This window comes from Novosphingobium sp. FG90, assembly GCF_057808725.1.
Window position 1 is genome coordinate 1 of record NZ_JBMDIO010000007.1, and the last position, 222,182, is coordinate 222,182.

Annotated in this window: 189 protein-coding genes and 2 pseudogenes; 99 read left to right on the forward strand and 92 right to left on the reverse strand. The window is 66.2% G+C overall.

All coding sequences use genetic code 11. The annotated features are described in order from the left end of the window. Positions 1 to 72 precede the first annotated feature (72 nt). From ACODRZ_RS08340 to ACODRZ_RS08350, 3 genes are read right to left on the reverse strand one after another with little or no spacing between them, the layout of a single operon-like run. A complete protein-coding gene (locus tag ACODRZ_RS08340) occupies positions 73 to 993 on the reverse strand; it encodes a polysaccharide deacetylase family protein (protein ID WP_488970139.1) in 921 nt (306 codons plus the stop codon). Beyond that, on the reverse strand, positions 990 to 1,874 hold the full coding sequence (locus ACODRZ_RS08345; protein WP_488970138.1) for a polysaccharide deacetylase family protein: 885 nt from the start codon (positions 1,872 to 1,874) through the stop codon (positions 990 to 992). The genes ACODRZ_RS08340 and ACODRZ_RS08345 overlap by 4 nt, the downstream gene beginning before the upstream one ends. Then, positions 1,874 to 2,557, reverse strand: coding sequence for an isochorismatase family protein (locus ACODRZ_RS08350; protein WP_271184102.1), 684 nt, complete (start codon positions 2,555 to 2,557; stop codon positions 1,874 to 1,876). Before ACODRZ_RS08350 ends, ACODRZ_RS08345 begins: the two co-directional genes overlap by 1 nt. Positions 2,558 to 2,721: 164 nt before the next feature. Between ACODRZ_RS08350 and ACODRZ_RS08355 the strand changes: the two genes are divergently transcribed. From ACODRZ_RS08355 to ACODRZ_RS08385, 7 genes are all read left to right on the forward strand, one after another. Further along, a complete protein-coding gene (locus ACODRZ_RS08355; protein WP_488970137.1) occupies positions 2,722 to 3,966 on the forward strand; it encodes a CaiB/BaiF CoA transferase family protein in 1,245 nt (414 codons plus the stop codon). After that, positions 3,963 to 5,363, forward strand: coding sequence for a 3-isopropylmalate dehydratase large subunit (locus ACODRZ_RS08360; protein ID WP_488970136.1), 1,401 nt, complete (start codon positions 3,963 to 3,965; stop codon positions 5,361 to 5,363). The genes ACODRZ_RS08355 and ACODRZ_RS08360 overlap by 4 nt, the downstream gene beginning before the upstream one ends. Beyond that, positions 5,360 to 5,974 carry a 3-isopropylmalate dehydratase small subunit gene (gene leuD / locus ACODRZ_RS08365; protein WP_488970135.1) on the forward strand — a complete coding sequence of 205 codons (615 nt, stop codon included), beginning with the start codon at positions 5,360 to 5,362 and terminating at the stop codon, positions 5,972 to 5,974. The genes ACODRZ_RS08360 and leuD overlap by 4 nt, the downstream gene beginning before the upstream one ends. A 91-nt stretch (positions 5,975 to 6,065) precedes the next feature. Continuing rightward, positions 6,066 to 6,962 carry a VOC family protein gene (locus ACODRZ_RS08370; RefSeq protein WP_488970134.1) on the forward strand — a complete coding sequence of 299 codons (897 nt, stop codon included), beginning with the start codon at positions 6,066 to 6,068 and terminating at the stop codon, positions 6,960 to 6,962. A gap of 24 nt (positions 6,963 to 6,986) precedes the next feature. Further along, a complete protein-coding gene (locus tag ACODRZ_RS08375) occupies positions 6,987 to 7,838 on the forward strand; it encodes an alpha/beta fold hydrolase (protein WP_488970133.1) in 852 nt (283 codons plus the stop codon). Between the two features lie 16 nt (positions 7,839 to 7,854). Further along, positions 7,855 to 8,514 carry a hypothetical protein gene (locus tag ACODRZ_RS08380; RefSeq protein WP_488970132.1) on the forward strand — a complete coding sequence of 220 codons (660 nt, stop codon included), beginning with the start codon at positions 7,855 to 7,857 and terminating at the stop codon, positions 8,512 to 8,514. 26 nt (positions 8,515 to 8,540) lie between these two features. Continuing rightward, positions 8,541 to 9,269: a hypothetical protein gene (locus ACODRZ_RS08385; RefSeq protein ID WP_488960348.1), complete on the forward strand. Its 729-nt coding sequence runs from the start codon at positions 8,541 to 8,543 to the stop codon at positions 9,267 to 9,269. A 205-nt stretch (positions 9,270 to 9,474) separates the two neighbouring features. Here ACODRZ_RS08385 and ACODRZ_RS08390 read toward each other — a convergent pair whose 3' ends face one another. The 4 genes from ACODRZ_RS08390 to ACODRZ_RS08405 are packed head-to-tail and all read right to left on the reverse strand — an operon-like array spanning position 9,475 to position 14,887. Then, positions 9,475 to 10,296, reverse strand: a complete 822-nt coding sequence (locus ACODRZ_RS08390) for a cupin domain-containing protein (protein WP_488970131.1) — start codon at positions 10,294 to 10,296, stop codon at positions 9,475 to 9,477. 7 nt (positions 10,297 to 10,303) lie between these two features. Beyond that, positions 10,304 to 11,896, reverse strand: a complete 1,593-nt coding sequence (locus ACODRZ_RS08395) for an FAD-binding oxidoreductase (RefSeq protein ID WP_488970130.1) — start codon at positions 11,894 to 11,896, stop codon at positions 10,304 to 10,306. 1 nt (position 11,897) lies between these two features. Beyond that, on the reverse strand, positions 11,898 to 13,226 hold the full coding sequence (locus ACODRZ_RS08400) for an MFS transporter (RefSeq protein ID WP_488970129.1): 1,329 nt from the start codon (positions 13,224 to 13,226) through the stop codon (positions 11,898 to 11,900). After that, positions 13,223 to 14,887 (reverse strand): alpha/beta fold hydrolase, encoded by a 1,665-nt coding sequence (locus ACODRZ_RS08405; protein WP_488970128.1) that lies wholly within the window; start codon positions 14,885 to 14,887, stop codon positions 13,223 to 13,225. The genes ACODRZ_RS08400 and ACODRZ_RS08405 overlap by 4 nt, the downstream gene beginning before the upstream one ends. Before the next feature lie 91 nt (positions 14,888 to 14,978). Here ACODRZ_RS08405 and ACODRZ_RS08410 point away from each other — a divergent pair, with 91 nt between their 5' ends. The 5 genes from ACODRZ_RS08410 to ACODRZ_RS08430 all read left to right on the forward strand — a co-directional run bounded on the left by ACODRZ_RS08410 (position 14,979) and on the right by ACODRZ_RS08430 (position 22,106). Continuing rightward, entirely contained in the window at positions 14,979 to 16,235 is a 1,257-nt protein-coding gene (locus ACODRZ_RS08410) for an MFS transporter (RefSeq protein WP_488970127.1), read from the forward strand. A 187-nt stretch (positions 16,236 to 16,422) separates the two neighbouring features. Continuing rightward, positions 16,423 to 18,675 carry a TonB-dependent receptor gene (locus tag ACODRZ_RS08415; protein ID WP_488970126.1) on the forward strand — a complete coding sequence of 751 codons (2,253 nt, stop codon included), beginning with the start codon at positions 16,423 to 16,425 and terminating at the stop codon, positions 18,673 to 18,675. Positions 18,676 to 18,865: 190 nt separating this feature from the next. After that, a complete protein-coding gene (locus tag ACODRZ_RS08420; RefSeq protein WP_488970125.1) occupies positions 18,866 to 19,627 on the forward strand; it encodes a GntR family transcriptional regulator in 762 nt (253 codons plus the stop codon). Between the two features lie 86 nt (positions 19,628 to 19,713). Beyond that, a complete protein-coding gene (locus ACODRZ_RS08425) occupies positions 19,714 to 20,730 on the forward strand; it encodes a zinc-dependent alcohol dehydrogenase family protein (protein WP_488970124.1) in 1,017 nt (338 codons plus the stop codon). Continuing rightward, the gene (locus ACODRZ_RS08430; protein ID WP_488970123.1) at positions 20,730 to 22,106 is read left to right on the forward strand and encodes an MmgE/PrpD family protein; all 1,377 of its coding nucleotides are present in this window, start codon (positions 20,730 to 20,732) and stop codon (positions 22,104 to 22,106) included. The genes ACODRZ_RS08425 and ACODRZ_RS08430 overlap by 1 nt, the downstream gene beginning before the upstream one ends. A 168-nt stretch (positions 22,107 to 22,274) precedes the next feature. On the opposite strand, the gene ACODRZ_RS08435 is transcribed toward ACODRZ_RS08430, so the two are convergent. After that, complete coding sequence (locus tag ACODRZ_RS08435; protein ID WP_488970122.1) at positions 22,275 to 23,099, reverse strand: SDR family NAD(P)-dependent oxidoreductase; 825 nt, start codon at positions 23,097 to 23,099, stop codon at positions 22,275 to 22,277. Then, positions 23,096 to 23,404 carry an REDY-like protein HapK gene (locus ACODRZ_RS08440; RefSeq protein WP_488970121.1) on the reverse strand — a complete coding sequence of 103 codons (309 nt, stop codon included), beginning with the start codon at positions 23,402 to 23,404 and terminating at the stop codon, positions 23,096 to 23,098. Before ACODRZ_RS08440 ends, ACODRZ_RS08435 begins: the two co-directional genes overlap by 4 nt. Before the next feature lie 78 nt (positions 23,405 to 23,482). On the opposite strand from ACODRZ_RS08440, the gene ACODRZ_RS08445 reads away from it, so the two are divergent. The 5 genes from ACODRZ_RS08445 to ACODRZ_RS08465 all read left to right on the forward strand — a co-directional run bounded on the left by ACODRZ_RS08445 (position 23,483) and on the right by ACODRZ_RS08465 (position 29,162). Continuing rightward, a complete protein-coding gene (locus ACODRZ_RS08445) occupies positions 23,483 to 24,694 on the forward strand; it encodes a class I SAM-dependent methyltransferase (protein WP_488970120.1) in 1,212 nt (403 codons plus the stop codon). Further along, positions 24,694 to 25,053, forward strand: coding sequence for a hypothetical protein (locus ACODRZ_RS08450; protein WP_488970119.1), 360 nt, complete (start codon positions 24,694 to 24,696; stop codon positions 25,051 to 25,053). The genes ACODRZ_RS08445 and ACODRZ_RS08450 overlap by 1 nt, the downstream gene beginning before the upstream one ends. Then, entirely contained in the window at positions 25,050 to 26,447 is a 1,398-nt protein-coding gene (locus ACODRZ_RS08455; RefSeq protein ID WP_488970118.1) for an FAD-dependent oxidoreductase, read from the forward strand. The genes ACODRZ_RS08450 and ACODRZ_RS08455 overlap by 4 nt, the downstream gene beginning before the upstream one ends. A gap of 91 nt (positions 26,448 to 26,538) precedes the next feature. Continuing rightward, positions 26,539 to 28,158, forward strand: a complete 1,620-nt coding sequence (locus ACODRZ_RS08460) for an FAD-binding oxidoreductase (RefSeq protein WP_488970117.1) — start codon at positions 26,539 to 26,541, stop codon at positions 28,156 to 28,158. Further along, positions 28,158 to 29,162: a zinc-binding dehydrogenase gene (locus ACODRZ_RS08465; protein ID WP_488970116.1), complete on the forward strand. Its 1,005-nt coding sequence runs from the start codon at positions 28,158 to 28,160 to the stop codon at positions 29,160 to 29,162. The genes ACODRZ_RS08460 and ACODRZ_RS08465 overlap by 1 nt, the downstream gene beginning before the upstream one ends. A gap of 142 nt (positions 29,163 to 29,304) precedes the next feature. On the opposite strand, the gene ACODRZ_RS08470 is transcribed toward ACODRZ_RS08465, so the two are convergent. Then, a complete protein-coding gene (locus ACODRZ_RS08470) occupies positions 29,305 to 31,494 on the reverse strand; it encodes a TonB-dependent receptor (RefSeq protein WP_488970115.1) in 2,190 nt (729 codons plus the stop codon). A gap of 135 nt (positions 31,495 to 31,629) precedes the next feature. Then, positions 31,630 to 33,087, reverse strand: a complete 1,458-nt coding sequence (locus ACODRZ_RS08475) for a flavin monoamine oxidase family protein (RefSeq protein ID WP_488970114.1) — start codon at positions 33,085 to 33,087, stop codon at positions 31,630 to 31,632. Positions 33,088 to 33,318: 231 nt separating this feature from the next. On the opposite strand from ACODRZ_RS08475, the gene ACODRZ_RS08480 reads away from it, so the two are divergent. Further along, positions 33,319 to 34,221 (forward strand): LytTR family DNA-binding domain-containing protein, encoded by a 903-nt coding sequence (locus ACODRZ_RS08480; RefSeq protein WP_488970113.1) that lies wholly within the window; start codon positions 33,319 to 33,321, stop codon positions 34,219 to 34,221. On the opposite strand, the gene ACODRZ_RS08485 is transcribed toward ACODRZ_RS08480, so the two are convergent. The 5 genes from ACODRZ_RS08485 to ACODRZ_RS08505 all read right to left on the reverse strand — a co-directional run bounded on the left by ACODRZ_RS08485 (position 34,207) and on the right by ACODRZ_RS08505 (position 38,178). After that, on the reverse strand, positions 34,207 to 35,460 hold the full coding sequence (locus ACODRZ_RS08485) for an MFS transporter (protein WP_488970112.1): 1,254 nt from the start codon (positions 35,458 to 35,460) through the stop codon (positions 34,207 to 34,209). The two genes, ACODRZ_RS08480 and ACODRZ_RS08485, sit on opposite strands and share 15 nt — an antisense overlap. Next, positions 35,457 to 35,873, reverse strand: coding sequence for a c-type cytochrome (locus ACODRZ_RS08490; RefSeq protein WP_488970111.1), 417 nt, complete (start codon positions 35,871 to 35,873; stop codon positions 35,457 to 35,459). The genes ACODRZ_RS08485 and ACODRZ_RS08490 overlap by 4 nt, the downstream gene beginning before the upstream one ends. A 226-nt stretch (positions 35,874 to 36,099) precedes the next feature. Then, positions 36,100 to 36,390, reverse strand: coding sequence for a DUF1330 domain-containing protein (locus ACODRZ_RS08495; protein WP_036527016.1), 291 nt, complete (start codon positions 36,388 to 36,390; stop codon positions 36,100 to 36,102). Between the two features lie 25 nt (positions 36,391 to 36,415). Beyond that, entirely contained in the window at positions 36,416 to 37,003 is a 588-nt protein-coding gene (locus ACODRZ_RS08500; protein WP_488970110.1) for a cupin domain-containing protein, read from the reverse strand. A gap of 8 nt (positions 37,004 to 37,011) precedes the next feature. Next, positions 37,012 to 38,178 (reverse strand): LLM class flavin-dependent oxidoreductase, encoded by a 1,167-nt coding sequence (locus ACODRZ_RS08505; RefSeq protein ID WP_488970109.1) that lies wholly within the window; start codon positions 38,176 to 38,178, stop codon positions 37,012 to 37,014. A gap of 189 nt (positions 38,179 to 38,367) precedes the next feature. Here ACODRZ_RS08505 and ACODRZ_RS08510 point away from each other — a divergent pair, with 189 nt between their 5' ends. The 7 genes from ACODRZ_RS08510 to ACODRZ_RS08540 all read left to right on the forward strand — a co-directional run bounded on the left by ACODRZ_RS08510 (position 38,368) and on the right by ACODRZ_RS08540 (position 44,881). After that, positions 38,368 to 39,294, forward strand: coding sequence for a LysR family transcriptional regulator (locus ACODRZ_RS08510; protein WP_488970108.1), 927 nt, complete (start codon positions 38,368 to 38,370; stop codon positions 39,292 to 39,294). 137 nt (positions 39,295 to 39,431) lie between these two features. After that, positions 39,432 to 40,487: a DUF3089 domain-containing protein gene (locus ACODRZ_RS08515; RefSeq protein WP_488970107.1), complete on the forward strand. Its 1,056-nt coding sequence runs from the start codon at positions 39,432 to 39,434 to the stop codon at positions 40,485 to 40,487. A 40-nt stretch (positions 40,488 to 40,527) separates the two neighbouring features. Then, the gene (locus ACODRZ_RS08520; RefSeq protein WP_488970106.1) at positions 40,528 to 41,385 is read left to right on the forward strand and encodes a phytanoyl-CoA dioxygenase family protein; all 858 of its coding nucleotides are present in this window, start codon (positions 40,528 to 40,530) and stop codon (positions 41,383 to 41,385) included. A gap of 14 nt (positions 41,386 to 41,399) precedes the next feature. Continuing rightward, complete coding sequence (locus tag ACODRZ_RS08525; RefSeq protein WP_488970105.1) at positions 41,400 to 41,969, forward strand: cupin domain-containing protein; 570 nt, start codon at positions 41,400 to 41,402, stop codon at positions 41,967 to 41,969. Between the two features lie 31 nt (positions 41,970 to 42,000). Further along, positions 42,001 to 43,368: an MFS transporter gene (locus ACODRZ_RS08530; RefSeq protein ID WP_488970104.1), complete on the forward strand. Its 1,368-nt coding sequence runs from the start codon at positions 42,001 to 42,003 to the stop codon at positions 43,366 to 43,368. A gap of 23 nt (positions 43,369 to 43,391) precedes the next feature. Next, positions 43,392 to 43,736 carry a hypothetical protein gene (locus ACODRZ_RS08535; protein WP_488970103.1) on the forward strand — a complete coding sequence of 115 codons (345 nt, stop codon included), beginning with the start codon at positions 43,392 to 43,394 and terminating at the stop codon, positions 43,734 to 43,736. Further along, positions 43,733 to 44,881 carry a class I SAM-dependent methyltransferase gene (locus ACODRZ_RS08540; RefSeq protein WP_488970102.1) on the forward strand — a complete coding sequence of 383 codons (1,149 nt, stop codon included), beginning with the start codon at positions 43,733 to 43,735 and terminating at the stop codon, positions 44,879 to 44,881. The genes ACODRZ_RS08535 and ACODRZ_RS08540 overlap by 4 nt, the downstream gene beginning before the upstream one ends. Before the next feature lie 46 nt (positions 44,882 to 44,927). On the opposite strand, the gene ACODRZ_RS08545 is transcribed toward ACODRZ_RS08540, so the two are convergent. Together ACODRZ_RS08545 and acpA are read right to left on the reverse strand one after the other, a co-directional pair. Beyond that, on the reverse strand, positions 44,928 to 45,971 hold the full coding sequence (locus tag ACODRZ_RS08545) for a Ca2+-dependent phosphoinositide-specific phospholipase C (protein WP_488970101.1): 1,044 nt from the start codon (positions 45,969 to 45,971) through the stop codon (positions 44,928 to 44,930). Positions 45,972 to 46,050: 79 nt separating this feature from the next. After that, entirely contained in the window at positions 46,051 to 47,697 is a 1,647-nt protein-coding gene (gene acpA, locus ACODRZ_RS08550; protein ID WP_488970100.1) for an acid phosphatase, read from the reverse strand. A gap of 375 nt (positions 47,698 to 48,072) precedes the next feature. Between acpA and ACODRZ_RS08555 the strand changes: the two genes are divergently transcribed. From ACODRZ_RS08555 to ACODRZ_RS08570, 4 genes are all read left to right on the forward strand, one after another. Then, positions 48,073 to 50,799 (forward strand): TonB-dependent receptor, encoded by a 2,727-nt coding sequence (locus ACODRZ_RS08555; RefSeq protein ID WP_488970099.1) that lies wholly within the window; start codon positions 48,073 to 48,075, stop codon positions 50,797 to 50,799. Between the two features lie 114 nt (positions 50,800 to 50,913). Beyond that, the gene (locus ACODRZ_RS08560) at positions 50,914 to 53,841 is read left to right on the forward strand and encodes a TonB-dependent receptor (RefSeq protein ID WP_488970098.1); all 2,928 of its coding nucleotides are present in this window, start codon (positions 50,914 to 50,916) and stop codon (positions 53,839 to 53,841) included. Between the two features lie 87 nt (positions 53,842 to 53,928). After that, positions 53,929 to 54,450, forward strand: a complete 522-nt coding sequence (locus ACODRZ_RS08565) for an RNA polymerase sigma factor (protein ID WP_488970097.1) — start codon at positions 53,929 to 53,931, stop codon at positions 54,448 to 54,450. Then, complete coding sequence (locus tag ACODRZ_RS08570) at positions 54,443 to 55,462, forward strand: FecR family protein (protein ID WP_488970096.1); 1,020 nt, start codon at positions 54,443 to 54,445, stop codon at positions 55,460 to 55,462. Before ACODRZ_RS08565 ends, ACODRZ_RS08570 begins: the two co-directional genes overlap by 8 nt. A 6-nt stretch (positions 55,463 to 55,468) precedes the next feature. Here the strand turns inward: ACODRZ_RS08570 and ACODRZ_RS08575 are convergent, their stop codons facing one another. Next, positions 55,469 to 55,891 (reverse strand): cupin domain-containing protein, encoded by a 423-nt coding sequence (locus ACODRZ_RS08575; protein WP_488970095.1) that lies wholly within the window; start codon positions 55,889 to 55,891, stop codon positions 55,469 to 55,471. Positions 55,892 to 56,001: 110 nt separating this feature from the next. Between ACODRZ_RS08575 and ACODRZ_RS08580 the strand changes: the two genes are divergently transcribed. Then, positions 56,002 to 56,940, forward strand: coding sequence for a hydroxymethylglutaryl-CoA lyase (locus ACODRZ_RS08580; RefSeq protein ID WP_488970094.1), 939 nt, complete (start codon positions 56,002 to 56,004; stop codon positions 56,938 to 56,940). 130 nt (positions 56,941 to 57,070) lie between these two features. Then, positions 57,071 to 58,498, forward strand: a complete 1,428-nt coding sequence (locus ACODRZ_RS08585) for an MFS transporter (protein WP_488970093.1) — start codon at positions 57,071 to 57,073, stop codon at positions 58,496 to 58,498. An 80-nt stretch (positions 58,499 to 58,578) separates the two neighbouring features. Here ACODRZ_RS08585 and ACODRZ_RS08590 read toward each other — a convergent pair whose 3' ends face one another. Beyond that, positions 58,579 to 59,337 (reverse strand): SDR family NAD(P)-dependent oxidoreductase, encoded by a 759-nt coding sequence (locus ACODRZ_RS08590; protein WP_488970189.1) that lies wholly within the window; start codon positions 59,335 to 59,337, stop codon positions 58,579 to 58,581. Positions 59,338 to 59,586: 249 nt separating this feature from the next. On the opposite strand from ACODRZ_RS08590, the gene ACODRZ_RS08595 reads away from it, so the two are divergent. After that, the gene (locus ACODRZ_RS08595; protein ID WP_488970092.1) at positions 59,587 to 61,746 is read left to right on the forward strand and encodes a TonB-dependent receptor; all 2,160 of its coding nucleotides are present in this window, start codon (positions 59,587 to 59,589) and stop codon (positions 61,744 to 61,746) included. Between the two features lie 18 nt (positions 61,747 to 61,764). Further along, a complete protein-coding gene (locus ACODRZ_RS08600) occupies positions 61,765 to 63,003 on the forward strand; it encodes a cytochrome P450 (RefSeq protein ID WP_488970091.1) in 1,239 nt (412 codons plus the stop codon). Between the two features lie 204 nt (positions 63,004 to 63,207). On the opposite strand, the gene ACODRZ_RS08605 is transcribed toward ACODRZ_RS08600, so the two are convergent. From ACODRZ_RS08605 to ACODRZ_RS08640, 8 genes are all read right to left on the reverse strand, one after another. Continuing rightward, positions 63,208 to 64,752 carry an FAD-binding oxidoreductase gene (locus tag ACODRZ_RS08605; RefSeq protein WP_488970090.1) on the reverse strand — a complete coding sequence of 515 codons (1,545 nt, stop codon included), beginning with the start codon at positions 64,750 to 64,752 and terminating at the stop codon, positions 63,208 to 63,210. 172 nt (positions 64,753 to 64,924) lie between these two features. Continuing rightward, the gene (locus tag ACODRZ_RS08610; protein WP_488970089.1) at positions 64,925 to 66,130 is read right to left on the reverse strand and encodes a class I SAM-dependent methyltransferase; all 1,206 of its coding nucleotides are present in this window, start codon (positions 66,128 to 66,130) and stop codon (positions 64,925 to 64,927) included. After that, positions 66,130 to 66,810, reverse strand: coding sequence for a hypothetical protein (locus ACODRZ_RS08615; RefSeq protein WP_488970088.1), 681 nt, complete (start codon positions 66,808 to 66,810; stop codon positions 66,130 to 66,132). The genes ACODRZ_RS08610 and ACODRZ_RS08615 overlap by 1 nt, the downstream gene beginning before the upstream one ends. Positions 66,811 to 66,830: 20 nt before the next feature. Further along, the gene (locus ACODRZ_RS08620) at positions 66,831 to 67,505 is read right to left on the reverse strand and encodes an SDR family oxidoreductase (protein WP_488970087.1); all 675 of its coding nucleotides are present in this window, start codon (positions 67,503 to 67,505) and stop codon (positions 66,831 to 66,833) included. Then, positions 67,502 to 68,320 (reverse strand): alpha/beta fold hydrolase, encoded by an 819-nt coding sequence (locus ACODRZ_RS08625; RefSeq protein ID WP_488970086.1) that lies wholly within the window; start codon positions 68,318 to 68,320, stop codon positions 67,502 to 67,504. The genes ACODRZ_RS08620 and ACODRZ_RS08625 overlap by 4 nt, the downstream gene beginning before the upstream one ends. Then, the gene (locus ACODRZ_RS08630; RefSeq protein ID WP_488970085.1) at positions 68,320 to 68,679 is read right to left on the reverse strand and encodes a hypothetical protein; all 360 of its coding nucleotides are present in this window, start codon (positions 68,677 to 68,679) and stop codon (positions 68,320 to 68,322) included. Before ACODRZ_RS08630 ends, ACODRZ_RS08625 begins: the two co-directional genes overlap by 1 nt. Then, positions 68,676 to 69,371, reverse strand: coding sequence for an isochorismatase family protein (locus ACODRZ_RS08635; RefSeq protein ID WP_488970084.1), 696 nt, complete (start codon positions 69,369 to 69,371; stop codon positions 68,676 to 68,678). Before ACODRZ_RS08635 ends, ACODRZ_RS08630 begins: the two co-directional genes overlap by 4 nt. Beyond that, positions 69,368 to 70,258 carry an isocitrate lyase/PEP mutase family protein gene (locus ACODRZ_RS08640; RefSeq protein WP_488970083.1) on the reverse strand — a complete coding sequence of 297 codons (891 nt, stop codon included), beginning with the start codon at positions 70,256 to 70,258 and terminating at the stop codon, positions 69,368 to 69,370. The genes ACODRZ_RS08635 and ACODRZ_RS08640 overlap by 4 nt, the downstream gene beginning before the upstream one ends. A 161-nt stretch (positions 70,259 to 70,419) precedes the next feature. Here ACODRZ_RS08640 and ACODRZ_RS08645 point away from each other — a divergent pair, with 161 nt between their 5' ends. Then, positions 70,420 to 71,376 carry a CobW family GTP-binding protein gene (locus ACODRZ_RS08645; RefSeq protein ID WP_488970082.1) on the forward strand — a complete coding sequence of 319 codons (957 nt, stop codon included), beginning with the start codon at positions 70,420 to 70,422 and terminating at the stop codon, positions 71,374 to 71,376. After that, the gene (locus tag ACODRZ_RS08650) at positions 71,373 to 72,764 is read left to right on the forward strand and encodes a dihydroorotase (protein ID WP_488970081.1); all 1,392 of its coding nucleotides are present in this window, start codon (positions 71,373 to 71,375) and stop codon (positions 72,762 to 72,764) included. Before ACODRZ_RS08645 ends, ACODRZ_RS08650 begins: the two co-directional genes overlap by 4 nt. A gap of 89 nt (positions 72,765 to 72,853) precedes the next feature. Here ACODRZ_RS08650 and ACODRZ_RS08655 read toward each other — a convergent pair whose 3' ends face one another. From ACODRZ_RS08655 to ACODRZ_RS08695, 9 genes are all read right to left on the reverse strand, one after another. Beyond that, on the reverse strand, positions 72,854 to 74,053 hold the full coding sequence (locus ACODRZ_RS08655; RefSeq protein ID WP_488970080.1) for an aromatic ring-hydroxylating oxygenase subunit alpha: 1,200 nt from the start codon (positions 74,051 to 74,053) through the stop codon (positions 72,854 to 72,856). Positions 74,054 to 74,057: 4 nt separating this feature from the next. Further along, entirely contained in the window at positions 74,058 to 75,449 is a 1,392-nt protein-coding gene (locus tag ACODRZ_RS08660) for an MFS transporter (RefSeq protein WP_488970079.1), read from the reverse strand. Continuing rightward, on the reverse strand, positions 75,449 to 76,942 hold the full coding sequence (locus ACODRZ_RS08665) for an aldehyde dehydrogenase family protein (RefSeq protein ID WP_488970078.1): 1,494 nt from the start codon (positions 76,940 to 76,942) through the stop codon (positions 75,449 to 75,451). The genes ACODRZ_RS08660 and ACODRZ_RS08665 overlap by 1 nt, the downstream gene beginning before the upstream one ends. Positions 76,943 to 76,947: 5 nt before the next feature. Continuing rightward, on the reverse strand, positions 76,948 to 77,766 hold the full coding sequence (locus ACODRZ_RS08670; protein ID WP_488970077.1) for an alpha/beta fold hydrolase: 819 nt from the start codon (positions 77,764 to 77,766) through the stop codon (positions 76,948 to 76,950). Next, positions 77,763 to 78,104 (reverse strand): hypothetical protein, encoded by a 342-nt coding sequence (locus ACODRZ_RS08675; RefSeq protein WP_488970076.1) that lies wholly within the window; start codon positions 78,102 to 78,104, stop codon positions 77,763 to 77,765. The genes ACODRZ_RS08670 and ACODRZ_RS08675 overlap by 4 nt, the downstream gene beginning before the upstream one ends. After that, on the reverse strand, positions 78,101 to 79,171 hold the full coding sequence (locus ACODRZ_RS08680) for a class I SAM-dependent methyltransferase (RefSeq protein WP_488970075.1): 1,071 nt from the start codon (positions 79,169 to 79,171) through the stop codon (positions 78,101 to 78,103). The genes ACODRZ_RS08675 and ACODRZ_RS08680 overlap by 4 nt, the downstream gene beginning before the upstream one ends. After that, complete coding sequence (locus tag ACODRZ_RS08685) at positions 79,168 to 80,835, reverse strand: nitrilase-related carbon-nitrogen hydrolase (protein ID WP_488970074.1); 1,668 nt, start codon at positions 80,833 to 80,835, stop codon at positions 79,168 to 79,170. The genes ACODRZ_RS08680 and ACODRZ_RS08685 overlap by 4 nt, the downstream gene beginning before the upstream one ends. Before the next feature lie 17 nt (positions 80,836 to 80,852). After that, the gene (locus tag ACODRZ_RS08690; RefSeq protein WP_488970073.1) at positions 80,853 to 81,563 is read right to left on the reverse strand and encodes a hypothetical protein; all 711 of its coding nucleotides are present in this window, start codon (positions 81,561 to 81,563) and stop codon (positions 80,853 to 80,855) included. 180 nt (positions 81,564 to 81,743) lie between these two features. Continuing rightward, on the reverse strand, positions 81,744 to 81,899 hold the full coding sequence (locus ACODRZ_RS08695; RefSeq protein ID WP_488970072.1) for a hypothetical protein: 156 nt from the start codon (positions 81,897 to 81,899) through the stop codon (positions 81,744 to 81,746). A 265-nt stretch (positions 81,900 to 82,164) separates the two neighbouring features. Between ACODRZ_RS08695 and ACODRZ_RS08700 the strand changes: the two genes are divergently transcribed. Genes ACODRZ_RS08700 through ACODRZ_RS08710 form a run of 3 tightly spaced genes read left to right on the forward strand, consistent with a single transcriptional unit; the run spans position 82,165 to position 86,724 of the window. After that, complete coding sequence (locus ACODRZ_RS08700; RefSeq protein WP_488970071.1) at positions 82,165 to 84,213, forward strand: hydantoinase/oxoprolinase family protein; 2,049 nt, start codon at positions 82,165 to 82,167, stop codon at positions 84,211 to 84,213. Between the two features lie 13 nt (positions 84,214 to 84,226). Then, on the forward strand, positions 84,227 to 86,107 hold the full coding sequence (locus ACODRZ_RS08705) for a hydantoinase B/oxoprolinase family protein (RefSeq protein WP_488970070.1): 1,881 nt from the start codon (positions 84,227 to 84,229) through the stop codon (positions 86,105 to 86,107). Further along, positions 86,104 to 86,724, forward strand: coding sequence for an isochorismatase family protein (locus ACODRZ_RS08710; RefSeq protein WP_488970069.1), 621 nt, complete (start codon positions 86,104 to 86,106; stop codon positions 86,722 to 86,724). Before ACODRZ_RS08705 ends, ACODRZ_RS08710 begins: the two co-directional genes overlap by 4 nt. A gap of 144 nt (positions 86,725 to 86,868) precedes the next feature. On the opposite strand, the gene ACODRZ_RS08715 is transcribed toward ACODRZ_RS08710, so the two are convergent. The 5 genes from ACODRZ_RS08715 to ACODRZ_RS08735 all read right to left on the reverse strand — a co-directional run bounded on the left by ACODRZ_RS08715 (position 86,869) and on the right by ACODRZ_RS08735 (position 94,028). Continuing rightward, positions 86,869 to 89,382 carry a TonB-dependent receptor gene (locus ACODRZ_RS08715; protein ID WP_488970068.1) on the reverse strand — a complete coding sequence of 838 codons (2,514 nt, stop codon included), beginning with the start codon at positions 89,380 to 89,382 and terminating at the stop codon, positions 86,869 to 86,871. A gap of 308 nt (positions 89,383 to 89,690) precedes the next feature. Then, positions 89,691 to 90,665 carry an alpha/beta fold hydrolase gene (locus tag ACODRZ_RS08720; protein WP_488970067.1) on the reverse strand — a complete coding sequence of 325 codons (975 nt, stop codon included), beginning with the start codon at positions 90,663 to 90,665 and terminating at the stop codon, positions 89,691 to 89,693. Then, positions 90,662 to 91,888: an LLM class flavin-dependent oxidoreductase gene (locus tag ACODRZ_RS08725; protein WP_488970066.1), complete on the reverse strand. Its 1,227-nt coding sequence runs from the start codon at positions 91,886 to 91,888 to the stop codon at positions 90,662 to 90,664. The genes ACODRZ_RS08720 and ACODRZ_RS08725 overlap by 4 nt, the downstream gene beginning before the upstream one ends. Beyond that, positions 91,888 to 92,730: an LLM class flavin-dependent oxidoreductase gene (locus ACODRZ_RS08730; protein ID WP_488970065.1), complete on the reverse strand. Its 843-nt coding sequence runs from the start codon at positions 92,728 to 92,730 to the stop codon at positions 91,888 to 91,890. Before ACODRZ_RS08730 ends, ACODRZ_RS08725 begins: the two co-directional genes overlap by 1 nt. Then, complete coding sequence (locus ACODRZ_RS08735) at positions 92,727 to 94,028, reverse strand: M24 family metallopeptidase (protein ID WP_488970064.1); 1,302 nt, start codon at positions 94,026 to 94,028, stop codon at positions 92,727 to 92,729. Before ACODRZ_RS08735 ends, ACODRZ_RS08730 begins: the two co-directional genes overlap by 4 nt. 118 nt (positions 94,029 to 94,146) lie before the next feature. Between ACODRZ_RS08735 and ACODRZ_RS08740 the strand changes: the two genes are divergently transcribed. The 6 genes from ACODRZ_RS08740 to ACODRZ_RS08765 are packed head-to-tail and all read left to right on the forward strand — an operon-like array spanning position 94,147 to position 100,586. Then, on the forward strand, positions 94,147 to 95,016 hold the full coding sequence (locus ACODRZ_RS08740; protein ID WP_488970063.1) for an alpha/beta fold hydrolase: 870 nt from the start codon (positions 94,147 to 94,149) through the stop codon (positions 95,014 to 95,016). Next, the gene (locus ACODRZ_RS08745; protein ID WP_488970062.1) at positions 95,013 to 96,425 is read left to right on the forward strand and encodes an MFS transporter; all 1,413 of its coding nucleotides are present in this window, start codon (positions 95,013 to 95,015) and stop codon (positions 96,423 to 96,425) included. The genes ACODRZ_RS08740 and ACODRZ_RS08745 overlap by 4 nt, the downstream gene beginning before the upstream one ends. Next, a complete protein-coding gene (locus tag ACODRZ_RS08750) occupies positions 96,422 to 97,237 on the forward strand; it encodes an alpha/beta fold hydrolase (RefSeq protein WP_488970061.1) in 816 nt (271 codons plus the stop codon). The genes ACODRZ_RS08745 and ACODRZ_RS08750 overlap by 4 nt, the downstream gene beginning before the upstream one ends. Continuing rightward, the gene (locus ACODRZ_RS08755) at positions 97,224 to 98,234 is read left to right on the forward strand and encodes a phosphotransferase enzyme family protein (protein WP_488970060.1); all 1,011 of its coding nucleotides are present in this window, start codon (positions 97,224 to 97,226) and stop codon (positions 98,232 to 98,234) included. Before ACODRZ_RS08750 ends, ACODRZ_RS08755 begins: the two co-directional genes overlap by 14 nt. A gap of 2 nt (positions 98,235 to 98,236) precedes the next feature. Continuing rightward, positions 98,237 to 99,622, forward strand: a complete 1,386-nt coding sequence (locus ACODRZ_RS08760; RefSeq protein ID WP_488970059.1) for an MFS transporter — start codon at positions 98,237 to 98,239, stop codon at positions 99,620 to 99,622. A gap of 10 nt (positions 99,623 to 99,632) precedes the next feature. Next, the gene (locus ACODRZ_RS08765; RefSeq protein ID WP_488970058.1) at positions 99,633 to 100,586 is read left to right on the forward strand and encodes an alpha/beta fold hydrolase; all 954 of its coding nucleotides are present in this window, start codon (positions 99,633 to 99,635) and stop codon (positions 100,584 to 100,586) included. Positions 100,587 to 100,776: 190 nt separating this feature from the next. On the opposite strand, the gene ACODRZ_RS08770 is transcribed toward ACODRZ_RS08765, so the two are convergent. The 9 genes from ACODRZ_RS08770 to ACODRZ_RS08810 form a co-directional block, all read right to left on the reverse strand. Continuing rightward, positions 100,777 to 101,961: a class I SAM-dependent methyltransferase gene (locus ACODRZ_RS08770; RefSeq protein WP_488970057.1), complete on the reverse strand. Its 1,185-nt coding sequence runs from the start codon at positions 101,959 to 101,961 to the stop codon at positions 100,777 to 100,779. A 16-nt stretch (positions 101,962 to 101,977) separates the two neighbouring features. Continuing rightward, entirely contained in the window at positions 101,978 to 102,334 is a 357-nt protein-coding gene (locus tag ACODRZ_RS08775) for a hypothetical protein (RefSeq protein WP_036528996.1), read from the reverse strand. 2 nt (positions 102,335 to 102,336) lie between these two features. Next, entirely contained in the window at positions 102,337 to 102,927 is a 591-nt protein-coding gene (locus tag ACODRZ_RS08780; protein ID WP_488970056.1) for an ureidoglycolate lyase, read from the reverse strand. Positions 102,928 to 103,132: 205 nt separating this feature from the next. Then, positions 103,133 to 104,347, reverse strand: a complete 1,215-nt coding sequence (locus tag ACODRZ_RS08785) for an alpha/beta hydrolase-fold protein (RefSeq protein WP_488970055.1) — start codon at positions 104,345 to 104,347, stop codon at positions 103,133 to 103,135. 226 nt (positions 104,348 to 104,573) lie between these two features. Then, complete coding sequence (locus ACODRZ_RS08790; protein ID WP_488970054.1) at positions 104,574 to 105,698, reverse strand: zinc-binding dehydrogenase; 1,125 nt, start codon at positions 105,696 to 105,698, stop codon at positions 104,574 to 104,576. Further along, the gene (locus ACODRZ_RS08795; RefSeq protein ID WP_488970053.1) at positions 105,698 to 106,552 is read right to left on the reverse strand and encodes an isocitrate lyase/PEP mutase family protein; all 855 of its coding nucleotides are present in this window, start codon (positions 106,550 to 106,552) and stop codon (positions 105,698 to 105,700) included. Before ACODRZ_RS08795 ends, ACODRZ_RS08790 begins: the two co-directional genes overlap by 1 nt. Beyond that, positions 106,549 to 107,142, reverse strand: coding sequence for a 3-isopropylmalate dehydratase small subunit (locus ACODRZ_RS08800; RefSeq protein WP_488970052.1), 594 nt, complete (start codon positions 107,140 to 107,142; stop codon positions 106,549 to 106,551). Before ACODRZ_RS08800 ends, ACODRZ_RS08795 begins: the two co-directional genes overlap by 4 nt. Continuing rightward, positions 107,142 to 108,527, reverse strand: coding sequence for a 3-isopropylmalate dehydratase large subunit (gene leuC, locus ACODRZ_RS08805; protein ID WP_488970051.1), 1,386 nt, complete (start codon positions 108,525 to 108,527; stop codon positions 107,142 to 107,144). Before leuC ends, ACODRZ_RS08800 begins: the two co-directional genes overlap by 1 nt. Positions 108,528 to 108,587: 60 nt before the next feature. After that, the gene (locus tag ACODRZ_RS08810; RefSeq protein WP_488970050.1) at positions 108,588 to 109,904 is read right to left on the reverse strand and encodes an MFS transporter; all 1,317 of its coding nucleotides are present in this window, start codon (positions 109,902 to 109,904) and stop codon (positions 108,588 to 108,590) included. 310 nt (positions 109,905 to 110,214) lie between these two features. On the opposite strand from ACODRZ_RS08810, the gene ACODRZ_RS08815 reads away from it, so the two are divergent. Next, positions 110,215 to 111,024: an IclR family transcriptional regulator domain-containing protein gene (locus tag ACODRZ_RS08815; protein ID WP_488970049.1), complete on the forward strand. Its 810-nt coding sequence runs from the start codon at positions 110,215 to 110,217 to the stop codon at positions 111,022 to 111,024. A gap of 319 nt (positions 111,025 to 111,343) precedes the next feature. Here the strand turns inward: ACODRZ_RS08815 and ACODRZ_RS08820 are convergent, their stop codons facing one another. From ACODRZ_RS08820 to ACODRZ_RS08830, 3 genes are all read right to left on the reverse strand, one after another. After that, positions 111,344 to 112,372 (reverse strand): DUF1838 family protein, encoded by a 1,029-nt coding sequence (locus ACODRZ_RS08820; RefSeq protein ID WP_488970048.1) that lies wholly within the window; start codon positions 112,370 to 112,372, stop codon positions 111,344 to 111,346. 234 nt (positions 112,373 to 112,606) lie between these two features. Continuing rightward, a complete protein-coding gene (locus tag ACODRZ_RS08825; RefSeq protein ID WP_488970047.1) occupies positions 112,607 to 113,524 on the reverse strand; it encodes a LysR family transcriptional regulator in 918 nt (305 codons plus the stop codon). A gap of 89 nt (positions 113,525 to 113,613) precedes the next feature. Continuing rightward, entirely contained in the window at positions 113,614 to 114,141 is a 528-nt protein-coding gene (locus ACODRZ_RS08830; RefSeq protein WP_488970046.1) for a DUF3598 domain-containing protein, read from the reverse strand. Positions 114,142 to 114,338: 197 nt separating this feature from the next. Between ACODRZ_RS08830 and ACODRZ_RS08835 the strand changes: the two genes are divergently transcribed. Both ACODRZ_RS08835 and ACODRZ_RS08840 read left to right on the forward strand, forming a co-directional pair. Continuing rightward, positions 114,339 to 115,799, forward strand: coding sequence for a flavin monoamine oxidase family protein (locus ACODRZ_RS08835; protein WP_488970045.1), 1,461 nt, complete (start codon positions 114,339 to 114,341; stop codon positions 115,797 to 115,799). Positions 115,800 to 115,935: 136 nt separating this feature from the next. After that, positions 115,936 to 116,943: an alpha/beta hydrolase gene (locus ACODRZ_RS08840; RefSeq protein WP_488970044.1), complete on the forward strand. Its 1,008-nt coding sequence runs from the start codon at positions 115,936 to 115,938 to the stop codon at positions 116,941 to 116,943. Positions 116,944 to 116,983: 40 nt separating this feature from the next. Here the strand turns inward: ACODRZ_RS08840 and ACODRZ_RS08845 are convergent, their stop codons facing one another. Continuing rightward, positions 116,984 to 118,006 carry an alpha/beta fold hydrolase gene (locus ACODRZ_RS08845; RefSeq protein WP_488970043.1) on the reverse strand — a complete coding sequence of 341 codons (1,023 nt, stop codon included), beginning with the start codon at positions 118,004 to 118,006 and terminating at the stop codon, positions 116,984 to 116,986. Positions 118,007 to 118,177: 171 nt separating this feature from the next. Then, a complete protein-coding gene (locus tag ACODRZ_RS08850) occupies positions 118,178 to 119,383 on the reverse strand; it encodes an FAD-dependent oxidoreductase (RefSeq protein WP_488970042.1) in 1,206 nt (401 codons plus the stop codon). Positions 119,384 to 119,787: 404 nt separating this feature from the next. Between ACODRZ_RS08850 and ACODRZ_RS08855 the strand changes: the two genes are divergently transcribed. Continuing rightward, positions 119,788 to 121,221 carry an aldehyde dehydrogenase family protein gene (locus tag ACODRZ_RS08855; RefSeq protein ID WP_488970188.1) on the forward strand — a complete coding sequence of 478 codons (1,434 nt, stop codon included), beginning with the start codon at positions 119,788 to 119,790 and terminating at the stop codon, positions 121,219 to 121,221. Between the two features lie 224 nt (positions 121,222 to 121,445). Here ACODRZ_RS08855 and ACODRZ_RS08860 read toward each other — a convergent pair whose 3' ends face one another. Next, positions 121,446 to 123,590 (reverse strand): TonB-dependent receptor, encoded by a 2,145-nt coding sequence (locus tag ACODRZ_RS08860; protein WP_488970041.1) that lies wholly within the window; start codon positions 123,588 to 123,590, stop codon positions 121,446 to 121,448. A 282-nt stretch (positions 123,591 to 123,872) separates the two neighbouring features. Between ACODRZ_RS08860 and ACODRZ_RS08865 the strand changes: the two genes are divergently transcribed. From ACODRZ_RS08865 to ACODRZ_RS08885, 5 genes are all read left to right on the forward strand, one after another. Next, positions 123,873 to 124,607, forward strand: a complete 735-nt coding sequence (locus ACODRZ_RS08865) for an SDR family NAD(P)-dependent oxidoreductase (protein WP_488970040.1) — start codon at positions 123,873 to 123,875, stop codon at positions 124,605 to 124,607. 95 nt (positions 124,608 to 124,702) lie between these two features. Next, positions 124,703 to 125,926 (forward strand): class I SAM-dependent methyltransferase, encoded by a 1,224-nt coding sequence (locus tag ACODRZ_RS08870; protein ID WP_488970039.1) that lies wholly within the window; start codon positions 124,703 to 124,705, stop codon positions 125,924 to 125,926. A gap of 23 nt (positions 125,927 to 125,949) precedes the next feature. Continuing rightward, entirely contained in the window at positions 125,950 to 126,285 is a 336-nt protein-coding gene (locus ACODRZ_RS08875) for a hypothetical protein (RefSeq protein ID WP_488970038.1), read from the forward strand. 8 nt (positions 126,286 to 126,293) lie between these two features. Next, entirely contained in the window at positions 126,294 to 127,853 is a 1,560-nt protein-coding gene (locus tag ACODRZ_RS08880) for an FAD-binding oxidoreductase (RefSeq protein WP_488970037.1), read from the forward strand. Next, positions 127,850 to 128,665, forward strand: a complete 816-nt coding sequence (locus ACODRZ_RS08885) for an alpha/beta fold hydrolase (protein WP_488970036.1) — start codon at positions 127,850 to 127,852, stop codon at positions 128,663 to 128,665. Before ACODRZ_RS08880 ends, ACODRZ_RS08885 begins: the two co-directional genes overlap by 4 nt. 105 nt (positions 128,666 to 128,770) lie before the next feature. Here ACODRZ_RS08885 and ACODRZ_RS08890 read toward each other — a convergent pair whose 3' ends face one another. Then, on the reverse strand, positions 128,771 to 129,277 hold the full coding sequence (locus tag ACODRZ_RS08890; protein ID WP_488970035.1) for a VOC family protein: 507 nt from the start codon (positions 129,275 to 129,277) through the stop codon (positions 128,771 to 128,773). A gap of 261 nt (positions 129,278 to 129,538) precedes the next feature. Between ACODRZ_RS08890 and ACODRZ_RS08895 the strand changes: the two genes are divergently transcribed. The 5 genes from ACODRZ_RS08895 (at position 129,539) to ACODRZ_RS08915 (ending at position 134,689) form a co-directional block, all read left to right on the forward strand. Continuing rightward, complete coding sequence (locus ACODRZ_RS08895; RefSeq protein ID WP_488970034.1) at positions 129,539 to 130,300, forward strand: maleate cis-trans isomerase family protein; 762 nt, start codon at positions 129,539 to 129,541, stop codon at positions 130,298 to 130,300. 88 nt (positions 130,301 to 130,388) lie between these two features. After that, positions 130,389 to 131,303 carry a polysaccharide deacetylase family protein gene (locus ACODRZ_RS08900; protein ID WP_103094108.1) on the forward strand — a complete coding sequence of 305 codons (915 nt, stop codon included), beginning with the start codon at positions 130,389 to 130,391 and terminating at the stop codon, positions 131,301 to 131,303. Then, positions 131,303 to 132,466 carry an FAD-dependent monooxygenase gene (locus ACODRZ_RS08905; protein WP_488970033.1) on the forward strand — a complete coding sequence of 388 codons (1,164 nt, stop codon included), beginning with the start codon at positions 131,303 to 131,305 and terminating at the stop codon, positions 132,464 to 132,466. The genes ACODRZ_RS08900 and ACODRZ_RS08905 overlap by 1 nt, the downstream gene beginning before the upstream one ends. A gap of 1 nt (position 132,467) precedes the next feature. Next, on the forward strand, positions 132,468 to 133,979 hold the full coding sequence (locus ACODRZ_RS08910; protein ID WP_488970032.1) for an aldehyde dehydrogenase family protein: 1,512 nt from the start codon (positions 132,468 to 132,470) through the stop codon (positions 133,977 to 133,979). A gap of 11 nt (positions 133,980 to 133,990) precedes the next feature. After that, positions 133,991 to 134,689: a hypothetical protein gene (locus tag ACODRZ_RS08915; protein WP_488970031.1), complete on the forward strand. Its 699-nt coding sequence runs from the start codon at positions 133,991 to 133,993 to the stop codon at positions 134,687 to 134,689. Between the two features lie 152 nt (positions 134,690 to 134,841). On the opposite strand, the gene dmeF is transcribed toward ACODRZ_RS08915, so the two are convergent. Further along, entirely contained in the window at positions 134,842 to 135,771 is a 930-nt protein-coding gene (dmeF, locus tag ACODRZ_RS08920; RefSeq protein ID WP_488970030.1) for a CDF family Co(II)/Ni(II) efflux transporter DmeF, read from the reverse strand. A gap of 16 nt (positions 135,772 to 135,787) precedes the next feature. Beyond that, the gene (locus ACODRZ_RS08925) at positions 135,788 to 136,063 is read right to left on the reverse strand and encodes a metal/formaldehyde-sensitive transcriptional repressor (RefSeq protein ID WP_008832657.1); all 276 of its coding nucleotides are present in this window, start codon (positions 136,061 to 136,063) and stop codon (positions 135,788 to 135,790) included. A gap of 200 nt (positions 136,064 to 136,263) precedes the next feature. On the opposite strand from ACODRZ_RS08925, the gene ACODRZ_RS08930 reads away from it, so the two are divergent. Then, on the forward strand, positions 136,264 to 137,445 hold the full coding sequence (locus ACODRZ_RS08930) for a mechanosensitive ion channel family protein (RefSeq protein WP_488970029.1): 1,182 nt from the start codon (positions 136,264 to 136,266) through the stop codon (positions 137,443 to 137,445). Positions 137,446 to 137,525: 80 nt separating this feature from the next. Then, positions 137,526 to 139,634 carry a transglycosylase domain-containing protein gene (locus tag ACODRZ_RS08935; protein WP_488970028.1) on the forward strand — a complete coding sequence of 703 codons (2,109 nt, stop codon included), beginning with the start codon at positions 137,526 to 137,528 and terminating at the stop codon, positions 139,632 to 139,634. A 137-nt stretch (positions 139,635 to 139,771) separates the two neighbouring features. Here ACODRZ_RS08935 and ACODRZ_RS08940 read toward each other — a convergent pair whose 3' ends face one another. After that, the gene (locus tag ACODRZ_RS08940; RefSeq protein WP_488970027.1) at positions 139,772 to 140,236 is read right to left on the reverse strand and encodes an Lrp/AsnC family transcriptional regulator; all 465 of its coding nucleotides are present in this window, start codon (positions 140,234 to 140,236) and stop codon (positions 139,772 to 139,774) included. Positions 140,237 to 140,378: 142 nt separating this feature from the next. On the opposite strand from ACODRZ_RS08940, the gene ACODRZ_RS08945 reads away from it, so the two are divergent. Then, on the forward strand, positions 140,379 to 142,718 hold the full coding sequence (locus tag ACODRZ_RS08945; protein ID WP_488970026.1) for a transketolase: 2,340 nt from the start codon (positions 140,379 to 140,381) through the stop codon (positions 142,716 to 142,718). Between the two features lie 130 nt (positions 142,719 to 142,848). Here ACODRZ_RS08945 and ACODRZ_RS08950 read toward each other — a convergent pair whose 3' ends face one another. Next, positions 142,849 to 143,859 carry a LacI family DNA-binding transcriptional regulator gene (locus tag ACODRZ_RS08950; protein ID WP_488970025.1) on the reverse strand — a complete coding sequence of 337 codons (1,011 nt, stop codon included), beginning with the start codon at positions 143,857 to 143,859 and terminating at the stop codon, positions 142,849 to 142,851. Positions 143,860 to 144,327: 468 nt separating this feature from the next. Between ACODRZ_RS08950 and ACODRZ_RS08955 the strand changes: the two genes are divergently transcribed. Continuing rightward, positions 144,328 to 145,629 carry a sugar MFS transporter gene (locus ACODRZ_RS08955; RefSeq protein ID WP_488970024.1) on the forward strand — a complete coding sequence of 434 codons (1,302 nt, stop codon included), beginning with the start codon at positions 144,328 to 144,330 and terminating at the stop codon, positions 145,627 to 145,629. 207 nt (positions 145,630 to 145,836) lie between these two features. Here the strand turns inward: ACODRZ_RS08955 and ACODRZ_RS08960 are convergent, their stop codons facing one another. Continuing rightward, complete coding sequence (locus tag ACODRZ_RS08960) at positions 145,837 to 146,349, reverse strand: MarR family winged helix-turn-helix transcriptional regulator (protein WP_488970023.1); 513 nt, start codon at positions 146,347 to 146,349, stop codon at positions 145,837 to 145,839. A gap of 68 nt (positions 146,350 to 146,417) precedes the next feature. Here ACODRZ_RS08960 and ACODRZ_RS08965 point away from each other — a divergent pair, with 68 nt between their 5' ends. The 6 genes from ACODRZ_RS08965 (at position 146,418) to ACODRZ_RS08990 (ending at position 153,372) form a co-directional block, all read left to right on the forward strand. Further along, positions 146,418 to 147,581 (forward strand): HlyD family secretion protein, encoded by a 1,164-nt coding sequence (locus tag ACODRZ_RS08965; protein ID WP_488970022.1) that lies wholly within the window; start codon positions 146,418 to 146,420, stop codon positions 147,579 to 147,581. Then, the gene (locus tag ACODRZ_RS08970) at positions 147,578 to 149,113 is read left to right on the forward strand and encodes an MDR family MFS transporter (RefSeq protein WP_488970021.1); all 1,536 of its coding nucleotides are present in this window, start codon (positions 147,578 to 147,580) and stop codon (positions 149,111 to 149,113) included. Before ACODRZ_RS08965 ends, ACODRZ_RS08970 begins: the two co-directional genes overlap by 4 nt. An 8-nt stretch (positions 149,114 to 149,121) precedes the next feature. Continuing rightward, positions 149,122 to 150,546 (forward strand): efflux transporter outer membrane subunit, encoded by a 1,425-nt coding sequence (locus ACODRZ_RS08975; RefSeq protein ID WP_488970020.1) that lies wholly within the window; start codon positions 149,122 to 149,124, stop codon positions 150,544 to 150,546. 82 nt (positions 150,547 to 150,628) lie between these two features. Further along, positions 150,629 to 151,078, forward strand: coding sequence for a tRNA (cytidine(34)-2'-O)-methyltransferase (locus ACODRZ_RS08980; protein ID WP_488970019.1), 450 nt, complete (start codon positions 150,629 to 150,631; stop codon positions 151,076 to 151,078). Between the two features lie 87 nt (positions 151,079 to 151,165). Next, positions 151,166 to 152,533, forward strand: a complete 1,368-nt coding sequence (locus ACODRZ_RS08985; RefSeq protein ID WP_488970018.1) for an amidohydrolase family protein — start codon at positions 151,166 to 151,168, stop codon at positions 152,531 to 152,533. Beyond that, positions 152,518 to 153,372, forward strand: a complete 855-nt coding sequence (locus ACODRZ_RS08990; protein WP_488970017.1) for a TauD/TfdA dioxygenase family protein — start codon at positions 152,518 to 152,520, stop codon at positions 153,370 to 153,372. The genes ACODRZ_RS08985 and ACODRZ_RS08990 overlap by 16 nt, the downstream gene beginning before the upstream one ends. 61 nt (positions 153,373 to 153,433) lie before the next feature. Here ACODRZ_RS08990 and ACODRZ_RS08995 read toward each other — a convergent pair whose 3' ends face one another. The 9 genes from ACODRZ_RS08995 to ACODRZ_RS09035 all read right to left on the reverse strand — a co-directional run bounded on the left by ACODRZ_RS08995 (position 153,434) and on the right by ACODRZ_RS09035 (position 163,858). After that, the gene (locus ACODRZ_RS08995; protein ID WP_488970016.1) at positions 153,434 to 154,369 is read right to left on the reverse strand and encodes a Gfo/Idh/MocA family protein; all 936 of its coding nucleotides are present in this window, start codon (positions 154,367 to 154,369) and stop codon (positions 153,434 to 153,436) included. An 80-nt stretch (positions 154,370 to 154,449) separates the two neighbouring features. After that, complete coding sequence (locus ACODRZ_RS09000; RefSeq protein WP_488970015.1) at positions 154,450 to 155,187, reverse strand: FadR/GntR family transcriptional regulator; 738 nt, start codon at positions 155,185 to 155,187, stop codon at positions 154,450 to 154,452. Between the two features lie 140 nt (positions 155,188 to 155,327). After that, entirely contained in the window at positions 155,328 to 158,255 is a 2,928-nt protein-coding gene (locus tag ACODRZ_RS09005) for a PAS domain-containing protein (protein WP_488970014.1), read from the reverse strand. After that, positions 158,252 to 159,724, reverse strand: a complete 1,473-nt coding sequence (locus ACODRZ_RS09010; RefSeq protein WP_488970013.1) for a sensor histidine kinase — start codon at positions 159,722 to 159,724, stop codon at positions 158,252 to 158,254. The genes ACODRZ_RS09005 and ACODRZ_RS09010 overlap by 4 nt, the downstream gene beginning before the upstream one ends. Further along, positions 159,721 to 160,002 (reverse strand): circadian clock KaiB family protein, encoded by a 282-nt coding sequence (locus ACODRZ_RS09015; protein WP_271183811.1) that lies wholly within the window; start codon positions 160,000 to 160,002, stop codon positions 159,721 to 159,723. The genes ACODRZ_RS09010 and ACODRZ_RS09015 overlap by 4 nt, the downstream gene beginning before the upstream one ends. Positions 160,003 to 160,004: 2 nt before the next feature. Next, positions 160,005 to 161,681 carry a circadian clock protein KaiC gene (gene kaiC, locus ACODRZ_RS09020; RefSeq protein WP_488970012.1) on the reverse strand — a complete coding sequence of 559 codons (1,677 nt, stop codon included), beginning with the start codon at positions 161,679 to 161,681 and terminating at the stop codon, positions 160,005 to 160,007. 104 nt (positions 161,682 to 161,785) lie between these two features. Next, on the reverse strand, positions 161,786 to 163,201 hold the full coding sequence (locus ACODRZ_RS09025; protein WP_488970011.1) for an L-serine ammonia-lyase: 1,416 nt from the start codon (positions 163,199 to 163,201) through the stop codon (positions 161,786 to 161,788). A gap of 53 nt (positions 163,202 to 163,254) precedes the next feature. Beyond that, a complete protein-coding gene (locus ACODRZ_RS09030) occupies positions 163,255 to 163,551 on the reverse strand; it encodes a putative quinol monooxygenase (protein WP_488970010.1) in 297 nt (98 codons plus the stop codon). 4 nt (positions 163,552 to 163,555) lie between these two features. Then, positions 163,556 to 163,858 carry a putative quinol monooxygenase gene (locus ACODRZ_RS09035; protein ID WP_488970009.1) on the reverse strand — a complete coding sequence of 101 codons (303 nt, stop codon included), beginning with the start codon at positions 163,856 to 163,858 and terminating at the stop codon, positions 163,556 to 163,558. 309 nt (positions 163,859 to 164,167) lie between these two features. Between ACODRZ_RS09035 and ACODRZ_RS09040 the strand changes: the two genes are divergently transcribed. The 4 genes from ACODRZ_RS09040 (at position 164,168) to ACODRZ_RS09055 (ending at position 173,405) form a co-directional block, all read left to right on the forward strand. Then, positions 164,168 to 166,648: a TonB-dependent receptor gene (locus ACODRZ_RS09040; RefSeq protein WP_488970008.1), complete on the forward strand. Its 2,481-nt coding sequence runs from the start codon at positions 164,168 to 164,170 to the stop codon at positions 166,646 to 166,648. A 10-nt stretch (positions 166,649 to 166,658) separates the two neighbouring features. After that, positions 166,659 to 168,800, forward strand: coding sequence for a PQQ-dependent dehydrogenase, methanol/ethanol family (locus tag ACODRZ_RS09045; RefSeq protein ID WP_488970007.1), 2,142 nt, complete (start codon positions 166,659 to 166,661; stop codon positions 168,798 to 168,800). Positions 168,801 to 168,997: 197 nt separating this feature from the next. Then, entirely contained in the window at positions 168,998 to 171,469 is a 2,472-nt protein-coding gene (locus ACODRZ_RS09050; protein WP_488970006.1) for an AMP-binding protein, read from the forward strand. A 382-nt stretch (positions 171,470 to 171,851) separates the two neighbouring features. Further along, positions 171,852 to 173,405, forward strand: a complete 1,554-nt coding sequence (locus ACODRZ_RS09055; RefSeq protein ID WP_488970005.1) for an alkaline phosphatase D family protein — start codon at positions 171,852 to 171,854, stop codon at positions 173,403 to 173,405. Positions 173,406 to 173,580: 175 nt separating this feature from the next. Here ACODRZ_RS09055 and ACODRZ_RS09060 read toward each other — a convergent pair whose 3' ends face one another. From ACODRZ_RS09060 to ACODRZ_RS09070, 3 genes are all read right to left on the reverse strand, one after another. Beyond that, positions 173,581 to 173,763: a DUF3008 family protein gene (locus tag ACODRZ_RS09060; RefSeq protein WP_488970004.1), complete on the reverse strand. Its 183-nt coding sequence runs from the start codon at positions 173,761 to 173,763 to the stop codon at positions 173,581 to 173,583. 56 nt (positions 173,764 to 173,819) lie between these two features. Further along, positions 173,820 to 174,677 (reverse strand): formate/nitrite transporter family protein, encoded by an 858-nt coding sequence (locus tag ACODRZ_RS09065; RefSeq protein ID WP_488970003.1) that lies wholly within the window; start codon positions 174,675 to 174,677, stop codon positions 173,820 to 173,822. A gap of 71 nt (positions 174,678 to 174,748) precedes the next feature. Then, positions 174,749 to 175,657 carry an alpha/beta fold hydrolase gene (locus tag ACODRZ_RS09070; protein WP_488970002.1) on the reverse strand — a complete coding sequence of 303 codons (909 nt, stop codon included), beginning with the start codon at positions 175,655 to 175,657 and terminating at the stop codon, positions 174,749 to 174,751. A 170-nt stretch (positions 175,658 to 175,827) separates the two neighbouring features. Here ACODRZ_RS09070 and ACODRZ_RS09075 point away from each other — a divergent pair, with 170 nt between their 5' ends. Further along, a complete protein-coding gene (locus ACODRZ_RS09075) occupies positions 175,828 to 177,858 on the forward strand; it encodes a c-type cytochrome (RefSeq protein ID WP_488970001.1) in 2,031 nt (676 codons plus the stop codon). Here the strand turns inward: ACODRZ_RS09075 and ACODRZ_RS09080 are convergent. Beyond that, positions 177,831 to 179,003 carry a LysR family transcriptional regulator gene (locus ACODRZ_RS09080; RefSeq protein ID WP_488970000.1) on the reverse strand — a complete coding sequence of 391 codons (1,173 nt, stop codon included), beginning with the start codon at positions 179,001 to 179,003 and terminating at the stop codon, positions 177,831 to 177,833. The genes ACODRZ_RS09075 and ACODRZ_RS09080 overlap by 28 nt on opposite strands. A 154-nt stretch (positions 179,004 to 179,157) precedes the next feature. Between ACODRZ_RS09080 and ACODRZ_RS09085 the strand changes: the two genes are divergently transcribed. Beyond that, positions 179,158 to 180,294, forward strand: coding sequence for a Gfo/Idh/MocA family protein (locus ACODRZ_RS09085; RefSeq protein ID WP_488969999.1), 1,137 nt, complete (start codon positions 179,158 to 179,160; stop codon positions 180,292 to 180,294). Between the two features lie 18 nt (positions 180,295 to 180,312). Here the strand turns inward: ACODRZ_RS09085 and ACODRZ_RS09090 are convergent, their stop codons facing one another. Continuing rightward, complete coding sequence (locus ACODRZ_RS09090; protein ID WP_488969998.1) at positions 180,313 to 181,518, reverse strand: LysR family transcriptional regulator; 1,206 nt, start codon at positions 181,516 to 181,518, stop codon at positions 180,313 to 180,315. Between the two features lie 143 nt (positions 181,519 to 181,661). Between ACODRZ_RS09090 and ACODRZ_RS09095 the strand changes: the two genes are divergently transcribed. The 6 genes and pseudogenes from ACODRZ_RS09095 to ACODRZ_RS09120 all read left to right on the forward strand — a co-directional run. Beyond that, complete coding sequence (locus ACODRZ_RS09095; RefSeq protein WP_488969997.1) at positions 181,662 to 182,633, forward strand: PDR/VanB family oxidoreductase; 972 nt, start codon at positions 181,662 to 181,664, stop codon at positions 182,631 to 182,633. A 20-nt stretch (positions 182,634 to 182,653) separates the two neighbouring features. Further along, positions 182,654 to 183,772 (forward strand): Rieske 2Fe-2S domain-containing protein, encoded by a 1,119-nt coding sequence (locus ACODRZ_RS09100; RefSeq protein ID WP_488969996.1) that lies wholly within the window; start codon positions 182,654 to 182,656, stop codon positions 183,770 to 183,772. 69 nt (positions 183,773 to 183,841) lie between these two features. Beyond that, positions 183,842 to 185,107, forward strand: a complete 1,266-nt coding sequence (locus ACODRZ_RS09105; RefSeq protein ID WP_488969995.1) for a gallate dioxygenase — start codon at positions 183,842 to 183,844, stop codon at positions 185,105 to 185,107. Between the two features lie 137 nt (positions 185,108 to 185,244). Continuing rightward, positions 185,245 to 186,015, forward strand: a pseudogene (locus ACODRZ_RS09110) (MFS transporter); the annotation flags it as partial. Between the two features lie 76 nt (positions 186,016 to 186,091). Beyond that, positions 186,092 to 186,529: an MFS transporter gene (locus ACODRZ_RS09115; RefSeq protein WP_488970187.1), complete on the forward strand. Its 438-nt coding sequence runs from the start codon at positions 186,092 to 186,094 to the stop codon at positions 186,527 to 186,529. Positions 186,530 to 186,909: 380 nt separating this feature from the next. Then, positions 186,910 to 188,097, forward strand: a pseudogene (locus ACODRZ_RS09120) (alginate export family protein); the annotation flags it as partial. 43 nt (positions 188,098 to 188,140) lie between these two features. Here the strand turns inward: ACODRZ_RS09120 and ACODRZ_RS09125 are convergent. Together ACODRZ_RS09125 and ACODRZ_RS09130 are read right to left on the reverse strand one after the other, a co-directional pair. Continuing rightward, positions 188,141 to 188,776 (reverse strand): flavin reductase family protein, encoded by a 636-nt coding sequence (locus tag ACODRZ_RS09125; protein WP_488969994.1) that lies wholly within the window; start codon positions 188,774 to 188,776, stop codon positions 188,141 to 188,143. A 5-nt stretch (positions 188,777 to 188,781) separates the two neighbouring features. Then, positions 188,782 to 189,732, reverse strand: a complete 951-nt coding sequence (locus ACODRZ_RS09130) for a carbon-nitrogen hydrolase family protein (protein WP_488969993.1) — start codon at positions 189,730 to 189,732, stop codon at positions 188,782 to 188,784. A 118-nt stretch (positions 189,733 to 189,850) separates the two neighbouring features. Here ACODRZ_RS09130 and ACODRZ_RS09135 point away from each other — a divergent pair, with 118 nt between their 5' ends. After that, positions 189,851 to 190,978 carry a cupin domain-containing protein gene (locus ACODRZ_RS09135; RefSeq protein ID WP_488969992.1) on the forward strand — a complete coding sequence of 376 codons (1,128 nt, stop codon included), beginning with the start codon at positions 189,851 to 189,853 and terminating at the stop codon, positions 190,976 to 190,978. Between the two features lie 39 nt (positions 190,979 to 191,017). Beyond that, entirely contained in the window at positions 191,018 to 191,941 is a 924-nt protein-coding gene (locus ACODRZ_RS09140) for a fumarylacetoacetate hydrolase family protein (protein WP_488969991.1), read from the forward strand. Positions 191,942 to 192,403: 462 nt separating this feature from the next. Here the strand turns inward: ACODRZ_RS09140 and ACODRZ_RS09145 are convergent, their stop codons facing one another. Beyond that, complete coding sequence (locus ACODRZ_RS09145; protein ID WP_488969990.1) at positions 192,404 to 192,829, reverse strand: hypothetical protein; 426 nt, start codon at positions 192,827 to 192,829, stop codon at positions 192,404 to 192,406. A 263-nt stretch (positions 192,830 to 193,092) separates the two neighbouring features. Then, on the reverse strand, positions 193,093 to 193,854 hold the full coding sequence (locus ACODRZ_RS09150) for an SDR family NAD(P)-dependent oxidoreductase (RefSeq protein WP_488969989.1): 762 nt from the start codon (positions 193,852 to 193,854) through the stop codon (positions 193,093 to 193,095). A gap of 150 nt (positions 193,855 to 194,004) precedes the next feature. Between ACODRZ_RS09150 and ACODRZ_RS09155 the strand changes: the two genes are divergently transcribed. Beyond that, a complete protein-coding gene (locus ACODRZ_RS09155; RefSeq protein ID WP_488969988.1) occupies positions 194,005 to 194,811 on the forward strand; it encodes an SDR family NAD(P)-dependent oxidoreductase in 807 nt (268 codons plus the stop codon). A gap of 192 nt (positions 194,812 to 195,003) precedes the next feature. On the opposite strand, the gene ACODRZ_RS09160 is transcribed toward ACODRZ_RS09155, so the two are convergent. Beyond that, on the reverse strand, positions 195,004 to 196,626 hold the full coding sequence (locus ACODRZ_RS09160; RefSeq protein WP_488969987.1) for an AMP-binding protein: 1,623 nt from the start codon (positions 196,624 to 196,626) through the stop codon (positions 195,004 to 195,006). A 111-nt stretch (positions 196,627 to 196,737) separates the two neighbouring features. Here ACODRZ_RS09160 and ACODRZ_RS09165 point away from each other — a divergent pair, with 111 nt between their 5' ends. From ACODRZ_RS09165 to ACODRZ_RS09175, 3 genes are all read left to right on the forward strand, one after another. Continuing rightward, positions 196,738 to 197,916, forward strand: a complete 1,179-nt coding sequence (locus ACODRZ_RS09165) for an aromatic ring-hydroxylating oxygenase subunit alpha (protein WP_488969986.1) — start codon at positions 196,738 to 196,740, stop codon at positions 197,914 to 197,916. A 251-nt stretch (positions 197,917 to 198,167) separates the two neighbouring features. Next, positions 198,168 to 198,956 (forward strand): sugar phosphate isomerase/epimerase family protein, encoded by a 789-nt coding sequence (locus tag ACODRZ_RS09170; RefSeq protein WP_488969985.1) that lies wholly within the window; start codon positions 198,168 to 198,170, stop codon positions 198,954 to 198,956. Then, positions 198,953 to 199,312, forward strand: coding sequence for an EthD domain-containing protein (locus ACODRZ_RS09175; protein ID WP_488969984.1), 360 nt, complete (start codon positions 198,953 to 198,955; stop codon positions 199,310 to 199,312). The genes ACODRZ_RS09170 and ACODRZ_RS09175 overlap by 4 nt, the downstream gene beginning before the upstream one ends. 90 nt (positions 199,313 to 199,402) lie before the next feature. Here ACODRZ_RS09175 and ACODRZ_RS09180 read toward each other — a convergent pair whose 3' ends face one another. From ACODRZ_RS09180 to ACODRZ_RS09200, 5 genes are all read right to left on the reverse strand, one after another. Next, positions 199,403 to 199,681 carry a hypothetical protein gene (locus ACODRZ_RS09180; protein ID WP_271183928.1) on the reverse strand — a complete coding sequence of 93 codons (279 nt, stop codon included), beginning with the start codon at positions 199,679 to 199,681 and terminating at the stop codon, positions 199,403 to 199,405. Between the two features lie 155 nt (positions 199,682 to 199,836). Next, positions 199,837 to 200,346: a VOC family protein gene (locus ACODRZ_RS09185; protein WP_488969983.1), complete on the reverse strand. Its 510-nt coding sequence runs from the start codon at positions 200,344 to 200,346 to the stop codon at positions 199,837 to 199,839. A 16-nt stretch (positions 200,347 to 200,362) separates the two neighbouring features. Then, on the reverse strand, positions 200,363 to 201,142 hold the full coding sequence (locus ACODRZ_RS09190) for an SDR family oxidoreductase (RefSeq protein ID WP_488969982.1): 780 nt from the start codon (positions 201,140 to 201,142) through the stop codon (positions 200,363 to 200,365). Between the two features lie 126 nt (positions 201,143 to 201,268). After that, a complete protein-coding gene (locus tag ACODRZ_RS09195; RefSeq protein ID WP_488969981.1) occupies positions 201,269 to 202,090 on the reverse strand; it encodes an SDR family NAD(P)-dependent oxidoreductase in 822 nt (273 codons plus the stop codon). Next, positions 202,087 to 202,866 carry an SDR family NAD(P)-dependent oxidoreductase gene (locus ACODRZ_RS09200; RefSeq protein ID WP_488969980.1) on the reverse strand — a complete coding sequence of 260 codons (780 nt, stop codon included), beginning with the start codon at positions 202,864 to 202,866 and terminating at the stop codon, positions 202,087 to 202,089. The genes ACODRZ_RS09195 and ACODRZ_RS09200 overlap by 4 nt, the downstream gene beginning before the upstream one ends. 146 nt (positions 202,867 to 203,012) lie before the next feature. On the opposite strand from ACODRZ_RS09200, the gene ACODRZ_RS09205 reads away from it, so the two are divergent. Together ACODRZ_RS09205 and ACODRZ_RS09210 are read left to right on the forward strand one after the other, a co-directional pair. Continuing rightward, on the forward strand, positions 203,013 to 204,458 hold the full coding sequence (locus ACODRZ_RS09205; RefSeq protein WP_488969979.1) for an aromatic ring-hydroxylating oxygenase subunit alpha: 1,446 nt from the start codon (positions 203,013 to 203,015) through the stop codon (positions 204,456 to 204,458). Further along, entirely contained in the window at positions 204,455 to 205,231 is a 777-nt protein-coding gene (locus ACODRZ_RS09210; protein WP_488969978.1) for a ThuA domain-containing protein, read from the forward strand. The genes ACODRZ_RS09205 and ACODRZ_RS09210 overlap by 4 nt, the downstream gene beginning before the upstream one ends. 37 nt (positions 205,232 to 205,268) lie before the next feature. On the opposite strand, the gene ACODRZ_RS09215 is transcribed toward ACODRZ_RS09210, so the two are convergent. Together ACODRZ_RS09215 and ACODRZ_RS09220 are read right to left on the reverse strand one after the other, a co-directional pair. Further along, positions 205,269 to 205,748, reverse strand: coding sequence for a nuclear transport factor 2 family protein (locus ACODRZ_RS09215; protein ID WP_488969977.1), 480 nt, complete (start codon positions 205,746 to 205,748; stop codon positions 205,269 to 205,271). Positions 205,749 to 205,767: 19 nt separating this feature from the next. Then, the gene (locus ACODRZ_RS09220; RefSeq protein WP_488969976.1) at positions 205,768 to 206,478 is read right to left on the reverse strand and encodes a TetR/AcrR family transcriptional regulator; all 711 of its coding nucleotides are present in this window, start codon (positions 206,476 to 206,478) and stop codon (positions 205,768 to 205,770) included. Between the two features lie 251 nt (positions 206,479 to 206,729). Here ACODRZ_RS09220 and ACODRZ_RS09225 point away from each other — a divergent pair, with 251 nt between their 5' ends. After that, entirely contained in the window at positions 206,730 to 209,060 is a 2,331-nt protein-coding gene (locus ACODRZ_RS09225) for a TonB-dependent receptor (protein ID WP_488969975.1), read from the forward strand. A gap of 90 nt (positions 209,061 to 209,150) precedes the next feature. Here ACODRZ_RS09225 and ACODRZ_RS09230 read toward each other — a convergent pair whose 3' ends face one another. Next, positions 209,151 to 210,656 (reverse strand): tetratricopeptide repeat protein, encoded by a 1,506-nt coding sequence (locus ACODRZ_RS09230; RefSeq protein ID WP_488970185.1) that lies wholly within the window; start codon positions 210,654 to 210,656, stop codon positions 209,151 to 209,153. A 20-nt stretch (positions 210,657 to 210,676) separates the two neighbouring features. Between ACODRZ_RS09230 and ACODRZ_RS09235 the strand changes: the two genes are divergently transcribed. The 10 genes from ACODRZ_RS09235 to ACODRZ_RS09280 all read left to right on the forward strand — a co-directional run bounded on the left by ACODRZ_RS09235 (position 210,677) and on the right by ACODRZ_RS09280 (position 220,672). Beyond that, a complete protein-coding gene (locus tag ACODRZ_RS09235) occupies positions 210,677 to 211,006 on the forward strand; it encodes a putative quinol monooxygenase (RefSeq protein ID WP_488969974.1) in 330 nt (109 codons plus the stop codon). Then, the gene (locus tag ACODRZ_RS09240; RefSeq protein WP_488969973.1) at positions 211,003 to 211,782 is read left to right on the forward strand and encodes an SDR family NAD(P)-dependent oxidoreductase; all 780 of its coding nucleotides are present in this window, start codon (positions 211,003 to 211,005) and stop codon (positions 211,780 to 211,782) included. The genes ACODRZ_RS09235 and ACODRZ_RS09240 overlap by 4 nt, the downstream gene beginning before the upstream one ends. After that, complete coding sequence (locus ACODRZ_RS09245; RefSeq protein WP_488969972.1) at positions 211,779 to 212,540, forward strand: SDR family NAD(P)-dependent oxidoreductase; 762 nt, start codon at positions 211,779 to 211,781, stop codon at positions 212,538 to 212,540. Before ACODRZ_RS09240 ends, ACODRZ_RS09245 begins: the two co-directional genes overlap by 4 nt. 23 nt (positions 212,541 to 212,563) lie before the next feature. Further along, on the forward strand, positions 212,564 to 213,022 hold the full coding sequence (locus ACODRZ_RS09250) for a cupin domain-containing protein (protein WP_488969971.1): 459 nt from the start codon (positions 212,564 to 212,566) through the stop codon (positions 213,020 to 213,022). Further along, positions 213,019 to 214,329 carry a M24 family metallopeptidase gene (locus tag ACODRZ_RS09255; RefSeq protein WP_488969970.1) on the forward strand — a complete coding sequence of 437 codons (1,311 nt, stop codon included), beginning with the start codon at positions 213,019 to 213,021 and terminating at the stop codon, positions 214,327 to 214,329. The genes ACODRZ_RS09250 and ACODRZ_RS09255 overlap by 4 nt, the downstream gene beginning before the upstream one ends. Before the next feature lie 11 nt (positions 214,330 to 214,340). Then, on the forward strand, positions 214,341 to 215,345 hold the full coding sequence (locus ACODRZ_RS09260; protein ID WP_488969969.1) for a thiamine pyrophosphate-dependent dehydrogenase E1 component subunit alpha: 1,005 nt from the start codon (positions 214,341 to 214,343) through the stop codon (positions 215,343 to 215,345). Between the two features lie 14 nt (positions 215,346 to 215,359). Further along, positions 215,360 to 216,352, forward strand: a complete 993-nt coding sequence (locus tag ACODRZ_RS09265) for an alpha-ketoacid dehydrogenase subunit beta (protein ID WP_488969968.1) — start codon at positions 215,360 to 215,362, stop codon at positions 216,350 to 216,352. 9 nt (positions 216,353 to 216,361) lie between these two features. Further along, on the forward strand, positions 216,362 to 216,604 hold the full coding sequence (locus ACODRZ_RS09270; RefSeq protein WP_488969967.1) for a biotin/lipoyl-containing protein: 243 nt from the start codon (positions 216,362 to 216,364) through the stop codon (positions 216,602 to 216,604). A 75-nt stretch (positions 216,605 to 216,679) separates the two neighbouring features. Beyond that, a complete protein-coding gene (locus ACODRZ_RS09275) occupies positions 216,680 to 218,098 on the forward strand; it encodes an outer membrane protein assembly factor BamB family protein (protein ID WP_488969966.1) in 1,419 nt (472 codons plus the stop codon). Between the two features lie 228 nt (positions 218,099 to 218,326). After that, positions 218,327 to 220,672 carry a membrane-bound PQQ-dependent dehydrogenase, glucose/quinate/shikimate family gene (locus ACODRZ_RS09280; protein WP_488970184.1) on the forward strand — a complete coding sequence of 782 codons (2,346 nt, stop codon included), beginning with the start codon at positions 218,327 to 218,329 and terminating at the stop codon, positions 220,670 to 220,672. A gap of 542 nt (positions 220,673 to 221,214) precedes the next feature. Here the strand turns inward: ACODRZ_RS09280 and ACODRZ_RS09285 are convergent. Together ACODRZ_RS09285 and ACODRZ_RS09290 are read right to left on the reverse strand one after the other, a co-directional pair. Then, on the reverse strand, positions 221,215 to 221,460 hold the full coding sequence (locus ACODRZ_RS09285; protein ID WP_488970191.1) for a hypothetical protein: 246 nt from the start codon (positions 221,458 to 221,460) through the stop codon (positions 221,215 to 221,217). Beyond that, the gene (locus ACODRZ_RS09290; protein WP_488986194.1) at positions 221,396 to 221,698 is read right to left on the reverse strand and encodes a helix-turn-helix domain-containing protein; all 303 of its coding nucleotides are present in this window, start codon (positions 221,696 to 221,698) and stop codon (positions 221,396 to 221,398) included. Before ACODRZ_RS09290 ends, ACODRZ_RS09285 begins: the two co-directional genes overlap by 65 nt. Positions 221,699 to 222,182 lie beyond the last annotated feature (484 nt).

Genomic DNA, 222,182 nt, shown 5'->3' on the forward strand with positions numbered 1-222,182 from the left:
GCTTATCCCCCTCCACCACCGCCTGCGGCGGCGGTCCCCCTCCCCATCGCTTCGCGACAGGGAGGATTTTGCTTACGCCTTCCAGCTATCCAGAATTTCACCGCCTGTCGCGAACCACACGTCGGCACGCGCCGCCAGCGTTTCCAGCAGTGTCTCCAGCGAACCGATACGGTAGGGCAGGGCCATGATATAGGGCGTCAGCTGCAGCGGCAGCATGCGCCCGCCCCCTTCGCGCGCCGCTTCGGCCGTCAGCCAGTCGGCGGCATCGAGCATCTGCTCCACGTAGCTGTCGGCCGAGTGCTGCTGCACCGTGATGATCTGGCGATCCGACAACTCGTGGTTGAGCGGAATGTTGACAAGTTCGCCCGCCTCGGTGGCCATGACATAGGGCAGTTCGTCGTTCACCCAGTCGCAGCAATAGGCGACGCCCGCCTCGGCCAGCAGGCGCGGGGTGGCGAAACTTTGCGAACGCGCAATCGAGTGCCAGCCGCGCGGGCGGGTGCCGGTGGCCTTCTCCAGCGCATCGAGCGACTTCGCGATCAGCGCGCGCTCCTCGTCCTCAGGCAGGCCCGAGGCGATGGTGCCGTTCATGTCGGTCGAATGCGCGATGATCTCGTGCCCGGCCGCAACCACGTCCGCCACCAGCGACGGATAACGCTCGGCAATGGCGGCGTTGGTGGCGAAGGAAGCCTTTACCCCGGCCTTCGCGAAGGCATCGAGCAGGCGGTAGACGCCTACGCGCGAACCGTACTCGCGCGAGGTGTAGTGGCGATAATCCGGGTAGGCGGTCTGCATGTGCCCGGGCGCGCGGAACGGCTTGTCATTCGGCGTAATCGGGAACCATTCGAGGCTGACGACGGGCCACACCGCCAGCGTCTTGCCCTCGGGCCATGCCACGGGCGGACGCTCGCGCATCGGCGACCAGGTGTAGAGATCGTGGTCGTAACCTTCGCGGCGGCGTGGATATTCGAGGTAGGCGGGGTCGAGGCTCATGCGGCGTCTCCCACATTGGAAATCCAGTGGTCTGCTATATCGCCCGAGCGGGTGATCCATGCCCGGTCGTCTGCGGCGATGTGGCGCAGGACTTCCTCGAAGGGGCCGATGCGGTGCGGCTGGCCGATCAGGTACGAGTGCAGCGGAATGCACATGACCGTGCCCGAAGGCTCTGCGGCAAGGCGCTCGTACTGGCGGATCAGCGTGTCGGCGTATTCGCGCGGGCTCATGTTGTAGACGAAGAAGCCGTAGTGGTCGTTGACTTCGAGGCTGTAGGGCATCGAGATCAGGCGGCCGCTCGCGGTGTTCACCGGCATCGGCTGGTCGTCGTGGTAGAGATCGCAGGTATAGGTCAGGCCATATTCGGCGATCAGGTCCAGCGTGCGCGGGGTATGGGTGAGGGCAGGGGCGAGCCAGCCCTTGATCGTCTGCCCCGTGGCGTCGCGCACGGTGCGGATCGAATCCTCGATGATCGCGCGCTCCTGCGCCTCGTCCATGCCGTAGGAATAGCGAGTGTTGTAGATGCCGTGGCTGAAGAACTCCCAGCCTCTCTGGTTGGCATCCTCGACCACGCGCGGGTGGTGCTGGCACAGCGCCACCGATAGCGAGACCGAGCCGGGGAAGCCGTGCTTCGTCATCACGTCGGCCATGCGCCAGTGGCTGACGCGGTTCGCGTGGTCGCGGTGGGAATAGCCGACGACGTCCGGGTGCGGCTTGGCCCACGATTTGCGGTTCGGGTTGGCCGGCGGATCAAGTTCGTAGAACTCGAGGTTGGGAGAGACCCAGACCGCCACCTTCTTGCCGTCCGGCCAGGCGAAGGGCTTGCGCCCGCGATAGGGGACGTAATCGTACAGCCCCGGATCGGCTTCGCCTTCGCGCATCAGCGGGCCTCCAGCCAGTCGATCACGGTCTGCACCGGTTCGACATCGGCGTATTTCAGCTGCAGGTCGGTCAGGTTGGCGAAGTGGTAGCTCTCGTGCTTGTCCGCACAGGTCTCGATCGGGACGATGGTGCGGTAGCCGCGGCTGAGCGAATCCACCGCCGTCGCGCGGATGCAGCCCGAGGTGGAGCCGCCGGTGATCACCACGGTATCGACCTTGTGCCAGATCAGCAGGCTCTGCAGCGGCGTCTCGAAGAAGGCCGAGGGCATGCGCTTGGTGTAGATCATGTCCGCCGGGTCGATTGCGCAGCGGTCGTCGAAAGCGTGGCGGCGGCTCTCGTACTTGATGTTCTGGAGCGAGTCCGGCGTGTTGGTGCGTGTGCCCCAGACCCCGGCGTCGCTGGCATCCTCGGCATAGGCCACATGCGTCCAGATCACCGGCATGCCCTTCGCGCGGGCGAGGGCGGAGATCGTGTTGGTGTATTCGATCTGGCGCGGGTCGGTCTCGTAGGCGGTCTTGAACTCGTCGATCCGGGTATAGGCGTTCTGGAAGTCGACGTTGACGATCGCCAGCTTCTCGCCGAAGCCGAACTTGGTGCGGGCGGGGTTGGCCATCACCTGCTCGAAGAGTTCGCGCGCGGTCTTGTCCTCGCGGATCATGCGCGTGCCGACGATCTCACTCATTCTCGTGCTCCATTACCTGCTACATGGCCCCACGGGGGGAGAGGTGCGCCCGATCGGGGCGCTGCCATAGGAGGGCCGGGCCGATTGTTCGCGACGCGAACACTGCCGCGCTCTTGCCCCTCGCGGACCTTGCGATTGCTGATTTGTACTGTAGATATACCAAAATGACAGTCAAGACGGAACGCGACATGATTCAGGAAGGCGACCTTCCTCTCTCGGGTATCAAGGTGGTTGAGTTCTCCCACATGGTGATGGGACCCTCCACAGGTGTCGTTATGGCCGATTTGGGTGCCGTTGTGGTCAAGGTCGAGCCCATCGGCGGCGACCGTACCCGCAAGCTGCTGGGCTCGGGCGCGGGCTATTTCCCGATGTACAACCGGAACAAGCAGAGCATCGCCATCGACCTCAAGTCGCCCGAAGGCGTCGCCGCTGCCAAGCGGCTGGTCGATCAGGCCGACGTGCTGATCGAGAACTTCCGCCCCGGCGCGCTCGCCAAGTTGGGCCTCGGCCCGGACGACTTCGCGCAAAGCAATCCCGGCCTCATCTACTACTCCGCCAAGGGCTTCCTGGCCGGCCCTTACGAGAATCGCGCTGCGCTTGACGAAGTGGCGCAGATGATGGGCGGCCTCGCCTACATGACCGGCCCCAGCGGCCGCCCCTTGCGCGCGGGCGCCTCGGTGATCGACGTGACCGGCGGCATGTTCGGCGTGATCGGCATCCTCGCCGCGCTGGAGCAGCGCCACCGTACCGGCAAGGGCGCGGTCGTGCGCTCCTCGCTTTACGAGACCACCGCGTTCCTCGTCGGCCAGCACATCGCGCAGCTTGCCGTTACCGGCAACGCCGCGCGCCCGATGCCGGAGCGTATCTCGGCCTGGGCGATCTACGACGTGTTCGAGACGGCGCGGCCCGAGGAGCAGGTCTTCATCGGCGTCGTCAGCGACGGCCAGTGGCAGGCTTTCACGAAGACGTTCGGGCTGGACGACCTCGCCGCAGACCCGGCGCTGGCGGAGAACAATGCCCGCGTGCTCGCCCGCGAAGCCCTGCTGCCGCGCGTGCGCGAACTGGCGAAGGGCTTCACGCGCGAGGATCTGCTGGCGAAGCTGGAGGAAAGCGGCGTCGCCTTCGCGCCGATCGCCCGCCCGCAGGATCTGCTTGAAGACGCCCACCTCAACGCCAACGGCGCGCTGGTAGACCTGACGCTGACCGACGGCCGCTCGGTCCGCCTGCCCGCGCTGCCGGTCGAGATCGATGGCGCACTCCCCGGCGTGCGCCATGACTTGCGCGTGCCCGGCGAGGACAGCGAGGACGTGCTCGGCGGCTGGGGCTTCGACGCGGACGAGATCGCGGCGCTTCTCGCCTCGGGTGCGATCGAGGGGCTGCGCGCACCGGCGGACAGTGCGGCGAAATGACCGAAGGGCCGCTCACGCTCGCCGAGAAGATCTGGAGCGCGCACCGCGTCACCACGCTGGAAAGCGGCGCGGAAGTCATCGCCATCGACCGCCTGCTGCTGCACGAGCGGACCGGCGGCGTCGCGCTGAAATCGCTGGAGGAAGCAGGCCGCACGGTCATGCACCCCTCGCGCGTGTTCGCGACGATGGACCACATCGTCGATACGTTCCCCGGCCGCACCGATAAGACGCTGATGCCGACCGGCACCGCCTTCATCATCTCGACGCGCGAGAGCGCGAAGCGCCACGGCATCACCCTGTTCGACATCGACGACCCCCGGCAGGGCATCGTCCACGTCGTCTCGCCCGAGCAGGGGATCATCCTGCCCGGCGCGATCCTCGTATGCCCGGACAGCCATACCTGCACGCAAGGGGCCTTCGGTGGCCTTGCCTGGGGCATCGGTTCGTCGGAGGCGGAGCATGTGCTGGCGACGATGACGCTGCGCATGAACCGCCCGCCCGACATGCGCATCACCGTGGATGGCGTGCTGGCGGACGACGTCACCGCCAAGGATCTGGCGCTGCACCTGATCGCCGCGCTCGGCTCGAACGGGGCCAAGGGCCACATCATCGAGTTCGCAGGGAGCGCGGTGCGCGCGCTCGACATGGAAGCCCGGATGACGCTGTGCAACATGGCGACCGAGATGGCCTGCGCGGGCGCGGTGATCGCGCCGGACGACAAGACGTTCGACTGGCTCGAAGGGCGTCCCTATGCGCCCAAGGGCGAAGTTCGCGAACAGGCGATTGCCGCATGGCGCGCGCTCTACAGCGACGAGGGCGCGGCCTTCGCGACCGAGCATCGCTTCGATGCAGCGCAGGTTCGCCCGATGGTGACATGGGGCAACAGCCCGCAGCACGCCGCGCCGCTGGGCGCGCCGGTCCCGGCCGATGCGCTGAGCAAGGCGGACCAGCAGCGCGCGGTCGAGTACATGGCGGTGACGCCGGGCGAGCCGGTCGCGGGCCTGCCGATCGATGCGGCGTTCATCGGATCGTGTACCAACAGCCGCATTTCCGACCTGCGCCGCGCCGCCGCGATCCTCAAGGGGCGCAAGGTGGCGGATGGCGTCAAGGCGATCTGCGTGCCGGGCTCCACCCAGGTCAAGGCTGCCGCCGAGGCCGAGGGACTGCACGAAGTCTTCCTCGATGCCGGGTTCGAATGGCGCGAGGCGGGCTGCTCGATGTGCTTCTTCGCGGGCGGCGAGAGCTTTGCCCCGGAAGCGCGCGTGATCAGTTCCACGAACCGCAATTTCGAGAGCCGACAGGGGCCGAACACGCGCACCCATCTGGCCTCGCCGGAGACGGTGGCGGCTTCGGCCATCGCCGGGCGCATCGCTCTGGTTTCGGAGATCGCGGCATGACCCCGCTCGTCACGCTTGAATCCAGGGCGGTGCCGCTGCTGCGCGACAACATCGACACCGACGCGATCATCCCCTCGCGCGAGATGCGTTCGGTGTCGAAGGACGGTCTTGCCGATGGCCTCTTTGCAGGCTGGCGCTACACCGCCATCGGCGGGCGGGAGATCGATCCGACGTTCGTGCTCAACCAGCTGGAGAGCAAGGGCGCGCAGATCCTGCTCGGCGGCTCCAACTTCGGCTGCGGTTCAAGCCGCGAACATGCGGTATGGGCGCTGGCCGAATACGGCTTCCGCGTCGTCATCGCGCCGTCGTTCAGCCCGATCTTCCAGGGCAACTGCATCCGCAACGGCATCGCCCCCATCGTCCTCCCGCGCGAGGCGGTGGAGGCGATCGCGGCAGGCTTCGCGGACGGCACGCCGGTCACGATCGACATGCCGTCATGCGAAGTTCGCATGGGCCTTGCGGTGTTCCCGTTCTCCATGGAGGACGAGGCGCGCACGATGCTGATCGAGGGCGCGGACGCCATCGAACTCACCCTGCGCCACCGCGCCGAGATCGAGAGCTTCTTCGCCCGCGACGCCGCCGTGCGCCCGTGGATATATCTGGCCGACTGACGGTCAGCCACGATTTCCGCTTGTCAATTGATATAATACTATATCAATATCGGCAAAAGAGCCCTGCGGGGCCTATCAGGATAGAGGGCTCATGACACTCCTGCGCTGCGCCACCCATACCGTCAGCAACGTCGCCGAAGTGGCCGAGCGTTACGCGCGCTGGCTTGACTACTCGGTGGTCGAGCAGGGCGTCGTCAGCGAAGATCTCGCCGCGCTGTGGCAAGCGCCCGCCAGCGCGGGCAAGGCTTACGTGCTGATGCGCCCGGCCTCGGGCTCGGACGTGTTCCTGCGTTTCGTCGAGGGCGACGCGGTGCCCGATTATGCGCCGATCCGCACTTACGGCTGGGCCGCGATCGAGATTTGCGTCACCGACGTCGAGGCCGTCAACGAGCGCATGCTCGCCTCGCCCGACTTCGAGGTGATCGGCCCGCCAAAGCCGCTCGACGGCTTCCCCACGGTCAAGCCGATGCAGGTGCGCGGGCCGGACCTCGAAACCGTCTATCTCACCGAAATCCGCGTCAACGGCGCCGAGCATGGCCTGCCGACGCCAATCTCGCTGGTCGATCGGCCTTTCATCCTCGTCCTCGCGTGCTCGGACTTGCAGGCCTCGATCGACTGGGTGCGCGACGTGCTGGGCTTCGACATGATCGACCCGGTCTCGATCCATTATTCGATGATCTCGCTCGCCTTTGACCTGCCGGAAGGCGAGAAGGTGGCGCTCGTCACCGCGAAGTACGAGGGCGAGACCTTCCTCGAACTCGACCAGTATCCGCAGGCTGCGACGGCGCGCCCGCAGATCGAAGGCGCGCTGCCGCCGGGGGTGTCGATCTGCACCATCAACGTGCCCGACTTCGCCCGTCTCGAAAGCCACTGGGCCGTGCGTCCCGAGGTCCGCGAAGGGGCGCTCTACAACGGCGCGAAAGTCGGCCTGCTGCGCATGCCCGATGGCGCGTTGCTGGAGGTGATCGAAGGCGGCCGCGTCCTCTGACGCCCAAATCCTGAGGGGAATGCCATGACGATCGTGAAGCGCGGGTTCGCCGATGTTGCGCACGGCCAAATCCACTACCGCCATGCCGGTAACGAGGTTGGCGCAAACGAAGACCTGCCGCTCGTCATGCTCCACGCCTCGCCGGGCAGTTCGCGCCAGCTGGTGCGGCTGATCGAGGACCTCGGCGCCACGCGCCGGGTCATCGCGCCCGATACCCCCGGTAATGGTGACAGCCCTTCCCTGGCCCGCGAGGAGACCACCGTAGTCCGGCTGGCCGAGGCTATGCTCGGCTTCTTCGACGCGATGGGGCTGGAGCGGGTGGACCTCTACGGTTCGCATACCGGCGCCTGCATCGCGGCCGAACTGGCGATCCTCGCACCCGACCGTGTACGCGGCGTAGTGCTCGACGGGGTCAGCACCTTCACGGCCGAGGAACTGGAAGACATCCTCGCCAACTACGCCTTCCCGTTCGAGCCCGACATCAACGGCGCCTATCTGGTCAACCTGTTCCAGTTCTGCCGCGACCAGTACATGTTCTTCCCGTGGTACAATCGCACCCGCGCCGGTCGCCGCGACAACGGCATGGGTGCGCCCGCCGACCTCCACGCCTGGGCGACCGAGGTGATGAAGGCGCACGATACCTACCACTTCAACTACCGCGCCGCGTTCCGCTGGAACGGCTTCGACCGCCTGCCCCTGCTGACGCGCCCGGCGCTGCTGCTGGCGGGTGAGAACGACCCGCTGATCGACCAGACCCGCGACTTGTCCGCCGTGGTGCCCACCGGCAGCTATGTCGAACTGGCGCGCTTCGACGATCCCGCCTTCGGCTCCGGTCGCCTCAGCGCGATGCAGGCCTTCTTCGCATCCGCCCAATAAGAGAGAGAACAACACCGTGATCGGCGCCTCGCTACTCGTCCTGCTGCACGTCCTCATCCCGGTCTACTGGCTCGGAGGTGACCTTGGCGCCTTCTACGGTTCCACCTTCATGGTCGATCCCAAGCGCTCGGTGGCCGAGCGGATGATGGCGCTCAAGATCCTCAACAACATCGACATGGCGCCGCGCACCGCGCTGATCATGGCCTTTCCCACCGGCTTCACATTGGTGTGGCAGCGCGGCTGGGTGGAGATCGCCGACGCCTGGGTGATCGCGGCCTGGGTCGCGGGCCTCGCCTGGCTGGCGCTGGCATGGATCGTCCATCTCAAGCACGGCCCGGCCGGTGCGACCTACAAGAAGGTCGACCTCGCGATCCGTTACGTCGTCGTCTTCGCGCTCTGGGCCACGGCAATGCTGGCGCTTTCCAGGGAGATCGAGCTGCCGCTGTTCATCGCGCTCAAGTGCCTCGTGCTCGGCACCTGCGTCGCGCTCGGGCTGCTGGTGCGTCGCCAGTTGGTGCCGCTGTTTGGCGCCATCGTACAGATGCGTGACCACGGCCCGACGCCCGAGAGCGATCGCGTGATCGCGCAAGTCAACGGTCGCGCGCGGATCAGCGTCATCACCATCTGGGTGCTGGTCCTGACCGCCAGCTTCCTCGGCATCGCCACACCCGTCTAAGGCCCCCCGTCTAAGGAGAGAGACTCATGCAGCAGCACCGGAGAATCACCGGCAAGATCCTCTACACCTCGCGCAAACCCGGCCGCGAAGGGCAGGAGCGCGGGCGCGAGGACTTCGTGTTCACCGTCCATAGCGATGGCAAGCGCTCGATGCGCGCGATCTGCGAGATCGACGAGCCGGCGCCCACCGTGCTTCGCGACATCACGTATTCGCTCGACGAAAACGACATGCCGATGGACTGCTTCGTGCGCCTCACCATCGGCGACGCGTTCATGGGCTCGGGCCTGTTCATGATCCGCGACGGCTATGTCGAGTGCGAGAGCTACGGGCCCTCGATCGGCCGCCTGTCGCAGAAGGTGAAGATCGAAGGCGAGTTCGACGGCTTCGGCACCCACCCGATCGCGGGCGATGCCTATATCACCAAGAAGATGGATCGTTCGCGCGGGCCGCACACCCGTTCGTTCCGCACGTTCCTGCCCTCGCCCGACCACCGCGGCGCGACGCCGCCGATGGTCTCGGAGGTCAACATCCACCTCGCTTACGTGGGTGAGGAGACGGTGACGGTGAAGGCGGGCACCTTCGACTGCTTCCACTACAAGTTCACCGACCCGGACGGCGGCATGGCCACCACCAACGGCGGCCACCCCGACTACGACGTATGGGTGACGGCGGACGATGATGCGGTCTTCGTGCAGGGCGGCGTCGGCGGCTACATGCAGACCTGGTACGAACTGGTCGAGTTCGAGCGTAGTTGATTGGGTTTGGGGGATAGAGCGCGAGCCTTCGCCTATCCCCCGACCGTCACCCTGAACTTGTTTCAGGGTCCATCTATCGGTTAGCCCGGCGCTCTAATTCTCAACACTGCCGTCACGGTTTCCCGCCGGATGCCACAGAGCGTTCGGCCTGATGGACCCTGAAACAAGTTCAGGGTGACGGCGTGTTTTATGGGAAGCTGGGCGATCAATACGCCGGAGCATCCTCCAGCGGGCGCAGCCATTCGGCAGGCGTTCCCTCAGGCACCACCGGCGCATATGCCGCGCCGATCGGCAGCGGCTGGAGATCGGCCGACCACTGGTTCACCACGCGGTTCGAGCCCGGCGAGCGCATGATCTGCAGGAACCCTGTTTCGGAGACATGCGGCCCGTGGACGATCCCCGGCGGGCGGAAGAAGTAGGCTCCCTGCCGCATCCGGCCTTCGGGCGCCCACATTTCGCCCTGCAGCATGAAGGCTTCCTCGCAGTGGTGGTGCGTCTCGGTGGGAAGGTGGGTTTCCTCCGGCACGCCATGCGGCAGGCCGGTGAGCAGGAAGGTGCGCCCGCTGTCGTTCGGGCCGAGCCGCAGCACCTTGCGGGCAAGGCGCAGGTGGCCGAGTTTCGGGTCGTAGGTAGAGGTATCCCACGGCATCCGCGCCGTATCGATGGCGATCGCCTCGGCGCATCCTGCGAGGGCGTTCGGATCATCGAGTGCGTGCCTGAAGACCAGCAGCGTCGCGCCGTCCTGCGACGAAACAGCACCGAGGCCACTGCCTTGTGGGATGAAGCCGTAGGCATGTCGCGTGCAGGGCAGTTCGTCCACCATCACGGCGCCGTCCAGCACGAAGTACTCGAAGGCAGGCTCCCCTGCCGTGCGCGGCCCGGGCACGAAACCGGGCGGCAGTCGCACGATGAGCGTGGCATCGGTGCTCAGCGGATCGTGGCTGAGCCGCTTCTCCAGAACGCCGTCCGACCGCTCGCGCCAGTCGACGTTCTGGGTCTGGATGAACTCGATGTGCGGCCGGGCCATTGCCGTCTCAGCCCAGTTCCAGCGCGCCGGGGTTCATGCGCATGTCCGGGTCGAGCGTGCGTTTCACCCCTTCCAGCAAAGCGCGCGCTTCCGGCCGCAGGATTGAGGCATAAGGATATGTCCGCCCGATCTGGTTCGAGGCTGCACCATGGCGCGCGAACACCGCGACGATCTCCTGCCGCAGCCGCATGATCAGCGCCCGGGCCGCCTCGTTGGCCGGAGGGCGGGGCAGGTCGCGCAGGGCCTTGGCGCTCAGGGTCGCTTCGTGCATCGGCAGCCATGCGTCGTGCCAGTTGAACACCGGCTCGTAGCTGAAGGCGTGGTTGCCCATGATCGTGATCAGGCGCGAGACGACCACGCTGCTCTCGCGCAGCGCATCCTTATTGTCCGCCAGCAACTGCTCCAGATCGTCCACCAGCGCCTTGGCCTGACTGTGCGGGACCTTGCCGTTGAGCGCGACCCAGCGGTCCCCTGTCGCCCCGAGCACCGCGTCGAGGGGGGAGAACATTTCCGCCCGCCCGGCCTTGGGGATGGAATTGGGCAGTTCCCTGCCCCCCAGCTTCGCCGCGATCTGGCGCGCGGCTGTCATGTCCTCGTCCACGCTGGCGCGGCCGCGACCGGCGAGGACGAGGTGCAGCGAAAAGCAGCCCTCCTCGATGAAGTCGCGCCCTGCCAGCGCCAGCTTGGCGCCTGCCTTGAGGCCGCGCAGCAGGCCCTGCTCCTGCGCCACGACCTTGCCCAGCGTTTTCACGTCGCGGATCAGGTCGGACGGGGCGGCGAGTGCTTGCCGCGTCTTGTCCGGGTCCATGACATAGGCGTCCTCGGCCAGTTCAGCGCGCCCGATCTCGCAGATCGCGGCGATGGCGGCGTCACGGTCGGGGAAGCCGAACGAGAGGAAGTCGGTGTGCGCGGGCTTGCGGATCATGCGCAGGCTGGCCTTGCACTTGATGCCCAGCGCGCCCGCGTCGTGGATGAACAGCCCGGTGGTGTCCGGGCCGAAACTGCGCAGGAAGGGCTTGGGCGCATTCGCCACTGCCTTCTGCCCGGTGTGGACGACTGCGCCGTCCGCCGTGACGACCTCCAGCCCTAGCACGATGTCCGCCGAAGTGCCGTAGCGCGCGGTGCCGAGGAACAGCGCGCCGTTGGAGAGCCCACCGCCCACCGTCGCGCCCCGGCCGGAGAACGTGCCGAAGAACGGCAGGCGCAGGCCCTTCTCCTGCAGCGCTTCATAAAGCTGAAGCCATGTCACGCCCGGCTCGACGGTGACGACCATGTCTTCCTCGTCGATGGAGAGGATGCGGTTCATCCGCCGCAGGTCCACCGCGACCCAGTCGGCCCCGCTCCCGACGTAGCCACCGACATAAGTAAGGCCGCCGCCGCGCGGCATCAGCGGCATTCCGGTCGGCGCGATGCGGCGCACGGCTTCGACGAGCTGATCCTGATTGTCCGGCCGGATCACCAGACGGCACCGCCCGGCGCGTCCGAGCAGGTCGGAGGAGTGCAACTCGATCGATGCCTCGTCCGTCAGCAGTCCCTCGGGGCCGAGGATCGCGGAAAGGTCGCGCTCCAGCGCGTCGTCGGTCATGATTGCGCAAGCCATACTATTCCCTTTCATTCGCGATCACCGCCTCGCGGAATGCGCTGCGTCCCACGGCCAGCGTGAGCGCGGCGGCCGTGCCGCAGCCGAAGAAGACGATGCCCAGCGCCCAGGCTATGCCGCCCGGCCCGGTGAAGACGGTGTCGGACAGAAATCCGACGATGAAGTTGCCCGCCGTCAGCGCGATCAGGCCCGAGCAGATCGTGTGGATCGCCATGACCTGCCCGCGCAGCCGGTTGGGCGTCATCGCGGAGATGCCCGAATAGACGCCCGAGATATTCCAGTTCAGGAACAGCGCGTTGAGCGCATAGAACACCAGCGCCATCCAGCCTGACGGCACGAGGCAGGCAGCGGTGCCGAACAGCACCATCGAGGCCGCGCAGCCCATCGCCGCCAGTACCGGCGCGTCGCGATGGCCGCGCTTGAGCAGCCATGCGATCACCCAGCCGCTGTTCACGGCTGCGAAGGCGCTTACCGGAAAGCCCACGGCGCCCAGCGCATAGCCGGTATGCGCCGCATCCCAGCCGTGCGCGCGGATGAACAGCGCGGGGAACCACCCGACGATGGCATAGACGCAGACAAGGTTCATGACCGTGCCGATGAGGAAGCAGCCGTAGGCTACCGGGCGCTGCGCAAACAGGCTCAGGATCGGCCGCAGGCCGATGCTGGTGACTTGCGTATCGAGGCCCTTGCGCGACGGTTCGCGCACGCTCGCCAGGATGACAAGGGCGAGAACGAGACCGGGCAATCCACAAAGGATGAAGACGATCTGCCAGGGCATGTGCGATCCGAACAGCGAAGGCAACCCCGCGATGAGTGCGTCGGCCCAGCGGATGAACAACCCGCTGAGCGCCATTGCCGCCGCCGTGCCGATCGAGCTGCCCACCACGAACACGCCGTAAGCACGCGGGCGCTCGGTCGGCGCGAAGTAGTCGGCGATGAGCGAGGTCGCGACCGGCACCAGCGCCGCCTCTCCCACGCCGACCATCATGCGGGCAAGGAACAGTTGCTCGAAGTTCGAGGCGAAGGAGCAACAGATCGTCGCGAGGCTCCACACCGCAAGGCCCCCGACCAGCACCGGCACGCGGCGTGAACGGTCGCAGAGCATGCCCAGCGGCAGACCGAGCAGGCTGTAGACCATGCTGAACGCCATGCCCTGCAGCAGGCCGAACTGCGTGTCGTTCAGGTGGAGGCTGCGCTCCAGCGGCTCGATCAGAAGGGCGATGGAGACGCGGTCGAGGATCGCCAGCGCATAGGCCAGCGTCAGCAGCGCGATCACGTACCAGGCGTATCCCCGTGCCGGCCAGACGTCCTGCGGCGCTCCTGGCGTCACGCTGCGTTCTCCGTTTCGGCGGTCGCCGGGGTGAGGAACTGGGCGACCACTACGGCGGCTTCGGTGATGGTATCGGGGCGGTCGGTCGTCGCATGGCCGAGGCGCGGTGCGGCGGCGTAGAACGGGTCGTGCTCGCGCGAGAACACCAGCGTCGGGCATCGGGTGACGGGCGGGGTGTCGGCAATCGACAACGCGGCGTTCATGGCGTCGCCATAGCGCACAGGCTGCTTGATCACGCCCAGCAACGCGCGATGCAGCGCCTCGCCGTCGAGCGTGGGCTCGGTCTCGCGCTGCGCGGCGATCGTGCCCGAATGCCAGGGCCACTGCACTTGCCCGTCGCGCAGCATGTGCCAGGCGCGGTGGAGGTGTCCTCCGGCCATGTCGAAGGCCAGCGGCGGGCACAGGGCTGCGGGATCGGCGGGCCTTTCGGGGGCGCCGTCGAGGATCAACTGCCCGACCATGTCCGGCTGCACCTCGGCGAAGCCGAGCGCGAGGTAGGAGGCCGTGCCGATCGCCAGCACGTCCACCTTGCCGCCGAGTTGGGTGGCAAGCGTCGTCAGCGCCGCGAGGTAACCGGCGGCCGAGGGATCATCCAGGGCCTCGGATTCGCCGAAGCCGGGCAGGTCGGGGACTACGGTATCGTATGCGGCGCAAAGGGCGTCCTGCCACTGCATCGCGGCTAGCGTGGAGGATGCCTCCAGAATGAGCAGCGGACGGCCACCCTCGGGGCCACGGCGCAGGACGTGGATCTGGCCCTCTGCGTGCTCGACGTAGCCGGTGGAGGAAGGCTCGGTGACGGGCGCATCCGGGGCCGATATGTCGCGCAAGCGCGCCAGCAGCCATTCGCCCCATGCCGTCCGGTCGCTTTCGAGGCGTTCGATGCTCAATGCCGGGTTTTCGGTTACGGGAATGCGGTCGAGGTAGCCGTAGAGCACGTCGTCGCGGCGCGCGGCCACCAGCGTCGGCACTTTGATTGCATGCAGCGCCGGGCCGCAGTCGTAGCGCATCGCGGCGGCATAGGCGCCGGAGTAGTTCGGCCCGGCGCTGAACAGGTCGATGGTGTATTGCTCGATCCATTCGGGCGAGGGCGTTTCCATTGCCATGCGGCTGGCGGCAGTCGTCGCGAACCATGGGAACCAGCGCAACATGTCGCGCGTGCGGGTCCACTCCGCGGCGATGTAGGCGCCATGCGTGTCGATGGTGAAAGGGCGCATGTAGGCATCGACGAAGGCAGTCGGGGCCAGCGCTTCCGGAAACGACAGCCCGTCGAGGATCAGCGCGGGAGGGCGCCCCGATGAGGCCGCGTATTCGAGCGCGATTTTGGCGCTGGTGTGCGTCGCGTATATCGGCGCATCGGCAAGGCCAAGGACCTCCAACGCATCACCCAGCGCCGCCGCGAAGTCGCCGATCGTGGGTGTCTCGATGCCCAGCGGCTCCGAATTGCCATAGCCCGGCGTGTCGAGCGCGAAGACCCGGAAATGCGGCGCCAGCAGCCGCATCGTACCCAGATGCAGGCGCGAGGATCGCGGCGAATCGTGCAGCAGGACGACAGGCTTACCTTGCCCCGCCTCGCGCAGATGAACGCGCCGTCCCCGGACTTCGACGTAGCGCCGGGCGATCCTCAAGGATGGGGCGGCGGCGATAGGGTGCCGGGAGGACATGACGCTGCGACCCTCATTTTGATATAGACATATATCTATTCGTGATCGATAAAAATCGGGTTGTCCAGCCCGGAGATCGAACCGAGTGAAGATGCGCCAGAGTGACTTTTCGCGGCCTGCCCCCCGACCCGACGATCCGAGAGGGTGGGCGGTGGTGGTCGCCGCGATGGTCGGGGTGGCGCTGGGGCTGAGCCCGATCCCGTTCTACACGATCGGCATGCTTGCCCCGCAGCTTTCCGCCGAATTCGGCTGGAGCTTCGCGGCGCTGATGGCCAGCATCACGGTGCAGTCGGGCGTCGTCATGATCGCCAGCCCGCTCGCCGGGATCGCCATCGACCGGTTCGGCGCGCGGCCCGTGGCGCTCGTCTCGCTGCCGCTGTTCGGGCTCTCTTTCATGAGCCTCGCACTCAGCAACGGGTCGCTGACTTTGTACTATGCGCAATGGGTAATCATGGCGGTGCTGGGCGTCGGCACCCTGTCCGCGACGTGGACGCGGGTGGTGACGCAGTGGTTCGACAAGTGGCGGGGCATGGCGCTGGGCCTTGCGAGCTGCGGCACCGGGATCACCGGATTCATCATCAAGCCGCTCTGCGCCCATCTAATCGAGACGCACGGCTGGCGCACTGCCGTGGTGGTGGTCGGCTGCCTGCCCATCGTCGTCGGCGTGCCCGTGGTGGCGTTGCTGTTCCGCGAGATGGCGCGGGGCGCGGTGGCTGCGGACAAGCCGGTCGAAGCCGCGGAGGAGGTCATGCAACCCGGCCTGACGCTGGCCGAGGCGGCGCGCGACCGGCGGCTGTGGATCATGGCGGGGGCCTTCCTGTTCATCGCCTTCGCCCTCACCGCGCCTACCCCCAACCTTGAGAACATCCTCAAGACCCGCGCTTTCACGCTGCCGCAGATCGGCGAGATCACTGCCGCCTTCGGGCTTTCGGTCATCGCTGGGCGCCTTATCGGCGGTTGGCTGCTCGACCGCTTCTGGGCACCGCTGATCGCCCTCGTCATCCTTGCGTTCCCGGCGCTCGGCTGCTGGCTGCTGACGAGTTCGGTGCTGTCGCCGCTTATCGCGACGCTGGCCGTGATCTCGCTCGGGTTCGGCGCAGGGTTCGAATTCGACCTGCTCGCCTATCTGATCAGCCGCTTCTTCGGGCAGCGTCACTACGGGGCGATCTATGGCTGCTTCTATGCCGTCATCGCTTTCGCGGGCGGTCTGGGGCCGGTCGTCTTTGGATATGCCTTCGACAGGATTGGCGATTACACGATTGCTCTCAGGTCGGGCTCGGCCTGCCTGGCCATTGGCGCAGTGCTCCTTCTTGCGATGGGCGCTTATCCAGAACGGTCTGAAAAATAACGATATTACCTATGCCTGTGACTTGTGCGCTTCAGTGATCAGGTAAATCGGCACCAGATCGAATTGTTGGGTTGACACGAAGCGCAATCTATTATGTCATCAATACATAACAAATAAAGGTCGCAGCGGCGGCGGCAGGATGCGCCCGCGTTCCAAGGTTCCAGGTTCAGAAAAATGAGGAGTCGTCATGCTTGATTCGACGAGGTGTATTCGTGCGCGCGCTCTGGGCGCTGCCGCACTGCTGGCCATCACCGCCACCACCGCCCACGCACAGGAAGCGCAAGGCACGGACGTCCAGGCAAGTGGAAATCTCGGCAGTGACATCATCGTCACCGCGCAGCGCCGTCCCGAGCGTCTGCAGGATGTGCCGGTCGCCGTCACCGCGTTCAGCGAAGAGATGATCCGCAACCTCAACCTGAACGACGCGATCAAGACCGCGCAGATGGTGCCTGGCATGATCGCCACGCACAACGCAGGGTTGGGCACCGCCAACGCTTATTACCTGCGCGGACTCGGCAACAGCCAGTCGGTCGCGACTTTCGATCCGCCGGTCGGCACCTATGTCGACAACGTCTACGTCGCGCGCCAGAACGCCAACAATTACCAGTTCTTCGACGTCGACCGCGTGGAAGTGCTGCGCGGACCGCAGGGCACGCTGTTCGGCCGCAACACCACCGGCGGCGCCGTCTCGGTGATCATGAAGAAGCCGTCGGACCGGATGGGTGCCAAGTTCGAGGCGACTTACGGCTCCTATGACCGCGTCACCGCCAAGACCACCGTGGATCTGCCGGTCAGCGAGCGTGTGCTGACGAAGTGGTCGGCCTACTACGTATACGACAAGGGCTACCTCAAGAACGTCACCACCGGCGACCGCCTGAACGGCGAGCGTAACTACGGCTTCCGCGGCGATGTGCGCTTCCTGCCGACCGACGACCTGACCATCGACCTGTCGGGCGAGTATACCCGCAACACCGGCACCTACCTTGGCGTCTACGCCGCGCCCGGCGCGTCGGATCGCTACAAGACGACGACCACGCCGGACTTCTACAACACCCGCAATGCCCTGCCCGAAGGCAACTGCAAGGGCGACCCGGTCAACATCCTGCTGACCACGGTGACCGGCAACTGCTCGCTGACCGACAGCTACGCCACGACCGCCGACGTCAACTGGAACACCGATGCCGGCAACCTCGAACTGATCGCGGGCTATCGTGAACAGGAACAAGGCTACATCAACAATTACAACGGCACGACCACCAACGTCTACGCCGCCTACATCCTGGCCGACAAGATCAGGAACCATCAGGTTTCGACCGAACTGAAGTGGACCGGCGAAGCATTCGACGACAAGCTGAAGTACGTTGCCGGCGTGTTCTACCTGCGCGAAGTCAACCACCTCGCCTCGGCGGACTTCCAGGGTTCGGCGACCGCCACCGCGTTCAATCTCCTGCAGGATCGCCATTTCCGCCAGCAGGTCGAGACCGTCGCCGGCTACCTCCAGGGTGACTACGAGGTCGTGCCCGACCTGACCGTGACCGTGGGGGCGCGCTACACCTACGAGAAGAAGAGCATCGAGTACTTCGATTCCGAACGCTTCCCCGGCTTCGGCTTCAACAGCGCCGACGTGCGCGCGGCGGGCATCCCGCTCAAGCTGACGCAGAACCGCGTGACGCCGCGCTTCGCGATCAACTACAAGCTCTCGCCCTCGGTCATGCTCTATGCCTCGGCGACCAACGGCTTCAAGTCGGGCGGCTGGAACGGCAACGCTGCCGTGGCGACCCGCGTGCTGGCGTTCGAGCCGGAAGTCACGTGGTCGTATGAAGGCGGCGTGAAGTCGGAGCTGTTCGATCGCAAGGTGCGCATCAACCTCAATGGCTATTACGCCCGCACCAGGAACCTGCAGATTACTTCGGGTATCGTGCCACCGGGTGAGACGGTGATCGTCAGCCTTGCGCGCAACGCCGGTACGCTCGTCGATTACGGGCTGGAGTTCGAGACCGTCTTCGCACCGGTGCGCAATTTCGAATTCTTCGCCAACGGCTCGCTGTCGCACGGCGAGTATTCGTCGGTCGTGATCCTGCCGGACGTTTCGGAGGCGCTGCAGATCTCCACCGACACGCGGCCGGTGCGCACGCCGACCTTTCAGTTCACCGGCGGCGCGACCTACACGATCCCGGTCGATGCGCTGGATGGCGATATCAAGCTGATCGGTTCGTACCGCCACAATTCCTCGTACTATATCGCGGTGCTGAACACGGCGGCCGCGCCGCGCGAGGATTTCGTGGACCTCAAGGTTTCCTACGAGAAGACCGACGGCAGCTTCGGCGCGTCGTTCGGCGTGACCAACCTGACCAAGCAGGAGACGATCACGGCGAACTTCCTCTCGCTGTTCCCGGGCGATCCGCGCCGCTTTACCGGAAGCGTCTGGTTCAAGTTCTGAGTAGGGTTCTTGGGGAATTCGCCTGCGGCGGATTTCCAGACCCCCTCTGTGATAAGGAAAGGGGCGCTTCGGCGCCCCTTTTTCTTGCCCGACTTTTTCGCCTGCCGAATTTGCCGTTGCGTATCCAATTGACATATCTACGCGAGGTTTGACGATCAGGCTTGCGCAGTCCGCGCGGGTGCAGTCTTGGATGTTCGGGAGTATCGGGGTGGTCGATCGCGACGCTGCAGTGCCGCTCTATTATCAGATCTACCTGCAACTGCGTGACGAGATCCTGAGCGGTCAGCGCCCTTTCGGCAGCGCCATGCCGACCGAGCACGAGTTGGCCGAACTCTTCGGCGTCTCGCGCATCACCGCGCGGCGGGTGCTCAACGAACTGGCCGAACAGCGCTATGTCGAGCGCAAGCGGCGGCTGGGCACCACGGTCATCTTCAAGTCTCCGGCCAAGCCGATCGAGGCGGACATCGATCAGGCGATGGACTCGCTGATGGCGCTGGGCAGCGGCACCACCGTCAACGTGATCGAGGTCAACCGCGAGAAGCCCAATCCCACGGTGGCCGCCGCGCTGCAGGTCGACGCAGGGGAGGACGTGATCCGCGCGGTGCGCATCCGCTATCTCGACGGGACGCCGATCGGCTATGTCGTCAGCTATGTTCCGGGCGATCTGGCCGGGCTGATAACGCCGGGCAATCTCGCCAAGGGGCCGATCCTGCAACTTCTGGCCGATGCCGGCTACAAGGCGGTCCATGCGGACCAGACCATCGGCGCGCTGCAAGCCGATCCCAATCTGGCGCAGGCGCTGGAGATCGCCCCGCTCGCCGCGCTGCTGCGGATAAGCCGCACCAGCTATGACGGGAACGAGCGGCCCTTCCTGCTGACTTTCGCGCATTACCGCTCGGACAAGTTCACGATCCGGCTCGATCTTCACGGAACCCGCTACGCGGTCAATTGAGCGACCCAATTCGGCCATAGCGCGCTTGCACACCGATATTGTTATAGTTACGATACAAAAAGCATCATTCAACGCTTGGGGGTATCGTGAAGGCCTATACGATCGGTTCGCAGCAGGGCATCGCCTCGCTGACCGCAGTGACCAGGGACGTGCCGCAGCCCGGTCCCGGTCAGGTTCTCGTCAAGGTGCGCGCGGTGTCGCTCAACCACCGCGACCTGCTCATCGTCTCCAGCAAGTACGGCGCGCCGCGTCCCGAGGACCGCGTGCCGGTGTCGGACGGTGTCGGCGAAGTGGCGGTTCTTGGCGAGGGTGTGTCGGGCATCGACATCGGCCAGCGCGTCACCGCGCCGCATTTCGTCAGCTGGACCGACGGTCCGTTCTCGCCCGCCTACTTCGGCCACGACCTTGGCGTGACGCATGACGGCTGGCTGGCCGAGTACGTGCTGGTCCCCGCTCATGCGCTGGTGAAGGTGCCGGATTCGCTGACCGACCGCCAGGTCGCGGCGCTCTCCGGTGCGGCGTTGACCGCTTGGAACGCGATCGTCGAGGTCGGCAAGGTCAAGGCGGGCGACAGCGTCCTCGCGCTCGGCACCGGCGGCGTTTCGATCATGGCGCTGCAGATCGCCCGCATGTGCGGCGCGCGCGTCGCCATCACTTCGTCCAGCGACGAGAAGCTGGAACAGGCCCGCGCCCTGGGCGCCGACGTGACGGTGAACTATCGTAGCGATGCGGAGTGGGAGAAGACGATCTTCGCCGCGCTCGGCAACGGCGCCGACATCGTCGTCGAGACCGGCGGCCTTGCCACCCTGCGCCAGTCGATCGCGGCGGCGGCCCCGAATGGGCGCATCGCCATCATCGGCGCGCTGGGCGGGACCGTCAGCGACCCGCTGCCGAACTTCGGCACGATCATCGGCAAGAATCTCGCCATCCACGGCATCGCTGCGGGCGGCCGCGCGATGCTGCAGCGACTGGTCAACGCGATCGCGATCAACGGCATGGAGCCGGTGGTCAACAAGGTGTTCGGCTTCGATGAGGCCGCCGATGCCTACGCCTACCTCCACTCGGGCGATCACTTCGGCAAGGTGATGATCCAGGTCGCCTGATGACTTCAGCGACCATGGCGGACCCCGCCGCCCGCCTCGCCGATCATGCGCTGTCCGTCGAGTGGGCGGCGCTGCCTCCCTCGGCGCAGGCGGCGGCGCGTGCTTTCCTGTTCGACAGCCTTGCGGTCGGCGTGGCGGGTCATTCCGCCATTTACGCCGAAGAAATCCGCAAGGCCGCGCAAGTCTGGACCGGCGGGGCTACGGGCGAGGGCATGGTGCTGGGCGCACCGGACCTGCGCTTGCCCGCGCCTTATGCGGCTTACGTCAACGCCTACCAGATCCACTCGCAGGAATACGACTGCGTTCACGAGCCGGCGGTCGCGCACCCGATGGCGACCGTCTGCGCGGCGCTGCTGGCCGAGGCCGGGCGCGCTCCGGCTTCGGGCGCGGATTTCCTCGCCGCCGTAGTCGCCGGGATCGACGTGGTGGCGACGCTGGGCGTGGCGGTGAAGGGACCGCTCAAGTTCTTCCGCCCGGCGACCGCAGGCATCTTCGGCTGCGTCGCCGCGCTGTCGCGCCTGCGCCGGGTGGAGCCGGAGGTCGCCCATCGCGCCTTCGGCCACGCCCTCGCACTGGCGAGCGGGACGATGCAGTCGCACATCGAGGGCAAGCCCACGCTGGCGCTGCAGGTGGCGGGCGCGGCGCGCTCGGCGGTCGAGGCGTTCGACCTTGCCTGCGCCGGGGTGCCTTCGCCCGCAGGCGCGATCGGCGGGCCGTTCGGCTACATGGCGCTGTTCGAGAACGACCCGGTGCTGGAGCCCGAGCTCGACAAGCTGGGCAAAGTCTGGCGCGTCGAGGAAGTCAGCTGGAAACCGTTCCCGACGGGCCGCGCCGCGCAGGGGGCGATCGTCGCGCTCAAGACGCTGATGGCGCAGCATGGCGTGACGGCGGACAATCTGGAAGCGCTGGAATACCACGCGCCGCCGCTGATTCACCGGCTGGTCGGTCGCCGCCCGCAGGCAGACATGACGGTGGCCTATGCGCGGCTGTGCTTCGCATGGCTCGGCGCGGTGGTGCTGACCCAGGGTGACGTGGGCCTCGACGCCTTCACGCCCGAGCGGCTGGGCGATCCGGTTTTGACGGCGATTGCGGAGAAAATCACCGTCGTTGCGGACGGCAACCCCGATCTTGCGGCTTTCGTACCGGCTTTTGCGCATGTGCGGCTGGTGGACGGGCGGACTTTCCGCGTCGATGTCGCGCAGCAACTCGGCGCGCCGGAGTGGCCGTTGACGCTGGAGCAGCAGTTGGAGAAGGCGCGCAACTGCTTCGCGTTCGGCGGGCTGGATGCGGCGCTGGTGCCGGATTTGCACGCGCTCGTCGGGCGGTTGGATGCGGCCGGGGATGTGGCGCGGGTGCTGGCGGAACTGCTGGGCTGATAGCCCGAGCGCAAAACTGCAGGGGCTTCGACAAGCTCAGCCTGAGCGGGATTGAGAGGTTTACACTACCTCCGCTCACCCTGAGCTTGTCGAAGGGTCAGGCACAGCCTATCGAAGCCCCATGAACCTCACAGACCCTCTCCGCCGGGCGAAGAGGGTCTCAGATCATCAATGCGGCTCTTCGCCGCCCGACACGTTCATGCTCTCGCCGGTGATGTAGATCGCCTCGTCCGAGCACAGGAACGCCACCGCAGCGGCGGTGTCCTCGGGCATACCGGGACGCCCCATCGGGATGCGCGCGGCCATGTTGGCGAGGTATTCCTCCACCGAGATGCCCTGCACCTCAGCGAAATGCTCGTTCTGCCACTTGCCGAGGCCGGTGGTGACGTGGTTCGGGCAGACGTTGTTGACGGTGATGCCGTGCGCGCCCAGCTCGATCGAGGCCGAGCGCACCAGCCCGACAAGGCCGTGCTTCGAGGCGGTGTAGGCCTGCGCATGCATGAAGCCGGACTTCGCCGCCTGGCTGGCGATGTTGACCACGCGGCCGCCTTTGCCCTGCGCGATCATGATCTCGGCGGCGGCCTGCAGGCCGTACCATGCGCCGGTCAGGTTGACGTCGATCACCGCGCGCCATTCGTCGGCGGAGACCTCCATCATCGGCTTCATGATATAGCCGATCCCTGCATTGTTCACCCAGATGTCGAGCGAACCATGCGTGTCTACCGCATGGCGGGCCAGTGCGCGGACCTGATCGGGATTGCGCACGTCGCAGGGGAAGGTCGAGGCCTTGGGCAGCGAGGCGGCGATGGCGTCCATCTCGGCGCTGGAGCCGGTCATCGAACCCGGCGTCGCCGCGTCGGCGGGGGCGCCGATGTCGGAGATCACCACGGTCGCGCCCTCGGCGGCGAGGCGGCGGGCGATGCCTTCGCCTAGCCCGCCCGCACGGCCGGAGCCGGTTACAACCGCGACCTTTCCGTCGAAACGACCGCTCATGCGCCGAGCTTTTCGGTCATGATGAAGATCGGATCGGCCCAGCCCTGGAACTCGGCGGCGACCTTGCCCATCGCTTCGGTCGAGGTTTCCTCGCCGAACAGGTCCATGTCGGCTACGTCGATGATCTCCACGTACTGATAGGGCGCGGTGCCGCCACCCAGCAGGCCCGCCGTGCGCAGCACCTCGAAATTGGAGACGGACTTCAGGCCGTTCACGGTCGGCAGGTCGGTAGTCTCCGCCCAGCGTTCATAATCGGCGACGCTCTTTCCGGCCTTGAGGTTCAGCAGCACGATGATGCGAGTCACGGGTAATCTCCTCCTTGAGGTGAGCCAAGCTACCTGTTATTTGATATACAAACATGACATATAACGCGAGGGTTGACCATGTCCAGAAATGACCCAGCCGCCGACTATGACGGCCCGCCCGACTACCGCGTCATTGGTCGCCATGCGCTGTTTCCGCAGACCAATCATGACGAAATCGAGCGGATCAACTTCCTCGCGCAGATGAATCGTCACCTGGCGGCCAATGTCGTTCCGGGTGTGAAGCAGGCTTACGAGAAGCGCGTCGTCCCCGCGTTCGAAGCCGCCGAGGGCCGCCCGATTGCCAACCGTCACGAAGCGCGCAAGGCGCTGCTTGCGGACCCTGCGTTCCAGACCTGGTCGGCGATGCGGCGCATGACGATGGAGCAGCGCCAGCAGGCCGGTCGCTGGACCGCGCTGCGCCAGTCCGAGCAGCTGGCCGAGAAGGCCCGCGAGCTGACCGAGGGCGACGATCGGCTCAAGCTCGATCCGGCATTGCAGCAGCCGCGCTATGTCTCGGCGGTGGATCATCACTGCATGCCGGGCAGCTATCACACCGAATACTTTCCCGGCGACGTGACCAATGGCGCGAACTACGATCACGCCGGGTTCGTCACGACGAGCGGGTTGCTCGGCAAGTATTCGGACGGCGGCGGCCATGCCGTCGCGCGCTGGGTGAAGCGCAACCTGCCGGACTTCCAGCCCAGGCAGATTCTGGAGATCGGCGGCACCGTGGGCCACTCCAGCCTGCCGCTGGCGCAGGCCTTCCCCGAGGCGGAGATGACCATCGTGGACCTCGGCGCACCGGTGCTGCGCTATGGTCTGGGCCGTGCGAAGTCGCTCGGCATCGACAACGTGCGATTCGTGCAGGCGAGCGGCGAGGACTTGTCGATCTTCCCCGACGCCAGCTTCGACTGGATCCAGACGACGATGTTCCTGCACGAACTGTCCACCGGATCGCTGCGCCGGATCATGGCCGAGACGCGCCGCCTGCTGAAGCCGGGCGGCATCGTCCTGCACGTCGAGCAGCCGCAGTACGCGCCCGAGATGCCCCTGTTCGAGCAGGCCATGCGCGACTGGGACGCCTACTACAACAACGAGCCGTTCTGGAGCCGGATGCACGAAATGGACCTCGACGCCGAGATGATCGCGGCCGGGTTCGCGCGTGACCAGTTGATCCACGGCGGGGTGACGGCAGTGGTCGACCGCGACCTGTTCCCCGACGCCGCCGACGACGACAAGGAAGACTACGGCCGCAAGGCGGCCTGGCACGTGATCGGAGCAACCGTCTGATGTCCATCGCCGATGCCCTGCGCGGCGCGGGCGCCAAGCCTGCCGGCAAGCGCCCCTATTTCCTCGACGCCGAAGTCGAGCGTGTCCTCGCCATCACCCTATCCATCGCGCAGGAACTGGCGGTGAGCCGCCAGCGCACCGACACGCTGGAGCGCCTGCTGCTGGAGAAGGGCGTGCTCTCTCAAGGCGAGATCGACGCCTTCGTGCCCGATCGCGCCGCCGCCACCGAGCGCGCGCTGTGGAACCAGGAATATATCGCCCGCATCCTGCGCATCGTGCAGCAGGAGAACGAGGCGGTCGGCCGTCCGGATGACATCGCCTCGGAAGACGTGGCGGTAGAGGTTGGCGCCGAATCGTGACTGCTATCGTGAGTGAGACGGAGTTCGAATTCACCGTCGATGTCCTCGTGATGGGTGGCGGCGCATGCGGGGCCACCGCTGCGCTGGCGGCCAGCGATGCCGGGGCCGAAGTGCTCCTCGTCGAAGCCGACGCGCGGCCAATGGGCACCACCGGCATGTCGATGGGCGTGTTCTGCGCGGCGGGTACGAAGCAGCAGGCCGCGGCGGGCGAGCAGGACGACGGCGACACTTTCTTCGCCGACATTCTCGCCAAGACGAAAGGCCAGACCGACCCCGAGATCGCGCATGCGCTGGCCTACGGCTCCGGCCCGACACTGGACTGGCTGGTCGGGATTCATGGCGTGCCGCTCGAACTCGATACGGGCTTCCGTCCGGCCTACGGCAACACCCGGATGCGCGTCCACGGCTGGCCGGGCCATGCCGGGCAGGACCTGCTGGAACTGCTGCACCAGAAGGTCGCCGACGCCGGGGTGATGGTGCTCAACCCGGCCAAAGTGGTCGACGTGATCGCCGACGACGAGGGCCGCGTCCTCGGCGTCGAGATCGAACGGCCCGGCGGTGAGCGCGAGCGGGTGGGGTGCAAGGCGCTCGTCATCGCCAGCGGCGGCTTCGCCGGAAACCACGCAATGCTGCGCCAATACATACCCGAGATGGCTGATGCGCGGAACAACGGTCACGAGGGCAGCCGGGGCGACGGTATCCGCTTTGGGGCATCGCTAGGTGCCGCTATGGGCGATTTGGGTGCCTTTCAGGGCTATGCGATGCTGACCGAGCCGCAAGGTATCAGTGTACCGCCCGGCTTCGTCATCGACGGCGCGATCCTGGTCAATATCAACGGCTTGCGCTTCGTGGACGAGAAGGAGGACATTGCCGGGATGGTCCACCCCGTCATGGCGCAGCCGGGCGGCCACGTCTGGGTCATTTTCGACGAAGAGATCGAGCGCCGCAATGCCTACCAGCCCGACACCAAGGCCCTGACCGAACTCAACGCCGCCCGTCGTGGGGAGAGCGTCGAGGCTCTGGCGCAGCGCATCGGCGTCGATCCGCAGGCGCTTGCCGCCTCGCTGGAAGAGGCGCGGCAGGCGCAGGCAGAAGGGCGCCCGGACGCGCAAGGCCGCGTCTGGGGGGACGAGCTTCCGCCCTCGGGCGCGCTGGGTGCGTTCAAGGTCGTCGGTGCGATCTACCACACGCAAGGGGGGCTTCAGATCGACCGGAATGCGCGGGTTTTGCGCGAGGACGGCTCGGCTTTGCCCAACCTTTTCGCGGGCGGCGGCGCGGCGCGAAGCGTCTCGGGGCCGTCGTCCTGGGGGTACCTCCCGGCGATGGGCCTGTGCACCGCAGTCACGCTCGGCAGGCTGTCCGGCGAGGGAGCAGCCGCAATCGCGAAGGGCTGATGATCGCAGAGCGGAGGGTCGCCCTGCGGCTCTTTGCGTGATCAATCCAACCTGACAGCAGTAAATAACGATTAATCACCGGAGCACGACGATGGACCCGCTGAGCGCAACGCTTCCCGAACCGATCCCGACCTCGACACTGGCACAGCGCCTTGCCGCGATCGTCGGGGCGGAGAACGTCACCGTCGATGAGGCGAAGCGCCGTCTGCACAGTGAGGACATCTGGTCGCGCGCCGAAGACGTGGTGGCGCTGATCGTCGCCCCCGCCACCACCGAGGAACTGGCCGAAGTGGTCAAGGCCATCGGCGAGGCCGGCTGCTCGGCGGCGCCGCGCGGCGCGGGGATGAGCTACACTTCGGCCTATGTCCCCGCCAACGACCGCACCGTCTCTATCGACACGCTGCGGATGAACCGCGTGATCGAGGTCAATCGCGGCGACATGACGGTGACGGTCCAGGCGGGCGTCAGCTGGATTCAGCTGAACGAGGCGCTGGCGAAGGAAGGGCTGCGCACGCCGTTCTGGGGGCCGATGTCGGGCCTGATCTCGACCATCGGCGGCGGGCTTTCGCAGCTCAACGCGATGTTCGGTGCCAGCCAGTACGGCACCAGCAGCGAGAGCGTCGTCGCGCTTACCGTGGTCACCGGCACCGGCGAGGTGATCCGCACCGGTGCGCGGGGGCAGGGCGGCGAGCACCCGTTCTACCGCCACTTCGGCCCCGATCTGGCGGGCATCTTCTTCGGCGATTGCGGCACGCTGGGCATCAAGGCCGAAGTCACCTTCCGCCTGATCACCGCGCCTGCGCACGAGGACTATGCCTCGTTCTCCTTCCCCAGCGGCGAGAAGCTGCTGGAGGCGATGGGAGAGATGGCGCGGCTGGGCATCAGTTGCGAGATGTGCGCCTTCGACCCCGGCCTCACCGAAGTGCGCATGAAGCGCATGTCGCTGCTGTCCGACGTGAAGACGCTGGGTGCGGTGATCGGCAAGGAGAAGTCGCTGGGCAAGGGCCTGCTCTCGGCCGCCAAGGTGGCGCTGGGCGGGCGCAACTTCATTCCCAAGGGCGACTATCCGCTCCATGTGATCGCGGAAGGGCGCTCGAAGGACGCGGTGGCGTTCGACATGGCCGAGGCGCGCCGCATCGCCCGCCAGTTCGAGGGCACGGAGATCGAGAATTCGATCGCCAAGATCATCCGCGCCAACCCGTTCCCGCCGCTGAACTCGATGGTCGGCCCGACCGGCGAGGCGTGGATTCCCGTCCACGGCGTCTGCCCGCTGTCCACCGCGCCGCAGATCTTCACCGAAATCCAGAAGTTCTACGCCGAGAACGCCGCGCTCTTCACCGAGCATGAAATCCACACCGGCTTCCTGTTTACGGCGATGGCCAGCAACGCGCTGATCATTGAGCCGGTGTTCTTCTGGCCGACCGGCTGGCGCCCGATCCACGAGCAGTCGATGGAAGCCTCGCACGTCGCGCGCCTGACACAGCGGCCGGAGAACCCGGCGGCGACCGAGGCGGTAAAGTTCCTGCGCAAAGGCGTGGTCGAAATCTGCGCGCGCTACGGCACCGGGCACTTCCAGATCGGCCGCACCTACCCCTACCGCGAGAGCCGCGATCCGGCGTTCACCGCGCTGCTCGACAATCTCAAGGCGCACCTCGACCCCAAGGGCCTGTTCAACCCCGGCGTGCTGGGCTTCCCGGAAGGGCAGGCCTGATGGCGACCTATCAGGCGGTCCAGCTCGCGCAGTTCGGCGAGAGTTTCCGCGATGCCGCGCGCATCGTCGATCTCGACTTGCGCGATCCGGCGCCGGGCGAATTGCGTGTCCGCAACAAGTATGCGGGCGTGAACGGCATCTTCGATACGCAAATTGCCCGCAACGCGGTCGATTACGTGAAGATCGGCCTGCCGACGCTGACCGGTGTGGAAGCACTGGGCGTGGTCGAGGCCGTGGGCGAGGGGGTGACCAATTTCGCTCCGGGCGATGCCGTGGTGACCACGCGCTTCCCCGGCGGTTATCGCCAGTACAACATCGCGCCGGAGGGCCACTTCGTGAAAGTTGCGGACGACAGCCCCGAGTGGCTGGCGCTCGCCTCTACCGGCGTTTCGGCGTGGATGGCGCTGTTTCATGTGGGACAGGCCAAGCCGGGCGATGTCGTCGCGATTTCGGCGGCGGCGGGCGGCCTCGGGCATCTGATCGTCCAGCTTGCGGCGCTCAAGGGCTGCGAGGTCGTGGCGGTCTGCGGCGGACCGGTGAAGTCGGACTTCGCGCGCAGTCTCGGCGCGGCGCGGGTGATCGACTATCGTTCGGAATCAGTGCCGGAAGTGCTGGCGCGCGAATATCCCAATCGGCTGGACGTGGCGATCGACACCGTCTCGGGCGAGATTTTTGACGCCTTCCTCGACAACGTCGCGCCGCATGGGCGCGTGGTCGTCGGCGGCGCGGCTTCGGACCTCGAAGGGAGGCCGGAGATCGTCACCGCCCCGCGCATAGCGCACAAGCTCTACTACAAGGGTGCTTCGGTGCGCGGCTTCATGAACGGGCTGCTGGCCGAGTTCTGGCCGCCCGCGCGTGAGGACGTGTTCGGGCTGTACAACGAAGGCAAGCTGAAGGTGTGCTTCGACGAAGAGCGCTTCCTCGGCCTGCCGGGCGTGTTCGATGCCGTGGAGCGTTTGCTGTCGGGCCGTTCGATGGGCAAGGTGATCGTGGACTTGCGATAAGGCCCCAATTCCTCCCCGAGCTTGCTCGGGGAGGGGGACCGCCCGAAGGGTGGTGGAGGGGGAGAGGCGCGGGAAATTCCCCCTTCCGTCACCGACTTCGTCGGCGCCACCTCCCCGAGACAAGCTCGGGGAGGAATTCTGCTCAATATTTCAGCGAGAGCCGCAGACCGACCTGTCGGCGGTTGGGCAGCTGCACGATGAAGCTGCGCGCGTAATTGGTCGGGTTCACGTAAGCGCGGGCCGATTGCACCGCCTTGTCGTCCAGCAGGTTGTTCACATAGAGCGAAGCGCGAATGCCGGGGCGGCGCAGGCCGACCTGTACGTCCACCGTGGTCTTCGAGCCGGTCTCCGCCAGGTTCGCCTCGGTGGCATAGGTGGTGCTGCGGTAGCTGACGTCGCCCTGCAGGAACAGGGTGCCCACGTCCTCCAGTTCGATGTTGTGGATCACGCCCGCATTGCCGGTCCAGTCGGGACTGCCGGCGAGCTGGTCCTTGCCGTCGGTCGTGATCCCGGCATTGCGCACGCGGGTATCCACGTAGTCGAGAATGCGGATCGGCGCATAGCCGAGGCCGCCGTACACTTCCCAGCCCGGGTTGGGCTGGAAGTGGAAGTCCATCTCTGCGCCGGTGCCGCGCGCCTTGCCGCCGTTGAGCGTGATGCCCACCGGATAGCCGTTGATGGTGACTTGCGAATTGACCTGGATGTCCGACCATTCGAGGTGGAAGACCGAGGCGTTGAAGGTCAGCTTGCGGTCGAACCAGGCAGTCTTGAAGCCCGCTTCGTAGCTCCACATCTGCTCTTCGCCATAGGCCTTGTACTCGTCCGGGACGGCGCTGAAGCCGGTGCCTGCGGCGTTGTTGAAGCCGCCCGGCTTGTTGCCCTTGGCGACGCTGGCGTAGAGCATGTGGTCGGGCGTTGCCTGCCACTCGAAGATGGTGCGGGGCAGCCAGTTCCTGAACGTCGCGCCGAAGGAGCCGGCGGTGGTCGCGGCGCGCGGCTGCGAGGTCTCGAAGATCTTGTCCTGCGAATAGCGCAGTTCCTGCGACACCGTCAGGCCGGGCGTGATCTCGTAGCTGAGCGAGCCGAACACGCCGTAAGTCTTGGTGTCGCGGGTCAGCAAGTTGGGCGTCGGAGCCAGCACACTGGACGAGCCTTGCGCTGCGGTCGGGGAGTAGTCGTCGCTGGAGTAGTTTTCCTTGCGGAAGTAGCCGCCGATCAGCCACTTGAACGGGCCGGAGCCCGATGACTGCAGGCGCAGTTCCTGGCTGAAGTCCTCGACATGGACGTCCAGCGCGCTGCGGAAGTTGCCGAGCAGGGTCGAGCCCGAAATCAGGTCGGGGTTGGCGGTGAAGTCGGAGTCCACGTCCTGCAACTGGTGGCTGCGGTTGTAGGCCGAGATCGACGAGAACGTGGCGCCGCCGAAGTCGTAGTTGAAGTGCGCGGCGGCGCGGTAATACTTGAGGTCGATGTTGCCGTAGTCGGCGGCGTTGCTGCCCAGCTTGTCGGGGTCGCCCTTAAGCGTGCCGACGTACCAGCGCTGGCTGGCGAGCGTGCCGGTCTGGGTGTTGGTGGCGACCTGATGCCAGGCGGGCTGGCCGATGTGTTCGTTGCTGTAGGCGAGGCGGACGTAGAGTTCGGCCTGCTTCTCGGCGCCGAACTGCGCGCGGATGCCGCCGATCACGGCCGTGCTGTCCGAATTGCCCATGTCGTTGCCGGTGTTGGCGTCGTTATAGAAGCCGTCGAAGCTGCGGCGCTGTGCGGCGAGCGAGAACGCCAGGCCATCCGCGACCGGACCGCTGACGCGGCTTTCCACGCGGTACATGCCGTATTCCGCGATCTCGCCGCCGAACTCGGCCTCGATCTTGTCGAGGTTGGGGCGGCGCGAGACGTAGTTGATCGCGCCGGCCAGCACGCCGCGCCCGAACTGGGTGCTCTGCGGGCCGCGCACGACTTCGATGCGCTCGACGTCGAAGGACTGCAGGCTGATGCCGCCCGCGTTGCCGGTGTCGACGCCGTCGATGAACAGGCCGACCGAGGCGTTGCTGCCGGTACGCGGGGCGCCGATGCCGCGGATCACCGGGACACCGCCGAACATGCCGAGGTTGTTGGAGAAGGTGAAGTTCGGCGTGCGCTTGGCGATGTCCTCAAGGTCGGAGATGTCGTAGCGTGCGATCATGTCCTGGTCGAAGGCGGCAACCGAGATCGGCACCTCCTGCAGCGTTTCCTTCTCCTTGCGCGCGGTGACGACGATGTCCTCGACTTGCGCATGGGCCACGGCCGGGACGAGCGTGGCGAGCGATACCCCTGCGGCTAGCAGGATCCTGGCATTCATCATGGTACTTCCCCCTTGGTACTGAACCTTGTTTCGTGTGCGTGATTTGAGGCCGGGTTCTGCCGCCCGGCGCGTTAGGCGTGCGCCTTCCCGCCGCCCTTGCGGGCGGTCGGAAATTCGGTCTGGCCGTTGCCTTCAGATGCGGTCGAGGATTTCGAGCGCGGCGCGCTCGCCGGTCTCCATCGCCGATTCCATGCCCACTTCCATCAGGCGCGTATGCTCGCCCGCGAAGTGCATCCGGGCGTGGGGCAGGGCCATCGTCGGGCGGAACGCCTTCATCTGGCCCGGATGGTAGCCGTGGCGGCAGCCGTGGATCAGCGGGTCGAGCTTCCACGAGAAGACGCCGAGCACTTCAAGCTTGCCCTTGGTCGAGGGCCGCATACGGGCGAGTTCGGAGAGGACGTATTCGCCGCGCTCCTTGGCCGGGATACGGTCGAGCGCGTCGCCCTTGACGCCGCTGGTGATGGCGACGGCGCTGTCGCGGGAGCCGTCGGGCGCGATCGACTGGCGCAGCATGCTGACCGGGCCGTCGGTCCACATCGAACCCTCGATGCCGTCCTGCTCCCAGTAAGGCGCCTTGACGCGCAGCCAGACCTGGTTCTGGCCGCTGTAGGGCATGAGCTTGACCGCGTCCGCCTGCCCGCCGGTGAGCGCAGGCGTGACCGCGACCTTGCGCAGTGCGGTGAAAGGCAGGGCGGAGACCACGTAGTCCGCCTTGTAGCTGGACCCGTCGCCGCAAGTGACCGTCGCGCCGGTGTCGGTCATGTCGATGGCGGTGACCTGCTTGCCGGTCAGCACCGCACCCTTGAGTGCATCGGCCATGGCGTCGGTCAGGCGCGAGGAGCCGCCGAGGATGCGGTAGGAGAGGAACGATGCCTGCTGGAACCGGTCCTGCTTGGCAGAGGTCGGCACGCCGCTCCCCTCGAACTTGGCGCGGCCCATCTCCTGCATCAGGGTGAGGGCGGAGATGGCGTCGAGGTCACCGTCGCCGTACCCGCGCGCCACGAGGTCGATCGCAGCGGGCGAGGCACCCACGCGGCGAAGGTAGTCGGCCTCGGACACATCGTAGTTCGCCAGCGCCTCGGGCGAGGCCCAGCCGTCCATCGTGTTCCACGGATAAGTCTTGGCGAGGTAGTAGCTCCCAAGCGCGAAGGGCACGACGCCGCGTTCCGCACCCACCGTCTTGTTGAGCGGGTGGTTCTCCCACTGGCCGGGGCGGATCAGCTGCCCGTCGAGCGAGATCGCGTAGTTGTCGTAGATGTTGGAGCCCTGCGCCAGCTTCACCCCCAGCGCCTCGCAGCGGTCGAGGACGCGGGCGTAGGAACGGCCGATCTGCGAGGCGCCGTGCTCGGGATGACCCTCGATCTCGGTCGAGGTGAAGACGCGGCCGCCGATGCGCTTGCCTGCCTCAAGCACTGTCACGCGGCAGCCATTTTCGGCGAGTAGCAGCGCCGCATTGAGACCGGCGAGACCGGCGCCGATGACCACCACGTCGGTCTTCTCGGCGGCGAAGGCCATGCGGGGCAGGTAGGCGGTGGCCGCAGCCACCATGCCGGTGGCGAGCAGGGTTCGACGGGAAAGTTCGCGAGTCAAAGGGGCCTCCCTGGCCAAGTGTCATGGGACGGTGTTCTGGCAGGCAGGGTGATGGGCCGGGCGGGCGCCGTGCAATCAAGCGTTCCCGGCAGGCGATCAAAATTCCTGAACGCCATTGATGCGCGGACGGGCCTTCACGAACGTCATTCGTGTTGCACGAACGGAGTCGAGGCCCGCAAATCCACGGGATCGCGCCGTTTCGGCAGTGAGGCAGCGATACGGGGATTCGGCATGGCAGGTCACCGCATGTTCACCAGGGGTTTCTGGCTTTCGGACGAGCCGGTCTGGCTCGGCCTCAATCCGCGCCAGCTCTGCGTCCACTTCATCGGGGTGCCGGTGTTCCTCGGCTTCGTCGCCGGCTGGCCGCAGGCGGGGCGCACGGTCGCGTGGCCCAAGGAACATGCGATCGCGTTCTGGATCGGGCTGTCGATGTGCGGCTGGTGGGCGAACGACATTGTCACCCGCACGCTGGCCTGGCCACTGCGCGGTGCGGGGATGCCGCTCTGGGCGACGCTGATGGTCGGGGTGGTGGTGGCTTCGCTGCCGTCCGACATGGCGCTCAAGCTATGGGTCCATGCTTATCTCGGCATGTTCCCGGACTTGCCGATGACGCGCCCGCTGCCGCAGATCCGGCTGGATATGGTGCTGTTCTTCAAGACGCACGTCTATGGCTATATCGAGTGGCCGCTGATCAACCTGATGCTCTTCCATCTCTGGAAGATGCCCTGCTTCGGCTATCGGCCGAGCATCGCGGAAGGCCCCGCCGCGCCCAGTATCGCCGAGCCCGTTCTGCCGTTCATGACCAAGGTGCCCGTGAGCCTGCGCGGTGAAGTGCTCGCGCTCGCCGCCGAGCAGCATTACCTGCGCGTCCATACCAGCGCGGGCAATGCGCTGATCCTTTACCGTCTGTCGCAGGCCGTCAGCGAACTGGGCGGGCGCGGCTTGCAGGTCCACCGCAGCTTCTGGGTGGCCTCGGGCGCGGTGGTCCGGGTGGCGGGGAGCGCGGCGGCGCCCCGGCTGGTGCTGCAGGGCGGGCTGGAAGTGCCCGTCAGCCGCTCCTTCCGCCAGACGGTGCAGCAGGCAGGATTCCTGCAGGCTGCACCATCAGAGCTTGTCCCGTCAGGGGCGTTCTGACGCCTCGAAGGTGCGATAGGGGCCGAGCAGCAGCAGCGATCCGGCGCAAGTCAGCAAGGCAATGGCCGAACAGCTCAGCGAAAGGACATAGGTGCCGTTGACGTCGAAGTCGTGGCCGAAGACCGGCGCGGCGAACCCTGCGCCGATGGCGAAGGGAATGTAGAGCCAGCCGTAGATCGTGCCGTAGTGCTTCATCCCGAAATAACGGGCGACGATGAAGGCGATGAAATCGTACTCGATACCCAGCGCGAAACCGATCAGGAAGATCGAGATGCCCGCCGCCTGCGGGTCGATGGTCCCGCCCATGAGGTTCCAGTAGGACAGGCCGGGCAGGGCGAGCAGGATCGTGCCGATCATCGGCGCCCAGAAGCGGTCGAGCAGCCAGCCGCCGACGAGCCGTCCGATGATCGCGGACAGGCCGATGAGCGGCGTCAGCGAGGCGATCGTGCCGCTATCCAGCTTCCCGGCGCGCAGGATGCCTTCCATGTTCGGGACCGCGCCGCCGAGCGCGAAGGAGATCGGCACCAGCGCGACCGCCAGCAGCCAGAAGCGCCAGTCGCGCACCGCCTGCGCGGTCGTCATGCCGCCCATCGGGACGGGAGGCGAGGCGGGTTCATCCACGCGGGATTTGGGCGCGCGGAACCAGATGAAGGCGATGGGAAGGGCCAGCACCAGTGGCAGCAGGCCGAGCCCGACGAAGGCGCCGCGCCAGCCCCATTGCTCGATCAGCCAGCGCACGTAGGGCTTGGCGAAGATGCCGAACAGCCCCGAGCCCATCATCGCCAGGCCAAGGGCAAGGCCCTTGTTGCGCTGGAAATGCTCGTTGACGAGGCGGGTCCAGGTGATCGGCAGCGTTCCCGCGCCGCCCAGGGCGATGAAGCCCCAGGTGAGGTAGAAGCTGAGGATCGACCCGGAGGACAGCGCCAGTGACAGCACGCCGAGGCCGAACAATACCACCGAGCACAGCGCGACCTTGCGTGCGCCGAACCGGTTGGTGAGCGCTCCGGTCAGCGGCGCGGAGAGGACGACGGTGAGGGTCGTGACGGACATGACGCCCATGACCTCGGCGATCGACCACCCGAAGGCGGCGGCCAGCTGGGGCGCCAGCATCCCCAGGGTGTAGACCGGCATGGGGGAAAGGCCGAGGCCGACACCCAGGGTGGCGGCGAGCACGATCTTCCAGCCCCGGGCGAATTCGCCTTCGCGGACGTCGCCCGCCGGCCTCACCGTATCCCTCACTTCGTCGCGGTCTTGAGCCAGGCGATCAGTGCGGCGCGATCTTCCGGCTTGGCGATGCCGGGGAAGGCCATGGTGGTGCCGGGGACCAGCTTGCTCGGCCGTTCAAGCCAGGCGTTGAGCGACTTGTCGTCCCACTTGACGTTGCTCTTGGTCAGGGCGGGCGAATAGCGGAAGCCGGGGCGGCTCGCGGCCTTCTTGCCGATGAAACCGTTGAGGTTGGGACCGACCTTGTTGGGCTGGCCCGCTGCCGTCGAGTGGCAGGCCTGGCAGCGCATGAACAGGCGCTTGCCCGCCTGTGCATTCGCCGTCTGGGCCGACGCGGGGGCTGCGGCGATGAGCAGGCCCATGGTCATGCCTGCCAGCGCCAGACCTTTAGGCGGAAGAGTTGCGGCCAGGCCGCGAAGTGCTTTCATCTCTCGTGTACCTCGTAAAATCACTACCCGCGCATGATCCATATAGCTGATCACCATGTCGCCGGGTGGTTCGCCGATATTCTATCCGCCTGCCGATGAACCAAATGCGAAGGCCGCCCGCAATGCGGACGGCCTTTGCGGTTTTCGTTTGAAAATTCGCTGCAGGCGAATTTTGCGGCCGGTGCCGCACAGAAAATGCCCAATCGGGCATTTTCTACACAAACTCTCAGGGCGCGATGATCAGGCGCGTCTGCACCGTGCCCGCGCCTTCGCGCAGCGCCGCACCGGCCTTGTATTCCGGGCTCTTGGCATAGGCGAGAGCGGCTTCCTCGGTCTCGAAGCGCGAGACGACCACGCGCTCGTCGGGATTGACGTCGCCTTCGAGCACTTCGCTCACCTTGCCGCGCACGAGGTATTCGCCACCGTGCTTTTCGCTGAGACCCGCGATCGCCTTGACGTAGGCGCCGAACTTCTCGGCGTCGGTGATGACCACGGTTGCTACGATATATGCTGCCACGTCGATTCCTTAGGTTTGGTGTGGGTTATTTCTTGTCGGAAGGCGCCTTGCCCGCCTCCTGCTTTCCGTAGAGCCGGGCGCTGACGCACTGCTCCACGGGCATGCCGTCTGGGCAGGAGCTGAGCTTGGGCTGAAAGCTGTTTTCCTTGGGCAACCGCACCGTAAGGATGCGCACCGGCTCGGTGCCGATGGTGCGCGAGGTGTGGCCGCGCCCGGTCACGTCGTCGGCCAGCACGATGTCACCCTTGGACAGCACGTGCTTCGATCCGTCGCCGAAGCCGACTTCCAGCTGGCCCGACAGGACGATCAGGAAGCGCGGGGTCGAAACGCCGTGATAGTCGATGAAGTCGCCGGGCAGGGCGTCGCCGATCTCGACGTCGGTGGCGTAGAGCCGGGTCTGGACGCTCTTGCCGGGGACGCCGCCGGTGCGCGGCAGTTCCTTGATCTCGAGGTGGGATTCGCCGTCGTCGCCGCCGTACATGTGGAGCACGCGGAACGCCTCGGCCCCCGGCGATAGCGGCGAGACCGGCGGCGGCGTGGGGGCCGGACGATCGGCGGCGGAACAGGCGGCCGAAAGGAAGGCTGCTGCAAGGATGGGGATGAAGCGCTTCATGACGGTCCTCACGCGGGCTGGTTCTGGGGCTGGGTCTGGCCGACGCGGGCGTCGTGCTCGGCGGCGAGGCGGCGGAGCGTGGGGATCAGTTCCCGGCCATGCAGCGCGATGTCGCCGTAGAGATCGAAGCCGCGCATCAGGAAGCCGGTGATGCCCATCGCGTAATAATCCATCATCGCATCGGCGACCTGCTCGGCGGTGCCGACCAGCGCGGGCGGCAGCATCGGCGTGGAGAAGCTGATCGATGCCTTGGTGATCCCGGTCCACAGCCGCTTGTCGAGCAGCTCCTTGCCGCCCGCGATCGCCTCCAGCTCCTCGCGGCCCGAACCGCCCTTGGTGGTCGCCAGCTTGGGATCGAGCCGCATGCCGGTGCTCATGGCCTCGTCGCTGCCGGCGATCTTGCGCTGCTGTTCGAGCGCGGTCTCGCGCAGCGCCTCGACGACGTCGGCAGCGGCCTTCCACGCGGCTTCCTCGGTGTCGCCGATGATTACGCGCACCGAAGTCTGGATGCGGACCGGGCGGCCGGTGCGCGCCCAGGCATCGCGAATCTGCGCGACGGTGCCCGCCATCTGGTCGAGCGGCTTAAGGCCGCCGATGGCGTAGACGTCCGCGACTTCGGCGCCCTTCTCCAGCGCGAGCGGCGAGGAGCCGCCCCAGTACACCGGGATCGCGCCGCCCACCGGCTTGAGTTCCGACAAGGCGCTGTTGAACCGGTAGTAGGTGCCGTTGTGGTTCACCGGGGTGCCGCTGGACCACACCTTGCGCATGATTTCGACGTACTCGGCGCTGCGGTGGTAGCGTTCCTCCTTGGTGTGGAAATCGCCGTCGCACTCCAGTTCGGTGTCATTGGCGCCGGTGATGACGTGAACCCCGGCGCGGCCGCCGCTGAGGTTGTCGAGCGTCGCGAACATGCGCGCGGCCATGGTCGGCGCGATGAATCCGGGGCGGTGCGCAACCATGAAAGCAAGCTTTTCCGTCACTGCAGCCGCATAGTTGGCAATCGCGAAAGGATCTGGCGCAAAGGAGTTTTGCAGGATCAACACGCGGTCGAAGTCGTTCTCGTCGAAGGCGCGGGCCATCTTCTCGATCATGTCGACGTCGAACGCGGGGCCGCCCCCGCGGCTGATCTCCGATGCGTTGCGGTGGAGCAGGACTCCGAGGATTTCTAGCGACATGGGACGGCTCCGTAAGGGCGGTGCGCGGCAGCGGCGCCCTGTTTCGGCACCGGTCACACTGGGCGCGGCCGCAAGGTGGGTGAACCCATGCCGTGCCATCCCTTCGCAGGGCGGATAATTCAAATTATCTATTACTCTTCTTTATAGGCTTGATCGATCGTCAGCCGACACGCCACGAAGGAGGCAGTAATGAACATCGCCAAACTCGAGCGGATGATTGCGGTCTACGAATCCGGCAGCTTTCGCAAGGCCGCGAAACTGTTCGGAATGTCGCAGCCCGCGCTGACCTGGAGCATCCGTCAGCTCGAGGAAAGCCTCAACCTGTCGCTGTTCATTCGTGGCCCGCGCGGCATCAAGCCGACCGAGGCGTGCGAACGCCTGATCGTTCGCGCCCGCCTGATCGTCAGCGAGCAGAACCGGCTGCTCGCCGAAGTCGAGCGCAGCAGCCGCGCCCAGATCATCGAGCTGGGCGTCCATCCGGTGATGATGAGCGCGGAGTTCTCCCGTACCGTGGCGAGATTCCGGGCAACCGATCCCGACGTCGCCCTGCGCATCGTCGAGGGTTACAGCTCCGAACTGCATGAGCGGCTGCGACAGGGAGAAATCGACCTGGCCTTTTGCGCCAACGCAAACGTCGATCCGGAGGACGAGGAGTTCGACTTCGAGCCGCTTGTGAACCAGTTCTACTCGGTCTTCGCGCGCCCCGACCATGGTATCTTCGACGAGATCGGCAGTGGCAAGCCGCTCGCCCCGCATGACTGGGCGCAAGTCGCTGTGCCCAACCTGACTCCTGAGCAAGGCGGCGCGCAGGACCTGATGCTGCTGCTGGAAGGCATCGGAATGACGCCGGCAAAGGCTGCGGTGCGGTCAAGTTCGATGAGCCTGATCCGTTCGCTCGTGTTCGATGCCGGGTTGCTGGGCATGCTGCCTGATGATCTGGTCGCGGCCGAGCTTGAGGCCGGCACACTGCGCCGTGTGCCTGATACGCGGATAGAAGCGCCGTCGCTCGGACTGCTCAGTGTCCGCGGCAGCTACAAGAGCGCTTCGGTGCGCCGGTTCGCGTCGCAACTGCGACAGTCGTACCGTAGCGATCGCACTTTGACCGCAGCAGTATAAGGAAAGTCTATCGCCTGCCGAGATTTGTAAGCTTTTCAACCCGCTTTCGTCCGATCAGGTTGAAGGGGTCGTGACGGATCGGCAAGGCCTTCCGAATCCCGGCTCCATCTCCTTTTCAGACAAGAGAACGAGCGGACGTGAAGCCCATACTCCGAATCCTGACGGCCATCGCTGGCCTTGCTTCAGCCGCGCCCCTCGTGGCGCAGGTCCCACCCGCACCCGACTACGCCCGGGCATCCAGCTGGGCTGCTGACGGCAGGAACGAGGGCGCCGCCGCAGCGGTCGCGCCCGGATCGACGGCGCGCCAGAACCTGCCCGTCGATGTGTTCTACATCCACCCGACGACCGACCGTTCGATGGACCGCTACAACCAGCCGGTGTCGGACAAGGCGACCAACGCCTGGACCGACGGCAGCGTCATCGCGCGGCAGGGCGGGGTGTTCAACGGCTGCTGCCGCGTCTTCGCTCCGCGCTATCGCCAGGCGACCAGCGGCGCACAGAAGGAAGGCGGCAAGATCCGCGACGCCGCTTTCGCGCTCGCCTACGGCGACGTGAAGCGGGCGTTCCGCTACTACCTCGATCACTACAACAAGGGGCGCCCCTTCATCCTCGTCGGCCACAGCCAGGGCGCCGCGCATCTTGAGCGGTTGCTGGACGAGGAGATCGACGGCAAGCCGCTCGCCGCGCGGATGGTGGCGGCCTATGACGTCGGCATCACCTTCCCGGCCTCCAAGTACGACCGGTCTGGCTCGACGCTCCGGATGTGCGACAAGCCCGACAGCATCGGCTGCGTAGTCCACTGGAGTTCGATCCTGCCGAGCGCCGACCTCGCCAGCACGGCGTCGTTCGCGGAAGGATACAACCGCACGGTGCTGGCAAAGGGCGCCGACCCGACCATCCTGTGCATCAACCCGCTGACCTTCGACCGTTCGAAGCCTGCTGCCACGCGCGATGCCGCGAAGGGCGCGGTTCCCGGCGCGCCGGACGAGAGTGCCATCAAGGCCATCGTCCCTCACGCCGTCTCCGCGAAGTGCGATCGCGGATTGCTGGTCGTCGATCCCGATCCCGCGCTCGGCCTCAAGCCGCTGCCGGGAGACAGCATGCATTACCACGACCTCGGCCTATTCTACGAGGACGTGCGCCAGAACGCGATCCTGCGCGCCCGCGCATGGCTTGCAGCCCACCCCGGATAATCTGCAACCCGGTCATTCACACATTGAGACGAGAAAGACGATGAACAAGGAACCTCTCAATCCCATCACCCAGCAGGACATCGATGACTACGCCCGTGACGGCGTGGTCTGCCTGCGCCAGATGTTCGACGCCGAATGGATCGCGAAGATGCAGGAAGCGGCACGCGCGGTTGAGAGCGATCCCGAGGCTTACGGCCAGACCGGACCCTCGCACGGGGCGATGATCTCGGTCGCGCACTTGTGGCGCAAGCCCGGCCCGTTCCGCGACTTCGTCTTCAACTCGCCCGCAGGCGAGATCGTCGGCCGGGTGATCGGCGCGGACAACGTGCAGATGTTCCACGATCACCTGTTCCGCAAGCCGCCGCTCTCGCCCTCGATCATGCAATGGCATGCGGACCACCTCTGGCCCTTCACCGGCACGATGATCCCGAACCTGTGGGTCGCGCTTTCGCCGGTGAACAAGGAGAACGGCCAGATCGAGTTCGTCGCGGGCTATCACAAGTTCTGCATCGAGACCGGATCGCGCTTCGGCCCGGCTGGGGACGGCACGTTCCGCTTCCCCGATTTCCAGGCCGAGCGCGACAACCCGGACTTCCCGTTCCGCTTCGTCACCTGGGACCTCGAGCCGGGCGACGCGGTGCTGTTCCACGTCGATATCCCGCACTATTCCAAGGGCAACGATTCCGACACTCTCGCCCGCACCGGCCTTGCCATGCGCATGATCGGCGACGACAGCTACTGGTGCCCGCGCGAGGGCCTGACCCCGGTGCCCGGCGTCGATGTCCTCGCCCAGCCCGAGGGCGTCCACCCCGCTCCCAGCGAGAACCTGCCGCTGATCTGGCAGCGCCCCGACAGCGAGCCGCGCGCCTTTGCGCCCGCCCGCCAAGAAGCCGCCTGAGGAGATCGCCCGCGATGACGACGCACAGCAAGCGCGATTTCCTGGCCGGTGGCGGCATGCTCATGGCGATGATGGGCCTGTCCCATTACGCCGATGCGGCCGAGGCTCCCGTGGCGGTCAAGCCGCTGCCGGGACAGGGTTTCCCGATGGAATTCAAGGGCACCGGCGATCCGATGCCGTGGATCAAGCGGGTGTTCCATCTCTACTCCGGCCCCGACGGGCTGACCCGCGCCGAACAGCTCGACGTGGTGGAACCGCGCGGGCAGGAGATCGCCACGCTGCTGCGCCGCACGGCCTTTCGCGTGACCCTCGGCGGATCGCAGCCCAATGCGGGCTTCGGCTTCCATGTCGCGAACAACCCGACGCTGCTGATCCCGCTGTTCGGCTCCATGATCATCGGTCTGCATGACGGCACCGAGTATGAACTGAAGCACGGCGACCTTGCCTATGCCGAGGATTGCACGGGTGAGGGGCATATCTCGAAGTCCGGGCCGGAAGGCTCGTTCATGGTCGCGGTCCAGCTGCCCAAGGAGGGCTGCCCCAAGGTCGGCAGCTCGGACATGAACAAGGTGTGGTCCGAATAACGTAATCCGGCATCATGCAGGGAGGTGCCCCATGAAGAAGAGCGCGTACATCGGATGGGCGATCGGCTCGTTCACTTCCGCCGCACTGGTGAGCGCCGTCGGGCTGCTCCACCTGCGGTTCATGACCGACTCGCTCGGTCTCGCCATCGCGCTGGCCGGGATGCTGACCGTCGCGGCGAAGATCTACGATGCGATGACCGACCCGTTGATGGGCTACATCGGCGATCGTACCCGCACTCGCTTCGGCCAGTTCCGGCCTTATCTGCTGGGTGGCGGGCTGCTGGCAGGCCTGTCGATGATCCTGCTCTTCAACGTGCCGGGCGGGCTGCAGGGTGACAGCATGTGGCTCTACGTGGGCTTCACGCTGCTGCTCTACTCGACCGCCTACACCATGTTCCGCATCCCCTACCTTGCGATCGGGCGTGCGATCACGGACGACTTCCACGCCCGTTCGCGGCTGATGACCTTCAGCGTCTACGGCTCGTCGCTCGGCAGCTTCGCGGCCACGTCGGCGGCGCCGTTCCTGCTGGCGCGGCTGGGAAGCGATCGCGCGGGGCACGGGCATGTCGCCCTGGTGCTGGGCATCGCCATCGCGCTTGGCGGGATCGCCGCGTTCCTGCTGCTCAAGGAGCGTCACCCGGTAGAAGCGGAGAAGAAGCCCACCGGATCGTTCGCCGCGACCTGGGCGGCGCTGTGGTCCAACAAGCCGTTCCTGTGCCTGATGGGCTTCAAGCTGATCCTGTTCTCCGGCCTTGCCGTCCACATCACGGCGATCCCCTACTACACCCGCCACGTCCTGCACGTAACCGACACTGCGCTGGGCACGATCTTCGCGGTGCAGACGGCGATGATGGTGATCTCGCAGATGCTGTGGGTCCGCATGGCCAGTCGCTTCGGCCGCCGCAACGCTCTGGTGAGCGCGGGGAGCCTATGCGCCATTGCCTATACCGTCTGGGCACTGATCCCGGCGGGCTCGCCGTTCCCGCTGATCTACATCGCCTGCGCCTTGTCGGGCACCGCGAGCGGCGGCGTGTTCCTCGGCCTCTACACAGTGCTGACCGACACCATGGACTATTCCCGCCGCATCCAGGGCGAGAACCGTGCAGGCATGCTCGCGGGCGTATTCGTCATGGTTGAAAAGGGCACGTCGGCTTTCGGCATCTTCCTGTTCAGCACGATCATGAGCTGGACCGGCTTCGTCTCTTCCACCGGCGCCGGGGCGGAGGAGCAGCCCGCCAGCGTCAAGGCCGGGATCATGGTGACCGTCTCGCTGGTGCCGGCGCTCGCCGCCGTCATCGCCAGCATCATCATGCTGCGTTATCGCCTGCCGGAGACAGTCGAGGATGCGGTTGAGCCGCCGGCTTCGACGTTGCAGCCAGTCGCAGTACAGTCCAGCTGACGCAACAAGAGCTTCCCCGAGTCATGAACAGCAAGTCCCCGGGCAAGTCCCTGCCCCGCACGCCCAACCGGCTCGACGCCATCGACGGCAGCCGACCGATGGACGAGCAACTGCTGGCGATGATCGTCGGCCTGACTTCGGAAGTGACCGTGCTGCGCGCCCGTCTCGACGCCGCCGAGCGGCTTTTGACCGCCTCGGGCACGCTGCCCGCAGGCGCTGTCGATGCGTTCGAACCCGATGCCGATGCGGCAGCCCAGCGCGAAGGGCTGCGCAAGGCCACGCTCGACAAGGTCTTCCGTCCCTTGCGCGAAGCCGCCGAGGCAGAACTGGCCGCGATGAGTGCCCCTGCCGAGGAGATCCTGCCGTGAGCGAACAGATGTCCGAACGCCGTGCCCAGCTCGACCACCCGCTGATCGCAGTGCCGAGCCATGACGAACTGGCCGAGCAGCTGTTCGTGCGCGACCTCAAGCTTTACGTCATGAGCCAGATCGAGCCGGTGCAGGCCCGTATCGCCGCTGCCGAGCAGAAGGCGTCTGCAGGCGCAAACAACACCGCTGCGGCCTTGCGTGAGCGAATGGGGCAGCACGAGAGCTTCTCGACCTGGCTCTCGCTCAAGCGGGAATCTCAGCGCCAGCTATGGTCCAGCGTCGCCGCCAGCGTCGAGCGGCAGGCGGGCGATCTCGAAGATCTCGCCGCGATCGAAGCGCCCCTGGGTTCCGTGCGCACTGATCCGGATTTCGCCGTGCCCGACTATATCCGGCGTGGCGACATTCACCTGATGCCCGGCGGCAATGCCCATGACGACGGTTCGATCCTGCAGGGCGCGATGATGGATCGCGGCGGCGCGGTCTACATGCTCGGGCGCAACGGCGGCATGCTCAACGACTTGCGCGGGCAGACCGCGATGGCGCACGTCCTCACCCGCTTTCCGGACCTGAACCCGGCGCGCATCCTTGATATGGGCTGCGGCATCGGCACCAGCACCGTGCCTGCGGCGACCTGTTTCCCGGGCGCCGAAGTCCACGGCATCGACGTCGGCGCATCGATGCTGCGCTACGCCCATGCCCGCGCCGAGCACCTTGGCGCAGGCGTCCACTTCTCGCAGCAGAGCGCGGAGAAGACCGACTTCGAAGACGGCAGCTTCGACCTCGTGTTCAGCTGCGTGATGTTCCACGAAACCTCGCAGGCCGCGACGATGGCGATCATCGCCGAAAGCCGCCGCCTGCTGCGTCCCGGCGGCGTCGCGGTCCACCTCGAGGTGCCGTTGCTGCACGACAATTCCGATGCATGGGTCGAACTGTCGGGCGAACTGGAAGCGCAGTACAACAACGAGCCGAACTGGCGCGGTGCGCTCAGCGCGGACTATCGCTCGCTGTTCGAGGCAGCCGGGTTCTCCTCGGTGGAGACCGGCTATCAGGCGACCAGTCCGGCGGCGCGCAGCGGCCCGTTCCGCTACGGCCCGGAGAGCGAAGGCGTGTTCCGCTCGTGGTTCGTGGCCTCGGGCGTGGCCTGATCGGGAAGGAATCGGGCGGCCGGTTGGTCCGGCCGCCGATTTGCTTTCAATTCGTGCCGCAGTCCTTCGCCGACGCGGCAGGCAGCCTGACCGGATTGCAGCGCACGGTCGCTTCGCCTGGCAGCGCGACACGGTAGCCGGGCAGGCGCGCGTCTTCCCACAGGTAATCGGTCGAGATGTACTGTGCACCGCTCACCAATGCCGCCCTTAGGCGCCCCAGAGTGCCGTTGCGTGCTTCCCAGGTGTCGGCATCGGCGCGGGTTCGCACGATGTAGCCGGCCTTGACGTCCCGGGCGATGCGGTCGCCTTCGGCGATCGGATCGTTGATCGTGAGATAAGCGGCGGCGGGTGAGTTCTCGTCCGTATTAACGAAGAAAACACGTCCTTCCAGTGACTTGCGTTTTCCGCGATAGATGGCGACCTTCTCCTCGTGCTCGTCGAGCGCGAAAAAGATCTTGCCGCGTGCGGCGGACAACGTCGGCCAGTTTCCCGCCAGCACCGCATCGCGCAAAGTCGGATAGCGCCCCTGCACATCGTCGGGCAGGATCAGCTTCCCGCGCGGAATGACCGAGAGGATTTCGCGGTCCAGTGCATCGAACGCCTTTTCGTCGAAGCGCATCGCCGGTTTGTTGTGCTCGAGATCGGCATCTTCCTTGGCGTTGAACATCAGCATGATCGGCGCATGATCCGGATGGGCGTTCGACCAGTCGCGGATCTGGGCGAGACAGGTGACCAGCCGCTCGCAGCTGCTGGCCGCGTCGCTGAAGGCCATGTGCAGTACCTTGAAGCCGGGCTTGAGCAGTTCGGCATCGCCGGCGCCCTTCGCGTAGTAGCCGCCCTTGGGATCGTAGTTGACGTCGATTTCCAGTTGGCGGGCACCGCGATCGAGCTGTTCAGCAAGCGGCCGGTGCGCATAGTCGAGCGCCTGCGCCAGCTTCTCGCTATGGGCGGTGATGCGGGCGCGCACGTCGTCGCTCATCGCCTGCTTGTAGCTGTTGTGAGTGCCGACGACCTGGATGTCGTTCATCTTCGGCTCGGCCGGAGCCTGCATTACAGCAGCAGCGAGGACGAGAGGGGCAAGAAAGGGCATGGCGGCTCCGCAGGCTCTGGGGGTGGCGGAGGGCGAATGCCCTCCGATCATGACAAGCCTTTGACAATCAGCCGCTTATTCAGAGATCCAGCGCGCCGGTCAGATCTCCTGGAGCCACGCCGCCAGCTGCGCGCATGGCGTCTTCGCGCATGGTCAGTCCCGGCAGCTTGGCGAGACCGAAACGGCGGGTGAGGAAGCGCGCGATCGATCCCGTGTCATAGATCGTGTGGTCAACGAAGTCCTTGCGCGCGTGCGGGGAGATGACGATCGCCGGAATGCGGGTGCCCGGCCCCCAGCGGTCGCCTTTCGGCGGGGCCACGTGGTCCCACCAGCCGCCGTTCTCGTCGAAGGTGACGACGATCATCATGCGCTCCCACTGCGGGCTGGCGCGCAGGGCATCGATGATTGCGGCGATATGGCGGTCGCCCGCGTCGATGTCGGAATAGCCTGCATGCATGTTGAGGTTGCCCTGCGGCTTGTAGAAGCTGACGGGCGGCAGGCGGCCCGCCTCGGCATCGGCGAGGAAGCGGTTGGTGCGCGCGGTGCTGCCTTCGCCCGCGTCGCGCAAGTGCTCCTCGCGGTCCTTGGTGCCGGGGGCGAAGCGGGAGTAGTAGTTGAACGGCTGGTGATGCGGCTGCAGGTTCGGCCGCGCCGGGAAGGAGGCATCCTTGCCCAATGCCGAATTCCAGCCACCTGCGTACCAGGCCCAGCCGATGTCACGCGCCGAGAGCATGTCGCCGATGGTGCGGTGATCCTGCGGCACCAGCGTCTGCCCGTTGGTCCAGTCGGCGTAGCCCGGCTTGTCGGGGTCGGGCAGGTACGTGGGGGTGTAGGGAGGCAGCATCGTGTTCACCGCCCAGAAGTCGGGCGAGAGGGTGCTGGTCACGAAGCTGGCGGGGCCGTCCATGGCGCTGGCGGCAGTTTTCGGTTCCAGCTTGAGGCGGATGCCCCTGGGGTCGGTGCCCTCGACTTGCGCGATGCGCCGTGCAGCCGGGCTCTTGTCCGCGTCGGGGTAGAACGGGGGCTGCGCGGCGATCAGGTACTGGTGGTTCAGGAACGAGCCGCCGAACGCGCCCATGAAGAAGTTGTCGCACAAGGTGAACTCGCGCGCGACCTGCCAGAGGCGAAGCTGCGCTCGCGTATCGGCGTAATGCCCCATGACGAGCGCGCCGCTATCGCCCCACGCCACGAAGCCGTCGTTGCGCCCGCCGTTGATCTGCCACTGGTTCTGGTAGAACGCATGGACGAGATCGCGGGTCACTACGCCGTGCGGCAGGGGATCGCCCTCCTTGGTCTTCAGGGCGAAGGGAGCGTTGGGCAGGGGGGCGAGGTCGTCGGGGCCGATCATGTATTCGGTATGTTCGACCACCTGCTTGTCGGGGACGAGGCCCTCCCAGATCTTCGGCAGCGTCTTGAACGGCTTGCCGTCGCGGTCGCGCTGGGTGAAGCGCTCGGCGGGAACCTTTGAGAGCGGTTGCTCCAGGCCGGGGAAGTCGGCGAAGAGATTGTTGAAGCTGCGGTTCTCCGCATAGATCACTACGACCGTGTCGATCGCCTCGCGCAGCCTGGTATCGTTCACCGGACCGTGCGAGGCGGCCTTGGTCGTGCGGGCTTCGGCGGCGGGAGAACCTGCCGCGGTCGCAGCGCCAAGGACGGCCAGTCCTTCAAGGAACTGGCGGCGATCGGGATTGAGGGAACCCGGGCGGGGAGATTCGGGCTTGGTCATGGACGTCCTCGGTAGTGCGACTTTGCCTGTCGTCTGGGCCGAGGCGAGGCGTCCCGTCAATCGCAAATTCGACAAATGCGTCGGCGTTTGAATCGCTTGGACGCTTATCTCCGATTGAGAGAAGATTTAGAATTAATTTTTGGATTGATGGTTAGTTTTTACTTCTTGTTGCCGGGCATTTCTCATGAATATTGGGATGAATTTTTTAATTAATATTCAAAAATTACAATGTAGCAAAAATGTAATCAAAAAGTCTTTGAACTTTCACAACTTTTTTCTGTCCCCGTTTTCGCTGCCGGTCGCTCTCCCCGGCCGACCGTCGCACGCGATCTTGCGCTGCGGCGCTTTCCGGATCGGAACAAGGGGATTTTTGCAATGTGGACGAAGCGCAGCCTCTGGCTGGTATCGACGGGACTGGCGCTGTTCGCGCAGCCCGCGCTGGCCCAGGACACCGCTCCGGCGGATGATGCGGGCGAGGCCATCGTCGTGACCGGTTACCGCGCCAGCCTCGACCTTGCGCGCGACGTGAAGCGCCAGTCGACGATCATCCAGGACTCGATCGTCGCCGACGACATCGCCGCCTTCCCCGATCTCAACCTCGCCGAAGCGCTGCAGCGCCTGCCCGGCGTCGCGATCAACCGCGAAGCCGGTGAAGGTCGCCGTGTCAGCCTGCGCGGCCTGGGTCCGGACTTCACTCGCGTCCAGCTCAACGGCATGGAAGTGCTGGGCAACGTCGACTCGCCGCAGGACAGCCGCGGGCAGGGCACGCGCGACCGTGCGTTCGACTTCAACATCTTCGCCGCAGAACTGTTCAACCGCGTCGATGTGCGCAAATCCTTCTCGGCCGAGCAGACCGAGGGTGGCCTGGCCGGCACCGTCGGCCTCTTCACCGCGCGCCCGCTCGACTACAAGGAAGACAAGTTCGCGATCTCGGCCTCGGGCGGCACCAACAGCCTGACCAAGGATTTCCAGCCGCGCCTGACCGGGCTCATCTCCAAGAACTGGGGCGATTTCGGCATCCTCGTCTCGGCCGCCTACAGCCACCGCAAGACGCGCGAGGAAGGCTTCGATACCTACCGCTGGCGCCTCAATGGAGCGAACGGCTCGGACATTTCCGGGCTGACGCAGGAGGAGCAGGACAAGATCAATTCCGGCTCGCTGCGTTTCGCGCGCGGTAACCGCCTGTCGGTCTGGGACAGCACGCAGGATCGCTTCGGCCTGACCAGCTCGATCCAGTGGAACCCGGGCAGTAACACCCACCTCACGCTCGACGGGCTCTACGGCAAGTACAAGGCGGATCGGTTCGAGACGCACCTCGCCTCGCGCGGGTCGGGCGGTTCGACCTGGCTCGGCGGCGCGCAGACTTTCGCGGGCGTGACGTATCCGGCCTCGACGATCAATGGGATCGAGTGGAACGACCAGAACGAGGTGACCTACCTCGACGTTTCCGGCGCCAATACTGCCACGGAAACGCGCATCCAGAAGACCCAGAACACGTTCAAGCAGCTGGTCCTGAGCGGCGATACCCGCATCACCGACCGCCTCACCTTCCGCTTCCTCGGCGGCATCGAGCGGTCCAGCTATGACATGCCGGTGGACGACCATTTCTACACCGAGGCCTACGGCGACGTGATCTCGGATTATCGCGGCGGCAACTACTCGCTCGTCAATACCTACGGGTGGGACACGAGCGATGCCTCGAACTATCACGCGCATGAGATCGACATCAGTTCGAGCTATCAGGACACCGCCTTCGACAACATCAAGGGCAGCCTCGAATACGAACTGACCCCTGACGACAAGATCAGCGTGGGCGGCGAATGGCGCCGGTTCGAGAATTCGGGCTACAAGCGCAAGACCGACGACGCCCTGCTGAGCCAGTTCAAGTCGGGAGCCATCAGCGCCGACATCAGCGACTATTCCAAGGTCTACAATGGCTATTCAGGCCAGTCGTGGGTCATCGTGGACTACGACAAGGCGCTTGACGTTCTGGGCATCGACCGCAGCGATTACCTGACCACCAAGAGCAGTGTCTATTCGGTCGAGGAGCGCACCGGAGCGGCCTATGTCCAGTACGACTGGAATCATACGCTGGGCGGCATCGGCTTCCGAGGCAACCTTGGCGGGCGTTATTACCGCACCGACATCTACTCGGCCGGTATCGGCACCGTCACCGGCAGCACCAGCGGTCTGATCGAGGGCTCGTCGCGTTACGAGGGCTTCCTGCCCGCCGTGAACCTGATCTTCGATCTCAACGACAGCCTGGTCGTGCGTGCGTCCGCTGCCAAGAACATCAACCGTCCGGCGCTCAGCTCGCTGGCGGTGAACGGTACGGTGTCGATCGGCGATGGCGGGGCCGTCTCGGTCTCGGCGGGCAACCCGAACCTCAAGCCTTACAAGTCCAACGACTTCGGGCTCTCGGTCGAGTACTACATCGGCCACACCGGATCGGTCAGCGCGGCGCTGTTCTACAAGACGCTGGACGGCTTCATCGTGACGCAGACGGTCAACAACGTAGCCTTCAGCACGACCGGCCTTTCCACCGATCTGGCTGCAGGGCTGACGGCGGATACAGTCGTCGATACCTATTCGCGCCCGATCAATCTTGGCAAGACGGACCTGTGGGGCATCGAACTTGCTGCGCAATCGGACTTCACGTTCCTGCCCGCGCCGTTCAATCGCTTCGGCGCCTCGGCGAACTTCACATATGTGGACTCGAAGTACGATTACTCGACGATCTACAGCGGCGGCGCCAACACCACGCTGGAAGGTCTGAGCCACGTCAACGCCAATGCCACGCTGTACTATCAGGACGCGAAGTTCGACGTGCGTGTCTCGGGCAACTATCGCAGCAGCTACGTCTACAGCGCGGCGCCCGTCACCAGCACGCTGGGCACCGACCAGGACCTGTCGGGCTACGAAGGTACGCTCTATGTCGACATGGCCGCGCACTTCAAGCTGACCGACAACATCCAGTTGACGCTCGACGGCATCAACCTGACCAACCAGGCCGAGAAGCAGTACTCCGACAGCACCAAGCGCCTCTATGTCGTGACCCGTTCGGGCCGCACGATCATGGGCGGCGTGCGTTTCGAGTTCTGACCGAAGATGGCTTCCCGCCCTGCTCTCCCTCGTGCGGGCCGGGAAGTCACATCCGGAAGTCATATCACTGTCATGCTCGCTCGTTAGGCGCGCCCATGAAAGGGCGCGCCTTCCGTGTATTCGCACTCCCGCGGCAGCGTGGCCGCTCTCTGGCTGGTCGCTGCTCTCGGGGTGCCCGTCGCGGCGTCGGCGCGTGACCGGACGCAGCAATTCCATGTTGCTCCTGGTCGGCTGGGGGATGTGCTGGCGCAAGTGTCGCGGCAGAGCGGGATGCAGGTGGTGACCTCGGCTTCTCCCGAGATGCGCGTGGATCGTCCGCTTTCCGGGCGCTTGCGCACCGGCGAGGCTTTGCGCCGCCTGCTCAGGGGCCTGCCGCTGGCGGTGCGCGACATGCCTGGCGGCTATCTAGTGACGCCGGCATCGCGCGCATCGGAGCCGGTCATCGCACCCGCAGCGCCCCCGGCCGAGGTGGTCGGAGACCCCATTATCGTTACCGGCTATCGCGAGAGCCTGCGGCTAGCCGTCACCGTCAAGCACACCGCCACCGGCATCGTCGAAGTCACCCGCGCCGAGGACGTGGCGGCCTTCCCGGACCCCAACGCCGCCGACGCCCTCCAGCGCCTTCCCGGCATCGCGATCAGCCGGGACAGCGGGGAAGGGCGGCAGGTCTCGCTGCGGGGACTCGGGCCGCTGTTCACCCGCACCACGCTCAACGGGATGGAAGCGCTGGCGACCACCGCTTCAGGCATGGACAACCGGGGCTCGGCGAGCCGCCAGCGGCGCTTCGACTACTCCGTCTTCGACGCGGCGCTGTTTTCCGGGATCGAGGTGCGCAAGACATGGTCGGCGCAATATGACGCAGGCGGTGTCGGTGGGACGGTGGCCCTCCATACCCTGCGGCCTTTCGATCGGCCGGACGACGTGACCCTGCTCGCGGTGCGGGCCGCCAGTGCCGGGAACGCCGGAGGCGTGGCGCCGCGCATCACCGCTGAACTGTCGCGTCGCAGCGGGTCTTGGGGCGTTCTTCTCGCGGCGTCTTACAGCCGCAACCGGGTGACCGAGTATGGCTATCGCAACTGGGACTGGGTGCCCGTCACTTTCGCTGCAGCCAACATAGGGCCGGCCGTCAGCGCCGCCGATCGCGTCCGGCTGACGGGAGAAGCAGGTGACCCTGTCTACATGTCACGCGGCCAGAGCTATTCGAGCTGGAGCAACCGTTTCGACCGCCTCAACCTCGTTGCTGCGATCGAGCACGAGGGCGACGACGGTCTGCACCTGACGCTCGACCTCGTCCATGCGCGGCTCGGCAATGATCGCAAGGAATATTCACTGGCGGCGGCGGGGACGAACGGGCTCACCACCGGCACCATAGACGGCACGCAAGTGCTCAAATCGGTGCGGATCGTCGGCGACACGATGGTCGCGGGCAATTTCAGCGGCATCGACATGCGCTCCGAAAGCAAGATCACGAAAGACCGGACCGCATTCACGCAGGCCGTGCTCTCGGCCGAGCGACCGCTGGGCGATGCGACCCGCCTGACCGCGAGGGTCGGCTATGCGCGCTCGGATTTTTCCGAGCCGGTGTTCGACAAGGCCTTCCTGGAGAGCACGGGGCAGGACTTTTCCTTTATCGCAACCGGGGCGCATCCGCGTAATCGCTACGGCTTCGACACCGGTGACGCCGCCAACTGGACGCTCATGCGTGCCGACGCGCGCGAGGATGCGATCCTCAACGAAAACGTGGCGGCCCGGATCGAACTGGCGCATCGCGTTTCCCCGGCGCTGGAACTGAGGGCGGGGGCGACGTATCGCTTCTACGGCAACGACGGCTACGAACGCCGCGTCACGCGGGACTATGGCGAGGATGCGCCTGCTGTCGCGGCCTATCCGATCGATGTGCGCTCGCGGACAAGCTACATCGTCGCCGACGTCGATGCGGTCTTCGCGGCGACGGGGCAGAGCCGAGATCTCACCTCTGCGGCGAACCTGCCAGGCATGGCCTACCGCGTTCGGGAGAACAGTTATGCGGCCTTTGCGCTGGCTCGGCTGGACCTTGCGGTCGGCGCGATGCCTGCCGAGGTCGAACTCGGTGCTCAGTACCTGCGCACCGACACATCATCCTCGGGCGAGGTGCGCGGCGAGGATGCGCCGCTCGACCGAGGGCAGCGCAGTCGGCACGAGGCATGGCTACCCTCGTTGCGTGCATGGATGGACCTGCGCCGCGACCTGCGGTTGCGCTTCGCCTTCAGTCGCGACGTCAACCAGCCCGATGTCGCCGACCTGCGCGCGGCGGCGGCGGTGAACTCTACCCCCTTCGGCGGCACCGTGGAGACCGGAAACCCGTCGCTGCGACCCTTCACCGCGACTGCGGTGGACCTTGCCCTTGAACACTACATGGGCCGCGACGGCTATGCGTCGCTGGGGGTGTTCTACAAGCGGATGGATTCCTTCATCACGTCCGCGACGACGCTGATGCTGTATTCGGACACCGGGCTGCCGACGGCGTTCCTCTATTCCGGCGTCGATGCCGATACGCTCTACAACGTGGTGCGCCCGCTCAACGGTTCGGGCGCCTCTATCTTCGGCGTCGAGGCGGCGGTGCAGCGTGATTTGCACTTTCTTCCGGCTCCGTTCGACGGCTTCGGCATTCAGGCAAACGCGACTTTCGCTTCGGGCCACAGCGAAGTGATCTACGATGATACCGCCGTGTCGCTGCCCCTGATCGACCTGTCGCGCTGGTCGGGTAATGCCACGCTCTACTACACCGGGAGCGGCTGGGACGCGCGCGTCGCGGTGGCCTGTCGCGGCGCCTATCGTGACGGCGTGGGCAACAACGGCAACATCGGGACGTGGATCCGGGGGAGCACGACGATCGACTTTGCTGCTCATGCCATGCTGCGGCCCGGTTTGCAGGCTTCGCTGGAGGCGCGCAACCTCACCGACACGCCGATCGAGCAATATACCGACCGTTCCGCCAGGCGCCTGCTCGCTCGCACGCGCAGCGGGCGGACCGTCGCGCTGGGTCTGCGCTATGTGTACTGATTTGCGCGTGCTCCTGTCCCCGCACGGCACCCTGGGCACTCTTCACGGACGGCGCGGTGTTGTCGGCCGCGGGGAAGGAGCCGGGCAATGCTGATGGGCAAGGCCGGCCATTCCCTGCTGGGCGGCATGGACAAGCTGCGGAGCTATGTCCGCAAGCGGATGCGCGATCCGGATGGCGTGGAGGACGTGGTGCAGGAAGCCCTGGTCAGGGTCATGGAGCAGGAACGGCGGCAGGCCATCGAGCACCCGCTCGCCTATGCCTATCGCGTGGCGGATTCCGTCATCATAGCGGGCGCACGCAAGGGGCAGCGCCTCGGTGACGCCGAAATGCCGGACCTCATGTGCGACCTGCCACTGGCCGACGAGGTGCTCGACTACCGCCAGCGCTATGCGCGCTTCGAGGCGGCACTGGCGCGGCTGACGCCGGCCCGCCGCGCCGTGTTCCGGATGCGGCACATGGACGGCCGCTCGCGGCAGGAGATCGCCGAGGAACTGGGCCTCAGCGTCGAGGCCGTGAAGAAGCACCTGGTGCGGGCGATGGCGGATCTCGCCCTGACACTGGAAGATGACATCGACGGGTATGGCGAGGGGCGCGACAGGCATGGATGAACGGCAAGGCCCTGTGCCGGAAACGATACTCGAGATTGCCGCCGACTGGGCGGACCGGTTCGACGAACTGACCGCGGGCGAGCGGCATCAACTGAAGGCATGGCTGGATGTATCGCCCGACCACGCCCGGGCGTTCGCACGGATGGCACGGATGATGGCGGATACCGCGCTGGTCGACGCGCTGGACGATCGGGGCGAGGCGCCCGTCCTGCCCGCTTCTCGCGAGGCCCCCGTGCGACGGCCCGGTGCCTGGCGTCGGGGCACGCCGCTGTTCGGGCGCCGACGGGCCATCGCGGCCGGCATTGCCGGGGCGCTCGCGCTGCCGGCTGCCGGATACTGGCTGCTCGGCCGCGAGGAACTGCCCGCTCCCCAGCGCTTTGCCAGCGAAGTCGGGCAGCGGCGGCGGCTGGTGCTGCCGGACGGCTCGGGACTGCTGCTCGACGCTTCCTCGCGCGTGGCGGTGGACTTCGCGCAGGGACGCCGGGCGATCGTGCTGGAGCAGGGGGCAGCGCGCTTCGACGTGCGGCATGATCCGCAGCGCCCATTCGAAGTGCGCACGCCGCAGGCCCGCATGACGGCGCTCGGCACCAGCTTCAGTGTCGATCACGGCCCCGACGGTAGCGAACTTCGGGTATTCTCCGGTCGGGTCGGGCTCGATGCGACATCCGGCGAACGGTTCGTGGTTCCGGCCCGGCAATGGGCTATGGTGGGGGGCAAGACGGGAGGCGGGTCGATCACCGGGCACGGCACGTTCGATCCGGCTGCTGGCGACTGGCAGACCGACTGGCTCGATGCGCAGACCATGCCCCTCGGGCGGGCGGTGGAGCGGTTGGGGCGCTACAGCGCGACGCCGCTTCGGCTCGGGCAGGCACGCTTCGCCGCGCTGACTTTCAGCGGCCGCTTTCGTCTGGACGCGCCTGAGGAATCGCTGGCCCTTATCGGCGCGCTGTTCGGGCTGGAGCCGCAGCGACGCGGCGGCGCGATCTATCTGGACCGCGCCGCCGCGGCCTGATGCAATTCATGCGGCCGCCAGGGTGCGGGCCAGCAACTCACGCATCTGCTGCTCGACGCCCTCGCCGAAGCCGACGCCCATCGTCAGGCAGCGGCTTTCGCCTGCTGGCCATGAACGGTGGCCGGTGCCGGTGGTGTCGAGCATCACCAGCATGTCACCCGGTCGCAGGCGGCGGCGGTCGCCATCCGTCGCCTCGATTTCCCACTCCCCCTCCAGCGTGATCGAGAGCCCGGCCATGCCGCAGGGGTGCCAGTCGGTGCAGTGGTTGGGATCACCGGTCGCTATGCCCCAGATCGACGCGGGGGCCACGCCTTCCCAGTGCGAAGTGCCGTCATCCGCGATCACCTTGCGCGTCAGCGGAATTTCGAGGTCCGCGAGACGCGATCCGCCATCGGCTTCGGCGTAGATGCAAACGGCACGCTTGGTCATGCTGGAATCCCTCCCCGGTGATCAGCCGCGACGGCGAAAACGCCGGTAGACAGGCTGCGAACAAATGATATATAGATATAACAATATAGGCAAGAGAGAGCGTGCGAGACGTGTCGGTTCTGATCAGCGAAGTTGGCCCGCGTGACGGCCTCCAGAACGTCAAGGCAGTGATGCCGACCGAGGCAAAGAAGGCGTGGATCGCCGCCGAGGCCGCGACCGGCGTGCGCGAGATCGAGGTGGGCAGCTTCGTTCCGGCCAAGCTGCTGCCGCAGCTCGCCGACACTGCGGAGATCGTCGCTTTCGCCCGCACGCTGCCCGACCTGACGGTGGCCGTGCTCGTGCCGAACGCGCGCGGTGCAGCAGATGCCATTGCCGCCGGAGCGCACAAGCTGACCCTGCCGCTGTCGGTTTCGGAGACGCATTCGCTTAAGAACCTTCGTCGCACGCACGACCAGGTGATCGATGAGGCCGCCCGGATCGCCGCGATGATCCGCGAACTGCCCGAGGCGGAGCGCCCGCACTTCGAAGGCAGCCTTTCGACCGTGTTCGGCTGCACGCTGGAGGGGGCCGTGCCCGACGCGCAGATCGCCCGGCTGGCGGAGCGCCTGATGGAAGCCGGCTGCGACGAGGTCGGCCTCTCCGACACGACCGGCTACGCCGATCCCTCTGCCGTGCGCCATCTCGTCAAGCTGGTGCGGGGCGTGGTCGGCGACGGGGCGCTGACCGGCATTCACCTCCACAACACCCGCGGCCTTGGCCTTGCCAACGTGCTGGCGGCGCTGGAATGCGGGCTCGACACGATCGATGCCTCGCTTGGCGGCCTCGGCGGCTGCCCATTCGCACCGGGGGCGAGCGGGAACATCGTGACCGAGGATCTGGCCTTCATGCTCGAGGCGATGGGCATCGACACCGGCATCGACCTCGAAAAGCTCTTTGCGGTCCGCGCGATCGTGGCCGAGGCGCTGCCGGGCGAGCCGCTCTACGGCTTCGTCACCGATGCCGGTCTGCCGCTGGGCTTCAATCCGGCGGTGCGGCGGGGGGCCGCGTAAAGTTCCCAGTCCTCCGCGTGGTTCTCGCTCTGCGGACAACGCGATCTCGCTCTTCCATCCTCCCCCGCGCGTAAGCTAGCGTCCTGTCCTTGGTCCTCCTCCCTCCCTCAAGGACGCTAGCAACATCGTCATGACACATGACCTGAAACGGGTTCCGACCCGCACGGCGGCCGCCTATGGCGCCGGGCAGCTCGGCGCGCAGATATTCCGCGACACGCCGGCCGTTCTCCTGCCGATCTTCATGACCACGATCCTGGGCATTCCGCCCTGGCTGTCGGGTTTCGTCATCCTGATCCCGAAGCTCTGGGTGATCGTCTGCGATCCGCTGGTCGGGGCCTTTTCCGACCGCAAGAAGGACACCTTGGGCCGTACCCGGTTCCTGACCATCGGCGCGATCCTGACGAGCATCGGCTTCGCGAGCCTCTTCGCCATCGTCGAGTATCCCAGCCCCTACGTTGCGGCTGCGGCGGTCTGCGTGCTGTTCCTCGTCGCCTCGACGGCTTTCAGCATCTATTCGGTGCCCTACCTTGCCGTCGCGTCCGAGCTTTCGAACGATCCGCACGAGCGCACGCGCATCCTGACGTTCCGCATGGCGGCGACGATCGGCGGCGTCGTGATCGGCGTCGGCGTGGCGCAGCCGTTGGTCTTCGCGCTGGGCGGCGGAGCGCACGGCTGGCACGTCATGGCGTTCTCCTTTGCGGCGCTCTGCCTCGTCTCGATGCTGGTGCCTGCTTTCGGGCTGCGCGGCGTGCCGCTGCTGAAGGGCACGCAGGCACCCGGCCGGATGATGGAACAGCTGGGTTCGGTGGCTTCCAACAAGCCGTTCATGATCCTGCTGGCGACGACCTTCATCCAGGGCATCGGGCAGGCGTCCAGCTATACCGTCATCGGGTTCTACTACGTCTACGCGCTGAACCTCGTGCACATCATCCCGACCTTCGTGATCGCGATGGCCTGCGGCAGCCTGCTGAGCCAGCCGACGTTCCTCTATCTGTCGCGCCGCTTCGGCAAGGAGAAGTGCTACGTCGTCGGTTCGGTGCTGTGGATGCTGGTCACCGTGACCTGGTTCTTCGTGGAACCCGAAAGCCCGGTCGTCATGACCCTGCCCCTGATCGGCGACGTGACGCGCGAAGGCCTGCTTGTGCTGGCGCGCGGCGTGTTCATCGGCGTGGTCAATACGGGCTTCCTGCTGCTTTCGTTCTCGATGCTGACCGATACCGTGGACTTGCATCGTCGCCGCCACGGCGCGGCGAACGAGGGCGTGTTTTCCGGCATCTTCAGCGCCGCCGAGAAGCTGGCTTTCGCCCTCGGCCCACTTGTCGCGGGCATCATCATGAGCGCCTTCGGCTTCGTCTCCTCGACGCACGGCGTGGTGCAGCAGAGCCAGCACGCAGTGCTCGGCGTGATCCTGCTCTATTCGGCGGTCCCGGTCATCACGCAGTTCCTCAGCCTGCTGGTGTTCTCCCGCTACCGCCTAGACCCGGCCGAGATCTCGACCGGGCCGGAGAACTGGGAAGACGCTGCCCGTCTCGAGCCGTCTCCCGGTCTGGAGCGCTGATCGCGCCATTCCGGTGACAGCAAAAAGCCCGCCCGGCGCATTGCCGGGCGGGCTTTTGCAGACCGTTCAGAAAAGTGCCGTCAGGCGCCGGGAATGTTGCCGCCGTCGACCGGGATGAACACGCCCGAAACCGCCTTGTTGGCCGGATCGGCCAGGAACAGCACGCTGCCCGCGATATCCTCGGGCGTGGCGAGGCGACCGAGCGGGCTGTAGGCTTCCATCTTGGCGAGGAAGTCTCCATCGCTCTCGCCGTCCAGCTTGTTGCCCATCAGCATCTCGGTGGGCACCGCACCGGGCAGTACGGCATTGACGCGCACGCCATAGCGGCCGGCCGCCCGGGCCGCGGTACGGGTGGTCATCAGGACCGCGGCCTTCGAGCCGCAGTAGGCGGCGCCGGTCGGGTTCGCGGTGATCGACATGCCGGACCCCATGTTGACGATGGCACCGCCGTTACCCTTCGCCTTCATGCGCCGGATCGCGTGCTTGCAGCCTAGGAACACACCGTCCGAGTTGATCGCGAAGTGCTTCTGCCACATCTCCAGCGGCATGTCCTCGAAGGGGATGTTCGGGCGGTAGATGCCGGCGTTGTTGACGAGCACGTCGATGCCGCCCAGCTCGCGGTCGATGTAGTCCATCAGGGCGATCCAGGAGTCCTCACTGGTCACGTCGAGGGTGCGCTCGATGACCTTGCCATTCACGGGCTCTTCGCCCGATGTGGCGAGATCGGCGCTGACGACAGTGGCGCCGCGCGCGGTGAAGGCGGCGACGATAGCCTTGCCCAGACCGCCCGCACCGCCGGTGACCACGACGTTCAGGCCGGAGAAATTGTCTTGAATCATCGTCACTTGGTATCCCGAGAGGTTGTGTTTCAGGCCCGCCGCTGCACTGCGATCGGGCCGACGGCAGTGACACGGCAAGCGCGAACGTGCCTTGCGGTTAACCTTCGTCGCTCGCGGCCAAGCACGGATTCTGGCGCATCTCCGCCTAGTGATAAATCATCGGCAGGTGATCAACAAATTCGACTCAAATTGTCCAAAACCGCGTCTGAGGCACCTTCACCAGACAACAAAGGTTCGGGGAAAATCGCCATGTCCAGCCGGTTCGGGTTCCTTCTCAGCTCTGCTCTCGTCACCATTATTGCTGCTGCGCCCGCCATGGCGCAGGAGGCACCGCAGGCCTCTTCCGACGCGGTAACCGGCAACGACATCGTGGTGACCGCGCAGCGCCGCGAACAGTCGCTGCAGGACACGCCGATCGCGGTCAGCGCCTTCAGTCCGGAGATGCTGGAGGATCGTGCGATCACCAGCGTGGTCAACATCGCGCAGAACACCCCGGGCCTCTATCTGAGTCAGGGCACTGCATCGCCCAGCACGCTGCAGGTCGCGATGCGCGGCGCGCTGGAGCAGAACGGCGGCACCATCACTTCGGAATCGCCGGTCGCGATCTATATCGACGACGTCTACCAGTCGCGCCTCTCCGCTGCCGACTACGATCTTGCCGACATCGAGAGGGTCGAAGTGCTGCGCGGCCCGCAGGGAACGCTTTACGGTCGAAACTCGATGACCGGCGCGATCAAGCTGATCACGCGCCAGCCCAATGGCGAGCACTGGGCGAATTTCGACATCAGCTACGCCCGCTTCGAGGAGGTCAAGGCCAAGGTCAGCGTCGGGGCACCGATCACCGGGAACCTCGCGCTGGCGGCCTCGGGCTTCTACGACAACCGCAACGAGGGCTGGCAGCACAATATCTACACGGGCGAGGACGTGACGAAGTTCCGCCGTTATGGCGGGCAGGTCGCGCTCGGCATCACCAATGTCGACAAGCTCGAGGCGGTGGTGACCGCGCGTTATGCCAAGAGCACCAGCGACGGCCAGCACTTCCTGCCGATCGAGCCGACCTCGCCCTACAAGCCGGCCATCGGCTTCTACGAGACGCGCACGCCGCTTCCCGCCCTTGGCAACAACGAGCAGTATTCGTTCTCCGGCCGCCTCGGCTACGACCTGAGCGACACGATCACCGTGCGCTCGATCACCGCCTACCAGCACCTCAAGGAGCGCTGGGCGCTCGACTTCGCGGGGGGCTACGTCGCACCGGGCAGCACTGCGGACCCCATCGTCGGCTTCTATCGTGACAGCCTGGGCCGCCAGAACCAGTTCACGCAGGAATTCCAGCTGCTTGCCAACAGCGCGGACGACCGGTTCCACTTCATCGCGGGTGCCTTTTACTTCCGCGAACATGCGGAGCAGGGTACGGCGGGCGACATTTTCCTCGGCTTCCAACTCCAGCCCTCGACGATCGACACGACCTCGAAAAGCTATGCCGGATACGCGCAGGCCGATTACGAGATCATACCCGGCCTGACCGCATCGGCCGGCATCCGCTACACGCATGACACCAAGTCGTTTTTCGGCACCACGCCGGATTCGCTGGGCGTCATCCATGACCTGAACTACGCGATCAAGGCGAACGTCTGGACACCCAAGTTCAATCTCCAGTACAAGTTCTCCGACGACGCGATGGTCTATGCGACCGTGGCCCGGGGTTACCGCGCAGCGGGCTTCAACTCCCTGAATTCGGGCGACCCCGACAACTACGGCGCGCCCTATGCGCCCGAGTTCGCATGGTCCTATGAGATCGGCGGCAAGGTCGAACTGCTGGATCGCAAGCTGCTGCTGAACGTGGCGGCCTATCACGAGAGCCTGAACGACCTGCAGACGCTGGCCTTCGGCCCGGCGGCAGGCAGCTTCCTGATCCAGAACGCGGCGAAGGCCAAGGTGCAGGGTGTGGAAGTGGAATCCACGCTGCGTCCGGTGGAGGGCGTCAGCCTCTTCGGCAACGTCACTTATACTTACGACAAATATCTCGAGCTGGACCCGGCCTCGCAGGCCGCGGGTGCAGGCGCGACCCGCCTGCCGCTGATCTCGCGCTGGCAGTACCAGCTAGGCGGCACGGCGGACATGCCGCTGGGCGACAGCACGGTGACGCTGGCGGCGGACTATAGCTGGCGGTCGTCGTACAACTCGCTCGTCTCGCTGTCGGAAGCGTCACAGAACCCGGCGATCGGGCGCGCCAACGCCTCGATCACCTACAAGCTGCCGGGCGACCATATCCAGTTCTACGCCCAGGCGACCAATGTCTTCAACTCGAAGGACTGGTTCGCCTCGGCAGAGTTCGTCCCCGGCCTGTTCGGCTACAAGATCCCGCTGGAGCCGCGCGTCTGGCGCGTCGGCTTCCGCTACAAGATGTGACCTCAAGGAGTGATGCAAATGGCCGGAGAGACCGGAATCGCAGAACCGGTGCAGGATGTCGATTTCGGCTCCCCGGCCTTCCTCGAAGATCCCTGGAGCCCGCTGCGCGCGCTCCAGGATCAGGACCCGGTGTTCTGGAGCGAGAAGCAGCAGGCGTGGATCGTCACCCGCTACGAAGATGTCATGGCGACGTTCCGCGACCAGCGCCTGTCCGCCTCGCGCATTGTGCCGTTTCTTTCCACGCTGGTGGCCGATGTGCGTGCCGAGTATCCGCTCGTCGCGCATTTCGAGGAGAAGTGGATATCCAACGTCGACCAGCCCGTCCACTCGCGGCTGCGGCGGCTGATGGCGAACGCCTTCTCGCGCAAGGTGGTGGATGCCCTGCGCCCCGCCTCGCGCAAGATCAGCGAGGACATCCTGCGTGAAGTGAACGGGCGAGAGGTGGACTACGTGCACGCCGTCGCGCGTGAACTGCCGGCGCGGGTGATCACCGCGATGTTCGGCATTCCCGACCACTTGCGCGACCAGTTCGCCGACTGGGCGGGCGCGATCCAGCAGGCCACCGGCGCGGCAGTCCTGACGCGCGAGATGGTGGACCTCTATCACCAGACCCTCGCCGACATGAACGTCGAACTGCTCAAGCTGATCGCCGAGCGGCGCGAGAGCCCGAAGGAAGACCTGCTTAGCCAGTTCGTCCAGGCGCGCGACGCCAATGACCAGCTTTCCGATGACGAGCTGCTGGGCGCCTGCCACGCCACGATCATCGCCGGGTTCGAGACGACGATGCACATGCTGACGCTGGGCATGCTCGAACTGCACGAGCGGCCCGCGCTGCAGGCGCGCCTGCTCTCCGGGCCGGCCGACGCGGCGAAAGTGGTGGACGAATTGCTGCGCTACATCGGCATGGCCAAGGGCATGCTGCGCATCGCGCGCGAGGATTTCGAGTGGCATGGTCACACGATCCGCAAGGGCGACTTCGTCTACGGCATGAACATCTCGGCCAACCGCGACCCCCGCATGTGGCAGCGGCCCGACGAGATCGATCCGGATCGCGACAACAACCGCTCGATGGCGTTCGGGCCGGGGATGCATTTCTGCCTCGGGCACCTGCTGGCAAAGATGGAACTGGCGGAGTTCTTCAGCGAGCTTTTCGGTAGTTACGACGTGACGATTCTCTCCGCCGAGCGACCGTGGATCAACAGCTTCACCTTCCGGGGGCTGGACCGGCTGCCGGTGCGGATCAGCGCTAAGGGCTGATCCGCCCTGTCGATCAGGGCCAGTATCCGCCTTACATCCACCCCGTCACCCTGAACTTGTTTCAGGGTCCATCATGCCGACAGCCCGGTGGCTTCGACGGCAAACCGAGAGGGCAGCCTAGCCAGCTACCTCCCCGCGCCAACCGCCCGATGGATCCTGAAACAAGTTCAGAATGACGAAAGGACATGCCGCGCAGTTGCGCCTTCAGATCCCCAGCGCACCCGGATTGAGCAGGCCGTTCGGATCGACCTGCGCCTTCACCGCACGCAGCAGCGCCAAAGCGCCCTCGTCACGCTCGCGCGTGTAGGGATAGAGCTTGCCCACCTGGAAATGGCCCGCTCCGTGGGCATGCATCAGACCGATGATCTCGGTGCGGATTTCCTCGACGAGCGCGGCGCCGTCGGGGTTTTCGGCGTAGCGGGGCAGGCCGGCAAGGTAACCCGGCTCCATCATCCGTTCGTGATAGGGCGTCAGTGCGTCCTTCCAGTACAGTGCCGGTTCGTAAAGGAACGTCCCCGCCCCGATCGACGAGAACATCGCCCCGATATAGGCGCCCTTGCGATCCATCTCCGCACGCTTGCTGTCGACGTAGGCGGTAAAGGCGGCATGGAACGCCGCGACGCGCGAGTGCGGCAGCAGGCCGTGCAGCGGCACCCAGCGCTCGCCTGCGGGGCCGAGCATGTTGTGCAGCGGCTGGAACGGCATGGCGCGCACGACCGTCGGCACCGAGTTGGCGATCTCGCGCCCGAAGCCGAGTGCGACCTTGCGAATGGCGTCGATCTTGGCGCGCGCCTCGACGGCGGAGTAGCCATCGGCGATGTAGTGGGCGGCGTAAGGCGCCGAGGCCAGAACCCGCCGCCCCGCCGCCGCCATGCGGATCAGGCTGCGCGCACCCGCCAGCGCGCTGGGCGAGGACTGCCACACGCCCTTGGCCACCGAGAGCATCGTGCCGGTGTCCTGCTTGGCGATCTGCCCTTGAGACAGGGCGAGGTCGAGGCCGAAGGACTTCTCCTCGATCTTCATGCCCGCAATGGCGGACATGCAGCCGTGCAGCGCGGCGAAGTCGGGGAAGGTGAAGGACGCGGTCTCGTGCGCGGGCTTGCGGCGCAGCAGCTTGAGGGTGATCGCGGTCTTGATCCCCAGCGCCCCGGAATCGCCGAGGAACAGCCCGGCAAGGTCCGGGCCGTAGTTGCGAAAGCGGCCCCGGCTTGCCTGGGATCCGGTCGTGCCCGTGCGCACGAACGTCCCGTCCGGCAGCAGCACTTCGAGTGCGACCACGCTGTCGGCCGAGATGCCGTTGGCGTTGGAGCCATGGCCGTTGGCGTTCTGGCTCACGGTGCCGCCGACGCTGGCGGCAAGCCCGCTGAACGTCCCGACGAAGGGCACCTTGAGGCCGCGCGGGGCCAGCGCATCGTCGAGCGCCTTCCAGCTGATGCCGGGTTCGACAGTGACGGTCATGTCGACCTCGTCGAGTGAGGCGATGCGGCCGAGGCCGGAGCTGTCGATGACCACGCTGTCCGCGCGCCTGGGCAAGTGCGCGTCGGTATAGGAGACGCCGCCGCCGCGCGTGTGGATGGCAAGGCCCGCCTCGGCCGCCGCGAGCACGATTGCGCGCAGGTCCTCCACGCTGGTCGGGCGGAACACGCCCGCCGGGGTTGCGTGGCGGCGATAGACGTCGGAACCGAAGAACGCCGCCTCGCCGTCAGGCAGGCGCGACGGGGAAAGGGCGAGGGCGTCGGGCAGGGTCATGGCTGGCACATCCTGTTCTGTTCTAACTGGCTTCCGCGACTGGAAAATTCATCGTCATTGCGAGGCCCTGCAGGGGCCGCGGCAATCCAGGGCGTCGCAGCGTCGGTCTGGATTGCTTCGCTTCGCTCGCAATGACGAAGGGGGGAGCGACGAAGTGAGGGGCGAGATGAGGTTAGCCCGGCTTGCGCGCGATCAGCACTTCCCAGCCGCCGCCGGGGGCATATTCGCCCGCCTTGAATTCGCGGTCGGCCAGTTCGTCGGCCTTGGCGACGTCGTAACCCTTTGCGTCGGCGCCTGCGTATTCGCGGATGACCATCGGCGCGGTGTCGAAGCGGATGGTCTCGGGATCGAAGCCCGCGTTCTTCGCAAGGCCCACCTGATCCATCTCGCGCATGGCGCCCCAGAACGGCTCGTTGTTATAGTAAGTCTCGTTGTCGAGGATGAACTGGGTGAACGGGTCCATCAGGTCGAACGGCGGCAGGTCGCAGTGGATCATCAGGCCGCCGGGGCGCAGCAGGCGGAAGCATTCGTCGAAGATCTTCGGCATCGCCTTGCCGCTGGTCTCGTGCAGCAGGATGTGGCTGACGACGAGGTCGAAGGAGCCGTCCTCGAACTCCGTCCGCTCGGCGTTCATCTGCGCGAAGTTCACCGTCTCGCCCAGCGCCACCGAGCGGGCGTGGGCATAGCGAACCAGAGGCTCCGCTACGTCGATGCCCCAGACCTCCGCCTCGGGAAAGAACTCCTTGTAGGGCAGGGTGGAGTGGCCGACCGTGCAACCCATGTCGAGCACGCGCATCGGCACGAAATCGGGCATCGTGCGGCGGATATAGTTCACCACCGATCGGCCCTTGCCATCGTTGAACGGCCCGCCGTAGCCCATGCCGTAGAGGTAGACGCCGCGTTCGTAGAGGGCGCCCGCCGCGAACTGCTCGGCATCATGGCGGGAGGCATAGCCGCCCGGCATGCAGTGGATGTCGAGCGCGGTGACGTAGCGGGGAACCTCGAAGCCCTCGGGGATGCGCAGTTCCCCGCCCTGTCCCTCGCGTGCCTTCACCTCGGCGGCGAGGCGGGGCCAGTCGCGCTCGATGGTGTCCACCACCGAGAGCCACAGCAGTTCCTGCGCCGTCCGGTTGAGCGCGGCGTAGGACTGGAAGAACGGCTCCTTCTTCATCGCTTTTCGCACGTCGTGACGGCTGGCGAGATCGACGCCGAGCGACTGCGATTCCGCCGCAGTCTTGGCGAACAGCGGGGTCAGGCCGGGCAGGACCTCGCGCTGGATGAAGCCGCGCAGGCCCTTGGCGAAGTTCTGGCGGCTCGCCTCGTCGTGGCTGGCGCGCGGGAGAACCGGGTGGTCGGCCTGCTGGAAGACGTTGAGCATCAGTCCAGTCCTGCAAGTTCGTAGCGCACCGGCCCGAACGAGCCTTGCAGACGCAGCGGCAGGTAATCGCCCGGGGTCACCCAGAAGTCGGCGTATTCGGGCACGAATTCGCTCCAGCGCACCTTGAAGTGCTCGGCCTCGAAGGCGCCTGCGCGCACGGTGATCTCCTCGCGGCCGACGTAAGTGACCAGCGGCGTCACGCAGTGCGCGCGGTAATTGCCCATGCCCCATTCGGAGATCGAGTTGGTTACGCATGTCACCGGCTTCTCGACGCCCGGATCGGCGGTGCCGCAGGCGGCGGCAACCAGCACGTCGGCAAGGATCGTGTGCATGCCGAGGTAGTCGATCCGCTTGCCCGTCTCCAGCCGCTGCGAGAACCGCCCGGCCTCCTGCGAGAAGACTTCCGCCTCCACCGCGGTGCCGTCGACGCGGAACCAGCAGTGCGCCTTGAGGTCGCCGTCGACGAATTCGCGGGTCTGCGCCTCGATCGGGTTCCAGTCGCCGTCCACCGACCAGGTCGCGTTGCGCAGGACCTTGCGGTCGTCGAACTCGATGGTGGCGTTCATCAGCCGGCCCTTGTCCCAGACCGACATGGTGAAGGCCTCGCGGCCCCATTCCTCGTCGCCTTCCTTGAGGTGGACGACACGGCCGGAGAGATGCTTCGGGATCTGGTAGGTCATGGTCGGTCCTTTGGAAGAGGTCACCAGGGAACGGTGTCGCCGGTGTATTCGAGGAACGGGGCGCCATTGGCACAAGGCCGCGCGGTGCTGACGAGGCGGTAGATGCCGTCTACGCTGTCGGCGACTTCGACGGTGGCGTCGGCGCCGCCCATCTCGGTCTTCGCCCAGCCGGGGCAGATGATCAGGACGGCGCGTTTTTCGCCGTGGGTGACGGCGAAGCTGCGCACCAGCATGTTGAGCGCCGCCTTGCTGACGCGGTAGAGGTCCGCGCCCGCCAGCGTGTTGCGCACCATCGAGCCCATCCCCGAACTGGTGAAGGCGAATGTGCCGCCTTCGGGCACCAGTGGTTCCAGCAGGGAGGCGAGGCGTACGCTGCCGATGGCGTTGGTCTTGAGGACGCGCAGGATTTCCTCGTCGGCGCGCTCCCAGATCGGCGCGTCGCCTTGCGGCAGGATGCCCGCGACGATGTGCAGTACGTCGATCCGCTGCCCGGCTAGGCTGTCGCGCAGGGCGAGCGCCTGCCCCTCGTCAGTGATGTCGAGCGGCAGGACGGTGACGCCGTCCAGCTCCTCCAGCGCGGGAGAGGGGGCCACAGTGGTCGCCACCACGTCCCACCCTTCGGCGCGGTATCGCTGCGCAAGTGCAAGGCCGAGGCCCTGCGTCGCACCGACGAGCAGGACCCGGCGCGGGTTCACTGCCAGCCGGCTCCGCGCAGGAACTTCGCGACTTCGTCGGCCCATGCCTCGGGCTGCTGGTCGACGATGTCGACGCCGCCGCCTTCCAGCGCCGCGAAGGCGAAGTGCGGGAAGAGTTCGGATGCGCGCCGCGCGTGGTCGAAGATCATGTCGCCGGTGTTCGACAGTATCAGCGTCGGCTGCTTCACTTGCGCCAGTTGCGGTTCCTGGTCGTACATGTAGGCGGCGTTGTGGCCGTACCAGAAGGCGCCGCGCCCGATCAGCGCCTGCACCACGTAGTCGCTGAGGCGCGCGTGCGGAATGGTGCCGCTGGCAAGGTTGTTACGAATGTCGAACAGCTCCGCCATGTGCCCGGCATGCTCGCGCGCGTGGTAGCCCAGTTCCCACTGGTGCAGGTTGTCGAGGAAGTTCTGGCGGTCCTCGGCGCTGACGAGCAGCGGGCCGTTGACGATCAGCGCGGCGATGCGGTCGGGGAACAGCAGCGCGCCCTCGGTCGCCGCGAGCGCGCCGGTATGGTGGCCGAGCAGGGCCGCGCGCTCGATCCCCAGCGCGCCCAGCACGGCGGGGATGACTTGCGCGTAATCAGTGACGGTGGGGGTGCCGGGCGTCGGGTCGGACATGCCGAAGCCGGGCATGTCGATGCCGATCGCGCGATACCCGCGCGCCGCGAGCGGGGCGTAGACATTGTCGAACTGGCCCGAGGTCATCGGCGCCTGATGGAACATCAGCAGCGCGGGGCCTTCGCCCGTCTCCTGAAAATGGACCTGCCCGAACGGACCGTCGGCGTAATGACGGCGGGGCCAATTATGCTGCATCAAATGTCTCCTGTCGCGACCTTGTCGAGCGTCTCGCGGTAGGTCCGGTCGCTGTACTTGTGTTCGAGTTCGCTGCGCCGCTGGCGCGAGAATTGGAAGAGCCTGCCGTAGAAGCCCTGAAGCGCCTGCTCGCGCGTCCGCAGCAGCGCCTCGTCGGGCTGAAGCGCCTCGATCTCGGTGGCGAGGTCGATCCCGTGGCGGCTCATCACCCGCTCGGCGGTGTCGAGCCTTTCGCGCACGACGTGCAGTTCCTGCGCGAGCACCAGCACCATCGACATGACTTCATCGACGCCCTCGGTCGCGAAGAATTCGGGGCGCTTGCCGCGCACGGTACGCGGGAGTTCAGGCGTGTCGCTCATGCGTTCAATCCGTCCAGTGCCGCCAGCACCTGCGCCAGCGGTTCCACGTCGGCATATTTGTAGGCCATGTCGAACAGGTTCACCGCGTGGGCCGTGGGGCTGCGGTCGTAGACGCATTCCTCGGGCACGGTGACGCGGAAGTTGTAGGCGAAGGCGTCCACCACGCTGCCGCGCACGCAGCCGCTGGTGGTGCAGCCGGTGACGACCACGCTGTCGCAGCCCAGGTCGATCAGGTAGCTGGCGAGCGGGGTGCCGAAGAAGGCGCTAGGGTGCTTCTTGGGCAGCAGAACGTCGCCGGGCAGCGGCGCGACGTCCTCGACGAAGCGATAGCCCTCGGTGCCGATGGTCATCAGTTCGGGGACCTTGGCGGCAAGGCGCCCCTGATCGAACGCCTCCTTGGGCGCAACGTGGGGATAGAGCACCGGCAGGCCCAGTTCGCGGAACTTAGCGAGCAGCGGGGCGATATGGCGCACCGCTTCCCACCCGGCATTGCCGCAGCTGGTCTTGAACTCCTCGATGGAGTCCCAGAACGGCGCCTCGCGCGTGCCGATGGTGCGGTACTGCACGTCGATGATCAGCAGCGCCGGACGCTTGCCGAGACCGCCCGGCCGCCCGAAACCGGCGGCGCGGTAGCGGCGCTCCTCCTCCTCGGAGACGATCCCGGTCCAGGGTCGATCCGGGGGTCTTGTCATGGCTTCACGTCGCCTTCGTAGTGAAGGCGCATCGCGTCCCATTCGGCCGTCCTTACGACCTTCTGGCGCTGGACGAAGTCGGCGAGGCGATCGCCCACGTTCTGCAGCGAACCGTCGTCCCTCAGCGCGCCCAGCACCTGCTGCATCGCCAGTACCGAAGCTTGCAGCGCGGCATTGGCGTAGAGGACGAGGCCATAGCCCATCGCCTCGAACTCGGTAGCGGGGAAGGGCGGGGTCTTGCCGCCGTGGACCACGTTGACGAGGTGCGGCAGGCCGGGATTGCGGCCGGGCGCGTCGCGCAGTTCGGCTTCGGTGGTCAGCGCCTCGACGAAGAGGATGTCGGCGCCCGCCTCGGCATAGAGGCTGGCGCGCTCGATGGCGGCTTCGTAGCCTTCCACCGCCTTGGCGTCGGTGCGGGCCATGATCAGCGTGTTCTCGTGGCGCCGGGCGTCCACCGCCGCCTTGATCTTGCCGATCATCTCGGCGGCGGGGGCCACGTCCTTGCCCTCGAAGTGGCCGCAGCGCTTGGGGAAGACCTGATCCTCGATCTGGATCACCGCCGCGCCGGCGGCCTCCAGACGGCGCACCGCGTGGTAGCAGCTGACCGAATTGCCGTATCCGGTGTCGGCATCGACGACGAGCGGCAGGTCCACCACGGCGGCGATCCGCTCCACCGCCTGCGCCATGTCGGACAGACCCAGGATGCCGATGTCGGGGAGGCCCAGCTCGGTGTTCGCCACGCCCGCGCCGGTGACGTAGAGCGCTTCGTAGCCAAGATCCTGCGCCACGCGGGCGGCCAGCGGATTGGCGACGCCCGGCAGCAGGACGGCGCGCTTGTCTGCCCCGTTTGGTGAAGATAGGCGCAGCTTGAATTCTTGTCTGGTCATGAGGCCGGAGACTATCGCTGCCGTGGCCACGCGGGAGCCGGTGCGCGGGCGCTATCCGGCAGGCGGAGTTTGTTCGGCTGGCGGGCAAAGCGGCGCATCGGGGCTGGCCTGTGCGCGTGCCGGCCTAGTCTGCCCGGATGACGCCAGACGAGCGCATCCCTGTGGAGATACTGACCGGCTTCCTCGGCAGCGGCAAGACGACGCTGCTCAACAGGATGCTGTCGGAAGGCGCCTTTCGCGACACCGCCGTGGTGGTGAACGAACTGGGCGAGATCGGGCTCGATCACCTTCTCGTCGAAACCGCGCCGGGCCAGATCGCGTTGCTGGAGGGCGGTTGCCTGTGCTGCGCCGTGGTCGACTCGCTGCCCGAGACGCTGCTGGATCTCGTGCGCCGCCGGGCAGGCGGAGACCTGCCGAGGTTCGGGCGCATCGTCATCGAGACGACCGGGCTCGCCGATCCCGGTCCGATCATGGAAGTGGTGCGCCGCAGTCCGCTGCTGGCGCATTTCCTGTCGCTGGGCGTGGTCGTCACCGCGCTCGACATGCTGGGCGGCCGCACGCAGGTGGAGCGTCACCCGGAAGCGCTGCGCCAGCTGGTGCTGGCCGACCGGCTGGTGCTGACCAAGCTGGACTTGCGCGGTCCCCTCGCGCCCGAGGAATGCGTCTGGATCGCCGGGGCCAATCCGCTGGCGGACGTGGTCACCGCGTCGGACGTCCTCGCCGATCCGGCGTTGCTGCTGGCCCCTGTGCGCGGGGCGCGGCCTGCCGTGACGGACGACCATGCGGCGCATAGCCATGGCGTGCGGGCCTGGAGCTTTCCGCTGGACGAGCCGGTCACCCGCTCGGGCCTTGCGGCTTTCGCGGCGGCGCTCGATCACCGGCTGGGCGGAGACCTGCTGCGCTGCAAGGGGCTGGCCCGGACGCGCGGCCGCCTGTTGCTGGTGCAGGGCGTCGGTGCGCGGTTCTCGGTGACCGACGCCCCGGCGTCCGCCAACGATGCCGCGCCGCACCTCACCGTCATCGTCCAACGGCGCGAGGCAGGCGATATCGCCGCGCTGCTTCCGTGGCTTCACGTACCCGAGGGCACGATGCCCCCATCCAAAGAGGACCTGCAATGAGCGGCTTCGACCTCCTGATCGCCAACGGCACAATCGTCGATCCCGTCGGCGGTATCGCGCAGGGCGACATAGCCATCACAGATGGCCGCATCGCCGCGCGCCTCGCCCCCGGCAGCGGAGTGACGGCGCGCGAAACGATCGATGCCACGGGGCTGCACGTCTTCCCCGGTCTCATCGACACCCACGTCCATTTCGGGTTCGGGGAACCGATCACCGAATACACCACCGAGACGCAGCATGCGGCCATCGGCGGCTTCACGTCGATCCTTGGCTATTTTCTGTCGAGCGAAGGCTACGGCGAGATCTTCGACGCCGAACATGCCCATGCCCGCGAACGGTCGCATGTCGATTTCGGCTTCCACTTCTCCGTGGCCAGCGAGCGCCACGTCGAGGAAATGGAGCGCTACGTCGCCGACTACGGAGTCACGTCGTTCAAATATTTCATGAACTTCAAGGGTGAGGAAGGCCGCTACCTCGGTCTCGACGGGACCGATGACGGGTATTTCTACGCGCTGCTGGAGAAGGCCGCGAGCCTTGGCGAAGTCACCATCGTCGTCCACACCGAGAACATCGAACTGGTCAACCGCTTCCGCCGCGCCAGCATCGCCGGGGGCGGCATGACGCTGAAGGACTGGAACCTCTCCAAGCCCGCGATCACCGAGGCGGAAAGCACCATCCGCGCGCTCTATCTTGCGGAAAAGCTGGGTGCGCGCATCTATATCCCGCATATCTCAACGCGCATGGCACTGGACGAGGTGCGCCGCTGGCGGGACCGCTACGACCGGGTGACGGTGGAGACCTGCCCGCACTACCTGACGCACGACTGGGATGCCGACATCGGTTCCATCGGCAAGGCCAACCCGCCGTTCCGCAGCCCGGACGACGTCGCGGCGCTATGGGAAGGGCTGGCCGACGGCGCCATCGACGTCGTCGCTTCGGACCACGTACCGCGCAAGCGCGCCACCAAGGAGAAGCCGGTGTGGCAGGCCTCGCAGGGCTTTCCCGGTACGGCGACGATCCTGCCGGTGCTGCTCGATCAGGGGTATCACAAGGGCCGCCTCTCGCTGGAGCGGATCGCGCAGTTGCTCACCAGCCGTCCGGCGGAGATCTTTTCCATGAAGGGCAAGGGCAGCCTGGCTCCCGGTGCCGATGGGGACGTGACGCTGGTGGACCTCGAGCAGAGCCGTGTCGTCGATCCTGCGGCGCTGGCTTCGTATTCGGACTATAGCCTCTACGAGGGCTGGACCCTGCGGGGGTGGCCGGTGCGCGCGATCCTGCGCGGGGAGACGATCATGCAGGATGGCCGGGTCACGGGCGCCGGGGGGTATGGGCGTTATCTGGCGCGAGGCGCTGCGGAACCGAAGGCGGGATCTCTTTCCCCCTCCTGACCTCGTCATTGCGAGCGCAGCGAAGCAATCCAGGGCAGTCTTGAGCCGCCCTAGATTGCTTCGCTGCGCTCGCAATGACGAGGTGGGGGTTACCCCAACGCCAGTTCCGCCAACTGCGCCGCCCAGTCGCGGTGCCATTTCTGCACGAGAATCTCGTTTGCCCCGAACACGGCGCTGAATCCCTCCGGCGCGTTTGACAAATTGCGGTAGGCTTCCTCAGAGACGCTGTAGTCCTCGGTCCGCACGACATCCTCGATGAAGCCGTGGAGCACCTGCCAGTCCTCGTCCGGCTGCGGGCCATCGGCGTGGCCGGGGCGGTAGGTGGCCATGCGCGTCACCGTGCTGCCGGGCGTCTCGCCGGGATAGAGGTGGTAGAAACCGTAGAACATCTCCCCGTTCGGACCCGAAGAGACGTTAAGGTTGATGTTGGGGAAGATGAAGTAGTTGCCGCCGAAGTTCTCGTCCGGCCACTCGGTCTCCGGCGCGTCGGCGAGGGCATACCAGTCCTTGCGCGGGAAGCCCATGCGGGCGTGGCGCTCGAACGGGGTCAGCGCCATGACGTTGGAGACGAGGCGCGGGGCCACCGTGGTCGCGTGCAGGGTCGCGAAATGGTAGCTTTCGCAGTAGGTGTCCCAGGCGCATTTCCAGTTGGTGCGCGTTTCCAGCCGGCTGCGGCGCATCGGCCGGGCGCGGCCGAGTTCGAGGTGCTCCAGTTCTGCCGCGAAAGGGCCGAGCCATTGCGCCACGTCGATCGGCTCTCCTGCGGGATCGGCGCGCACGAAGACCATGCCCGCCCATTCCGCCACCGGCAGTTCGACCAGTCCGCGCGCCTCACGTTCCATTCCCGCGAAACCCTCCGCGCCGGGCAGGCCGATCAGCTTGCCCTTGAGGTCGAAGGTCCAGCCATGGAAGCGACAGGTCATGCGCTTGCGGCTGTCGCATTCGGTCACGAGGCGCGCGGCGCGGTGCGGGCACATGTTGAGGAAGGCGCGTACCTGCCCGTCCCCGTCGCGCAGGATCACGATCTCGGGGCCGAGGGCATCGAACAGCAGCTTGTCGCCCGGCTCCGCCACGTCGAGCGAAAGGCAGGCCATGATCGGCAGCTTGCGGAAAGCCTCCCGCTCCCGGGCATGGCGGTCAGGATCGACGTAGGCGTGGGCGTCGATCTCCATGATGGTCTCGGCAAGGTCCGTACGCCCGTCGCGCAGGCGCTCGACGAGGGCGCGGCGCAGCGAATTGTGGGAGTCCCGCCGGGCTGCAGAGGGGGCGAAAGAGGGATCGGCGGTCATCGGATCAGTGTCCCCGGTAACGGATGAAGGCGAGAAGGCTCAGCGCCTTGAGGACGGCCGGGTAGACCGCGAAGCAGAGCACCAGCGTGGTGAGGGCGCCGGGCGACTGCGGCACCACGCCGCTGCCCTTGGCGCCGACGAACCCGCCGAGGCTGAGCAGCACGCCGGTGATCGCCGGGCCGAGCGCGAAGGCGACTTTCTCCAGCGCGCTGAACACGCCGGAATAGACGCCCGCGCGTGATGCGCCGGTGGTCTCGCGGTCGTGCTGGATGGTGTCGGTCAGCATCGACAGCGCCATCAGCAGGTACATCGAGTTGAACAGGCCCCACAGGAACCCGCGCAGCGCCATCAGCACGATTCCCGGCGCGGGGATGCCGAGGTGCGCGGCGATCCAGGCGTTCTCGGTCGGCCCGGCGGTGATCCACGAGAGGCAGAACAGTGACCAGCCGAGCACCCCGGTGACGAACAGTGCGCGTTTGGAGAAGCGGCGGCTCAGCCAGACCGTCAGCGGCTGGGCGACCAGCACCGAAGCGGCGGCGAAGACGTTGACAATCGCCAGCGCGCCCGCGTCGTGCAGGAGGTAGAGGAAGAACAGGCCGAAGACGGTGTAGGTCATGCCCTGCGCCGTCAGCGCGAAGAAATAGGTGGTGGACAGGCTCACGAAGCTGCGGTTGCGCCAGAGGGCGAGGATGTCGGCCTTGCCGGTCGCGCCTTCGGGGCGGGGCAGGGTGATGAGGCGGGTGCGGCGCACGGTCGCCCAGGTGACGCCCATGCTCACCAGGCAGACGAGGCCGTAGAGCATCCCCATGCGGTTGAAGCCGTGCCAGCCGTCGCCCAGCCACTGCGCCACCGGCAGCGCGTAGCCCGCGCCGATTGCGACGCCGACGGCCAGGAAGACCAGACGATAGGCGAGGATCGTCGTGCGCTCGCGAGGGCTCTCGCTCATCTCGGACGCGACCGAGAGGTAGGGCACCGAGAACAGGCTGTAGGCGGTCGAGGCGAGCGCGAAGGCGAGCGACATGTAGGCTGCGCTGGCCAGCGGAGAGGCGAAGTCCGGGGCGCTGAACATCAGTACGAAGGCGAGGCCCGAAAGCAGCGCGCCCGCGCCGAGGAAGGGCGCGCGGCCCCAGTTCGCCGCACGCCGATCCGACCAGCCGCCGACGAGCGGGTCGCAGAACACGATCCACGCCTTTGGGATCAGGATCGCGATGCCCGCCATCCACGCCGGGATGCCGAGCACGGTGATCATGTAGATCGGCAGGATCAGCGCGGGGGTGTCGCGGAAGATCTGCGCGCCCACCGCCCCGCTGCCGTAGCCCAGTCGGGTGGCGAGGCCGACGCGCGGGGTCGAGGCCGATGGCGTGGTCATGGCGGCGTCGTAGGTCGCTTCGAGCATCAGCTTTTCCCCGGATAGGCGCTTGCCACCGAGCCGGTCGCGGGCTGGTGCAGGGCCTTGGGCATGGAGTATTCGAGCAGCCCCTCATCGCCGTACTCGCGCCCGAAGCCGCTCGGTCCCGAGCCGCCGAACGGCAGGTCGAACGAGAAGCCGCTGCGGTTGTGCGCGTTGACGAGGCAAAGTCCGGCGGGCAGCGAGGCCGCGAGGTCCCATGCCCGCTCGGTGTCGGATGACCAGACAGAGGCGCTGAGGCAGTCCCCGTTGGCCGCCCAGCGGCGCACATCGGCCTCGTCGCGCCAGGTGACCACGGGGACGATCGGCCCGAACTGTTCGTCGCGCACGAGTTCGGCGGCGTCGGTCAGGCCGGTGACGAGCTGGGGCGCCGCGAAATAGCCTTGCTCCGGGTAGTCGGAGAAGTCGCTGAGCAGCGGCACGACCATGCCCCCGTCGCAGCGCGCCTGCGCGGCGACGCGGCTGATGCGGCCTTGCGCCTGCGCGCTGATGACCGGGCCGATGTTGGTGCGCGGGTCGAGCGGGTCGCCCATGTACAGCAGGCGCCGCGCCGTCTCGACGTAGGCGTCCACGAAGCGCTCGGCCACGGCTTCATGGACGTAGAGGCGCTTGGCCGCCATGCAGACCTGCCCGGCATTGAGGAAGCTGGCCCAGACGAGGGCTTCCATGCGCGCGGCGGTCGGCTCGAAGTCTTCCAGCACGATCAGCGGGTCGTTACCGCCCAGTTCCATCACGCTGGGGATGAAGCGGCGACTGGCCTGCTGCAGCACCGCGCGGCCGACCGTGCCGCCGCCGGTGAAGGCGACTTTCGCCACTTCGGGCGCGGCGATCAGCGCCTCGCCGGTCTCGGCTCCGCCATTGACCGCGCGCAGCAGGCCGGGCGGCAGGTGCGCCGCGATCATGGTGACGATGGCGCTCAGGGTCAGCGGCGCGAAGGGGGAGGGCTTCACAAGCACCGCGTTGCCCGAGAGCAGGGCGGGCGCGATCTTGGTCATGGCAAGGATGATCGGCGCGTTCCACGGCACGATCGCCGCGATGACGCCATATGGCGCGCGCCGCACCACGCGCCGTCCCGGCCCTTCGCCGCGAATGTCATCGGCAAGGAGACGGCGGGCGCGGCCCTCCATGTCGGCGGCGAAGGCGAGGGAGAAGCGGATCTCCCCGGCGCATTCGCCGACCGGCTTGCCCATCTCGCTCGCCATCGTGCGGGCGAGGGTCTCGATCCCCTCCACCGCGCCGAAGGCCGCGCGCAGCATCCCGGCGCGCGTCTCGAAGTCGAGCGCGGCCCATTCGCGCTGTGCCCGCGCTGCGGCAGAGGCGGCCGAAAGGACGTCGGCGGGACTGTCGCGGCGGATGCGCCCGGCCAGTTCGTCAGGCCGGGCGGGGTTCTCGCGCAGCAGCCACTTGCCCTGCGCGTCCGCCATGCTCGACGCGGCGAAGTCCCCCAGCTTCGGATGGCCGGTCTGCGAATGCGGGGCCAAGACCGTCAGCCTTCCTTGAGGAAGCGGACGCAGGCTTCGGTCCACTCCTCGGGGAACTCCTCGATGGTGTCGAGCGTGCCGCCCGCGATCCGGTAGTCGGGCACTTTGCCTTCGAGGAAGTGCAGGCACTTCATGATGCCCGGCGCGGACAAGTCCTTGTCGCCCCAGACGATGAAGCCGGGCACCGTCACGTCGAAGCGGAGCTGCTTGAGCGTGTCGAGCTTGCTGGCCGCGTAATACGATGCCTGCGCGTTCTCCCCGGCGGTGAGGGCGGCGACGTAGAGCTTCTCGAACGCCTTGAGGTTGTTCACCGGCGAGACGTTCTTCCAGCGCAGCTGCCACAGGCGGGTCAGGTGGCTGCCGTCCTCCTCGGCGATGGTCGCGGGCGCGCGCATCGGCACCACGCCCTCGTCGGGGTGGAGAAGCACCGGGCCGGAGAGGACGAACTTCTTGACGCGCTCCGGGTACTGCGCCGCCAACTGGGTGGCGAAGTAGGCGCCGGTATGGACGCCGATCACCGAGATCGGATCGGTCAGCCCCATGTCGTCGAGGAATTCGACGATGGTGCGCGCATATTCCTCGGGCTCGACGAGGCGGCCGGGCAGGTCGGACATGCCGTAGCCGATGGTGTCCATGCAGATCGCGCGGAAGTGCTCGCCCAGCATCGGCAGCACGGTGTCGAACATGCCGCTCGACTGCGGGGCCTGGTGGAGACACAGCACCGGCTCGCCCTCTCCATGCTCGCGGTAGTGGAGCTGGCCGAGGAAGCAGCTGGAATAGCCGCGCTTGAAGTTGACGGGCGCGGTATCGATGGTCGGGATCATGACGGCTCCTGCTGGCTGGCCTCGGGCGCGAGCGGCAGCTCGGCGAGGCTTCGGAAGATGGTGGAGACGAAGGCGGCGCGGCTTTCGCGCATCGCGGCGGTTTCGTCGGGGGTGAAGGTGAAGTTCTCGATCGCCTCGGGAGTGACCGCGCCCTGTGCGGCAAGGACGCCTTCCAGCACGGCGTTGCGGCGCTTGAGCACCCAGACTTGCGCCGCCATTTCGAGCATGACGTCCATCATCGCGTCGAGGCGGCGGTCGCCGAGGAAGGGGCGGCCGTCGGCAAGGCCCTCGCTCTTGTCCAGCCAGCGGCGCAGGTCGGTGACTTCGTCGGGTGTCATGCGGTTTTCCTGCAGACGCGGATCTGCAGCGCTCCGGTGGAGGTGGCGGCAGGGCGGTAGTCGGGATCGACGTCGCCGAAGTGCGCTTTCAGCAGCGCGGTGAAGTCGGAATGGACGAAGGCGGGGGCGTAGGGCTCGCCGTTGTACCAGCTGTCGAACAGGCGCATGCAGTGGCGGCCGCTGAGTTCTTCGGCCGCGATGTGCGGGAAGTCGATGATGGTGAAGGTGCCGCCCGGCTTCAGGATGCGCGCGGCCTCTTTCACGACGCCTTCGGCCACTTCGGGCGGCAGTTCGTGGAACAGGATCATCGCCAGCGCCGCGTCGACGCTGTTGTCGGCGAAATCTAGCACGGCGGCGTCGCCTTGCGCGAAGTGGACCTCGATCCCCAGCTCCCGTGCCCGGGCATGGCCGTAGCGCAGCATCGGCGCGGCAACGTCGATGCCGTGGACCTCGGCTTCGGGGAAGCGCAGCTTGAAGGCGGTGGTGGACTGGCCGACGCCGCAGCCAAGATCGACGATGCGCTGCGGAGAGCCGTCGATCGGGCACCAGGCGGCCATGACGTTGTGCAGGCGATCGTCGTCGTTGCCGCCAGTGAAGAACACCTTGGAGCCGTAGTGGAACACGAACCCGGCGAGCGCGTCGTCGTGGTAGTTGCCCGGCTGCAGGTGGATGTCCTGCGCCCGGAAGTAGTCGGGATAGGCGAAGTCCGGGGCGATGCGCAGCAGGTGGGGGGCGGCGGCCTCGGCCTGTTCCAGCCAGTCCTCCAGTTCGCCCGCGATGCGGCGATAGGTGTCGCCGGTGCCGCGCCACATCATCGTCTGGGTCGAGCGCATCATCCGCCGCGCCATCTGCGCGGCGGGCACGTGGTCGAGCGCGGTGAACAGGTCCTGCACGCGCGGCCGGGGCGACCGGGTCGCCATCCGGGTGCCGATCGCATCGCCCGACTGGACGAGGCGCGGCACCATGCGCGAGAGGTTGAAGGCGCGCATTCCCTCGACGAAATCGACGTAGCTCTCATCGTCGAGGCTGGCCGCACCGCGCAGGGTGCCGATGGGCGGACGGCTCACGCCGGGACGCTTTCGCGCAGCGCCAGGATCGCGCCGTAGAGTTCCGGGCGCGTGTCCATGATGAGGTCGGTCGCGCCCATCAGCCGCTTGTCGCGGTTGGGGGCGAGGTCGACCTCCACGGTGAACGCGCCGGTCAGCGAGGGCGCCATGTGGCGGTCCGGCGCGTTGACTTCCTTGGTCTGCGGGAAGCGGTATTCCGGCGGGGTCGTGCAGATGGTGCCGGGCTTCGCGCAGGCGCTGTCGGCGCGCGCCGCGCTGACGATGGTGACGTGATTCTCCGCCGAACGCGCGGTCAGCATGAGTTCGTGGTGCCAGTCCTCGCGCCATGTCGCGGGACAGGCGATGAGGTCCGCGCCCTTGCGGGCGAGCACGCGGGCGGCCTCGGGGAACAGCAGGTCCTCACCCAGCAGCAGGCCGAGGCGGCCGAACGGGAGATCGAAGACCGGCAGGTCGTCACCCAGCGCCATGTCGTTCGAGCCGGGATCGGGGTGGATCTGGCGGTATTCGCCGATCACGCCTTCGGGGCCGAAAAGGACGGCGCGGTTGACGCGCTTGCCGTCTTCGCGGCCCGGGAGTCCGGCGACGAGGTAGGTGCCTGCTGCGGCAGCGGCTTCCGCGAGGGCTACGCTCGCTTCGTCGAGGCGGCTGTCGTCGCCACGGTCCCACGCGAAGAATTCGGGGAGCACTGCCAGTCCGGCCGGGGCCGAGGCGATCATCGTGACCGCCTGCGCCAGCCGTTCGTCGAAGGTCGCGCCGTCCGGCACGATGGTCGTCAGCGCGACCTTGCCTGCAGGCGCGCGGCCTCCGGCCAGCGCGGCCAGCGCGGCGTTGTCCGTGCCCATCAACGTGTAGAGTTCGGGCCGCCGCCGCGCCATGCGGTCTTCGCGTTCCAGCTTCGAGAGGTCTATGTCGGCGAAGACCAGTCCGATGTCGTCATGCGTCGCGCGGGCCAGCGGCATGCCGTCCGGGCCGACGATCTGGCTTTCCCCTGCGCCCTTCACGAAGTCGCGGGTCATTCCTGCGGCATCGATCAGGTCCTGCAGGTCCTGCCCCTTGACCATGTCCCCCACCCGGTTGGCGGAGATCATGAAATAGCCGTTCTCGGCCGCGCGCGCCGGGATGTGCAGGTTCGCCTCGTCCACCCCGTTCGAACAGAGCGAGTTGAGCACGATATCCGCCCCCAGACACGCCATCGTGCGCGAGGTTTCCGGCACCAGCCCGTCCATGCAGGATATCATGCCGATGCGCCCGATTGCGGTGTCGTAAACGCGCCCGTCCTCGTCCGAGGGGAAGAAGGCGTCACGCTCGATCCACATCAGCACCTGCTTCTTGTTGGAGCCGATGTATTCCCCGTCCGGGCCGATCAGGTGGTTGACCATCCACGCCTTCGGGCATGGCCCGCGCACGGCGGCGTTGAAGCCGATGAACAGGCCATGTTCGCGTGCCTTGGCACGGATCGCCGAGACCAGCGGGCCTTCGAGGGTAACGGCCTCGCGCCATGCGTGTTCGCGGTCGGTATAGGACGTGGGATAGTTGCAGCACTCCTGGAAATGGACCAGCCTGGCCCCGCCCGCCGCCGCCTCGTCGGCAAGGCGCAGGATGTCGGCAAGGACGCGGTCGGTGTCCTTGCCGGTTTCGAACTGTGCTGTGGCTACCCGTAGCATCGTGCGCGCCTTTTCGATCAGAAGTCGAATTCGAGGGTGTCGCCGAAGGTCTTCTGGTCGAAGGTGGCCAGTTCGTAAGTCACGCCCTTGGCATGGCCGATCACGCGGGCGCAGATGCGGTCTTGTCCGGTGGTCCAGACCTCGATGTCGGCGTCGATCGCGCCGGTGTGCCAAAGGTAGTGGTCGCAGACGAACTTGCCGGCGGGGACTTCGATCTCCTCCTCGCCGATGTACTCGATGGCCAGCGTCACTTCCTTGCCGTGCGTCATCTGGCCGCCGTTCCAGGTTGCCGAGGTGGTGAGGATGCGCACCTGCTGCGTGCCTTCGACCGCGCGGTCGCACTGGGTGAACTTCCAGCCCTCGACGACGGTGGGGTGGTAGCCGAGGACGAGGTCGGCGCCGCCGGGAAGTTGGGCCTGCTCGATCGGGCTGCCGTCGGGCGCGATGAGGAGCGACGTCACCTCGTCACCGACCACGCGGCGCACCAGAACGCCCTGGAACTCGCTGCCGACGAACAGGCGGAGGTGCCCGTCCATCGGCATGAATTCGGTGTTCACGGTCTGGGTGACGTGGCGCACCAGCGAAGTGCCGGGGAAGCGCGTCATCGACTGCGCGGTATGGGTGCCGTCGGGGTTGGTGGAGACGATGAAGTTCTCCCACTCGACCCACTTCGAGCGGTCGTCGCTGGGGCCCATCACATAGCTGCCGGTGGTACGGGTAAGCGGCATTCGGTCTACCTCTCTGTCGATCCGGATGGACGGCCCGAATGGTTGGGGCCTCGTCCATTTGCGGTGTTCGACGTCGAGGCTGCCTCACGCTGGGCATGCGGCAAATCGAGGCTGGTGCCTCTGGCCACCAATCGAGAATTTATCGACTGGTGGGGAATTCCGGCATTGGGCCTTGGTGCGTCAGAGCGGCGTCGCGGTCACCAGCATGCGGCCGAGGAACACGGGCTTTTCGGCGCCGATGACCGGTGCGCTCGGCGGCATTGCCACGTCGGCCACGCTGGTCAGGATGGCCGAGGATACGGCAAGGGCTGCGAAGGCGGGGAGCATGCGGGTCATCCTTGGGGCGTCCATCGTCGGTTTTCGATGAGGCTGGTATGACGGCGCGGTGTCGCAGGACTTTGCCACGCCTGCATCAAGCTGTCCGAAAGTGTATTGAGCGGAAATCTCAACAAGCCGCCGGAGTCGCGCGCGATCCGCCCGGCTTTGCAATCGTTCCGCAGCGTGGGCAGGGTTCTCCACCTGCCGGTTATTCGGGGCCACCACCCTGTCATTGCGGGGCTCGCGATGCTTGCTAGCTGCCAATCTAACGGAGATTGGGTTCATGACTTATCGCCTGGGGGTGGACGTCGGTGGGACGTTTACCGACCTTTTGCTGCTCGATCAGAAGAACGGCTCGTTCTGGCGCCACAAGACGCCTTCCACCCCGCATGACAGCTCGGAAGGCATCCTGAACGGCCTCGGCGCGATCTGCGAGAAGGCGGGAATCACGCCTGCGGACATCGAGTACTTCCTCCACGGCACGACCGTCGCGACCAACGCGGTGCTTGAAGGCAAGGGTTCGCGCGTCGGCCTCGTCGTCACCGAGGGCTATGGCCAGGTCATGCAGATCGCACGCTCGTTCGTGCCCGGCGGCCTCGCCGGCTGGATCGTGTGGCCCAAGCCTGAACCGCTCGCCGCGCTTGAGGACACCGTGGAGATCGCCGGGCGCATGGATGCGCAAGGGCGCGAGATCCGCCCGATCGACGAAGCCGGCATCCGCGCCGCGCTGGAGAAGCTGAAGGCGCAGGGCGTCGAGGCGCTGACGGTCAGCCTGATGAACGGCTACCTCAACGGCGCGCACGAGAAGCGCGTGGCGCAGCTGGCGGCCGAGATCATGCCCGACGTGCCGATCTCGCTCAGCCACCTCGTCCTGCCCGAGATGCAGGAATACGAGCGCACCCTCACCACCGTCGCCAACGCGGCGGTGCGCCCGGTCGTAGGCAAGTACGTGCGCAACCTGCGCGACAACCTGCGCTCCGGCGGCATGGCGGGCTCGCTCTCGCTGCTGCGGTCCGATGGCGGCCTCATGTCCTCCGAGAAGTCGGAGGAGCATCCGGTCGCGCTGCTGATGTCCGGCCCCGCGGGCGGCGTCACGGGCGCGCTGTGGGTCGGCAAGAACTCCGGCATCCGCAACATCCTGACGCTCGACGTCGGCGGCACTTCCACCGACGTCGCGCTGATCGAGAACCTCGAGGCGCGCCGCGTGCGGACCACCGAAGTCGGTCACCTGTCGGTCCGCGCCTCGGCGCTGGACGTGAAGACGGTGGGCGCGGGCGGCGGCTCGATCGCCTACGTGCCCGAACTGACCGGCGCGCTGCGCGTCGGCCCGCAGTCAGCGGGCGCGGTTCCGGGGCCGGTGGCTTACGGCAAGGGCGGCAAGCTGCCGACCGTGACCGACGCCAACGTGGTGCTCGGCTACCTGCCCGAGAACCTGCTGGGCGGCACCTTCAAGCTCGACCGCGAAGGCGCCAAGGCGGCGGTGCAGACCATCGCCGACAAGCTGGGCATCGGCCTGATGGAAGCCGCGCGCGGCATCATCGACATCGTCAACGAGAACATGTTCGGCGCGCTGCGCATGATCTCGGTGCAGCAGGGCTACGATCCGCGCCACTTCGCGGTGATGGGCTTCGGCGGCGCCGGTCCGCTCCACGTCAACGCCGTGGCCAAGCTGATGGGCTCGTGGCCCGCAGTCTCGCCGGTTTCGCCGGGTGTGCTCTGCGCGCTGGGCGATGCCACCACCCGCATGCGCACGGAAACGGCGCGCTCGTTCTCCAAGCGCTTCTCGGAGACCGAGGAAGCCGAGGTGATCACGCTGCTGGAAGAGATGGCCGCGCAGACCACCCGGGAACTGACCGCCGAAGGCATCGCCGACGCCGACGTCACCGTGCAGTTCGAACTCGACGTGCGCTACGAAGGCCAGGCCTTCGAAGTGCCGCTCTCGATCAGCCCCGACGTGCTCAAGGCCGATGGCCTGGCGGGCGTCAAGGCCCGTTTCGATGCCGAGCACGAGCGCCTGTTCACGTTCAACATGGACACCGAGCACGAGCTGGTGAACCTGCGCGCCGTGGCGCTCGGGCCGCTGCTCGAACTCGAGGCGCTGCGCCTGCCCGAAGGCAACGGCGACCCGATCGAGGCCAAGGTGCGCGACCACGAACTGTGGTTCAACGGCGCCATGGCCCCGGCCGCGATCTACGACCGCGCCAAGCTGCGCGCCGGTGACGTGATCCCCGGCCCGGCCATCGTCACCGAGATGGATTCGACCACGCTCATCGAAGGCGACTGCGTCGGCACCGTCGATGCGGTCGGCAACATCCTGATCAACCTGGCCTGAGGGGAGAGAACCAATGCCCGCACGTATCATCCAGGCTAACGAAACGCCCTTCAACAAGGTCGATATCGATCCCGTCACCCTCGAAGTCATCGAGAACGCGCTGCGCAACGCCCGCGTCGAGATGGACGCGACGCTGGTTCGCACCGCCATGTCGCCCGGCATCCGCGAGCAAGGCGACGCCTTCCCGCTGATCGCCGACCATCAGGGCCGCATGATCGTGGGCCAGTTCGGCTCCTACATCGGCCCATTCCTCGACGGCTTCGACGGCACCGTGGAAGACGGCGACATGATCTTCCTGTCCGACCCCTACTCGGTCGGCGGCGCGATCAGCCACTGCAACGACTGGCTGGTGCTGCTGCCCGTGTTCAAGGACGGCCGCCTGATCGCCTATACCTCGATGTTCGGCCACCAGAGCGACATCGGCGGCATGGTCCCCGGCTCGATGCCGATCCACGCCACCGAGATATTCCAGGAAGGCGTGCGCATCCCGCCCGTCAAGATCTGGAAGAAGGGCGAATACAACGAGGACCTGATCAAGCTGGTCATGCACCAGTCGCGCACCCCGGCGTGGTGCAAGGCGGACCTCAACGCGCTGATCGCCTCCTGCCGCGTCGCCGCGCACCGCGTGGTGGAAATGGCCGAGCGCTTCGGCGACGACGTGTTCGTCTCGGCGACCGACCTGCTGCTCGACCGCAACTTCCGCGCGATGCAGCAGCTGATCGCCAGCTCGATCGGCGAGGAGAAGGTCTCGTTCGAGGACTACATCTGCGACGACGGCATGGGTTTCGGCCCGTACAAGATCAAGTGCACGATGTGGCGCGAGAACGGCCGCGTGGTCCTCGACTTCGACGGCACCGATCCGCAGAGCCAGGCCTCGATCAACATGTTCCTGAACGAGAACATGATGCGCATGTTCTTCGGCATCTACATGATCATGGTCTTCGATCCGCAGATCCTGTTCAACGACGGCTATTATCCGCTGATCGACGTGCGCATTCCGGAAGGCTCGCTGCTCAAGCCGAAGTTCCCGGCCGCGCTTTCGGGCCGCACCCACGTGCTGGGCCGCCTGTTCGACATCCTGGGCGGCCTGCTGGGCCAGAAGACCCCGGAATTCCTCAACGCTGCCGGTTTCTCGTCGAGCCCGCACCTGTTCTATGCAGGCACCGACAAGGCCGGAAAGTGGTTCCAGCTGTTCCAGATCGGCTTCGGCGGCATTCCCGGCCGTCCGCTGGGCGACGGACCGGACGGGCACTCGCTGTTCCCCGGCTTCACCAACGTTCCGAACGAGTTCCTGGAGCGCTACTTCCCGCTCGTCATCGAGAAGTACGAGACGGTACCGGACTCGGGCGGCGCGGGCCTGCATCGCGGCGGCAACGGCATCAACATGGTCTACCGCTTCCTGGAGCCGGGCGTGATCGCCATCCACGACGACCGCTGGTTCGTGCCGCCCTGGGGCGTCAACGGCGGCCACCCGGGCAAGCGCGCGCGCAAGCTGCTGGTGAAGGCCGACGGCACCGAGATCGTCGTCGGCAACAAGCTGGAGGACTACCCGGTCGAGGCTGGTGACGTGCTGCACTTCATCACCTGGGGCGGCGGCGGCTGGGGCGACCCGCTGGACCGTGACCCGGCGCTGGTGCTGAAGGAAATCGGCCAGGGCCTCGTCACGGCAGAAGGCGCGAAGGACTACGGCGTCGTCATCACCGACGGCGCGGTGGACGAAGCCGCCACTACGGCGCTGCGCGAGAAGCTGCGTACCGAGCGCGGTGCAATCGGCGTGTTCGACTTCGGCCCCGACATCGAGACGCTGCGCGCGAACTGCCTCGCCGAAACCGGCCTGCCTGCGCCGACCGCGCCGAAGTGGGCCACCGTGGAATTCGCGGAGGCCGCCGAGTGAGCGACCTTCTCGACGACTACAACCGTGGCGGCTTCGGCGGGGCTCTGCAGCCCGGCAAGAAGCCGGCGCTGTTGCTGGTGGACGTGGTCGTGGCGTATCTCACGCCCGGCCAGCCTCTCTACTCGCCGCGCTTCGAGACGGCGCTCGCATCGTGCGAGCGTCTGACCGCAGCGGCGCGGGAAGCGGGCGTACCGGTGATCTTCACCAACGTCGTCTACCGCGCAGGCGGTGTGGACGGCGGGCTGTTCTACAGGAAGGTGCCTGCGCTGGAGGCTTTCCTGGAGGGCTCGCCGCTCGGCGCCTTCCCGGACACGCTGCAGCCGCGTGCGGACGAAGTGGTGGTGACGAAGCAGTACGCCTCGTCGTTCTTCGGCACCTCGCTGGCGGCGACGCTGACCAGCATGGGCGTGGACAGCCTGTTCATCACCGGCTTCTCCACCTCGGGCTGCGTGCGCGCCTCGGCGCTGGATGCGCTGCAGAACGGCTTCGTTCCGCTGGTCGTGGCGGACGCCTGCGGCGATCGTGACGAGCGCCCGCACGAGGCGAACCTGTTCGACCTGTCGAAGAAGTACGCCGAAGTGCTCAGCGAGGAGCAGGCCATCGCCCTGATGGGGTGAGGTTTCCTGCGAACACGAGATGAAGGGGAGGCACGGCGCAGGCTGTGCCTCCCTTTTTTTATTCCTCCCCGAGACTAGCTCGGGGAGGAATAAAAAAAGGCCGGGGTTTCCCCCAGCCTTTCCTTGTGTCGCTGCAGCGTCGGATCAGAACGTGATCTTCGCCTGCACGCCTGCGGTACGCAGGTCGCCCAGGCCCAGCATCAGCGCCGAGGTCCGCGCCGCATAAACGAAGCCCGGTGACAGCGTGTAGTTGTCCGAGATCGTCAGCGGCGTCTTGTTGTTGAAGATGTTGTTCACGAACGCCTCGAGCGAGAGGTTGCCCCGCGTGATGCCCGCGCGCGCGTTGAACAGGTGCAGGTCCGGCGTGCGTGCCAGGTTCGCCTCGTTCGACCACACGCCCGACTTGAAGTTCCAGTCGCCGCGCACGAACCAGCTGCCCTTGTCCCAGCCCGAAATCTCGGTGCCGACCTGGACGCCGACGTTGGCCGAGTACTTCGAGGTGTTCTTCATCTCCTTGCCGGAATAGTCGTAGATTCCGGTCAGGGCGCTGACCGTGGAGCTGGCGAAGGCCTTGATGTCCGAGTCGTTGATCGCACCGGCGGCGTCGATGGTCAGGAACTCGGTCGGGCGCCAGGACGCTTCACCCTCGATACCGCGCAAGTTGACCGAACCCGCGTTCATCGATGCGGTCACGAAGCTGTAGCCGGTGGGCTGCGTGGCGTCGGGCGCGACGATGATGGTCGAGTTGATCTGGTTGCGCCACTGGGCGTAGTAGGCCGCGAAGGTGTAGCGCAGGGTCGATCCGATGCGACCCTTCAGACCGAGCTCGTAGTTGGTGATCTTCTCCGGCTCGATGGCGAGCTGGCCACCGGCAGCGGCAGCGGCATCCTGCACGCTTTCGACCTGCGACAAGATGTTGGTGTTGAACTGCGCCGGGTTCACCCCCTTGGCCCACGATGCATAGACCATGGTGTCCGGGCTGATCTGCCAGTTGACGATCGCGCGCGGGGTGAAGTTCTTGTATTTCGCGCTCGCGAGCACGGTGCCGCCGGTGTAGAAGCCAGCCGGGATGAACGCGCTCGATGCGACCCTCACGCCGGAGGGGCGGGCGAACGCCTGCAGCTGGTCGATCTGGTAGCGGCCTTCGAAGCTGGCCGAGATCGTGTCGGTCACGTCGTAGGTCAGGCCGAAGAACAGGCCCGTGGTCTTGTTCCGGCTGAGACCGCCGGGCGAGAGGCTGGACGCGGTCAGCGCGCCGGTGCCGCCACCCAGGCCCTGCAGCTGGTCGGCGCTGAGGTAGCTGATGCCCGCGACGCCGCGGAACGGACCCGACACGTACTGTAGGCGGCCTTCGAGCGAGAAGTCGTCGATCTTGCGTTCGATCAGGTACGGATAGTTGAAGTATCCTTCGCCGAAGATTTCGGAGGCGTCGATCGTGCCGTTGCCGTTGTAGTCGTAGCCGCTGGGCAGGGCGCTGCCGTCGTAGCTGTCCAGGTCGATGAAGGTCGTCCAGACCTCACGGTTATATCCTGCAAGCGCCGAAGCGGTCAGCCCGTCGGTAACCTCCCAGTCGAGCGTCGCGTGGGCATGCTTGGTGCGGCGCAGCAGGCCGTAGCCCTGCACGCCTTCCGAGGGATCGACGATGCGGTTGGTGCCGATGTTGAGGAACTGGCGCACGAAGTCGGTGTTGGTGACGTTCGCGGTGACCGGGTTCGCCATCGTCGGGATGGTGCCGCAGAAGTAGGGGTTCTGCACCGCAGCGCCGGCGGGCAGGCCGGTTACCGGGTTGAGCACGCCGCGGGTATCGCCGGTGAGGATGCAGTTCGCCTGACCCTGGACGACGGTGCTGCCGTTCGGCGCCTTGACGTCGTAGGAATAGAGGCGGGTCTGGGCGGAGGGGCCGTCCTTGTCCTCGCTCAGCATGCCGAACAGCTTGATGGTGACGTTCGAGGCGGGGGTGATGGCGAGCAGGAGCGAGGCGCTCTTGGTCTGCTGGTCGCCCAGCGTCACGCCGTCCTGGTTCTTCCACGAACCGTCCCTGGAATACTGCTCGCCGTTGATGCGGAACGAGAGGAGGTCGGGGATGATCGGACCTTCGATCGATCCGCGCAGGCGCCAGTTCTCGCGCGTGCCGAGCATGCCGAGCACTTCGCCGCCCCAGTCGTTGCCGGGCATCTTGGTCACGACGTTGATCGCGCCCGCGAACGTGTTGCGGCCGAAGTAGGCGCTCTGCGGACCCTTGATGATCTCGACGCGCTCGGGGTTGCTGATCGCGCTGACCTGCGAGGGCGAGGACACCGCGACGCCGTCGATGAACATCGAGGTCGTGGTGGCCAGCGTGGTCGACGGCGTCATGCCGCGCATGACGACCTGCTGGAACGAGCGGTCGGCGTGGCCCGACGAGCTGTTGTTGACGTTGATGCCCGGGGTCGAGGCGGCCATGTCGGTGACCGAGACGATGCCCTTGGCGTCAAGCGTTTCGGACGTGATCGCGGTAACGGTGACCGGAACCTTGAGGATGTCTTCCCCGGTCTTGCGTGCGGTGACGATGATGTCGCCGCCGGTGTCCTGCGCCATCGCGGGAGCGGCGGCCAGGCTTGATGCAATAGCAATGCCAGACAAAGTGGAGGCGAACTGGAGTTTATATTTGCCGGTCATTTCGTCCCTCAATGTTAAAGGCGCGCTTGCGGCGCCAATTGTTGTCACGTTCCCTGCGTATCTGCGAATTTCACTGCCATCAGTTTTTGTAATGATACTATGCGCATTCTGCACTGACGCGCAGAACTGGAAGAGAGTAAGCCAATGGCCGTCCCGTCGGCCCGATCGTGATAAAATTTCAACTTGCGATTCTGCGTGAATCAAGAAATTTTTATCGCCGTAAGAATTCCCTTAACTCACGTTCTGTTGAAGAGGCTCGTGTCCTTTGTTCGCCTGTCGGATGCTCCGGCGTCCGACAGGCGGGTAAATCACCGCACCGCGACTTTCGTGAGCCATGCTTCGAGGTCGCGGGCGAACTTCTGTGGCTTTTCCCACATCGGGAAATGGCCGAGGTCGGGGTATTCGATCAGCGTCACCGGCGCGTTGGTGAAGCGCTTGACGGAGGCACCGGCGCTTTGCGAGATCACGTCGTCGTAGCTGCACCACTGCAGCAGCACCGGCACGTGCACGGTTTCGGCCACGGCGCCGACGTCGGAGGTCTTGAACGCCTTGACGTTCGCCTGGATGTACTGCGCCTGCCGACCCAGCGCGCCGGGCAGGTTGTTCATCTCGGTGATCTGGTCGACCATGCGGTCGGTCGGCTGGAAGCCGGGCGGGGTGGTATCCTCCAGCATGGCGCGCCAGAACCAGTGCGGGCGCCAGTTCGGCAGCACCGACTTGAACACCGGCAGGCTCCAGCTCAGCCGCCAGTTGACCTTGCGGGTCTGGCTGGGGCGCTCCAGCGGCAGCATCGAGAACGCCATCGCCGTCACATGGCCGGGATAGGCGCGGTTGTATTCGAGCCCGACGTTGGAGCCGTTCGACGTCGCGACGAGCGCGAACTTGTCGTAGCCGAGCCTGGTCAGCAGCCCGTTCATCAGCTCGGCCGAGCGCGGCGTCGAATAGACCCCGGAAGGATCGGGCGCGGTCAGGCCGTAAGGCGACCAGTCGAAGCGCACGACGCGGTACTTGTCCTTGAGGATCGCGGCGACGTCGTCCCACTCGTGCAGGTTGACGATCGAGCCGTGGAGCAGGACGATCACCGGGGCGCCGACCGGGCCTTCCTCGCGCACATGCAGGCGCACGCCGTCGATGGTGACGAAGCGCGAGGGGCCGTCGGCCCAGCGCTTTTCCAGCTGCGCACGGTCGGACTCGCCCGCTCCGGTGCGCAAGGCCAGAACGGTGCCGCCGCCGACGAGGACGACTGCGCCCAGCGTGGCGAGTGCGATGCGGCCGATCTTCATGCCGTCACCGCTTCGCGCGCGGGCAGGCCCAGCGTCTCGCGCAGGGTGGTGCCCGGATAGTCGGTACGCAGGCGGCCGCGCGCCTGCAGGATCGGCACGACCTGACCGACGAAGTCTTCAAGGCCCCCCGGCATGTAGCTGGGCTGCAGGGTGAAGCCGTCGCAGGCGCCCGCGTCACGCCACTCGATCATCATGTCGGCCATCTGCTCGGGCGTGCCGATGAAGACGTTGTGGCCGCGCGGGTGGCGCATGAAGTTGGCGGCGAACTCGCCCAGCGGCGTGCCCTTCTCGGCGCCCGGCACGATCGAGCGGGCGACGTCGCCCTGCGGCAGCAGGGTCTTCGCGAGAATCTCGTCGACCGGGATCTGGCCGAGCGGATCGAAGCCGGTCAGGTCGCAGCACAGCGATTCCGACAGATACTCGATCGCCAGCGCATCGTCGGCAAGGTCGAGGATCGCGGTATGCTCGGCGCGGGCCTCTTCCTCGGTGCCGCCGAGCACGCAGGACAGGCCCGGCATGATACGCACGCCGTCAGGGCTCCGGCCGACGCCCGCCACGCGGCTGCGCAAGTCCGTGCGGAAATCGACACCCGCCTGGATCGTGGCGGCGGGGCAGAAGATCGCTTCGGCCGTGCGCGCGGCGAAGTCGCGGCCGTCGGGCGACTGGCCCGCCTGCACCAGCACCGGGCGGCCCTGCGGCAGCTGCGGCCCCTCGCGGTCCATCGCGGCCCACAGTTCGCAGGCGCGGGCGACGACTTCGACGGCGTTGCGATAGCGTGCGTCCTTGGGCGGGAGTTCGGTCTCGCCGAAGTTGGGCGCGGTGTCGGGGTGCGCGGTGGTGACGATGTTCCAGCCCGAACGCCCGCCGGTGATGCGCTCCATCGTGCCGAAGCGCTCGGCCAGCATCTCGGGCGTGTTGTACGTGGTGGAGACGGTGGCGACGAGGCCGATGTGCTTCGTCACCGCCGCCATCGCCGTCAGCAGCGTGACGGGATCGAGCGTCGGCATCGCCAGACGCTCGGGCGCACGCCCACCGGCGCCGCGCGACTGCAGCTGATCGCCGAAGACGATCGCGTCGAAGCGGCCCTGTTCGGCCAACTGCGCGACGCGGGTGTAGTAGTCCATGTGGAACACGCCCTCGGGGCGCGCGCGCTCATGCTTCCAGCCGGTCGGGAAGAAACCGATGCCCTGCAGGAAGGCCCAAAGATGAATCTGGTTCTGCATCATGCGATCTCCGGGATCACGGCGCCGCCGGGCTGGTTGGAGGCGGTGGAAGGGATGGGCAGGCCAAGCCGCGCGCGCAGGTCTCCGGCCGGGCGAGGTGCCAGCAGGGAGGCAAGACGCGCGCCGATCTGCGGCAGCTGCGCAAGGGCATCGTTCAGCGTGAAGTGCGCGCCGTCGATCTCGCGCGCCTCGAAGCGTTCGGCCAGCATGGCGGCGTCGGCATCGGCGCCGACCTTGATCAGCCGCTTCGTCGCCTGCGGTGCGGCGGTGCCGTCGGACACCAGCGCGATGTCGGCATCGTCGATCGCGATCGGATCGTCGCCGTCCACCACCAGCAGCGGATGGCCGAGCGGCGGGCGCATCGCGTTGACCGGCCCCGCCACCTTAAAAAACGCGCCCTTGTAGTTCGATGCCTTGACCTTCGATGCGTCGAGGTAGCGGCCGCTCTCCTTGTCGAGGATCAGCGTGTCGCTGCCCCAGCCGTCCCACAGCGCGCGGGCGGCGCCGACCATGTCCTCGGCCATGCCTGCGGGCGCGCCTTCGGGGGCCACCGACCAGCCGGTGCGCCCGGCGGCGAGGAAGTCCACTGCCGACAGCGCGCGCGCGACATGGAAGGGGTGCGCCTTCGATGCGGGCACGGTGGCGACCACGCCCAGCGTCGAGGTCATCGGCGCGGCCCAGGCGACGAGCACTTGCGCGTCGAACGGGCGCTCGCCCGACCGGCCGAGCATGAGGAGGTCGAACCCGGCCGCTTCGGCGGCCTGCAGCACGGCGCGGGCATGGCCGGGTACGGCGAAGGCCGGTTCGGCCACGGAGGCGGAAAGGATGAAAGGTCTGGTCATACGATGATCACCGGGTCGTGGAGAGGATGGATGGGTTCGCAGCCGGTCTCGGTAATGCGGACGAGGTCTTCGCAATGCGCCGAGCCGCCGATGCCGGTATCCAGCGTCGGGCAGTCGACCGAGAGGATCATGCCCGGCTCGAGGACGATGTCGGGCTTGCGCCAGAAACCGCCGTGGACTTCGCCGGGCTCGTCGGTGTGGGCAAGGCCGACGCTGTGCGGGCCGAAGCCGATCGCGGCCTCGTACCCGGCAGCGCGGATCGCGGCCTCGCCGATCGCGGCGATCTCGGAATAGCGCAGGCCCGGGCGCAGCTGTTCGCGCACCGCCTGCCAGCCGAAGGCGGCGGCCTCGGCGGCGCGGCGCGCTTCGCGCGTCGGCTCGCCGACGAACACGGTGCGCGCGAAGTCGCCATGGTAGCCGAGGAACTGGCTGACGCCGTCGAGCATCAGCGTCTGCCCGTCCTCGACCTGAAGGCGCGAGAGGTCGGAGGAGACGCGGTCGACGTTGAGGAACAGTGCGGTGTTGCCGCGCGCGGCGCACTCCATGCGATAGAGCGCCTGAAGCTCGACGTGCGTGGCGCCCGCGCGGATCGCATGGCCGACCGCGTTGAGCGCATCGACGTTGGAGCGCGCCGCGCGCGCCATCAGCGCATGTTCCAGCGACGACTTCACGAGGCGGATCTCGCGCAGGATGTTGTCGGCCTGGACCATCGCGCCGGGGTGGTCGTGACGCTCGGCGACTGCGGCGATGACGGTGTGGTCGAAGCCGATCCGGCCCTGCCACAGACCGAGCCCTTTCATGGCGGCGACTATCGCGCCGCCCGCGTCGCTGCGTGCGGTCATGGCGCCGCTGAGGGTCGCGCTGACGGCCGCCCGGTGCCGTTCGGTGCCGCTGAGTGCCGCTGAGTGCCGTTCCGGAAGGACAGTAGAGAAGGGCACTTCGAGCGCGGTCTCGTCGCCCTCGTCGCCCATGTGCGTATAGAGCCAGACCGCCACGTCGCTGCGGCTGCGGCCGTCTGCCCAGCTGTAGTGATGCAGGAAGCGGCTGGTCACGAGGCCCGGATTCTCGGGCCTTTCACGCGCGATCAGGGCGAAAGTGCCCGGCGGCTGCCCGGCGCGGGTGCGTCCGATCTGCGGCCAGTGACCCAGCGCGTGGAACACGTTGATCGGATCGCCCAGCACCAGCCCGGCCAGATCGTGCTGCTCCATGACGGCGAGCGCGCGGGCGAGGTTCATCGGCCCTTCGCGCTCGAGCGCCGCGAGTAACGCGCCATCGTCGGGGAGGAGTGTCGTGTCCATGCTGCAATATGAACACGACCGGGCGCGGTTCGCGCTCAGTGCTAAAGTTTTATTCGCTAGCCGATAAATTTTCTCTTCATGTCGTGGCTTGGCGAGCGACTGCGATAGCCTGCCTCTCATGAACCCGACTGACAAGAACCCATTTGCGCAGATCGAGCGCGCTTTCGTGCGGCTCGACGAGGGCCAGCTTCACTTGCGGCGCCTTCCGGCCGCAGAGCCGGGGCACACGCCGCTGCTGCTGTTCCACGCCTCGCCTGCCTCTTCTTGGTTCCTGCAGGACTTCATGCTCGCCCTGCGCGCGGCAGGCCGTCTGGGCGAGATCGTCGCGCCCGACACGCTGGGCAACGGCGATTCGCCGCCGCCCGCCCCGGCCGAGCCCGACATTGGCTACTTCGCCGATTCGATGGACCGGCTTTGCACGGCGCTCGGCTTCGACGCGGTAGACGCCTACGGCACCCACACCGGCGCGCGCATCGCCTGCGAACTGGCGGCGGGCCATGAAGGCCGCGTGCGCCGCCTCGTCCTTGACGGTATCACCGAATACGAGGACGAACTGCGGGATGCCGTCGTCGCCAACTATGCACCCGTGGTGGAGCCCGACGAATACGGCCGCCATCTGATCTGGGCCTTCAACTTCTGCCGCGACCAGGCGCTGTTCTTCCCGCACTTCATGAAGGACGCCGAGCACCGCCTCGCCGTGCCGATGCCGCCGCCGCAGATCCTGCATCGGATCACGCTCGACGTGCTCAAGGCGCTGGATACCTACCCCAAGCCCTATATCGCCGCGTTCCGCTACCGCGCGTTCGAGCGCATGGCGCGGATCGCCGCACCGACCCTGCTGCTCAAGCCTGAGACCGAACTGGCCCTGCTCAACGCCTCGGTGAAGACCGCGCTCGGCCTGCTGGCCGATGGGCATGAGGCATCCACCGGCGGCTCGGCGCAGGCCAAGGCGGAAGTAATCGCGCAATTCCTCGGAGCCGGAGCATGAAGATGGACGCCACTAGCGGGATTGGCAGCGAAACTGGCGCGCACAAGCGCCTAGGCATGGGCATCTGCCTCGGCTTCGGGGTGGGCACGGTCGGCGTGTCGATCATGCTCAACACCGTGACGACGTACTTCCCGGCGCTGATGTCCACCGTGCTGGGCCAGTCGCCGGAGATCGCCGGTTACCTGCTGATGGTCTCCAAGCTGGCCGACGCGGTGATCGACGTCGTGATCGGCAGCCTGTCCGACCGCGCCCGCACCCGCTGGGGCCGTCGCAAGCCGTTCCTGGCTGCAGGCGCGCTGCTTTCGGCGGTGTCGTTCCTGATGCTGTTCGCGCCGCCGGTCATGGGGCAGGGCGCGCTGATGGTCTGGATGATCGCCGCGCTGGTGATCTATTCGACTGCGTATTCGCTGTTCAACGTGCCGTACATGGCGCTGCCCGCCGAACTGACCGACGGCTTCCACGAACGCACCCGCCTGATCGGTTTCCGCACCGTGTTCGTCTCCATCGGCCAGCTCCTGGCGATGGCGGGCACTGCGTGGCTGATCCAGAGCGGCGGCGCGGGCCGCGCGGGCTTCGCGACGATGGGCCTCGTCATGGCGCTCATCATCGGCGGCGCCATGACGGCGACGGCGCTTTCGGTGCCGGTCCAGCACGGCACGCAGCCCGCGACCGGAAAGCACCTGCCGGGCTTCGCGCAGATGCGCGCCATCGCCCGCAACCGGCCGTTCATGATGCTGCTGGGCGCGAAGGTCTTCCAGTTCCTTTCGTTCGCCTCGGTCGCATCGACGATGCTGCTCTACATGCTCAACGTCGTGGGCGTGGGCTATACCGGCCAGATCGTCATGGCCGTGACGCAGAACGTCGTCACCGCGCTCGCCATGCCGCTGTGGGTGTGGAGCGGAAAGACCATCGGCAAGCGCCGCACGTACCTTTGGGGCGTGGTGATCTTCTGCCTGACCACGCTGAGCTGGCTGCTGGCCGACAACACCATCACCACCGTCGGCATCATGGTGCGTGCGGTGGGCGGCGGGCTCGGTTCGGGCGCGATCATCCTCATGTCGATCTCGATGCTCGGCGACACGCAGGCCTATGACCGCGTGCTGACCGGCGAGGCGCGCGAGGGCCTGCTCTCCAGCGCCATCGCCGTGGTCGAGAAGGTCAGCTTCGCGCTCGGCGTTGCGGTGCTCGGCGTGTTTCTCCATGCGCTCGGCTACGTGCCGACGACGGGCGGCGCGATCGTCAAGCAGCCCGAGAGCGCGATGCTGGCGCTGAAGGTCGGCTTCGCGGTGATCCCCTCGATCATGTTCACGATCAACGGGCTGTTCCTGTGGGCCTACGACCTCGACGAAGACAAGTTCGCCGCCGCGCGCCTGCGCAGCGAAGAGGGCTTCGGGAACACCGCCCTGTGATCAGAAGAGCCTATACGACCTGCCGCTACGGCCAGATGCATTACCGCATCGCCGGAACGGCAGTGGAGCGCGCGCCCGTCGTGCTGCTCCACCAGAACCCGTCATCATCCTTCGAGTACGAGCCGCTGATCGCCGCGCTCGCCGCCGACCGTCTGGTCGTGGCCTTCGATACGCCGGGCTACGGCATGTCGGATTCGCCGTCCGCGCCCCCGGGCATGGCGGGCTATGCGGCCGCCTTCTCCGATGCGCTCGATGCGCTGACGGAGGAAGGCGTGCTGGCGGGCAAGGTCGATCTTTACGGCTTCCACACCGGCTCGCTGCTCGCCTGCGAGCTTGCCATCGCCCGGCCCGACCGGGTCCGCGCGGTCGGCCTTACCGGCATCCCGATGTATGACGCCGAGGCCCTCGCCAAACGCCTTGCCGATGCCGAGAATTACCCCTCGCTCGACGAGGAAGGCACCGTGGTGCGCGACCTGACGGCGGGCCTATGGGCGTACGTCGTCGGCAAGCGCGACGCCCGCGTCCCGCTGGAGAAGGCCGCGCTGAACTTCGCCGACAAGGCGCGTGCGATGGACCGCTTCACCTGGGCCTATCGGGGCGTGTGGTCGTGGGACTTCGCCCGTCTCGAACAGGTCTCCCAGCCCGCGCTGCTGCTGCAGCCCGCCGAAGACCTCATGCACCTTTCACTCAAGGCGGCCGCGCGGCTGCCTTCCTGCCGAGTGGTCGAGCTTACCGATCTCGACCGCGACATTTTCGATATTGCACCGGAGCGACTAGCTGATGAATTGCGAGACTTCCTTGACCACCTCTGACCTTCCGCTTGCCGAAGTATCGCACTCGGTCCTCCACCCGGACTTCATCGTCCGCGAAGTGGCGCGCCGCTATGCGCTGAAGGGCGACCTCACCTGCTTCCTGCTCTATCGCGGCATGAACGACGTCTATCTGGTGCAGGACGCAGAGGCGAAGTACGCCCTGCGCGTCTGGCGCAAGACCTACCGCGATGTCGACGACGTGTCTTATGAACTGGACTTCCTCGACTACCTGCGCCGCGCGGGCTTCCCCGCCTCGGTCGGCGTACCGCAGCATGACGGCAAGCTCTATTTCAAGGTGATGTCGCCCGAGGGCGAGCGTGCCCTTGCGCTCTACGACTGGGCGCCCGGCGTGAAGTTCGGCGATCGCCTGTCCGAGGAAACGGCTTTCCGCATCGGCGCGGCCATGGCCGAAATGCACCTGCACGGTGACGCATGGGCCAAGGAACAGGCAGGCGCGGACCACAAGTTCTCGACCGAGACGGCCAAGGACTACAACATCTGCATGCCCGCGCTGATCGACTTCGTCTACGATCGCCCGGACGACCTGCACGATTACCCGATCATCGCCGCCAACCTCGACAAGCGGCTGGACGAATACGCTGCTTCGGGCAAGGTTCCGCTCGGTGTGTGCCACCGCGACTTCCACCCGAGCAATGTCCACGTGGCGGAAGACGGCCAGATCACGCTTCTGGATTTCGACGCGGCGGGTGAGGATTTCCTCATGCAGGACGTGCAGAACTTCGTGTGGGGCAACCTCTTCTACGGCTTCGATCCGAAGATCGGCGAGGCTTTCGAAGCGGGCTACGAATCCGTGCGTCCCTTCACGCCTGAAGAGAAGGATGCCACCGAAGTATTCCTGATGGCCAAGTGCCTGCGCCTTGTCGCAGGGATGGCGCATAGCTCGACGGCGGTGGGACGCGGCACGCTGCGCTTCCGCAACCTCGACTGGCTGGGCGACTACATCAAGACGCGCGCCCGCGCTGCCGGACTGCTCTGACGATGGCCGGCCCGATCGCTCTCGATATGCCTGAGGTCTCCGCGACCGACGCCGTGCGGCCGAACACGCGCGGCGCCTGGACCATGGTGATCATGCTGTTCCTCGCAGGTATCCTGTCGGTGATCGACCGGGCCGCGCTGAACATCCTGGTCGACCCGGTCCGCGGCACGCTGGGCATCAGCGACGAGCAGATCGGGCTGCTGCAGGGCCTCGCCTTCGGGCTGTTCTATGCCTTTATGGGCATCCCCATGGGCCTTGCCGCCGACCGCATTTCGCGGCGCAACCTGATCGTCGCAGGCATCGGCCTGTGGAGCCTTGCGACGATCGGGAGCGGGCTGGCGCAATCGTTCGGCTCGCTCTTCGCGGCGCGCCTGCTGGTGGGGCTGGGCGAGGCGGCGCTTGGCCCGGCCGCGATCTCGCTGATCGCGGACCTCTTCGCACCCGCGCGGCGCGGGCGGCCGATCTCGGTCTACATGATGGGGCAGGGGCTGGCGAACGGCATCGCCATCTCGCTGACCAGCCTGATCCTCGCGGCGGCGGGAGCGGGGGCGTTCCTCGGCTTCCCGGTGCTCGGCGCGCTGGTTCCGTGGCGCACGGTATTCGTGATCTTCGGCGCCTGCGGGCTCGTCATCGCGCTCGCCATGCTGCTGCTGACGCGCGAGCCGCCCCGGCAGGGCGATGCCCCCAAGGCTGCGGCGCAAGTGCCCGGCGCGGCGGAGGCGGCATACCTGTGGCGCAACCGCGCTGTGCTGCTGCCGCTCTATTTCGGTTTCGCGACCTGCTTCACGGTCGCTTACGGCGGCGCGTCGTGGGCGCCTTCGATGCTGCTGCGCGCCTATGGCGCCACCCCGGCCTATCTCGGTGCGTGGCTTGGTCCGCTGTCGATTCTGTTTTCGGCGATCGGGCCGTTGGTCGGCGGTACGTTGCTGGATCGCTCGATGCGTTCGGGCGACACGCTGGCGCGGTTCCGCATCTTGTCGGTCGCGCCGCTTTTCGCGTTGCCCTTCACGCTTTCGGTGCTGGCGCACGAGCTGCATTTCGCGACCGTGCTGGTCGCCTCGGCCAATGCGGTGTTCTCGGTCGTCGGCACTGTGATGTTCGCGACGCTGCAGTCGGTGGTGCCGCCGCGCATGCGGGGCAGCTCCATCGCGCTGACGCTGGTGCTCAACACCATCCTCGGGGCGAGCCTTGGCCCGCTCATGGTCGCCAGCGTGACCGAGCGCGTGTTCGGCGATCCGGCAAGCGTCGGCTGGTCGATCGCGCTGGTTTGCGTGCCGTTCCTGCTGCTGGGCACCGGGCTCTACGCCGTGGCCTTTCGCGCCATCCGCAAGGCGCGCCTGCGCGGTGACAGTGAATGTGCGCGCCTGCTCGCAGGGGAAGCCCTTTAAGGAGATGACGATGCGCTGGGTATTCGGAGCCGCCATGCTGGCGATTACGTCCATGGCCGGCGCTCAGCCGCCCGAGGTGCCCTCCGACGCGCAGCTTCGCGAACGCTACGCCCTCCCGGCTTCGCACTTCGAGACGGTGGCCGGAGAGCCGCTGCACTACGTCGACGAAGGGCGCGGCCCGGCGATCCTGCTGCTGCATGGCTCCTATGCGAACCTGCGTCAGTGGGACGGCTGGGCGGCGAAGCTGAAGCGCCATTACCGCGTGATCCGCTTCGACCAGTCGCCGCTCGGCCTCTCCGGCCCGAACCCGCGCAACGATTATGAACTGAGCCAGCGCATTGCCGTGATCGACGCGCTGATGGACAAGTTGGGCGTGCGGCGCTTCGTCATCGTCGGCACTTCCAGCGCGGGCGTGCAGACCGCCGCCTATGCCGCCGCGCGGCCGGAGCGCGTCTCGGGCGTGATCCTGTCCAACATCGCCGCCGGGCCGCTCAAGATCGACTACGAGGCGATGCCGCAGGCGCTCAAGGACGCCGTGGCGCAGGATGCGAAACATCCCGGCTGGCACGAGCCCGAATTCTGGCGCCAGATCATGCTGGCGAACATGCTGGACGCCAAGGCGGTCACGCCCGGACTGGTGGCGCAGTGGACCGATCTCAACAACCGCGCGATGCGCGATCCGGCCACCACGGCGGGCGCGATGAGGGCGGCGACGGGCTCGCTGGCGTTCGCGCGCACGCCGGATGACTTGCGTGCGATCACCGTGCCGAGCCTGTTGCTGTGGTCCTCGGATGACCATGAAGTGCCGCTTGAGAAGGACGGGCGGCAGGCGCTCGATCTGCTCGGGGCGAAGGACAAGCGGCTCGAAGTGGTGGCGCAGTGCGGGCACATGATGCCGATGGACTGCCCCGCGCGCTCGGTGGAAGCGGCGATGCCGTTCCTGAAGCGCGTGGCGGGGAAGTAGCTACCGCCGATGGGGCTTCGACAAGCTCAGCCTGAGCGGTTGAGAGATTTTCTCTCCATGAGCCGGTTTGAGAGGTTTACACCAACCCCGCTCACCCTGAGCTTGTCGAAGGGTCAGGCACAGCCTGTCGAAACGCCCTCGGTTCGGAAGGCCAGCGGTCCCGGATCAAGTCCGGGACGACGCCTCAACCTCACTTCATCGCCGAACAGGCGTACCAGCTGCCGATCATCGCGTGGCCCTGCGGGTGGCCTTCGGTGAAGAAGTCCTCACGGTCCGGCTTCAGGTAGGACGTGCCCTTGCGGTAGCCCACCAGCACCGTGTCACCGGCAAAACCGGCATCGACGGCGACCTTGTGCCAGTCGATCCGCGCCAGCGAGGTCATGAACGGTTCGTTGTTGTAGTGGCTCTCGAAGTCGCAGCGCATCTGGTCCCAGAGCGACAGGTGCTCGTGGCGCGGCGGCACGTCCACGTGGCACATCACGCCGCCGTCCCGCAGCAGGCGGTGGCACTCCCTGAATATCTGCCGCATGCCCTTGGCCGAAGTCTCGTGCATCACGGCCGAGGAGCAGACGAGGTCGAAGCTGCCGTCCGCGAAGTCGGTGCGCTCGGCGTCCTGCTGGCTGAAGTGGATCGGCACGCCCATCGATTCCGCGCGGGCATGGCCATAGCGCAGCATCGGCGCGCCGACGTCGAGCGCGAAGATCTCCGCGTCCGGGAAAGCCTGCGCAATGGCGACGGTCGAATGGCCGACCGAGCAGCCGAGGTCGAGGATGCGCTTCGGCTTGAAGTCCGGGTAGAAGTCCTGAACGTGGCTGGCGAGGCTGTGCCCGCGCCCGTCGTTCTTCCATCCGCCGTTGAGATTGCGCAGGTAGGTGGACGCGAAGCGGTCATAGAGGGCACCGGCGCGGAAATCGTCCTGCGCGGTATCGACCACGTAGCTGCCCGGCATGCGGTGATGGTCGAAGGCGGCGATGTAGCGCGGGATCTCAAGCTCCGGGTTCAGCCGCAGCGAGCCCTTGGGCTCGGCCACCTGCGCCTTCACCTTGCCTGCGAGTTCGTCGTACTGGCGGTCGATCGCGCCGTCCAGCGCCTGCCAGATGCGGTCCTGGTAGGTGAGCGAGAGCGTCAGCCAGTACTGGTGCAGCGGGTGCGCTTCCAGCGCCTGACGGACCTGCGCGCTGGAGGTGGGCTTCGTGCCGGTCTTTTTCTCGATCCCGGGGACGATCACTTCGTCCAGCAGGCGGCGGTCGAGCGGGTCCATGTTGCGGTTGGTCCACGCCCGCATCGCGAGGAAGTGGTCTTCCATCGCCTGCTCGTCATGCGTGGCCTGCGGCATGACCGCGTGGCCGAAGTGTTCCTGGCGGTACTGTTCCATGGGTGATCCTCCTGCCTCAGTCGCGGGTCACGGCGTCGAGGACGCCTTCGTAGTCGTTCTGCTGTGCGAGTGCCTCGGGCATCAGCTTGTCGCGGGCGGAGCCGAGCACGCGGTCGTAGATCGCCTGGCGATAGGCGCTGCGCTCCGTCTTCGTCTGCGCGTCGGGTGCGAACATGTCGATGTCCGCCGGGCCATGCAAGCCCGCCGCCGCGAGCAGGCGCTCGTTCGCGTCGAGGCGGTCCTTCAGAACCACGACTTCGCCCAGCAGCGCCAGCACCATGCCGGCGAGGGCGTCGGTCGTCTCGCTTTCGAAGATGACCGGCTGGCTGCCCTTGGAGTGCGCCTTGCGGTCGAGGTTGATGCGGTCCGCCACTGTCAGTTCACTCCCAGATCGAAACGGAAGACGTGGCCGGTGCGCGCCACGATGTCCTTCTTGTCGAGGTCCGGCCCGTGGGCTTCCTCGGTCTGCGCATTCTTGGCCTTGAGGTCGTAGCCGGTCTGGCTGGAGAGGATCACGACGAGGTCGGTGCCGTCCTCCACAGCGAAGGGAAATTCGTGCCAGGTGCCGATGTGCATGGCGAAACCGGCGCTGCCGTCGAAGCGGAAAGCGCGGACTTTCGACAAGTCGGGCAGATCGTCCTCGCCGGGAGGGGCCATGACTGCGACGAAGGGCTTGCCGCCCAATGGCAGGAATGCCTGCGTGTGCTGGAAATGGCGCTCCATGTAGCGCACCTCCCCCTGGCGGCGGTCCATCTGGGCGAGGGTGATCTCCACCGGGTGCTCGCACATAAAGCGCGCCGGGTAGCTCATCTTCACCGCGCCCTTGTAGAAGTCGACCGAGACCGGCGTGACCGGCGCCTCGCGGCCGACGATCGCGCCGAACGGGGCCAGCGCCTCGGCGCTTGCCGGCTCGACTTCGAGCTGGATTACCGTCAATTCGCCGGTGGCCCGGCTGTCCTGTGTCATCCCTGTCTTCCCTCTGCCTTTCTGGCGAGGCGAGAATGATCGAGAATCGGAAATCTATTAGGGTGCAACAATAAATTGATCGCCAGATGGAGAGGGCGGTGCTGCGACCCTTCGACAAGCTCAGGGTGAGCGGGGGTGGTGCAGGGACTAGTAGTCACGGCCCTCTCCACCCCGCTCAGGCTGAGCTTGTCGAAGCCCCCTCGGCCTAGCGGAACAGCCTCGGCGCGAAGTCCGCGAGGTAGCGGCGCCAGTTGGGCCATTCATGCCCGCCGCCGGTCTCGTTGTAATGGTACGCGATGTGGTAGCGATCGAACAGCGCGCGGGTCGGCGCGACGGTGCCGTAGAGGAAGTCGTCCTTGCCCATCGCGAAGTAGAGCAGCTTGAGATCGCGCGCCGACTGTTTCAGCGCGGCATCGTAAGTCTTCGCGTAGTCATCCGCGCGGCCCTTGTCGGGACCGACGCCCAGGCCCATCGAGAATACGCCGATCCAGCGGAACAGGTCGGGGTGGGTCAACCCGTTGCGCAGGGTGTGAGAGCCGCCCATCGACAGGCCCGCCATCGCCCGCGTCGCCGGGCGCGCGTCGGTGCGGTAGTTGGCATCGACGTAAGGGATCAGGTCCTTGATCAGGTCATTGCCGAAGTCCGGGTTGTCGAGCGTCATCACGACCTTGCCCGCCTGCACGGGCGTGTGGCCGTCCGGCATGACGACGATCATCGGCACGGCCTTGCCGCTGGCGATCAGATTGTCGAGGATCAGGTTGGCGTGGCCCACGCTGGTCCAGCTGTCGTCGCTGTCACCGGCGCCGTGGACCAGATAGAGCACCGGGTACTTGCGGGCGTCCTTCGTGTAGCCGGGCGGCGTGTAGACATGGGCGCGGCGCTTGATGCCGAGCGAATTGGACCAGTATTCCACGGTCGAGACGGTGCCGTGGGCGACTTTGGCATCCCAGGTCTGGAACGCGCCTTCGGGGCCGGTGACCTCGAAGGTGGAATTGATGCCCTTCAGTTCCTCGGAGAAAGTCTTGCCGAGCGGGTCGGGCGTCTTCACGCCATCGACGCGGAAAGCGAAGCGATAGGTGTCGGCGGGGACGGGCTGGGGCGTGGTGACGGTCCACAGGCCGGTCTTGTCCTTCGCCATCGTCAGGCCCTGCGGCGTGCCGGGCGGGAAGCCCATCGGGATGATCTTCGCGATGTCGGTGCTGGTAAGCAGCACCTCTTTCGCATCGGGCGCGCAGATGCGGAAGGTCACGCGCTGGTCGGGAAGCTGCTCTACCGACTTGTAGGGAGCGGGGCCGGGATAGAACGGCGGCACGACGCAGGAGGACGGATCAAGCTGGACCAGCTGCTGCGCAGCGGCGGGCGCAAGCGGCATGGTGGCGGCGGCGCTCAGCGCGGCCAGAAAAGCGAGCCTGGATGACATGCAGGGATCCCTGATAATGGCAGCCTATCGCTGCCGGTCTCAGTCGATGTCAGTAAGCGGCTGTGGGCAAGGAGGGCGCCGCGCCTTGCCCGCCTGTCGGATTTCGACGTGCATGCCAATCACACCCCCACGTCGTCATTGCGAGCGCAGCGAAGCAATCCAGGGCAGTTGCAAGCCGCGGTGGATTGCTTCGCTATGCTCGCAATGACGGAGGTGAGGCCATGCCTTAGAAGCGGATGATCTGGCGGATCGCCTCGCCGCGATCCATCGCGTCGAGCATCTCGTTGAGTTCGTCCAGCTTGTGCGTGGAGCTGATGAGGCGGTCCACCGGCAGGCGGCCCGCCTTCCACATCGCCACGTAGCGCGGAATATCGCGCGCCGGGATCGACGAGCCCATGTAGGACCCTATCAGCGACTTGCCCTCGGCCACCAGCGAGACGGCCTGCAGGTCGAGCCGCTGCTCGGGTGCGGGCAGGCCCACGGTGACGACCCGGCCGCCACGGCGCGCGGCGGTGTAGGCGGAGGCCAGCACCTTGGCGTTGCCGACGGTTTCGATCACGACGTCCGCCTTCCCGCCCAGATGCTCGGCCATGACGGCCTCAAGCTGGTCCGGGGTGGTGCCGATCGCACCGAGATCATCGGCCAGCGCGATCTTGTTCGGCGCAAGGTCCACGCCGATGACCGTCGCCGCGCCGCTCGCCACCGCGCCCATCAGCGCGGCAAGGCCGACGCCGCCGAGGCCGAAGACCACGACCGTCTCGCCCGCTCGGATCGCCGCGCTGTTGATCGCCGCGCCCACGCCCGTCAGCACCGCGCAGCCGAAGACGGCCGCGACTTCGGCGGGAATGTCGCGGTCCACCTTCACGGTCGAGCGCTGGTCGACCACCACATGCGTCGCGAAGCACGAGACGCCGAGGTGGTGGTGCACGTCGTTGCCGCAGTCGTGCAGGCGGAAGCCGCCGCCGATCAGCTCGCCGCGCCCGTTGGCCGCAGCGCCCGTCTCGCACAGGTAGCCCTCGCCCGAGAGGCAGGGAGTGCAGCGGCCGCACGACGGCAAGAACACCAGCACCACGCGGTCGCCGACCTCAAGGCCGGTGACGCCGGGGCCAAGCGCCTCGACGATGCCGGTACCTTCGTGGCCCAGCGCCATCGGCATCGGGCGCACGCGGTCGCCGTTCACCACCGACAGGTCGGAGTGGCACAGGCCCGCCGCGTCGATGGCAACGCGCACTTCGCCCTGTCCGGGTGCGTCGAGGTCCAGTTCCGCGAAGCGCAGCGGTGCGTTCTCGGCGTAAGGCTTGGCATTCCCGCCCGACTGGGCGAGGACGGCCGCGCGGGTCTTGCCGTTCATCAGCGTGCCCACTTCTTGTCGAACGCCCAGACCTCCTCGAAGCCGACGAGCGAGCAGAATTCCTTGAAGTCGAACAGGCCGGGCTCGGTCGGCTCGCCGGTGCCGTGGTCGCGCAGCTGGTTCAGCGCCAGCTCCATCGCGCGGGCCGAGACGAGGCTGGTCAGCGCAGGGTAGATCGCGAAGGCGAAGCCCAGTTCGGCCAGAACCTCGGTCGGGTAGGGCGGGGTCACGCCGCCGTTGGCGATGTTGACCATGACCGGCTTGCCGAAGGTCTCGCAGACCTTGCGCATCTCTTCCTCGGTGGTCACGGCCTCGGGGAAGAGGATGTCGGCGCCTGCCTTGTCGTAGGCTTCGAGGCGACGCATCGTCTCGTCGAGGCCGAAGCTCTGGTAGGCATCGGTGCGGGCGATGATCAGCATGTCCTCGCGCGCTTCGGCGGCGACCTTGATCTTGTCGACCATCTCCTCGGTGGTGACGACGCGCTTGCCCGGGGTGTGGCCGCACTTCTTGGGGAATTCCTGATCCTCGATCTGGATCGCGGCGATGCCCGCCTGCTCGTAGCCCTTCACGGTGTGGTGGACGTTGAGGAGGCCGCCGAAGCCGGTGTCGGCATCGGCGATCAGGGCCGAGCCGATGGTGCGCTTGATCGTCGCCATGCGGTCCAGCATCTGCGTGTAGCTGACGATGCCCGCGTCCGGCAGGCCGTAGCCCGAGGCGGTCGTCCAGTAGCCGCTGCCGTAGACGACGTCGAAGCCCGCGCGCTCCGCCATCAGCGCGGCGATCATGTCGTGCACGCCGGGGACCGGGAAGAACTCGCCCTTGGCCAGCTTGGCCTTCAGGATGTTTGCGCTCATGCTTCAGTTTCCTCTGTCCAGAGCCACGGCGCGGCTGAGCGCTGGGCCTTTTCGAATGCGGTGATGTCCTGCCCGTGCAGGGCGAGGATGCGGGTGGTGTTGTTCCAGCCGGCGAGCAGCATTTCGCGGTCGCTGTCGGGAACGGTGAAGGCGAATTGCTGCCCGGCGCAGGTCACGGTCTGCGCGGCGAGGTCGATGGCAAGGTCGTTGCCCGTTTTCGCCAGCGCCTGCAGCGCGGCGAGCGTCGCGGGCTCCATCATCCCTGCCACCATGCCATTGTTGGCGCAGTTGCCGCGGAAGATCTCGCCGAAGCTGGGCGCGAACACGGCGGTCAGGCCCATGCCGTCGAGCGACCAGACGGCGTGCTCGCGGCTCGATCCGCAGCCGAAGTTGGCGCCTGCCAGCAGCACCGGCGGCTTGCCCGCAGCCTCGTAGGCTTCGAGCAGGGCCGGGCGGTCATGGAAGGCGAAGCGGCCGAGCCCCTTGCGCTCGGTGTGCAGCAGGAAGCGTGCGGGAAAGATGATGTCGGTATCGACGTCGTCCTCGTCCAGCACGAAGGCGGGGGCGGTGAAGGGGGTGAAGCCGGGCATCAGGCGAACTCCTTCCGGACGTCGACGATGTGGCCGGCGATCGCGGCGGCGGCGACCATCGCCGGGCTGGCGAGGTGCGTGCGCGCGCCCGCGCCCTGACGGCCCTCGAAATTGCGGTTGGAGGTGGAGATGGAACGCTTGCCCTCGGGCACGAAGTCCCCGTTCATCGCCACGCAGAGCGAGCAGCCCGCGTGATGCCAGGCAAAGCCCGCCGCCTCGAACACCTTGTCGAGCCCTTCGGCTTCGGCCTGGTGCTTGGTGACGGTGGAGCCGGGGACGACCATCGCGGTGACGCCATCGGCGACATGGCGGCCACGGATTACGCCTGCGGCGGCGCGCAGGTCCTCGATGCGGCTGTTGGTGCAGCTGCCGATGAAGGCATAATCGATGCCGATCCCGGCGATCGGCTTGCCCGCCTCAAGCCCCATGTAGTCCAGCGCGCGTGCAGGGCCAGCGGGGACGGTGCCGTCCACCGCCATGACCTGATCCGGCGAGGTGCCGAATGTGACCTGCGGAGCGATGGCGGCGGCGTCGATCTCGACCGTGCGGTCGAACACGGCGTCGTCATCGGAGCGCAGGGTGCGCCAGTAGGCGACGGCCTGATCCCACATCGCACCCTGCGGCGCGCGCGGGCGGCCCTTGAGCCAGGCGAAGGTGGTCTCGTCCGGCGCCACGAGGGCGACGCGCGATCCGGCCTCGATACCCATGTTGCACAGCGTCATGCGCGCTTCCATCGACGCGGCGCGCACGGCCTCGCCGGTGAATTCGATGGCGTGGCCGATGCCGCCGCCCGCGCCGATCGTGCCGATCAGGGCCAGGATCATATCCTTGGTCGTGACATGCGGCTGCAGCTGCCCGGCGTAGTGGACGCGCAGGTTCCTGTTGCGCGCCTGCCAGAGCGTCTGCGTGGCCATGACGGTGCCGCACTCGCTGGCGCCGATGCCGAAGGCCAAGGCCCCGAAGGCGCCGTGGGTGGCGGTGTGACTGTCGCCGCAGACGAGCGAGATGCCGGGCATCGTGAAGCCCTGCTCGGGCGAGATGACATGGACGATGCCCTGCCGCTCGCCCTCCAGCGCGAGGTATTCGATGCCGAACTCGGCGCAGTTCGCCTCCAGCAGCGCGACCTGCTTGCGCGCCAGTTCGCCCTTGATCGCACCGCCGCGCTCCGAAGTCGGCACGGCGTGGTCGGGCACCGCCAGCTGCGTCACCGGACGACGCACCATGAGCGCATTGTCGCGCAGCAGCTCGAAGGACTGCGGCGTGCTCACCTCGTGAAGGAGGTGGCGGTCGATGTAGATCAGGTCCTTGCCCGCATCGCCGCGCACCACCGTGTGCGCGTCCCAGAGGCGGTCGTAGAGCGTCTTCGGAGCAGATTGGCTGGTCATCACATCACGCATTGGAACGGGCAGGAGGCACCGTCGAGCGATCGGCGCGGCATGTCCGTTCTACGGATAGTCGCCCCGCATCGCCCGCGCCAGCCCCGGCACCAGCAGCAGGCTGGCAAGGAAGAAGCCCACCGGGATCAGCGAATAGTTGAGCACCACGCCGAACAGCGCGGCGGGGCTCTGCTGCGCCGGGCCGGAGGTGGAGGAGACGAAGCCGCACAGGCTCAGCACCGCGCCTGAAATCACCGGGCCGAGCGCGAAGCTGAGCTTCTCGCAGGCGGACCACAGGCCCGCATAGCCGCCTTCGATGCCGCTCTCGTGCTCGCCAAGATGGACGGTGTCGGTGAACAGCGAGGTGACGAGCAGGATGAACCCGGCGTTGGTCACGCCGATCACCGCCCCGCGCAGCAGGATCAGCACGTCCTTGCCGCTGACCGCGCCCAGTGAGATGCCGTCCCCCCAGTCGATGCCAAGCCATGTCAGCGTCACCGCGCACCAGCCGAGGCAGAGATAGACGAACAGCGAAATCTTGCCGATCCGGCGCGAGATCCGCAGCCACAGCGGCTGCGTGACGAGGCCCGCCAGCGACATGATCAGGACATAGGCGGTCAGCAGTTCGATCCGGTCGACGAGATAGACGAAGACCAGCGCCACCACCGTATAGCTGCACGCCTGCCCGACCGTCTGGAGCAGATGGATCGCGGTCAGCTGCCGGAACGCCCGGTTGCGCCACGCGGCGCCAAGCATCCGCATGAAGGGCACCGGCGCCTTCGCCGCTGCCGGGCGGTGCAGGCGCGAACGCAGGCCAAGCGCGCAGCCGAGCATGGAGGCCAGGCACAGCGCGGCGAAGATCACCGACATCACGCTCCACGCCTGACGCCCGCCGCCGAGCCAGACGACCGTAGGCTGGGCAAGACCGATGCCCAGCACGACGCCGAGCGTGGTGAAGGCGATGCGCCATGCCAGCAGCTTGGTGCGCTCGTGCGGGTCGGCGGAAAGGGTCGCGGCGACGGCGAGATAGGGCACGGAGAACGCGCTGAAGGCCGTCATCGCCAGCAGGAACACCGCGCTTGTCGCGGCGGCCGCGACATAGGGGGAACCCATTGCCGGCAGGTTGAACAGCAGTACGAAGCCGATGCTCGTGGCGATGGCCCCCCCGGCGAGGAACGGGACGCGGCCGATGGAACTTTCGCGCCGGTCCGACCACGCGCCGACCAGCGGATCGCAGACGATGACCCACAGCTTTGGGAGAAGAATCACCAGCCCGGCCAGCCATGCCGGGACGCCGAGCACGGTGGTCATGTAGACGGGCAGCAGCGCCGCCGGAGTGTCGCGGAAGACTTGTGCGCCGGTCTGGCCGAGGCCGTAGCGCACCATGGTGCCCGTTCCGAGAGGGGGCGGAGGAGCGAGTGATTCGGATTCGTTCCGGGGTGTCTGAAGCAAGTTCGGCCTCCACGCAGGGCGGAAGGGAAACGTCTCATCGTCATCAAGCGTATGACAGGCACATTTCACCGCGATCCGCTGCGCGGATAAACACGCGCATCTGCCGTTTTTTGGTCGGTGTGCGGATTTTGTGGTCACCCTGCGGATAAAAAAGCATTCGCCAGGCGGTAATCGGAAGCGTAACGATAGCTTCACAAACATCGGAGGAGGGGTCCGATCAAGAAAACGGGTTTGGGGTGAAGCTATGGAACGAGGTGTACCGATCCGGGCGGTTTGCCGGGCTATTTCGATACTTCAGGAAATAAACCAGATGGGCTCGCTTTCGATGATGCAGATCTCGAAGCGCGGCCGTATCCCTTATCCCACCGCCTGCCGCATCGTGCAGACGCTGATGCATGAGGGTCTTATCGAGCAGGAGCCGGCGCGCAAGTTCTACCGGCCTACCGCGCTCGTCCAGTCGCTGTCGCAGGGTTTTCAGGCGGACAGCTTCCTGGTGGAGCACAGCCGTCGGCATCTTCGGGCGCTGACGCAAAAGATCGGCTGGCCGGTCTCGCTGACGGTCCGCATCGGCACGCACATGGTCGTGCGCGATTCGACCCACGCGGACACCTCGCTGACCTTCGAGCGGTACTATCCGGGCTTCCGCCTGCCGCTGATGGACTGCGCTTCGGGCCGCGTGTGCCTTGCGCACATGACGCCGGAACAGCTCGACCGGGTGATGGACTGGGTTTCGCTCGTCGGCTCGCCGTCGGAGCAGGACCTCACCGCCTATGTCTCGGTGAACACGCTCAACAAGATCCGCGAGGAAGGCTACGCGGCGATCGGTTGGGGGCAGCACAACCTCACGCCGGGCAAGACCTCGTCGGTGGCGGTGCCGATCTTCCGCGACGGCCAGTTCGAGGCGGCGCTGACGATGATCTACTTCGCCGCTGCCATGAAGCAGGGCGAAGCGGTGGAGCGCCACCTTGCCGATCTCAAGGCGACGGCGGCAGCGATCACCGAAGAGATCAACTGCACCGAACTGCCGGACATGGAGTTTCCGGTTCTGAACTGATCGGAATCATCTGACGGTCGCACGAAAAACGCCCGGTCTCGCGACCGGGCGTTTTGCTTTTCGGGACTTCGCAGGACCGATGGAACGGTGGGTGGGAAATGGTCTTTGCGTTCTCTCGCTCGTCATCCTGAACTTGTTTCAGGATCCATCGGGCGGTTGGTGCCGGTGTGTTGTGTCGCAAACTGCCATCTCGGTTTGCTGATCGGACACCAGAGCTATCGGCCTGATGGACCCTGAAACAAGTTCAGGGTGACAGCGGGTTTAGGTGGGGAGCAGTAGGTTATCCTCCCCATTCCTTCGGAACGGGGAGGACAAGGTTTCAGCCCAGCTTCTTCGGCGCGGCCGGGGGCTGCGGCGGGGACCAGCCCGCCGGGACCGGCGCGGGCTTCTGCTCGCGGGCGTAGTTCTCAAGGCTGGACAGCGAGGGGCCGTAGTCCTCGGTCGGCGAGTGGAGCCACTTCTCGTCCATCGCGCGCGCGGCCTCGACGAGGTCCTGCGGCAGTTCCTTGATGCCGCCGGGCAGCGTCTGGAACGTCGTGAAGTAAGTGATGTGGCCGGGAGCCTGGCCCATCAGCATCCAGGGCAGCCACGGCGTCATGCGCGTCCATGCGCCGATGTGCGGGATGTGGGTGAGGTTGGGGTTCAGCACGTCCTCGCGTTTCACCGTGTAGATGAAGTGCTCCGAAACGCGGTTCATCACGCCCGAGGATTCGCGCGGCCACTTGTCCGGCTGCAGCGCGTTCGGGTAGATCATGTCGATGTCGGTGTTGAGGATCAGGGTGCCTTCGGGACCTTCCATCCAGTCCATCAGGAAGGGCTTGGGCTCGACCTTGACCTTTTGCAGCCCGCCGTAGCTCGGTGGCTCGGGGACCTTGTCGCTGATGGTGAAGTTGAACGGGTCGTTGGCGATCGGCACAACCTTCACCTTCTCGCCGGTATAGGGGTTGTCCCACGTCTCAAGCAGCTTGCCGGTCTCGATGTCGCGATAGAACACGACTTCGCGCAGCATGCGGCGCCAGCTGCCGTCCTCGAGGCGCTTCATGCGGGTGAAGCTGAAGCCCTCGGCGATGAACAGCGGGCGGATCTTCTCGTTGTCGCGCACGCCGAAGGCCTTGCCGCGCAGCCAGCCGCACTTTTCCTTGGTCGGATCGACGTCGCCGTCGATGCGCGCATAAGTATCGCGGTTCCACACCGGATCCTTGAAGTCCAGCTTCGTGGTGAAGTTCAGGCGCGACGCGGCGGTCGCGGACTTGGCGGCTGCGGACGCCACCGAAGGAAGCGCCGCCACGCCCGCGGCGATCGCCGCCAGGCTGAGGCCTTCGCGGCGGGTAAACGTGTTATTCGACATGAGCTGATCACTCCATGAGGCCGAGAGGCTATGTGCCGCGATGGGGATGGATGAAGCCGGGGCCAGCGTCGATCAAGCTCCCACGAATGATCGCCAGACAGATACGGCGGATCGCCGATCACAATTTTTGATCATTGCGTATGGTCAAGGCACGCACGTCTATTGGCCCCGAGCCGCGCTGTCGGGCGCGGTCAGGGTGTCGTCAGGTGCCGTTAGGGTGCCTTTGGGTGCCGTTCAGTGCGCCTTGCGCATCGGTTCGAAGGCCGATTTCTCGAGAATTTCGCGCAGTGCCTTGCAGGCCGAGGTCTCGAAGTTCTCCGCCATGCTGACGAAGCCGAACTGCGATGCGGTGACCTCGGTGCCGGGTACGCGCCTGAGGGTGCCGTTCTCCAGCTCCTCGGCAACCCGCTCGTCGGCGATCAGGCCGATGAAGTCGCCGCTGAGAACCAGCAGGCGAATGACGTCCATCGAGGCCGTCCGCACACTCTTGCGCGCGACATCGCGGCCCGCCGTCGCCATGACCGAGACGATGTCGTTCTTGCCCGGAAATGCGCCGACTATGGCGGTGTCGAACTCCACCCAGCGGTACTGGGAGATCGGGCGGCGCTTGGCGATATCGTCGAAAACCGGATGCGTGGCGGCGGCCACGACGGAATAGTTGAGCGTCCCCAGGGGCTCGGTCAGCAGGGTACCGCCATGTTCCTCCTCGGAGGGTATGGCGCAACAGGCGAAGTCGACCTCACCCTGCTGGAGACGGCCGAGGAGCTGCGAACTGAAGCCCTCGAACACCCGCAATGTGGTCGAGGGGTACTGCTCGGAAAACTCGGCGATGCAGCGGGCGAAAGCGTCGGTCAGGAAGATCGAGTGCACGCCCATGTTGATCGTCTGGTTGTGCGTGCTGTCGGCGACTTCGTCGAGGATGCGCTCCTGCTCGCGGAAGATCAGCCGGGCGCGGCGGACCAGACGGTCGCACAGCGGCGTCGGGCGAATGCCGCGCGGGCCGCGCTCGAACAGGCGGCCGTTCAGCGTTTCCTCGAGCTGGTGCATGCTCCAGGTCAGGGCGGGCTGGGAGATGCCCAGATCGCGCGCCGCCTGTCGGAAGCTCCCGGCTTCGTAGATCGCCACCATGCGTTGCAGTTTGACCAGGTCCATGCGCGTTACCGTTGATCGTCGGGCTCGGGTTTGTCCAGCCTTGCAAGCAGGGAGGGGCCATCGGCCGCACTCCCCGCCGTGCAGGGCGTTCAGTTCTGCGGAGCGCCGGTGTCTTCGAAGTTCTGCCAGTCGCGGGTGACGAGGCGTTCGTCGATCAGCGTGCGCTGGTAGCATTCGCCGTCGCGGAACCACTGCCAAGTGCGGGCGCGCTTGGTGAAGTCCTCGTTCACCTGGATCATCTCGTAGAGATAGATGCCGGGCTCGTTGTGGCGGGTCCAGTTGAGGCAGGTCGAACGGTTGTAGTCGTCCGGCTGCATCGCGGCCGCCCAGCCCTTGATCAACTCGTTGTCCCAGCGGATGCGGCCATCCTCGTACCATGCCGGGAAATCGCGGACCTCGACGCGGCCGTCGTCCCAGAAGTAGTGGTTGGTCTGGTGGTATTCCTCGTGGCCCGGCTCGCCGACGAGGCGGCAGAACAGGCGCGAGCGATGCTGGTCGGTCAGTTCGCCGGTCTTCGCGTCGTAGTAGCGATACCAGCCTTCCCACACGCCTTCGTTGTTGCACAGCAGGGGCATGGCTTCCCGGATGCCGGGTTGCGAGACCTTGTTCACCATCATCGCCACTCCATAAGATGTCTTGAAAATGCCCTTCGGCTGCCCCTGCCTAGTTGCAGGAGATGCATGCGCGAGCCTTTTGCGTCTAATTGATCGCTGTTCGGTCACATTGATCGCTTGGCTGACCGACTCCACCCGGGCGTGGCATTGGGGTGTCGAATCAGTTGATCACTGCAAGAGAGACTAGGAGTCTTCGAGCCATGACGATGGACAGGCGTAGCTTCACCCTTGGTATGACCAACGGCGCGATCGGTGCAGGCATTGCCTCGCTGCTTCCCGCTGCGGCGTTGGCTGCTGCCCCGGCGAAGAAGGCTGCGGCAGGGCTCGATGTGCTGGTGCTGGGCGCGGGCGTCTCGGGTCTGCAGGCGGCGTGGATGCTGGAGGAGCAGGGCCTCACGGTCGCCGTGCTCGAGGGCCGTCAGCGCGTTGGCGGGCGCGTGATGACGCTGCTGGACGAGCCGGGCTATCCCGAGATGGGCTTCAACTCGATGGGCGAGGGCTATGGCCGCGGCATCGACGCTGCGCAGCGTGCCGGGGTGACGCTGGAGGACATCGGCGGCCGATACCGCGTCGGCAAGCCGCCGATGCTGTGGCTGAACGGCCAGCCCCTCACGCGGGAGGAATGGGCGCGCCATCCCGGCAACCCGTTCCCCGATGCGATGAAGTCAGTGCTTCCCGCCGAGATGGTCAACAAGCTCATCGCCGAGCGCACGCCGCTCAAGGACTGGAACGCCTGGACCGACCCGGCCAGCGCCGTGCTCGACGTGCCGCTGCACGATTTCCTGCGCGCGCAGGGGCTTTCGGACCCGGCGATCCGCCTCGCCAACGATGTCTCGCCCTATTACGGCACTAATTCGTGGGACGTCTCCGCGCTGATGCTGGAGTTCAACGACGGGTTCGTGAAGGCCCAGTTCGATGCCGGCACCAAGTCTTTCGGCGTCAAGGGCGGCAACCTGCACCTGCCGATGGGCATGGCCAAACTGCTCAAGGGTGACGTCATCCTCGGCAAGGAAGTGGTCGCGATCGAAACCACCGACAGCGGTTCGACCGTCTATTGCCGGGATGGCTCGACGTTCAGTGCCAAGCGGGTGATCTGCTCGCTGCCGTTCTCGACGCTGCGTTATGTGAAGATCCTGCCCGGCCTGTCCGGCGCGCAGGCGGAGGCGGTGTGGCAGATCGCCTATCAGCCGCTGTCGATGGCGTTCCTCACCGCCACCGCGCCGTTCTGGGACGAGGACGGATTGTCGCCCGGCATGTGGACCGATGGCCTCGCGGGCACCGTCATTCCGCAGCACTACGGTGCGACGCCCGAGGAAGTCACCGGCCTGCTGGTGCAGGCACGCGGCGGCCTGGCGAACTACTGGGACCGCCTTGGCCGGGAAAAGGCGCTGGCGATGATCGTCGCTCAGATCGAGGCGATGCGCCCGGCGGCCAAGGGCAAGCTGATGGCGCGCAGCTACTTCAGCTGGTCGCAGGAGGTCTTCAACGGTGGCGACTGGGCCTATTTCGGTCCGGGGCAAGTGAGCCGCCTCGTCCCAGAGATGTCCAAGCCGGCCGGTCGCCTGCACTTCTGCGGCGAGCATACCGCCACCGGTGCGCGCGGCCTGGAAGGCGCGCTGGAATCGGCGGAGCGCGCGGCGCTGGAGGTGCTGGAAGCCTGACATACTGAAGCCTGAGGCATGGCATTGTCCGGCGTGCGATCAGTTCCTGGTATCGGCGATAGCGACCATCCGTTGTCGCGCATGATCGGGATGGTTCCCGGCCACCCGGTTCTTGGCCGCTTCAGGGAGATTGCACGTGCGCCGTTCTCTTTCCGCCTTGCTGCTGGCCGTGGCGGTCCTGCCGTCCGTTCCGGCCTCCGCCGCCCTTTCGACGCTGGGCACATTGCCCGCCGGCAAACGGGCGGACGGGGTCGAAGTTCAGGCTCCCGTGGCGATCTGGTCCAAGGGCGTGCCGACACCGAAGGACTGGCCGGGGCTGGTCAGTGCTCCGGTCACCGAAGAACTGCGCGACGATGGACAGACGCTGTGGAACGTCACCGTGCCGTCCTACCAGGCATTCCTGCCGTCGCCCGAAAAGGCGACTGGCGCGGCGGTTATCATCGCCCCGGGCGGAGGCTTCCGGCTTCTTGCGATGCGGCACGAAGGAACGCGCGTGGCGGAATGGCTGGCCGAGCACGGCATTGCCGCCTTCGTGCTCAAGTATCGCCTTATCCAGACGCTTCCCGGTGAGACCAACGAGGCGATGCGCAAGCGCGTCGTCGCGACGATACCTGCAGGCGTGGGCGGCGATCCCGGCGTGGCGGACGGGTTGGAAACGCTGCGGCTCCTGCGTTCGCATGCAGCCGAATATCATATCGATCCCAAGCGGATCGGAGTCGTCGGCTTTTCAGCGGGGGGACATGTCGCCGGAATGATGGCCCTGGCGCCTGTGGCCAGTCGGCCGGACTTCGCAGGGCTGATCTACGGGATGCCCTTTGGCGCGAAACTGCCCGAACTGCCGCCCGCGAACCTGCCCTACCCTGCAGGTACGCCTGACGAGCCCTGGTTGCGTCCGGCTCCGAAGCCCGCGCCGGGCCGCCTGCCGCCGCTGTTCCTTGCGATGGCACAGGACGACATGGCTATGGGCTTCGGCTTTCGCCCCTTCTACGATGCGCTGTTCGCCAGTGGCTACCGACCCGAGACACACTTGTACGAACGCGGTGGTCATGGCTTCGGCATGAAGCAGACCGGCGGCACGACCGACCACTGGCTCGAGGAATTTCGTTGGTGGATCGCGGGTGAGGGCTTTACATCCGGCAAGTAGCCGGGTGTGAGGCCCTCACATCGGCCCGCCACGTCAGCCCTCAGGGTACGGTGGCTTGCGCCGGCACGTTGGGAGTGCCCGCCTCGACATAGGCGGCGATGAGCTGGGCGAAGCGCTCGGGCACTTCCAGCGGCGGATAATGGCCGACGTCGGGCATGACCACGCGCGAAATCTGCGCATTCTTCAGGTAGCGCGCGATGGCATTTGCCGCCGATTCCGGCAGCAGGTGGTCGGCGCCGCCCCAGATCAGGAACGTGGGCTTTCGCACCTTGGCCATCTCGACGGTGGCCTGCTTGCCGTCGCCGATACGTGCGACGAGGGCGATCAGGTTCTTTTCTGGCACGCGGCGATAGAAGTCGTAGTATTCGTTGCGTGTCCGGGTTGAGATGCGCGATGCATCGCCTGCGAAATAGCTCAGGAATTCGTTCCAGAAGGTTTGGTCACGAAAGCCCGTCTGCTTCGCGCGTTCGGTCGCGTCGATGAAGGACCTGGGCATCACCAGATGGCTGGTATCGACCGGGTCGGACGGGGTGTTGGACAGGATCAGCCGCTCCACCAGATCAGGGCGGCGGGCAGCGAGGTACATGCCCATGGTGCCCCCGCTCGAAACGCCGACGAAGGTGACTTTCTTCACGCCCAGACGGGTGAGTAGTTCTACCGGAATGTCGGTCGGCTGCAGCGAGGTTGCGGCTGCATCGGTCGCACCGTCCGAAAGGCCGTAGCCGGGAATGTCGTAGCGGATGATGCGATAACGGCCCTTCAGAGCCAGTGCGATCCGGTCCCAGGTGCGCAGGCTGCTCTCCGAGCCATGGACCATGAACAGCACCGGCGCGTTCCTCGGCCCTTCGTCCTTGTAATGAATCTTGAGGCCGCCGATCACGGCATAGCGGCTCTGGGCGTCGGCATACTTGCGGCGCAGTTCGTCGATGGTGAGATAGGGCAGGGCGGGCTTCGTGGCGCTTCCCTGCAATGGAGCGGCCTGCGCATGGGCTGTCGCCGGCGCTAGGCCCAACGCCGAAATCGCGACCGTGGCGGCGAGCAGCGGAATGCGGATCAGGGTCATGGCTAACCTTCTTTATCAGGGAAAGGTCGAGTTTATCGACTGCTTTCGCGAAGTCCGAAGGATCGCACCGATTATCCGACTGGTGACCGACGAAAGGGCGTTCCCGATACGCAAAGGCCCCGGCAAACCTGCGTCTGCCGGGGCCTCGCGAGCTGGTATCCCGTCCTGCGATCAGACGATCGCGGCGGCCTTTTCAAGGCTGCGGAACATCGCCTGTTGCAAGATATATTCGTGCCGCTTGCCGGCATTCGCTTCGAGTTCGGCCAGATGCGCCTCGCGGGCGTCGACCTTGTCCTCGACCGCTGCCTTGTTGGCGATGGTCTGGGCCTGCACGAAGTCGCGTGTGACGGTACGGCGCTGGCGGTCGTAGAGCGAGAGTTGTGCTTCCGCGTCCGCGCCTTCGAGGATCACGCGGCTCAGCTTCTCGACGAGGTTCACCGCGTCATGGATGCCCGAGTTCATGCCGAAGCCGCCCAGCGGGTTGTTGAGGTGGGCGGAATCGCCCGCCAGCATGACGCGGCCCTGACGGAAGCTCGTCGCGACGCGCTGGTGGACGCGGTAGCAGGTGCGGTGCTCGGTCTGCACCGGGGTGTTGACCCCAAGCAATTCGGCAAAGACGGCATCCTTGGCGGCATCGCTGGTCACGTCCGCGGCCGAGGCACCCGACTTCTGCGGGACGAGGACGCGCCACAGGCCAGGGACCTTCAGGAGAACGCACCAGAACGGATCGCCGCTGACGTAGTTGACTTCCTTGACCCAGGGCAGGTGCTCCTCGATCGGATAGGCGGTCGAGAGGGTCAGGAACGTCTCGTCGTAGGTGAAGCCGTCGAAGCCGATGCCCAGCCACTTGCGCACGGTGGAGTTGCCGCCATCGGCGCCGATCAGGTAGTCCGCGTGGAACAGCTTGATGTCGAACGGCGTCTCCACCGAGACCTGCACGCCGTTGGAGCCCTGCACGCAATTGGCGACCTGATGCGAGAACAGCACTTCGGCGTTCGGCATCTCAGCCAGCTTGGCCGCGATCAGGCGGGTGAGCTTCCACTGCTCGCACTGCAGGCGATAGGGATAGGGCGTCACGTCGCCGATCTCGCCCATGTCGATCGAGAAAGTGCGGCCGGTGTTGCGGTTGCTGTATTGGTACAGCGGCGCGCGCAGGCCCTGGTCTTCCAGCGTCTGGCGCAGGCCGAGCTTTTCCAGCATCTCGAGCGTCGGCGGATGCAGGGTGGAGGCGCGCATGTCCTCGAGGCAGGTCGGCGCGCTTTCAAGGACGCGGACCGAAATTCCCTGCAGCGCCAGAGCATAAGCGGCCACCATGCCCACGGGGCCGCCACCGGCGACCAGTACCTGCGAGCGTGAATTGTCTAGTGGTAGCAGCAAGGCGTCCCCCGATGAGTAAATGCCTGTCAGGTAAGGTCGCCAAACGTCGCCGTGACTTGCACGACTGCGAGAAGACCGTCCCCCAGTGAACTGAAAACGACGTGTCGGACTGTGCGCCGCCTGCAGGACTGCCCTTCGAATTTTTGCGAATTCTGGTCCCAAGAGGCGCGCCGCCCTGTTCCGGCATAAGCGAGTTTGGCGGCAGGTGATCCGGTGATTGCACCGATGTTCGCGCTGCGATCACTTGGCCTTGATCACCTCTTGCGGTCCGGGGCATGTGGCAGAACGCAGGACAGGGAACCTCGGCCGCCTCGGCCCTTAGTATTGGAATAGCGATGTTACTTGATCCCAAGCCCCAGAGTTCCGCCGTTTCCGCGCTGCTCGATGCACCCAAGGCCGCCCGCATGCTGATCGGCGGACAGTGGGTCGATGCGGCTGACGGCGCCGTCGTCGAAACGCTCGATCCGGCCAGCGGAAAGATCATCGGCACGATCCCTGACGCCTCGGCCGCCGACGTCGATGCGGCCGTCGCCGCCGCACGCAAGGCGCAAGGCGCATGGGCCGCGACGCCCCCGGCCGAGCGCGCGCGTATCCTCTGGAAGATCGCCGACCTCATCGAAGCCAACATCGACGAACTGTCGGAACTCGAAGCGCTCGATCAGGGCAAGCCCCTCTACGTCGCGCGCTGGGCGGAAATCCCCGGCGCGGTCGGCCAGTTCCGCTTCTTCGCCGGGCAGGCCATGGCGATCGAGGGGCAAACCATCACCCCTTCGATCACCTACCAGCCGCAGGGCAAGGAAATGCGCGCCTGGACCGTGCGCGAGGCCGTCGGCGTCGTCGCGGCGATCGTGCCGTGGAACTCGCCGCTGGTGCTGACCGCGATGAAGCTGGCCCCGGCCTTCGCGGCGGGCTGCGCGGTCGTGCTCAAGCCTGCCGAGGACACCTCGCTCTCGGCGATTCGTCTCGGCGAGCTGATTCAGGAAGCGGGCCTTCCCGACGGCGTGTTCAACGTGATCACCGGTCGCGGTGCGATCTCGGGCTCGGCGCTGGCGTCGCATCACGATGTCGACAAGGTCGCCTTCACCGGCAGCACCGCGACGGGCCGCGCGATTCTCGATGCGTCGAAGGGCAACCTCAAGCGCGTCAGCCTTGAACTGGGCGGCAAGTCGCCGGTCGTGATCATGGGCGATGCGGACCTCAACCTCGCGATTCCCGGCGCGGCGAACGCGATCTTCTTCAACGCCGGGCAGGTCTGCGTGGCGGGTTCGCGTTCCTACGTCCACGCTTCGGTCTACGATCAGGTGGTCGAGGGGCTGGCGGCTTATGCAAGCGGCCTCAAGCTCGGCCACGGTCTTGATCCGGCGACGCAGATGGGTCCGCTCGTCAACGCGCGTCAGGCCGAGCGCGTCAGCGGCTTCATCGCCGGTGCGCGCAGCGAAGGGGCCGCGATCGTCGCGGGCGGCGAGCGCCTTGGCCCGGCGGGGACCTTCATCACCCCGACCGTGGTGGCGGACGTGACCGCCAGCATGGAGATCGTGCGCGAAGAGGTCTTCGGTCCGGTCCTTGCAGTGCAGAAGTTCGACGACGTGGAAGAGGTCGTGGCGATGGCCAACGACAGCGTCTACGGCCTGGCTGCGAGCGTCTGGACGGAATCGCTCTCGCACGCGCATCGTCTGTCCTCGCGGATCAAGGCGGGTACGGTTTGGATCAACTGCCACTCGATGTACGACGCCAGCCTGCCGATCGGCGGCGTGAAGCAGTCCGGCTACGGCCGTGACAGCGGGCGCGAGGCGCTGGAAAGCTACCTCGAGACGAAGACGATCTGCGCTGTGGTGTGATGGACCAAATCCTCCCTGTCGCGAAGCGATGGGGAGGGGGACCACCGACGTAGTCGGTGGTGGAGAGGGAGAAACCCCTCCGTCAGCCGCTTCGCGACTGCCACCTCCCCATTGCTGCGCAACAGGGAGGATAAAAAAGAAGGCCCGGTAGGACTTTGTCCTGCCGGGCCTTTTAGGGTGAGGGTGGGCCGGGTGCCATTTCTGGCCACCCGGTCCGGGAGAGATCAGAAGCTGTAGCGGGCAGTCGCCAGCACGGTGCGCGGATCGGTCATGAAGCGCGGGTTCACGACCGAGAAGCCGAAGCCGGTCTGCCAGTTGATCTGGTTGAGCAGGTTCTTGCCCGCGACCTGGAACTGCCACGGCCCGACGTCGTAACCGACATAGGCATTGACGATCTGCGTCGAGGTGACCGCGCCGATCGCGGCGTTGTCTGCCGTCGAGAAGAACTTGTCGCGGAAGTTGGCGTCGGCGCCGAACTTGACCTTGCCCGAGCCGAGATCGAAGTTGTAGTCGAAGCCGACGGTCGCCTGGTAGTCCGGCAGGAACGGCGGCATCGTCCCGGCAAGCGAACCGACGGAAGTGCGGTACTTGCCTTTGTTCAGCGCGCCGTTGCCCCAGATCTGCAGGCCGTAGATAGGCTTCCACGCGATCTCAGCTTCGAGGCCCTTGATCGTCATGTTGTAGTTTTCGATCAGGAAGCCGCCGTTGCCGAGGTTGATCGATTCCTGACGGTCCTTGATCTTGTTGACGAAGCCCGAGAGCGCCACGCGCACGGTGCTGCCGAGGTCCGCCTTGATGCCTGCCTCAAAGGCGTCGGTAGTCTGCGGCTTGAACGCATCGGAAAGCTGCGCTGCAGTCGAGGCGAGGCCGTTGTAGCCGCCCGACTTGAAGCCGACGCTGTACGAGCCGTAGAGCAGCACGTCGTTGCTGGGCTTGAAGTTGACGCCCAGCTTGGGGGTGAACTTCTTGTAGTGGTCGCGGCTCACGGCCGGATCGCCGCCGATGTCGGCGTTGAGCGCCTTGTCTTCGAGCGTATAGCGGCCGCCGGCGATCAGGGCGAGCTGGTCGGTGACGTTGAAGGTCAGCTGGCCATAGCCCGCCCAGGCGTCGGTCTTGGCATGGAAGTTGGTGATGGAGGGGTAGCCCAGAGTCGTGGTGTCCACGACCTGGTCGCCGTTCTCGTGGAAGTAGTAGAAGCCCAAGACGTAGTCGACGAGCCCGTCAGCCAGCGAACCGGCAGCGTTCAGTTCCTGGCTGAACTGCCACTGCTGGGAATCGCTGCTGCGCACCATCAGGGCCATCGTGCCATCGGCACCGGTTACGTAGTTCGGACCGAGGAAAGCAGGATCGATCATCCCCGGTTTGACACCGCCCGAGAAGTCCTGGATCCAGAAGTCGTCCATCTCCGAGTAGCCGGTGATGGAAGTCAGTGTGCCGCCCGGATAGTCGGCCGAGAGGTGGAGCGAGCCGCCCTTCTGCTTGACGCGGGTGTCCGAAGCGACCGGCGAGAGCACGGTGCGGTACGAGCCCGAAAGCGGGACGATCTTGCCTTCGTCGTTGGTGGTGGTGTTGACCGACCACTGACCGTCCGAGTTGAGGTCGAGGTAGAACAGGTTAAGGCGGGCCTTCACCACGTCGCCCTTGTAGGCGAGGTCGAACTGGCCGCCCTTGAAGTCTTCCTTGCCGACCTTCTTGTCGAGCGTGGCGTTGTACTGGCGGCCGCCGTCACGGGCGCGCACGATGCCGTTGAACGATGCGGCCCACTTGCCGTCCTCGCTCAGCGGGACCGAGATGTAGCCCTTCACGCGGCGTTCGTTCCAGGTGCCGTAGCCGACCTGCACGTTGCCGGTGAATTCGTCCGAAGGCTGCTTGGTGATGATGTTGATCGCACCGGCCGACGCATTGCGGCCGTAGAGCACGCCCTGCGGGCCGCGCAGGACTTCGATCCGCTCGATCTCGGCGAAGTCCATCAGCGCGCCCTGCATGCGGGCATTGTAGACGTCGTTGATGTAGAGCGCGACTTCGGCTTCCGACATCACGTAGCCGCCGTCGGTGCCGCCGCCGCCGCGGATGTACGCCTTGAGGCCCGCCGAGCCACCGGTCACGCCGTCCAGCTTGAGGTTGGGGACGAGGCGCGCGACGTCGGTGGGGGTGTTCACCTGACGGGTCTGGATTTCGTCAGCGGTGATGGCGGTGACGCTGATGGGCACGTCCTGCAGGCGCTGTTCGGTGCGCTGCGAGGTAACGACGATGTCGCCGAAACCGTTGGCGTCGCTGCTAGCATTTGCGGCGGCGTCCTGCGCGGCGGCCATGGCGGGGAAGGAGCCGATCGCGGTCGCGAGCAGCAGCCCCTTGGAGAATGCCTTCATCATGGTGTCGAATGAACCTTTGTGCGTAGTATCTTCTGAACCCTGGCCCGTGGCGACGTGGCTCTTTTCGAAAGGAGCTTTGCGTCGGCGCCCGTCAGGCAAAGCGGAAGCTGTCGGTGATAAGGTTTTGTGGCAATGCTCCGCCGCAAACTGTCCGCAGGATGATAACTCAGGCGCATCGCTCCATGCATGAACCGCTGTGCGGATAAAAACGGCCGGGTAGCGCGCCACTTTTCGGGGCGAGCGTCAGACTGCGGCGAAATCAACGCAGTGGAGGTCATGATGGCAGAGCTTACCGCAACGCAGGGCGCGGGCGTCGTACTGGTCACGGGCGCGGGGTCCGGCATCGGCAAGGCGGCGGCGGACCTGATCGAAGCGGCCGGGCGCACGGTGGTTCGCGCGGATTTGCACGATCAGGACGGGCGCGGCGTCGCGCTCGACGTCGCCGATCCCGCCGCATGGGCTGCACTCGTCGCGCGGCTGGAGGCCGAGGGTGGTATCGACGGCCTCGTCAATTGCGCGGGCGTCGGCGGCCTAGGCGCCATCGACGAGATCGCCATCGAGGACTGGGACCGCATCATGGCCGTCAACCTGCGAGGCACGGCGCTCGGCTGCCGCGCGGTGCTTCCGGCGATGCGCGCGCGGGGGCGCGGCTCGATCGTCAACATCGGCTCCACCTTCGGTCTCGTCGCGCGCAACGACTGCGTGGCCTACGGCGTGAGCAAGGCGGCGGTCATCCACCTGACCCGCTGCATGGCGGTAGACCTTGCCGATGCGGGCGTGCGCGTGAACTGCGTGTGCCCCGGCCTGATCGAGACGCAGATGACGGCCCCGCTCGCCGATGCCGGGCTGGAGGCGCTGATGCAGGCCAACCTCCAGGCCCACGCGCTGCGCCGCATCGGCAAGCCCGCCGAGGTTGCGGAAATGGTCGCTTTCCTTATCTCGGATGCAGCCAGCTTCGTGACCGGGGCGGCGATCCCGGTCGATGGCGGCTACACCTCGGGCAAGTGGGTGTGACGCTCCACTGTCCGAGGGGTGGAGATTCCACTTTCGCAGGTGCGTGATCGCCGGCCCCGCTTATAGTTTGCGCATACGTCTTCAGGGATAACCCAATGCTCAACACCTTCCAGCAGCAGCTCCATGGCATGCTGCCCACCCCGACCTCGGAAGAAGCCTCGCGGCAGGAGTTCGCGAAGAGCCTCAAGCACTTCATCCAGCAGGGCCTGCTGCCCGGCCTGCACCCGATCTATTCGGGCCGCGCCGCCCAGCGCTTCGAGAAAGAAGCGGGCCGCGCGCCGGTCGATCGCCACGACATCCGCAAGGCGATGGTGCCGGACAACTACTTCCGCCACTACGCCGCTGTGAACCGCATCAGCCAGGAACTGCTGTGGGACAGCGTGATCGATTCGATCGAGCGCGAGGAAGACAGCCTCAAGGCCGCCGCCGCTGCGAATTCGGCGAAGAACAAGGGCGAGCTGCGCATCCCCGAGGGCTTCGAGGTTCCGCGCTACGTCTCCTCGCTCGACATCCACTGCATGCCGGGTGGTTATGCGGGCGGCCCGGACGATGCTTCGGACGTCTCGCTCGGCGTGCTCTACGACCGCGGTGTGTACCTCTATTCGATGGGGTACACCGGCCCGTTCAACGACGACATGGGCCGCTCGGTGGTGAACTACCTCAAGCGCAACATGCCGGACTTCAAGCCCAGGCGCATCCTCGACCTGGGCTGCACGGTCGGCCACTCGACGCTGCCCTACAAGGAACTGTTCCCCGAGGCGGAGATCTGGGGCGTCGATGTCGGCGGTCCGATGGTGCGCTATGCCCACGCCCGCGCCGGTGCGTTCGGCCTCGACGTCAACTTCGCGCAGATGAACGCCGAGAAGACCGAGTTCGAGGACGCCTCGTTCGACCTCGTCGTCAGCCACATCCTGCTGCACGAGACCAGCGGCAAGGCGATGCCCCGCGTGTTCGAGGAATGCGCCCGCGTCCTCAAGCCCGGCGGCCTGATGATCCACGCGGATCTGCCGCCGTTCGACCTGATGGACCCGTTCACGCAGTTCATCCTCGACAACGAGACCTACTACAACAACGAGCCGTTCTGGGGCGCGATGCGCGACATGGACCAGATCGCGCTGGCCACCAAGGCGGGCTTCGACCCGGCGACCATCCGCTTCGACACCGCGCCGATGGCCGTGATGGAATATGCGGGTGCGGGCTATACCGAGGAATCGGTCGCCGACGTCGCCGAGCGCGAGTTCACGGCGGGCGAGTTCGCTCCCGGCGGCGGCTGGGAAGTGCTTATCGCCCAAAAGCCCCACGCTCAGCCTACTGCCTGATCCCTTAGGAACGAGACAAAGACATGAAGCGTGACGCACGGGGCAAGCGGCCCCAGTTCTACCAGGACCCGGCCCTCGACCAGATGATGGGCATGATCATGGTCCTCGCGGGTGAGGTTTCGGTGCTGGCCGACCAGCTCGATTCTACCCAGCGCGTGCTGGCCAATCACAACATCGACGCGCGCGCCGAAGTCGATGCGCTCGTCCTCGACGACGCCGCGCTCGAAGCGCGCGAGGCGCGTCGCCAGCAGATGCTGGAACGCATGTTCTACCTCGTCCGCAAGGAAGCCTCCGAAGCGGCATTCAGGGAAACCACCGAAGGCTACATCGCCACCCTCGACGCGATCGCGGAAGGGTAAGCGATACAATGAGCATGAATGCGAGCGCGCTGGCGAACATCGTCGGTGCGGACAACCTGCTGACCGACCCGGCCAAGGTCGCCTACTTCGCCACCGACGTCTACCGCGCACAGGTCATGCCGGGCGCGGTCGCGCGTCCGGGCACGATCGAGGAACTGCAGGCCGTGGTGCGCGAGGCGGCGGCCGCCAAGCTGCCGTTCACCGTGCGCGGCGGCGGCGCGTCCTACACCGATGGCTACAATGCGGTGGACGGCTCGCACCTGCTCATGGACATGAGCCGCCTGAACCGCATCGTCGAGATCGACGAGTTCAACGGCTACGTCACCGTCGAGGCGGGCGTTACCTGGCTCCAGTTGTCCGACGCGCTGGAGGCCAAGGGCCTGCGCACGCCGTTCCGTGGACCGTTCTCCGGCATTGCCGCGACGATCGGCGGGTCGATGTCGCAGAACTCGATCAGCCACGGTTCGGGCGCATGGGGTATCTCGGCGGAATCGGCACTGGCCTTCGACATCGTGCTTGCCGACGGCAGCCTGCTGCGCACCGGCACAGGCGCGCTGGGCGAGAAGCCGTTCGGCCGTCATGCCGGGCCTGACCTCACCGGCCTGTTCACCGGCGACTGCGGCGTTTTCGGCCTCAAGGCCCGCGTTACGCTGCCGCTGCTGCGTCACAAGCCTGCGCATCGCGTGCTGTCCTTCGCCTTCGCCGAATTCGCGCAGATGCACGAATCGATGCGCCGCATCGCCATGGAGCGGGTCGAGGATTCGCACTTCGCGCTCGACGCTGCGCTGTCGCAGGGCCAGATCGCCAAGCAGGAGCGTGCGGGCGGCCAGCTGGCGATGGCGATGTCCATCGTCAAGAGTTCGCCCTCGGTCTTCGCCGGGCTCAAGCAGGTCGCGGCGGCGGGCATTCTCGCCCGCAAGCAGATTTCGGCCTCGAACTTCATGACGCACTACATCGTCGAGGGTTTCGACGATGCCGAGTGCCGCGCCAAGCTGCAGCGCCTGCGCGACCTGACCGCCGATCTCGGCCGCGAAATCGTCGCGACGGTGCCTTCGGTCGTGCGCGGCATGCCCTTCGCGCCGCTCTACAACACGCTCGGCCCGGGCGGCGAGCGCTGGGTGCCGCTGCACGGCGTCATGGCGCATGACCGCGTGCGTGATTTCCACGAGGCGCTCCAGCGCTTCTCCGCGGATCGCGCGGCCGACATGAAGCAGCATGGCGTGTGGGGCGGCGGCATGTATTCCACCGTCGGGTCGAGCGGTTTCCTGTACGAAATCGCGCTCTACTGGCCGGACGAGCAGACCGCCTACCACGCGGAATCGGTGCCCGGCGACTACCTCGCCAGCCTGCCGAAATTCCCGGCGAACCCGGCCGCGCGTGAGTACGTCCATCGCCTCAAGGGTGAGCTGGTCGACCTCTACGACGCCCACGGCGCGCTGCACTTCCAGCTCGGCCGTGCGTATCCCTACGCCGCGCGCCTCGGAGCAGAGCCCAAGGCGCTGGTCAGCGCGATCAAGTCGGCGCTCGATCCGCAGGGCCTCATTGGTCCGGGCGTGCTGGGCCTGTGACCCGCAACAGCGTCCGCAAGTCCTACGTGGACCTTGCGGACGGGCAGTTGCACGTGCGCGAGGTGGCGGGCCTTGAAGAGCCGGGCGGGGAGCCCGCCATCGTCTTCCTGCACCAGACTGCGTGCTCGGCGCAGAGCTACGACCCGCTGCTGGCCGAACTCGATCTGCCCAACCGGCTTGTCGCGATCGACACGCCGGGCTTCGGGGGTAGCTTCGATCCGGTAGGCTGGCCTTCGCTCGCGGACTATGCGGCGTGGATTCTGGAAGGGATCGATGCACTCGGGATCGGGCGTTTCCATGTCTTCGGGCATCACACCGGCTCCAGCCTTGCGGTGTACTTCGCCGCGATCCATCCCGAGCGGGTGGCGTCAATCATGCTGGCGGGCGCCGAACTGATGACGCCCGAAGAGCGCGCACACTTCGAGCAGACGCACGGTGAGCCTATAGCGCTGAGGCGCGACGGATCGCACCTACAGACCAACTGGGACTACGCGGCCGGCTACAACGAGGGCATCGACGTGGAGATCATCCATGACGAAGTCGTCGCCATGCTGCGCGCATGGAAAGCCCGGCCGCAGGCCTACATGGCGGTGGCAAAGTCCGACACCCCCGCGCTGGCTGCGCGCGTCAAGGCGCCGGTCCTGCTGCTGACTTCACCCGACGACTATTTCCACGCCGAGCTGGACCGCGCGAAGGCCGCTTTCCCCGGCGCGAGCCTTGCCGTTACCGGCGGGGCGAACTTCCAGGCCACCGCCGACCCGCAAGGCGTGGCGCGTGCGGTAGAAGAGTTCCTGTCGTCGTCCCGGACTTGATCCGGGACCGCTGGCAGTCTTTAGGCGCGCGCTATCAGGACCATCCCGTCGAGAGGTGGGCTGGTCACGGCCAGCGGTCCCGGATCAAGTCCGGGACGACGTGGATCAAGAATAGTCCAGTTCCGGCCGCGTGCGCTCTTGCTGGGCTGGATCGGTCTCCACCAGGTTGATGAACACCCCGTCGCAGTCGCGGATGCACACTTCCAGCTGCGCGCGGTGCTCCATCGCGAAGACCTGCGGCTCCGGTGCCCAGGTCGCGCCGAGGGCGCGCAGTTTCTCCATCGTTCCGGCCATGTCGGTGACGTAGAATACCAGCGCCACCTCGCCGATGCGCGCCGGGCCGGTGGCGGGGGGGATGACTTCGTCCGTGGTGCCATCCGCCAGCTTGAACAGGCCGACCATGCCGTAGTTGGGGCCGGGGCGCTTGATGATGCGGATCTCGAACGGACGCGGATCGTCGAAGCCCAGGATCTCGGTCGCCGAAGGATGGCTCAGCTTGCCCTCGAAGTAGGTCTCGGTGAGGCCGATGGCGCGGTAGAACTGCGTCGCCTTGTCGAGATCGCGCACGAAGATCGTCGCACGCACGAGGGCGGAGGAGGGATGCTCGGTCATCGGTCTGCCTTTGCTGGTTCGCCCCGATAGTTCCCGTCCTGCCGCGCCGCCGCGAGCGCGTGGCCGCCAATGGTCGTCAGGTGGACAACGGGACGGGTCATGCCTTGCGGAAGGTCGGCTCGCGGCGCGATGAACGGGGTTGAACGAGGGCATCAGCAGCCCCCGATCCGCAAGGGCGACACGATCTTCCGGCCAGGGTTCTGCCGGCCCGTCTGCAACTCTTTCGGAGAGCCCGCTCTCCAGCTGCGTGGGATATAGAAAATGACGGATTCTCTCGGTTACCGCATGAAGTTCGCGGTGGTCGCCCCCTCGACCAACACCAGCGTCGAGCCCGAGTACGCGGACATGCGCCCGCGCGGCGTGACCAACCACTTCTCGCGCATTTCGATTCCCGACACCAAGGTGGTGGACGACGCGACTTTCGTGGAGATGCTGGAGAACATCCGCAGCGCCACTTTCGATGCGGTCGACGTGTCGATGTCGATGGATCCGGGCTGTGTCATCATGGGCATGTCGGCCGAGACCTTCTGGGACGGTGCCGAGGGCGCCGAGCGCCTGCACCAGCGCATGCTGGAGCGGACCGGCGGCGTGCCGGTGATCATGGGCTCCACCGCCGTGGACGCCGCGATCAAGGCCTATGAAGAGGCCGACGGCAAGAAGATCCGCAAGATCGGCATCCTCACCCCCTATGCCCCGGTGGGCGACGCCAACGTGAAGAAGTTCTTCGAGGATCAGGGTTACGAGGTCGTCCATATCGAGGGTCTCAAGTGCCAGTCGCCGATGCTGATCGCGCACGAGAGCAAGCAGACCCTCAAGCGCACCGCGATCAAGGTGAGCGAAGGCGTCGACGCGGTGATCCAGGCAGGCACCAACCTCGCCTTCGCCGAAGTCGCCGCAATGGCCGAGTTCTGGCTGGAGAAGCCGGTGATCGCGATCAACACCGCGACGTACTGGCACGCCCTGCGCACGATGGGCTTCACCGACCAGAAGGAAGGCTTCGGCCGCCTGCTTGCGGATTTCTGATCCGCCACTTGCAAATCAGGCACTGGCGATACGGCATCGGCGCTCTAAGCTGACCTCAGGGTCGAGAGATTAGAATACGGAGTTCACAATGGAATACGATTACGTCCCGATGCCGCAGCGCCAGCCGCTCCAGTGGCCGGACGGCAAGCGCGTCGCGCTGCTGATCACCTTCAATCTCGAAACCTGGGATCTCACCAAGGATACCGACAAGCCCTACTACGCGGGCGGCCCGGCGATCCTGCCGGACATCCTGCCCGGCAACACGCCGGACTTCCCGAACTACACCTGGCGCGAATATGGCCAGCGCGTGGGCATCTGGCGCCTGTTCGACCTGTTCGACGAACTGGGCGTCAAGGCCAGCTGCACCACCAACGCCGTCACCTTCGAGCGTCGCAAGGCGATGACCGATGCGGTGCTGGAGCGCGGCTGGGAACTGCTCACCCACAACTGGGAGCAGGGCGAACTGCTCACCACGTTCGCGCACGAGCCGGAGAAGGAGCGCGACATCATCATGCGCTCGCTCGAACAGTTCGAGAAGTACACCGGCCGCAAGTCGAAGGGCTGGCTCTCGTCCTCGCTGCGCGGCACGATGCAGACGGCGGACATCCTCGCAGGGGAGGGCTGCACCTTCTACTGCGACATCATGAACGACGACCAGCCGTACCTGCTGCGCACGCCGAACGGCCCGATTGTCTCGGTCCCGTATTCCAACGAGATCAACGACTTCACCTTCATCACCCGCAAGAACTTCACCACCGACCAGTTCCGCGATGCGCTGATCGAGGAACTTGACGTGCTCTATGCCGAAGGCGCGAAGAGCGGCCGCATCATGAACATCGGCCTGCACCCGCACGTCGCCGGCCGCGCCCACCGCGTCCGCGCGGTGCGTGAGTTCATCGAGCACGCCAAGTCGCTCGACGGCGTCTGGTGGGCCACGCGCGAGGAAATCGCCGAGTGGTATCTCCAGAACCACGAAAGCCATATTCCTGGCCAACTCGGCTGATGGACAAGGCTCGGGTTCTCGTCGCCGGCGGCGGCATCGGCGGGCTGACGGCGGCCATCGGGCTCCTGCGCAAGGGGTTCGAGGTCGAGGTCTTCGAAGGCGCGCACAGCTTTGGGGAAGTGGGGGCGGGCGTCACGCTCGCTCCCAACGCGATGGCGGGGCTGCAGTACCTCGGACTCGGGCCGAAAATCGAGGCTGCGGGCAGCGAGCCGGTCCGGCAGGTCGTGCGGCACTGGGAAGATGGCCGCGTTCTCAAGACCCTGGAGCGCGGCAACCAGATGCGCGAGAAGTACGGCGTGCCGTATCTCTACATGCACCGCGCCGACTTGCACGCGCTTCTCGTCGAGACGGCGCGGGAGCTGGGCGGCAAGCTGCACCTCTCCGCAAGGGTGACGCAAGCGGCACACAACGGCACACAGGCGTCGCTCAAGCTCGCAGACGGCACCGAACATCACGGCGACCTGCTCGTCGGTGCTGACGGTCTCAAGTCGGTAGTGCGCAAGATCTTCGATCCGATTTCCGCTCACTTCACCGGCCACGTCGCATGGCGCGGCGTGGTACCCGTGGACGAGCAGCTGCGCGAGCTGGCAGAGAACCCCGGCAACTTCATCGGGCCGGAGCGCATGGCGGTGTGGTATCCGCTGCGCGGTGGCACGCAGCTCAACCTCGTCTTCTTCGCGCGCGAGGAAGGCTGGACCGACGACGGCTGGACGATCCCCGCAAAACGTGCCGAACTGCAGCAGGTCTTCGCGGGCTGGTGCGAGCCGATCCAGTACATGATCGCGCATCTGGAGGAGGACCGCCTGTTCAAGTGGGCGATCAATGCCCGATCGGCGCTGTCGACCTGGAACCAGGGCGGCTGCATCACCCTGCTTGGTGATGCGGCGCATGCGATGACGCCGTTCCTGGGGCAGGGCGCGTCCTGTGCCATCGAGGATGCGGTGGTCCTGTCGCGCGCGATGGAGGCGAGCGCCACGGTGGCCGAAGCGATCGAGCGCTATGAGCGCGCGCGGATCGAGCATGCAACGTTCATTCAGGCGGAATCGAACGCCAACGCCGAACGCCTGCAGAGCAAGGACGCGGACAACTTCGGCAAGAAGGAAGTCCGCAACGAGGAAACGCTGGGCCTGTTCGCCTACGACGCCGGCAAGGTAGAGGTATAAGATGACGCTGACTGCAGCCGATTTCCCCGTCGAACTTGCGCCCGGCACCTGGGACGCCCTGCGGGGCGACTTCCCGCTGCTGATCGACGGCAAGTTCGTATCGTCCGCCAGCGGTGCGTCGGGTGTCACGCATGACCCCGCGACCGGCGCCGCGCTTGCGGGCTTCGCGCTTGGCGATGCGGTGGATGTGGACCTTGCGGTCCGCGCGGCGCACAAGGCATTCGGCGGCCCGTGGGCGAAGCTTTCGCACTTCGAGCGCGCAAGGCTGCTGCGCAAGCTCGCCGACCTGTTCGAGGCCAACACGCAAGTGCTGGCCGAACTCGAGGTCATCGACAACGGCATGCCGATGTGGCTCGCCGGCCTGACCGCACGCAACAATGCCGAGCTGTTCCACTACTACGCCGGCTGGGCCGAGCGGATCGAGGGCACCACCACGACCCCGCCCGCGCATGTCCTCGCGGCGGGAGAGGCGCTGACCTACACCCTGCGCGAGCCGGTCGGCGTCGTCGGCCAGATCGTGCCGTGGAACGTGCCGCTCTCGATGGCGTGCCTCAAGCTGGCCCCGGCGCTGGCGGCGGGGTGCACCGTGGTCCTCAAGCCTGCCGAGGAGACGCCGCTCAGCGCCGTCGTGCTCGGTCGGCTGATCATGGAAGCGGGCTTCCCCGAAGGCGTCGTCAACATCGTCAACGGCGATGGCGCGACGGCGGGCGCGGCGCTGGTCAAGCATCCGCTGGTGTCCAAGATCGCGTTCACCGGATCGACCGAAGTGGGCAAGCTGATCGTGCGCGAATGCGCCGACGATCTCAAGAAGGTCAGCCTCGAACTGGGCGGCAAGTCGCCGGTAATCGTCTTCCCGGATGCGGACATGGCCAAGGCCGTGCCCGGCGTCTCGATGGCGACGTTCTTCCTGCAGGGCCAGAACTGCATGGCGGGCACGCGCATCTTCGTCCATGCCGACATCTATGACGAACTGCTCGAAGGCATGGCTGCGTTCGCCGGGTCGATGAAGATCGGTCACGGCCTGCATGCGGACACGATGATCGGCCCGCTGATCTCGGCCAAGCAGAAGGCCCGCGTCATGAGCTACGTGGAAGAGGCCAGGGAAGGCCCCGCGCGTGTCGTCGCGGGGGGCAAGGCCCCTGAAGGCCCGGGCCATTTCGTCGAGCCCACCATCGTCGCCGACACCACCCCCGACATGCGCGTGGTGCGCGAGGAGATCTTCGGCCCGGTCATGGCCGTCCAGCGCTTCGAGGGCGACGATCTCGACGCCATCGCTGCGATGGCGAACGACAGCGACTTTGGCCTGTCTGGCAGCGTCTGGACGCAGGACTTGTCCACCGCGCACAAGATGGCGGCGCGGGTGCGGTCGGGCCATGTGTCGGTCAACACCCACGGCGCGGTCGGCGCCAACATCCCGTTCGGGGGCTTCAAGCAGTCGGGCTGGGGGCGTGAATTCGGGCGCGAGGGGCTGGACCTCTATCTGGAGACCAAGGCCGTGACCGTGGCCCTGTGATGGAAAGTGCAGTGACTTATCTTCGCCGTCATGCGGGCCGCATCGTCTATCATCACGCAGACGGCCCGCAGGGGATCGAGGACTTCGGCATCGACGTGCGCGCCGATGGCCGCACGGTCCGCGCCTATTGCGAGATGGGCGACGGCGCCCTGACCCGCGACGCCTCGTGGAGCCTCGATGCCGATCTGCGCCCGGTCGAGGGTCAGGTGCGCGTCGTCCAGCACGGCAAGCTGACCGGTAGTTCCTGGTATTACTTCACGCCCGACACCACGCATTGCGAGTCGTTGACGGCGAACCTCGGGCGCACCAGCCAGACCTTGCCCGGACGGGTCGATTACCTCGGCCTGCATCCGCTCGTGGGCGACGGCGCCATCGCGCTTGCGCGCGGGACCGACGAGCCGGGGGCAGAGCGGATGATCCCGAGCGTCACCTGTTCCTACGACATCAACGGCGAAAGCTCGCTCGTCGCGCTGCCGATCACGATCGGCGTTACCTATTTCGGCAAGGAAGAACTGAACGTCCCGGCGGGCACGTTCACGGCCGACGTCTACGAACTGCGCTGGCAGCCGCACTGGCCGCCGGCGCGGCTGTGGGTGCACGGCGAGGATGCGGTGTTCCTGCGCCTGACCTGGGAGTTCTCGGGCCTCGACAGCCAGCTGGAGCGTTACTCGACGACAACCGGTGAGGATACGGCCTGGTTCGCGGCCTGACGTTGGAGCAAGTTTGAATCGCGGGGGCTTCGACAAGCTCAGCCTGAGCGGTGTTGAGAGCAGGTCTTCAAATTCCGCTCAGGCTGAGCTTGTCGAAGCCCCCGCCTAAAGACGGCCGCCGGCCCCGGCCTGCGCCGGGGCGACGCATGCCCTCAATGCCGCTCGATCGAGACGTGGCGCAGTTCATGCACCGGCGCGAGGCGGCGGCGCAGTTCGCCATGGTCGCGTGCCGAACTGGCCGAGATGATCGCGGCATGGGCATCCGGGCCGATGCGCCAGACGTGGAGGTCGGTGATGCGCGCGTCGCCGGGGCCTTCGATGGCTTCGCGCACTTCCTCCGCGACGTGGTCGTCGGTGCGGTCGAGCAGGATCGCGGCGGTGTCCTTCATCAGCGACCATGACCAGCGCGCAATGACGACCGCGCCGACCACGCCCATCAGAGGGTCGAGGAAGGTCCAGCCCAGATAGCGCCCGGCCAGCAACGCGACGATCGCCATGACCGAGGTGAGCGCATCGGCCAGCACGTGCAGGTAGGCCGAGCGCAGGTTGTTGTCGTTGTGCGCGTGCCCGTGATGATGCTTGTGATCATGACCGTGGTCATGGTGGTGTCCATGCCCATGGTGGTGATGATCGCCCGACAGCAGCAGGGCGCTGACGATGTTCACGATCAGGCCGATCACCGCGACGATGGTGGCGTCCCCGAACGCCACCGGGCCGGGGTTGAGCAGGCGCTCCACCGATTCCACCCCGATCCCCACCGCGAACAGCGCCAGCACCAGCGCCGAGGCGAAGCCCGCGAGGTCACCGACCTTGCCCGTCCCGAAGCTGAAGGCCGGATTTCGGCGGTGCCTGCGGGCATAGCGATAGGCCAGCGCGGCGACGCCGAGCGCTCCGGCATGGGTCGCCATGTGGAACCCGTCGGCGAGCAGGGCCATCGATCCCGTGGCATATCCGGCGACGATCTCGCCCACCATCATGACGGCGGTGAGCACGACGACCCACTGCGTGCGGCGGGCGTTGGCGTCGTGCGAGGCGCCGAGGAAATCGTGATCGTGAACGGATGGGTGAGGCAGGGAAGCCATGGGAAATGCGGTCTTTCTACTTCGCGTAACGGCGGATGGCGGCGATCACGGCCTGTACGCCGTCCTCGCGCTCGGCATCGGAGAGGTCGGGCGCGGAGACGTGGGTGCGCAGGTGGTCCTCGATCAGTTCGTCGATGAAACCGTTGACCGCGCCGCGCACCGCCGCGCTCTGCAACAGCACTTTCGCGCAGTCCTCCCCCTCGACGAGCGAACGCTCGACCGCCTGCAACTGCCCGACCATGCGACGTATCCGCATGATGAGCGCCTGATTGTCCTTGCCGAGATGTGCCATACCTATACCCCCTTAGGGTATAAGCGGCGAAGCCGCAAGGTTTGACCCGCCCGGGCGGTCCCGATACGGGAACAAAGTCGAGGGCCGTTCATTTCAAAAGCCCGCGCCGACGCTCCGTTTCGCTTCGGGAGCGTCGCCCATCCGCCGGTTCGGGTCGCCATCCGCAGCCGGCGCCACAGACGCAGGATCACGAGCACGCGATGAGCGTAATCACCACTATCGCCGCAGCGGCAGCTGCCCCCGCCGCCACTCCGGCTCCCGCAAAGTCCCCCATTCCCGACGTGTCCGTGCAGGTCCGCGACTTGTCGAATTCGACCTTCGCGTGGTTCCAGACCTACTGGCTGCAGATCATCATCGCGGTGGCCATCGCCGTCGCCATCGTCTCGGCGCTCTACGCGCTGCGGCGGCTCGGCGCGCGGCTGTGCCGGGAAGAGCGCGGGCGCGGCGACTGGCTCACCATAGTCGGCCGGGTGATCACCAAGACGACCAACTATTTCATCATCATGGTCGCGATCCGCGCGGTCGACGGCTACGCGCAGACGCCGCCGATGCTCGATAATCTGGTGACCTTCTTCTTCACCCTCGCCGCCGTCCTGCAAGGCGCGATCTGGGCGCGCGAGTTCATCCTCGGCGCGATCGAGCACAAGACTTCGGCCGAGCACTTCAAGGGCGAGGCGATCATCAACGCCATGGGCCTCATCCGCCTGCTGGTGAGCGTGGTGGTCTTCGCGGTGGCCGCCGTGGTGTTGCTCGACAACATCGGCGTCAACGTCACCGGCCTCGTCGCGGGCCTGGGCGTCGGCGGCATCGCTATCGGTCTGGCCGCGCAAGGCATCTTCGCCGACCTCTTCGCAGCGCTGGCGATCATCTTCGACCGCCCCTTCAGCAAGGGCGACCAGATCAGCTTCGGCACCAGTTCGGGCGTGATCGAGGCGATAGGCCTCAAATCCACGCGCATCCGCGCCTATACCGGCGAACTGCGGATCATCGCCAACAAGAACCTGCTCGACAAGGAGATCCTGAACGTCAGCGGGCGCGACCACATCCGCCTGCCGTTCACCATCGGCGTCGCCTACGAGACCCCGCCGGAGACGCTGGCGCGCATTCCGGGCATCCTGACCGAACTTGTCGAGGCGGAAGGCGGCAAGGCATCGCGCGCCGGTTTCGAGAGCTTCGGCGCCAGTTCGCTCGATTTCAGCCTGCTGGTGGACGTGCCCGGCAAGGACTGGGGCATCGCCCATCCCTTGCGCGACCGGTTGATGGTGGCGATCGTCAAGCGGTTCGCGCAGGAGGGAATTTCGATCCCCTATCCCACGCAGACGACCTTCACCGCCGCGCCCGACGGCACGATCATCATGCCCTATCCCGAAAAGGCGATCTGACGACGATGGCAGGGCGCTGTACGCCTTTCGTCGAAACCCCGGATGCGTTTGCCGGGAGAATCGGCTAAACGCAGGCGGCAATGGAGCTTTCCCGCCATATAGCCGCCGACCCCCGCGAGCCCGAACTGGACAACGTGCTCGTCGAGACCCCCTTGCCCGAAGGCAGGGGGTGGCGCAGCTGGCCGCGTCGAGTTTTGGCGTGGCTGTGGCGGCTTCTGCCCTGGCACCGCTGGACGTGGAAGCAGCGCGTGGTCCGCACGTTCGCGGGGATTCTGGCGCTGTTCGTGCTGACCGTCGGCTATCTCGCGGTCACCGCGCCGCTGTCCAAGTCATTGCAGCCGATCGCGCCGCCGGAAATCACGCTGCTCGCCGCCGACGGTACGCCGATCGCCCGCAACGGCGCGGTTACCGACGATCCGGTCAAGGTGAAGGACCTGCCGCCGCACGTCGTGCAGGCGTTCCTGGCGATCGAGGACCGGCGCTTCTACTCGCACTGGGGCATCGACCCGCGCGGCATTGCCCGCGCCGCGCTCAGCAACGTGACCGGCGGGAATACGCAGGGCGGCTCCACGATCACGCAGCAGCTGGCCAAGTTCACGTTCCTGAGTTCGGAGCGCAGCCTGACGCGCAAGGCGCGCGAGATGCTGATCGCGTTCTGGCTGGAAGCCTGGCTGACCAAGGATGAAATTCTCGAACGCTACCTTTCGAACGCCTACTTCGGGGACAACACCTACGGCATCCGCGCGGCCTCGCTGCACTACTTCCATCGCCAGCCCGAGAAGCTGACCGAGGGGCAGGCGGCGCTGCTGGCGGGGCTGATGAAGGCTCCCTCGCGCCTGGCGCCGACCAACAACTTCGCCGCGTCCGAAAAGCGCATGCGAGTGGTGCTGCAGGCCATGGCCGATGCCGGATACATGACGCCGCAGCACGCGAAGGCGGTTTCCACGCCCCGTCTCGACGTGCGTAACCGGGCCGAGCTTCCGACCGGCACTTACTTCGCCGACTGGGCGCTGCCGCAGGCGCGCCAGCTCGAAGCGGCGGGCCACGCCGAGTCCTATCGCACGACGCTGGATTCGCGCCTGCAAGCCGCCGCGCACCGCGCCACCCGGCAAGTCCCCGCAGGCACGCAGGTCGCGCTCGTGGCCATGCGGCGCAACGGAGAGGTCGTCGCCATGGTCGGCGGGCGGGACTATTCGCAAAGCCCGTTCAACCGCGTCACGCAGGCGCGCCGCCAGCCGGGCTCGACGTTCAAGCTGTTCGTCTATCTCGCCGCGATCAAATCCGGCATGAGCCCCGAGGACACGATCCCCAATACCCCGATCGAGACCGGCTCCTATCGCCCGCAGAACGCCGGCGGGGCCTATTCGCCGACGATCACGCTGGAGGACGCCTTCGCGCGCTCCAGCAACGTCGCGGCGGTGCGGCTGTTCAACAAGGTCGGTGACGAGTCGGTGATCGACATGGCGCGGCGGCTCGGCGTGTCTTCGCCGCTGCCGATGGGCGATCCCAGCCTGGCGCTCGGCACCGCGACGATGACGCTGCTGGAACTCACGTCCGCCTATGCGGGTGTCGCCGCCAACAGTTTCCCGGTCGAGCCGCGCGCCTTCCCGGTGCCGGAAGCGGGCTTGTTCGACTGGTTGCTCGACGGCAAGCGCTCGCTGTCGAAGCATGATCACGAGGCGATCGAGGGCATGCTGCGCGCCACCGTCAATCGCGGCACCGGCCGCGCGGCGATGCTGCAGGCGCCGAACTTCGGCAAGACCGGCACCAGTCAGGAGAACCGCGATGCGCTCTTCGTGGGCTATTCGGGCGATCTCGTCGTCGGCGTCTGGGTCGGCAAGGATGATAATTCGCCGCTGAACGGGGTCTCCGGCGGCACCGTCCCAGCGCGCATCTGGCGCGACTTCATGCGCGAGGCATTGGGCGAGAAGGCCACGCCGCCGCCGCGCAAGGCTGCCGATCCGGACGGCCCGGTCCAGCCGCTCGACGTGCCGGACCTCGGCGACATTCCGGTAGGCGACGACAACCACATCCGCATCGAGAACGGACAGGCGGTGTTGAGCACCAAGGTCGAAGGGGTGCCGCTCGACGTGACGCTGGACGGGCAGGGCCTGCGCATCGAGCCGAGCGGCAGCGCCTCACCCGCACCGAGATCATCGGTCGCGCCGAGTCCTTCGGGCGCGCCGTGACAGTTCGTCGTCCCGGACTTGATCCGGGACCGGTGGCTGTCTTTAGGCGAGTTCTGTCGGCAAGGTGCTGCTCCCGTAAGTGGGCTGGTCACGGCCAGCGGTCCCGGATCAAGTCCGGGACGACGTCCCTGCCGTCATCACACCGGGATTTTAGTCCGGTACACCACCGGCCTTAGTGCAAAGCTGGTGGTGACTTGCGAGACGCCCTCGATCCGCGTCAGCCTGTTGCGCAGGAAATCCTCGAAAGTGCCCAGCGAAGGCACCAGCAGCCGCAACTGATAGTCCGCCTCCCCGGTCATCAGGTAGCATTCCATGACCTCGGGAAACTGCATGATCGCGGTTTCGAAGGCTTCCAGGTGGCGGTCATCCTGCTGATCGAGCCGCACGCGGACGAAGGCGGTGACGCCAAGACCTACCGTCTCGGGATCGACCAGCGCGACGTAGCGGGTGATCACGCCTTCGCCTTCCAGCTGTTTGAGGCGGCGCAGGCAGGGGGAGGGGGACAGGCCGACCCGCTCCGACAATTCCTGATTGGTGATGCGTCCGTCGGACTGCAGTTCGACGAGAATCCGGCGGTCGATCGAGTCCAGCGGTGATGGCATGATTATGGCGTCCATTGTGGAATTGTCGGCAGGTTCTGCCAATGGATATGCGCTGAGAGGCCGAACACGCAAGGACATGCGCAGCCCGCCGAGCGTATCCTGCCGCGATGGCGCTCGAGCGCCATTCAGGGAGCATGAGCAGATGGCCGACACGATCACCCAGACCCGCGCCGACCTTGTCGCGACGCTGGAGGCGCTGGAAAAGCGGCTGCTATGGCTCTCGGCATGGACGATCCACAACGCCAACCACCTGCGGCCCAAGCGCGATGGCCTGAAGGTCGGCGGGCATCAGGCCAGCTGCGCCTCGATGACGGCGATCATGTCCGCGCTCTACTTCCATGCGCTGCGCCCGCAGGACAAGGTGGCGGTGAAGCCGCACGCGGGGCCGGTGCTCCACGCGATCCACTACCTGCTGGGCGAGCAGACGCGCGAGAAGCTGGAGCGCTTTCGCGGCCTCGGCGGCGTGCAGAGCTATCCCTCGCGCACCAAGGACACGATCCCAGTCGACTTCTCGACCGGCTCTGTCGGCCTCGGCGTCGCGGTGACGGCGTTCTCCAGTCTGGTGCAGGACTATCTCGTCGCGCATGGGCAGGTCCGCGAGGAAGACGCAGGGCGCATGATCGCGCTGATGGGCGATGCCGAACTCGACGAGGGCAACATCTACGAATGCCTCATCGAAGGCTACAAGCACGACCTGCGCAACTGCTGGTGGGTGGTGGATTACAACCGCCAGTCGCTCGACAGCACGACGGCGGATCGTATGTTCCGCCGCTTCGACGACATCTTCGAAACCTGCGGCTGGCGCGTCGTCACGCTCAAGTACGGCAAGCTGCAGCGCGAGGCGTTCCAGCGGCCCGGCGGCAAGGCGATCGAGGAATGGATCGACCAGTGCCCCAATGCCGACTTCGCGGTGCTGACCTATCAGGGCGGCGCGGCCTGGCGGGCGCGGCTGATGGCCGACATCGGCGGCAAGGCGCAAGTACGCAAGCTGCTGGACAGCTACGACGACGATGCGCTGGCGGCGCTGATGACCAACCTCGGCGGCCACTGCATCGAAAGCCTGATCGATGCCTTCGATGCCTGCGACGATGACCGGCCGACGCTGTTCATCGCCTATACCGTCAAGGGCCATGGCCTGCCGCTGGCGGGGCACAAGGACAACCATTCGGGCATGATGAACCCGCCCCAGATGGAGCAGTTCCGCACCCTGATGGGCGTGCCGGAAGGGCAGGAGTGGGAACCCTGGGGCGGCCTTGGCGACAATGCCGCCGCCGCACTCGACGCCTTCGTCAAGGCCAGCCCGATCGCCCGCAAGCCCGCCGAGCCGCTGGCGCCTGCCGTCGCCGTGCCGGTGCTGCCGGCGCCCGAAGGCGCGGAGCAATCGACGCAGGCCGCCTTCGGCCGCATCCTCCTCGACATCGCCAAGTCGGGCGAGGAACTGGCCGACCGCATCGTCACCACCGCGCCCGACGTCACGCAGACCACCAACCTCGGCGGCTTCGTCAACCAGCGCGGACTGTTCCGGCGGCAGGAACTGGCCGACGTGTTCCAGAAGGCGAAGATTCCATCGGCGCAGAAGTGGTCGGCGCACGGGGCGGGCCAGCACATCGAACTGGGCATCGCCGAGAACAACTTCTTCATCATGCTCGCCTCGCTGGGGCTGGCGGGTCCGCACTTCGGCACGCGGCTGCTGCCGGTGGGGACGGTCTACGATCCGTTCATCTCGCGCGGGCTCGATGCGCTGAACTATGGCTGCTATCAGGACTCGCGGTTCCTGCTGGTGGGCACGCCCTCGGGCCTGACGCTGGCGGCGGAGGGCGGCGCGCACCAGTCGATCAACACCCCGCTGATCGGCATGGGCCAGCCCGGCCTCACCGCCTTCGACCCGGCCTTCGCCGACGAACTGGCGCTCATCATGGGCTGGTCGTTCGACCACATGCAGCGCGAGGACGGCGGCTCGGTCTACTTGCGCCTCTCGACCCGCGCGATCCCGCAGGTGGAGCGTGAGGATGACGACTGGCAGGCCGATGCGCTGAAGGGCGGATACTGGCTGAAGAAGCCGGGGCCGAGCGCGCAGGCGGCGATCGCCTTCTCCGGCGTCGTGGCGCCCGAGGCGCTGGCGGCGTGGGAGCAACTGGCGGAGGATCTGCCGGGTATCGGCCTGCTCAACGTGACTTCGCCGGACCTGCTCCATCGCGGCTGGTCGGCGCGGCGGGCGGCGCGCTGGAACGGGCAGAAGCAGGTGCCGAGCCATGCCGAAACCTTGCTGGGCGCGCTGGCGCCGGGGGCGGGGCTGGTGACGGTGCTCGACGGCTCGCCGGGGGCGCTGTCGTGGCTGGGCGGGGTCAAGGGCATGCGCGTCAGCCCGCTCGGCACCGACCGCTTCGGGCAGACGGGGGACCTCTACGATCTCTACCGGACTTATCGTCTCGACGCCGATGCCATCATCGACGCCGCCGCCGAACTTTTCCTGGAGGATTGAGCGCTTTCGGCGCGAGATCGACCCACTCTGCCGTCATTGCGAGCGAAGCGAAGCAATCCAGGGATCTCTACGCCGCCCTGGATTCCTTCGCTTCGCTCGCAATGACGATCCGATGTGAGATTCCCAGGCTCTAGCGGCGAGGAGGCGCGGTCGATCCCCTCGTCACGAGGGTGCAGTCGAAGGTCTTCTTGCCGACTTCGCTGGTCTTGCGAAAGTCGAGGAGCAGCCGCACGGCTTCCTCGGCCATTTCGAAGATCGGCTGGCGCATCGTCGTCAGTTCCGGCCAGACGCTGCGGGCGATCCAGCTGTCGTCGAAGCCGACGACCGAAAGGTCGTCGGGAATCTTGACGCCCAGCTGGGCGGCGGCGGCGAAGACACCGGCGGCCATGTCGTCGTTCTCCGCGAAGATCGCGGTCGGCGGCTCGGGCGCGCGCATGATCTGCAGCCCGGCCCCGATCCCGGAGGAGAACGTGAACTCTCCGGTGGCGGTGACGATGTCGGACGGGGCGTGGCCACGTTCCTCCAGCGCGGCGACGAAAGCTTCGCGCCGCCAGTGGCTCGCGCCATGCGTCGCGGGTCCGTCGATGAGGCCGAACCTGCGGTGGCCGAGGCCCCAGAGGTGGCGGACGAGGTCATGCACTGCCGCCGCGTCGTTCGAGCGGACGCTGGCGATTTCGGGATTGTCGCGGATCGGGGCGAGCAGGACGTAAGGCAGCTTGCGCGCGTCGAGGGCAGCGATAACGGCCTCGTTGTCGCAGGCGGGCGGAGTGACGACCATGCCGTCGAGGCGGGCGCTGCGCAGCAGGTCGTCCATGACCTCGCGGATGTCGCCAGCGGAGGTATCGACGCTTTCGATGACGAGCTGGAAGCCGGCGGCGCGGCAGGCCGCGTAGGCGCCGTTGAGGATCTGCAGCGTGTAGCCCGGGCTCGGGTTGTCGAACAGGATGCCGAGGAAGAACGAGCGCCCGGCCGCCAGCGCACGCGCGGCGAAGTTGGGGCGGTAACCCAGTTCGGCGACGGCCTTGTCGACCTTGGCCTTTAGGTCGGGGCGGACGCTCGCTTCGTTGTTGATGACCCGGGAGACGCTTTTCATCGAGACGCCCGCCTGGCGGGCGACGTCCATGATGGTGACTTTTTTCATTTCCCCCGGTGTGTCCTCAGATTGGCCTTGTGCAACGTCTCTGTTCCACCAAGCCCGCCCGAATGCAAGGCAATCGCCATCATGCGGGAGACGGGCCGGTCGTGAAGACAGCGTTGTATCAGGAAACCCTGTTAGCGGTCACGTTTTGCCCATAATTGCGAGTATCTTTTTTGATGACAGCGCTGTTTTTTGGAAATACATGTGCAGCCGATCAAACGTCAGGCTGCAATCTTCAAAGCGCGCTGGCAGAGCGGGAGGGGACAGTGAGAGAATTCCTTGCAGTCGCTTCGGCGCAAGTGCCGGGCGAACCCGTGGCGGCGCGGCCGGGCGGAGAACTTTGGGAGGGTTGATCCTCCCAGCAAGGCCGGTCGCACCCTCCTCCGCGACCGGCCTTGCAGAAACCTCCGCTTGATCTACGACCGCTCCCGACACGCAGCACCCCATACGCAGCACAAGGAATCCCCATTCATGGCGATGGCGCCGTCCACCCGCAGTGATCCGCAATTCGCCGAGGAAGTGCCCGGAGGCCACGTCGATGCGGCCGAACTGCGCTATTTCGTGATGGCGCTGTTCTTCATCTTCGGCGGCATCACCAGCCTGAACGACGTGATCATTCCCAAGCTCAAGGAACTGTTCACCCTCAGCTACACGCAGGCGATGCTGGTGCAGTTCTGCTTCTTCACGGCCTATGCGGTGATCGGCATTCCGGGCGCGATGCTGGTGCGCAAGGTCGGGTACATGCGCGGCGCGGCGGCAGGGCTGGTGATCATGATCGCGGGGTGCCTGGCCTTCATTCCGGCCTCGCAGACGGCGAGCTACTGGCTGTTCCTGGCCGCATACTTCGTGCTGGCGGCGGGCGTGGTGATCGTGCAGGTGGTGGCGAACCCGCTGATCAGCCTGCTGGGCAAGCCGGAAACCACCAGTTCGCGCCTGACGTTCGCGCAGGCTTTCAACTCGCTGGGCACCACGATCTTCCCGATCGCGGGGTCGGTGCTGATCCTCGGCAGTCTGGCCAAGGTCTCGGCCCATGACCTGACCGGAGAGGCGCTCGACGCCTATCGCCGCGCGGAAAGCGCCGCGATCGTGCACGGTTATCTCGGCATCGCGGTCGCGCTGGCGATCGTCGCGGGAGCCGTGTGGATGTTCCGCAATCGTCTCCCGGTCGAGAAGCACGGGGACGCCGGCGGTTTTGCGGGCTTCGACCTGCTGAAGCGTCCGCGCTTCGGCTACGGCGCGCTATGCATCTTCCTGTATGTCGGGGCGGAAGTGTCGATCGGATCGCTCATCGTCAGCTACCTGATGCAGGATCACGTCATGGCGCTGCCCGAGCAGTCGGCGGGCAAGTTGATCGGCCTCTACTGGGGCGGAGCGATGGTCGGCCGCTTCATCGGTTCGGCGGTGCTGCGCGTGCTGAACCCCGGCATCGTGCTGGCTTTCAATGCCTGCGCGGCGATAGCGCTGATCGCGCTTTCGGTGACGTCCAGCGGCCATGTCTCGGGCTATGCCCTGCTGGCGGTGGGGCTGATGAACTCGATCATGTTCCCGACCATCTTCAGCCTCGCCTGCGACAAGCTGGGCATGCGTGCGGCGGACGGGTCGGGCATCATCAACGTCGCGATCTGCGGCGGTGCGATCGTGCCGCTGGCGACCGGCGCGATCGCCGACGCGGCCGGGGGCAATCTCGGCGTGGCGCTGGTCCTCCCGGCGGTCTGCTACGCGGTTATCGCGGGCTTCGGCCTATTCGCGCGCAAGAGCGCCGCACAGGCGTAGGCCAACGCTGCCGCGATGCATCAATGGCCCGTCAGCCTTCGCTGGCGGGCCATTATCGTCCGTGGTATTATCCATGACGCACTCAAGAATGAGGCGACATGGAGAGAGGCTATGGACGGTCTGGAATCCGTATTTTGCGCCTGCGAATTCCGCATCTTGTGCGTTGCGGTGATGTGCACCGGCACGATCGCCGCTTTGACGGTCGCCTTACTGACCTGAAGCCGCTTCCGGGATCAGGCCGACCGGTGCTCCCATTTCGATGGTCCGGTCGTTGAGCGCCTTCAGGATGCGCAGAAACTCGCGCATGTCTTCAGTCGGAAGGGATGCAAAGAATTCCTCGGCGAATGCATCCCGGTAAGGCGCGACTTCCTGCACCACTGCCTCCCCTGCCGGCGTGAGGCTTATGCGCTTTGCGCGGCGATCGGTCGGATCGGGCGTGCGCATCGCCAGCCCGTCGCGTTCCAGTGCATCCACGGCCTCCGTCACCGTGCGCGGCGCCTGATTGAGGGTGTCGGCGATGTCGGTCGATCGGATCGGCCCGGCACGGTCCAGCAACATCAGCAGCTTGAGCTGCGCGAGCGATGTCCCCCGCTCGCGCACGCGATCGTTGAACAGGCGATGCATCCGCTGGTGCAGATCGCGCATCTCTTCGAGGATTTCGTGCTCGATGCTCATGACAGGAAATAGTGTGGGACCATATAAAATGGTGTTGCCATACATCGCGCTTAGGTGCAAGTGCGAGCGTGATCGCCGCTGCGATGCAGCAATAACGGTATGGATTTCGATTGATGGCTACGGATTTGAGCGAATCGCAGGGGCAGTCTGCCGCGAATCAGGGGCCGGAGCGCGTCCCTCCGTTCAAGCGGCCGGGTGTGCGCCGCGGCCTGCTGGCGGCGGGCGTTCTGGTGGTGATCGCAGGCGGCATCTGGCTGTTCCAGTACCAGATGTACGGCAAGTTCGAGCAGGACACCAACGACGCCTATATCCAGGCCGATGCGGTGACGATCTCTCCAAAGATTTCCGGTTATGTCGAGGAGGTGCTCGTCGGTGACAATCAGGACGTGAAGGCGGGCCAGCCTCTCGTCCGCATCGACCCGCGCGACTACGATGCGCAGGCGCAGCAATATCAGGCCCAGATCGATGTCGCCAAGGCCAATGCCGACAATGTGCGCGCCACGATCGGTGAGCAGGAAGCGGCTATCGCGCAGGCCCGCGCCCAGCTTGCTTCGGCCGAGCAGGACGCGCGCTTCGCCGCCGGGGAAGCGGCTCGCTACGCGCCGCTCGCCGCCAGCGGAGCAGAGACCGCCGAGCGCCTGTCCAGCCTGCGCAATCAGGCGGCGAAGGCCCGCGCCGTCGCGGATGCGCAGCGCGCCTCGCTGCTTTCGGCAGAGCGCCGGATCGCGGCGCTCAATGCGCAGGTCCGTCAGGCCGATGCGCAGGGCGAGGCGGCGCGCGCGCAGCTGGCCGCCGCACATGTCAATGTCGGCTCGACAGTGTTGAAGAGCAGCGTCGCGGGCCGGATCGGCGACCGCACGGTGCGCGCCGGGCAGTTCGTGCAGGCGGGCACGCGGCTGATGTCGGTCGTGCCGCTGTCCAAGCTCTACGTCACGGCCAACTTCAAGGAAACGCAGATTGGCCTGATGCGCCCGGGCCAGCCCGCGACGATCGAGGTCGATGCGCTGGACGGCACGAAGATCGCCGGGCACGTCGAAAGCATCTCTCCGGGCACCGGGGCGCAGTTCTCGCTGCTGCCGCCGCAGAATGCCACGGGCAACTTCACCAAGATCGTCCAGCGCGTACCGGTGCGCATCGCCATCGATGCAGGCTCCGAAGCGCGCCGCGTTCTCGTTCCGGGCCTTTCGGTCGTCGTCACTGTCGATACCATCTCGGCCAAGGGCGCGCAGCACGGCATTGCCGCTCAGGAAGAGGCACGCCGGGACGCCAAGCGGTGAGCGACGCGGTTCCCGCGCTTCAACCTGAAAAGCGCGCCGATGCGGCGGCCTGGCTCGCCGTGGCGGCGGGCACACTGGGCGCGCTCATGGCAACGCTCGACGTGTCGATCGTCAACAGCTCGCTGCCGACGATCCAGGGCGAAATCGGCGCCAGCGGCACTGAAGGCACGTGGATCGCGACGGCCTATCTGGTGGCGGAGATCATCGTCATCCCGCTTTCCGGCTGGCTCGAGCGGCTGCTGGGGCTGCGCACGCTGCTGCTGGTCGCCGCAACCCTGTTCACGCTGTTCTCGATCGCCTGCGGTCTTTCGACGACGCTGCCGATGATGATCGTCGGGCGGGTCGGGCAGGGCTTTACCGGCGGCGCGCTGATTCCCACGGCGATGACGATCGTGGCGACGCGGCTGCCGCGTGCGCAGCAGCCGGTCGGCAATGCCCTGTTCGGCGCGACGGCACTGCTGGGGCCGGTCGTCGGTCCGGTGCTCGGCGGCTGGCTGACCGAAAACGTGAGCTGGCATTACGCCTTCTTCCTCAACCTGCCGGTCGGCATCGCGCTGGTCACGCTGCTGCTCCTCGCCATCCCGCACCAGCCCGCCAAGCTGCACCTGATCCGCGAGGCGGACTGGCTGGGCATCCTCGGCCTCGCGCTGGGGCTCGGCGCGCTGACGGTGGTGCTGGAAGAGGGCGAGCGGGAACAATGGTTCGAATCCTCGCTGATCATCACGCTCTCGCTCATCTCGCTGCTCGGCTTCGCCTTGCTGGGGCTGGGGCAGGTCATCGCGCGCAAGCCCGTCATCCGGCTGAGCCTGCTGCTCAACCGGCAGTTCGGCAGCGTGGTGGCCATGGTCACCGTGGTCGGCATGGTGATCTACGGGACGTCCTACGCGATCCCGCAGTTCCTGGCGACGATCGCCGGATACAATTCGCTGCAGGCGGGGCAGGTGGTTATGCTCTCGGGCATTCCGGTCATGATGATGATGCCGATCACGCCCTGGCTGCTGCGCAACGTGGACATTCGCATTTCCGTGTGTCTCGGGCTGTGCATCCTCGCGCTCAGCGCCTGGCTGGAGACGGGCCTGACTGCCACGTCGGACAGCTCGGACTTCACCGACTCCCAGCTGCTGCGCGGGATGGGCACCGTGTTCTGCATGATGTTCCTGAATCAGGCGGCGATCCGCTCGGTGCCGCCCGAGCAGGCGGGCGATGCCTCGGGGCTCTATAATTCGGCCCGCAACCTTGGCGGTTCGTTCGCGCTGGCGGGGATCGCCATCATTCAGGACCAGCGACTGTGGCTGCACAGTCGCAGGCTTGAGGAGAGCCTCAACGCCAATTCGATCGCCGTGCAGGACTACGTTGCCGGACAGGGCAGCGGCGCGCTGCGCTCCATCGAGGCGACGATCCAGACACAGGCGTTGACGATGACCTACAGCGACATGTTCTGGATCATGTCGGTGGGCATCGTGTTCGTGATCCCGCTCGTACTTTTCCTGAGGCCGCTGCCCAAGAACGCGCCGCTGGCGTCCGGACATTGAGGAAGACCATGCGTTCCCAGATTTTGCTGCTTTCCCTCGCGACCGGCTTGCTGGCCGGTTGCACTGTCGGCCCCGACTATGCCGGGCCGCCCAAGGCGGTATCCGATGCAGGGGCAGGCTTCGTGCGTGCCGACGCGGGCACGACCAGCGCGCCGCCGGTCGCCGACTGGTGGAAGACCCTGGGCGATCCTCAGCTCGATGCGCTGATCGTCCGTGCTCTTGCTGAGAACACCGACATCCGCGCAGCCGAAGCGCGGCTGCGGCAGGCTCGCGCGGCGCTGGGCGAGCAGCGCGCGAACACCGCGCCCAAGGCGAGCGCTTCTGCGCTCTATGCCCACGCTCACATTCCCGGCGCGAACCTCGGATCGAGCGATAGCGGGGAGGAAGGCGGCAGTTCCAGCAGCGATCTCAACCTCTACAACCTCGGCTTCGACGCAAGCTGGGAGATCGACCTGTTCGGCGGCCAGCGCCGCACCGTCGAAGCCGCGCGCGCGCAGATGGAAGGCACCGAGGCCAGCCTTGCCGACGTGCAGGTCAGCATCTCGGCCAACGTCGCGCAGAGCTACCTGAACTTGCGCGATCGCCAGCAGCGCATCGCGCTGGGCCAGCAGTCGGTGGCGATGCAGACGGACATGCTGGCGCTCACCCGCCAGCGCTTTGATCGCGGCACGGCGACGGCGGCGGACGTCGCGCAGGCCGAGAGCCAGCTCGATGCCACGCGCGCCCGGATAGCCCCTCTGGCGGCGGAGCGTGACGCCTATCTCAATGCCCTGGCGGTGCTGACCGGGCAGCAGCCCGGCGCGGTCGATGCGGACTTGTCGGGAGCCGGTGAGGTACCCTTACCCCCCGCCTTGGTGCCGGTGGGTGACCCTGCGGCACTGCTTGCGCACCGCCCCGACATCCGCGCTGCAGAGCGCACGCTGGCCGCCGATACCGCGAAAATCGGGCAGGCCGAGGCCGCCCGCTTCCCGCGCCTGTCGTTCATGGGCCTCATCGGCATCGGCGGCACCAAGATCAGCGATCTTGGCAATCTCGACGATTTTGTCGCGGTCGGAGCGCCGCAGCTGAGCTGGAGTTTCCTCGATTTCGGCCGCACGAAGGCGAAAGTCGGGCAAGCCAGGGCGACCCGCGACGAGGCGGAGGCCCGCTACGACGGCACCGTGCTTTCAGCGCTGCAGGATGCGGAAGACGCCCTCGGACGGTTCCGCGAAGCCCGCGTGACGGTGGCCTCGCTGGCGCGCGTGCGGGACAAGGCGGCGCTGACCGAACGACTGGCGCAGAACCGCTATCAGGCGGGAACGGCGACGAAAATCGCCGCACTCAGCGCCCGCAACGACCTTAACCGCGCCGAGCAGGACCTTGTCTCCGCCCGCGCGGCGCTGACGGGCGACTATGTCGCGATCCAGAAGGCGCTTGGGTTTGCCTGGCGCTAACCGGGCCTGGTAATCGGGACGGGGATGACGGCGCGCCGGATCGGGCTTGCGCGCCGTATAGTCGGGTGCCTATCAGCGCGCGATGCGCATTGCTCTCTTCGAACCGGAAATCGCCGGAAACGTCGGCGCCGTCCTGCGGCTGTGTGCCTGCTTCGGCGCCGGGGTGGACCTCATCGAGCCGATGGGCTTCGCGTGGGATGACCGCCGGGTGCGTCGCACGGCGATGGACTATATCGATCACGTCAGCGTGACGCGCCATGCCGATTTCGCGGCATTCAAGAGCACCGTCGGGGCAAGCAGGCTGGTGCTGTTCACGACGAAGAGCAGCGAATCCGCCTACGAATTCGACTTCCGGCCGGATGACGTCCTGCTGTTCGGCAAGGAAAGCGCAGGGGTTCCCGAATTCGTCGCCGAGGCGTGCCAGGCCCGTGTACGCATTCCGATGCGCCCGCAGGTCCGTTCGATGAACCTCGCGACATCGGCGGCACTGGCACTCGGCGAAGGATTGCGGCAGACTTCGACGCTTCCATAACCCGGCCGATCAACAAAACTGCCGCGCTCGCTCAAGTGCCGCCCGGTGTCTGAGCTATAGTCGCAGCCATCACTACGGCCGGGACGCATGCAGGCAGACACCATCATTACCGGCGCGACGGTCATCACGATGGATGCCGGGCGCCGCGTCATCCGCGACGGTGCGGTGGCCTTTTCGGGGGACACCATCGTGGCGGTGGGTAAGGCTGCCGACCTTGCCGGGATCGCCGCACGCGAAGTGGTGGACGGTTCCGGATTCCTGCTGACGCCGGGCTTCGTCAATGCCCATGTCCACGTCACCGAGACGCTAATCCGGGGCTTTGTTCCCGGTGACCTGCCCTTCGACGAGACGCTCGGCCGGTGGGTGATCCCGCTCTACAAGGACCATTCGCCCGCCGAGCAGGCGGTGGCGGCCAGGCTCGCCGTCGCTGCGATGCTGCGCACCGGAACGACGACCTTCCTGGAGGCCGGAACGGTCATCGCCTTCGACGAAGTCATGGCCGCGATCGCCGAGACAGGGATTCGGGGGCGTGTCGGCCGCTGGACCGAGGACCGTGCCTGGGATCCTGCTGCCGACGCCGATGCGCTCACCCGCGATGCCTTCGCGGCGCTGGAGCGCGACCTCGCAGCCTATCCGCAGGACGGTCGCCGCATTGCCGCCTGGCCCAACCTCATCGGCCACATGACCGCGACCGACACCTTGTGGCGGCAGGTGACGGAACTCGCCCGGCGTACCGGCACCGGCGTTTCGGCGCACATGAGCCCGGTCGCAGGCGATTCCGAATGGTATCTTGCCGTGACCGGGAAGCGCGCGGTCGAGCATCTGGCCGATCTGGGCGTGCTCGGGCCGCATCTCAACCTCGTCCACATGGTCCACATCGATGCGCGCGAGGCGGAACTGGTCGCGGCGAGCGGAACCCGTGTCACGCATTGCCCCGACGCCGCCCTGCGCGGGGGCTATGGCGTGACGCGGCGCGGGCTGTTCCCGGAACTGGCGGCGGCGGGCGTCACGATTGCGCTCGGCACCGACGGGGCGGACAACCACGACATGATGCGTGTCATGGCGCTGATGGCCTCGCTGTTCCGCGATGCGCGCGAAGACCGCTCGCTGTTCCCTGCGCACGCTGCGCTGGAGATGGCGACGGTGAACGGCGCTAAAGTGCTCGGGCTGTCGGACAGCATCGGCGCTCTCGCACAAGGCATGAAGGCGGATATCGTCGCCCATGACATCCGGCGTCCGGAGTGGGTGCCGCTCAACAATCCGGTCGAGCAACTGGTCGCCTCGGCCGACGGGCGGGGTGTCCACTCGGTCTGGATCGATGGCGTGCGCGTGGTGCAGGACTATCGCTGCACCCTCATCGACGAGGATGCGCTGTGGGCCGAGGGGCAGGCGATGGCGCAGGCCGTGCTCGGCCGATCGGGATTGCCGCTGGTCAGTGAATGGCCGATCATCTGATGCAGGAAGGGACGGACAAGGTGGAATATTCGGCGATCACGGTGACCCCGCTCACACCCGGCATGGGCGGGGTGGTATCGGGCGTGGACCTTACGCAGCCGCTCTCCAATATCGAGGTGGAGGAACTGCACCGCGCGCTGGAGGACCGGCTGGTGATCTTCTTCCGGGACCAGCCGATCGACCACGCGGCGCACAAGCGCTTTGCCAACTATTTCGGCGGCATCCATATCGCGCCGAGCACGAAACCCTGGCAGGAGCCTGGCCACCCCGAAATCACGATCATGCACGCCGACGGGGATTCCACTTTCGTCGCGGGCGAGGACTGGCATTCGGACATGAGTTGCGACCCGGAGCCGCCGCTGGGCTCGGTGCTCTACCTGCATACGGTCCCGCCGGTAGGCGGGGATACCGCGTTCTCGAACATGTATGCCGCCTATGATGCCTTGTCAGACCGGATGAAGGCGCACCTGGAGGGACTGACGGCGGTGCATGACGCGGTGGTCGGCTTCGGCGGCATCACGCCCGAAGGGATGAAGCTGCCGCGCAGCAGCCATCCGGTGATCCGCACGCATCCGACTTCGGGGCGCAAGGCCATCTACGTCAACAAGGGGTACACGACCTACATCGAAGGCCTGCCGCGTGCCGAAAGCGACGCTCTGCTGGCCTACCTGTTCGACCATGTGAAGCACCCGCTGTTCCAGTGCCGCTTTTCATGGGCGCCGCATTCGATCGCGTTCTGGGACAACCGCTGCACGCAGCACTCGGCTACCTGGGATTATTTCCCGCAGGTCCGTTCCGGCTACCGCGTACAGATACTCGGCGATGTTCCCTTGGAATAAGGTACTGAATTAAAGTGAAATTATTACGCATTACGCCTACTGAGGATAACGTCGTCCTGTTCTAGAAGGAAAAACTGCTCGTAGTGCGCCGCTCGGCGACGAGGAAGGCATCCGACACGAGCCGCAGCGGGCGCACGTCGATGTCGCTGCGCCCTGCGGCGATCAGATCGGCGAAGCGGGCGTAGAGGCGCGGGTATTCCCGATCCGCCTCGGTTCGCTCGCCTTCGCCGGGCAGTTGGAGAATGCTGCCGCCCATGCCGAGCCTGAGAGTGCCGGCATCCGTATCGACCTCGATGGACCAGGTTTGTGGACCGGTCTGGAGGAAGTCGAACTCCGCCTGAACCGGCGCCGTGCCGCACCGCATGGCGATGCTCGCGGCCAGGGGTGAGGCGCGACCTGCGGGCACGTCCATGGTGCCGTGTTCAACGAAAAGCTCGTGGGGCAGGATTTCGGTCGCTATCGAAAGGGCGTTGATGCCGGGGTCGAAGACGCCGAAGCCGCCGGGGCCGAGAATCCATTCCTGCCCGGGGTGCCAACGACGGATATCCTCACGCCAGTCGATCCGCACTGCATCGATGCGCTTGTCGGCGAGCCATGCGCGGGCGGGCGCGACGCCTGCCGCCTCACGCGAGTGCCACGTGGCAAAAAGCGTCACATTCGCCGCCTGCGCAGCCCTTTCCAGCGCTGCGACGTGGGAGAGCGTCACTGCCGGCGGCTTTTCCAGCATGACATGGAGACCCGCCTCGATCGCCGTCAGTGCCTGCTCGTAGCGCCCCGCCGGCGGCGTGCACAGCGAAACCGCATCGAGCGGGCAGGCTGCGGCCATTTCGGCTCCGACCATTTCGGGAATGTCGTGGTAGCCGGTAACGCCCTCGACACCACCATGGCGGCTTGCGGTGGCGGCAAGGATGAAGCGCGGATCGGCGGCGATGGCGGGAAGGTGCTGGTCGCGGGCGATCTTGCCGATGCCTACCAGGCCCAGTCTGACAGTCTCCACATTAAATCCTTTTTATCATACTTAATGTGACGTAGGCGCAAGACTGCCGCGCGTCAACGCTCCCACGCTGACTGGCCCGTTCAGTCGATGGAGGGGAGGCGGTCCTCGATCAGCACCAGCACGTCACCGATGATCGTGCGCATGGCGATGCGCGCGGCGTCGGCATCGCGTGAGGCGATGGCGTCGCGCACTTTTGCATGTTCCGCAACGTCCGCCGTGCGGCCCTTGATGCGGTTGGTGAAGCGGATCGAGGTGCGCAGAGCTGTGCTCACCACTTCGCGAAGCTGGATGTAGAAGGGGTTCTTGGACGCTCTCAGCACCGCGACGTGGAAGGCGATATCGGCCTCCAGCGGATCGTCGAGGCCGCGCTCCGCCGCCTGCATGCGGCGCAGGCCATCGTCGATGCGCTTGATATCGTCCTCTCCGGCGACGCGCGCGGCGAGAGACGCGGCTTCAGGCTCCACCGCCACGCGCAGTTCGTTGAACTGGCGCAGGAGATCGACCGAAAGCTGTCGCTCCAGCATCCAGCGCAGGACATCGGTATCGAACAGGTTCCACGACGACGTGGGCTGGACCGTCGTTCCCTGGCGCGGTCGGGCACTGAGCAGACCCTTCGCGGTCAACATCTTCACCGCTTCGCGCGTGACAGACCGGCTGACACCGTGTTGCTTGGCAAGTTCCGCCTCGGTGGGGAAGACCCGACTGTCGAACTGCCCGGTGACGATCGCGCGGCCGATGCTGTCGAGCAATCCGTATGTCAGGTTCCGCCCCAGCTGGGCTGCTGGTTCATCGACGATGAGATGCGAAGACCCTGCCACGAAACCGTCCTTGTTCTTTCAACTGCGCCATCACCGCGACGCAATGGTAATGCGCGTGGCCAGCCAGACAAGAACGTTTCATATGATAAGTCAATTCATATGATAATTATGACCCGTATGAGTGTGTCATGCAGCCAAGCTCAGTCGGCGATTTCCCGTATCCGGCTGGCCAGTGCATCCATCGCGAACGGCTTTGTCATGATCGCCATGTTCGGCGCCATCTGGCCGCTGCCCAGTACCGCCTGCTCCGCATAGCCGGTTATGAACAGGACCTTCAGCGAAGGCAGGCGGGTGAGCGCGGCATCGGCTATCTGCCGCCCGTTCATACCCCCGGGCAAGCCTACGTCGGTGATCAGGAGGTCGATCGGTTGGCCACTGTCGATCACGCGCATGGCGCTTGGACCATCGTGTGCTTCCAGTACCCGATAGCCGAGTTCCTCGACGACCTCGACCACGAGCATCCGCACCGTCGGTTCGTCGTCCACCACCAGTACCCGGCCGATGCGCCGCGGCTGTTCCGGCGCCGGTTCATCTTCGCGGACCGGCAGTACCATGGAGGATGCGCCGAGAACTGCGTGGCGCGGCAGGTAGAGCCGCATGGTGGTGCCATGGCCAGGCTCGGTTTCTATGTCGATCTGTCCCCCGGACTGACGCGCGAAGCCGTAGATCATCGACAGGCCGAGCCCGGTGCCCTCGCCGATCGGTTTGGTGGTGAAGAACGGATCGAAGGCGCGCGCGACCACGTCCCTGGCCATGCCTGTGCCAGTGTCGGACACGCTGAGTTCGACATACTCGCCGGGTTGCAGGTCGTGCTCGCGTGCCTGTTGCGCTGACAGCGCGACATTGGCGCTGGAAATCCGGATTAGGCCACCGTCGGGCATGGCGTCGCGCGCATTGATGCACAAGTTGAGCAGGGCATTTTCGAGCTGATTGGGATCGACCAGAGTGGACCACAACCCGCCGGCAGAGGATGTCTGCACTTCCACGTGCGGCCCGACCGTGCGTCGCACCATGTCCTCGATCCCGGCCACGAGTGCATCGACGTCGGTGGGCGTCGGAGCCAGTGTCTGGCGGCGGGAAAAGGCGAGCAGGCGATGCGTCAGAGCCGCAGCCCGGCGCACCGCGCCTTGTGCGGCCGTCGAGTATTTCTCAAGCTCGCCGGTACGGCCCTGGGCGATGCGCGTCTGTATCATCTCCAGCGCACCCGATATGCCCGCCAGCAGATTGTTGAAATCGTGCGCGAGACCGCCGGTAAGCTGGCCGACCGCTTCCATCTTCTGCGACTGGCGCAGTGCTTCCTCGGCGCGGTCGCGTTCGGCAGCAGTTTCGAGCACTTCGTCGTGAAGGCGGCGGCGCTCTTCCTCAAGCTGGCGTTCCACCGCCTTGCGGGCCGATACGTCCTGCATGGCGCCGACCATGCGCTGCGGCCGCCCGGCCTCGTCGCGGATGACGTAGCCCCGGTCGAGGACGTCGGCGTAGCTTCCGTCGGCACGGCGGAAGCGGTACTCATCGCTCCAGTCGGTGCCTTGCCCCTCGATGACGTGGAAGATGCTGTCGTGGATGCGGGTGGCGTCGTCCGGGTGGATTTGCGCGAGCCACCATCCGCCTGTCGGGGCTACCGTCTCCGGAGCATGGCCGTAGGCATGGGTAAGCGCCTCGTTCCAGGTGACGAGGTCGGCGCGCAGGTCCCAGTCCCATACGGCGTCGTTGGTGGCCCGCCCGGCAAGGCGCAGCCGCTCGCCCGTTTCGCGCAGGGCGGCATTCGCTTCGCGGTCGCTGGTGACGTCCTGCACCGTGCCGATGAGCCGGACTGGCGAACGTCCGTCAAAGAAGGCCAGGCCATGGGCGCTGATGTGGCGCAGTTCGCCATCCTCGATGCCGATCGTACGGTATTCGACCTCGAAGTGATGCGAGCCATCGGGATCGAGCGACGCGGCGACCGCGCGATCGGCGCGCTCACGATCTTCGGGGTGCAGACCGGCGAGAAACGCGGTTTCGTAACTGACGCTTGCTCCGGGGGAGAGGCCGAACAGTTCACGGCAGCGGTCGTCCCACGTCAAACTGCCCTCACGCGGGCGGTAGTCAAAGCGGCCCAGCTCGGCCGCGCGGACGGCCAGCTCCAGCTCCTCGCGGCTGCGTTCCAGTGCGCGTTCGGTGCGGCGGCGGACGGTCAGGTCGGTAAACAGGACGGCGACATGATGCCGGGCGGGATCGTCGACGCGATAGGCCTGCACAGCGTACCAGCGGTCGCCCAGTTGGCGGGCGGGAAGTTCGATCCTTTCGGAGATCCCGGTCTTCGCGACGCGCCCGTAGAGATCGAACCAGTGTTGCTCGTGGGCCGGCGCGATCTCGCGCATCCAGCGCCCCGGGGCTTCGGCAATTCCGGTATAGGCCTCGAAGGAATCGTTGACCTCGATGAAACAGTAGTCGCGGGCTTCCCCATTGTCGTCGAAGACCACTTCGATGACGCAAAAGCCGGCGTCGATGGAATTGAACAAGGAACGATAGCGTTGCTCGCTGGCGCGCAAGGCGATTTCGCTGCGCGTGCGGTCGACGGCATCGCGCGTGCGCAGGGCCACGTCTTCCACTTGCAGGGTTTCGATTTCGGTCCAGACGCGCGGGCTCGCGTCGTGGACGTAGAGCACACTGTCGAGCCTGCCTTCACGGAAAATCGGGCAGACCACGAGCGCGCGCGAGCCGATGGTGCGCCAGCCTTCGGCGAAGGCGCCGGTGCGTGGGTCGGTGTCGCTGTCGGAAACGGCCAGAGTGCGGCCGAGCCGCAGTTCCGCGATGATCTCCGGGCCGAAGCTGTCAAGCACACGGGTCTCGCCGGCAAGGCTGGGTAGAGTGGAGGACCAGTCCGCGTCGAGGAAGGCCCTCGTACCGTCTTCGCTGATGGTCGCGAAGCCACATCGTCCGGCTGCAAGATGCTCGCCCAGCAGTTGCGCGGCGGCCGCCAGAATGTCCTCGGCGTCGTCGCTGCGTCGCATCGCATCAAGGAGACGCAGCTGGAATGCCTGCCGCTCCAGCAGTTGCTCGTGGCTGGGCCTGCCGGGGTCGTTGCTCACGCGCGGACTTCGGTGGGCAGGACCATGCGGCAGACGACACCTTCGGGCGCGAAATCGACGGTAGCCCCGGTGCCGTCGCCGCGTGCCAGGCTGCGGGTGATGAGGGTCTGGCCGAAGCCATGGCGCTTGGGCAACTTCACGTGGGGGCCACCGCTTTCCGTCCAGGCGACTTCGTAGAGGTTGCGCTCCAGCTGCCGTCCGGTGACGGTTACGCAGCCGGTTTCCGCCGACAATGCGCCGTATTTGACCGCATTGGTCGTCAGTTCATGCACGACGAGGCCGAATGCGATCGCGATGTCCGGGGCGACCGACCGGTCGAGGTCGGCGATCTCCATGCGCGGGCCGGAGGAGGAGAGGTAGGGCGCCAGTTCGCCGCGGATCATCGCGGAGAGGTCGATGCCCGTCCACGAGGCGTCGGCGAGCAGGTTGTGCGTGTCCGCCAGCGCCTGAATGCGGCGGGTGAAGCGCAAGCGGAAGTCGTCCAGCCCGTCAGAACCCGACAGAGTTCGACTGCAGATCGACAGAACCATCGTAAGCGTGTTCTTCACCCGGTGGTCCAGTTCATGCATCAGCAGGGTCTGGCGCTTTTCGATGGCCTTGCGTTCGGACAGGTCGATCAGGGTGATCACGCTGCCGCCCGGCGCCTCTCCCGAGAGGCGCAAGGGGGCGACGCTGATCAGCAGGTCCCTGGGTGGACTGGCGAAGGGGGCCGATGCTTCGAGCCCCTTCACCGCCTTGCCCGCGCCTGCCATGGCGATCAGATCTTCGGCGCGAGCGGCGGCGCTGCCGGTCGGGAAGATCAGCGGCATGGCCTCAGCGAAAGGACGGCCGGTGAGGTCTCCGGGCATGATCGCGCAGGCGGCGGCATTGGCGTTGATGACCCGCCCCGAACGATCGCACACGACCACGGCCTCGTTGGCGGAAGCGATGACGGCCTGCGCGACGCGCTCGGACTCCTCGGCGACGGCGGCTTCCACCCGGGCCGTCACGTCGCTGAAGGTCAGCGCGGAGCCGATCCCGAAGGCGAGGGGAAGCGGGGCGGCGGTGACCATCAGGTGTCGGTCGGCGCCGTCGTGGGTCTGGACGAACTGCGCCTGGTGGCGGCCGTCGCGCGCCTGGACGATCGTGCCGCGCACCGTGTCCGCTGTGCGCGCGTCCAGCCGGGCGAACAGCCCTTCGCGCTGCAGGTCCGCAGCATTGCAGCCGATGAGGGCGCAGAATGCCGCGTTGGCGTAGAGCAGCCGCTCCTGATCGTCGAGCGCGACGGCGCCGATGTCCATCGCCTCCATGATGGCGCGATAGCTGTCCTCTCCCCCGGCGAGGGCGAACACGGTGTCCTCGTCGGCGCTGCGCACGACGACGGCGTCGGCGTCACCTTCGCGGATCGCGCGCAGGGTTTCCTCTGCGTCGTGGAGGCGGTGCCTCAGCTCCTCTATCGAGAGCGCATCGAGCCCCGCCCTGTTCGTCACGCGGCGTCACCGAGCTGGAGGTGGACCAGCACCTTCTCGGTGTCCGACAGGTCGCCGATGATCTTCTGGATCGGCACCGGCAACTGCCGTACCAGGGTGGGGATGGCGACGATGTTGTGCTCCCGCGCGAGCCGCGGGTTTTCCTTCAAGTCGATGACTTTGACCGCATAGCTGGAATCGAGGTATTCCTTGCAGATCCGCTCAAGATTGCGGATCGCGGCCACCGACTTGGGGGTCTGCCCGGCGACGTAGAGGGTGAGTTCGGTCGATCTGTCCATGATCATCCCCTAGAAGCGCTTCGGCCGGTCGCAAGTTCCGCCAGATCGGACGCAGCCTGATCGCGGAAATCCGCCTCCGCCTGGACTAATCGGCGCAATTCTGCCTCCTGCGCTGCGACGTCGGCCTGGAGCGCGGCGATTTCCAATTCGGCCTTGCGACGGCGCTGCTCGACCTTCTCCTGCAGGAGGGCGACGGTGGACCGGCGCTCCACTTCGTTGCGGCGGGCCTGCGCCTCGGCAAAGCGCCGGGCCGAGCCGGTCAGCGCACCATTCTCGCCCAGATAGGGTTCGACCAGGCTGATACCGTGGTCGCTCATGACGAATTCGCGCACCTGGTTGGAATGGGCCATGCCGCGCGCCTTGAGGAGATAAAGCTCGCGGTTGAACTCGCCGTTCACTTCGCGGTTGAGCAGCAGCAGCCAGGCATCCATCAGCGAAGACAGCCCCGCATCGGTCTGCGCCAGCGCCTGATCGTGGGCAAGGTGGGTGAAGACGGCGGTGATGCCGTTGGACTTGAGGTAGTCCACCATACGCAGCAGCATCGACTGGACTTCCAGTGTCTCGCCGCTGTCCATGAAGGCGGAAATCGGGTCGAGCACCACCAGCGAGGGGCGGAAGCGCGCGATCTCGCGGATCATGATCGCTAGGTGCATCTCAAGGCTGTAGAAGGTCGGCCGCGCCGATACGCAGCGCAGCAGGTCGCCCTCGATCCACGGCGCGACGTCGAGGCCGATCGAGCGCATGTTGCGCACGATCTGCTCGGCCGATTCCTCGAACGAGAAGATCATCGCCCGCTCGCCCCGGCGGCAGGCGGCATCGACGAAGCACATCGCCATCGAACTCTTGCCCGATCCCGCCACGCCCGAAACGAGGATGCTGCTGGCGCGGTGGAAACCCCCGCCCGTTAGCATCCGGTCCAGATCGGCGATGCCGCTGGACACCCGTTCCTCGGAAACCTTGTGCGCAAGGCCGAGCGAACTGACCGGCAGGACGCTGAAGCCCTCCTCGCCGATCAGGAAAGGGTACTCGTTGGTGCCGTGGGCGGTGCCGCGATACTTCACGATGCGCATCCGGCGCGTCGAAATCTGGTTGTGGACCCGGTGGTCGAGCAGGATCACGCAATCGGATACGTATTCCTCGAGGCCCTGCCGGGTGAGCGAGCCGTCGCCGCGCTCGCCGGTGATCACGGCGGTCAGGCCCTTTTCCTTGAGCCAGTCGAACAGGCGGCGGATTTCCGCGCGCAGGATCGCGGGGTTCTGGAAGGCGGAGAACAGGCTCTCGATCGTGTCGAGGACGATGCGCCTGGCGCCGACTTCGTCGATGGCGAGTTCGAGGCGCAGGAACAGCCCCTCCAGGTCGTAGTCGCCGACTTCAGCCAGTTCGGAAGGTTCGACCGCGATGTGCTCGATGGCGACGAGGCCCTTCTCGACGAGGCCGTCGAGTTCGAAGCCGAGCGAGGCGACGTTGTCGACGATGTCCCTCGGGCGCTCCTCGAAGGTCACGAACACGCCGGGCTCTCCCTCACGGGCGCCGTTGACGAGGAAAGTCGAGGCGAACAGCGTCTTGCCGCAGCCCGCCGACCCGCAAACGAGGGTGGGGCGTCCGCGCGGCAGGCCGCCCATGGTGATGTCGTCGAAGCCTTCGATACCCGTCAGGGCCTTTTCGATGCCGGCAGTCATGCTTGTCCCGATGTGCTTACAGAATCGGTGCTTATGCCAGCCCCCGACCGGAGGCAAACGATCTCATCCGCGCCCGGTTCCGAGCCGGGGTTCGAGTTTGCGGATCAGCATTCCACGACGTTGGCGGCCAGACCGCCGAGGCTGGTTTCCTTGTACTTGCTGGCCATGTCCACGCCGGTCTGGCGCATCGTCTCGATCACCGCGTCGAGGCTGACGATGTGGCGCCCGTCGCCCTGCAGCGCGAGGTACGCGGCGTTGATCGCCTTGACCACGCCCATCGTGTTGCGTTCGATGCAGGGGATCTGGACGAGGCCGCCGATGGGGTCGCATGTGAGCCCCAGATTGTGCTCCATGCCGATCTCGGCGGCGTTCTCGATCTGCTGGTTGGTGCCGCCAAGCGCCGCGACGAGGCCCGCCGCCGCCATCGAGCAGGCGACGCCGACCTCGCCCTGGCACCCCATCTCGGCGGCCGAGATCGAGGCGCGCTTCTTGTAGAGGAAGCCGATGGCGGCGGCGGTCAGCAGCAGCGTCCGCTCGCCCTCGCGGTCGGCGCCGGGCACGAACTTGCGATAGTAGAGCAGCGTGGCCGGGATCACCCCGGCGGCGCCGTTGGTGGGGGCGGTGACGACGCGCCCGCCCGCCGCGTTCTCCTCGTTCACGGCAAGCGCGAAGAGGCTGACCCATTCGAAGGTCTGCGCCGGGCCGAAGCTGTCCTTCTGGGCGCGCAGGCGGGTGTGGATGGTGCGGGCGCGGCGACGCACCTTGAGGCCGCCGGGGAGCAGCCCTTCCTGCTTGAGCCCTCGCTGCACGCAGGCGTCCATGGCATCGATGATACGGTCCAGCCCCGCCAGCGTCTCCGCCTCCGAACGCCAGACGCCTTCGTTGCGCAGCACCATGGTGGCGAAGCAGAGGCCGGTTTCCTCGCCCAGCGCCAGCAGTTCCGCGCCGGAGGAGAACGGGAAGGGCTGGCGCAGGTTGTGCCCGCTCTCGGGCGTCAGGGGCGCAAGGGAGGTCGCATCGCCGCGCACCACCGCGCCGCCGCCGACCGAATACCAGTGCTGCTCCACCGGCTGCTCCCCTTCGCCGAACCATGCGGTGAAGCGCATGCCGTTGGCATGGGCGGGCAGGAATTCGCCGAAGTGGAAGACGAGGTCGGTGCTCTCGGTGAAGGCGCTGTCGGTGTCGAAGGTCCGGCTGGCGAGGCGGCCATGCTCGCGAATGTCGGCGATGATCGCGGGCACCGCGTCGGGATCGACCGATTCCGGGCGCAGGCCGGACAGGCCCAGCAGCACCGCCCCGTCGGTCGCATGGCCGCGCCCGGTCAGCGCCAGCGAGCCATAGAGGTCGCAGGCGACGCGCGAGGGCGCCCCCGGCAGGCTCTCCATGAACGCCAGCGCCGCGCGCATCGGGCCGACCGTGTGTGAACTCGACGGCCCGATGCCGATCGAGAAGATGTCGAGAGCGCTGATCGCTACTGCCGAAAGTTCGGCATCGGAGGGGGGAAGGGCGGTCGTGTGCATATCGGTTTTCGCTGCAGGTATAGCGCAGCGGATCGCCGACGGAAGAGGGAGCATCAGGGAAGCGAGCGATAGAACTCCAGCTTCATGTCCTCGGCCACGCATTCGAGGATCGGCGGGACCAGCCGATCATGGAAGTCTATATGCATGTGCTTTTCGTAGGCGGCCTCGTCGCGGAAAGTGGCAACGACCTGGAAAAGGTCGGGATCGGCTTCCGACTGGAACAGTTCGTAGACCAGCGCGTCGGGTTCGTTCGCGAAGACGAGGCCCTTCAGTTCGGATTGCAGCGCGATCATGTCGCCGCGCTTTTCGGGACGGGTGCGCAGCTGGGCGATGAAGCTCTTGGCGGGCATCGGTTCAGGCCCTTCCGTGCGGGGCAAGGTCGAACAGCAGTTCGCGCTCGTAAGTGCCTTCCATGCAGCCGACGATCTTCTCGATCAGCGGCTTGTTGTGATCGTAGGCCATGTGCGCCTCGTCGGCGGCCTCATCGACGAAACTTTCGTGGACGGCGAACATGCCGGGTTCGGCAAGGCGGAAGAACTTGTAGGCGAGGGTGCCCGGTTCCTGCTTCGACAAGTCCTCCATCTGGCGGGCGAGGGCGATGAAATCGTCCTGCCGGTCGTCGCGGACCCGGAAGCGGGACAGGAAACTGAAGGCCATGAGGCAATCTCTCCTTTCAGCGCGGGGCGAGTCGCTCGCACATCCGCAGGTTCTCTCCGATGCCGCGCCTGTCTCGGCACGTGTTCGGCGAAGATCATATGCGATCGCCATATAAAAACAATCATGAATGCATGTGATATAGTGTTTTCGCGTTGCTCGAAGGGTTTGCCGACACTCGCTGCATGACACGGATGCAACGGCCAAAATCATCCTTCAAAAAAACATACATGAATGATTGCCAAATGCCATCTTCGTGATAATCCTTGGATCAACCCGCAAACAAATGGCGGGGCACTAGGAGAGAGAGGCATGTTCACCAGGCAGCTTTACTGCTCGTCTTGCGCGTTCGCGCTCGTCGCCGGAATCGCAAGCACGCCAGCCTTCGCACAGGACACTTCGACCACCGACACCGCCCAACAGCAATCGGCTCCGCAATCGTCAGGCGGCCTGGCCGAGATCGTCGTTACCGCGACCCGCCGTGCGACCGATCTTCAGTCCACGCCGGTCTCGGTCTCGGCGGTCGACAGCACGCTGATCGCACAGGCCGCGCCGCGCGACCTCGGCGACATCGCGGCGTTCGTGCCGAATTTCTCGGCCGCGACGATCGCAAACTTCAACGCCGCCAGCTTCGCGATGCGCGGCGTCGGGCAGACCTCGATCATCGTCTATTTCGAGCCGCCGGTGGCGGTGCTGGTGGACGACTTCGTCGTGCCCTCGGTCCAGACCCAGCTGCTCGACACTTTCGACATTGCGCAGGTCGAAGTGCTGCGCGGCCCGCAGGGCACGCTGTTCGGCAAGAACACTACGGGGGGCGTTGTCACCGTGCGGACCAAGCGCCCGCAGATGGAGTACGTGGGCGTCGATGCCCGCGCCGAGTACGGCGACTTCGGCCAGAAGAAGGTGCAGGCCGCGCTCAACGTGCCGATCGGCGATATCGCCGCCTTCCGCCTCGTCGGCGGTTACGAGAAGTCTGACGGGTTCTACAAGAACGGGGCCTGTTACGGTCCGGTCACCGGCTTCGTCGATAACAAGTTCCAGGGGCGCAGCGGCTGCCTTGGCGGCGAGACGATCGGCGGCAAGGACGTGTGGCAGGCCCGCGCGAAGCTGCTGGTCGAGCCTTCGCCCAATTTCAGCGCGCTGTTCCAGTACGAATGGATTCGCGACCGGTCGGACTCGGTGCCGTCGGTGAACGAGAACTATCTTTATACCGGCACCAATCCCTTCGTCACCGACCTGCTCGGGCTAACCGATCCGAATGCGCAGGGCACCGATCCGCTCAAGCGGGCGGCCTATACCGGACGGCATGACGGCCTGCTGTTCATGGACAAGGGCCAGCGCATTTCGGTCGACGGGCTCTACGCCAACCTCGAATATGACACCGGCATCGGCACCGTCACTTCGGTCTCGGGCTATCGCAACCAGCGCTCGCGCATTCCCAACTCCTACGCGGGTGCGACGGCCGTGGCGGAAGACGGCCAGTACCTGTCGTTCTTCGACGCGACCCGCGATGACAACCGCAAGACCTGGCAGCAGGAACTGCGCTTCGCCTCCGACCTGCAGGGGCCGTTCAATTTCGTCGCGGGCGGGTTCTACCAGCGCGACAAGATCGATTTCTGCGTCGCGCAGATTCTCGGCTTCCTTGACCTCACCTCCGGCCCGCTGCCGTTCGGCAACTGGAACGACACGCCTTACGTGCTGTGCAACGCGCAGCGGGCCAAGTCGCGTGCGGTGTTCCTCGAAGGCACGCTGAAGCTGGGCGACAAGCTGACGATCTCGGCGGGCGGGCGCTATACCTGGGACGACAAGACCTGGCTCGGCCGCCAGCAGACCTTCATCCCGGCATTGAACGGCGGCTTCGACCCGACGATCACCATCAACGAGGCGCTCGACGCCAGCGTCTACAACTACCCGGCGGGCGTCGTCAGCGTGAAGGGCAAGTGGCGCGAGCCGACGTACCGCGCCAGCATCAGCTATCAGGCGACCGACGATATCTTCGTCTTCGGCGGCTATTCGCATGGTTACAAGGGCGGCGGCTTCAACGACCAGATCGGCGGCTTCGCGGCCTTCGGCACCGACCTCGACGCCTTCCGCGCCGCCGCGCGGCCGACTGACCCGGAAAAGGCCGACAGCTTTGAACTGGGCTTCAAGTCGCAGTTCCTCGACAACCGGCTGCGCTTCAACCTCACCGGCTTCTACGTGAAGTACAAGGATCTGCAGAAGCAGCTCAACGTGCCGATCGTGGTCAACGGCCAGCCCAATCAGGTTACGTTGTTCGTCAACGCCGCCAGCGCCGACGTGAAGGGTATCGAGGCGGAACTCTCCGCCACTCCGGTCGAGGGGCTGACCCTGCGCGGCGTGCTCGGCTACCAGGACGGTAAGTACAAGACCTATACCGCCGAGAACGCGGGTTATGATCTTGCTTCCGCCCCGCTGGACCGCGCGCCGAAGTGGCAGTGGACGCTGGACGGCTCCTACGCGCTGCCGCTGGGCAGCGACTACAAGCTGACCGTGAACGGCAACGTCGCGTATACCGGGCGCAACCTCAATACGCAGGCGATCGACGATCCGCTGGGCAACACGTTCCTCAATGCGAGGACGCTGGTGAACGGCTCGATCACGCTCGCGCAGGCGGATGACCGCTACTACGTGCGCCTGATCGGCAAGAACCTGACCGACAAGCGCTACCGCGTGGCGGTGCAGAACGTCGCGGGGCTGTGGCTCAACTCGCAATACGGGGCGCCGCGTTACTTCGGTGTCGAACTCGGGCTGTCGTTCGGCGACCATCTTTGAGAGGTGCTTGATGTTTGAGGCAAAGGTGCTGCGCTGGGGAATCCCTCTTGCGCTGGCGTGGTCGCTCGCGGCCTGCGGATCGGCGGATCAGCAGGCGCTTGCGGGCAAGGGCGCTCCCGAAGGCTGGGAGCGCCAGCTCGACGACGGCAGCGACGGCGAGGACTGGCCTGCCTTCGGGCGCACGTACGGCGAGCAGCACTACAGCCCCCTCGAAGACATCAACGCGGGCAATGTAGGGCACCTTGGCCTGGTGTGGTCGGTGGACCTTCCGGCGGGCAACCCCGCGACCGGGCCGATCGAGGTGGGCGGCACGGTCTACCTCGCCAGCGGCTATTCGGTGGTCCGCGCGATCGACGTCGCCACCGGCAAGGTGAAGTGGGAGCACGATCCCAAGGCGCCCGAAGCCTCGGGCATCCGGCTGCGGCAGGGCTGGGGCAGTCGCGGCATCGCCTACTGGAACCACAAGGTCATCACCGCCACGCAGGACGGCCGCCTGATCGCGCTGGACGAGAAGACCGGCAAGCCCGTCTGGACCGTGCAGACGCTGGAGGACGGCGCGCCGATGTTCATCTCCGGCCCGCCGCGCGTGTTCGACGGCAAGGTGATCATCGGCAACGCCGGGTCCGACGAAAGCGCGGTGCGCGGCTTCGTCACCGCCTTCGACGCGGACAGCGGCAAACAGCTATGGAAGTTCTACACCGTCCCCGGCGACCCTTCCAAGGGCTTCGAGGACGAGACGCAGAAGATGGCCGCGAAGACCTGGAGCGGTGACTGGTGGAAGTACGGCGGCGGCGGCTCGGTATGGAACGCCATCACTTATGACAAGGCCAACGACCAGATCCTGCTCGGCACCGGCAACGGCGCGCCATGGAACCACAAGATCCGCTCTCTGGGCAAGGGCGACAACCTGTTCGTCTGCTCGATCGTCGCGCTCGATGCGAAGACGGGCAAGTACAAGTGGCACTATCAGATCAATCCCGGCGAAAGCTGGGACTTCAACGCCGCGATGGACATGGAACTGGCCGACCTCACCATCGACGGCAAGCCGAGGCAGGTGGTGATGACCGCACCGAAGAACGGCTTCTATTATGTGATCGACCGGAAGAACGGAAAGCTGATCTCGGCCGAGCCCTTCGTGGAAGTGACATGGGCGAAGAAGATCGACCTTGCCACCGGCCGTCCGGTCGAGAACCCCGGTGTGCGCTACGAAAGCGGCAGGACCACGTTCCGCCCGACGCCGCTCGGCGCGCACAGCTGGATGCCGATGGCCTACAGCCCGAAGACGAAGCTGACCTATATTCCCGCCATCGATTTGCAGGCCCACTTCGACGACACCGGCATCACGCGGGAGAACTTCAAGTTTGCGGAGGGCATGGCGCTGTCTCCGGGCGTCGGTTACGCGATCGACGCAGGCGGCAAGGATGTCACCGGCTGGCTCATCGCCTGGGACCCGGTGGCGCAGAAGGCGCGCTGGAAGCTGCCGATGCCCACGCACGGCAACGGCGGTATCATGGCGACCGGCGGCAACCTCGTATTTCAAGGTCGTCCCGACGGCGGCTTTTCGGCCTACAATGCAGAGGACGGCAAGCGCTTGTGGAACTTCGACGCCCGCGCGGGCGTGGTGGCACCGCCGATCACGTACCGCGTCAACGGCAAGCAATACGTCACGGTGATCGCCGGGATCGGCACCAGCGTCGGCCTGTTCGGCCCGATGTTCGCCAAGTACGGCATCGACTATCGCACGCAGGCGCGCCGGGTGCTGACGTTCGCCATCGGCGGCAAGCAGCAACTGCCACCGAAGGAGCCCTACAAGGCCGTCGCCTTCGAGGATGCGGACTTCACGCCGGATGCTGCCAAAGCCGAGCGCGGAGAGGGCATCTTCGGCGGCCGCTGCGCGGTCTGCCACGGCACTTCGGTCATCGCCGGGGGCACCGCGCCGGACCTTCGTACTTCGCCGATCCCGGCCAATGCCGAGGCCTTCGCCGAAGTCGTCCGCAATGGTGCCCTCGTACCGGCGGGAATGCCGCAATTCGGCGAATTCACGCCGGACCAGCTGGAAGCCCTGCGCCAGTACATCCGCACGCGGGCCGAAGTGCTGCGCAGCGGACGCCCAGACAGCGCGGTAGGTTCGGCGCACAAGACCGGGGAGTGATCTGCCCCTCAGGAAGGGGCGCTCTCAAAGGGCGCCCCGATCCTTCGATCACGCTTCTCGGTTGGTATTTCTCAGCATTTTCCTGAGGCAAAAAGTGGACTTACCCTCCCGCTCATTGCGCGGGGGTGTGTTGCGCAAGAACTGATTCGTGTCGTTCGTCACCATCGCCTGCCGGCGATCAGTAGAGGGGCTCTGCAGTGCGCAAACAGACGTTGACAGCCACCGCGCTCGTTACTCGCAGTTCACTGTCTTACATTCGCAGCGTTTTCGCGCTTGGCAAGGCCCGCCAGGCCTTCGTCAACGTTCATGACGAGGCCCATGCGGAGGGCCTGGCCGGACTGGAAATCGTTTCCTGCATCACGCCGGACGACGGAGGCGGCTGGTTCGATGAAAGCCATTCGCTGATCCATGACGATCGGCCCGCGCAGGTCACGTACACTTCGGGCACCGAGGGCAAGCCCAAGGGCATCGTCCTGACTTACGCCAATCTGGCGGATGCGGCGGAGCGGATCATCGACCAGATGGGCCTGACCGCCGATGTGCGCGAGTACGTCGGCGTCCCGGTCACGTACAGCTTCGGCATCGGCCGCATCCGTGCGGTCAGCGCCGTGGGCGGTCGCTCCTACCTGCCGCTGCGGGGCTTCGACCCCCTCGAACTGTCGCGCATGCTGAGGTCGGGCGAGGTTAACGCCTTGTCCGCAGTCCCCACCCTCCTGCGCATCCTGTTGCAGCAGCGGTCCGTCATCGGAGACGCGGGGAAGAAGCTGCTGTGGCTGGAGATCGGTTCGCAATACATGTCCGGCGCCGAAAAGCGCGGCATTCGCGAGATGTTTCCCAATGCCCGCATCGTCCAGCACTATGGCCTGACGGAAGCCTCGCGCAGCACTTTCCTGCAGATTTCGGAAGTTCCGGATGAGGTGCTGGATTCCGTCGGCAAGGCCGTCGGCGCGACCGAGGTGGCGATTTCCGAAGAGGGGCGCATCCGCATTCGCGGCCCGCACGTGGCGCGCTGGAAGCTGGATGCCGGCGACATGCGCGATCTCTGCGATGCCGACGGCTGGCTGGAGACCAGCGACCTCGGCCATCTCGACGAGGGCTATCTCTATTACGACGGCCGGGCGGACGACCTGATCAACTCGGGCGGCGTGAAGCTGAACCCGGATTTGCTCGAGGCGCGCATTTCCCAGCTTCTCGGCCAGAGCGGCAAGGCAGTGGTGGCGAAAGTGCCTGACGCACTGCGTGGCGAAGGTGTGCTGGTCGCCCTGGACGCGACGGACATCGCCGCCGAGAGGGTTCATTCGGCGGCGGCAGAGGCCCTGAAGGAATTCGGCGTCGTTGCCGGGGATTCCCTCCACGTCCGGGTCATCCCGAAGATCCCGCGCACGGCGACGGGCAAGGCCATGCGCCGCGTCCTGACGGAAGAGTTCGTCGAGGAACGCAAGGCTGCCGCCGTCGATCCCGTGGCGGATCGGACACCCCAGGCAGCACCGCGCGACGTGCAGGGGTTCTTCCGGCAGTTCTTCCCCGGACGGCGGATCGGCCCGAACGACAGCTTCGAGAGCATGGGTGGGGACTCGCTCAGCTACATCCAGTTCTCGCTCGGCTTCGAAGGGCGTTTCGGCGCCCTGCCGGACGGGTGGGAGGCGCTTACGGTCGAGCAGCTGGAAAAAAGCGCCGGCCCCCCAGCAGCAAACAACTGGCGCAAGCTCGACACCGCGATGCTGACGCGCGCGTTCTTCATGATCTGCATCGTGGCCCTGCATCTCGACACGTTTGTCTACAGCAAGAACTGGGGCGCGGCCTATTTCCTGTTCATGCTGTGCGGCTACAGCGTCATGCGCTTCCAGTGGCCGGAGATCAGCCGGACCGGAAAGGTCGGCACCATCTTCGGGACAGTGCTGAGCGTGGCCATCCCGACCCTGATGGTGACCATCGCGATGCAGATCTGGGCCAGGACTTTCGAGTTGAAGCCCCTGCTGCTGATATCGAACTGGTTCGATCCGCATCAGTATCACGTGGCCTACTACTATTTCGCGGAACTCTACATGCAGTTGCTGCTCGTCGTGGCGGCGCTGTTCTCCTTCCCGGCAATCCGCGAATTCCTGCGCTCGCGGCCCATGACCTTCTGCACGATCCTGCTCGTCGTCGCGACGGTGGGGAGCTGGATGGTCGAGAAGGTCTGGGACACCAACTACATCTTCCACCGCACGCCGATCTGGTATCTGTGGACGGTCGCGGCGGGGATGCTGATGGCCAGCGCGCGCGACCAGCGCAGCCGGGTGGTGGCGATGGCCATCGTGACCGTTGCCGTGCTCCTGCATCACGGCTTTACGTCCGCCAGCGCCTATATCACGGGCGGCGTGGCGCTGTTGCTCTTCGGCACCTCCATCAAGGTTCCCTCGGCTGTGAAGTCGATCGTTTCGGAGGTCGCCGGATCGTCGATGTTCATGTACCTCAGCCATTATCAGGTCCGTTCGCTGATCATCCGGGTATTCCACGGACCGAAGCCATGGGTGGCGCTTTCCGTGGCGATCGGATTCGGCATCGTCTTCGCGCACAGCTACACATGGGCCGAACGCAAGGTCCGCATCTTCCTGCGTGCGCGGGAGGACAAGAGTGTCCCGGAAACGTTCGCATACGAAGAGCCTTCGGGAATGGTCAAAGCCTGAGGACCGGCGACACCCTTCGCGCAAGGTGACAGGTTTACACAGTTGACACGGTCCAGGGACAAAACGTGTCACCTTGCAGCGGAAAGTGTCACCTTGAGGCGGTAAGGTGACACATTTTGCCGCCGATGTGTCACCTTGTGACGGGAAAGTGTCACCTTGTGATGGGCAGGTGTCACCTTGGAGTGTCACCTTGTGCGCGGCGCGATGATCTTGCTGGACATGAGCGCACTGTATCGGAAGGTCGGCTATGTAGGAAAGCGGGCTGTCCGAATGCGCCCGGCCAGATCCTCCCCCATTCCGACCAGACCGCCATCATAGTGTCAGCTTTCAGGTGAAAGGGGAGTGAGACGAACCAGCACTCCATGACCGGACACCGCCAGCCATGACAATCGACCGCCGAACGCTTGTGAAATCGGGTGCGGGGCTTCTCCTCCTCAGCGGCCTTCCTGCCCGCGCGGCCGTGCTGGCCCGGCCGCTTGGCGCGAACCCGTTCACGCTTGGCGTGGCGGCGGGCGATCCCTGGCCCGACGGCTTCGTGATCTGGACGCGGCTTGCCCCGCGTCCGCTGGACGAGCACGGCGGCATGCCGCAAGTCGCGGTGCCGGTCGGCTGGGAAGTCGCCGAGGATGAGGGTTTCTCCCGCGTGGTCCGCAAGGGAGAGACCCTCGCACGGCCGGAACTGGGCCATTCGGTCCATGTCGAGGTGAGCGGACTGCGACCGCATCGCCATTACTGGTATCGCTTCTCGGTCGCGGGCAGCGACGTGAGCCCGACCGGCCTTGCCCGCAGCGCGCCTGCAGCCGATGCCGCGATCGACCGCCTGCGTATCGGCGTTGCCGGTTGCCAGCACTGGGAAGCGGGCTTCTACGACGCCTGGGGCGCACTGGCGCGCGAGCCGGACCTAGACCTCGTGTTCCACTACGGCGACTACATCTACGAAGGCGCGGGCAAGCCGGTCGGCGGGCACGTCGTGCGGCGTCATGCGGGGGACGAGATCTACAGCCTCGACGACTATCGCCGCCGCTACGCCCAGTACAAGTCGGACCCGCACCTGCAGGCGGCGCATCAGGCCAGCGCCTTCGCGGCCTCTTTCGACGACCATGAGGTCGACAACAACTGGGCGGGCGAATTCGATCAGGACGGCACCCCGCCCGAAGTCTTTCTGCTGCGCCGCATGGCGGGCTACCAGGCGTGGTACGAGAACATGCCCGTGCGCCGCGCGCAGATGCCGGGGATGCAGGGGATCACCGCCTATCGCCGTCTCGACTATGGGCAATTGCTGCGTACTCACGTGCTCGACACGCGCTCCTGCCGCACCGACCAGCCGTGCGACGACATTGCCCGCTCCGACGCCTGCACACCCGAGGCGCACGCCAGCCCGGAAATGCTCGGCCGCGCGCAGGAAGCATGGCTCGACGAAGGGCTTGGCAACGACCGCACGTGGAACCTGCTGGCGCAGCAGGTCATCGTCATGCCGCTCGACGTGCGGGCGGCAGGCGCGGCAAAGCCGGTGTTCGAAACCGACCTGTGGGATGGCTACCGCCCGGCCAAGGCGCGCCTCGTAGAGACCATCCGCAAGCACGGTCTCACCAACGTCGTCATCGCCACCGGCGACCATCACAAACATGCCGCCGGCATCGTGCCCGAACGCGACGCGGCGCCGGAAGGCAAGGGCGTGGCCGTGGAGTTCCTGGCAACCTCGATCTCCTCTGGCGGCAACGGCAATGGCGATGCGGGCCTTGGCCACGTCCTGCAGAACAATGCGAACCTCGACCTCTATACAGACCGGCGGGGCTACCAGCTTTTCGACATCACGCCCGAGCGCTGGACGACGGATGTGAAAGTGATGGACCAGGTCGAGAAGCCCGGCGGCAAGGCGGGAACGCTGGTCCGCTACGAGGTCACTCCCGACGCGCCGAGGCTGCACAGGGCCTGACGACCCGGGCGGGAGTTGCCGAATTGCAGGCGAAGTCAGTCGCGGCGAAGCAGTCCTTGCGCTGACAAACGATGGTCTTCAGCTCTCCGGCCAGACGTTCCACGCCGCCTCCGCCGGGGTCCTTCTGCACCGGTTTCGCCGCTTTGCGCATGAAACGGCCGATGCACCGCGCCGGTCAATCCTTGCGTTCGGGCAGGCCCTTGCGCTTGGTCGAGGCGAACTCCTCGAGTTGCTTCTCGGTCATCGAGTCCACCATTTCCTTCGACGCGCCCTTCAGCTTCGACTTGGGCATTTCGCCGCGTTTGGCGGACAAGGCGGCTCCGGCCGCCTTCTGCTGGGCTTTGGAATGTGCGGGCATGGGTTCCTCTTTGGCTACGGACTGCCTGTTCAATGCGCGAGAGGCCCCGGCGTATCCTATCCCCGGGGATCGACGCTGAGGTCGCTGCGCATCTGGCCATGGGCGAGCACGGCGAACAGGCCGGTCCCGCCGATGATGTTGCCCAGAAGCGCAGGCAGGGTGAATTCCAGCCACGCCTCGGCGGCGCCGATGCTGCCGCTCAGCCACAGGAAGGTCGCCTGCGACGAACCGGTGACGACATGGGCGAAACCGCCAAGCGCGATCACGTAAGTCAGCGCGAAGATCACCCAGAATTCGCTGCCGCGCGCATTGGGCAGGACCCAGGCGATGGCCGCCATGATGAACCCGGCCGGGATGCCCAGCGTCAGAGTGCGGGTCCAGTGCTGCAGTTCCAGCTTGCCGAGGATGTCGAGCGCGATCAGGCGCTGTTCGTGCGTGACGATGATCTCGCCCGCCATCAGCGCGCTCACCAGCGTCACGCCCGCCAGATTGCCGAACAGCACGCAGAGCCACAGCCGCGACAGCCGGCCGAGGTTGTTCAGCGTCGGCGCCGTCGCCAGCGGCAGGACGGCGGTAACGGTGCTTTCGGTGAACAGTTGCAGCCGCCCCATGATGACGATGAGGTAGCCGACCGGGTATCCCAGGAAATAGACCAGCGGCGCCCAGTCCGTATCGGGCAGGTGGCTGCGCAGGAACAGTTCGGTCATGAGCGACAGCGCAATGGCAAGCCCGGCCGCGATGCCGGACAGGGTCAGGGCCAGCGCCGGTCGTGCGAGCTCCTCCTCTCCCTGCAGCCGCACGACTTCGTGGACGATCTTCGAGGAGCCGGCCTTGCGCTCCTCGACGTCCTTTGCTTCCTCTGCGTCGAGGGCCGCGTCGGGGCTTTCGGCGTCCTGTCGCTCGCTCTTGTCCATCGCCGGTGTCCCGCTGCATCCTGGTCGAGATAGGACCAGCGGCAGGCGCGATTGTTCCCGGCATGGCCTGCTCAGGAGAGGAAGCGCACCAGCTCCCGTGCCGTTTCCTTCGGGTTGTCCTGTACCGGAAAGCCGCTGGCATCCGGCAGCACCACGCTGCGTACGTCGCGCAGGTTCGCTTCGGCGGTCGCACGGTACTTGAGGAAGAAGGTATCGCGCCCGCCATAGAGCAGGAGCGTCGGTGCCGTGACCCGGCGCATCAGGTCGACGAAATCGGTATAGGCGACGCCGCGCTCGTGCGGGCGGATCCAGCGCCCGGCCTGCGCGCGGCTGGCGTTCTGTTCGGCGCCGATGCGCGCAAAGTCGCGCAGGCCGAAGATGTCGCGGGCCAGGCCTGGATCGCCGGGCAGGGGATCGCCCTCTGCTGTGAACATCGCGGCCTGGCCCTTTTCCTTGGCGGCGACCTGCTCGTGCGTGCTCGCCGGGCCGAGGACGCAGCATGGCAATGCCAGCCGCCGCACCTGCCCGGGCGCGAGCGCGGCCATGGCCACCGCCACGCACCCGCCGAGCGATGTACCCGCGAGATCGACGCGCGGCAGGCCCATGTCCTGCAGCGCGCCGAGCACCAGCGTCGCCGTTTCCAGCACGGTCTGGACCTGTGGCGGCGGCCCCTCCCAGCGCGAGGCGCCATGGCCGGGCAGGTCGAGGGCGATCACGCGCCGACCGCGTGCCAGCGCGGGCGCGACCTCGCGCCAGTCCGCCACCCAGCCGCCCAGCTTGTGCAGCAGGACCACGGGCGGCGCCGCGCCGTCCTCTCCCAGCGAGACGTGGTGGAGTTCACCGCCCGCGCGGCGCACCGTTCCCGAACCGGTCCATGGACCTGCGACCAGCGTCGCGGCTTGCCCGGCGGCAGGCAGGCCGGAGGCAAGCGCGGCCGCGCCAAGGGTCATGCCACCGGCAAATGCACGTCGAGTAACCATCCGGGATCTCCCTGCTGCGATCCGGGCGAGTGTCCGGAGCCGATCGCGCAAGGTCGAGCCGCCGCCCGGCCGCTATCCGCCTGACGATGACCGCGGCTTTCCCTGGCGTTCGTGCCGCGCAGGCAAGGCTAGACCCTTGGGCTCGCGACCCGGCATGGAGCATCCCCCGCATGAAGCATATCCTCGCAAGCCTGGCGGTCTGTTCGGCGCTGCTGCTGGGCGGCTGCGGCGACGCGGCACTGTCCCCGGCGGGGGTGGACAAGCTGACCTACCACGCCAACGCCGCGCGCGAGGGATGGAACGATCGCGAACGGATGCTCACCCCGGCGGCGGTGGCGGGCGGGCAGTTCGGCGAGATCTGGCAGTCGCCGAGGCTGGATTTCCACGGAAGCACGCCGCCGCGCCTGTTCGCATCCCCGCTCTACGTCAGCGCGCTGCACTTCGACGAGGGCGCGCAGGCGGGCCGCACGCTGCGTGTCGCCTTCGTCGTCAGCAGCACGGGCTATGCCTACGCCATCCATGCCGGGCAGCGGGCAGACCTGCCCGCCGGAACGATCCTGTGGAAGCGCAGGCTGACCGCCGATCCGTGTCAGGACGGCCAGTTCGGCAACCTTTCCACGCCGGTGATCGACCGCGCAGCCAACCGCCTCTACGTCACCAGCTGCCGGGGCGACTGGATCTGGGACGTCCACGCGCTCGACTTGCGGACCGGCAAGGAGGCCTCCGGCTGGCCGGTCGAGATCAGCCACCGCACCGTCACCGCGCAAGTCAACCGCAACGGCGTCAGCCGCTTCGTGCCGGGCCAGATCTACTACCAGCGCGGTGCGCTCAACCTGAGCCGCGATGGCGGACGCCTCTACGTGGCCTTCGGGCCGGACCTGCAAGGCTTCCTCGTCTCGGTCGACACCGCGAGCGCGCGGGTGGGGAGCGCCTTCTCCTCGATGCCGCGCGCGGACCTGCAGCAAGGCGGCATGTGGGGCGCATCCGGCCCGGCGATCGACGCGCAGGGGCGCATCTACATCGCGACGGGGGCCAGCTTCCTCTCCGCGCTTGAAAAGCGCGGCATTCCGGGCGTCTTTCCTGAAGTCGCGGGTGCGTGGGGGCAGTCGATCCTCCAGTTCCGCGACGATCCCAGGGCAGGGTTGCGGCTGACGGGCACCTACTCACCGTTCAACTACTGTCAGACGGCCGCGTCCGACATCGACATAGCGGGCAGCGGCGCCGTCCTGTTCGACCTCGATCGCGGCAGCGCCAGCACGCCGCACCTGTTGACGCTGGGGGCGGGCAAGCAGGGCAATGCCTACCTGCTCGACCGCGACCACATGCCCGGCGGCACCCGCAAGCGCCATGCCTGCAGCACCGACCCGGCCAGCGACGGCTCGCTTCTTGCGCCGGGCGTGCAGCCGGAACTGAAGTCGCGCGGGCCGGTGGTGGTCTTCGGCCCCTATTCCGACAGCATCGGCATGGTGAACTCCGCCAAGAGCCGCGCCACGCTGGCCCACTTCCGCAATCGCCTCGGCGAGCACTATCTGTTCCTTGCGGGCAGCGCGAAGACCGGCCCGGACTTCGGCACCAACGTGCCGCCCAGCCTCGTGCGGGTCCGCGTGGTGACGCACAAGGGCGAGCCGGCCTACCTCAAGGTGGACGGGCGAGAGATGACGGTGACGATGCAGAACCCCGGCTCGCCGGTGGTCTCCAGCAACGGCGGCGAGAACGGCGTCGTCTGGGTGATGGACACCAATGTCCCGCGCAGCGTCGACATCTACCAGCCCGACGCCCCGGGCGCACGCCTCTACGCCTTCGACGCAAAGAGCCTGAAGCCGCTGTGGCAGAGCGGCGATGCGTTGTTCACGTCGGGCAAGTACAACGAACCCGCCGTGGTGGACGGGATGGTGCTGGTCGGCACCGACCGGCTGCAGGCGTTCGGGCTGCGCGCTGCGGGAGCGGCGGCGCCGCGGCTGCAGCATCCCGTGGTCGCCTCGGCCGCGAACGCGGGCAAGGCGCTGTTCGACGGGCGCTGTGCGGCCTGTCATTCGAAAGCCGGGTCAGGGGCGCCGCCGGTCTCGGTGATCGCCGGATATGCGCAGGGGCAGATCGTCGACGCGCTCAAGGTGGGCAAGATGAAGGAGATGGGTTCCGGCCTCAGCGACGCGCAACTGGCGCAGATCGCCGCCTACGTGCGCTCCGGGGCGGCCAGGTAGGCGTCGCCCGCCGCCGCGCGAAGTTCGGCGAAGAACTCCGCCTGCACTTCGGTCGGCCGCAGCGAGGCGCGCATGGTCATGCCGATGGTGCGCGCGAACTGCGGGGGCATCCTGCCGAGTTCGACCAGCCACCCGGCCTGCACCTCGGCCATGACCTGATCGGGCGAAACCAGCGTCAGGAAGTCGCTGTCCACGACGATCTGACGGATCATCATGACCGCGCCGGTCTCGACCGGAACGGCGGGCAGCTGCAGCCCGTTCGAGGCGAAATAGCGCTCGAAGCTGTCGCGCAGCGGCGTCCCCTTCGGCGAAAGGGTGAAGGGATAGCGGGCGAGGTCCGCCGGACCCGGCGCGGTCCCGACGAGCGGATGCCCCCGCCGGGCGTAGAAGGCCGGGAAGTCGTCGAACAGGCGATGCTGATCGAGGTCGGGCTCGATCAACGGATCGCGCAAGGCGCCGACCATGACGTCGAGCACGCCGCTGCGCAGCGGTTCGAGCAGGTCCGCGCGTGAGCCTTCGACGATGGTCAGCCTGACCTGCGGGCGCCGGGCCAGGAACCGCGCGACGGCGGTGGGCAGGATACGCGCACGCGACAGCGGCATGGCGCCGATGGCGATGCGCCGCGTTTCGTGTCCGCGCAGCGCGGCGATCTCGGACAGTCCGGCTTCCAGTTCGACTTGGGCCAGCCGGAATTCGCGCGCCAGCCGGCTGCCCGCGTCGGTCGTGACGACGTATTTGCCCTGCCGGGTCACCAGCGCGCGCCGCAATGCCAGCGCGAGGTCGTTGACCGCGCGGTGGATCGAGGGGAGCGCCAGCCCGGTCGCCTCGCTCGCCCCGGCGTAGCTGCCCGCTTCCGCCAGGGCCAGCATCGCCCGCAGGCGCGACATGGTGACGTGCGGACTGTGCACGTGCGCCAGCGCCGCCTCGATGCGCGCGGCGAGCATGGCTCCGGCGTGGGTCGGGATCATCCCGTCATGGCGCCGCTCGAACAGCGGAACCTCGAGCTGCGCCTCGAGACGGGCGAGCGCCTGCGTGATCGCGGGCTGGCTCAGGTTCACCGCGACGGCGGCGGCATTGACCGTCCCGATTTCCGCGATTTTTGCCACTGCGCGCAAGTGCCGCAGGTTGAGCGCCCAGATGTCCATCGCGGCATTCTTAGCCGGTTTCCGCCTCGCTCCAAGGCGCATCGCGCCGATCGTCGCGGGAAGCGCCGTAAACCGGTTCCCTGACAGCGCTGACACGGCTAGAGGTGCCTCCACCCGCATCCAATGGCTGCACGAGCAAGAACAGGAGAGTCCGTTGACCGTTTCCACCCGCCAGCCCCTGCGCGTCGCGATTCTGGGGGCCGGAATGATCGGTGAGATCCACCGCCGCGCGGCCCTGCTTGCGGGTGTCGAAGTGGTCGGCGTGATGGCGTCCTCGCCCGCCCGGTCCGCCGAGGCGGCGGCGCAGTGGGGCACGCAGGCGATCGCCTCGCTGGACGAACTGGCAGGGCGCGGGCTCGACGTCGTCCACGTCTGCAGCCCCAACAGCCTGCACGCCGCGCATGTCGAGGCGGCGCTGGCGGCCGGTGCCCACGTGATTTGCGAGAAGCCGCTGGCCGTCGGCACCGGGGAAGCGCTGCACCTTCACACGCTCGCGGCCGAAGCGGGCAGGATCGCGACGGTGCCCTTCGTCTATCGTTTCCACCCACTCGTGCGCGAAATCCGCGCGCGGCGCGAGGCGGGCGAATTCGGCGCGTGGCAGCTGCTCCACGGCAGCTACCTGCAGGACTGGCTGCTCTCGCCGCATGCGACCAGCTGGCGCGTCGATGCATCGAAGGGCGGGCGCAGCCGCGCCTTTGCCGACATCGGCTCGCACTGGTGCGACCTCATGGAATTCGTCACCGGAGAGCGCATCGCCTCGGTCATGGCGGCGATGACGATCACCGTGCCCGAGCGGCCCGCAGTGTCGCAGGCCAGCTTCTCCGGCGGGGCGGCTTCCGGGCCGCTGGTGAAGGTGGATACCGAGGACGCCGCGACCATCCTGTTCCGCACGGCGTCCGGCGTGCTGGGCAGCGCGGTCATCTCGCAAGTCTCGGCGGGGCGCAAGAACCGCCTGTGGTTCGAGTTCGACGGCGCGCACAAGTCCGCCGTGTTCGATCAGGAAAATCCCGAGACGGTCTGGCTCGGCACTGAGGATTCGGCCGAGACGCTGTTCCGCAGCCCGGGTTCCGGTGCCCCCGATGCACGCCGTCTCTCCAGCCTGCCGCCCGGCCATGCGCAGGGTTACGCGCAGTGCTTCGAGAACTTCGTGGCGGACACCTATGCCGCCGTGCGCGGGGAGGCGCCGGTAGGCTTGCCGACCTTCGCCGACGGCCTGCGTTCCGCGCACATTATCGATGCAGTGATCCGCTCGGCAGAGGCTAGTACGTGGATCGACGTGCCGGCCGCGTGAGCGCGGTCGGGGAACGGTTCACGATGCCGCCGCCAGTCGCCCGGCAAGGGTGGCGCGAAACAGGTCGTGCGGCATCGCGGCGGGGCGCAGGCGAGAGGTCGAGATACCGATCTGGCGCACGGCTGGCGGAAAGTCTGACGCGAGCACCTCGAGCCGGCCTTGCAGGCGTTCTCTCTGCCGGTCGGAATACGTCAGCAACCCGATCGCGTCGCTCTGCCGGATCATGTCCTCGGCGAGCGGGAAGGTGACCATCTCGCAGACCTGGACCGGCGGGGCGATGCCGTGTTCGAGGAAGAACGCCTCGAACACCCGCCGTGTCGGGGTTCCGTGCGGCCCGACCACCCAGGCCGCGCCGACGAGGTCGGGCGGGCGGGCCGGGCGACCGGCAAGCGGATGGCCGGGACGGACGAGCAGCGCCAGATGCTCGTCGAGAAGCGGTTGCTCGTCCACCCACTCGGCCTTGTCGCTGCCGCGCAAAGGGCCGAGGATCATGTCGATCTCGCCCCGGCGCAAGGCTTCGGTCAGCGCGGTGTAGCTGCCGGTTACGGCCTGCAACTGCAGGTGCGGACAGTCGCGCGTCAGCACCGCGAACGCCTCGACGACGATGCCCTGTTCGGAGAAGGGAAGCAGCCCCACCGCGACGCGGCCGGTCACTTGCCCGTCGAGCGCATCGAGCGCGGCCGTCATCGCGGCGAGTTCGCCGTGCAGGTCGTCGCGCAGGGTGGAGAGGATCGGCACGCTGCCCGTCGCCGCCATGCCGGAAGCGGTGCGCCGGAAGGCCGGGTGGCCGATGGCGGCCCCGGCCTGGGCAAGAGTGCGGCTCACGGTGGGTTGCGATATGCCCAGGGAATTTGCCGCGGCGGAGGCGCTGCCTGCTTCGCGCACCGCATCGAGCACGTCGAGCATGAACCATGTGAGGTGATAGCCAAGATCACCAGTCCGCGCACCGCCGCTCGCCAGCATCTCGGCGCACTGGGCGATGCGGGTCAGCATCCGGCGCGCGTGGGTGATGACCACCATGCCCGCAGAGGTCGGCTCCATGCCGTTCCACCCGCGCTGGAACAAGGTGCGGCCGAACGCCCTCTCGGCCTCGTCGACCTGCCGTGACAGGCTGCTCTGGCTGATGGCCAGCTGCCGGCTGGCCCTGATCAGGCTGGCGTTGTCCGCAACCGCGCCGATCGCCCGCAACTGCTTGATCGAGATCAGGGGAGGGGTGCCGGGCATCGCCGGACCCTGAGACCATTATACGCATAATGCAAGGCATCTTCCCCATAATGCATAAGCGCGATTAACGGAGCGGCCCTATCTGCGTGACAGGCAAGGCGCGGTGCCGTCGGCATGGTCCGGCCCGCCGCAATGGAGAGGACATGCAGGACAAGTACCTGAATGCGATCGTCGTGGGCCGCCGCGCCCTGACCGATCGGATCATCGAGATTCTCATCGCCGCGCAGGATGGCAGGGCGCTGCCGCCGGCAGAGGCGGGAAGCCACATCGAACTGCGCTTCGGCGGCGCCGATCGCCGCTTCCTGCGGCACTATTCGGTCGTCGGCGCGCTGACGGCGGGCAATGCGCCCGAGCCTTACTGGCGCATCGCCGTCCAGCGGGAAGACCGGGCGCGCGGCTCGGCGTTCATCCACGGCACCTTCGTCGTCGGCACGAAGCTGCGCGTTTCGCGGCCGCTCAATGCGTTTCGCCTCATGCGCCATCGGCCGAGGCACCTGCTCATCGCGGGAGGCATCGGCATCACGCCGATCTTCGCGATGGCCCGCTCGCTCGATGCCCGTCATGAGCCGTTCGACGCCGTCTATGTCGGTCTTGAACGACAGGCGATGGCCTACGTGGATGAACTCGAAGCCTTGTGCGGCGATCGCCTCGACGTGGTCGAGACCCGGCACCGGGGCGTTCCGGACCTCAAGCGACTGCTCGCCGGGCAGCCCGACGGCACGCAAGTCTACGTCTGTGGCCCCGCCGGAATGATCGAGGCGCTGGTGTCGGCGGCGGCCGACATCGGCTGGGCACCCGATCGCATTCGCCACGAGGTCTTCAACGCCGCCCACAAGCCAGAGGACGAGGGCTTCGAAGTGCATCTCAAGGACGGCGAAACGATCGCGGTCGGGGCGGGCATGACCATTCTCGACGCGCTCGAGGCGCAGGGCGTCGAAACTTACGCCGATTGCCGCCGCGGCGAATGCGGTCTGTGCACCACATCCGTCATCGGCTGCGACGGCGAACTCGACCACCGCGACCATTTCTTCAGCGACGAGGACAAGGCCGAAGGGCGCCAGATGACCATCTGCTGCTCGCGCATTCGCGGCCGCGTACTCGAACTCGACATCTGATCCAACGAGAGGACGTGCCCATGGCTACGATCGCCCCCCAGCCGACCGAGCGCCAACTCGGCGACAGCGCCATCTTTGCGGCGATGGAGCCGCACGATTCCGGTGCTTTCGCCAACAACACGACGCCGCTGATCCGCAACGCCTGGTACGCCTGCGCGCGTTCTGGCGAGATCGGGCGCGAGCCCCTGGCGCGCAAGCTGCTCGGCATGGACGTCGTGCTCTATCGCACGCTTGGCGGCGAGCCGGTGGCGATGCGCAACCGGTGTCCGCATCGCTCGTTCCCTCTGGCCAGGGGCAGGCTGGTGGGGGACAGGCTTGTCTGCGGCTATCACGGCATGGAATTCGGCACTGACGGCGTCTGCGCCAGGCTGCCGGCGCTGGCCAATGTCCCGGCGACGGCTTCGGTGCGTACATTCCCGATCGCCGATCGTGGTCCGCTGACATGGATATGGATGGGCGCGGCGGACCTTGCCGACGAGGCGCTGATCCCCGACACCTGGTGGCTGAACGATCCCGGTTGGGGCACCGTCTCCGGCGATTTCCATATCAACGCCGACTACGTCTCGATGCATGAGAACCTGATCGACCAGACGCACTTCCCGTTCCTTCACCCCGATACGGTCGGCACGCCCGAATATGCCCGCTCGAAGCTGACCGCCTCGACCGAGAACGGCCAGGTGGTGATCCGCCGCGAACTGCTCGATGCCGCGCCTCCGGCGGTCTACGGCAAGCCCGCCGGGATCATGGACAAGCGGGTCGATCGCACGTCGGAGGCGCGCTTCGTCTCGCCCGCGCTGCACACCGCCTATGCGCGGGTGCGGGTGCATGAGCCGGACGCGGGCAAGCCGGGCCTCTACCGCTATAACATCACGCACGTCTTCACGCCCGAGACAAACGATTCGATGCATTACTGGTGGTTCAATTCGCGCGACTACCTGCCCGGCGACGCGGGCATCGACACCTTCATGCTGGAAGCGCACACCCAGGCCTATTCCGAGGATGTGGAAGCACTGGAATGGATCAACGAGGTCGTCCGTACCGATGGCGAGGAGCAGTTCGACCTCAGCTTCGCGCCCGATAAGCCTGGGCTTATGGCTCGTCGCATAATGTATAAGCTGGCGATGGCCGAAGCGCGCTAACGAGCACGCAAGCCCGAGCGTGCAGGCCGTTGCGGCGGTCGGATTCGAGCGAGCAGGACAGAGGATTTCATGGCCACCATCATTGGCGCGATCGCCACTTCGCACACGCCCACCATCGGTTTCGCGCTCGATGCGAACAAGCAGGAAGACCCGGCGTGGAAGCCGATCTTCGATGCCTACGGGCCGATCCGCGCATGGATCGAGGAGAAACGGCCTGACGTGATGTTCATGATCTACAACGATCACATCACCTCGTTCTTCTTCGACCACTATTCCGCTTTCTGCCTAGGCGTCGACGACAGGTACGCGGTGGCCGACGAGGGCGGCGGTCCGCGCCCGGTGCCCGCGATCGGCGGTCACGCCGAACTGTCGCGCCACATCGTCCAGTCGCTCATGGCCGAGGAGTTCGACATGAGCACCTTCCGCAACAAGGGGCTGGACCACGGCATCTTCTCGCCGCTGTCGGTGCTGATGGAGCATGACGGGCAGGACTGGCCGACGAAGATCGTGCCGCTGCAGGTGGGCGTGCTGCAGTTTCCGATCCCCTCGGCGCTGCGCTGCTGGAAGCTGGGCCAGGCCCTGCGCCGCGCGGTCGAGAGCTATCCCGAGGACCTGAAGGTCGCGATCGTCGCGACCGGCGGCCTGTCGCATCAGGTCCATGGCGAGCGCTGCGGGTTCAACAATACGCCTTGGGACGAGGAATTCCTTGAACTTCTGGAGAATGACCCTGAGGCCCTGACGCGCTTGACCCATGCCGATTACGCCAGGCTTGGCGGGATGGAAGGTTCCGAGATCATCATGTGGCTGATCATGCGCGGGGCGCTTTCCGCGCGGGTGCGCAAGGTTCACCAGAGCTATTACCTGCCCTCGATGACCGCGATCGCGACCGCCATCTACGAGAACGAGGCGCAGCCGATGTCGGCGCAGGTCGCTGCCGAGCACCGTGCGCGTATCGGTCATCAACTTGCGGGTATCGGGGAACTGGAGGGCACTTACCCCTACACGCTGGAGCGCAGCGCGCGGGGGTGGCGGGTAAACAGGTTCCTGCACGGCCTGATCGATCCCAGGATTCGCCAGCGTTTTCAGGCAGATCAGGACACCGAGCTTGCCCTTGCAGAGCTTACCGACGAAGAGCGCGACCTCATCCGCAGGCGCGACTGGCGTGGGCTGATCCGCTACGGCGCGGTGTTCTTCCTGCTCGAAAAGCTGGGCGCGGTCAGCGGAGTGCCCAACCCGGCGATCTACGCCGCGATGCGTGGACAGACGCTGGAGGACTTCCAGAAGACCCGAAATCAGCAGGTTTCCTACGGAGTTGCCGCCCCCGCCGGCGGCTGAGCCCCAGCGGCACTCAACGGCACCCAAGAATACCCAACGATACCAACAACAGCCGCTGACGGCCGCCTGAGTGCGGCACGTCGACGGCTGGGGAGACAGCAATGGAAGACCCCCGCGCCATAATCGCGCGCGAGCCGATGCACCGTCGGCAAGTGCTCACCGTAGCGGTCGCGACCGCCCTCAACGCGCTCGACGGATTCGATGTCCTGTCGATCAGCTTCGCATCGCCCGGCATCGCCCACGAATGGGGCATCACCCGCGCCGCATTGGGTGCGGTGCTGTCGATGGAGCTGATCGGCATGGGCATCGGCGCCTTCGTGCTGGGCAGCATGGCGGACCGCATCGGTCGCCGTCCGACGATCCTGACCTGCCTTGCGATCATGGGGCTGGGCATGGCGCTCGCCTCGATCGCGGGCGACGTCATGACGCTCTCGCTGTTCCGCCTGTTCACCGGCCTTGGCATCGGCGGCATGCTGGCGGCGACCGGCGCCATCGTCGCCGAGTGCTCGAACGCGCGGCGGCGTAACCTGTCGGTGGCGATCATGGCGGGCGGCTATCCGATCGGCGCCATCGTCGGCGGCAGCATCGCTTCGGTCCTGCTGGACATGACGGGGCGCTGGCAGTCGGTGTTCGAGTTCGGCGCGGTGATGACGCTGTGCTTCATCCCGCTGGTCATAAAGCTGGTGCCCGAGACGATCGCCTTCCTGCTGCACAAGCGCCCCGCCAATGCGCTGGACAGGATCAACCGCACGATGGTGCGCCAGGGCCGTGCGCCGCTGGCGCAGCTTCCGCCGGTCGAGCAGCAGCCCGCCGGTCCCGGCATCGCGCAGCTGCTCGGCCCCGGCGTGCGGACGGTGACGCTGCTGCTTACGCTCGTCTACTTCGGCCACATGATGAGCTTCTACTTCTTCGTGAAGTGGATTCCCAAGATCATCGTCGACATGGGCTTCGCGGCGGCGTCCGCAGGCGGCGTCCGCAGGCGGCGTGCTGGTCTGGGCCAATGTCGGCGGTGCGCTGGGGTCGCTCAGCGTCAGTCTGGCCAGCCAGCGCATTGGCGTGCGCACGGTGGTGGCGGGTGCGATGTGCTGCGGCGCGGTGGCGATCTGCGCCTTCGGCTACTGGCCGACGACGATCGCCACGCTTTCGATCATGGCCTGCATCGGCGGCTTCTTCACCAATGGTGCGACGGCGGGCCTCTATGCGGTCATCGCCCAATGCTTCCCGGCGCACTTGCGCGCGGGCGGCACCGGCCTCGTCATCGGCGTCGGCCGGGCAGGGGCAGCACTCGGCCCCGTCCTCGCCGGGCTGCTGTTCACGGCGGGCTGGTCGCTGGGACCGGTCGCGACGATCATGGCGCTGGGCACGCTGGTTGCCGGGATCGTGCTGATGCTGCTGCGCTACCGGGAAAGCGCCATCGCCTGAGGCGCGCCGCGCCCGCGTTTTCCCACCCAATCCAACAAGAAGATCAGGCCGGTGCGACAAGGCACCGGCCGCCGGGGAGTCATGCCATGTCCGCTCGTCGCTTTTCCATCCGCACACCCGCGCGCTTTCTGCTCGGCGCCGCACTCGCCTGCAGCCTTCCGGGCCTGGCCACAGCGCAAGTCGGCCCTGCGCCCGAGCCGCTCGCGCCGCCGGTGCCCGAGCCTGTCCCCGGCGGCATTCCCGCCAAGTCCGGCGTGCCCCAGAGCCTGCGCTGGACCGAGGACTGGACCGCCGCGGCTGATCCCGAATATCGCCGCAAGAACCCGGTCGAGAGCCTGCGCTACATCCCGCTGGGCGCCGACGACGTCTATCTCTCGGTGGGCGGCGAGATGCGCTATTACTACCAGAACTGGTCGCACCAGAACCTTGGCGCGAGCGCGGATGACGGCAACAGGAACCTCGGTCAGCGCCTGCGTCTCGTCACCGACCTGCACCTGACGCCGTACTTGCGCATCTTCTCGGAACTCGGCCACAACGTCGAATACGACGCCACCCGTGCCACGCCGCCCAACCGCGACAAGCTGGAATTCCAGCAGATCTTCGCCGACGTGACGATCCCGATCGGCGACGACGCGCTCGTCACCCTGCGCCCGGGCCGTTTCGAGATGCCGCTGGGCAACGGCAAGCTGGTGGGCCTGCGCGACGGCACCAACGTGCGCTTCACCTATCAGGGCCTGCGCGGCACGTTCATCCTCAAGCACAAGCTGCGCATCGACGCCTTCGCGGTGCGCCCCATGCAACTGCTCACCGGTTCGTTCGATGACAAGGCCAACCCCGACCGTCACTTCAACGGCGTGACGGTGTCCGCCGCGAAGGGCCTGCTGCTTCCCGACACCCAGATCGACGTCTACCACTACGACGTCTTCAACAGGGTCGCCAAGTTCGCCCTCCTGACCGGCGAGGAGCACCGCCAGAGCTGGGGCGTCCACGTCACCGGCAAGAGCGGCGCGTGGGACTACGACGCCGAGGGCACCTACCAGACCGGCAGCTTCGCGGGCGATCGCATCCGCGCATGGGGCTTCAATAGCGACCTTGGCTACAGTCTTCCCGGGGCGACACCGCTGAGGCCCCGCATGGGCGTGCGCTTCGATGCCTTCAGCGGTGACGGCAAGGCGAACAACGGCACGCTCGGCACGTTCGCCCCGCCCGCGCCAAGGCTGCCGCTGTTCGGGGACGCGGGCTACCTCAACTTCTCGAACATCATCGATCTCTACCCCAACCTGACGCTCAAGCCCGCGAAGTCGCTGACGCTGGTGGCCGGGCCGGAATTCTTCTGGCGCGAGACGAAGAACGACGCGACATATGCGGGGCCGACCAATTATCCCGGCATCCGGCCGGTCGGCTCGTCCTACGTCGGCACCGGCTACAACCTGCAGGCCGACTGGATCGTGACGAAGAACCTCAGCTACCGCTTCTTCTTCACCCGCTGGATCGCCAGCGAAGCCTTCAAGGCGGGCGGCGGCAAAAGCTCGGACTATATCGGCGTCTGGCAGCAGTTCCGGTTCTGACACGAGCGGCCTGCCGCCGGGGCGGCAGGCCATGCCCGCTGCATCAGCTTTCGGCCTTTTCGGCGCTCCACTGGTCGTAGACCGGGCGCGTCATCTGGAACAGGTCGGTGGTGCGCGCATACCAGCCCGCGCCGTGAACGCGCGCGACGAGGTTCATGCCCAGCGTATCGACGTGCAGCTTCTCGGCATCGATGAAGGCGTCGTCGATGTGGAAGCGCAGCACTTCGCCCAGCGCGATGGTGGTCTTCTCGGTTTCGACCGCCTCGTAGAGACGGCACTCCATCGCCACCGGCGCGCTGGCGATGCGGGGCGCGCCGATCACGCTGGAGGGCAGCGTCGCGATGCCTGCGGCCGCGAGTTCGTCGAACTCGGGCGGGCCGTCGATGCAGGTGAAGTTCATCGCCGCGCTGTCGGCCTCGGAGACGAGGTTCACCACGAACTCCCCGGTTTCGAGGATGTTGGCGGCGCTGTCCTTGTGGGTGCCGTCGGGGCGGCGCATCATGCCCAGCACCACCAGCGGCGGCTCGGCGCTCATCATGTTGAAGAAGCTGTAAGGCGCGGCATTGCGCAGCCCCGCGCCCGACACCGTCGTCACCCACGCGATCGGGCGCGGGGTGATGCTGGAGCCCATCAGCTTGTAGCGATCGGGGCCGGAGACTTTGGAGAAATCGAATTCCACTTGGCTTATTCCCCCGAACGGGTGACCGCGCGGCGCGGTGCGACGTTGACCTTCAGTTCGAACACGTCGGGCCGTGCGTAGTGGCCGACGACGTCGAAGTCGTACTTGCCGCGCACCACCTGCGCCGGTTCGATGTCCGCATAGAGGATCGTTTCGGCCGAATAGTCCGGTCCCGCAAGTACCGTGCCCAGCGGATCCACGATCATCGAGCCGCCCCGCAGCAGCACCGTCTCGGGATCGTCGCCCAGCGCGCAGTCGTAATCGGCCGGGTAGGCGCCGCGCGTGACGTGCTGGCAGGCCGAGAGCACGAAGCAGCGGCCCTCCAGCGCGATGTGCTGCATGGTCGAGGGCCAGGCGTCGCGGTCGTCGGCGGTGGGGGCGCAGTAGATGGAGATGCCCTGATCGTACATCGCCATGCGCATCATCGGCATGTAGTTTTCCCAGCAGATCACCGCGCCGACCTTGCCGAACGGGGTGTCGAACACCGGCAGGGTGGAGCCGTCGCCGAAGCCCCAGATCAGGCGTTCCGCGCCGGTCGGCATGAGCTTGCGGTGCTTGCCGACGAGGCCCTTGTCGCCGTCGAAGAACAGCGCGGTGCAGTAGACGGTTCCGCCGTCGCGCTCGATCACGCCGATGACGACGAAGGCGCCGGTCTCGGCGGTGGCTTCGGCGAGCAGGTCCACTTCGGGGCCGTTCAGGTCGATCGCGGCTTCGTGGTAGGCGCGGAAATCCTCGCGTCCCTGCGGCTTGCGCATGCCGACCGGGGTGCCGAACGAGGCGCCCTTGGGGTAGCCGCCGAGGAATGCCTCGGGGAAGACCATGAGCTGCGCGCCGCCTGCGGCTGCCTTGCGGACCAGGCCCGCGGCCTTCTCGGCAGCGGCGAGAGAATCGGTCGGGATCGATGCGGCCTGGATGACGGCGGCCTTGAAGGGGGCTGCCTTAAACGGTGCGGGCATGCGACGCTCCTTTGCAAAAATCACAGGGAATCTGCGGTTCACATAACGGACAATAGTTGCATTTGACACTTTATTCAAATTATTTTAGGTCTGTAATATATCGCAGATGGAGGCACCCATGGCCGATCAGAGCTACGACCAGTACCGTGAGGAAATGATCGGCCGCGCGAACGTGGCGGACACCCCCGAACTGGTGGCCTATTACGAGCGTCTGAAGCAGCTGGGCACCGGCGCTTTGTGGACCGTGGCCAACAAGATCGAACCGTGGGAGCCCATTTCCACCTCGGTTCCGTACCTGTGGCGCTACAAGGACCTGCGCGACGACGTGATGAAGGCGCTCGACCTCGTCACGCCCGAGCAGGCCGGTCGCCGCGTCGTCTATCTGGAAAACCCCGGCCGTGCCGACGTGGTCGCCGCCGTCGGCTGGCTCTATTCGGGCTTGCAGGTGATGGGACCGGGCGAGCTGGCCTCCAGCCACCGCCATTCCGCCTCCGCGCTGCGCTTCATCATGGAGGGCGAGGGCGCCTTCACCAATGTCGACGGGCACAAGATGACGCTCGGCGCCAATGACTTCGTGCTGACGCCCAACGGCACCTGGCACGAACACGGCGTCGCCGAAGGCGGCACCCCGTGCATCTGGCAGGACGGCCTCGACATTCCGCTGATGAACGCGCTGGAAGCCAACTTCTACGAGGTTCATCCCGGTCTGCAGCAGGCGGTCTCCTTCGAGGTCGACGATTCCACCGCGACCTGGGCGGGCACCGGCCTGCGCCCGGCGGGCATGGCCTGGTCCAAGCCCTATTCGCCGTTGTTCAAATACGAATGGGCGCCCACTTACGAGGCGCTGACGAAATATGCGCGAGTCACCGACGGGTCGCCCTTCGACGGTGTGATGATGGAATACGTCAACCCGCATACCGGCGGTCCGGTGATGCAGACGATCGGCGCCTCCATGCAGCTGCTGCGCCCCGGCGAGCGGACGAAAGCCCACCGCCAGACCGGCAGCTTCGTCTACCAGTGCGCCAAGGGCAAGGGCTGGTCGATCATCAACGGCCAGCGCTTCGACTGGCAGGAACGCGACATCTTCGTGGTTCCCGCCTGGATGTACCACGAACACGCGAATGCCTCGGACACCGAGGATGCGTGCCTGTTCACCTTCAACGACCTGCCCGTGATGCGCGCGCTCGGCCTCTACCGCGAGGAAGCGCTGGCGGAAAACGGCGGCCACCAGCCGATCCTGACCTGATTTTCAACTCAACACGATAACCTTCGGGGGAATAACCCAATGCGTCTCGTTACTTACCGTGCCAATGTCGAAGCCGAAGCCCGGCTCGGCGCTCTCGTCTCCGGCTTTGGTGGGGACCTCGTTCTCGACCTCGAACTATTCGGCGAGGAAATGGGCGTTCCCTTCCCCGCGACGATGCTCGAATTCATCGACCTCGGCCCGCAGGCGGTCCTGATCGCCACCAAGCTGATCGAGCAGGCCGAGGGCCTGTTCCCGCTCGGCACCGCGATCCCCTTCGCCAATGCGATCCTGCTCGCGCCGATCCCGCGCCCGCGCAAGAACATCTTCGGCATCGGCCTCAACTACACCGAGCACGTCGCCGAGAGCGCCAAGTCGCTCGACACCTCGCCCGAACTGCCGCGCCAGCCGGTGATCTTCTCCAAGCCGCCGACCTCGGTGATCGCGCCGGGCGAGCCGATCCGCCACAACGGCGAGATCACCCAGCAGCTCGACTGGGAAGTCGAACTCGCCGCGATCATCGGCACCAAGGCCAAGGGCGTCGCCCGCGAGGACGCGCTGAACTACGTCTTCGGCTATACCGTCTGCATCGACATGAGCGCGCGCGACTGCCGCCGCGCCGGCCAGTGGATCTACTCCAAGGGCCAGGACACCTTCGCGCCGATGGGTCCGGTGGTGGTCACCGCCGACGAACTGGGCGATCCGCAGACCCTCGACCTCTCGCTCACCGTCAACGGCGTGACCAAGCAGTCGAGCAACACCGCCTTCATGCTGTTCAAGGTCGACGAACTGGTCGCCGACATCTCGAAGGGCATCACGCTGGAGCCGGGCGACATCATCGCCACCGGTACACCGGCAGGCGTCGGCGCGGGCATGGACCCGCAGGAGTGGGTCTGGCCGGGCGACGTGATCACAGCGACCGTCGAGAAGATCGGCTCGCTGACGCACTCGGTCATCAAGGCCTGATTTAAAGAGCTTCCCGAGAGGGGAGAACATCCTCCCTGACTTTCAAGCGGGGGCCTTTTCGAAGGCCCCCGTTTTTTCAGGTTTGGCCGTCATCCCAGCGAAGGCGGGAACTGGATTGCTAGGACGCCTGGACAAATTGAACGGCTGAGATGGGTGGGAAGTTGCCGCTCCAGAAAAAGAACCGTCATCCCAGCGAAGGCTGGGACCGTCGTGACCATGATGAGCCCTCGCGGCAAAGCATTGCTAATTTCACCCCGGCCTCGCCGAGAAGCCGCGTGATGACGAGAGCGGTCCCAGCTTTCGCTGGGATGACAACCATGTTGGGTGGCAGCTATGGGGCGCGTTCGGTCAGGCAACTTTTCCCCGCGGGCGGGCGGAAACGGACAGGCGGGAATATGGCCCGGCCCCCGCCCCCCTGAAGGACCGAAAGGGGTGGATGGCCGACAGACTGCATTGGATGCTTCAGCGGGCGTGACCAACAATCCGTAAGCCAGTCGAGGTATCCTCCAAGGGAAGTTTCCTGCCGAGCGCCAAAAGCGCAGAACGGACGGCCGCAATATCTTGCGGGTAGTGCTCGGCGGGCAAATTATTTTTTCGCGGAAAAATAGCTACCGCCGGAACCTCCATCCATTCGATCCCGATAAGAGGAAATGGACCGAAATCGATACTGTCCAAGAAAGCATGGGGCGCATTGAGCCATGGTAGACTGATAGCTTTTTCGTTCTCGGACTCGATGAACTTGATGACAAGCTGTCGTATGCCAAGGCTATCGTCCTCTAAGGTAGTGAAGACAGACCGCCACTTGGTATTCGACATGAAAGATGCCGAATACGATCGCAGGACAGCGCGGCGCTCGCGGCGTAGATCGGCAGATAAATCATGCTTCATGCCACCTTGTCTGCCTTAGGTTAACAGTGGCCGCAATATGGGTATAGGCAATGGGCATCGACGACCGCAACGGGGGCGGTTACCGAAGGTCCGCTTTTCTGCATCGGGCACAGCCCGATACATATTCCCAACGCTGCAAGATGACGCCTTTCCCCCCGATCTGCGTCAACCGACCCGCTCTTGTCCGGACGGTGAACGGGGCCAATAAAAAAGCGGCGGCTTTTGCAAGCCGCCGCACTGATCCTCTGGAGGGAGGTTGAACGTCAGAACTGGGTGCGCTTGGTGTAGCCGTTGTCGACCACGATATTGGCGCCCGTCATCGCCTTGCAGCTGGGCGAGACGACGAAGGCGATCGCCTTGGCCAGTTCCTCGCCGGTGGTGAAGCGGCCCGAGGGCATGTTGGCGAGAGTCGCGTTGTAGAAGTCCGGCGCGGCGTCCTTGATCTTCGGCCAGGGGCCGTCTTCGGTCATCACCGGGCCGGGTGTGAAGCAGTTCACGCGGATGCCTTCCGTGGCGAGCGTCTGGGACAGGGCGGAGGAATAGTTCATCACCGCCGCCTTGAGCGCGTTGTAGGGCTGGACGCCCATGAATTCCTCGACCGCACCGGTCGAACTGAGGCACACGATCGCGGCGTTGTCCGACCTGGCAAGGTGCGGGCGGGCCGCGGCTATGCCGCGGCGCATCGGCAGGATGTCGGCCTGCAGGACGGCGTCCCAGGCGGCGTCGGTGTCCTCGCCCAGGTTGGTGGAGGTGAAGCTGATGAAGATGTCGCAGCCGCCCAGCGCCTCGGCCGCCTTGTCGACGAAGGCAGGCACCGCATCGACCTGCGTGACGTCGAGCGCCTCGCCGTAGCTCTTGACGCCGGACCCGGCGATCTCGGACAGGACGTTGTCCACCTTGTCCTGCGAGCGGCCGCAGATCGCGATGTCGCAACCTTCCGCCGACAGCACATGGGCGACGACGCGGCCGATGCCGCCGTTGGCGCCCACGAGGATGGCCTTGAGGCCCTTCAGTCCGAGATCCATGTCTTGCGCTCCTCTGCCACGCGCGTGGTTTCTTGTAAGATGCCGTGGTGTCGCCGCTCGGGCGCGGCATGACCACTATTTCTTTGGTCAGGAATGGGCACGCGCGGGCCGTGCTAGCGCAAGCGGCAAGCAAATCGACGGGAGAGTTTCATGAAGCGTCTCGAAGGAAAGCGCGCCGTTATCCTCGGTGCCAGCAGCCCCGACAATATGGGCCAGCACATCGCAAAACGCCTGTTGGACGAGGGCGCAAGCGTGCTTGTCTCCGGGCGCAAGGCGGAGGTGCTGGCAGACTTCGCCGCGCAGCATGGCTGTGAATGGGCCGCCTGCGACCTCACCGACAAGGCCAGCGTCGATGCTCTGGCGGACAGCGCCGCGCAGCAGCTTGGCGGCATCGACATTGCAGTGAATGCCACCGGCTGGGGGCTCCTGAAGGGCTTCCTCGAAACCACGCACGACGAGCTGATGGCGATGACGATGCTGCAGTACGTCGGGCCTTTCCACTTCTACCAGGCGATGGTGGGCAAGATGGCGCGCAGCAAGGGCGGGCGCGGGGGCTCGCTGATCCAGATCAGCTCCGCGACGGCGACGATCATGCTCAACGACCATGCCGCTTACATGGGCACCAAGGCGGGGGCCGATCACGTGATCCGCTGCGTCGCGCATGAGTTCGGGGCGGAAGGCGTGCGCGCGAATTCGATCTCGCCGGGGTTGACCGACACGCCGATGACTTCGGACGCCAAGCAGGTGCCGGGCCTGTTCGACGCCTTCCTTGCGGGCTATCCGCTCGGCCGGATCGGCACCAGCGACGACATCGCCGCCGCCGTCGTCTGGCTTTCCAGCGATGAGTGCTTCATGACCGGCGAGAACCTGCAGGTAAATGGCGGCTTGACGCTGCGCCGCAACCCGATGAAGAGCGAAATCGACGCGGCCGTCGCAGCCGCCATGGCTGCGGGCTGAGAGTTTCCTGGGGAGGAAGGGCCGGCGGCGGTATCCAAGGATGCCGTCGCCAGTTCCGGTTCCTATTCCTCCTCGAGCTTGCTCGGGGAGGGGGACCGCCGCGAAGCGGTGGTGGAGGGGGAGAGTTCGGAAAATTCCCCCTCCGTCAGCCCTGACGGGCTGCCACCTCCCCGAGACAAGCTCGGGGAGGAATTAGGGCACCAGTGCCTTCACGTCCGCGCGCAGCAGATCCTTGCGCACTTTGCCCGATGCGGTGCGCGGGAAATCCTCGCGGAATTCGAACCTCTCGGGAATTTTCTGCTTCGCCAGCCCGCTGTCGGCGATGTGCGCGGCGAGTTCCTGCGGGCTCGGTGCCTTGCCATCGGCGATGACGTAGGCGCAGACACCTTCGCCCAGCCGTTCGTGCGGCATGGCGACGACGGCCGCCTCGCGCACGCCGGGATGGGCGTGGAGCACGTCCTCGATCTCCTTGGCGGAGATGTTCTCGCCGCCCCGGATGATGAGGTCCTTCTTGCGGCCGGTGATGGTGATCGCGCCGTCCTCGGTCCGCACGCCGAGGTCGCCGGTGCGGAAGAAACCGTCGGTGGTGATCGCCTCGCGCGTTTGCGTCTCGTCGGCGTAGCCCAGCATCATGCCCGGACCGCGCGCGAGGATTTCGCCTTCCCGGCCGTCGGGCAGGTCGCGGTCCTCGTGATCGACGATGCGCACTTCGTAATCGACCACGGCGCCGTCGGTCGTCGCGGCCAGCGCCTCGACGTTGGGCCAGCCGAACGTCACCAGCGGCACTTCGGAGGCGCCGAAGACGCGGAAGGCGCGGCAGTGGTCGAACGCGGCATTGGCGGCGGGGATCAGGTCCGCCGGAACCGCCGCGCCGCCGCAGGCGAAGAAGCGGAAGCTGGGCAGGCGATTGCCGCTCGCGCGTGCGGCGGCGGCCAGCTCGACGAGAAACGGCGTGGCGGCGACGGTGCCGACCGCCTGATGCCGGTCGATCAGGGCGAGTGCCTGCTCCGCGTTCCAGCTTTCCATCAGCACCGTGCGGATTCCGCAGATGAACGGCGCCTCCAGCCCGTTGGCATAGCCCGAGACATGCGTGACGGGGGAGGGCATCAGCGTCGCCTCGCCTTCGGTCAAGCCCCAGTAGTGCCCGCTCTCGCGCAGGATGCGGGCGATCGAGACGTGGCTGTGCAGCACGCCCTTTGGCCGCCCCGTGGTGCCGGAGGTGTAGAGCACCATCTTCACGCCCAGCGGATCGACTCTGGGCCGTTCGAAGGAGAGGGCGCGCCCTTCCTCGACCAGCGCGGCGTAATCGTCCGAACCTTCGCCGCGCACGGTGAAGACATGAGCCAGGTCCGGCAGCACGCCCGCGAGTCGGCGCGCCATCGCCGCATAGTCGAACTTGCGGAACGAAGAGGCGACGAAGAATGCCCGCGCGCCGCAGTCCGCCAGCATCAGCGAGACTTCGTGGTCGCGGTAGATCGGCACGATCGGGTTGACGACGAGGCCCGACATCGCGGCGGCCAGGTTGATCACCATCGCCTCGCGCCAGTTGGGCACCTGGAAGGCGATTACGTCTCCCGGCCGCAGGCCGCGCGCATGCATCGCGGCGCTCAGCGCCTCGGCATCGGCCACCGCCTGCGCGCGAGTGACGGTCACGTCGCCTTCGATCAGGCACACGAAGCCGGGGTCGGCCTCGGCCAGCGCGCTCGCCTGCCCGGCGATCGTGCGTTCGTCCCACAGGCCGGTTCCCGCGTAGGCGGCAAGATGCGGCGGTGGGGTTTCAAGCCATGCCCACGGGGGGCTCTTCCTCTCCATCATGATCCCTTGAGTGCCGCACTGTGCGCCCCCCTGTCGCCTATCACCTTGCGCAGCTTGTCGCCATCGGACGCCTCGCGCAGGATCGAAGGCATAAATTACCGGGAGAAGACCGTGGAACGGGTTAAGCGCATTGGTGACGTCGCCGAGATCATGCTCGACTACGTGGCGAACAAGAAGACCTTCCAGACCGAACGGCCGCTGCGCGTCCCCACCAGCAGCTATACCGACAAGGACCAGTTCAAGGCCGAGCTGGAGCTGGTCTTCAAGCGCGTGCCGCTGATGCTGGCCTTCACCGCCGAACTGCCGAATCCCGGCGACTACAAGGCGATGGACGCGGTCGGCTCGCCGGTGCTCATCAACCGCGACAAGCAGGGCAAGGTCCGCGCCTTCCTCAACGTCTGCTCGCATCGCGGCGCGCCGGTCGCGCCAGACGGCAAGGGCAACTGCTCGCGCTTCACCTGCAAGTACCACTCCTGGACTTACGGCGCGGACGGCAAGCTGATCGGCATCTCCGAGCCGGGCACCTTTGGCGAGGTGGACAAGGGCGCGATGGGCCTGCGCGAACTGCCGTGCGAGGAACGCGGCGGCATGATCTTCGTGTGCCTGACGCCCAACGCGCCGATGGACCTCGATCACTATTTCAAGGACTTCCTCGAGGATTTCGACGCGCTCGACTTCGCCAACTGGACGTACCTCGGCAATCGCACGATCCATGGCGCCAACTGGAAGATCGCCTTCGACGGATACCTCGAGGGTTACCACTTCAAGTCGCTCCACCCCGAGACGATTTTCCCGCGCACCCCGTCGAACTGCACGCATTACGAAGGTTTCGGGCCGAACATCCGCATCGGCTTCCCGCAGCATTCGATCGCCGAGCAGCTCAAGGACGTCCCGCGCGAGGAATGGGGCAACCGCGAGAACTACGGCTATGATTTCGTGCGTATCTTCTTCCCCAACGTCTCGATCTTCATCGCGCCGGAGATCACGCAAGTCGCGCAGCTGTTCCCCGGACCGACGCCCGCCGAGAACCGCACGGTGCTGAACTACCTCCGCCGCAATCCGGTCAAGGACGAGGCGGACCGCGAGGCGGTGGAAGGGGCGATGAACTTCTTCCGCGATGTGACGTATGAGGAAGACTACGTGATCGGTCTGGAGATCCAGAAGGGCCTAGAATCGGGCGCGCATGACGACCTGACGTTCGGCAAGAACGAACGGGGGAACCAGTACTTCCATGAATGGCTGAACTGGTATCTGGCGGATGATGCCTCCTTGCCCGAACCGGTGATGTGACAGTGCGGCGGTGCTCGCAAGCTGCCGCCGCCTTGTTCTCTACCGTCATCCTGAACTTGTTTAGCTGCGCTGGCCTTCGGTTCAGGGTCCATCGGGCAGTTGGTGCCGGAAGGTCGTGTCGCCAACGGCCCCGTCGGTTCGCTGATTGAGAAACAGCGCTTGCTGCACGATGGACCCTGAGCCGAAGGCCAGCGCAGCTAAACAAGTTCAGGGTGACGCCGTGTGATACGCGCGGTTTGGGAGAGAACACAATGCACAAGCTATCCCTCGCCTCCGGCGTCCTGCCCGAATTCGGCGCGGTGGACGTGATCGAGGCAGGCGCCGCCGCCGGGTTCGATGCGGTCGGCCTCTGGGTCGATCCGCTGGAATGGACCGCGCAGCATACCCGCGATGCGCGTGCAGCATTGCAGCGCACCTGCCTGCCCGTGCTCGACGTCGAGGTCGTGTGGATTCGCCCCGACACCACGCTCGACGATCACCGCAAGGTGCTGGACGTCGGCGCGCAGCTCGGCGCGGCGAACGTGCTTTGCGTATCCTCGCACGAGGAGGGCGAGACGATCGAGCGCCTCTCCGCCTTGTGCCGCCATGCCGAGGGTTCGGGAATGCGCGTGGCGCTGGAATTCGGCATATTCACCGAGGTGAAGGATTTGACGCAGGCGCTCGGCATTGTCGACCGGGTGGGACATCCCTTGCGCGCGGTGCTGGTCGATCCGATCCACGTCGATCGCTCCGGCACGACGGTCGATCAGATCGCGGCCATCGATCCGGCGCTGCTGCCTTACGCCCAGTTCTGCGACGCGCGGGCCGAGCGGCCCGATCCGGCGAACTTCGACGCGATCATCACCGACGCCATCGATCTGCGCGAACAGCCGGGCGAGGGCGCGCTGCCGCTTGCGGCAATGCTGCAGGCCCTGCCGCAAGGGATTCCGCTGTCGCTGGAACTGCGCTCGGCGGCGCTGCGAGAGGCGTTCTCGCACCCGGCGCTGCGGGCGAAGGCTGTGCTTGACGGGATGCGCGAATGGATGGGCGTGCTGGCATGACGGTGACCGTGATCACGCTCCTCAAGCGCCGCGAAGGCATGAGCGTCGAGGACTTCCGCGCCTACTACGAAAGCAGCCACCGGGTGATCGGCGAGAAGGTGCTGGCGGGCTACGCCACGCGCTACGTACGCCGTTTCCTCTCGCCGATGGACGGGACGGATCAGCCGTTCGATCATGATGTAGTGATGGAAATCGACTTCCCCGACGCGGCGACGCGCGACGCCTGTTTTGCCGCGCTGGGCGATCCGCAGGTCGCCGCGATGATCGCGGAGGACGAGGAAAACCTGTTCGAACGCAGCCGCGTCCGCGCCTTCACCGTGACCGAGAGCGCATCGGTGATGCCTCCGGTCGGATAACTCCTCTTCGTCATTGCGAGCGAAGCGAAGCAATCCAGGGCCGAGCAAACAGTTCTGGATTGCTTCGCTTCGCTCGCAATGACGAAGGCGTCAGGCCGACTTGCGGGCGGCGCGCTCGCTGGGACGGAAACCGATCTCGGCGAGCAAGTCCATCAGACGCTGGCCGTCGGCGCGGACGCGATCGCGCCATTCCTTGTGGTCGAGGTGGCCCAGCACCGAGCGCTGGAACAACCCGGCTTCCCGCACGGCATCGCGGAGCAGGGCGGCGGGCACAGCATCGGCGTCCACCGTGCCGCTCTCGATGGCACGGATCTCGACGACGCGCGCCACCTGCTGGGCACGACTGCGGTTGAGGGTGTTCATATCCACGTTTCAGGCTCCCGGGCGGGGGCGGCGTCGCGACCGATACCGCGCTGTCTCTCAATCCGGGAACACGGCCGGGCCGATTAAGTTTCGGTTCATCCGGCGAATTAGGGCTTCGCGTTGAAATTTTTTCCTTTGCGTTCAAATGTGAACGCGGAAAGTCAGGCGTGGATCGGCAGGATTTCCGGCGTTTCGTGGATCTCCAGAATCTCGAAGACATTGCCGAAGAAGTCGCGGCAATAAGTTCCGGCATAGCCGTGTTTCACGCCGCTCGCATCGACGGTGATGCCCTCCATCGCAGGCGGCGTGTGCACCGGCAGGCCCGCCGCGACGATCCGTTCGTGGACGGCAAGGACGTCCTCAACCTGCAGCGCCATATGGGTATAGCCGTATTCGTTGACGCCCCGGCGCGGGTCCTGCGGGGCCTGCTTCGGGGCGTCGTACTGGAAGACCTCGATCTGGAGATTGCCGAGGCGGCAGAAGAACTGGTTGGCGGCGCTGCCCTCGAGGCCCACCACTTCGTCGATGAAGGGGTTGTCGGACCAGCTCAGCGGCTCGACTTCCTCGGCCGCGCCGAGGATGTCCAGGTAGAACTCGCGCGCCTTGCCCAGATCGGGCACCGAAACGCCGATGTGGTGGACGCCGATGATGCCGGGCAGTTTCTGGGCCATGCGCTGCTCCTCCTTTTCAGACTTGGCTGAACCCGCCGTCCATCACCAGTTCGTCGCAGGTCATGAAGCTCGACGCGCTGGAGGCGAGGAACACCACGCCGCCCGCCATTTCCTCCGGCTTGCCGAGACGGCCGATCGGGTGCGCGACGTTCATCGCCGCGATCGAGGCTTCGCGTGAGGGCGCAGCGCCAAGGTCGATGTAGCGGTCCATGATCGAGTTCAGCATCGGCGTGTCGATTCCGCCGGGGTGCACCGAGTTGACGCGGATGTTGTACTTGAGCGCGGCGAACTCTGCGCCCAGGCACTTCGAAAGCATCTTGATCGCGGCCTTGCTGACGCAATAGGCGGCATTGAACGCCGCGCCGCGCAGGCCGCCGACGCTCGAGAAGTTGATGACCGAGGCGCCCGAGGCCCGCGCCTTACCACCTTCCTGAAGCAGACCCAGCATGACCTGCGTGCCGATGATCGCCGAGTCGACGTTGATCGCGTTGACCTTGTGGAACTCGCTGAGCGGCGTGTCCTCGAACTTCGTCACGATCGAGAAGCCCGCGTTGTTCACCAGCGCATCGAGGCGACCGTACTTTTCGCGCACCAGCGCCTCCACCGCGCGCCAGTCGGCCTCGCTGGTGACGTCGTGCCTGAGATAGTGGTCGGCGCCTTCGATGTCTGCGCTGTCCTTGAGGTCGGTGGCGATCACGGTGGCGCCGGCGGCCTTCATGGCCTTGACGATCTCGCGGCCGATGCCGCCGGCAGCGCCGGTGACGACGGCGATCACGTCGGGAAGGGCGATGGTCATTGGTGTTCTCTCCCGTATGCTTACGGCCGCCGGGGCTTCGACAAGCTCAGCCTGAGCGGAATATGAAAAACCTGCTTCAATTTCCGCTCAGGCTGAGCTTGTCGAAGCCCCCCGAGACGGGGCGCACTATTGCGCGGTCCAGCCGCCATCGACGACAAGCTCGGCGCCGGTCATGTACGAACTGTCTGAAGACGCTAGGAAATAGACCGCGCTTGCCAGTTCGGCGGGGTCCGCGAGGCGCCCGATCGGGGTCTTGCTGGACATCAGATCGACCAGATCCTGCGCCTTGCTGGCGACGCCCTTGTCCACCCAGCGCTGGAAGCCCTCCTGCAGCAGCGGCGTCATCACGAAGCCGGGATGCAGCGAATTTGCGCGGATCGGCATCTTCTTTTCGGCGAATTCCAGCGCGATGGACTTGGTGAACAGCCGCACCGCGCCCTTGCTGGCGTTGTAGCCCGAAACCTCGCTCATGCCGACGAGGCCCATGATCGAACTGACGTTGATGATCGAGGCACCGCCCCGGAAATCCGCCCCGCTCGCGGCCATCAGCGGCACGAACGTCCGCACGCCGAGGAACACGCCGTCGACGTTGATGCTCATGATCCGGCGCCAGCCCTCCAGCGAGGTTTCCGCCACCGGGCCGGTCAGGTCGATCCCGGCATTGTTGACCAGGATGTGCAGCTTTCCGTGCCTTTCGGTCACGGCGGCGAGGACCTTGGCCCAGTCGTCCTCGCTGGCGACATTGGCGCTGACGTAGCTGGCAGCCTGCCCCAGACGGGCGAGCGTGGCGGCGGCATACTCGGTGTCCGGCGCCTCGAGGTCGGTGAGGACCACCTCGGCGCCTTCGGCCAGGAACCGCTCGACGCAGGCGAGGCCGATGCCGCGCAGTCCGCCGGAAACCAGCGCCACGCGGCCCTTCAGCCGCTGCGAACCCAGTTCTTCGCTCATACGCCGTTCATCCCTGCGGTGGACGCGCCGTCCATGGTGAATTCGCTGCCCGAACAGAACCTTGCCTCATCACTGCCGAGCCACGCGACCATCCCTGCGACTTCGCCCACAGAGGCCATGCGGCCCATCGGCGATAGGCCCTCATAGGCGGCGCGGGTGGCGACGGGATCGCCCGATTTCTCGATAAGGTTGACGATCATCGCCGTCTCGACGACGCCCGGCAGCACCGCATTGACGCGGATCTGGTACTTCTGGTTGCCCGAGTGCACCGCCGACGCCTTGACCAGCGCGATTACGGCGGCCTTCGACACCGAATAGGCCACGAAGTTGCCCATCGCCCGGTGCGCGTTCATCGAGGAATTGACGATGATCGAGCCCACCGGCCCTTTCGGGTTCTTCGCCATGGCCCGCATCGCGTGCTGCACGGTCAGCATGACGCCGGTGAGGTTGACCCCCATGACGTTGTTCCAGCCCTCGATCGAGATGCTCTCGATGCTGCCGTCGCCGCTTTCGGTCCCGGCATTGGCGAAGGCGATGTCGAGCCGCCCGTGCTTTTCGAGGATCTGTGCCATCAGGCCGTCCCACGCCGCCGCGTCGGTGACGTTGTGCTTCACGAACTCGGCGCCAGTCGCGGCGCACAGGGCATCCGCCGCCGCCTGGTTGGAGCCGGTGAAAATGACTTTCGCCCCGTCGGCGCACAGACGCTCGACAGTGCCCGCGCCGATGCCGGAGGTTCCTCCGGTGACCAGCGCCACCTTGCCTTCAAGCCGCTTCACGGCATTCTCCCAATAACCATTCGGAGCCAACATGGCCCATCCGCGCCGGTCCACAACCTATGATTTTGAGCAAGGTGACTTGTGCTGCAGCGGGGTGCAGAAATGGCGACAAACAGGGAAATGCGTTCTTGGGAGATTGAACGACCATGGCCGATCGGGATCCGGAAATCGCCGGAAAGCTGGGTGAAGACCGCAGCGAAGGCATCAGCTGGGCGGAACTGATGGCGCAGGATTCGCGCACCCCGCCCGCGATTCTGACTGACGAGAGCTATACCTACCGCGGTTCGGAGGCGATTCCCGCCGAACGCTACACCAGCGAGGAATTCGCCAGGCTCGAACGCGAGCGGATGTGGCCCTACGTGTGGCAGTTCGTCGCGCGCGAGGAAGACCTGCCCGATCCGGGCGACTTCATCGTCTATGAGAACGCCGGGCGTTCCTACCTCGTCAGCCGTCAGGACGACGGCTCGATCCGGGCGATGCACAACGTCTGCCTCCATCGCGGCCGCAAGCTGCGCACCGAGGAAGGTGCGGCCGACAAGTTCGTCTGCCCGTTCCATGGTTTCGCGTGGAAGAAGGACGGCAGCTTCGATTCGATGCCCTGCCAGTGGGACTTCCCGCACTTGGCCGAAAAGGACCTCGACCTGCCTGCCGCCGAAGTCGGCCGCTGGTCCGGCTATGTCTTCATTCGCGAGGAATCGGGCGGGCCGAGCCTCGAGGAATTCCTCGCTCCGCTGCCCGAGCACTTCAAGCGCTGGCGGCACGAGGAATGTGCCAGCGTCATGCGCGTGGCCAAGGAAGTCCCGGCCAACTGGAAGGTGGTGATGGAGGCCTTCATGGAGGCCTGGCACACCATCGTCACCCACCCGCAGCTGCTGCCGTTCACGGGCGATTCCAACGCCGCCTACTGGACCTGGGGCGACAACGTGAACGTCAACCTGGTGCCCTTCGGCGTGATGAGCCCGCACATCGCGGAAGGGCAGGGCGAGCAGTGGATCGTCGACGAGTTCATCAAGTACAACGGCCGCTCCGGCGACAACTACGAGGGTGAGGCGCACGCCAATCCGATGGCGATCAAGGTGCCCGAGGGCATGACCGCCCGCGCCGCGCTGGGTGCCGCCATGCGTGCCGCCTATACCGAAAGCACTGGCTACGACCACGAAAGCGCCACCGACGCAGAACTGCTCGACGGGCTGGTCTACAACGTGTTCCCGAACTTCGCGCCCTGGGGCGGGTACATGCCGAACATCGTCTACAACTGGCTGCCCGGCAAGACGCCCGACACCTGCATCATGGAAGTGCGCATCCTCGCGCGCATTCCCAAGGGACAGCCGATCCCGCGCGGCGCGCCGCTCAAGATGTTGCGGCTCGACCAGAAGTGGACCGAGGCGCCGGAACTCGGCATTCTGGGCGACGTGTTCGAGCAGGACATGGACAACCTGCCTTACGTGCAGGACGGCCTTCATGCCTCGAAGAACGGCAAGGTGAACCTCGGCAACTACCAGGAAATCCGCATCCGCCAGTTCCAGGACACGATGATGAAGTACATCAACGGTGATCTTGGGGGCGACCTCGGCGGGGCTCCGACGGCATGAGTGAAGCTGAAGGCGCGCATCCACCGCGCATAAACTGCGTCCTCATCTGCGGCGGCGTGTGGCACGACATGGACTTCGCACGGCTGGAGCTTTTGAAGCTCCTCGCCGAAGACCCCAGCGTGCGCACCCGCGTGTTCGAGGATTACGAAAACCTCGACGCGCTGCGGCAGGCGGACATCCTCATCACCTATACCTGCGACGTCACGCCCTCGCTGGCGGCGCAGGAGGTGCTGCGCGACTGGCTGAAGGCGGGCGGGCGCTGGCATGCGCTGCACGGCACCAACTCGGTGCTGCGCCTGCTGTCCGAAGGGCCGGACAAGGGTCTGTGGGACGCCCCGCGCTGGGCGCCGCTGTTCATGGACATGCTGGGTTCGCAGTTCATCTCGCACCCGCCGATCGCGCCCTACACGGTGACCGTGGCCGATCCCGGGCACCCGCTGGTGGCGGGCATCGAGCCGTTCGAGACGACCGACGAACTCTACCACATGGAGACGCACGGCCATCTCCACGTCCTGCTGGAGACCGACTGCACCGTGGAGGGCACCGGCTTTGTCGAGGCGGCCGACGCGCTGGGCAAGCAGCCGGTGATGTACCTCAAGGGCCACGGCAAAGGCGCGGTACTCTACAACACGCTGGGGCACTGCCGGGGGCATTATGACCTCCAGCCGATGCTCGACTGGTGGCCGACGGTGGACCGCTGCGCGTGGGACCTGCCGGTCTTCTACGAGTTGCTGCGCCGGGGCATCGCCTGGCTCAAGCAGTGCGGGAAGTGAGACGCGGCGCCGGGGGCTGCCCCGGCGCCGCCCCCGCTCAATCGACCTTGAACGGAAGCGCTCCGGTTTCATCCGACCGCGTCGGCCACAGGATAGTCAGAGCGATCCGGGCGAATTTCCAGCGGCCGTCCTGCCGGACATAGTGGTCGTCATAGCGCCCGATCAGCAGCAGCGGGTTCGCCTCTCCACCGGGCGTGACGATGGCCGAGCCTGCATGCTGGCGCGTGACGAGATCGAGCAGCAGGCAATGCCCGCGCGCGGTATCCGGCCCCGTCAGTTCGATGGCGTGATTGGCGACGTAGTGCAGCGTCTCCAGCGGCGCGCGCAGGTGCTTCCAGTGCTGGCGATAGAGGCCGAGCACCGCCTCGACGCCTTCGTAGGGCTCCGGAAACTCGCATAGGATGTCGTCGGCGAAATTGCGGCGCACCGCAGCCTCGTCCATCGTGTCGAAGGCGGCCGAGTAATCCACGCGAAGCTGGCGGATCTCCTCGCGCGCGATCAGGTCTTCAAGAGTCATCATCTTCTCCCGCTTGTGATTATTCCTTGGTCGAGGCGCGCTTGAGGCGGGTGATCTTCTTCTGGATCGCCGCCAGCTTGCGCATGTAGGTCTCGCGAATGTCGCCGGTCAGCAGCAGCGCCGCGCTCTGCAGGAAGCAGGCGTGCAGTTCGGCGCGGCACTGGTCACCCGCGCACTGGCCCAGCGACCAGCGGCGGTAGACCACGAATTCGTGCATGACGTGGGTATCGACCAGCGAGGCGAGGTCGAGATCATCGCGCACGTGGCCTTTCGCGCGCTGCAGGTCGAGCCAGCCTGAAAAGCGCGTGTGTGCCACCGAAGTCAGCTCGCGCACTTCCAGTTCGCGCGGTTCGGGCGCGAAGACGAAGTCGATCACCACCCGGGCGTAGAGACTGTCGCGCTCAAGCTCGCTGACCATCCAGTCGAGTTCGCGGAACACCACCTCCAGCGTGTAAGTCGCGCCGCGCCTGGCGATGTGCTCGCGCACCTCGACCATGCGATCGACGACGGTGGCGCTGATCACGCCGTCCTTGTCGCCGAACAGGCGGTAGAGTGTGCGCTGTGCCACCCCGGCGTCCTCGGACAGTCGCCGGATGGTCAGCGCCGCGACTCCGCCTTCGCCGAGGATGCGGTGCGCGGTGTCGACGATGCGCGCGCGCCGCTCGGTCATGGCCGGGCTGGTGTAGCGGCGGCGAATCACGGGCGCTTTTTTCGCGATCACGTCTTGCATCGCAGCAATGCCCCCCGGCGTGGCGGTTCTCTTTTCATTACCGCGAGAAACGTGAACTTCGCCGCTCTCCAAGACAATCCCCTCCGCTCCATCACCGCTGCACTGCGGTAAAACAAATCATACATGAATGTTTTTTATGTCTTCACAAAAATGATCATCTGTACTCATTTATGCCTGCCCGGCGAAAAAGTCGGCACGTGATTCGAACTGCCCATGACCAAACGAAGGCAGTCGGTTCGGAGGGGAAGAACATGATCGGCAAACGACACCTGAATTGCGTCTTCACGACTTTTGCCACGGGGCTTCTGGCCAGCGTCAGCACCACCGCGATGGCCCAATCGGCGGCTCCACAGGCGGCTCCGCAGGCCGATCCGCCACCGCAGCAGGGCGGGCTCGAGGACATCGTCGTCACCGCGCGGCGCATCTCGGAATCGCTGCAGGATACGCCGGTGGCGGTGTCCGCCTTCACCGAGACCGCGATCCAGAACAAGTTCGCCACCGACATTCGCGCGCTGGCGGGCGACGTGCCCAACGTCGTCATCACCAACGTGCCGGGCTTCAACGCCGCCTCGATCGGCATTCGCGGCCAGTCCACCGGCGACATCATCCTGACCTTCGAGCCCGCCGTCGGCGTGGTGGTGGACGACTTCGTGCTCGCCCACGTCCAGACCCAGCTGTTCGACCTGTTCGACGTCGAGCGCATCGAAGTGCTGCGCGGTCCGCAGGGCACGCTGTTCGGCAAGAACACTGTGGGCGGCGTCGTCAACGTCATCACCAAGAAGCCCGAACCCGGCTTCAGCGGCGAAGTGCGGCTCGGCTATTCCAGCTTCAACACCAAGGACGTGAAGGCCGCGATCAATATTCCGCTGGCCGAGAACCTCTACTTCCGCGCGGCGGGATCGTTCCAGGAGAGCGACGGATACTATCGCCTGACCAAGAACAACGACGTCGACGGCTTCGAGGGCGTGCCCGGACGCGGCCAGCGCTGGGGCGGATCGCGCTACTTCAGCGGCCGCGCCAAGCTGCTGTGGGAGCCGACCGACGACACCAACATCCTGCTGACCTACGAACTGCTGCGTGACCGCGGTGATTCCCCGCCCTCGGTCAACGAGACGCCTCCGGGCTTCCTGATCGACGTTGTCGGCTTTCCCGGCATCCAGACGACCGGCGGCAGTCCGTTCCACACCGGTACGACGCTGTGCGAAGGCTCTGCCACCGCGCCGACTTGCGTGGGCACGCTGAAGGGCCACCGCATCGATGTCGACGGCGTCTACCTGCGCGGCGAGCATTCGGTCGATGACGTCGGTACGATCACCGTCGTCGGCGGCTGGCGGCGGGTGCAGTCCAAGCTGCCTTCGGACTATACCGGCGAGAATGCCTACCTGTTCGTCTCCACCCGCGAGGACGTGCGCAAGCAGTACAGCCTCGAGGCGCGGTTCAGTTCCGATTTCTCCGACGTGCTCAAGTTCACCGTGGGCGGCATGTACTGGGGGCAAAAGCTGGATGCCAACGCCACCAGCTTCCTCGGCTTCCTGCGCTTCCTGGGCGATCCCACCGCGTTGACCGACCCGAACCAGTCGACCGCGAACTACAAGGTGGACAGCTACGCCGTGTTCGGCGAGGCGGAGTACAAGCTGGCCGATCCGCTGGCCGTCTTCGTCGGTGCGCGCTACACCAAGGAGAGCAAGGACTTCGCCGTCCAGCCGCAGGTCCGCCGCTCGCTGATCGAGACCGGTTTCTGGCCGCAGTACAGCGACAGCAAGAAGTTCTCCAAGCCCACCGTGCGGGCCGGCTATCGCTGGGAGATCGCGCCGGGGATCAACAACTACTTCACGTACAGCCAGGGCTACAAGTCGGGCGGTTACAACGAACAGGCCATGTCGGCGACCTCGGCCCTGCCGTTCCGTGAGGAGACGGCCGACAGCTTCGAACTGGGCTTCAAGACCGAGACGGCCGACCGCAAGCTGCGCGTCAACATTGCGGCGTTCTATGTGAAGTACAACGATCTGCAGCGCGACGCGGTGGTGCCCTTTATCGACCCGATCACCGGACTGCCGGGGCAGGAGACGCGCACCACCAATGCCGGCAAGGCCCATGTGAAGGGCATCGAACTGGAAATCTCAGCCGCGCCCGTGCCGGGCCTGACGCTGGGCGCTTCGGTGGGCTGGCAGAAGGCGAAGTACGACGAATTCAGCACCGACGTGGACGGCGACGGGGTGAATGACGACGCTTCCTATCTCAAGCTGCGCAACACCCCCAAGTGGACGGCCAGCGGCAGCGCGCACTATGAATTCCCGCCGACCGACTGGGGTGTCGTCTCGCTCAATGCGGACATCAATTACCAGGCGCAGTACGAATCCACGACGCTCAATGCCGACTACTCGCAGGGACAGGCGCGCACGCTGGTTGGCGCGAGCATCGGCTGGACCGATCCCGACGAACGCTATCGCATCGCGGTGTTCGGCCGGAACCTGCTGGACGAGGTGTACCGCGTCTCGGCGAACTCGGTCGCCGGACTGTTCAACTTCACCAATTACGCCCCGCCGCGAAGCTTCGGCGTCGAAGGCTCGGTGAAGTTCTGAAGCATGGCGGCGGCGCTCCCCTCACGGGCAGGTGCGGGCCTGCGCCGAGCCGGCCTTCCCCTGCGGTTTCGTGCGCCGCAGGGGAAGTTCTCAAGGCAGCTTGTGCGGACGGCCGGCCCCTGCGGGGACGAGGTCGAAAGCGAAGCTGACGCGCTCCTTCTCGCCCCCAAAAGGCAGCGTCGCGTGCCACAGGTAGGACGGGAACAGGATCATCCGCCCTGCGCGGGGCTTGTGCAGGACGGGTTTTCCGCCGCCGCCCAGTTCGGCGGGCAGCAGGCCGATGGCGAAGGCGCCTTCATCGCCGTCTCCCTCGAACTCGGGGTAGTAGACGCCGGAGAGCCAGTTGGGCGCATGGATATGCGGGCCGACCTCGCCGCCCGGGCGCAGGATCGTGCCCCACAGGGTCAGGGTCCATTCGGAGGGCAGGGCATGCAGGAACGCATGGTCGGCGCTGCCGGCCGCGCTCCGGGCGGAAAGGCGCGCATGGACGGCGGCAAGCTGCTCGCGCGCGATCCTGCCGAGCGCGCGCAGCGCCGGGGTCTCGGCATCGGCAAGGTCCGCGCTCTGGCGCCCCTGACGGGTGACAAGGCCCTCGGGCTCGAACGTCAGCGAAGGATGGGCGCGCAGTTCCTCGACCAGCGCGGCGTTGAACTGGGCAAGATCGTCAAAGCCCGGCGCGGCGGCGACGTCATGCACGCTCACGAAGCGGTCGAGCGCCATGATCCGCTCGCTCTCCGCGGTCCAGCCGAGCTGCTCGAATGCGGCAAGCGCCAGGGCGATCGGCGTGGTGACGCTGGGCTGGGTGGCGACGAGCCGGCCGCAGACGCCGAGGGCATCCTGCGCCTCGCCCGCGCGGATCAGCACGCGCACGAGGTTGACGCCAAGGGCATGGTTGGGCGCGGCGGGATCGAAGGCGCCGCGCATCACCTCGATAGCCCCGCCGAAGTCGCCCGCCTGCTCGCGCATCAGGCCGAGCTGGTTGGCTGCGCGCGGGTTGCGCGGCTGGGCACGCAGCACCTGGCCGACAAGGCGGGCGGCTTCGTCCTGCAGGCCCGAAGCCGCCAGCGCATCGACAAGATTGAGGGCGGTTTCGAGATGGCCCGGACGCAGTGCGAGAGATCGGCGGTAAGGCTCCACCGCATCGCCATGGCGGCCGAGCCGCGCCAGCGCCACGCCGGTGTTGTTGAGCGCGTCGGCGCCGTCGCCCGCGGCTGCGAGCACCTTGAGTGCTTCCGTGTACCTTTCGGCGGCGATCAGGCACGAGCCCAGGTTCGCCAGGGTCGCCGCATGTCCCGGCCGGAGGTCGAGCGCGGCGCCGAACGCCGTCAGCGCCTCGTCGAAGGCCCCGGCATTCTTGAGCGCGACGCCCAGGTTCTGATGTCTTCCGGCGTCGAGCGGATCGGCATCGCGCGCCTCGCGGAAAGCGCGCAGGGCGTCTTCGATCCGGCCGGTACGCTGAGCGACGATCCCCGCGAGCGTCAGTGCGTCGGCATTGCCCGGCTTCTCGGCCAGCAGGCGCTCGACCAGCGGGCGGGCGGCTTCCGGCTGCGGCCCCTGCGCGGCCTGCGCCGCTTCGGCCAGCATTTCCCCCCACATCACGAAAGGTCCTCTCAGGTATGATTGGTGTCATCATGCATGTCCGCACGAAGCCGGACAAGACGCAGCGCTTCATCGAGCTGACCACGCAACTCCAGAAGGACGTGCGCGCCAACGAGCCAGAGACGCTGCTGTTCCAGGTCATGCGCGCGCAGGAAGACCCCAACGCCTTCGGCTTCACCGAGATCTTTACGAGCATGGAGGCCAAGGAGGCCCACGCCAACCGCCCCTATCACGTCGCCATGTCGGCGGAAGGCTACGCCTGCCTCGACGGCGATCCCGACATCCGCGTCTTCGACCTGCTGGGCGAAGCCGTCAACGCCAATACCAATCCGGGAGTTCATGCATGACCGCTTCGCTTCAAGGCCGCATCGCCCTCGTCACCGGCTGCACAGGCGGCATCGGCAGCGAGATCACCCGGCAGCTGGTGGACGCGGGGGCCATCGTGATCGGTGCCGATCTTCCCGCACAGGCCGGATCGTGGAGCGGCGGCGAGTACCTCCAGCTCGATGTGACCGACGAGGGATCGTGGCAATCGGCGGTGGCGGCGGTGGAGCAGAAGCACGGCAGGCTCGACGTGCTGGTCCATGTCGCAGGTATCGTCGTCGTCGAAAAGATGGAGAATACGACGCTCGAGCAATGGCGCAAGCAGATGGCGGTCAACGTGGACGGCGTGTTCCTCGGCACCAAGGTGGCGGCGCAACTGCTGCGGCGTTCGGGCGAGACGTTGCCGCACGGGGCATCGGTGGTCGTTATCTCCTCGGTTGCGGGCAAGATCGGATCGCCGCTGCATGTGGGATACTGCACCTCCAAGGGTGCGGTGACGCTGTTCGTGAAGGCTTGCGCGATGGAGTTCTCCGCGCTGGGCTACAAGGTGCGGGTCAATTCGGTGCACCCCAGCGGCGTCAAGACCGGCATGGTCGAGCACATCCTCCAGCGCATCGTCGACAACGGTTTCGCCGCCAGCGTCGAGGAAGCCGCCGCCGGGCTGGCCCCCGCGCACCCGATCGGGCGCATGGCCGATCCCATCGACGTCGCCAAGACCGTGCGCTTCCTCGCCTCCGACGAGGCCGGGTACATGCACGGCTCGGAACTGATCGTCGACGGCGGGTTCACTGCGCAATGAGCGGCGTTGCAGGCAAGGTCGCCGTGGTAACCGGCGGCACCAGCGGCATCGGCGCTGCCGTATCGAAGCTGCTGACCGAGGCGGGCGCCAAGGTCGCGGTGCTGTCCGAGGTGCCGCAGGCCGAACTCGACAAGGCCGTGGCCGAGGGCACGCTGGCGCACGCGACGCAGGTGGACATCGCCGATGCCGATGCGGTCGCGGCGGCCGTGAAGGGCATCGAGGCTGCGCTCGGTCCCGTCACGCTGCTGGTCAACAACGCTGCGACCTGGGCGCCCAACCCGGTGCCCGAAAGCCCGCTCTCGTTGTTCGACCGGCATATCGACGTCAATCTCAAGGGCAGCTTCTACGTCACGCAGGCGGTGCTGCCCGCGATGATCGAGGCGGGCGGCGGGGCAATCGTGTTCATCGGCTCGGTCAGCGGCACCGCGGGCCGCGCGGGCGACAGCGCCTACAGCGCCTCGAAAGCCGGGGTCGCCATGCTGGCGCGCACGCTGGCGGCGGAGCTTGGCCCCAAGCGTATCCGCATCAACTGCGTGTGCCCCGGCGCGGTGGCGACGCCGCTGACCGCCAACTTGCGCACCCCCGAGGGCGAGCAGGCCATCGCCGCGCTGATGGAGGGCCATCCCAGCCCGCGCCGCCAGTTCTTCATGGACCCCGAGCAGATCGCCCAGCTCGTCTGCTTCCTGCTCGATGACAAGTCGAGCGCCGTCCACGGCGCTGTCATCCCCGCCGACGAGGGCCTTACCGCAACGATGTAATTCCCAACGAGAGGACAAGAACCATGACCGTTCAGCACGATGCCGGAAAACTCGGCGACCTCATCGTCAACATCAACGACTGCCACGAAGTCGCGCTCGGCACCGGCACTACGATCCGGCTGCTGCGCTACAGCGAGGAGACGGGCGACTGGGTGCTCTGGGTCCACATGGAGCCCGGCGCGACTTTCGCCCCGCACTGGCACCTTGGCCATGGGCAGTATTTCGTCACGAAGGGCGAACTGATCTACGACGTCGGCTCGGCGCCTGCGGGGACTTACGGGTACGAACCGATCGGCTCGCGCCACAACGAGGCGCGCTGCGACGAAGTGACCGAATATCTCTTCATGGGCCACGGCGCCGTCGCGTTCCTCGACGACGGGGGCGAGATCCGCTTCATCCTCAACCACGAATTCCTGCGCGACGTGGCCAAGGGCGAAGTCATCTCCAACGTCGCCAACGAGGGGCTGGAGGAAGCGGCATGACCGCACCCTCGAACCCCCGCGCCGACCGGCTGCGCACGATGATGGCGGCGGAGGGGCTGGACGCGGTCGTCCTCAGCCACCCGCATGACGTGCGCTATGCGGTCGGCTATCACTCGATCCTGGAACGCTGGCAGCAGATGGAGCCGATGGCCGCCGCCATCGTCTATGCCGACCCGGCGAAACCGCTGACGCTGGTGATCCCGGAGGCGAACCTTGGCCTCGTCGCGGTGCTCAACAAGGACGGTGACGCCTGCACTTTCGGAGAAGTGCGGACGTTCGACATGCTGAACTTCTGCGAGGTCAGCCGCTACATCGATCCCGATCGCAACGGCGGCCAGCTGGCCGAGGACGCCGCCGGGATGATGGGCGCGATCAGGGGCAGTTGCCAGCCCGACATCGCCGCCGCCATTGCCTTGGGCCTTGCCGATCACGGCATGGCGGGCAAGGCGATCGGCTTCGACGAGCACCGCGTCTCCGCGCGGATCACGGCCGCCGTTCCGCACGCATACTCCGACGTGCTCGACTTCATGATGCGGGTGCGTGTGGTGAAGACCCCCGGCGAACTGGCGCGCTACCGCAAGCTGGGCAAGCTGGCGGACCGCATCATCGCCCACGCCGGATCGCTGCTCCACGAAGGCGCCGACTGGAACGACGTGCAGGCACGCATCTGCGACTTCATGGTCCGCAACGAAGTAATCCCCGTCGACGAAGGCGCGATGCTGTTCGGCGGCGCCTACGAGGCGGACGAGTTCATCCCCGACCTGTTCCGCACGCGCGGCAACCGGGCCTTGCGGCGCGGCGACATCGTGATCCTGGAGACGCAGGGCATCCACGACGGCTTCTGGGTGGACATCAACCGCACCGCCGTCGTCGGCAGAGCCAGCGCCGAGTACCGCCACCAGCACGACGTCCTGCGCGACGCCTTCCTCAAGATGGTGGATCAGCTGCGCCCCGGCGTCTCCACCGCCAGTTTGCCCGCAATCGGCTACGAGCATTTGAAGGCGAACGGTATCGCCACGCCCGAGAAGCTGCTGGTGGTGGCGCATGGCATCGGCCTGATGCCGCTGGAAATCCCGCTGGCCTTCCCGGCGGCGGGGCTGGCCGGGGTCAAGCAGGGCTTCGTCATGGAGGAGGGGATGCTGATCTCGCTCGACAGCCTCTACTTCGGCGCGAAGCTGGGGCCGTGCCACATGGAGAATGTCTACGCGATCACCGCAGGCGCTCCCGAACCGATGTACGCGGCGCCGCTCGAATTGTTCGAAGCGCAGACCGAAGAAATTGGTGCCGCAGAACCTGCCCATACCTGAAGGAGAGAGCGATGACCGCCATCGGCGACAACGACCGCAGGCTTGAGAAGTACCGCCGGATGCAGCGCATCCGCCAGTTCGAGACCAAGGCCGAAGCCATCCATGCTGCAGGCGAAATCCCCGGCGCGCTGCACACTTATGCGGGGATGGAGGCCTCGGGCGTCGGCGCCTGCATGGCCCTGCGCGACGACGACTACATGGTCGGCACGCACCGCAGCCATGGCCATCCGATCGCCAAGGGCTCCATGCTGCGCCCGCTCATGGCGGAACTGCTCGGCAAGGCGACGGGCGTGTGCAAGGGCAAGGGCGGCTCGATGCACTTGTCCGACTTCGCGATGGGCAGCCTTGGCGAGACCAGCATCGTCGGCTCCGGCGGTCCGGTTGCTGCAGGTGCAGCATTGGGTGCGAAGCTGCAGGGGCTCGACCGCGTGGCGCTGTGCTTCTTCGGCGACGGCGCCTCCAGCGAAGGCGCGATCCACGAAGGCATGAACCTTGCCGCCGTGTGGAAGCTGCCCGCGATCTTCGTGTGCGAGAACAACCGCTTCGGCATGTCCACGCCGACCTCCGACGCCGTGGCGGGCGTCAACGTCGCGGACCGCGCGCACGGCTACGGCATCCCCGGCGTCATCGTCGACGGGCAGGACGTGGACGCGGTGGAAGAGGCCGTGCGCGAGGCGGTCGACCGCGCCCGCGCGGGCAAGGGGCCGACGCTGATCGAGACCAAGACCTACCGCTACCGCGACCACGCGGTGAACATGGGCCGCGACCTCACCCCGCGCGGGCCTGAGCATGACGACTGGGTCGCGCGCGATCCGATCACGCTCTACCGCGCGCGCCTCCTGTCCGATGGCGTGGCCGAAGGCGATCTCGACGCCATCGATGCCGCCATCGCCGAGGAAGTGACCGACTCGCTGAACTTCGCGCGCGAGAGCGCATATCCGGCCTTCGAGGAGGCCTTCGACCACGTCTTCGTCGATCGCCTGCCGATCCCCGCCGACGTTCTGGCGCACGTCTGAGAAGGAGCGAACCCATGCCCAGGATCACTTTCCTCGAAGCCATCCAGCAGGCCCAGGCCGAAGAGCTGGAGCGCGACCCCCGCGTCTTCATGATGGGCGAGGATATTCGCTGCAATGTCTTCGGCACCACCACCGGCTTCGTCGAGCGCTTCGGCGAGGAGCGCATCCGCGACACGCCGATCTCGGAGAACGGCTTCATCGGCGCGGCGGGCGGCGCGGCGATGGTGGGGATGCGGCCGATCGTCGATGCGACGCTGTCCTCGTTCCTCTATCCGGCGATGGACCAGATCTGCTCGATCATCGCCAAGTCCCGCTACATCTATGGCGGGCAGGCGAAGCTGCCGCTCGTGCTGCGCTCCTGCATGTTCTACGGCAACTCCAATGCTGCGCAGCATTCGGACCGGCCCTACCCGATGTTCATGAACATGCCGGGCCTCAAGATCATCTGCCCCTCCGATGCCGCCGACATGAAAGGGCTGCTCAAGTCCGCGATCCGTGACGACGATCCGGTGATGAGCTTCGAGGACGGCACCTGCTGGATGAACAAGGCCGAAGTGCCCGACGATCCCGACTTCCTGATCCCCATCGGCAAGGGCGACATCAAGCGCGAAGGCACCGACATCACCGTCGTCGCCATCGCTGGCGGGGTCAATGTCGCGCTCAAGGCCGCGAAGCAGCTGGCGGGCGAGGGCATCTCGCTGGAGGTCATCGACCCGCGAACGCTGGTCCCGCTCGACCGCGATCTGATCCTGCGTTCGGTGCGCAAGACCGGCCGCGCGATCTGCGTCGATCCGGCGAACCGCACCTGCAGCGCTGCCAGCGAGATCGCGGCCACCATCGTCGAGGAAGCCTTCGAGGCCCTGCGCGGGCCGGTGGTGCGGATCACGACTCCGGACACGCACCTGCCGTTCAGTCCGCTCATCGAAAAGCCGCTCTACCCCTCGGTGGAGCGCATCGTGAGTGCCGCCAGGCGCCTTGTGGGTGCCATTGAGTGCCAGCCAGCCTGAGGAGCGAACATGGCCGAATTCACGATGGTTTTGCCGCAATACGGCATGGGAATGCAGGACGGCGAGATCGTCCGCTGGCTGAAACAGCCGGGCGATCGGATAGAGGAAGGAGAGAATCTCGTCGAGGTGGAAGCCGCGAAAACAACGGTGGAGGTGCCTTCGCCAGTCTCCGGAACGCTGCTGCGCATCGTCGCGGAAGAGGGCGAGACGGTGGACGTGCGCGCCGCGATCGCGGTGATCGAAACGGGGTGAGGCAAGGCTGAAGGCTACCCATGATCCCGGGATAAGACCGGGACGACGCAGACGTTCCGGGAGAGGACGCGGACGATGAAGGACAGGAAGGAAGGCCGCTGGCTGCGTTGGCTGGCGGGGGCGGTACTGCTTGCCATCGGGGCCGTGCTGGTCGTCGGCGGGATCAGGCTTCTGACGCTGGGCGGATCGGCCTATTACCTCGCCGCCGGACTGGCTTGCGCGGGTTCGGGGGCGCTCCTCTGGCGCGGTGACGGGCGCGGGCTGCTGCTTTACGCGGCCATGCTGCTGGGCACCGTGGTCTGGGCCTTCTGGGAGGTCGGTACGCAGTTCTGGCAGCTGTTGCCGCGCCTTGCCGGGCCGACCGTGGTCGGCGCCGTTCTCGCGCTGCCGTGGCTGCGGCACCGACTGACCTGCGCTTCGGATGCCGCTACGCGGTGGGGCCTCGGCGCTGCCGTGCTGGTCGCGGCGCTGTCGCTGCTGGGTACATTCCTGACGGTGCCGGTCTTCGACGTATCACCGGGTCGCGTGGCCGTTCTTGCTCCGGCGAGCCCGGGAAGCGCCGAGTGGACGGACTACGGCGCCAACCTGTCAGGCACCCGCCATTCACCGGCAACGCAGATCACGCCCGCCAACGTCGCGAAGCTGGAACAGGCGTGGTCGTTCGAGACGGGCGATACCAAGGCCAAGCGGCCCGAGATCAAGTCCATCTCGTTCATGGCGACACCGCTCATGGTTGACGACAAGGTCGTGTTCTGCTCGCCAACCGGAAAGGTATTCGCACTCGATGCCGATACCGGCAGGCAGATCTGGCTGCGCGATCCCCATGCGAACATCGGGAATGCCCAGATGCTCAATTGTCGCGGGGTATCCTTCCACATGGACACCTCCGCCACCGGACTGTGCGCCAGGCGCATCATCAGCATGACGGTGGATGGCCGGTTGTTGGCGAGCGATCTGGCGACCGGAACGCCGTGTCCGGACTTCGGCAAGGCGGGGACGGTGAACCTGGATGAAGGATTGGGTGACGTGGATCCGTTCCGTTCCTATACGTCGTCGCCCCCGGTTATAGTGGGGAATACGGCGATCCTGGGCGCCTATGTGCGCGACAACTACACCAAGGACGACCCGTCGGGCGTCGTTCGCGCGTTTGACGTGAAGAGTGGCAAGCTGCTCTGGGCCTGGGACAGCGGGCGTCCCGACAATGCGCCGCCTCTCAGGCCCGGCGAAAACTGGACGCGCGGTTCGGTCAACGCCTGGACGGCGTTCAGTGCCGATCCGAAGCTGGGCCTTGTCTACGTGCCGACGGGCAACGCAACGCCGGACCATGTGGGCACGCATCGATCGCCGATGCTGGAGCGCTATGCCAGTTCGATAGTCGCTCTGGACGTGGCGACCGGGCGCGTGCGGTGGGCCTTTCAAACCGTGCATCATGACTTGTGGGACTATGACATTCGTCAAGCGCCCGCGGAGATGAACCGCATTCAAAATATTTGATGTATTACAATAATTTATGAATTGGCTGATGCGTGCAATTGCGACGTCTGATCATCGCTAGGAGCCATATAGGAGCCAGCCAGATTTCAATTCTGGCGAACCACGACGTACTTAGGCGCAGCATATGCCCACTTTACTTTAAGATTGTTGCTTTGGTGCTCGGGGCGAAGAAAGCGATTTGATAAACGATCGCAGGCCCGGTTGCTCTGGAGAGGGAACATTGTGGATATGGTAACGACGAGCGGAAAATGGGTGCGATTGCTAATCGCCGCGGTGCTGCTCGCGATCGGCGCAGTGCTGGTCGTCGGCGGTGCCGAGCTGCTGACCCTTGGCGGTTCGTTCTACTATTTCGCGGCGGGGCTTGCCTGTGTAATGTCCAGCGGACTGCTGGCACGAGGCAATCGGTGGGGACTTCTTGTCTACGCCGCCATGCTGGCCTTCACTGTGCTCTGGTCCTTCTGGGAAGTTGGCGCACAATTCTGGCAGCTTCTCCCTCGACTTGCCGGCCCAACGGTGATCGGTTTGCTGCTGGCGTTGCCGCAGATCCGCCGGCGCCTGACACCCGCTACCGATGCTGGGACGCGCTGGGGGCTGGGTTCGGTCGTCTGCTTGGCGGCACTTGTGCTGCTCGGCACTTTCCTGACCGTGCCGGTTTTCGACGTTTCATCCGATCGCACGATGGCGCTTTCCGCGCCCAGTCCTGCCGGCGCGGAATGGACCGATTACGGCGCGAACGTTTTCGGCACTCGCCATTCCCCGGCAGTACAAATCACACCCGCGAATGCCGCGAAGCTGGAACAGGCTTGGTCCTTCGAAACCGGCGATACCAAGGCGAAGCGGCCCGACATCAAGTCTATCTCGTTCATGGCGACGCCGCTGATGGTGGATGACAAGGTCGTGTTCTGTTCGCCGACCGGCAAGGTCTTCGCGCTCGATGCGGATACCGGCAAACAGATCTGGCTACGCGATCCGCACACGCGGATCGGCAATGCCCAGATGCTCAACTGCCGGGGCGTATCCTATCATGCCGATCCCGCTGCAATGGGCATCTGCGCCAAGCGCATCCTCAGCATGACCGTTGACGGCCGCTTTCTTGCCAGCGATCTTGCGACTGGCACGCCGTGTCCGGACTTCGGCAAGAACGGGACTGTGAACCTCGACGAGGGGCTGGGGGATGTGGACCCGTTCCGCTCCTACACCTCATCACCCCCGGTGATCGTCGGCAACACCGCAATTCTCGGCGCCTATGTACGGGACAACTACACCAAGGACGATCCCTCAGGCGTCGTGCGTGCGTTCGATGTGAAGACCGGCATGCTGCTTTGGGCCTGGGACAGCGGCCGTCCTGACGATGCGCCACCGCTCAAGCAGGGAGAGAAGTGGACGCGAGGCTCGGTCAATGCCTGGACGGCGTTCAGCGCCGACCCAACGCTTGGTCTTGTCTATGTGCCCACGGGCAATGCCACTCCGGATCACGTCGGTACTCATCGTTCGCCGATGCTGGAGCGCTATGCGAGTTCGTTGGTCGCGCTGGATGTGACGACTGGACGTGTGCGGTGGTCGTTCCAAACGGTGCACCACGACCTTTGGGACTACGACCTGCCGGCTCAATCGAGCATTGTCGATCTCGCGCTGAACGGTCGCAAGTCAGCGGCTTTGATCGTGCCGACCAAGAGGGGTGAGATATTCGTTCTTGATCGTGCGACTGGTAAGCCGCTGACCCCTGTCGAGGAGCGGCCGGTGCCCCGCGGCACTTTGCCCGGCGAACGCTATTCGCCCACGCAGCCCTATCCGACCGGGTTCGCGTCTTTCGCTCCGCCGCCGCTTACCGAGGCAGAAATGTGGGGTGCGACCCCGCTCGATCAGATGTGGTGCCGCATCCGCTTCCGCTCGCTGGATTACAAGGGCATGTTCACACCGCCCTCCGAACGCGGCATGCTGCAGTGGCCGGGCACCTTCGGCATCCTCAACTGGGGCAGTGTCAGCATCGATCCGCAGCGCCAACTGATGATCGTGAACTCCGCTGCGATCCCCCAGGAGGTGCGCCTATTTCGTCATGGCGCAAAAACCGATCGTCCGGCTATGGCAAAGGACTCCCACGCGCCCGGCTACCTGCCGCAATACGGAACGAATTACGGCGTCAGTCTACTGCCTATGCTCTCGCCATTGGGCATTCCCTGCGAGGCGCCGCCATGGGGTAAATTGGCCGCCGTTGACCTGCGGACCGGGCGGATCGCCTGGAGCCGTACCTTCGGCACCTCAGCTGATACTGCTCCGTTTGGCGTGGCGGTGCCGGGAGCCTTCAATCTTGGCGGATCCGCTACTACCGCTGGCGGCGTTACCTTCATTGGGGCAGCCATGGATAACTATCTGCGGGCCTTCGACACGGCGACCGGGAAGGAACTATGGAAGGGGCGGCTACCTGCAGGCGGACAGGCGACACCAATTACATATGTATCGCGAAAAAGCGGGCGGCAGTACGTTGTAATTGCCGCCGGTGGTCACGCGTACATGCGGACTAAGCCTGGTGACGCAATTGTTGCGTTCTCGCTTTCCTCAAGCACTCAGCGATGAATGTGGCTTTGTACTCGTGTAATCGAAAGAGCGTTGATCTGGTCATTTCTGAAGGTCGTTCAGGCAATAGAGAAGCCCAGCGGCCAAATTTAGCTCTGCTAATCCGTCTATCGGTGGCCTCGTTCTTTACCCGGTATCTCCGGCTGCATCGTAATCCCCGATCGAGAGACTTCTTTAGCGGCATCGTTATGACCGTCTCATGAGATTATCGTTATCAGGCTGGCGTTCTCAATCGGACGGTTACCCTGCAGCATTGTATGCAGCAGGAATTCGTCCCGATCGGAAGCATACTCACGTGCCGGTTGCGGCTAGCGCCTTATTGGTCAGTTGCTGATCTCGAAACAAATGCGACATTTATGCGCGCGGCAAGGCGGGCTATGCTCAGCGCACCACCCAGTCGTTCGTGGACGATCCTGAAGCTGAGACAGATTTCGAGTTTCAGGACCTAGCGGCGCAGCATGTCGGTGCGGGCTCCGAACGCATCGAAATTGGTACCTGCCTTCGCTGCTAGCGTAACCGATCGCTTGCACCCTATTTACGCGTCACAGGAAGGCAAGCTTGGTGGGCGGGCAGATCTGGCAATTGCGGCGGGAAAGGATGTTTCCGGCGTATCGACTGTCCTCGGTGTGCGTGCGAGTTTCTGATTTTCCATAAGATGCATGATCGGAGGGAGGGGCGAAAAGTTCGGGGCGTGGAATGCGGGTGGCCGCGCCCGAGCAAAATTCAAAACTGAGATGTGCTGTCGAACCTGCGATCTTCAGCCCATTTTTGAAGATCGGCTTGATCATACAGAACTCGTCTTCCAAATTTTCTGAATGGGGGTCCTCCTCCTACAACCCTTTGTTTCTCAAGTGTCCGAGGGGACAAGCGGAGGAAATCTGCAGCTTCAGAGTTGGTAAGGAAAGAGTTGGAATTCCTAATGTCGTCGCGGTCCATCTTGCTTAGGAACCTTTGCTTCTTGAGGAGGGTGTAGGCGGCATGGTTTTGCATGAGCCATTCTTCAGGAGACGTACATAGGGAAGGCATTTAACTGCCGGTTTTGACATTTCTCGCCTCTTATTGCTTCAAGCTTTTCCGCGGACGTCAAAGACGAATTTCGACTTAGGGTGTCGAGATCGAAGCTGATCAGTTGCGCGCCTCTCCAACGATTGTGAGGAACTGAATCGAAATTCCAATCAACTTGGCGAATAATCTGCATTTGCAATTGCTACGCGGTGCTATCGCTTGGCTGATCGCAACTCCAGGACGCGTCAGCCAATGGCCGCCCAGACGCCTGTCGCGAGGATAGTAAAGGCGCGCTAGGTTGGGTGGGGGTGTTAAGTCCGCAGTATTCGCACGAGCTGGCCGTCCGCGCGTTCTTCCCGGATGGTGACCTCCAAGAAAGATCCGCCACCCATGCCTGCATGCCATTATGCCCTGATGTCCCCATGCCCGGTTGATGAGCGAAGTGTCGAAGTTAGCGTCCGCGCTCGTGGTGTAATTTCCGGTGTAGGCGATGGTGTATTCCGGG

Coding starts and splice junctions, on each gene's coding strand:
- ACODRZ_RS08340 (WP_488970139.1), bottom strand. CDS start 993: ATGAGCCTCGACCCCGCCTACCTCGAATATCCACGCCGCCGCGAAGGT.
- ACODRZ_RS08345 (WP_488970138.1), bottom strand. CDS start 1,874: ATGCGCGAAGGCGAAGCCGATCCGGGGCTGTACGATTACGTCCCCTAT.
- ACODRZ_RS08350 (WP_271184102.1), bottom strand. CDS start 2,557: ATGAGTGAGATCGTCGGCACGCGCATGATCCGCGAGGACAAGACCGCG.
- ACODRZ_RS08355 (WP_488970137.1), top strand. CDS start 2,722: ATGACAGTCAAGACGGAACGCGACATGATTCAGGAAGGCGACCTTCCT.
- ACODRZ_RS08360 (WP_488970136.1), top strand. CDS start 3,963: ATGACCGAAGGGCCGCTCACGCTCGCCGAGAAGATCTGGAGCGCGCAC.
- leuD (WP_488970135.1), top strand. CDS start 5,360: ATGACCCCGCTCGTCACGCTTGAATCCAGGGCGGTGCCGCTGCTGCGC.
- ACODRZ_RS08370 (WP_488970134.1), top strand. CDS start 6,066: ATGACACTCCTGCGCTGCGCCACCCATACCGTCAGCAACGTCGCCGAA.
- ACODRZ_RS08375 (WP_488970133.1), top strand. CDS start 6,987: ATGACGATCGTGAAGCGCGGGTTCGCCGATGTTGCGCACGGCCAAATC.
- ACODRZ_RS08385 (WP_488960348.1), top strand. CDS start 8,541: ATGCAGCAGCACCGGAGAATCACCGGCAAGATCCTCTACACCTCGCGC.
- ACODRZ_RS08390 (WP_488970131.1), bottom strand. CDS start 10,296: ATGGCCCGGCCGCACATCGAGTTCATCCAGACCCAGAACGTCGACTGG.
- ACODRZ_RS08395 (WP_488970130.1), bottom strand. CDS start 11,896: ATGGCTTGCGCAATCATGACCGACGACGCGCTGGAGCGCGACCTTTCC.
- ACODRZ_RS08405 (WP_488970128.1), bottom strand. CDS start 14,887: ATGTCCTCCCGGCACCCTATCGCCGCCGCCCCATCCTTGAGGATCGCC.
- ACODRZ_RS08410 (WP_488970127.1), top strand. CDS start 14,979: ATGCGCCAGAGTGACTTTTCGCGGCCTGCCCCCCGACCCGACGATCCG.
- ACODRZ_RS08415 (WP_488970126.1), top strand. CDS start 16,423: ATGCTTGATTCGACGAGGTGTATTCGTGCGCGCGCTCTGGGCGCTGCC.
- ACODRZ_RS08420 (WP_488970125.1), top strand. CDS start 18,866: ATGTTCGGGAGTATCGGGGTGGTCGATCGCGACGCTGCAGTGCCGCTC.
- ACODRZ_RS08430 (WP_488970123.1), top strand. CDS start 20,730: ATGACTTCAGCGACCATGGCGGACCCCGCCGCCCGCCTCGCCGATCAT.
- ACODRZ_RS08435 (WP_488970122.1), bottom strand. CDS start 23,099: ATGAGCGGTCGTTTCGACGGAAAGGTCGCGGTTGTAACCGGCTCCGGC.
- ACODRZ_RS08445 (WP_488970120.1), top strand. CDS start 23,483: ATGTCCAGAAATGACCCAGCCGCCGACTATGACGGCCCGCCCGACTAC.
- ACODRZ_RS08450 (WP_488970119.1), top strand. CDS start 24,694: ATGTCCATCGCCGATGCCCTGCGCGGCGCGGGCGCCAAGCCTGCCGGC.
- ACODRZ_RS08460 (WP_488970117.1), top strand. CDS start 26,539: ATGGACCCGCTGAGCGCAACGCTTCCCGAACCGATCCCGACCTCGACA.
- ACODRZ_RS08465 (WP_488970116.1), top strand. CDS start 28,158: ATGGCGACCTATCAGGCGGTCCAGCTCGCGCAGTTCGGCGAGAGTTTC.
- ACODRZ_RS08470 (WP_488970115.1), bottom strand. CDS start 31,494: ATGAATGCCAGGATCCTGCTAGCCGCAGGGGTATCGCTCGCCACGCTC.
- ACODRZ_RS08480 (WP_488970113.1), top strand. CDS start 33,319: ATGGCAGGTCACCGCATGTTCACCAGGGGTTTCTGGCTTTCGGACGAG.
- ACODRZ_RS08490 (WP_488970111.1), bottom strand. CDS start 35,873: ATGAAAGCACTTCGCGGCCTGGCCGCAACTCTTCCGCCTAAAGGTCTG.
- ACODRZ_RS08500 (WP_488970110.1), bottom strand. CDS start 37,003: ATGAAGCGCTTCATCCCCATCCTTGCAGCAGCCTTCCTTTCGGCCGCC.
- ACODRZ_RS08505 (WP_488970109.1), bottom strand. CDS start 38,178: ATGTCGCTAGAAATCCTCGGAGTCCTGCTCCACCGCAACGCATCGGAG.
- ACODRZ_RS08510 (WP_488970108.1), top strand. CDS start 38,368: ATGAACATCGCCAAACTCGAGCGGATGATTGCGGTCTACGAATCCGGC.
- ACODRZ_RS08520 (WP_488970106.1), top strand. CDS start 40,528: ATGAACAAGGAACCTCTCAATCCCATCACCCAGCAGGACATCGATGAC.
- ACODRZ_RS08525 (WP_488970105.1), top strand. CDS start 41,400: ATGACGACGCACAGCAAGCGCGATTTCCTGGCCGGTGGCGGCATGCTC.
- ACODRZ_RS08530 (WP_488970104.1), top strand. CDS start 42,001: ATGAAGAAGAGCGCGTACATCGGATGGGCGATCGGCTCGTTCACTTCC.
- ACODRZ_RS08535 (WP_488970103.1), top strand. CDS start 43,392: ATGAACAGCAAGTCCCCGGGCAAGTCCCTGCCCCGCACGCCCAACCGG.
- ACODRZ_RS08545 (WP_488970101.1), bottom strand. CDS start 45,971: ATGCCCTTTCTTGCCCCTCTCGTCCTCGCTGCTGCTGTAATGCAGGCT.
- acpA (WP_488970100.1), bottom strand. CDS start 47,697: ATGACCAAGCCCGAATCTCCCCGCCCGGGTTCCCTCAATCCCGATCGC.
- ACODRZ_RS08555 (WP_488970099.1), top strand. CDS start 48,073: ATGTGGACGAAGCGCAGCCTCTGGCTGGTATCGACGGGACTGGCGCTG.
- ACODRZ_RS08565 (WP_488970097.1), top strand. CDS start 53,929: ATGCTGATGGGCAAGGCCGGCCATTCCCTGCTGGGCGGCATGGACAAG.
- ACODRZ_RS08570 (WP_488970096.1), top strand. CDS start 54,443: ATGGATGAACGGCAAGGCCCTGTGCCGGAAACGATACTCGAGATTGCC.
- ACODRZ_RS08575 (WP_488970095.1), bottom strand. CDS start 55,891: ATGACCAAGCGTGCCGTTTGCATCTACGCCGAAGCCGATGGCGGATCG.
- ACODRZ_RS08585 (WP_488970093.1), top strand. CDS start 57,071: ATGACACATGACCTGAAACGGGTTCCGACCCGCACGGCGGCCGCCTAT.
- ACODRZ_RS08590 (WP_488970189.1), bottom strand. CDS start 59,337: ATGATTCAAGACAATTTCTCCGGCCTGAACGTCGTGGTCACCGGCGGT.
- ACODRZ_RS08595 (WP_488970092.1), top strand. CDS start 59,587: ATGTCCAGCCGGTTCGGGTTCCTTCTCAGCTCTGCTCTCGTCACCATT.
- ACODRZ_RS08600 (WP_488970091.1), top strand. CDS start 61,765: ATGGCCGGAGAGACCGGAATCGCAGAACCGGTGCAGGATGTCGATTTC.
- ACODRZ_RS08605 (WP_488970090.1), bottom strand. CDS start 64,752: ATGACCCTGCCCGACGCCCTCGCCCTTTCCCCGTCGCGCCTGCCTGAC.
- ACODRZ_RS08610 (WP_488970089.1), bottom strand. CDS start 66,130: ATGCTCAACGTCTTCCAGCAGGCCGACCACCCGGTTCTCCCGCGCGCC.
- ACODRZ_RS08615 (WP_488970088.1), bottom strand. CDS start 66,810: ATGACCTACCAGATCCCGAAGCATCTCTCCGGCCGTGTCGTCCACCTC.
- ACODRZ_RS08625 (WP_488970086.1), bottom strand. CDS start 68,320: ATGCAGCATAATTGGCCCCGCCGTCATTACGCCGACGGTCCGTTCGGG.
- ACODRZ_RS08630 (WP_488970085.1), bottom strand. CDS start 68,679: ATGAGCGACACGCCTGAACTCCCGCGTACCGTGCGCGGCAAGCGCCCC.
- ACODRZ_RS08635 (WP_488970084.1), bottom strand. CDS start 69,371: ATGACAAGACCCCCGGATCGACCCTGGACCGGGATCGTCTCCGAGGAG.
- ACODRZ_RS08640 (WP_488970083.1), bottom strand. CDS start 70,258: ATGACCAGACAAGAATTCAAGCTGCGCCTATCTTCACCAAACGGGGCA.
- ACODRZ_RS08650 (WP_488970081.1), top strand. CDS start 71,373: ATGAGCGGCTTCGACCTCCTGATCGCCAACGGCACAATCGTCGATCCC.
- ACODRZ_RS08655 (WP_488970080.1), bottom strand. CDS start 74,053: ATGACCGCCGATCCCTCTTTCGCCCCCTCTGCAGCCCGGCGGGACTCC.
- ACODRZ_RS08660 (WP_488970079.1), bottom strand. CDS start 75,449: ATGCTCGAAGCGACCTACGACGCCGCCATGACCACGCCATCGGCCTCG.
- ACODRZ_RS08670 (WP_488970077.1), bottom strand. CDS start 77,766: ATGATCCCGACCATCGATACCGCGCCCGTCAACTTCAAGCGCGGCTAT.
- ACODRZ_RS08675 (WP_488970076.1), bottom strand. CDS start 78,104: ATGACACCCGACGAAGTCACCGACCTGCGCCGCTGGCTGGACAAGAGC.
- ACODRZ_RS08685 (WP_488970074.1), bottom strand. CDS start 80,835: ATGCTACGGGTAGCCACAGCACAGTTCGAAACCGGCAAGGACACCGAC.
- ACODRZ_RS08690 (WP_488970073.1), bottom strand. CDS start 81,563: ATGCCGCTTACCCGTACCACCGGCAGCTATGTGATGGGCCCCAGCGAC.
- ACODRZ_RS08695 (WP_488970072.1), bottom strand. CDS start 81,899: ATGACCCGCATGCTCCCCGCCTTCGCAGCCCTTGCCGTATCCTCGGCC.
- ACODRZ_RS08700 (WP_488970071.1), top strand. CDS start 82,165: ATGACTTATCGCCTGGGGGTGGACGTCGGTGGGACGTTTACCGACCTT.
- ACODRZ_RS08705 (WP_488970070.1), top strand. CDS start 84,227: ATGCCCGCACGTATCATCCAGGCTAACGAAACGCCCTTCAACAAGGTC.
- ACODRZ_RS08715 (WP_488970068.1), bottom strand. CDS start 89,382: ATGACCGGCAAATATAAACTCCAGTTCGCCTCCACTTTGTCTGGCATT.
- ACODRZ_RS08720 (WP_488970067.1), bottom strand. CDS start 90,665: ATGAAGATCGGCCGCATCGCACTCGCCACGCTGGGCGCAGTCGTCCTC.
- ACODRZ_RS08725 (WP_488970066.1), bottom strand. CDS start 91,888: ATGCAGAACCAGATTCATCTTTGGGCCTTCCTGCAGGGCATCGGTTTC.
- ACODRZ_RS08730 (WP_488970065.1), bottom strand. CDS start 92,730: ATGACCAGACCTTTCATCCTTTCCGCCTCCGTGGCCGAACCGGCCTTC.
- ACODRZ_RS08735 (WP_488970064.1), bottom strand. CDS start 94,028: ATGGACACGACACTCCTCCCCGACGATGGCGCGTTACTCGCGGCGCTC.
- ACODRZ_RS08740 (WP_488970063.1), top strand. CDS start 94,147: ATGAACCCGACTGACAAGAACCCATTTGCGCAGATCGAGCGCGCTTTC.
- ACODRZ_RS08745 (WP_488970062.1), top strand. CDS start 95,013: ATGAAGATGGACGCCACTAGCGGGATTGGCAGCGAAACTGGCGCGCAC.
- ACODRZ_RS08760 (WP_488970059.1), top strand. CDS start 98,237: ATGGCCGGCCCGATCGCTCTCGATATGCCTGAGGTCTCCGCGACCGAC.
- ACODRZ_RS08765 (WP_488970058.1), top strand. CDS start 99,633: ATGCGCTGGGTATTCGGAGCCGCCATGCTGGCGATTACGTCCATGGCC.
- ACODRZ_RS08770 (WP_488970057.1), bottom strand. CDS start 101,961: ATGGAACAGTACCGCCAGGAACACTTCGGCCACGCGGTCATGCCGCAG.
- ACODRZ_RS08780 (WP_488970056.1), bottom strand. CDS start 102,927: ATGACACAGGACAGCCGGGCCACCGGCGAATTGACGGTAATCCAGCTC.
- ACODRZ_RS08785 (WP_488970055.1), bottom strand. CDS start 104,347: ATGTCATCCAGGCTCGCTTTTCTGGCCGCGCTGAGCGCCGCCGCCACC.
- ACODRZ_RS08790 (WP_488970054.1), bottom strand. CDS start 105,698: ATGAACGGCAAGACCCGCGCGGCCGTCCTCGCCCAGTCGGGCGGGAAT.
- ACODRZ_RS08795 (WP_488970053.1), bottom strand. CDS start 106,552: ATGAGCGCAAACATCCTGAAGGCCAAGCTGGCCAAGGGCGAGTTCTTC.
- ACODRZ_RS08800 (WP_488970052.1), bottom strand. CDS start 107,142: ATGCCCGGCTTCACCCCCTTCACCGCCCCCGCCTTCGTGCTGGACGAG.
- leuC (WP_488970051.1), bottom strand. CDS start 108,527: ATGACCAGCCAATCTGCTCCGAAGACGCTCTACGACCGCCTCTGGGAC.
- ACODRZ_RS08810 (WP_488970050.1), bottom strand. CDS start 109,904: ATGGTGCGCTACGGCCTCGGCCAGACCGGCGCACAAGTCTTCCGCGAC.
- ACODRZ_RS08815 (WP_488970049.1), top strand. CDS start 110,215: ATGGAACGAGGTGTACCGATCCGGGCGGTTTGCCGGGCTATTTCGATA.
- ACODRZ_RS08820 (WP_488970048.1), bottom strand. CDS start 112,372: ATGTCGAATAACACGTTTACCCGCCGCGAAGGCCTCAGCCTGGCGGCG.
- ACODRZ_RS08825 (WP_488970047.1), bottom strand. CDS start 113,524: ATGGACCTGGTCAAACTGCAACGCATGGTGGCGATCTACGAAGCCGGG.
- ACODRZ_RS08830 (WP_488970046.1), bottom strand. CDS start 114,141: ATGATGGTGAACAAGGTCTCGCAACCCGGCATCCGGGAAGCCATGCCC.
- ACODRZ_RS08835 (WP_488970045.1), top strand. CDS start 114,339: ATGACGATGGACAGGCGTAGCTTCACCCTTGGTATGACCAACGGCGCG.
- ACODRZ_RS08845 (WP_488970043.1), bottom strand. CDS start 118,006: ATGACCCTGATCCGCATTCCGCTGCTCGCCGCCACGGTCGCGATTTCG.
- ACODRZ_RS08855 (WP_488970188.1), top strand. CDS start 119,788: ATGCTGATCGGCGGACAGTGGGTCGATGCGGCTGACGGCGCCGTCGTC.
- ACODRZ_RS08860 (WP_488970041.1), bottom strand. CDS start 123,590: ATGAAGGCATTCTCCAAGGGGCTGCTGCTCGCGACCGCGATCGGCTCC.
- ACODRZ_RS08865 (WP_488970040.1), top strand. CDS start 123,873: ATGGCAGAGCTTACCGCAACGCAGGGCGCGGGCGTCGTACTGGTCACG.
- ACODRZ_RS08870 (WP_488970039.1), top strand. CDS start 124,703: ATGCTCAACACCTTCCAGCAGCAGCTCCATGGCATGCTGCCCACCCCG.
- ACODRZ_RS08875 (WP_488970038.1), top strand. CDS start 125,950: ATGAAGCGTGACGCACGGGGCAAGCGGCCCCAGTTCTACCAGGACCCG.
- ACODRZ_RS08880 (WP_488970037.1), top strand. CDS start 126,294: ATGAGCATGAATGCGAGCGCGCTGGCGAACATCGTCGGTGCGGACAAC.
- ACODRZ_RS08890 (WP_488970035.1), bottom strand. CDS start 129,277: ATGACCGAGCATCCCTCCTCCGCCCTCGTGCGTGCGACGATCTTCGTG.
- ACODRZ_RS08895 (WP_488970034.1), top strand. CDS start 129,539: ATGACGGATTCTCTCGGTTACCGCATGAAGTTCGCGGTGGTCGCCCCC.
- ACODRZ_RS08900 (WP_103094108.1), top strand. CDS start 130,389: ATGGAATACGATTACGTCCCGATGCCGCAGCGCCAGCCGCTCCAGTGG.
- ACODRZ_RS08905 (WP_488970033.1), top strand. CDS start 131,303: ATGGACAAGGCTCGGGTTCTCGTCGCCGGCGGCGGCATCGGCGGGCTG.
- ACODRZ_RS08910 (WP_488970032.1), top strand. CDS start 132,468: ATGACGCTGACTGCAGCCGATTTCCCCGTCGAACTTGCGCCCGGCACC.
- dmeF (WP_488970030.1), bottom strand. CDS start 135,771: ATGGCTTCCCTGCCTCACCCATCCGTTCACGATCACGATTTCCTCGGC.
- ACODRZ_RS08925 (WP_008832657.1), bottom strand. CDS start 136,063: ATGGCACATCTCGGCAAGGACAATCAGGCGCTCATCATGCGGATACGT.
- ACODRZ_RS08930 (WP_488970029.1), top strand. CDS start 136,264: ATGAGCGTAATCACCACTATCGCCGCAGCGGCAGCTGCCCCCGCCGCC.
- ACODRZ_RS08935 (WP_488970028.1), top strand. CDS start 137,526: ATGGAGCTTTCCCGCCATATAGCCGCCGACCCCCGCGAGCCCGAACTG.
- ACODRZ_RS08940 (WP_488970027.1), bottom strand. CDS start 140,236: ATGCCATCACCGCTGGACTCGATCGACCGCCGGATTCTCGTCGAACTG.
- ACODRZ_RS08945 (WP_488970026.1), top strand. CDS start 140,379: ATGGCCGACACGATCACCCAGACCCGCGCCGACCTTGTCGCGACGCTG.
- ACODRZ_RS08950 (WP_488970025.1), bottom strand. CDS start 143,859: ATGAAAAAAGTCACCATCATGGACGTCGCCCGCCAGGCGGGCGTCTCG.
- ACODRZ_RS08955 (WP_488970024.1), top strand. CDS start 144,328: ATGGCGATGGCGCCGTCCACCCGCAGTGATCCGCAATTCGCCGAGGAA.
- ACODRZ_RS08960 (WP_488970023.1), bottom strand. CDS start 146,349: ATGTATGGCAACACCATTTTATATGGTCCCACACTATTTCCTGTCATG.
- ACODRZ_RS08965 (WP_488970022.1), top strand. CDS start 146,418: ATGGCTACGGATTTGAGCGAATCGCAGGGGCAGTCTGCCGCGAATCAG.
- ACODRZ_RS08975 (WP_488970020.1), top strand. CDS start 149,122: ATGCGTTCCCAGATTTTGCTGCTTTCCCTCGCGACCGGCTTGCTGGCC.
- ACODRZ_RS08980 (WP_488970019.1), top strand. CDS start 150,629: ATGCGCATTGCTCTCTTCGAACCGGAAATCGCCGGAAACGTCGGCGCC.
- ACODRZ_RS08985 (WP_488970018.1), top strand. CDS start 151,166: ATGCAGGCAGACACCATCATTACCGGCGCGACGGTCATCACGATGGAT.
- ACODRZ_RS08990 (WP_488970017.1), top strand. CDS start 152,518: ATGGCCGATCATCTGATGCAGGAAGGGACGGACAAGGTGGAATATTCG.
- ACODRZ_RS09015 (WP_271183811.1), bottom strand. CDS start 160,002: ATGGACAGATCGACCGAACTCACCCTCTACGTCGCCGGGCAGACCCCC.
- kaiC (WP_488970012.1), bottom strand. CDS start 161,681: ATGACTGCCGGCATCGAAAAGGCCCTGACGGGTATCGAAGGCTTCGAC.
- ACODRZ_RS09025 (WP_488970011.1), bottom strand. CDS start 163,201: ATGCACACGACCGCCCTTCCCCCCTCCGATGCCGAACTTTCGGCAGTA.
- ACODRZ_RS09030 (WP_488970010.1), bottom strand. CDS start 163,551: ATGCCCGCCAAGAGCTTCATCGCCCAGCTGCGCACCCGTCCCGAAAAG.
- ACODRZ_RS09035 (WP_488970009.1), bottom strand. CDS start 163,858: ATGGCCTTCAGTTTCCTGTCCCGCTTCCGGGTCCGCGACGACCGGCAG.
- ACODRZ_RS09040 (WP_488970008.1), top strand. CDS start 164,168: ATGTTCACCAGGCAGCTTTACTGCTCGTCTTGCGCGTTCGCGCTCGTC.
- ACODRZ_RS09045 (WP_488970007.1), top strand. CDS start 166,659: ATGTTTGAGGCAAAGGTGCTGCGCTGGGGAATCCCTCTTGCGCTGGCG.
- ACODRZ_RS09055 (WP_488970005.1), top strand. CDS start 171,852: ATGACAATCGACCGCCGAACGCTTGTGAAATCGGGTGCGGGGCTTCTC.
- ACODRZ_RS09060 (WP_488970004.1), bottom strand. CDS start 173,763: ATGCCCGCACATTCCAAAGCCCAGCAGAAGGCGGCCGGAGCCGCCTTG.
- ACODRZ_RS09065 (WP_488970003.1), bottom strand. CDS start 174,677: ATGGACAAGAGCGAGCGACAGGACGCCGAAAGCCCCGACGCGGCCCTC.
- ACODRZ_RS09070 (WP_488970002.1), bottom strand. CDS start 175,657: ATGGTTACTCGACGTGCATTTGCCGGTGGCATGACCCTTGGCGCGGCC.
- ACODRZ_RS09075 (WP_488970001.1), top strand. CDS start 175,828: ATGAAGCATATCCTCGCAAGCCTGGCGGTCTGTTCGGCGCTGCTGCTG.
- ACODRZ_RS09080 (WP_488970000.1), bottom strand. CDS start 179,003: ATGGACATCTGGGCGCTCAACCTGCGGCACTTGCGCGCAGTGGCAAAA.
- ACODRZ_RS09090 (WP_488969998.1), bottom strand. CDS start 181,518: ATGCCCGGCACCCCTCCCCTGATCTCGATCAAGCAGTTGCGGGCGATC.
- ACODRZ_RS09095 (WP_488969997.1), top strand. CDS start 181,662: ATGCAGGACAAGTACCTGAATGCGATCGTCGTGGGCCGCCGCGCCCTG.
- ACODRZ_RS09100 (WP_488969996.1), top strand. CDS start 182,654: ATGGCTACGATCGCCCCCCAGCCGACCGAGCGCCAACTCGGCGACAGC.
- ACODRZ_RS09105 (WP_488969995.1), top strand. CDS start 183,842: ATGGCCACCATCATTGGCGCGATCGCCACTTCGCACACGCCCACCATC.
- ACODRZ_RS09130 (WP_488969993.1), bottom strand. CDS start 189,732: ATGCCCGCACCGTTTAAGGCAGCCCCCTTCAAGGCCGCCGTCATCCAG.
- ACODRZ_RS09135 (WP_488969992.1), top strand. CDS start 189,851: ATGGCCGATCAGAGCTACGACCAGTACCGTGAGGAAATGATCGGCCGC.
- ACODRZ_RS09140 (WP_488969991.1), top strand. CDS start 191,018: ATGCGTCTCGTTACTTACCGTGCCAATGTCGAAGCCGAAGCCCGGCTC.
- ACODRZ_RS09145 (WP_488969990.1), bottom strand. CDS start 192,829: ATGAAGCATGATTTATCTGCCGATCTACGCCGCGAGCGCCGCGCTGTC.
- ACODRZ_RS09150 (WP_488969989.1), bottom strand. CDS start 193,854: ATGGATCTCGGACTGAAGGGCCTCAAGGCCATCCTCGTGGGCGCCAAC.
- ACODRZ_RS09155 (WP_488969988.1), top strand. CDS start 194,005: ATGAAGCGTCTCGAAGGAAAGCGCGCCGTTATCCTCGGTGCCAGCAGC.
- ACODRZ_RS09160 (WP_488969987.1), bottom strand. CDS start 196,626: ATGATGGAGAGGAAGAGCCCCCCGTGGGCATGGCTTGAAACCCCACCG.
- ACODRZ_RS09170 (WP_488969985.1), top strand. CDS start 198,168: ATGCACAAGCTATCCCTCGCCTCCGGCGTCCTGCCCGAATTCGGCGCG.
- ACODRZ_RS09175 (WP_488969984.1), top strand. CDS start 198,953: ATGACGGTGACCGTGATCACGCTCCTCAAGCGCCGCGAAGGCATGAGC.
- ACODRZ_RS09185 (WP_488969983.1), bottom strand. CDS start 200,346: ATGGCCCAGAAACTGCCCGGCATCATCGGCGTCCACCACATCGGCGTT.
- ACODRZ_RS09190 (WP_488969982.1), bottom strand. CDS start 201,142: ATGACCATCGCCCTTCCCGACGTGATCGCCGTCGTCACCGGCGCTGCC.
- ACODRZ_RS09195 (WP_488969981.1), bottom strand. CDS start 202,090: ATGAGCGAAGAACTGGGTTCGCAGCGGCTGAAGGGCCGCGTGGCGCTG.
- ACODRZ_RS09205 (WP_488969979.1), top strand. CDS start 203,013: ATGGCCGATCGGGATCCGGAAATCGCCGGAAAGCTGGGTGAAGACCGC.
- ACODRZ_RS09210 (WP_488969978.1), top strand. CDS start 204,455: ATGAGTGAAGCTGAAGGCGCGCATCCACCGCGCATAAACTGCGTCCTC.
- ACODRZ_RS09215 (WP_488969977.1), bottom strand. CDS start 205,748: ATGACTCTTGAAGACCTGATCGCGCGCGAGGAGATCCGCCAGCTTCGC.
- ACODRZ_RS09220 (WP_488969976.1), bottom strand. CDS start 206,478: ATGCAAGACGTGATCGCGAAAAAAGCGCCCGTGATTCGCCGCCGCTAC.
- ACODRZ_RS09225 (WP_488969975.1), top strand. CDS start 206,730: ATGATCGGCAAACGACACCTGAATTGCGTCTTCACGACTTTTGCCACG.
- ACODRZ_RS09230 (WP_488970185.1), bottom strand. CDS start 210,656: ATGTGGGGGGAAATGCTGGCCGAAGCGGCGCAGGCCGCGCAGGGGCCG.
- ACODRZ_RS09235 (WP_488969974.1), top strand. CDS start 210,677: ATGATTGGTGTCATCATGCATGTCCGCACGAAGCCGGACAAGACGCAG.
- ACODRZ_RS09240 (WP_488969973.1), top strand. CDS start 211,003: ATGACCGCTTCGCTTCAAGGCCGCATCGCCCTCGTCACCGGCTGCACA.
- ACODRZ_RS09245 (WP_488969972.1), top strand. CDS start 211,779: ATGAGCGGCGTTGCAGGCAAGGTCGCCGTGGTAACCGGCGGCACCAGC.
- ACODRZ_RS09250 (WP_488969971.1), top strand. CDS start 212,564: ATGACCGTTCAGCACGATGCCGGAAAACTCGGCGACCTCATCGTCAAC.
- ACODRZ_RS09255 (WP_488969970.1), top strand. CDS start 213,019: ATGACCGCACCCTCGAACCCCCGCGCCGACCGGCTGCGCACGATGATG.
- ACODRZ_RS09260 (WP_488969969.1), top strand. CDS start 214,341: ATGACCGCCATCGGCGACAACGACCGCAGGCTTGAGAAGTACCGCCGG.
- ACODRZ_RS09265 (WP_488969968.1), top strand. CDS start 215,360: ATGCCCAGGATCACTTTCCTCGAAGCCATCCAGCAGGCCCAGGCCGAA.
- ACODRZ_RS09270 (WP_488969967.1), top strand. CDS start 216,362: ATGGCCGAATTCACGATGGTTTTGCCGCAATACGGCATGGGAATGCAG.
- ACODRZ_RS09275 (WP_488969966.1), top strand. CDS start 216,680: ATGAAGGACAGGAAGGAAGGCCGCTGGCTGCGTTGGCTGGCGGGGGCG.
- ACODRZ_RS09280 (WP_488970184.1), top strand. CDS start 218,327: ATGGTAACGACGAGCGGAAAATGGGTGCGATTGCTAATCGCCGCGGTG.
- ACODRZ_RS09285 (WP_488970191.1), bottom strand. CDS start 221,460: ATGATCAAGCCGATCTTCAAAAATGGGCTGAAGATCGCAGGTTCGACA.
- ACODRZ_RS09290 (WP_488986194.1), bottom strand. CDS start 221,698: ATGCCTTCCCTATGTACGTCTCCTGAAGAATGGCTCATGCAAAACCAT.